Raw genomic sequence first — 205,367 nt, forward strand, 5'->3', positions numbered from 1 at the left:
CTACTACCAGCCGGAGGCGTACGTCCCGCAGACGGACACCTTCATCGAGAAGGACTCGTCGATCAACTCCGAGGTCGAGCGTCTTCGCCACTCGACGACCAACTCGCTGCTGAGCCGTCGGGATGTGATCGTGGTCTCGACGGTCTCCTGCATCTACGGTCTGGGTGCGCCGGAGGAGTACCTCCGGGCGATGGTCGCGCTCCAGGTGGGGGAGCGCTACGACCGGGACGCGCTGATCCGACAGTTCATCTCGATGCAGTACAACCGGAATGACGTCGACTTCTCCCGAGGCAACTTCCGCGTGCGGGGAGACACCATCGAGATCATCCCCGTATACGAGGAGCACGCGATCCGCATCGAGCTGTTCGGCGATGAGATCGAAGCGCTCTATTCGCTGCATCCGCTCACCGGAGAGGTGATCGAGAAGCTCGACTCCGTGCCGATCTTCCCCGCCTCGCACTACGTCGCCGGCACCGACGTGATCCAGCGCTCCATCGGCACGATCGAGCACGAGCTCGAAGAGCGGCTCAAGGAGTTCGAGCGTCAGGGAAAGCTCCTCGAGGCCCAGCGCCTGAGGATGCGCACCACGTTCGACCTCGAGATGCTGCAGCAGCTCGGGTTCTGCTCGGGCATCGAGAACTACTCCCGGCACATGGACGGGCGCCAGCCCGGCGAGCCGCCGCACACGCTGCTCGACTTCTTCCCTGACGACTTCATGCTCGTGATCGACGAGTCGCACGTGACGGTGCCGCAGATCGGTGCGATGTACGAGGGCGACGCCTCCCGCAAGCGCACGCTCGTCGAGCACGGCTTCCGGCTTCCGAGCGCGATGGACAACCGGCCGCTGCGCTGGGACGAGTTCAAGAACCGAATCGGACAGACCGTCTATCTCTCTGCGACACCGGGCAAGTACGAGATGGGGATCGCCGACGGCGTGGTCGAGCAGATCATCCGCCCGACCGGACTCGTCGACCCGCACATCATCGTGAAGCCGTCGAAGGGGCAGATCGACGACCTCCTCGAGGAGATCCGGCTTCGGGTCGAGCGTGACGAGCGTGTGCTCGTCACGACACTCACGAAGAAGATGTCCGAGGAGCTCACGGACTTCCTCGGCGAGCACGGCGTACGCGTGCGATACCTGCACTCGGACGTGGACACTCTGCGACGGGTCGAGCTGCTCAGCGAACTGCGTGCCGGGGTGTACGACGTCCTCGTGGGAATCAACCTGCTCCGAGAGGGGCTCGACCTGCCTGAGGTGTCCCTCGTCGCGATTCTCGACGCCGACAAGGAAGGCTTCCTCCGGTCAGGCACCTCGCTCATCCAGACGATCGGTCGCGCGGCGCGAAACGTCTCCGGCGAAGTGCACATGTACGCCGACAAGATCACCGACTCGATGGCGAAGGCGATCGAAGAGACCGATCGCCGCCGCGAGAAGCAGGTCGCGTACAACCTCGAGAACGGTATCGACCCCCAGCCGCTGCGTAAACGGATCGCCGACATCACCGAGGTGCTCGCGCGTGAGGGCGCCGACACCGCTGAGATGATGTCCGGGCGCGGGAGAGCGACCGGCAAGGGCAAGTCGCCGACGCCGAACCTGCGGCGCACCGGCATCGCCGCAGAAGGAGCTCAGCAGCTCGAAGCGGTGATCCAGGACCTCTCGGATCAGATGCTCGCGGCTGCCGCCGAGCTCAAGTTCGAGCTCGCCGGGCGGTTGCGCGACGAGGTGCAGGACATGAAGAAGGAACTGCGCGCGATGGAGAAGGCCGGCCACGCCTGAGAAGCTCGGAGGCACCAGGATGGATGCAGCGGGCGAGGAGCTCGCCGATCGAGTGCGAGCGCTCCTCACACTCGATGAGAACGTCGAGGAGAAGCGCATGTTCGGCACGCGCGCCTTCCTCCTCGATGGGCACATCCTCGTCGGAGCGCGCGCGGGCGGGGTTCTGCTCGTCCGGGTCGATGGCGAGCACGGTGACTCGCTGATCACCCGCCCCGGGGTGGCGGTCGCGGTCATGGGTGCGCGGACGATGGGCACCAGCTGGCTCGATGTATCGCCGAGCGTGCTCGTCGACGACGACGATCTCGCCTCGTGGCTCGACGTCGCACGCCAAGACGCGCAGCGCGACGACTGAGAGCGAGAGTCTCCGCTGACGCGCGAGGGCGAGTCTCAGCCGACGGGTGAGAGCCTGTGTCAGGGGCAGTGAACGAGGGTCTTCGGACCTGAACGGTCGATCTCGTGCTCGCTCATCGGCGCACCGCACAACGGGCAGGCGCGCTCCGCCCGCTCGGACGGGCTCGGCGGGGGAGTCTTTTCGTAAGGGCCGACGGAGGCGGGGCCCGCGAAGCGGATCAGATTCGAGTTGATCCACGCGTACAGTCCTCCGGCCTCGCGAATCCGAGTGCGGAGCGGAGGTCGATCGTCAGAACTGGCCATGTTGCTTAGTGTACTAACTATTAGGGTCAATGTATATTCGAAGCCGTGACCGCATCGGACGACCTGCTCAAACTCGACAATCAGCTCTGCTTCGCCCTGGTGACCGCAGCGCGCAACGTCGTGGCGATCTACCGGCCGATCCTCGAGCCGCTCGGGCTCACGCATCCGCAGTATCTCGTGATGCTGGCGCTCTGGGAGCGTGCTCCGCGTCCCTTGAACGATCTTGCGGCTGACCTCGCTCTCGAGCCGGCGACGGCGTCTCCCCTGGTGAAGCGTCTGGAAGCCGATGGGCTGGTCGCCAGACAACGCAGCGTCGAGGACGAGCGCCGTCTCGACATCACCCTCACGGACACGGGTCGAGCTCTGCGAGATCGCGCTCTCGACGTTCCTCGACAGGTGATGGCCGCCGTGGGGATGGATCTCGAGCAGGTAGCCACACTGCGCGACGGGTTGTCGGCATTCGCGGGTCGCCGCCCCGCCATGGAGTGACCGCACCGTAGGGTGTGGGCATGCCGAGCGAACCCCAGACGCGTCTTGCGCGCCGGAGCGTCGATCGCATGGTCCTCTCGACTCTCGTCGTGGGACTCTTCGTCGTGGCCATGATCGCTGCGGCGATCCAGGGCGCGCCGACGTTCCGCCCCGCCGCGCCGATTCCTCGGGGGACAGCGGAGCCGCTGCCATCCAGTGATCCGGGTGCCACCGGGGTTCCCGAGCCGATGGAGATCGACTCCACCGCCGCCGCGGTCGTTCAGACGCTCGCCGTGATCCTCATGGCGCTGGTCGCTGCGGGGCTCATCGAGCTCCTCGTGATCGCCGCGAGAGCCCTGCTGCGAGCGTGGCGGGATCGCCCGCTGGGCCGTCGTGACGCGGCGGCGGTCGCATCCGAGGTCGATCACCTCACCTCGGCGCCGGAACCCGAGATCGCCGTCGCTGTGATGCAGCGCGGGATCGCCGGGGCGCTCATGCAGATAGACGAGCGCGCCCGAGCGTCTGATGCCATCGTCGCCGCGTGGATCGGCCTCGAAGAGAGTGCCGCAGACGCAGGGGTGAAGCGAGCGGCGACCGAGACTCCCGGCGAGTTCGTGGTGCGGATCATCACTCTGCGGCCCGGGGTGGCCGGCGACGCCGCGTCGCTGCTGCGTCTCTACGAGAGCGTCCGATTCGGAGCCGGGTCGGCCGACGAGGGCGACCGGGCCTCGGCGAGAGAGGCCCTGCGACGCATCGAGGAGGTGTGGCGGTGACTGTCCGCAGAACGCTGGTCGCAGCGGGGGCGGCGGTCCTCGTCGCTCTGGCGCTCCTCGGCTTCGGCTTCACCTGGCCGTTCGTGATCGCATGGGGTCTCCTGATCGGTGCGGTCGGTCTGCTCGCGCAGCTCGCGATGCCGCTCGAGCCGGGGTTCGACGCGCCGCGCATAGACGTGGAGCCGGATCGACGACCTACCGAGATCTCTCGCATGGCGTGGGCACTGAACACACACACCGGCATCGCGGGAGCGCAGATCACGCGCCGTGTCGGGGTGATCCTGCGTCAGCGGCTGATGCGCCACGGAGTGGATCCGGATGACCCTGCCCACCGCGACCGACTCCCGCGGCTGATCGACCCGGGAGTCTGGGAGCGCCTGACGGGACCGGAGACGACGATCGTCGACGTCGAGAGGGCGCTGGACGCGATCGATCGACTGGATCCCACCTCGCCGGACGAACCGTCACCCCGGTTGCACGTACCGACCCCCGACCACGGGCGGCCCTCGCCGCCGCGTCGATGAAGGAGATGCCATGACGAGCCCCGCAGAGATCGCCGCCACCGGAGCCCGGATCCTGGCTGCCGTGCGAACAGTCGTCGTGGGCATGGACGACCCGGTCGAGATCGCTCTGGCCTCGATCCTCGCCGGCGGTCACGTGCTGTTCGAGGATGTGCCGGGCCTGGGGAAGACGCTCGCCGCGCGCAGCCTCGCCTCGGCGCTGGGGCTGTCGTTCCGGCGCTTGCAGTGCACTCCGGACATGCTCCCCGGCGATGTCACGGGGTCGTACGTCTACGCTCCGGACTCGGGGGACTTCGTCTTCCGGCCGGGGCCGATCTTCACCGGACTGCTGCTCGCCGACGAGATCAACAGGACCACGCCGAAGACGCAGTCGGCGATGCTCGAGGCGATGGCGGAGCGTCAGGTGACCGTCGAGGGCAACAGCTTCGCGCTGCCCGCGCCGTTCCATGTGATCGCGACGTCGAATCCGATCGAGTACGAGGGCACGTACGCGCTGCCCGAGGCACAGCTCGACAGGTTCATGGTGCGGCTGTCCGTCGGCTATCCGGCGGCGGAGAGCGAGGCCCGCATCCTGGAGAACCGCGTGAGCAGGCGCCAGGAGGCTGCTCACATCGCTCCGGTCATCGACGCCGCTCAGCTCATCTCCCTGCAGGAGGCCGTCGAGGCCATCCACGTCGACCCGGACATCTCGCGCTACTGCGTCGAGATCGCACGCGCCACCCGGACCGCGGCCAACGTCGAGGTCGGTGCGTCGCCGCGCGGTTCTCTGGGGCTGCTGCTGCTGGGACGAGCGCTCGCGGCTCTGGATGGCCGCGACTTCGTCCGTCCGGACGACATCAAGCGGATCGCCGTGCCCGTGCTGGCGCATCGTCTCACGCTCACACCTCAGGCGTGGGCCCAGGGCGCGTCGGCATCCGATGTGGTGCGCTCGGTCGTCGGACAGGTGGCTGTTCCGCCGACCGTCGGAGTGCTCGGATGACGGACGGACCCGACGCGGGGCGTCGCGGTCCTGTGTTGTCCGTGGCGATCGGAGGCGCTGCCCTGCTCGCCGCGGTCGGCCTTCTCGCGGGAAGACCCGACGTGGTGGCGATGGGGCTTCCTCTGGCCATCTGGAGCGGTCTCGCGATCGCGCGGGGCACATCCGGCGCGGTGGCGAAGATCGCGATCGACCCGGTGCCCGGGCGCGATGGCGAGCTGCTCACATCGATCGCGGTGGACAGCGATGCGGATGCCGTCGAGGTGGTGGTCGTGCAGTCGGAGCGTCGCAGCAGACGCGTGATCGTGCCCGGCGGTGGCTTCACATTCACTGCGCGGAGCAAGGTCCTGCACTCCGGTCCGACGATCCCGGTCCAGGCGGCAGCGAGGGGGTTCTCCTTCGAGGGAGCGGCGCTCTCGTCGACGTCGGACCTCGCCGCCATCAGGCGTCAGGTGGCCCCGCCCCGCCGATCACTCGACGCGCTCCCGCTGCCGCGACGACTGACGGGGTCGCACGGCGCGCACGAGGGGCGTCGGGCGGGTCAGGGCGGCGACTTCCGGGACATCCACCCCTTCGCGCCCGGCGACGAACTCCGCCGCGTGGACTGGCGGGCGACGGCGCGGATGTCCCGTCGGCCAGGCGATCTGATGGTCCGTCGGACCAATACGCTCAGCGACTCGTCGGTCGTGGTCGCCATGGACACGTCTGAGGATCTGGGTGAGGTCGTCGCCTCGTGGGGGAGCGGCGACCGCGAACGCAGCGGCGTGACCTCCCTCGACCTCGCGAGGGAGGCTGCGCGAGCCATCGCCGACTCGGCCATAGGCGAGGGCGACCGCGTCGCACTTCACGTGCTCGTGCACGGCGGCCGGTCGTTGAGGAGCGGCGGCGGCTCGAGGCACCTGGCACGGGTCGTGGCGGCCATCGCCGCGACGGGCCAGGCGAGAGACGACGCGACTTTCCGTCGCACTCCTCCCGTGCCGCACGGCTCGGTGGTCTTCGTGCTGTCGACCTTCTTCGAGGGCGCCGCCGCTCGGACCGCGCTGATGTGGAGGGCCAGCGGCCACAGAGTCGTCGCCGTCGATGTCCTCCCTCCGCTCGACCGTGCTCGGCTCACCCGTGCGCAGCTGATCGGCTTGCGCACCGTGCTCGCAGAGAGGGGGAACGTGTTCGCGGATCTCCACGGCGCCGGAGTCGACGTGGTCTCGTGGGCCTCGGACCCGTCCTCGGCGATGCGTGCGATCGCGAGGGCCGGGCGATGAGAGCGAACGACACGCTACGGACGGGTCCTTCCGTCCCGGGACTCGTCGTGAGGGGCGCGCTCGTCGTCGCCGTCGCCGCGGGTGCTGCGATGCTGTGCCCGTTGCTCGGATGGCAGGTGGCGGCAGTCGTCCTGGCGATCATCGCCGCCGCTCTTCCGCAGACCTTCGCGGCCTGGGGGTCGATCGGATGCCTCGTGATCGGGATGCTGATCTCGGAGCCCGACGTCGGGCGCGCGATGATCGCTGTGCTCGCGGTGCAGGTGATCCATGTCCTCATGTCGCTCTCCCTCGTGATCCCGGCCGGCTCCCGCGTGATCGTGACCGTCCTCCGTCCGAGCCTGGTGAGGCTGATCGTCGTGCAGGCGATCGCCCAGCCGATCACCGTGGCCGTCATGGTGGTCATGCGCATCGACACCCCCGCGTCGCTGCCGACAGTGCCCTGGGCCGCTGTCGCCGGGGCCGGAGCCGTGGTCGCACTCGTCGCGACCCTGCTCACGCGGGCGAACCGCGGTACTCGAGAGCACTGATCGCTTCCCTGTGAGCCCTCACGGAGCCAATGTCGGTGGCCACTCGTAGACTTGATCAGTGCCTATCGTCCCGGTTGCAACCCCAGGAAAACTCAGTGTCCGCGGTGCCCGCGTACACAATCTCAAGAACGTCGACATCGACATCCCACGCGACTCCCTCGTCGTGTTCACCGGCCTGTCCGGATCGGGAAAGTCCAGTCTGGCCTTCGACACGATCTTCGCTGAAGGACAGCGTCGCTACGTCGAGTCGCTGAGCGCCTACGCGCGTCAGTTCCTCGGTCAGGTCGACCGACCGGACGTCGACTTCATCGAGGGCCTCAGCCCTGCGGTGTCGATCGACCAGAAGTCGACCAACCGCAACCCGCGGTCCACGGTCGGAACCATCACCGAGATCTACGACTACATGCGTCTGCTGTGGGCGCGGATCGGGATTCCGCACTGCCCCGAGTGCGGTGCGCGCATCCAACGTCAGACCGTCCAGCAGATCGCCGACCAGCTCATGGAGCTGCCCGAGCGCACCCGCTACCAGATCGTCGCGCCCATCGTCTCGCAGAAGAAGGGCGAGTTCGTCGACCTGTTCCGCGAGCTGGGGGCCAAGGGCTACTCGCGCGCGATCGTCGACGGCGACCTCATCCAGCTCGCCGAGCCGCCCACGCTCAAGAAGAGCTACAAGCATGACATCGCCGTCGTCGTCGACCGCCTCGTCGCGGCAGACGACATCCTCGGTCGAGTCACGGACTCGGTCGAGACGGCGCTCGGGCTCGCCGGCGGCGTGGTGCAGATCAACTACGTCGACGCAGAGGGCGACGACGCGTGGCAGTCCTTCTCCGAGAAGCTCGCCTGCCCGAACGGCCACGCGCTCACCCTCACCGAGATCGAACCACGCACGTTCTCGTTCAACGCGCCCTTCGGTGCCTGTCCGGCCTGCTCGGGTCTCGGCACCCGCATGTCCGTCGACATCGACCTGATGCTCGGCGACGAGGAGCTCTCCATCCGCGAGGGCGCGATCATCCCGTGGACCACTCAGGGCAAGGGACTCTTCCAGTACTACGAGCGGCTGCTCGAGGGATTGGCCGACGACCTCAACTTCTCTCTCGACACCCCGTGGCAGGATCTGCGCGTCGACGTTCAGGACGCGATCCTGCGCGGCGACAACTACAAGGTCACCGTCAAGTTCAAGAACCGCTATGGGCGCGAGATGCGCTATGCATCGGGGTTCGAAGGCGTCGTGCCGTACATCGAGCGGCAGTACGCCCAGGCCGAGTCCGACACGCAGCGCTCGCGCTGGGGCGAGTACCTCCGCGAGGTCCCCTGCCCGGTGTGCGACGGCAACCGACTCAAGCCCGAGGTGCTCGCGGTGCAGGTGCACGGGCATTCGATCGCCGAGGTGTCGCACCTGAGCCTTGCCGACGCGCGGTCGTTCATGGAGACCCTCACCCTCACCGATCGTGAGGCGAAGATCGCGGCTCAGGTGCTGCGTGAGATCCGCCTGCGACTCGACTTCCTCCTGCAGGTCGGGCTCTCCTACCTCAACCTCAGCCGGTCCGCCGGGTCGCTCTCCGGTGGAGAAGCGCAGCGCATCCGGCTGGCGACGCAGATCGGCTCCGGGCTCACCGGCGTCCTCTACGTCCTCGACGAGCCGTCGATCGGTCTGCACCAGCGTGACAACCGTCGTCTGATCGACACCCTTCTGAAACTTCGCGACCTCGGGAACACGCTCATCGTCGTCGAGCACGACGAAGAGACGATCGAAGCCGCTGACTGGGTCGTCGACATCGGACCGGGTGCCGGCGTGAACGGTGGAGAGGTCGTGCATTCCGGTCCGTATTCGGCTCTGTTGAACGAGCCGAACTCGATGACGGGCGAATACCTCTCGGGTGCGCGCGAGATCCCCACTCCGGCGAAGCGTCGCAAGCTCGACAAGAAGCGCATGCTGAGCGTGGTCGGCGCCCGCGAGAACAACCTCAAGAACGTCAGCGTGAACTTCCCGCTGGGCGTTCTCACGGCGGTGACCGGCGTGTCGGGTTCGGGCAAGTCGTCGCTCGTCAACGACATCCTGTACCAGGTGCTGGCCTCGCGGCTCAACGGCGCCCGCACGGTTCCCGGAAAGCACACGCGTGTGTCAGGGCTCGACAACCTCGACAAGGTCGTGCACGTCGATCAGGCACCGATCGGCCGCACGCCGCGGTCCAACCCGGCCACCTACACCGGCGTGTTCGACCGCATCCGCTCGCTGTTCAGCGAGACCCCCGAGGCGAAGGTCCGTGGCTATCAGCCAGGGCGATTCAGCTTCAACGTCAAGGGCGGCCGCTGCGAGGCGTGCTCGGGCGACGGCACGATCAAGATCGAGATGAACTTCCTGCCCGACGTGTACGTCGACTGCGAGGTCTGCCACGGCAAGCGCTACAACCGCGACACGCTGTCGGTGCACTACAAGGGCAAGAACATCGCCGAGGTCCTCGAGATGCCGATCGCGGAAGCGGCCGAGTTCTTCGAGCCCATTCAGGCGATCCACCGCTACATGAAGACCCTCGTCGACGTCGGGCTCGGGTATGTGCGCCTCGGTCAGTCGGCGACGACTCTCTCCGGCGGCGAGGCTCAGCGCGTCAAGTTGGCCACCGAGCTCCAGCGGCGCAGCAACGGTCGCAGCATCTACGTCCTCGACGAGCCGACCACCGGTCTGCACTTCGAGGACGTGCGCAAGCTCCTCGAGGTACTGAACGGACTCGTCGACAAGGGCAACACGGTGATCGTCATCGAGCACAACCTCGATGTGATCAAGTCCGCGGACTGGGTGATCGACCTCGGGCCCGAGGGCGGCTCGGGCGGCGGCGAGATCCTGGCGACCGGCACTCCCGAGCAGATCGCGCGAGTCGAGGACAGCCACACGGGTCAGTTCCTCGCCGAGATCCTGGGTGAGGGGCGCTCTGCGCGGAAGGCCAGCTGATGGCCGACGTCCTGCCGTACAAGCCGCGGGCTGGTGAGATCCCCACGAACCCCGGCGTGTACCGCTTCCGCGATGCTGATGGACGCGTGCTGTACGTCGGCAAGGCCAAGAACCTGCGCCAGCGACTGTCGAACTACTTCGCTCCGCTGCGCACGCTCCACGAACGCACGCGGCGGATGGTCACCACGGCGTCGTCCGTCGAGTGGACCGTCGTCTCGACGGACGTGGACTCGCTTCAGCTGGAGTACATGTGGATCAAGGAGTTCGATCCGCCCTTCAACGTCCGCTACAAGGACGACAAGTCCTACCCGTTCATGGCCGTGACCCTGGGTGATGAGGCGCCGCGCGTGATCGTGACCAGGAACCGCAAGATTCCCGGTGCCCGCTATTTCGGTCCTTATCCCAAGGTCTGGGCGGTGCACGAGACGATCGACCTGATGGTCAAGGCATTCCCGATCCGCACCTGCAGCGACTCCAGCTACAAACGCGCGATGCAGACCGGCCGGCCGTGCTTTCCCGGGCAGATCGGCAAGTGCGGCGGGCCGTGCTCGATGACGGTGACGATCGAGGAGCACCGTGCCATGGTCGACGACTTCGTCGCCTTCATGGCGGGCGGCGATGAGCGCTTCACCCGAGAGCTGACCAAACGGATGCTGGCGGCGTCGGCCGCGATGGATTACGAGGCCGCCGCCAGATACCGTGACAAGCTCACCGCGATCGAGGCCGTGCTCGGCAAGAGCGCGCTCGTGCTCGCGACCGACGAGGATGCCGACCTCTTCGGCATCGCGGAAGACGAGCTGGCTGCCGCCGTGCAGCACTTCGTGATCCGCGGCGGGCGCGTCCGCGGTGTTCGCGCGATGACGATCGAGAAGGAGATCGACATCTCGACAGCCGATCTCGTCGACCAGGTGCTGCAGCGCGCGTACGGCGATGCGCAGGATGTGCCCCGGCGGATCATCGTGCCGACCCTTCCCGACGACGCGGCCGAGCTCGAGGTCTGGCTGCGCGAGCGGCGAGGCAAGAAGGTCGAGATCGCCATCGCCCAACGGGGGCAACGCGCTGATCTCATGCGCACGGCGACCCTCAACGCGCAGCAGGCCCTGATCAGGTACAAGACCCGTCGTACGAGCGACTACGTCGCACGAACCCAGGCTCTGACCGATCTGCAGGAGGCGTTGGGGATGTCGGAGGCGCCGCTTCGCATCGAGTGCTTCGACATCTCGCACCTCGGTGGCACGAACGTCGTCGCCTCGATGGTGGTCTTCGAAGACGGACTTCCCCGCAAAGACCAGTACCGGTCGTTCAACATCGCCGAGACCACCGACGATACGGACTCGATGTACCAGGTGCTGCGTCGTCGACTCGCCTACCTCGATCGTCCGGAAGAGATCGATGAGCCCGCATCTGCAGCGGTCCCCGTGGAGGCGGGAGACGAGTCCGATGACGTCGTCGTGGAGGTCAAGCGCAAACCGCGCTTCGCCTATCCGCCGCAGCTGCTGCTGGTCGACGGCGGACAGCCCCAGGTCGAAGCGGCGGCACGGGCACTGCGAGACGCCGGGCACACCGAGATCGCCGTGTGCGGCATCGCCAAACGGCTCGAGGAGATCTGGCTCCCGGGGGAGGACTTCCCGGTGATCCTGCCGCGCACCAGCGAGTCGCTCTACCTGCTGCAGCGGCTGAGAGACGAGGCCCACCGGTTCGCGATCACGCACCAGCGCAAACGACGCAAGAATGACATCACATCGATCCTGGCCGAGGTGCCAGGCCTCGGCTCCTCGAGGATCAAGGTCCTCCTGAAGCACTTCGGCTCCGTCACCGCGCTGCGCTCCGCACCTCTGGAGGCGATCCAGGAGGTGCAGGGGATCGGTCCTGTCCTCGCACAGAACATCCATACGCATCTCTCCACTCGCTAGGCTGGAGCCAGCGGGGGGAGAAGGAGTAACCATGACTGACGGGGACAAAGGCGAGTTCCTCATCGTCACGGGCATGTCGGGCGCAGGGCGCACGACGGTAGCCAACGCACTCGAGGACCTCGGCTGGTACGTGGTCGACAACCTGCCGCCGCAGATCCTCCGACCGCTGCTCGACCTCACGGACATGGGCGGTGACGCTCTGCCGAAGGTCGCAGCGGTGGTCGACGTTCGCGGGCGCAACCTCTTCGACGACTTCCCGGGCGTCGCGAGGGCGCTGAGATCGCGTGGTTCCGTCCGCGTGCTGTTCCTGGACGCGTCGGACGATGTGCTCGTGCGTCGGTTCGAGGCGGTTCGCCGACCCCACCCGCTGCAGGGGGACGGCACTCTGCTCGACGGCATCCGCGTCGAGCGCCAGCGACTGGCGCCGATCCGCGAATCGGCCGATCTCGTGGTCGACACCTCCGCACTCAACATCCATCAGCTCGCCACCCAGGTCTCCGACCTCTTCTCGGAAGCGGGCGCAGCGAGGCATCGTGTGACGCTCATGAGCTTCGGTTTCAAGTACGGTCTCCCGACCGACGTCGACCTGGTCGCGGATATGCGCTTCCTCCCGAACCCGTTCTGGAACGAAGAGCTGCGGGGCCTGACCGGTCAGGACGAGTCCGTCAGGGACTACGTGCTGTCACGCGAGGGCGCCGCCGAGTTCCTCGATTCGTATTCGGCGGCACTCACTCCGGTGCTCGAGGGGTATCAGCGCGAGAACAAGAGCCATTCGACCGTCGCGATCGGCTGCACCGGCGGAAAGCACCGCTCCGTGGCCATGGCGGAGGAGCTGGCCCGTCGGCTCGCCTCCGTGCCGGGAGTGGCCGTCAACGTGCGTCACCGGGACCTCGGCAGGGAATAGCAAGAGCCTCCGTCAGAGTAGGCTGGAGGTTTGCGCCGCGATCCGGCGCGTGAGCGTAGAGGAGTGTCGTGGCACTAACGACCGACGTCAAGGCTGAGCTGGTCAGCATCCGTAATGCACCCCCGACGGTGCGTGTCGCGGAGGTCACCTCGATCCTCCGGTTCGCCGGCGGACTGCACTCCATCGCCGGGCGGGTCGCCGTCGAGGCGGAGGTGGATGCCGAGATCCTCGCGCAGCGTGTCGCGCGAGACCTCGCCGAGATCTACGGGGTCCGACCGGAGATCGCACAGGTGCAGTCGAGCACGGTGAATGACGGCGCGCGATGGGCTGTCCGGGTCATCGCCTCGGGGGAGACCCTCGCACGCCAGACCGGTCTGCTCGACCAGCGTCGGCGTCCGGTCCGCGGACTCCCCAACCGTCTCACCACTGGCTCTCGCGCTGAAGTGGCCGGTCTCTGGCGGGGTGCGTTCCTCGCCGCGGGAACGCTGAGCGAACCCGGCCGATCGGCCATGCTCGAGGTCGCCTGCCCGTCATCCGAGGCCGCCATGGCACTCGTGGGCGCGGCGCATCGCCTGGGTGTCGCCGCCAAGGCGCGCGAGGTGCGAGGCATGCCGCGCGTCGTCGTGCGTGAGGGCGAGGCGATCCGCACCATCCTCAGCGAGATGGGTGCTCAGAAGACCGCGGTCGCCTGGGAGGAGATGCGCCAGCGTCGCGAGGTGCGTGCGGGCGTCAACCGTCTCGTCAACTTCGACGATGCCAACCTCCGTCGCTCCGCGCAGGCCGCCGTCGCCGCCTGCGCGCGCGTCGAGCGGGCCCTGGAGATCCTCGCCGACGAGGTGCCCGACCACCTCAAGGTCGCGGGTGAGCTGCGTCTCGCGCACCGCGACGCGAGCCTCGACGAGCTGGGTCACCACGCCGATCCGCCCATGACCAAGGACGCCGTCGCCGGCCGCATCCGCCGTCTTCTGGCGATGGCGGACAAGCGTGCCCAGCAGGAGGGCATCCCGGGAACGGAAGCAGCCGTGCCCGCGGGTCTCGACGTCTGACCACAGCGAACGACATCAGCGAGGCGATCCCTGTCAAGGGGTCGCCTCGCTTCGTCATATGGGGGAAGGATCAGGGTCGGCGACGCGTTGTCGTCACTAGGATGAGTTACGTCCGCTCTACGTCGCACATCGGCGGCGCAGAGGATCGGCAAGCGCCGCGGCGCGGCGCGGATTGGATGAAAGCGACATGGCGACCTACACGCTCCCCGACCTTCCCTACGACTTCGCAGCCCTCGAGCCGCACATCAGCGGCAAGATCATGGAGCTGCACCATGACAAGCACCACGCGACCTACGTCGCCGGCGCCAACACCGCCCTCGAGCAGCTCGCCGAGGCGCGCGACAGCGGCAACCTGGCGAACGTGAACAAGCTCGAGAAGGACCTCGCGTTCAACCTCGGCGGTCACGTCAACCACTCCATCTTCTGGACCAACCTCTCGCCGACCGGCGGCGGACAGCCCGAGGGCGAGCTCAAGGCAGCCATCGACGAGTTCTTCGGTTCCTTCGAGAAGTTCCAGGCGCACTTCACCGCGAACGCCCTCGGAATCCAGGGCTCCGGATGGTCCGTCCTCAGCTGGGACTCGATCGGCCAGCGCCTGATCATCCAGCAGCTGTTCGACCAGCAGTCGAACACGGCACAGGGCACCGTGCCGCTGTTCCAGCTCGACATGTGGGAGCACGCCTTCTACCTCGACTACCTCAACGTCAAGGCCGACTACGTGAAGGCCGCGTGGAACATCGCCAACTGGGAGAACGTCGCCCAGCGCTTCGAGGTCGCCCGCGAGAAGACGAACGGCCTGCTGGTACTGTCGTAATCGGGTCGCGTCCCGACGGGCCAAGTCTCGTCGGGACGCCATCTCAGCCAAAAACCCCCGCGCACCGCGCACGCACGATTGCTGCGCACAGCGCACGAGAAACAGGGAGACCTGAGTGTCTGTCAAGATCGGTATCAACGGCTTCGGCCGTATCGGACGCAACTACTTCCGCGCGGCTCTCGCGCAGGGAGCGGACATCGAGATCGTCGCTGTCAACGACCTCACCGACAACAAGACCCTTGCCCACCTTCTGAAGTACGACTCCGTGGGCGGCGTCCTCGATGCTGACATCAGCTACGACGACGAGAGCATCACGGTCAACGGCAAGGCCATCAAGGCGTTCGCCGAGCGCGACCCCGCCGGCCTCCCGTGGGGCGAGCTGGGCGTCGACATCGTCATCGAGTCGACCGGCTTCTTCACCAAGGCCGAGCTGGCCAAGAAGCACATCGAGGCAGGGGCCAAGAAGGTCCTCATCTCGGCTCCCGGCACCGGCGTCGACGGCACGTTCGTCATGGGCGTGAACGAGGACACGTACAACCCGGAGACGGATCACATCATCTCCAACGCCTCCTGCACGACCAACTGCCTCGCCCCGCTGGCCCAGGTCTTCAACGACGCCTTCGGCATCGACCGTGGCTTCATGATGACGGCTCACGCCTACACGGCAGACCAGAACCTGCAGGACGGTCCGCACAGCGACCTGCGTCGCGCACGCGCCGCAGCGATCAACATCACCCCGGCGTCGACCGGTGCCGCGAAGGCGATCGGCGAGGTTCTGCCCGAGCTCCAGGGCAAGCTGAGCGGCTCGTCGTACCGCGTTCCGGTTCCCACCGGCTCGATCGTCGACCTCACGCTGATCACCGACCGCGAGAACCTCACGGTCGAAGAGGTCAACGAGGCGTACAAGAAGGCTGCTGCCGACGGACGCCTCGCCGGTTTCCTGCAGTACAACGAAGACCAGATCGTGTCGAGCGACATCGTGCACAACCCGCACTCGTCGATCTTCGACGCCACGCTGACCAACGTCAGCGGCAACCTGGTCAAGGTCTCCAGCTGGTACGACAACGAGTGGGGTTACTCCAACCGTCTCGTCGACCTGACCGAGTACGTGGCAGAGCGTCTCTGAGACATCTCCCATGACTCTGCGCACCCTGGATTCACTGGGTTCGCTCGAGGGCAAGCGCGTCATCGTCCGTTGTGATCTCAACGTCCCCCTGCGGGATGGGATCATCACGGACGATGGCCGTGTCCGCGCCTCGTTGCCTACCCTCAACGCACTGATCAACGCGGGCGCCCGCGTCATCGTGTGCTCGCACCTCGGCCGCCCCGACGGTGCGCCCGACCCGCAGTACAGTCTCGCGCCGGTCGCCCAGCGGCTGTCCGAGCTGCTCGGCAAGCCGGTGGCGTTCGCTCGCGACACCGTCGGCGAGTCGGCGCAGGAGGCCGTGGCCTCGCTCGAGGACGGCGGCATCGTCGTCATCGAGAACCTGCGGTTCAACCCGGGGGAGACCTCGAAGGACGACGCCGAGCGCGGCGCCTTCGCGGCTCAGCTGGCAGAGCTCGGAGACGTCCTCGTCTCCGACGGCTTCGGTGTCGTGCACCGCAAGCAGGCGAGCGTCTACGACCTCGCCGAGCTGCTGCCGTCGGCCGCCGGTCTACTCATCGCAGCCGAGCTGGACGTGCTAGACCGTCTCACCGAGAACCCCGAGCGCCCGTACGCGGTCGTCCTCGGCGGGTCGAAGGTCAGCGACAAGCTCGGAGTCATCTCGCACCTGCTGCCGCGCGTGGATCGCATCCTCGTGGGCGGCGGCATGCTGTTCACCTTCCTGAAGGCGCAGGGCCACGCGGTGGCGTCCAGCCTCCTCGAAGAGGACCAGCTCGAGACGGTCCGCGGCTACATCGCCGAGGCCGAGAAGCGCGGTGTGGAGCTGGTGCTCCCGACCGATGTCGTCGTCGCATCCTCGTTCTCCGCTGATGCGGAGCACGAGGTCACCGCCGCCGACGCCATCGAGAGCACCGCGTTCGGCTCCTCCGGCATCGGCCTGGACATCGGCCCGGAGACGGCTGCGCGGTTCGCGGAGGTCATCCGTGGGTCGAAGACGGTGTTCTGGAACGGCCCGATGGGCGTGTTCGAGTTCCCGGCCTTCGCCGGCGGCACCAAGGCCGTTGCGCAGGCGCTCACCGAGGTCGACGGCCTCAGCGTCGTAGGCGGCGGAGACTCGGCCGCGGCCGTGCGTCAGCTCGGCTTCACCGACGACCAGTTCGGTCACATCTCGACCGGCGGCGGCGCAAGCCTCGAGTTCCTCGAGGGCAAGAAACTACCCGGCCTGGAGGTGCTCGGATGGGTGTGAACACCCGTACCCCGCTGATCGCGGGAAACTGGAAGATGAATCTCGACCACCTGCAGGCGGTCGCCTTCGTGCAGAAGCTGCACTGGACGCTCAAGGACGCCAAGCACGAGGACGGCTCGGTCGAGGTTGCGGTCTTCCCGCCCTTCACCGACATCCGCAGCGTGCAGACGCTCATCGACGCCGACAAGATCCCGTTCGCCCTCGGCGCGCAGGACCTCTCGGCTCACGACTCCGGCGCCTACACCGGCGAGATCTCGGGAGCCTTCCTGGCGAAGCTCGATGCGAAGTACGTGATCATCGGTCACTCGGAGCGCCGTGAATACCACGCGGAGTCCGATGACGTCGTCGCGGCCAAGACGAAGGCCGCGCTGAAGCACGGTCTGTCGCCCGTCATCTGCGTCGGGGAGACGGCTGAGGACCTCGAGAAGTTCGGGGCCAGCGCAGTGCCCGCGGGGCAGCTCGAGGCCGCTCTCCAGGGTCTGTCGAAGGATGCGGACATCGTCGTGGCGTACGAGCCGGTCTGGGCCATCGGCTCCGGGCAGGCAGCGACGCCGCAGCAGGCGCAGGATGTCTGCGCTGCGCTGCGCACGGTGATCGCCAAGGTTCTCGGTGACGACGCTGCGGCGCGCACCCGGATCCTGTACGGCGGATCGGTCAAGGCGGCCAACATCGCCAGCTTCATGCGCGAGCCTGATGTCGATGGCGCACTCGTCGGAGGCGCGAGCCTCGTGGTCGACGAGTTCGCGGCGATCATCCGCTTCGAGAAGCACGTCGGCGTGTGAGTGTGGCGGGGCTCCGGCCCCGCCGCACCGTATACTTGACCGTTACCGGGGCAATCCTGCCCCAGCGAAAGGCTCTTCCTCGTGGAAATTCTCGAGTTCGTCCTGCAGGTGGTGCTGGGCATAACCAGCGTCCTGCTGACTCTCCTCATCCTCCTCCACAAGGGTCGCGGTGGCGGCCTCTCCGACATGTTCGGTGGAGGCATGACGTCAGCTGTCGGCTCGTCGGGTCTCGCTGAGCGCAATCTCAATCGCTTCACGGTCATCCTCGCTCTGGCGTGGTTCGTGTCGATCGTGGCGCTCGGTCTCATCACGAAGTTCGAGGTGATCTGATGGCTACCGGCGGCAACGCGATCCGAGGGACCCGAGTGGGTTCCGGCCCCATGGGCGAGCAGGACCACGGCTACCACGCCGACCGCATCGCGGTCTCGTACTGGGACGGTCTCGGCAACGAGACGGTCCGCTACTTCGCCGCGGGGCTCCCTGAAGAGGAGATCCCCGAGACGATCGACCACCCGCAGTCCGGTCTTCCGGCGGGTCGCGACAAGGCCAACCCGCCTGCCCTCGCGAAGCCGGAGCCCTACAAGACGCATCTCGCGTATGTGAAGGAGCGTCGCACCGACGCAGAAGCCGTCCAGCTTCTCGAAGATGCGCTCACCCAGCTGCGTGAGCGTCGGGGTCAGTGACCTCGATCTGATCTCCTGACAGAAGCCGCCGCGATCCGATCGCGGCGGCTTCTCTCGTACCAGGCGGACGTGCTCACCGGCACCCGTACGCGGCGTCGATGTAGGACTGAGGTGGGTAGCCGTACGCCCAGACGCCGTTGGCATCGTCGGTGAAGCCCATGCTGATCGCCCACGCCGTGGCCCACTTCTCGATGCTGTCCTGCGTCGACGAGTCGTACATGTCCTCGCACTTCACGCTGATCGCGTGGCCGACCTCGTGGGCGATGAGAGCCTTGCTCCGGTCCGCCGGCCACTGCTCGGCGACCGAGTTCGACAGCTCGATGGCGGCGCGGTCGGGATCGTCCCACCACCAGGTCGTGAGGCCTCCCATGCTGCCGTTGGAACCGGCGTTGTTGACGATCTGGTTCCAGTCGAACTCGAGCAGCACCCCGGGTGCGAGCGACCGGGCGAACGCCTCGATCTCGAGGCGATCGCCCTGCAGCGGTCCCGCCTTCTCGGCGAGTTCGGCCTGTTCGGTCGCCACGACCTGTCCTGCGGCGTCCTGCATGGACACCAGTGATTCGACCGCCGTCACATCGAGGAGCATGGTGTCGGGTACTCGCGACGCCGCATCGCGCAGGGCGATGACGGCGTCGTTCTTGGCCGAGAGGTGTGCCGACTCGAAAGCCGGGGCTGCGTCGGCCGCCGAGCGCAGGAGGGCCACGCCGGCCTCGGTCACTTCGGCACTGGCGGCGCTCATCGCAGGTGTCGCCGCGTTGAGGTCGGCAGCCAGCTCGTCCAGGTCGCCGGCGTCGACGGCGAGCTGATCGGATGCTGCGAAGAGCTCCCAGAACGCCGACGGCTTGGAATCCGCCGAAGGCAGCGGTTCGGTGAGCAGTTCCTCCGCCGGGCCGGCTGCTTCATCGGCATCCGTCGACGCCGTCGTGAGCGCGTCCATCGCGGAGGGCACGGTGAGGACGCCGGTATCGGCCGTCTTCAGCAGATCAGCGACATCGGTAACGGATGTGAGCGTGTCGAGCTCCTGCTGGACCGTCGTCGCGCTGTCGCGAGCCGAGGCCGCCGCTGCGTCGAACTCGGCGCGTGCCCCGTCGTATCCGAGGCTGGCGGTGACCTGGAGCACGCCGACGGCCGCCGCGACCAGGACTCCCGCAGCGCCCAGCATGAACCCGATGCGCCGTCCTCGGCGCTTCGGCGCTGCGTCGTCGGTGCTGGCGAAGTGCGGGGGGAGTGCGTGGCCTCCGGCGGGGGAGGTGGCCACGTCGACGGATGCAGTCATGCGGGGGGACCTCCGTGGGGAACCGGCTCATGATGACTCTAATCAGTGAGCCGTCCGGTGCGAGAACCCCCGGGGACGAGAAAGGCCCCCGCATCGCGGGGGCCTTTCTCGAGTGGAGGGGCTGACGAGAATCGAACTCGCATCATCTGTTTGGAAGACAGAGGCTTTACCACTAAGCTACAGCCCCGTTGTCAGCTGCATCCGGGAGGACTGTGCCGACTCATCGATCATAGCGGACTGACGGAGGTGCTCGTGTCCGTTAGACTCGGTGGGGCTGAATCTGCATGCGGATTCCCCGGGGCGTAGCTCAGTTTGGTAGAGCGCCCGCTTTGGGAGCGGGAGGTCGCAGGTTCAACTCCTGTCGCCCCGACATGGCTTCAACGGCCTGACAGCCGCGATTCAGCGCGGAAATCACAAGGAGAGCACACCAGAATGGCGAACAGCACCGTCGAGAAGCTGACCCCGACCCGGGTCAAGCTCAGCATCACGGTCACCCCTGACGACCTCAAGCCCAGCATCGCGCACGCCTACGAGCACATCGCTCAGGACGTCCAGATCCCCGGCTTCCGCAAGGGCAAGGTCCCCGCTCCGATCATCGATCAGCGCATCGGTCGTGGCGCGGTCATCGAGCACGCGGTCAACGAGGGCCTCGACAAGTTCTTCCGCGACGCGACCGTCGAGCACAAGCTCCGCGTCGTCGGACGTCCGGCCGCCGACATCACCCAGTGGCCGAACGAGAAGGACTTCTCGGGCGACCTCCTGGTCGACATCGAGGTGGACGTGCGTCCCGAGATCGAGGTCCCGGCATTCGACGGCATCACCCTGACGGTCGACGCCGTCGAGGCCGACGACGCCGCGCTCGACGCAGAGCTCGAGAACCTGCGCGCGCGCTTCGGAACGCTCGTTCCCGTCGACCGTCCCGCCGCGAAGGGCGACTTCGTCGAGCTCGACCTGGTCGCCACGATCGACGGTGCGGAGATCGACCGCGCCGAGGGCGTCTCCTACGAGGTCGGCTCGGGTGAGCTGCTCGAGGGCATCGACGACGCGATCGAATCCCTCACCGCCGGTGAGGACACCACGTTCCGCTCTGCGCTCGTGGGCGGCGACCACGCCGGCTCCGAGGCTGAGGTCTCCGTCACCGTCAAGGCGGTCAAGGAGCGCGAGCTCCCCGAGGCCGATGACGACTTCGCGCAGATCGCGAGCGAGTTCGACACGATCGCCGAGCTCCGCGCGAGCCTCGCCGAGCGCGTCTCGCAGCAGGGCGTCTTCACTCAGGGTTCCGCGGCTCGCGACAAGCTCATCGAGACGCTGCTCGAGCAGATCGAGATCCCCGTGCCGCCGAAGCTCATCGAGGACGAGGTGCACAACCACCTCGAGGGTGAGAACCGCCTCGAGGACGACGTGCACCGCGCCGAGGTCACCGAGGCCAGCGAGAAGCAGTTCCGCACGCAGGTTCTGCTCGACACGATCGCCGAGCAGGCTGACGTGCAGGTCTCGCAGGAGGAGCTCTCGCAGTACCTCATCCAGTCCGCCTCGCAGTACGGCATGGCTCCCCAGGAGTTCGTCGAGGCTCTGCAGTCGTCGAACCAGCTTCCGGCGCTCGTCGGAGAGGTCGCCCGCAACAAGGCCCTCGCGATCGCCCTGGGCAAGGTCAAGGTCGTCGACACGAACGGCAAGCCCGTCGATCTGTCCGACTTCGTCGTGACCGACGACGAGGCCGAGTCCGAGACGGCTGCCGACGAGAAGCCGGCCAAGAAGGCTCCCGCGAAGAAGGCTGCCGCGAAGAAGGCCGACGACGCCGACGCCGCTGAGAAGCCGGCAGCGAAGAAGCCCGCTGCGAAGAAGGCGCCCGCGAAGAAGGCCGACGACGCGGAGGCAGCCGAGAAGCCCGCCGCGAAGAAGCCCGCAGCCAAGAAGGCTCCGGCCAAGAAGGCTGCCGACAAGGCGGAGTGATCGGACACGATCTCATGAGGGGCGGATGCTGCGGCATCCGCCCCTTTCGCGTCAGTGGGAGAGCAGATGAACGAGGAGACCATGAAGACCTGGGACGAACGCATCGACGAGGTGTGGGACGACGCGTCCGGCGAAGAGGTCGGAGACCAGACGATCGCCCGGATCGACGCGCTGGCGGCCGAGCGCGGCGTCGATGACGCCCGCGCGGAGTTCGAGCGCGCCGGGGCACGTGATTCGGCCGGCCGCCCCGCCGAGGCAGTCGAACTCTACCGGCGTGCGCTCGCACTGGGTCTCGACGACGAGCACCGCCCGCAGTGCGTGATCCAGCTGGCGAGTTCACTGCGCAATCTGGGCGAGTACGACGATGCCCTCGCCGTCATCCGTGCGGAGGAGGAGCTCTCGGCGGACGGCCCCTACCGGGATGCCGTGGCGACGGTCCACGCGCTGATCCTGGCGAGTTCCGGACGCCCGGCGCGGGGCCTGTCGGTCGCTCTCCTCGCACTCGTGCCGCACCTGCCGCGGTACCACCGCTCGATGACCGCGTACGCACACGAGATCGCGGAACTCGACGCCTGATATGCCGACGGCGAACACGGCCTGAGCGCTGCGTTGTCGCCGGTAGATTCGAATCACTGAAACACGGAATCAGGAGCTGACATGGCTGCAGAACCCCTCCTCGCTACGAGCGTCTTCGACCGACTGTTGAAAGACCGCATCATCTGGCTGGGATCGGAGGTGCGCGACGACAATGCGAACGAGATCTGCGCGAAGATCCTCCTTCTCGCCGCAGAGGACTCCGAGAAGGACATCTACCTCTACATCAACTCGCCCGGTGGATCGATCACCGCGGGCATGGCGATCTACGACACGATGCAGTTCGTCCCGAACGACATCGTCACCGTGGGCATCGGCATGGCCGCATCGATGGGTCAGCTGCTGCTGACCGCGGGCACGAAGGGCAAGCGCTACATCACGCCCAACGCCCGCGTGCTGCTGCACCAGCCGCACGGTGGCTTCGGCGGAACGTCGAGCGACATCCAGACGCAGGCGCAGCTGATCACCTCGATGAAGAACCGCCTCGCCGAGATCACCGCGGCGCAGACCGGCAAGTCGGTCGAGCAGATCAACGAAGACGGTGACCGCGACCGCTGGTTCACCGCCGACGAGGCGCTCGAGTACGGCTTCGTCGATCACATCCGCGACTCGGCCACCGACGTCATCGGTGGCGGCGGAACCGACCAGGACATCAAGTAACGGAAAGCGAAAGGACTCTCATGTACGCACCCACCTTCCGCTCTGCCGGCGATCTGCCCTCCAGCCGCTACGTGCTTCCTCAGTTCGAGGAGCGCACGGCATACGGCTTCAAGCGCCAGGACCCCTACAACAAGCTGTTCGAAGATCGAGTGATCTTCCTCGGCGTCCAGGTCGACGATGCGTCGGCCGACGACGTGATGGCGCAGCTGCTCGTTCTCGAGAGCCAGGACTCCGAGCGTGACATCACCATGTACATCAACTCGCCCGGTGGTTCGTTCACCGCGATGACGGCGATCTACGACACGATGCAGTACGTCGCTCCGCAGATCCAGACCGTGGTGCTCGGCCAGGCGGCTTCGGCCGCATCGGTGCTGCTCGCAGGCGGTCACCCCGGCAAGCGCCTGGCTCTGCCCAACGCCCGTGTGCTCATGCACCAGCCGGCGATGGGCGAGGCGGGGCACGGCCAGGCATCCGACATCGAGATCCAGGCGGCCGAGATCCTGCGCATGCGCACCTGGCTCGAGGAGACCATGGCTCGTCACACGGGCAAGTCGGTCGAGCAGGTCAACCGCGACATCGACCGTGACAAGATCCTGTCCGCCGCTGAGGCGTTGGACTACGGCATCGTCGACCAGGTGCTCACCTCGCGCAAGCGCATGTGATCGCATCTACATGGTGAGAGGACGTCGGCCCTTCAGGGTCGGCGTCCTTTCGTCGTCTCCGGCGAATGTGCGAACACTGGAAGCGTCAATGCTCATATGAGCATCAAGGTGCGCGAACGGTGCTACGGACGTATGCTGGAGACGGAAGGAGGATGCCATGGAAGAAGAACTGATCATGGTCCGCGTCGCCGAGCTGTACTACGACGAGGACAAGACGCAGGACGAGATCGGCGCCCTCCTCAAGCTGTCCCGCTGGAAGGTGGGGCGCCTTCTCACACAGGCCAGAGAGCGTGGCATCGTCCGCATCGAGATCGTGCACCCGCGTGCGCGCCGACTCGGACTCGAGCGCCAGCTCGTCGAACGCCATGGCCTCACGGCTGCCGTCGTCGTTCCCTCCCCGGACGGCGATGACGGGACCCTCGAGCGGGTCGCCCAGGCCGCGGCCGACTACCTCACTGCGATGCGGCCGGTGCCCCGCACGCTCGGCGTCAGCTGGGGGCGTACGTTGCGCGCCGTCGCAGAGTCGCTGCCCGAAGGATGGGCGACCGGCGTCACCGTCGTGCAGCTCAACGGGGGAGTGAGCCTCAACCGCCGTTCGGGCGGAGCCGCGGGCCTCGCCGTCACCATCGCCCAGCGTGCATCCGGACACGTGTCCCTCCTGCCGAGCCCGGCGATCCTCGAACGCGTCGAGACCAAGCAGGCGATCGAAGCCGACCGCACCGTCGCGGCCGTCCTCGTCGAAGCGGCCGAAGCGCAGGCGTTCCTGTTCACCGCGGGGCCCTGCGATGCGACCTCCGCGCATGTCGAGAACGGCTACCTCTCGGCATCCGATGTCGAAGAGCTCGCGCGCCGTGGTGCCGTAGGCGACGTCCTCGGGCGGTACATCGACGCCGACGGCAACATCGTCGACCCGCAGCTCGACGCCCGGACGGTCGGAGTCGACCTCGGGCGCCTGCGCGCCGCGAAGCGCTCGATCTTCGTCACCGCCGGTGACGCCAAGCATGACATCGCGCGCACAGTCGTGACCAGCGGCCTGTGCAGCGTTCTGGTGACAGATGAGACCACAGCACGAGCATTGTTGGAGGAACGATGACGACCCAAGAACTCAGCCGCAGATCGGCGGTGGACGTTCTCGGCGGTGAGCCGGATGACGCCACGCTCCGCCGGTTCCTGCACGGACTCCCGGGTGTCGACGCCGTCGGCCTGGAGCAGCGCGCGGCCGCACTCGGCACGCGTTCGATCAAGACCACGTCGAAGGCCTGGGCACTCGACACGATCATCAAGCTGATCGACCTCACCACCCTCGAAGGCTCCGACACCCCCGGTAAGGTGCGCTCGCTGGTCGCCAAGGCGAAGAATCCGGATGCCGCCGACCCGACGACCCCCCGGGTCGCCGCCGTCTGCGTGTACGGCGACATGGTCGGCGACGCGGTCGAGGCGCTCGGAGCTCTGCACGGCGATCCGGACGACGGACTCATCTCGGTCGCCGCGGTCGCCACCGCGTTCCCCAGCGGACGTTCTTCGCTGGCCATCAAGCTGGCCGACACCGCCGAAGCGGTCGCGGCCGGCGCCGACGAGATCGACATGGTCATCGACCGAGGAGCGTTCCTCTCGGGCCGATACGGACTCGTGTACGACCAGATCGCCCAGGTGAAAGAGGCATGCCGTCGTGCCGACGGTTCATACGCCTCGCTCAAGGTGATCCTCGAGACCGGCGAGCTCAACACCTACGACAACATCAAGCGCGCATCGTGGCTCGGCATCCTCGCCGGGGGCGACTTCATCAAGACCTCCACCGGGAAGGTGCAGCCGGCGGCGACGCTGCCGACGACGCTGCTCATGCTCGAGACAGTGCGCGACTGGCACCGGGGTACGGGAGAGCGCATCGGCGTCAAGCCCGCCGGCGGGATCCGCGCGTCGAAGGATGCGGTGAAGTACCTCGTGACGGTCGCCGAGACCGTGGGGGAGGAATGGCTCCAGCCGCACCTGTTCCGCTTCGGCGCCTCGAGCCTGCTGAACGACGTGCTGCTGCAGCGCCAGAAGCTCACCACCGGCCACTACTCCGGCCCCGACTACGTCACGATCGACTAGGAGCCCGCATATGTCATTCCTGGAATACGCTCCGGCACCGGAGTCGAAGGCAGTACTCAACCTCAAGGACAGCTACGGACTGTTCATCGACGGCGAGTTCGTCGACGGATCGGGCTCGAGCTTCGCGACGATCTCGCCGGCTGACGAGAGCCACATCGCCGAGATCGCCTCGGCGAGCGACGCGGACGTCGACCGGGCGGTCGCCGCCGCGCGTCGCGCCTACGAGAAGACCTGGTCGAAGATGAGCGGCCGCGATCGCGGCAAGTACCTCTTCCGCATCGCACGTCTCGTGCAGGAGCGGGCTCGCGAGCTCGCGGTCGCCGAGAGCCTCGACAACGGGAAGCCGATCAAGGAGAGCCGCGATGTCGACGTGCCTCTCGTCGCCTCCTGGTTCTTCTACTACGCGGGGTGGGCTGACAAGCTCGACTACGCCGGACTCGGCGCCAACCCGCGTGCGCTCGGCGTGGCCGGGCAGATCATCCCCTGGAACTTCCCGCTGCTGATGCTCGCATGGAAGCTCGCTCCTGCTCTGGCGGCAGGCAACACCGTGGTGCTCAAGCCTGCGGAGACCACGCCGCTGACGGCGCTGATCTTCGCAGAGATCCTGCAGCAGGCGGATCTGCCGGCCGGTGTCGTCAACATCATCACGGGTGCCGGTTCCACGGGGGCCACGCTCGTGCGTCACCCCGACGTCGACAAGGTCGCCTTCACGGGTTCGACCGGTGTCGGCCGCGACATCGCACGGGCCGTCGCGGGGACCGACAAGAAGGTCACGCTCGAGCTCGGCGGCAAGGCCGCCAACATCGTGTTCGATGACGCGCCGATCGACCAGGCCGTCGAGGGCATCGTGAACGGCATCTTCTTCAATCAGGGGCATGTGTGCTGCGCCGGAAGCCGACTGCTCGTGCAGGAGTCGATCCATGACGAGGTCATCGATCGCCTGAAGAGCCGCCTGTCGACGCTGCGCCTCGGCGACCCGCTCGACAAGAACACCGACATCGGCGCGATCAACTCGGCGGCACAGCTCGCCCGCATCCGTGAGCTGAGCGACATCGGCGAGGCCGAGGGCGCAGAGCGCTGGACCGCGGACTGCGCGATCCCCGACAAGGGGTTCTGGTTCGCTCCGACGATCTTCACCGGTGTCGAGGCGTCGCATCGCATCGCCCGCGACGAGGTCTTCGGGCCCGTCCTGTCGGTGCTGACGTTCCGTACGCCGGCCGAGGCGATCGCCAAGGCGAACAACACGCCGTACGGCCTCTCCGCCGGCATCTGGTCGGACAAGGGCTCGCGCATCCTCGCGGTCGCCGACCGTCTGCGTGCCGGTGTCATCTGGGCGAACACGTTCAACCGATTCGACCCGTCTAGTCCGTTCGGCGGCTACAAGGAGTCCGGATACGGCCGTGAAGGCGGACGTCAGGGTCTCACCGCATACCTGAAGGGGGCCTCCGCATGAGCAAGCGATTGACCGTTCCGAAGACTTACAAGCTGGCGATCGGCGGCGCCTTCCCGCGCAGCGAGTCCGGCCGCACCTACGAGGTGCTGTCGGCGAAGGGGGCATTCCTCGCGAACGCCGCCCAGGGCTCGCGCAAGGACGCACGGGATGCCGTCGTGGCCGCACGTGCCGCCGTGAAGGGGTGGTCCGGCGCCACCGCATACAACCGCGGGCAGGTGCTGTACCGGGTCGCCGAGGTCCTCGAGGGTCGCCGCGCGCAGTTCATCGACGAGATCGCCGCGCAGGAGGGCGTCTCCACGTCCGCCGCCGCCGCGCAGGTCGACGAGGCTATCGACCTCTGGGTCTGGTACGCCGGCTGGTGCGACAAGTACGCGCAGGTCGCGGGCAACGCGAACCCGGTCTCGGGTCCGTACTTCAACATCTCGGTGCCGGAGCCGACCGGCGTGGTCGCGATCGTCGCACCGCAGGACTCCGCGCTGCTCGGTCTTGTCTCGGTCGTGGCTCCTGCGCTCGTCGCAGGCAACACGGTCGTCGTGATCGCGAGCGAGCGGTTCCCGCTGTCGGCCATCAGCCTCGCTGAGGTGCTCGCCACGAGCGATGTGCCCGGGGGCGTCGTCAACGTGCTCACCGGGTCTCCCGCCGAGATGGCGCCCTGGCTCGCCTCGCACCAGGACGTCAATGCGCTCGATCTGGCCGGTGCCGGCGATCTCGAGTGGATCGACATGCAGATCGCCGCCGCCGAGACGCTCAAGCGCGTGCTGACTCCCGGCGCGGTCACCGCGTCTCCGGAGCGCATCGGCGCCTTCACCGAGGTCAAGACCGTCTGGCACACCAAGAGCCTCGTCTGATTTGAGTCGTGACCTCAGCGATGGTTACTGCGCAAGAGCAGCTGCGTTCGATGCTGCGAGAAGATGTCGCGCCGATTCTGCGGGCGGCGGAATTTCGAGGTACGGAGCGGACGTTCGTGTTCCCCGATGCCGACTGGTTCGCTCAGGTCGGTATTCAGACGTCGACTGCGAGTACGAGCAGTCGGTCGAGGTTGACGATCAACGCGCAGGTGATCCCGAAAGCCTTCTGGAACCAGGTGCGCGCGGAGCGACACTATCCGGCGAAGCCGTCGCCGAACGTCGGATACGGGCGCAGAGGAGAGTTCTGGGAGGTGCGAGCAGGGCAACTCATCGACGGCCAGGACCGTTGGTGGTCGCTCGATGCGAGCGGGAGGGGGCACCGAGAGCTCGCGGTCGAGATCGCTGACCTGATCGTCGACGTCGTGCTTCCGGCGATGCAGCTCTGCATGGCCACGGGTGACCTGACCGAGCCTGGAAACACGTAGACCGTCTGGCACACCAAGAGCCTGGTCTAGCGTCGGCGGAATCCGCCCCCCCCGCGCGCACGAGAGCCCCGCAGCATCAGCTACGGGGCTCTCAGCATTCGGCATCGTTCGAGTGGACCGGCACTGCCGATCAGAGACCCGGCAACTCCTGATCGTGCGATGACGGCATGGTGCGGGAACCCCTGCGAGCTGGCCGCCAAGCCGCTGGCGACGTCGCGTTCTCTCTCGAGACCGATGATTTCGAGCAGCAGCACGCGCGCATGCTAGCCCACGGCATTCGGTTCGGGGAGGACCCGCGTCGCCACGGACAGTGGCCAGGTCCTTGCCGTCGAGACGCACTACATCGCACAGGGTCGCACTGATATCCCTTCGCCTTCGGTGACGGGCTATTTCGCCTGGCGCAGATAACGTGCCCTCCGATGCTCTGCGCGGAGTCTGGGCGGAGCAGACGCGGACGGGCGATACGGACTCGAGATGTACGACGCCGCGCCAATGCGTCCCGGTGTCGGATGCAGCGGTTAGGCTCAGTAGACGATCTCAGGATCCCCCTAGGAGGACGCGCATGGCCCGTATCGGCGAAAGCGCTGACCTGTTCAAGTGCTCGTTCTGCGGAAAGAGCCAGAAGCAGGTGCAGCAGCTCATCGCAGGACCCGGTGTGTACATCTGCGACGAGTGCGTCGAGCTGTGCAACGAGATCATCGAGGAGCGGATGGCCGAGTCCTCCGCCGACGGCACGGCGGACTTCGAACTCCCCAAGCCGCGCGAGATCTTCTCTTTCCTCGAGGAGTACGTCGTCGGACAGGAGCCAGCCAAGAAGGCACTGGCCGTCGCGGTGTACAACCACTACAAGCGGATCCGCGCGCACGGTACCCTCCAGACGGCCGAGCAGAAGGCCGAGAGCGTCGAGATCGCGAAGAGCAACATCCTGCTCATCGGGCCGACCGGATGCGGCAAGACCTACCTCGCCCAGACCCTCGCGAAGAAGCTCAACGTGCCGTTCGCTGTCGCGGACGCCACGGCGCTCACCGAGGCCGGCTACGTCGGCGAGGATGTCGAGAACATCCTGCTCAAGCTCATCCAGGCGGCGGACTACGACGTCAAGCGCGCAGAGCAGGGCATCATCTACATCGACGAGGTCGACAAGATCGCCCGCAAGGCGGAGAACCCCTCGATCACCCGCGATGTCTCAGGTGAGGGCGTCCAGCAGGCCCTGCTGAAGATCATCGAGGGAACGGTCGCATCGGTGCCCCCGCAGGGTGGGCGCAAGCACCCGCACCAGGAGTTCCTCCAGATCGACACGTCCAACGTGCTGTTCATCGTCGCGGGCGCGTTCGCGGGCCTCGAGGACATCGTGTCGGCACGCGTCGGCAAGCACGGAATCGGCTTCGGTGCTCCGCTGCACGACAAGGGCAAGGACCTCGACCTGTTCAGCGAGGTGCTTCCGGAGGACCTGCACAAGTTCGGTCTGATCCCCGAGTTCATCGGTCGTCTTCCGGTCGTGACATCGGTGTCTCCGCTCGACCAGGATGCGCTCATCGACATCCTCACTGGTCCGCGCAACGCACTCGTCAAGCAGTACCAGCGCATGTTCGAACTCGACGGCGTTCAGCTCGAATTCGAAGAGGGCGCGCTCCGTTCGATCGCCGACCTCGCCGTCGAGCGCAAGACCGGCGCTCGCGGACTGCGGGCCATCCTCGAAGACGTGCTCGGTCCGATCATGTTCGAGATCCCCTCGGCCGAAGACGTCGCGAAGGTCATCGTCACCCAGGCGGCCGTCGACGAGGGCGCTCCGCCGACGATCGTGATGGAGCGCAAGCGCAAGAGCGCGTGAGTTCCGCTCCCTCGCCCTGGCGGGTGGTCGACAGCGAGCTGGTGCATGCAGACCGCTGGATCCGCGTGCGCGCGGATGACTGCGTCGACGAGCGAGGACACTCGATCGCTCCGTACTACGTGCTCGAATACGGCGACTGGATCTCGGTGCTCGCCGTCGATCGGGATGGCCACGCGATCGTCGTCGACGAGTATCGCCATGGTGCAGGAATCGTCGCGGTCGGGACGATCGGTGGCGGTGTGGAGGCCGGCGAGTCACCGGAAGTGGCCGCGATCCGCGAGCTGCGCGAGGAGACCGGGTACGAGCCCGACGAGATGATCGACCTCGGTCCCACCTGGGCCAACTTCGGCAGCCACACCAACCGGGTGCATCACTTCCTCGCGCGGGGCTGCGTGCGAGTCACCGAGCAGTCGCTCGATGAGAGCGAGGCGATCGCCGTGCACGTCGTGTCTCTCGACGGCCTCGGCGATCACCTCGCGCAGAGCTACCACCAGCTCACCTGGTACAAGGCGATGGAGCTGCTCGACCGCTGAGGTCACGTGGCGTGCGACCTGATCACGCCTCGAGTCCGCGCCGCTTCAGGAGCGGTGCGATCTCTGCATCGCGCCCGCGGAAATCGCGGTAGGCGTCGAGCGGATCCTTGGACCCTCCGACGCCGAGGAGACGGGAGCGGAACCGGTCGCCGTTCTCGCGGGTGAGTCCGCCGTTCTCGCGGAACCACTCGACGGTGTCCGCGTCGAGAACCTCACTCCAGATGTAGGAGTAGTAGCCGGCGCTGTATCCGCCCGAGAAGACGTGTGCGAAATAGGTCGACGAGTAGCGGGTCGGCACGGCAGGATCGTCGAGTCCGATGTCGGCGAGGGCGGCGGCCTCGAAGTCGGCCACGTCGAGGATCTCCGTCTGCGTGCTCACGCGATGCCATGCCTGGTCAAGCCAGGCGGCTGCGAGGTATTCGCTCGTGTCGTGGCCCTGGTTGAACGTCTCCGTCGCGCGCAGTCGTTCGACGATCGCGGGGTCGAGCGGCTCTCCCGTCTCATGATGCCGGGCATAGTTGTCGAGGACCTCGGGCCACAGGATCCACATCTCGTTCACCTGACTCGGGAACTCCACGAAGTCGCGGAAGACGTTCGTTCCGGCGAAGTGCGGGTAGGTGACGACGGCGAAAAGGCCATGCAGAGCGTGGCCGAACTCGTGGAAGAGCGTCGTGACCTCGTCGAGGGTGAGCAGCGTGGGCTCTCCCTCTCCGGGGAGCGCCACGTTGAGGTTGTTGACCACCACGGGCAGCGTCCCGCGCAGGCGCGACTGGCTCACGATCGGATTCATCCAGGCGCCACCGCGCTTCGAGTCGCGGGTGTAGAGATCGAGCACGTACAGTCCGACCGCGCTCCCGTCCGCGTCCCTCACCTCGAACACACGCGCACCCGGGTGGTAGGCCCGGAGGTCCCGGCGCTCTGTGAACGTCACCCCGTAGAGCTTCGTCGCAGCGAAGAACACGCCGTCCTTCAGGACCCGCTCGGCCTCGAACCACGGACGGAGCACGCTCGTGTCGATCGCGTATCGGGCGGTCCGCACCTTCTCCGTGTAGAAAGCCCAGTCGTGCGCCTCGACCGCGAAGGGCGTCGCCTCGGTCTCGTCGACGATCGCCTGCAGGGCTTCCTTCTCGGCTCGTGCGTTGCGTGCAGATGGCGCCGCGAGATCGCGCAGCATCCGCTCGACCGCGTCCGGCGTGCCGGCCGTCTCGTCTGCCGTCACGTACGCGGCGTGCGAGGCATAGCCGAGCAGTGCCGCGCGCTCGGCGCGGAGGCGCACGATCTCGGCGAGCACGGGACGATTGTCGTTCCCGTTGTTACGCGACGCGCGCGACTGCGAGGCCGCCAGGATGCGGCGACGCGACTCGCGATCGCGGAGCTGCGCCAGGTACGGATGCCCGGTGAACAGCGGGAGGGAGATGACGAAGCGTCCGTCGAGGCCGCGATCCGCCGCCGAGCGAGCCGCTGCGGAGAGCTCACCGCTGCTGAGGCCCGCGAGCTCCTCCGGCGAGTCGAACACCACCGCGAGGTCGTTCGTGTCGTTGAGGAGGTTGCGCTCGAAGGTGTTGTTCAGCGTCGACAGCTGCTGGTTCAGGGCGGTGAGTCTGCTCTTCGCCTCGTCGCCGAGGGCCGCGCCCGCGTGGGTCATCTCGCGGTGGTGCCGTTCGACGAGGTACCGCTGCTCATCATCGAGCTCGAGATCGTCGAGGTGCGAGTGCACCTGCTGGACGCGCCAGTACAGCGCAGCGTCGAGAGTGATGGCATCCTGATGGGCCGCCATGAGAGGAGCGAGCTGTTCGTCGATCTCCTGGATCTCCGGCGTCGCATCGGCCGAGGTCACGGTGTAGAACGCATGCGCGACGCGGTCGAGCAGCTCTCCTGAGCGCTCCAGCGCCTCGATCGTGTTCTCGAAGGTGGGCATCGAGCGCACCATCGTGATCCGGGCGATCTCTCGGAGGTGCTCGTCGAACGCGGCCTGGAATGCCGGCAGGTAGTGCTCGGGCCTGATGGCAGCGAAGTCGGGAAGACCGTAGGGGAGCGTGGACGGCTGAAGCAGGGGATTCGCGACGTCGGTCATCCTCTGAGCCTAGCCATCACCCGCTACAGGGACTCGCTTCCCGGCGGCGGCGTCCGTGACGGCACGGGCTCTGGCCGTATGACGCAGACGCGTGCAAAGGTTAATTTGCAAAGATTAGCTTGCAAAGAAGTCTTTGCAAGAGTACCGTCGACGGTATGGAAGACGAACTGCAGTTGCGACGCCTCGACGCGGGGGCGCTCAAAGCCCTCGCTCACCCGCTGCGTGTGAGGATCTTCGACCTGCTCAGCACTCACGGGCCGCAGACGGCGAGTTCGCTCGCCTCGATGCTGGGCGAGACGTCCGGGTCGACCAGCTATCACCTGCGAACGCTCTCGGCGCACGACCTCATCCACGAGGTCGAGGGCCGCGGCACGGCCCGAGAGCGCTGGTGGGAGCTTCCCGAAGGACGCATCGACATCCCCGGTCCCAGTCAGAGCATGTCACCGGCGAATCGAGCCGCGGCGCAGATCGTCTCGTCCGAGTTCTTCCGACTTCGCCACGAGACCCTGATGTCCTACGTGAATCGGCCGGACACGGACGTGCCCGAGGGCTGGAAGGACACCGGGTTGATCGCCACGACTCTGCTCGAGATGACCCCCTCGCAGATGGCGGGTCTCAAGGATGAGCTCATGGCGGTGGTCGACAGCGCGGTCGAGCGATTCCGCGGCCAGACCGGGCCGGATGTGCGCCGGGTGTCGCTGCGCACCGAGCTCTTCGACCTGCCGGCCTCCGGTGCTGTGCTCGCGGATGCCGCCGACTCGAAGACGGAGGAATCATGACCAGCGCGACCATCCGACTCGTCGCCCCGACGCGCACTGAGCGCAGGCTGCTCGGCCTCGCCGGGCTGCTCACGGCCTTCGTGGAACATCGCATCGAACGTCGGGCCGAGAGGCGGACGCTCGCGCTGGATCTCCTGCGCGAGCAGCAGACCAGACGCCAGGATCCCCACGCCGTCGACCACATGCTCGCGCAGCTCGGCCTGCCGCGTCGATGACATCGCCACACGCAGCGAAGCCCCCTGTCTGGAGTTCCGGACAGGGGGCTTTCTGATCAGAGTTCGTCAGTCCTCGAACGGGCGGGCGATCACGTCGCCGGCCCCGGTCTGCACGACCTCCCAGCCCGCATCGAGCTCGGCGATCGCACGGCCCTCGAGCCATGTGAGCGTCCAGTGTCCGGTGAGGCCGCGGGATTCGACCTCGGCGATCGCCGGCCGGAGCGCGGCGGGAACGGATGCCGGCGGCTCCGAGCCGGTGGCCCACCGCGTACCCAGCTGCATCATGCCCCCTCGACCGGAGTGAGCTCGATCGCGGTGACCGCGAACTCGTCGGCCTCGGTGAACTCGAGGTCGGCGATGCGGCCGACGGCCTTGAGATCTTCGGCTGCGGCGCGGAGTGCGTCGAGCTTGGCGGCGGGCGCCGCGATCGCGGCACGAGATACCGGAGTCTTCTGCGATGCCTTCGCCTCGGTCTTGGCGCGGCGGATGCCGATCAGTGCCTCACTCGCGGCCGACAGCACCGCCGTGTCACCGTCGATGCCGAGAGGTTCCGGCCACGCGGCGGTGTGGACCGAGCCTTCTTCGAACCACGACCACACCTCTTCGGTCGCGAACGAGAGGATCGGCGCGAGAAGGCGCAGCAGCGTGGACAGCGCCAGGCGCAGTGCGAGTGCCGCGGAGGCCTGGCCCACGTCGTTCTGGTTGTAGGCGCGCTCCTTGACGAGCTCGAGGTAGTCGTCGCAGAACGTCCAGAAGAACGCCTCGGTGACCTCCAGCGCCTTGGCCTGGTCGTAGTTCTCGAACGCCTTGGTCGCCTCGGCGATCACGGCGTCGAGGCCTGTCAGCATCGAGGCGTCGAGGGCGTGCGTCACCTGGGCGCCTTCGGGCACCGGGAACGACAGCACGAACTTCGCCGCGTTGAGCACCTTGATCGACAGTCGGCGGCCGATCTTGACCTGCGTCGGGTTCTGCGGGTCGAAGGCGGCATCCATTCCCAGGCGGCTGGAGGCGGCCCAGTAGCGCACCGCGTCCGATCCGTGGGTCTCGAGGATGTCCGCCGGCGTGACGACGTTGCCCTTCGACTTCGACATCTTCTTGCGGTCGGGGTCGACGATGAAGCCCGAGATCGCGGCGTTGCGCCACGGCGAGCGCCCGTCTTCGAGGGTCGAGCGCAGCATGGTCGAGAAGAGCCAGGTGCGGATGATGTCCTGTCCCTGCGGGCGCAGGTCGAACGGTGCCGTGAGCTGCCACAGCTCCTCGTCGCGCTGCCATCCACCGGCGAGCTGCGGAGTGAGCGACGAGGTGGCCCAGGTGTCGAGGATGTCGGCCTCGGCTTCGAAACCACCGGCCACGCCGCGCTGATCCTCGGTGTATCCCTCCGGCACGTCGGTCGTCGGGTCGATGGGGAGACTGGCGTGATCGGGAGCGATCACGCGGTCGTAGTCGCGCTCGCCGTTCTCGTCGAGGCCGTACCAGAGCGGGATCGGCACGCCGAAGAAGCGCTGACGCGACACCAGCCAGTCTCCGGTCAGACCTCCGACCCAGTTCTCGTAGCGAACCCGCATGAAGTCCGGGTGCCACGCCAGCTGCGTGCCGCGCTCGAGCAGCTCGTCGCGCAGGTTCGCGTCGCGTGCGCCGTTGCGGATGTACCACTGGCGGGTCGAGACGATCTCGAGAGGGCGGTCACCCTTCTCGAAGAACTTCACGGCGTGGTTGAACGGCTTGCCGACGGCCGTCATGTCTCCGGTCTCCTGCAGCTTCTCGACGATCGCCTTGCGCGCGGAGAACACCGTCTTGCCCGCGAGTTCGGCGGTGTACCAGTCGATCGCGTCGGCGTCGGCGACGATCGACGGCGCCGTCGGGAGGAAGCGTCCGTCGAGGCCGATCGTGGTCATGTTCGGGAGGTGGTCGCCCGCCGCCGTGCGCAGCTCGCGCCACCAGATGATGTCGGTCACATCGCCGAAGGTGCAGACCATCGCGGCGCCGGTGCCCTTGTCGGGCTGTGCGAGGTGGTGGCCGTGGATCTCGATCTCGGCGCCGAAGAAGGGCGTGCGCACCTTCGTGCCGATCAGGTGCTTGTGCGGGCCCTCGGGGTGGGTCACGATCGCGATGCACGCGGGAAGCAGCTCGGGGCGGGTGGTCTCGATCGTGATCGAGCCGGATCCGTCGGCGAACGGGAAGTCGATGGTGTGGTACGCGGCCTGCTGGTCGCGATCCTCGAGTTCGGCCTGGGCGATCGCCGAGCGGAAGTCGATGTCCCACAGCGTCGGAGCGAGCGACTGATAGGCCTCGCCGCGCTCGAGGTTGCGCAGGAATGCGAGCTGGCTCTGACGGATCGTGTCGTCGGAGATGGTGCGGTAGGTCTGCGTCCAGTCGACCGAGAGGCCGAGCTGGCGGAACAGCGCCTCGAACTGCTTCTCGTCCTCGATCGTCAGACGTTCGCAGAGCTCGATGAAGTTGCGGCGGCTGATGGGCACCTGGTCGGCAGCGCGGCTGGACTTGTTGTCGCCGCCTTCGAACGGCGGGGTGAAGTCGCTCTGGTAGGGGAGCGTCGGGTCGCACCGCACGCCGTAGTAGTTCTGCACGCGGCGCTCGGTGGGCAGTCCATTGTCGTCCCACCCCATCGGGTAGAACACGTTCTTGCCGCGCATGCGCTCGAAGCGCGCCTTGACATCGGTGTGCGTGTACGAGAAGACGTGCCCGATGTGCAGGCTTCCGGATGCGGTCGGCGGGGGAGTGTCGATGGAGTAGACGCCCTCGCGGCCGGACTCCGCGGCGCGGATGCGGTCGAACAGGTACGTGCCCCGCTCGGACCAGGTCTCACCCCACTTCGCTTCGAGACCTTCGAGTGCGGGCTTGTCGGGAATAGCGGACATGAAGGTTCTCCTCGAGCGATGTATGCGGCACTGTGTGAGCGTGCCTGAGTGTGGATTGTGTCCCACAGTCTAATCGCCCGCGGCAGTGCAGAGTTCCGGTCCTGCCGCGCAGCGCCGGGGGTGAAGAGGACGCTCTAGAATTGGATCCAGTCCAACAAACGACGCGTCCGCGTCCCTTCGCCTTCCCTCCCGAGGAACAGCATGCCCACCACCTTCCTGCGCCGCGCGATCCCGCTCGGTGCCACCGTCGCCGTGAGCGCCCTCCTGCTCAGCTCCTGCGCCGCGCCGTCCTCCGAGTCCGACGGCGGAGAGCTCGTCTGGTCGATCGAGGGCGCGAACCTCTCTGCCGGGCACATGGATCCGCAGGTGAGCCAGCTCGACGTCTCCGGCATGGTGCAGCGGGCAGTGCTCGACTCGCTGGTCTTCCAGGAGGACGACGGCTCGTTCAGCCCCTGGCTGGCGAAGGAGTGGACCGTCTCCGACGACAGCACGGAGTACACCTTCGTCCTCCGTGACGACGTGACGTTCACCGACGGCGAGGTCTTCGACGCCGAGGCGGTCAAGGCGAACTTCGACCGCATCGTCGACCCCGAGACGGAGTCGGCGCAGGCGGCGTCGATGCTCGGAGCAGACTTCTACGCGGGTACGGAGGTTGTCGACGAGCACACCGTCACGGTCAGCTTCACCCAGCCGTACGCGCCGTTCCTGCAGGCGGCCAGCACGCCGCAGCTCGGGTTCTACTCACCGGCCGTGCTGGCGGAGTCCGCCGACCAGCTGAAGGCCGGAGGGCCCGATGTCACGGTCGGCACCGGTCCGTTCGTGCTCACCGAGTACACGCCCGATCAGGAGCTGGTGTACACCCGGAACGATGACTACGCCTGGGGGCCGCACGGCGAGGATGCGGCGGAGGTCGAGACGCTGCGCGTCGAGATCCAGCCGGAGGCCTCCGTGCGCACGGGCGTCGTGCAGAGCGGCGAGGCGGACCTCGCGAGCAACATCCCCCCGAACCTCGCGGGAGATCTCGGCGACGGCATCACCGTGGACTCGGTCGAGTACCCCGGCCTGCCGTACTCGCTGTACCTCAACGAGAAGTACGGTGTCTTCGCCGACGAGAAGGTGCGCCAGGCATTCGCTCGGGGCATCGACGTCGACGCCGCCGTCGAGGAGATCTTCTTCGGGCAGTTCCCACGAGCATGGAGCGTGCTCGGCTCGACGACTCCCGGGTACGACGCCTCCCTCGAGGACAGCTGGCCTTTCGATGCAGCAGCGGCGAACGCTCTCCTCGACGAGGCCGGCTGGACGGAGCGCGACAGCGACGGCATCCGCATGAAGGACGGTAAGCGCCTGTCTGCGCGGTGGATCGCATGGACCCCGGTGCCGGACGACCGGGCCGCCCTGGCGAACGCCATCCAGTCGGATCTCAAGGGGATCGGGTTCGAGGTCGTGCGCGAGGTGCTGGAGCCCGGCGCCTACAACGAGCAGTACGGTCCGAAGACCTTCGACCTGACGGACTGGGGATTCTCCGGCGTCGACCCCGACTTCCTCCGTGCGCACCTGCACACAGAGGGGTTCCAGAACGCCTCCCAGGTCACCGATCCGGAGATCGACGCTCTGCTCGACCAGGCCGTCGCCTCCAGCGATCAGGACGAGCGCAACAGCATCTACACGCAGCTGCAGGAGTGGAATGCGGAGTACACGGCCATCGTCCCGCTCTACAGCCCCTCGGCGATCACCGCCGTCGGCGAGCGGGTCAGCGGTCTCGACTACGACCTGTACGGACGTCCGCTGTTCTACGACGTGAGCGTCGGCTGACCGCTGAGTCGTCGAGCCCCCTTGGGCATATCGCTGCGGTATCGTTCGTGAGCGAGCGCCGCGTGCCGAAGGGTGCTCAGAGATCGTCGAGAGGGCGCCAACGGTGAAGGCAGCGCTCATCCGGATCGCCGGTCTCGCGGCATCCGTCGTGATCGTGCTCTGGGGCGCGGCGACACTCGTCTTCCTGGCGTTCCGCGTCATCCCGGGCGATCCGGTCTCGGTGATGCTCGGGCCGCAGGCTCAGGTGAGCGAGGCGGTCAAGGACGGCATCCGTGCGGAGCTCGGCCTCGATCGACCCCCGCTCGAGCAGTATCTGACCTTCATCGGTCAGCTCGCCCGGGGAGACCTGGGCGAGTCGTATCAGCTGCGGATGCCGGTGACCGAGGTCATCGGCCGTCAGCTCGGATCGACGCTGCAGCTCTCGGCGCTGGCTCTCGTGATCGCCGTACTGCTCGCGCTCGCCGTCGCCCTGCTGGTGCGAGGCCAGGCAGGACGAGCCGTCGCCGCGGGCATCGAGCTCGTCATCCTGTCGTCGCCCGTGTTCTGGATCGGACTGATCCTGCTCAGCGTCTTCGCATTCGGACTGGGGTGGTTCCCTGTCTCGGGTGCCCGCAATCCGGCGACGATCGTGCTGCCGGCCATCACGCTCGCGCTTCCCGTGGCGGCGCTGCTCAGCCAGGTGCTGCGGGATGGACTCGTGCAGGCCGAGCGGATGCCGTTCGCCGAGACCGTGCGGGCGCGGGGTGCGAGCCCATCCTGGTTCACGCTGCGTCACGGGCTGAGACACGGTGCCGCGAATGCCGTGACCCTGGCGGCCTACCTGACCGGATCGGTGCTCGGAGGAGCGGTGCTCGTAGAGACCGTGTTCGCCAGGGCGGGCCTCGGCCGGGTCACCCTCGCGGCCATCACGAACCGCGATCTGCCGGTGATCACCGGGATCATCCTGCTCAGTGCCATCGTCTTCGTGATCGTGAACCTCGTGATCGAGCTGCTGCATCCGCTCATCGATCCTCGGCTGCGCACCGGGCGGGGAGGAAGGCGATGAAGCGCGCGCAGACCGTGCTGCTCTGGTGCGCCGTGGCCGTGCTGCTGGTGCTCGCATTCGCTGCGGCCTTCCCCGCTGTCCTCGCCACGCACGACCCTCTTCAGACCGACGTGCGCGCATCGCTTCTGCCGCCCAGCGCCGAGCATCTGTTCGGCACCGATCAGAGCGGGCGTGACGTCTACTCGCGCGTGCTCTACGGGGCCGGGCGCTCGATCGGCATCGGCCTGCTCGCCACGGGCATCGCGCTCGCCGTGGGGCTGCTCATCGGTGCGCTCGCCGGCCTCGCCCCGCGGGGAGTCGACGCGGCACTCATGCGGGTGAACGATGTGCTCATGGCCTTCCCCGAGTTCCTGGTCGCGCTCGTGGTCGTGGCGGTGCTCGGGCCCGGACCGGTCAACATCGCGATCGCCGTGACGCTCGCCGCCGTCCCCGTCTACATCCGGTTGGCGAGGGTGCAGACCCGCACCCTCCGCAGCGCCGAGCACGTCGAGGCCGCCCGGATCCTCGGCGTCCCCCCTGTGCCCGCGTTCGTCCGGCATGTCGTGCCGGGTGTGCTCGGGTCGCTGAGCGTGCTCGCGACGATCGGCATCGGCTCGAGCATCCTCGCGGCCGCCGGACTCAGCTTCCTCGGTCTCGGCCCATCGGAGCCGACTCCCGAGTGGGGCCTCATGCTCGCCGGAGGACGCAACGTGCTCGGACAGGCCTGGTGGATCGCCGTGTTCCCCGGCATCGCGATCACCGTCACCGTGATCGCGGCGACGATCGTCGGCCGCGTGCTGCGTGCCAGAGCAGAGGGGCGGACGTCGTGACGGAAGCGCTCGAGCTGCAGGGGTTGCGCATCGACTTCGGTGGGACGCCCGTCGTCGACGGGGTGTCGCTGTCGGTGGCGCGAGGGGAGTGCGTCGCCATCGTCGGTGAGTCGGGCGCGGGCAAGTCGCTCACCGCGCGGGCACTTCTCGGACTGACGCCCGCAGACGCACGGGTGCGGTTCGAACGGTTCATCATCGACGGGACGGATGTCGCGCGGTTCGGCGAGCGGCGTTGGCGGTCTCTGCGCGCCGCGGGCATCGCGCTCGTCTCGCAGGATGCCCTCGTCTCGCTCGATCCGCTGCAACGGGTGGGATCGGAGATCGCCGAACCCCTGCGTCTCCACGGCCTCAGGTCCGGACGAGCGGCGCTGCGCGAAAGAGTGCAGGAGCTGCTGCACCGCGTCTGGATGCCGGACGCCGCCCGCCGAGCGCGGCAGTACCCGCACGAGCTCTCCGGCGGACTCAGGCAGCGGGCACTGATCGCCTCGGCCATCGCGGCCGAACCCGCGATCCTCGTCGCGGACGAGCCGACCACGGCTCTCGATGCGACGGTGCAGGCGAGGATCCTCGGACTCCTCCGCGACATCGCCGACGCCGGCACCGCGATCGTGTTCATCAGCCACGACTTCGCGGCCGTCCGTCGCATCGCCGATCGCGTGCTGGTGATGCGCAACGGCGTGGTCGTCGAGTCCGGGCCCGTCGGCGAGGTTCTCGAGAAGCCGCAGCACGCGTACACCCGACAGCTGATCGCCGCGACGATGCACGAGCCGCGTGTGACCTCTACCGACGACGTGACACCCGTGCTCGTCGCCACAGGCGTCACCAGGACATACGAGGAGATCGCCGCCGTGAACGACGCGTCGTTCGCCGTGCATCAGGGACGCACACTCGGCATCGTCGGGGAATCGGGGTCGGGCAAGACGACGCTCGCCCGGATGATCGTCGGCGTCGAGCAGCCGGACGACGGCGGCCTGCGCTGGATCGGCGAGCACCGCGTGCAGCTCGTGCACCAGAATCCGCTCGGCGCATTCGATCCCCGATGGAGCATCGGGCGGTCGCTGAGGGAGGCGCTCGCCGCGGGCGGCGTGCCTCGGGCGCTGCGGGCCGCGCGGGTGTCCGAGCTTCTCGCCGAGGTCGACCTCGACCCCGTATTGGCGACCCGGCGGCCGTCCGCGCTGTCGGGTGGGCAGCGACAGCGTGCCGCCATCGCTCGGGCACTGGCTGCCGAGCCCGAGGTGCTCGTGCTGGACGAGCCGGTGTCGGCTCTGGATCCGTCGGTGCGTGAGCGCGTGATCCAGCTGCTGCTGAGGCTGCAGCGCGAGCGTCGGCTGACCATGATCTTCGTGTCGCACGATCTCGATGTCGTCGGGGCGGTCGCCGACGACGTGCTGGTGATGCAGGACGGCGTCATCGTCGAACAGGGTGCAGTCACGGACGTGTTCGAATCGCCGCAGCATCCGTTCACTCAGGAGCTGCTCGACGCGAACCGGCCCGTCAGTCCCTGACCTGGATGCCGATCCCCGCCGCGAGTACCGGTGCGAGCTGTTGCACCTGGAAGCTGCTCAGGGTCGTGCCGCGGAGGCTGTTCGCATCGAGGAACGCCGAGGCGTCGAGCCCGCGCAGGTCGACGTGCGTGGCGCGCATGCCGCGGGAGTCCACCTCGTCGCAGCGCGTGTCGGTGAAGCGCACGCGGGTGAGCTCGGCCTGGGGCATGTCGATCGTCCGGATGCTGCACGCGGTGATCTCGATGTCCGTGGCCTTCGACGCCCCCAGGTTCAGATAGTCGATCCGCACGTCGCGGAGCTCCAGCTCGTCGATTCGGGCGCTGCTCAGATCGAGCGTGCCGATGCGTCCGCCGCTGATGCGCACGCGACGGATGCCGGCATCCCGCATCTTGAGCGAGGCGATGCGGACACCCGTCATGTCGACGTCGATGAGGGTGGCTCCGGTCAGATCGACACTGTCGGCGTCGGCCGTGATCGTGCACTGCTCGAGTGAGGCGTGGGCGAGATCGGCTGCGACCTCGAGATCGAGCTGTGCCGCCAGCAGGTCGGCGCTGCGCCGAGCCGTCGCCGACTCGAACTCGAGGGGAAGGTCGGGAGGCGAAACGCGGGGAGCCGCAGGGGATTCGGGGGAGCGGGCCATGCTTCGAGGGTAGGGGGTGGGTGAGACACTCCTCGGTTCGGCTGCTCCTTCCTCGGTTCAGCTGCTCCTTCCTCGGTTCGGCCGCGCCTTCCTCGGCCGGATGCGCTTCACTCGGCCTATCGCGCGGAATCGGACCGAGGGAGGTGGATTCGGCCGAGCGAGAGTGGGAGCACGAGAGTGGCGAGCGAGCGACGTCTGCGGACGCCTCGACCGCTCCTGCACAGAACGCCACGAGACGCCGTTGTGCGCACAAGCCTGGAACGGGGGGCGACGCGCACGCGATACGTCCCACACTGGCTGGGTGCGGAGAACGTCAGAGGACTTGCTTGCGACGATGACGGAGCTCGGCGGCGTCGTGCGTGTCACCGTCATCCAAGAGCGCGGATTCGCTCGGAGCCTGGTCGCGTCGGCGGTCGAAGGCGGTGTGCTGATCCGGCCGCGACGAGGATGGCTCGCGGTGCCTTCCGCCGACGGGATGCTGATCAGCGCGGCGCGCCGAGGCGTCGTGCTGACCTGCCGTACTCAAGCCGCTCGGCTCGGTCTCTGGCTGCACGACGATTCGGGCAAGCCACACGTCGCCGTCGGGCCGAACGCCGCGGGGAGGCGACGTGTCGACGCGCAGGTGCACTGGGGCAGTCCGATCGTGCCGCGTCATCCGGATGTGCTCGTCGATCCGATCGAGAATGTGCTGGCGTACATCGCTGAGTGCGAGCCTTTCGAGCGGGCGCTCGCGACCTGGGAGTCAGCGCTCAACAAGTCGCTCGTCACGATGGAAGCTCTGCGCGGATACTCGTGGAAGCCGGCGGCGCGGCTGATTCTCGAACGGGCCACTCCTTTCGCCGATGCGGGGCTGGAGACCTACCTTCGTGCGCGACTGCGGTGGTTGAGAGAGCCGATCCGCGTGCAGATCTGGATCGCGGGCCACCGCGTCGACGCTCTGATCGGCGACCGATTCGTCGTACAGATCGACGGGGCCCACCACGTCGGTGCGCAGCGATCCGAAGACATCCGGCACGATGCCGAACTGCGGCTGATGGGGTATCACGTGATGCGCGTGTCGTACACGCACGTCATGTTCGACTGGCACATCGTGCAGGACCTGATCATGCGCGCGGTCGCGCAGGGACTGCACCGCGCGGGGTGAGTGACCCGCCGTTCAGACGCTTCGCACCGTCGGACAGATGGTCGTACCTCGGCCGAATTCCCGGAGACTGGCCGACGGAGGTGCATTCGGCCGACGGGGGCGCGGGCCCCGAAGACAGAACCGACGTCGGAAGCGCGCACGGACTTCGGCCGCGCTCAGGAGGCAGGAGGCGCACGCGCCGCACCGCGCGTACAATGGGAGACAAGAGCTGTGATCCGGACATCACCGGGGAGCTCTCGGAAGAACGGTCGGCTCGCGAGGGCGGACTCAGTAGAACCGAGCGGGGCAGGCCCGTCACAGCCGCAGTGAGAGTGGCTCCGCCGTGAGGCGCGGCACGCGAGGTGGTACCGCGGTCCCCGGAACGACAAGCCGGACGGATCGTCCTCGCAGCAGCATCCGCCACGACTCCTGCGAGACGACATGACCTACCCGCGTTCCTCCTTCGGCCCCGCCGCCGACCAGGCTGCCTCCGTCGCCCCGAGCCCTCGGTTCCCTCAGATCGAGCGCGAGGTGCTCGACTTCTGGGAGACCGATCAGACCTTCCGCGCCTCGATCGAGCAGCGCGAGGGCGAAGACGAGTGGGTCTTCTACGACGGCCCGCCGTTCGCCAACGGCCTGCCGCACTACGGGCACCTGCTCACGGGCTACGCCAAGGACGTCTTCCCGCGATTCCAGACCATGATCGGCAAGAAGGTCGATCGTGTCTTCGGCTGGGACACCCACGGTCTGCCCGCCGAGCTCGAGGCCATGAAGCAGCTCGGCATCACCGAGAAGAGCCAGATCGAGGAGATGGGCATCGACGTCTTCAACGCGAAGGCGAAGGACTCGGTGCTCAAGTACACACATGAGTGGCAGGACTACGTCACTCGTCAGGCTCGCTGGGTCGACTTCGAGCGCGGATACAAGACGCTCGACCTCGGTTACATGGAGAGCGTGCTCTGGGCGTTCAAGACCCTGTTCGACAAGGGACTCGCCTACGAGGGATACCGCGTGCTGCCGTACTGCTGGCGCGACGAGACCCCGTTGTCGGCGCACGAGCTGCGCATGGACGACGACGTGTACCAGAACCGTCAGGACCCGTCGGTCACCGTCACGTTCCCGCTGACCGGTGCGAAGGCTGAGGCCCTCGGTCTCACCGCCGTGCGGGCACTCGCCTGGACGACCACACCCTGGACCCTGCCCACCAACCTCGCGCTCGCCGTCGGCCCCGACATCGAGTACGTCGTGCTGCCCGCCGGTCCCGGAGGAGCTGCCGACGTGCACCAGGTCGCGGGAACGACGGATGCCGCCGTCGAGGCCTCGGCCCACCGCTACCTTCTGGCGCGTGAGTTGCTCGGCGGCTACGTCAAGGAGCTCGGATACGAGAGCCTCGACGAGGCGCTCGCCGCGGTCGACGCGACGGTGCGCGGAGCCGAGCTCGAGGGCGTCACCTACGACCGGCTCTTCGACTACTACGCCGACGCCGAGACCTACGGCACGGAGAACGCCTGGCGCATCCTCGTCGACGACTACGTCACGGTCAGCGACGGCACCGGCATCGTCCACCAGGCTCCTGCCTACGGTGAGGACGACCAGCGGGTGGCCGGTGCTGCCGGCATCCCGACGATCCTGTCGCTCGACGATGGCGGACGATTCCTGCCGAACGTCACCGACGTCGCCGGGCAGCTGTGGATGGACGCGAACACGCCGCTCATCCGCCTGCTGCGCACCGAGGGGCGCCTCCTGCGCGAGCAGAGCTACGTGCACTCGTACCCGCACTGCTGGCGGTGCCGGAATCCCCTGATCTACAAGGCCGTGTCCAGCTGGTTCATCCGCGTCACCGACATCAAGGACGACCTGCTCGCGAACAACGAGCAGATCACCTGGGTGCCCGAGAACGTGAAGCACGGCCAGTTCGGCAAGTGGCTCGAAGGCGCGCGCGACTGGTCGATCAGCCGCAACCGCTACTGGGGCTCGCCGATCCCGATCTGGAAGAGCGACGACCCCGAGTACCCGCGCGTCGACGCCTACGGCTCGCTCGAGGAGATGGAGCGCGACTTCGGCACGCTCCCGCGCAACCCCGAGGGTGAGATCGATCTGCACCGCCCATACATCGACGACCTCACCCGTCCGAACCCCGATGACCCGACCGGCCGGAGCACGATGCGCCGCATCGAGGACGTCTTCGACGTGTGGTTCGACTCCGGCTCGATGCCGTACGCCCAGGTGCACTATCCGTTCGAGAACCAGGAGTGGTTCGACACGCATGCGCCCGCCGACTTCATCGTCGAGTACATCGGGCAGACGCGTGGCTGGTTCTACGTCATGCACGTGCTCTCGACGGCGCTGTTCGATCGACCGGCGTTCACGGGCGTCAGCTGCCACGGCATCGTCCTGGGCAACGACGGCTACAAGATGTCGAAGTCGCTGCGCAACTATCCGGACGTCTCCGAGGTGCTCGACCGCGACGGCTCCGACGCGATGCGCTGGTTCCTCATGTCGAGCTCGGTGCTGCGCGGCGGCAACCTCGCAGTGACCGAAGAGGGCATCCGCTCGGGCGTGCGCGAGTTCCTGCTCCCGCTGTGGAACTCGTGGTACTTCTTCGCGACGTACGCCAACGCGGCGAAGCCCGGCGGATACGAGGCGACCTGGCGCACTGATTCGACTGACGTCCTCGACCGCTACATCCTCGCTCGTCTCGGCGACCTGGTGCGCGAGGTGCGAGCGGACCTCGAGGGTCTCGACTCCACGACCGCGTCCGCGCGTCTGCGCGACTTCGCCGAGGTGCTCACCAACTGGTACATCCGTCGCTCGCGCGACCGGTTCTGGGAGGGGTCGAGCACAGACGCCTTCGACACGCTCTACACGGTGCTCGAGACGCTGACCCGGGTCGCCGCGCCTCTCGTGCCGCTCATCAGCGAGCGCGTGTGGCAGGGGCTCACGGGCGGACGCAGCGTGCACCTGCAGGACTGGCCGGATGACACCGCGTTCCCCGCGGCGGACGAGATCCGCGACGCGATGGATGCGGTTCGCGAGCTGTCGAGCGTCGGCAACGCCCTGCGCAAGAAGGAGAAGCTCCGTGTGCGGCTGCCACTCGCACGCCTCACGGTGGTGTCACCTCTGGCGGCCACGCTCGGCCAGTTCGAGGACATCCTGCGCGAGGAACTCAACGTCAAGTCGGTCGAGCTCGTCCAGCAGTCGGACACGACCGCCGGCGGATACGGGATCAGCCACCGGCTGAGCGTGAACGCCCGTGCGGCGGGTCCGCGCCTGGGCAAGAACGTGCAGACGGTGATCAAGGCCGCGAAGTCCGGCGACTGGTCGGAGGTCGACGGCGTCGTGACCGCGGGTGGCATCGTGCTCGAGCCGAGCGAGTACGACCTCGTGCTCGAGACCACCGGCCGGCCCGAGGGGGAGGCGCTCGCGATCGTGCCGAGCGGCGGATTCGTGCTGCTCGACACGACGACCACTCCTGAGCTCGAAGCCGAGGGACTGGCGAGAGACGCCATCCGCGTCGTGCAGGAGGCCCGCAAGAATGCGGACCTCGATGTGAGCGACCGCATCGTTCTGGCACTGAACGTGGGCCCGGCCGATGCGGAGGCGCTGCAGGCGCATGCGGACCTGATCGCGGGGGAGACCCTGGCCGTCGCGTTCGCGGTGCAGGCGACCGACGACATGGACACCCTCGTGCAGGAGGTCACCAGCCCCGGCGACGGCGTCTTCCGCAGTGGTGCGACCGCCCTGGGCGCCGACAAACGCCCGATCATCGTCACGATCGACGTCACGACGAAGGAGCCCGCCGAATGAGCGCACGCGACAAGGCCGATGCCGTCTACGACAAGCTGCTGAGTCGTGCGGGGGAGCGCTGGGTGCAGCCGCGCAAGGAGCGCACAGCGCGCATCCTCGCGTATCTCGACGATCCGCAGCGCACGTATCGCGTCGTGCACATCACGGGTACGAACGGCAAGACCTCGACCGCTCGCATGATCGAGACCCTGCTGCGCGCGCACGGGCTGCGCACGGGCCTCTTCACCAGTCCGCACCTCGAGCGCTTCACCGAGCGCATCGTGATCGATGGAGAGCCGATCGAGGATGCCGCCGTCGTCGACGCCTGGAACGAGATCGAACCGTTCGTCGAGATCGTCGACGCCGAGCTCGAGGCAGCGGGTGAGGAGCCGCTCACGTTCTTCGAGCTGCTCACCGTGCTCGCCTTCGTGGCGGTGGCGGATGCCCCGGTCGACGTGCTCGTCCTCGAAGTGGGAATGGGCGGCGAGTGGGACTCGACCAACACGGCCGACGGTGATGTGGCGGTGTTCGCGCCCATCGACATCGACCACGCCGATCGTCTCGGCGGCACGATCGCCGAGATCGCGACCGTGAAGGCGGGAATCATCAAGGAGGGCGCTGCCGTCGTGTCGGCCCAGCAGCCCGCGGAGGCCGCCGAGGTGCTGCGCCGTGTCGCTGCCGAGAGGAATGCCACGATCGCCTTCGAAGGGGAGGAGTTCGGACTCGCCGAGCAGAAGCTCGCCGTCGGCGGACAGCTGCTGACCATCCGCGGTCTCGCCGGAGCGTATGTCGAGGAGTACCTGCCCCAGTACGGAGCGCACCAGGGACACAACGCGGCTCTCGCGGTCGCAGCCGTGGAGTCGCTCATCGGCGGGGCGCAGCAGCCGATCGCCGCCGACATCATCTCGGAGGGCCTGCAGGGCTCGACTTCGCCGGGGCGACTTCAGCTGTTGGGCGTCGCTCCCACGGTGATCGTGGATGCTGCGCACAACCCGCACGGCGCAGCCGCGCTCGTGCAGGCGATGGATGACAGCTTCGACTTCGACGAGTGGGGTGTGGTGCTCGGCGTGCTCGCTGACAAGGATGCCGCCGGTATCGTCTCGAAGCTCGCACCCGCGGCGGCCCATGTGTTCGTCACGGCGCCCGAGTCCGACCGTGCGAGCGACGCGGATCTCATCGCCGATCTCGTCGAGTCGACGGGACAGCGCGCGACGGTGCACCCGACGCTCGCCGAGGCAGCGGACGCCGCGCGCGAGTGGGCGGCGTCATCGGATCGCCGGGCCGTCGTGATCGCCGGCTCGGTCGTGCTCGCCGGTGAGGCGATCGCTCTCGCCGAGGAAGAGGACTGGAAGTCGGGATGGCGCGCGTGACCGCTGCATCCCGCCCGGCCCGTCCGCCACGTCCCCCACGCACTCTGGTGCAGAAGCTGGCGCCGATCGTGCTCGGTTTCGAGTCCATCGTCGTCTTCCTCGCGGGGCTCACGGTCTTCGGTCTGAAGACGCTGCCCGCAGGCATCCCGCAATGGTGGGGGATCGTCGGCGGTGCCGTCGTCGGGCTCGCCTGCCTCGCCCTCGCCGGCATGATCACGAAGCCGTGGGCGATCACGGCGGGCTGGGTCCTGCAGGTCGTCATCGCTCTGGCAGCTATCCTGGTCCCCGCGATCCTGCTCGTCGTCGTGGTTTTCGGCGGCATGTGGGGGTATGCGACGATCATGGGGGCCCGATTGGACGCACGACGTCCCGACGGGCCCACGACTGAGACTCAGACAGAGAGTGAATGACATGGCCACCGAAGAAACCCTCGTCCTCGTCAAGCCCGATGGTGTCGCCCGCGGCCTCACCGGCACGATCCTGGCGCGCATCGAAGCGAAGGGCTACGCCCTCGTCGACATCCGCCTGGTCGAGCCCGACCGCGACCTGCTCGCCGAGCACTACGCGGAGCATGAGGGCAAGCCCTTCTACGAGCCGCTCCTGGAGTTCATGCTCTCGGGCCCGTCGGTCGCCATCCGCCTCGCCGGCAACCGTGTGATCGAGGGCTTCCGCTCGCTCGCCGGCACGACCGACCCCACCACCGCCGCGCCCGGCACGATCCGTGGCGACTTCGGCCGCGACTGGGGTCTCAAAGTGCAGCAGAACCTCGTGCACGGCTCGGACAGCCCCGAGTCGGCCGCACGCGAGCTCGGCATCTGGTTCGACTGACCGATCCGCACACGATGAAGCCCGCCGCACGAGATCGTGCGGCGGGCTTCGTCATGTCCGGGCGGGGTCAGAAGATGATGCGCGCCATCTCGCCGAGGAAGTCCAGGCCCTGCAGCTGCGCCATCATGATGATGACCGCGTAGGCCAGGATGGTGGCCAGCGGAACCCATACCATCAGCTTGTCGGCGCGTTCCCGGGTCTTCTCGTTCCGTGTGAAGGTGCCGTTGCGGGTCAGATGCAGCATCGTCGCGAAGAAGGTCGGGATGGTCACTGCCCACGTCACCATGCACCACGGGCACAGAACCCCGAGGTTCGCGGCGTAAAGGCTCTGGCCGATGAGCCAGCAGACGAGTCCGAAGGCGAAGGTGATCCCCGCGCCGAAGGCCGCCCAGAACCACCGCGGGAACCTCGCCCCGGCGAGGATCGCGACGCCGATCACCAACGGGGCCATCCACCCGGTCAGTCCGAGCAGCGGGTTGGGGAAGCCGAAGATCTCACCCTGCCAGGACCCCAGGTTCTTGCTGCACTGGATGAAGGGGCTCACATCGCAGGCGAGCGCATCGGTCGGGTTCTCCAGAAGCACGAACTTCTCGACCGTCAGCTGGAAGGCGGCGAACCAGCCGATGACGCTCGCGATGATCAACCACACGGCATAGACGACGGGGCGGGTGCGCTGCTCGCTCATGTGTGGATTCTCTCAGCGATCGCTATGTATCGGGCGTGAGCGCGCCGGAGAAAACGACCCGGAGTCGCGAGGATGCCGCGAACCGGGGCACTTGGTGCGATAATGGCCTGTGATGCATCGCTCGACCCCGTCGTGGCGCGCATCGACGCAGACTTCGGGGCCGTATGCCCCTCGTGATCAGAGCCATGGGCCGGTCGCACACCGAATGAGTTCGCGACACCTGCGGGTGTCGCATGAGAGTTAGCGGAACACGAAGTGTCCGCGCGAGGAGCAAGCCAGAGATGGCCGATGAGAACAATGACTACGACGCCCCTACCCTCGACTTCACTGCGGATGCTGACGCGCCCGCAGAGGTAGTCGCCGACGCTCCGGAGGCTGAAGCATCCGACGCTCCGGCCGACGGCGAGGGTTCGACGAGCGAGACCGCCTCGGCCGAGGAGACTCCTGCGGAGGAGGCTCCTGCTGAGGATGCTCCTGCTGAGGAGGCTCCTGCTGAGGATGCTCCTGCTGAGGAGGCTCCTGCTGAGGATGCCGCTGCTGCGGAGGCTCCGTCGCAGGACGCGCCCGACGCCTCTGCAGAGCAGCCCGCTGTCGAAGCCGCACCCGAGCAGCCCGCTGCCGAGAAGCCCGCTGCCGAGAAGCCCGCTGCCGAGACCGCACCCGAGAAGCCGGAGGAGCCCAAGCCCCTCACCGCCGTCTCGCTGGGGCTGCTCCCCGAGGTCTTCGTCTCGCAGGTCTCGACCCAGCTGCACTTCTACGCACCCGAGGTCCTGCCGCTTCCTGCGCGCACGGGTCGTGAGCGTGTGTTCGACCGCATCGCCGACCGCGAGCAGGACGAGCCGGCCGGTCGCCGCGGCCGTCGTCGTCGCGGCGGTTCGGACGACCTCGACACTCGCGATCAGCGTGAGCCGCGGGAGCAGCGCGATGAACCGCGCCAGCCCCGTCAGCGCGTCGTGGAGTACATCACCGAGCCGAAGGCCATCAAGGGCTCCACGCGCCTGGAGGCGAAGAAGCAGCGCCGCCGCGACGGACGTGACGCAGGTCGTCGTCGCCCGGTCGTGACCGAGGCGGAGTTCCTCGCACGTCGCGAGTCGGTCGACCGCAAGATGGTCGTCCGCTCCAAGAACGGCCGCACGCAGATCGGCGTCCTCGAAGACGGCGTGCTCGTCGAGCACTACGTCGCTCGCAACCAGGACGCATCGCTGATCGGCAACGTCTACCTCGGTCGCGTGCAGAACGTGCTGCCGAGCATGGAGGCGGCGTTCGTCGACATCGGCCGCGGCCGCAACGCCGTGCTGTACTCCGGTGAGGTCGACTGGGACGGCGTCGAGACCGGCAACCAGCCGCGTCGCATCGAGCTCGCGCTGAAGGCGGGCGACCGCGTCCTCGTGCAGGTCACCAAGGATCCGGTGGGCCACAAGGGCGCGCGTCTGACCAGCCAGATCTCGCTCCCGGGCCGCTACCTCGTGTACGTGCCGGGCGGATCGATGAACGGCATCAGCCGCAAGCTTCCCGACAACGAGCGCACGCGCCTGAAGCGCATCCTCAAGGAGGTCCTGCCCGAGTCCTCCGGCGTGATCGTCCGCACGGCGGCCGAAGGCGCCACCGAGGACCAGCTCACGCGTGACGTCCAGCGGCTCACCAGCCAGTGGGAGCACATCCGCAAGCAGGTCGAGAACCAGCAGGCACCCGCACTGCTGCACGCCGAGCCCGACCTCCTCGTCAAGATCGTCCGCGACGTCTTCAACGAGGACTTCACGAAGATGCTCATCCAGGGCGAGGACGCGCAGCGCACGATCCGCGCCTACCTCGAGAGCGTCGCACCCGACCTCCTCGAGCGCGTCGAGTCGTATGAGGACGAGACCGACCCGTTCGACGCTTTCCGGATTACGGAGCAGATCGAGAAGGCGCTCGACCGCAAGGTGTGGCTGCCCTCGGGCGGTTCGCTGGTCATCGACCGCACCGAGGCGATGACCGTCGTCGACGTGAACACCGGCAAGTTCGTCGGCTCGGGCGGAAACCTCGAGGAGACCGTCACCAAGAACAACCTCGAGGCGGCCGAGGAGATCGTCCGCCAGCTGAGGCTGCGTGACATCGGCGGCATCATCGTCGTCGACTTCATCGACATGGTGCTCGAGTCCAATCGCGACCTGGTTCTGCGTCGCCTGATCGAGTGCCTCAGCCGGGACCGGACGAAGCACCAGGTCGCCGAGGTCACCTCGCTCGGCCTCGTGCAGATGACCCGCAAGAAGCTGGGCCTCGGCCTGCTCGAGACGTTCAGCGAGGCGTGCGACGTATGCGCCGGCCGCGGCGTCATCGTCCACCACGACCCCGTCGTCAAGCACCGCTCCAGCAGCAACGGGAACGGCAACGGCAACGGGAACGGCAGCTCTCAGTCCAACCGTCGCCAGCGCGGCGGCAACGGTCAGTCGCAGAGCGCTGCTCCGGCCGCGGTGACGACGCACAGCATCCCCGAGGGAGCGAAGTCGGCACTCGCGCAGATCGCAGCCTCGACGCGCACTCCGAATGCCGACGAGCCGGCAGAGGCCGTCGCTCCCGTGGCTGAGCCGACGGAAGCGACCGCACCGCAGGAGCGCGCCAAGAAGCCTCGCAAGAAGCGTGGATCCGACCGCAAGTCGTCGCCGAAGTCCCCGGCGGAGGCGCTGCTCGATTCGGTGCTCGATGCTCTTCCCGAGCCGAAGGCGCCCGGTCAGGGTCGCGGTCGTCGCCGCGTCTCGACGGCTGCCCTCACAGGCACGCCCGTCTCGGTGAACTCCGAGCCGTCAGCGCCGGTCGCGAGCGGGGATTCGCAGTCCTGAGGCGATCAGCCGCCTGACCAGCTCCTTGCCGCCGACATGCTGTGCGCCGGCGGCGAGGAGCCGGGGGATGATCTCTTCCGGAACGTCGTAGTGGTCGAGATCGAACGCGCGCGCGGGCACGTCATGCGCCCTCGCGAAGTCGTGCAACTCCTGCAGGGTGTCATCGCTGACGAGATGAGCCCACAGGCGCCCGTGCGCAGGCCACAGGGGGTCATCGACGAGAACGGTCATCCCTTCAGCCTATGACCGGACACACCGGGCGGCACGTTTTGCCACAGTGTCCCGCATCCGGTAAAGTAGTCCCTTGGTGCGTATGCCGCGTCGTCCTGGACGGTCGGAGCGGAGAGTCTTGCGTTCGTGCCCGTCGCCCCGCGATGCATGCAAGCAACAGTCTTCCCGTGAGATCTCGGAGCCGCGAGCTCCCCAACGAAACAGGTATGAAGTGGTTTACGCAGTAGTGCGCGCCGGTGGGCGGCAGGAGAAGGTCGAGGTCGGCACGATCGTTCAGCTCGACCGTGTCAAGGCTGCACAGGGCGAGAAGATCGAGCTGGCCGCAGTGCTGCTCGTCGACGGCGCCTCGGTGACCACCGACGCTGATTCGCTGGCGAAGGTCAAGGTCACGGCAGAGGTCATCGGCAACCTCCGCGGCCCGAAGATCATCATCCAGAAGTACAAGAACAAGACCGGCTACAAGAAGCGTCAGGGCCACCGCCAGGAGCTCACGCGCGTCAAGATCACCGGCATCAAGTAAAGACCGAGGAGACCAGGACATGGCACATAAAAAGGGCGCAAGCTCCACCCGTAACGGTCGTGACTCCAACGCTCAGCGACTTGGCGTCAAGCGCTTCGGTGGACAGCAGGTTCTCGCCGGCGAGATCATCGTCCGCCAGCGCGGCACGCACTTCCACCCCGGCGTGAACGTCGGCCGTGGTGGCGACGACACTCTGTTCGCTCTGGCCGCCGGTGCGGTCCAGTTCGGCGCGAAGGGCGGCCGCAAGGTCGTCAACATCGTCGCCGCTGCTGAGTGATCACAGCACGACACTAGTCATCCGATTCGGGGCGGGCTTCGGCCCGTCCCGAATCTGCGTTTCCGGCCGAGTCCACATCTCAGGCCGCATCAATTGAGGAGAGAGACATGGTCAGCTTCGTCGACACCGTGACGCTGCATCTGCGCGCGGGCAAGGGCGGCAACGGCTGTGTCTCGGTGCACCGCGAGAAGTTCAAGCCGCTCGGCGGCCCGGACGGCGGCAACGGCGGTGACGGCGGCGACGTCGTGCTCGTCGCCGACACCCAGACGGGAACGCTCCTCTCGTACCACCACTCTCCGCATCGCAGCTCCGGAAACGGCGGCCCCGGAATGGGCGACCACCGTGCGGGGTTCATGGGCGAGGATCTCGAGCTTCCCGTTCCCGTCGGCACCGTGGTGAAGAACCCGGCCGGCGAGGTGCTCATCGACATGATCGAGCCCGGTGAGCGCTACGTCGTCGCCAAGGGCGGGCATGGCGGACTCGGCAACGCCGCACTCGCCACCCCGAAGCGCAAGGCTCCCGGGTTCGCGCTGCTCGGGACCCCCGGGTACGAGGGCGATGTCATCCTCGAGCTCAAGACCGTGGCAGACGTCGCTCTGGTCGGCTACCCCTCGGCGGGCAAGTCCAGCCTGATCGGCGCGATCTCGGCCGCACGCCCCAAGATCGCCGACTACCCCTTCACCACGCTGCACCCCAATCTCGGTGTCGTGCAGGCAGGGGACTCGCGATACACGGTCGCTGACGTCCCCGGACTCATCGAAGGAGCGAGCGAGGGACGCGGTCTCGGACTGGAGTTCCTCCGTCACGTCGAGCGCTGCACCGCACTGCTGCACGTGCTCGACTGCGCAACGCTCGAGCCCGGTCGTGACCCGATCTCCGACCTCGATGTCATCCTGGGAGAGCTCGCCGCATACGAGGTTCCCGAGGGGCAGACCCCTCTGCTCGAGCGCCCGCAGCTCATCGCCCTGAACAAGATCGACGTGCCGGAGGCCCGCGACCTCGCAGACCTCGTGCGCCCCGACCTCGAGGCTCGCGGATTCCGTGTCTTCGACATCTCCACGATCTCGCACGAGGGTCTGCGCCCGCTGACCTACGCGCTCGGCGAGATCGTCGACCAGCACCGTGCCGAGCTCGCCGCGACCGAGGTCCCGCGTGAGCGCGTCATCCTTCGCCCGCGTGGCCCGAAGAAGGGCTTCGAGATCCGCGTCGAGGGCGGCAGCTACGGCAACGTCTACCGCATCCTCGGCGAGAAGCCGGTGCGCTGGGTCCAGCAGACCGATTTCCAGAACGAAGAGGCGGTGGGCTACCTCGCCGACCGTCTCGAGAAGCTGGGCGTCGAGGACGAGCTCTTCCGCCTCGGTGCCGTGCAGGGGTCGACGGTCGTCATCGGCGAGGGCGACAGCATCGTCTTCGACTGGGAGCCCACCATGACGTCTGCGGCCGAGCTGATGACCGCACCCCGTGGCACCGACCCGCGTCTCGCCCCCAACGGGCGTCGCACCACCTCCGAGCGTCGTGAGAACTACTACGAGCGCATGGATGCCAAGGCCGAGGCTCGCGCCGAGGTCGAGGCTCAGCGGCTCGCGGCCTACCGCGAGGACGGGGAGTGACCGCCCGCACGAGGGCGGATCTCGCCACAGCCTCACGGATCGTCGTCAAGGTCGGGTCTTCCTCGATCAGCGGGGAGTCCTCCTGGCGCATCCCCGTTCTGGTGGAGGCACTGGCGGCAGCGCACGCGCGCGGGGCCGAGGTGATCCTCGTCTCCTCCGGAGCGATCGCCACGGGCATCCCGTTCCTGCGTCTCGATGCTCGCCCCACGGACCTGGCCACTCAGCAGGCCGCAGCCGCCGTCGGACAGAACATCCTCGTGTACCGCTACCAGGAGTCGCTGCGTCCTTTCGACATCGTCGCGGGACAGGTGCTGCTCACGACCGGTGATCTCGAGAATCCGACCTCGCGCAGCAACGCGCGACGGGCGATGGAGCGACTTCTCGGTCTTCGCATCCTGCCGATCGTGAACGAGAACGACACGGTCGCGACGCAGGAGATCCGATTCGGCGACAACGACCGCCTCGGCGCGCTCGTGGCCCAGCTGATCGAGGCGGATGCGCTCGTGCTGCTCAGCGACATCGAGTCGCTGTACACCAAGCCGCCGTCCGACCCGACCGCTGAGCCCATCGACGTCGTCGCTCCGGACGCCGATCTCTCAGGCCTCGAGTTCGGCTCGACGGTCGTCAACAGTGTCGGCACCGGGGGAGCGGCGACGAAGGTGTCCGCCGCCCGACTGGCGGCCGCGTCCGGGATCGGTGTGCTCGTGACCAGCGCCGACCTCGTCGACAAGGCCCTCGCGGGCGCCGACATAGGGACCTGGTTCGAGCCCGCGCTCTCCTAGACTGGGCGGATGACCGACCAGACCCCGCAGGTGCGGCTCGAGCGTGCCAAAGAGGCGTCCCGCGCCACGGCCAGACTGACCAGCGACGACAAGTCCCGCGCGCTCGAAGCCATCGCGGTGGCTCTCGAGGGGAATGCGGCCGCGATCATCGAGGCCAACGGCCGAGACATCGAGCGCGGTCGATCTGACGGCATCGGCGAGTCGCTCATCGACCGACTGCGCCTCGATGAGAAGCGCGTCGCCTCCCTCGCCGCTGCGGTCCGTCAGGTGGCGGCTCTTCCCGACCCTGTCGGTCGTGTCGTCGGAGGGCACCGGATGCCGAACGGCGTCGCTCTCGAGCAGGTGCGGGTGCCGTTCGGGGTAGTCGGGGCGATCTACGAGGCGCGCCCCAATGTCACGGTCGACATCGCGGCGCTCGCGCTGCGCTCGGGGAACGCCGTGGTCCTGCGCGGTGGCAGCGCCGCACGAGACTCCAACGCGGTGCTCGTCGAGATCATGCGCCAGGCACTCGAGGAGGCAGGCGTCACCGCGGAAGCGGTGCAGACCGTCGACGACTTCGGTCGCGACGGCGCCACCGCCCTCATGCACGGACGGGGTTACATCGACGTGCTGGTGCCTCGCGGCAGTGCGGGGCTGATCGGGACCGTCGTGACCGAGGCGACCGTGCCCGTGATCGAGACCGGCGCCGGCAACGTGCACATCGTCCTCGACGAGAGCGCCCCTGACGACTGGGCGCAGGACATCGTCGTGAACGCGAAGGTGCAGCGCCCCAGCGTCTGCAATGCGGTCGAGACGGTCCTCGTGCTCCGTCAGGCCGCGCCACGGCTCGTCCCGCTGGTCGCGAGTGCGCTGCAGAGCGAGGGCGTGGCCATTCACGGCGACGACATGGTGGTCGGCCTCGTCTCGAACGTGATCCCCGCGACCGAGGAGGACTGGGCGACGGAGTATCTGAGCCTCGACATCGCGATCAAGGTCGTCGACACGCTCGATGACGCTCTCGACCACATCCGTCGCTACAGCACCGGCCATACGGAGTCGATCATCACGACGGATTCGCGCAACGCGGAGCGGTTCCTGGCCGAGGTCGACTCGGCGGTCGTGATGGTGAACACCTCCACGCGGTTCACCGACGGCGGGGAGTTCGGGTTCGGTGCCGAGGTCGGGATCTCGACGCAGAAGCTGCACGCGAGGGGCCCGATGGGGCTTTCCGAGCTGACCAGCACGAAATGGCTGGCGCGTGGGGCAGGGCAGACGCGCGGCTGAGGGCTAGACTAGGGGGCGCTGTGGCTCTTCGTGAGCCACGCCCGCCAGCCACGAAACGGAGTCAGGATGAACCTCGTCGCACAGATCGCGATGGTCGCTGCCGAAACCGAGCACCACGGCAATGTCCAGCTCGAGACGCTGATCTTCGGCGTCATCGCGATCATCGTCTTCGCCTTCCTCGGCCTGGTCACGCTGTCATACAAGAACGTCGCCAACCGTCACTCCGCCAAGGCTGACGCCTGGGCCGCGAGGCACGGCAAGGACGGCCACGAGGCAGGGCACGGCCACTAGGCCCATATGAACGACACGACCTCGCGTCCGGCGCGCATCGGTGTGATGGGCGGCACGTTCGACCCCATCCACCACGGGCACCTGGTCGCTGCGAGCGAGGTCGCGCACTCCTTCGATCTCGACGAGGTCGTCTTCGTGCCCACCGGACACCCGTGGCAGAAGTCGGATGTCACCCCCAGTGAGCACCGCTACCTGATGACCGTGATCGCGACGGCGTCCAACCCGCAGTTCACGGTGAGCAGAGTCGATATCGACCGTGAAGGGCCGACGTACACGATCGACACCCTCCGCGACCTGAAGGAGAAGCGGCCCGACGCCGAGCTGTTCTTCATCACGGGTGCCGATGCCGTGGCGCAAATTCTCAGTTGGAGGGACCATGATGAACTGTGGGAGTTGGCCCACTTCGTCGCGGTCTCACGTCCAGGACACGTCCTGAGCACTGACGGCCTCCCGAGCGACAACGTCAGCCAACTGGAGGTGCCGGCGCTGTCCATCTCGTCGACGGCCTGCCGGGCGCGGGTCCGTGACGACGAGCCGGTCTGGTACCTCGTCCCCGACGGAGTCGTTCAATACATCGCGAAGCATCATCTGTATCGGAGCAAGGCATGAGTACATCGGATCGGCAGGAACAGGGTCCGCTGACGCGAAAGCAGTTGCGTGAGATCCGGTTGACCGGCTCCACACCGGTCATCTCGGCGGAGGAGGCTGCTGCTGCCGCTGCGGTCGCGACTCCGCCCGCCGCAACGCCGCCCGAGGAGCAGGACGCCGCCGAGACCGAACCCGCTGCACCGTCGGCACCGGCCGTCCGCGGCGAGACCGAGCCGGGGAACACGCCGCTGACGCGTCGCCAGGTTCGCGAGCGCGAACGCTCCATGACCGGATCCGTTCCCGTCGGCGACGCTGACGAGTCCGACGCGCCGGACAGTGCGGATGATGCGGACTCGACCGACGAGGTTCCGCCCGTCGAGGTCCCCGCGGCTGAGGCAGCCGACGCTCCCGACTCCGACGTCCACGACTCCGACGTCCACGACTCCGATGTCCACGACTCCGATGTCGTTGACGACGATGACCAGGAAGACGAGGACTCGGCTGCGGCGGACCTGCCCGCACCGGTCAGCGCCTCGACGAACCTCGACACGACGGACGACGACCGCGAGCCGGTCACCTCCGGCGCGGGCGACACGAGTGCCGCCGTCGCGGAGCTCGGAATCGATGCAGAAGCGACCGACGAGGTCGACGCAGGCGACGTTCTGGCGGATGTGGACGACGCCGACGACGACATCGCGGACGGGGAGCGCCCCGTCGTCAACTCCGCCTTCGGTCAGGATCTGCTCAGCGACGACGCGGAGACACGGAAGCCCTTCTCGCCGTCTTTCGACGAGCTGCTGACCGTCGGCGACTCGACCGGTTCTCAGCATCTCGCTCCGAACACCCTCATCTTCAACCCCTCCCCGGGAGAGGGGTCGCTCTCAGGCCCCGTCGCCTCCACGGGAGAGATCCTCGTGACCGGTTCCTACGAACTTCCCAAGGGACTCGGTTCGCAGGGCCACGCGCACGGCACCACGGACGGCAAGGACGTGGACGCCGTGCTCATCGACGGCGAGCTGCCCCCGGCATCCTCGCCCACGCCGATCGCCGCCAGCGCGGCCGTCAGCACCATCAAGCCCGCCGGCGAGGTCATCCGCCCGCCCGCCCCCGAAAAGGGCAACAAACTCATGCTCATCCTCGCGATCGTGGCGGGTGGTCTCGCGCTCGCGCTGGGCGTGTCCCTGATCGTCGCCTTCACCACGAATGTGTTCTGATGCAGTCACCTGAAACCGCCGAAGAGATGCTCCAGCTCGCGGCCGACGCCGCCGTCTCGAAGGGCGGTGAGGATCTCGTCGCGCTCAACGTCTCGGAGCCTCTGCCGCTCGTCGACATCTTCCTGCTCGTCACCGGAAACAGCGAGCGCAACGTCGCCGCCATCGCCGATGAGATCGAGGACAAGCTCATCGAAGCCGGTCACAAGCGGGTCCGCCGCGAAGGTCGCGCGGAGGCACGATGGGTTCTCCTCGACTTCGGCGATCTGATCGTCCACGTCTTCCACCAGGAAGAGCGCGTCTACTACGGCCTCGAGCGTCTGTGGAAGGACTGCCCCGTCGTGCCGTTCGAGCTCGCAGACTCCGCCGCAGCAGACCGCGACTGACGTGACCGTCCACCTGATCACCGGCGCCGGATCCGGCATCGGCGCGGTCGTCGCGCGCCGCCTCCTCGATCGGGGCGATCAGGTCGTGGTGCTCGCCCGCGATGCCGGGCGCGCCAAGGAGATCACCGCGGCGCTGCCTGGAGCCTCGGCCGTCGTCGGCGACCTCGCGCAACCCGGCAGGCTGTCGTGGGCACTGTCGAAGCAGGCGCTCCCCGAGCGCATCGACTCGCTGGTGCACACGGCGGGCGTCGTCGACCTCGGACCCGTGGCCGACCTTCCGGCGAATCTCTGGGAGCGCCAGCTCGCGGTCAACCTCGTGGGGCCTGCCGAGCTCACCCGTCTGCTCCTCCCTGTGCTGCGCGTCTCTCGCGCTCGGATCGTGTTCGTCAACTCTGGTGCGGGATTGCACGCGCACGCCGGATGGTCGGCGTATGCCGCCTCGAAGCACGGACTCAAGGCTCTCGCCGACGCATTGCGGGCCGAGGAGAGCGAGCATGGTGTGCGGGTCACATCGATCTACCCCGGACGCACCGCGACCCCCATGCAGGAGCGAGTGCACCAGCAGGAAGGGCGGGATTACGACCCGGAGCGGTTCATCACGGCGGATTCCGTCGCGACGACGATCCTCACCGCGCTCGACCTGCCGGACGACGCCGCTCTCACCGATCTGACCATCCGCCCTCGGGCGTGACCCCCCTGAAGTCTCTCGTCTCAGCTGTCAAGCCCCTGTGACCTTTCGGTCGGAGCGGGGATGATCTGAGTGGGGAGAGAGTCTTGGAGGGAATCACATGTCCGGAGATCCAGATCCTAGATACGTGCTGCATCGCGTCACACCGTCGGAGTGGGTGATCAACGACCGACGATACGAGACGAACGATCCGCGGCACGTGGTGGCATGCGTCTACGAGTACGCGGACACCGAGGTCGAGGTCGTGTGGCTTCGCGACCTGCCTCTGGCAGTGCGGTACACGACCGCTTACGAAGTTCTCGAAGAGGTGACGCGAGTGCAGGATTCGAGCCGGGCGACGAGGCCCATCGCGATCCCGCACCTGCCCCCTCTTCTCGCGACCTGAACAGGCTGCGCGGCAGGACCCGGGGAGGGGCCTGCCGCGCAGGGGCGTGCTGGGCGAGGACTCAGGAGTCCTCGCCCAGCGGCTTCTCCGACGCCAGGCGGTCGGCCGCGGCGCCGTCGACCTGGTCGGCATCCGCATCCGTGTCGAGAACGGGCTCGCCGTCGACGTCGCGGTGAGGCACGCCGTCGATCTCTCCTTCGTCGTCCGGGCGGGGGACCAGCGGCGGTATCGGGTTGTTGGTCATCATCGACTCCTCTCGTGAGATGTGCGCGCCACGATAGGTCGCGCGTGCACCGACAGGGAGTGGGTTGACGACCGAGGTCCGGAGGAGTATCCGGCGGTGCGACGATTCTGCGGCACTCGACGTGTCGGCGGTGTCACACCGTTTCGGGGCGCTTCTTGCGGAACGGCTTCGCGGGGGTGTGCGGGCCGTCCCACACCGTGATGATGCCCCAGGCGACAGCGGCGATCGGCACCGATAGCACCGCGCCGACGATGCCGCCGAGGATGGTGCCCGTGGTCAGGGCGAGGAGGATCACGAGAGCGTGGAGCTTGAGGGAGCGGGCCATCACGACCGGCTGAAGGAAGTTGCCCTCGAGCTGATTCACGAGCACGACGATGCCGACGACGATGAGGGCTGCCACCGGGCCGTGCGTGACGAGCGCCACGAGAGCCGCGAGGATCCCGGCGGCGGTTGCGCCGACCAGCGGGATGAACGCCGTCAGGAAGACGATCACGGCGAGGGGGAGTGCAAGAGGGATCTGCAGGATCGCCAAGCCGATGCCGATGCCGAGAGCATCGGCGGCGGCGACGATCGACGTGCCGCGGATGTAGCCTCCGAAGACGTCGACGGTCTTGTCGCCGATGCGGCGCGCACGCTCATAGCTGTTCCCGGTGAAGGGACGGAGCAGGAACTCCCAGATGCGCGGTCCGTCCTTGAGGAAGAAGAACAGCACGACGATCATCAGGGCGAGGCCGGTGAAGAAGCTCGCAGTGGCCGAGACCCCCGCGAGAGCGCCGCGTCCGAACGAGGCGCTGGTCAGGAAGTCGCCGACTCCTGCCCACACCTCGTCGAGATCGATCGATGCGATGTCGAAAGGCAGGGTGTCGAGCCAGGCCGTCACCTGCGTCACGCCGTCGGTGGCCGACTCGATCAGATCGTCCCACTGGGAACGGACCGTCAGCACGATCACCCAGACGATGCCGCCGAGGATCGCGAGGATGCCGATCAGCGCGATCCAGGTGGCGAGGATCGACGGCACTCCGCGACGCCGCATGAACGCGACGAGCGGGTGGATGGCCGAGGCGAGGATCAGCGCGATCGTCACGGGGATGAACACGAGAGAGAGCTGCGTGATCACCAGCACGCCGATGGCGACCAGGGCGAGCACCGAGAGGGTCTGCAGACTCCGTGTGGCGGCGAGGCCGAATCCCCGCGACCACAGCCGCGTCTCCGTCATCGGGGTCGACGTGTCTGACAGAGACGATGACATGGTCTCCGGTCGTCGGAACAGTCCCAGCACGTGCGTCCTCCACCTCGTCGAAGACCGTCTCGGTGACGAAGACGGCCTGGCCTTTCTATCCGGCGCAGCGGACGATGGCAAGTCCCTGGCGCTCTGCCATGGGCGGCCCTTCGCCGATGACGAGGGCGCCCGCGCGCGCCGGTGTGTCGGATGAACGAGAAGAAGGCCCCGCGATCTCTCGCGGGGCCTTCTATCGGGTGGACCTGGGGGGACTCGAACCCCCGACCCCCTGCATGCCATGCAGGTGCGCTACCAGCTGCGCCACAGGCCCAGAACTGCTTCGTCACTGCTCGAAGCAACTTGAACAGAGTACTACACGGATCGCGCGCAACACCAATCGGCGCGGGGCCCCCGGGCGCGTCGCATTAGGCTGACCGCATGACGACGATCACCGCCACCGTAGAGGCCGACTTCGACGAATGGGCCGGTCTGTGGCGCGGGTATCTGACCTTCTACGGCGCGGAGCTCCCTGACGAGATCACGACAGAGTCGTTTCGGCGGATCGTCTAGGGGCGGGATCTGCACGGAGCGGTCGCGCGCGACGGCGACGGGCGCGCGATCGGCATCGTGCACTGGCTCACGCACCCGGCGACGTGGAGCACGTCGCCCTACTGCTACCTCGAGGACCTCTATGTCGACGGCGAGTCCCGAGGCTCCGGGGTAGGGCGGCTGCTGATCGCTCACGTGCGTGCCTGGGCTGTCGAGAACGGGTGCGAGAAGGTCTACTGGCTGACGCAGGAGACCAACATGACAGCCCGCGCGCTCTACGACAGCGTGGCGACGCACACCGGGTACACGCACTACCAGATCGCCCTCTGACGCCCCGGAACAACCGCGTGATCGCGGGTGTTGTCATCATCGTGAGCATCCTGGACAGCGTCGTGATCGGCGCCGGTCAGGCCGGTCTGTCGGCCTCCTTTCATCTGACCCGTCTGGGCATCGGTCATGTCGTGCTCGACTCGGACTCCGAGCCCGGGGGCGCATGGCGGCACCGGTGGGATGCTCTGACGATGCGCGACGTGCACGGAGTGGCGGAGCTGCCGGGGGATTCTCCACCGCCGCGAGACGGGCAGCGCGCCAATATGGCCGTGCCGGCATACTTCGCGGCGTATGAGCGCGCTCATCGCCTGCCGGTGATCCGGCCCGTGGGAGTCGACCGGGTGGTCGACGAGGACGGCCTCCTGGTCGTGCGCGCGGGGGAACAGGAATGGCGCAGTCGGACGCTCGTCAACGCGACCGGGACCTGGACGCATCCGTTCCTGCCGCACTACCCGGGGATGGAGACTTTCGTCGGCGAGCAGATGCACACGGTCGACTATCCGGGACCAGAGCACTTCGTGGGCAAGCGCGTCCTCGTCGTCGGCGGGGGCGCGTCGGCTGTCCAGTTCCTCGGAGCTCTGGCGCCGATCACCGACACACTCTGGGTGACGCGGCGTGAGCCGGTGTGGCGCAGCGACGACTTCACCCCCGAAGCAGGAGCAGCCGCCGTCGCGCTCGTCGAGCGACGGGTCGCCCAGGGGCTGCCTCCCGAGAGCGTGGTGAGCGTCACAGGGCTCATGCTGCGGCCGCAGGAACGGGAGGCGGAGAGGCTCGGCGCCTACGCTGCTCGCCGCCCGATGTTCTCGCGCATCGAGCCGGACAGCGTCCGCTGGGCCGACGGCACCTTCGAGCGGGTCGACGTCATCCTCTGGGCGACGGGGTTCCGCCCGGCGATCGCGCACCTCGCGCCGCTGCACCTCCGCAGCGCGGCCGGGGGCATCCAGCTCGACCGCGGCGGGCGGGGGACGACCGCGGTGCAGGACCCGCGGATCCAGCTCGTCGGCTACGGTCCGTCGGCGAGCACGATCGGTGCGAACAGGGCGGGACGCTCAGCGGCGAAGGGCGTCCAGCGGGCGCTGGCCGTCGCATCGGTCCGGAGCCCCTGAGCGATCTCGGCCCGTTCGTCCCGAGCCGACGTCGGCGAGGGCGCGTAGGGTGAAGACATGTCGCGAATCATCGTCTTCGGCGGCCACGGCCGCATCGCACTGCTTCTCGCTCCTCTTCTCGTCGACCGGGGTGACGAGGTGACCTCGGTCATCCGCAACCCCGACCACGTCTCGGAGGTCGAGGCGACAGGGGCGCATGCGCTGGTCGCCGACGTCGAGACCCTCGACACGTCTGAACTCGCGGAGATCATCCGCGGTCACGATGCCGTCGTCTGGTCGGCCGGGGCCGGTGGGGGTTCCGCGGATCGCACGTACGCCGTCGATCGTGACGCGGCGATGCGCACCATGGATGCCGCAGAGGCGGCGGGTGTCATGCGCTATGTCATGGTCTCGTGGATCGGTTCGAAGGCCGATCACGGAGTGGCTGAGGACGACGGGTTCTTCGCCTACGCGGATGCGAAGTGGGCGGCGGACGAGCACCTGCGATCGACGGACCTCGACGGTACGATCCTCGGCCCCGGCACGCTCACGTTCGATGAGCCGACGGGCCGCATCCTGCTCGACCCGGACGGCAAGGGCGAGGTCGCGCGCGCCGATGTGGCGGCTGTGATCGCAGAATCGCTCGGCAACCCCTCGACGTTCGGCCGCACCATCCGATTCGGAAACGGCACGGCCGACTCCGGCGTGCCCATCGCCGACGCTCTCACCACCTGACTTCATGCTGCGACGTCGCTTCGGAGCGGTCAGTGCCGCGGCGTTCGTCGCCCTCGCGACGGCGGCCGGACCGGCCTCTGCCGCGGCTGTCGGCTCGGTGCAGGGCGGTCTCGCCCATGCGCAGATCTCCTCACCAGCGATCGGCGAGCACGCCGAGGCTCTCGTCGCCGAGATGACGACGGTCGAGCGGGCGGCGAGCGTTGTGATGGGGCACATCCCGACGACGGATGCCGGAGCGCTCCGCGCCTACATGCAGCAGGGCCTGGGCGGTTTCATCCTGATGGGAGCGAACATCCCGGCGACCGACGACGAGCTCCAGACCCTCACGTCTGCTCTCACGGTCGACCCCGCGCTGCCTCCGCTCGTGGCGGTCGATCAGGAGGGCGGGATCGTGTCGCGCCTCGTCGGCGATGGTTTCCCCGCCTCGACCGTCTTGAAATCGCAGCCGGTCTCCGACACGTCGTCGGCCTTCTCCGCCCGCGCGGCGCTGGTGGCGAGAGCGGGGATCACCGTGAACTTCGGCACGGTCGCAGACGTGACGTCCGACCCGTCGTCATTCATCTACGGCAGGGCACTCGGCACCGACCCCCAGACAGCCGCCGAGCGAGTCGCTGCCGCCACCACGGCGCAAGAGCAGATCATCGCCTCCACGCTGAAGCACTTCCCCGGTCATGGGGCGGCGCCGGGCGACTCCCACAGTGCTGTCCCTGCCACAGCCGAGACCATCGATGAGTGGCGTTCCACGGACGCGGTGCCTTTCGTTGCAGGTATCGAGGCCGGTGCCTCTCTGCTGATGTTCGGCCACCTGGCCTACACCTCGATCGATCCTGCTCCCGCGTCTCTGTCGGCGCGCTGGCACGAGATCGCCCGTGAACAACTGGGATTCGACGGCGTGATCGTGACCGATGACCTCGGGATGCTGCAGTCCTCGGGGATACCCGAGTACGCCGACCCCGTGACGAACGCCGTGTCGGCGGTCGTCGCCGGGAGCGACCTCGTGCTGATGATCGCCGGTTCGACTCCCGACACCGCCGGCCAGATCGTCCGCGGGCTCGCGGATGCGGTCGATGCGGGGGTGCTGCCCGCCGATCGGCTCGCCGACGCGGCCACCCGCGTGATGACGTTGCGCCTGCAGTCGACGTCGGCGACCACCGACTGGGCACCGTGCCCGGAGTGCGAGCCGGCGGACTGATCGTTCAGCCCGCTCACGCCGGTCAGCCCGCGAGCGTGACGGCGGTGGTGGAGCCGAGCCAGGCATGCAGCAGCTCGCCGCGCAGATGCCCACCGCGCTCTGCGAACACGCGCTGCCGGCGGACGTACTCCGCCTTGCCCTCGGTCGTCTCGATCGGTACGGGCTCGACACCCCACGGTGCCAGGTCGTACGGCGCGGCCTGCATGTCGAGGAGGCGGATGTCTCTTGCGAGCTCGAACGTGTCGAGCAGAAGTTCGCCGGGCACGAGGGGGCCCAGCTTGACCGCCCATTTGTACAGGTCCATGCCGGCATGAAGGCATCCGGGCTGCTCGAACAGGGGCTGCTCGTCGCGGGTCAGTTCCGTGCGGTTGCGAGGCACGGCCGCGGGTGTGAAGAACCGGAAGGCATCGAAGTGGGTGCATCTGAGGTCATGGCTCTCGACGACCAGATCCGTTGCGTCCTGCCCGAGACGCAGGGGCACCGCGTGTCTGTGCTCATCCGCTCGATAGACCATCGCCCACTCATGCAGTCCGAAGCATCCGAACTGCCCGGGTCGAGAGGCGGTGCGACGCAGCATCCGCTCGATGAGGCCAACGAGGTCTGCCTTCTCGCGCGCGAAGGCAGCGGCATCCGGCACCGCACCGGCTCTGGTCGCGCCGGGGGAGTACCACCGCCAGGTCAGCCGCTCGTCGGCCTCCTCGAGCTCGACCCCGGCGCCGGGGTGCCACCGACGCAGCTGCGCGGGCTTGTAGCTGTAATAGGTGAACAGGAAGTCCCATACCGGGTGCTTCTCGCCCCGCGCGGCTCGTTCCCGATGCTCAGCCGTGAGGGCGTCGGCTCTCGTCTGGTGCGCTCGTTCGCGTTCCAGCCAGTCGGTCCGCGCCAGCGTCATGGTCACCTCAGCGGAGGATGCCGGCTTTGCCGAGCAGGTCACGGAGCCCCGCGCCGTCCTCGGCACTGACCCAGGGGGCGACGTCGTCGGAGTGCGGCTCGTGGCCCGCGCGACCACCGGCGAGCACGGCCTCGGCCGGGAGCAGCCGACGGATGGCGACGCCGGCGACGGAGTCCGGGTGCTCATCCATGAACTCGGAGTAGATCGCCTCGTCGTGCTGGCCGTCGTCGCCGATCAGCAGCCATTTCACGTGCGGGAACTCCGTGGCCAGGCGACGCAGGTTGGTGAGCTTGTGCTCGCGCCCGCTGCGGAACCATCGGTCATGCGTGGGGCCCCAGTCGGTGAGGAGCATGGAGCCTGCGGGGAACAGGTGGCGCCCGAGGAACCGGCGGAGAGTCGGGGCGACGTTCCAGGCTCCGGTCGAGAGGTAGACCATGGGAGCACCGGGATATTCGCGGAGCACCTGATCGAGCAGCACGGCCATGCCCGGCACGGGGATGCGCGCGTGCTCGTCGACGACGAAAGAGTTCCAGGCGGCGATGAAAGGTCGGGGGAGGGCGGTGACCATCACGGTGTCGTCGACGTCGGAGACGACCCCGAAGTGGGTCGACTCGGCCACGATGAACGCGGTCGTCTCGACCGGGTCCTGACCCTCGACAGAGAACGTGAAGGTCTGCCATCCTGGCTCGAGCTCGGCGTGCACGACCGAATCGATCACACCGCCCCGGTCGGCGACGACATAGTGCACCGAGTCGCCGATCTGCACGGCGACCTTCGCGAAGCTCACGGGGATGCCGACGAAGCTCCGCCAGCCGCGGACGCTGGCCGGTTCGCCGTCCTTCGTGCTCCGTGCGGGAGGGACGATGAGAACGCGACCGACGACACGCACCCAGCCGGGCCCGCCGTAACCGGGGAAGGGGAGGATGGTCGCGGTGCGGCCGCGACGGCGCGCTCGCCCCTCGCGCCACACGTGGAGGCGGTGTTCGAGGCGCGCGAACCAGTGGATCCGGGGCGCCGGAGGTGACGAAGCCATTGCTTCAGTCTTTCACGTCGGTCGAGTCCTTCGCGTCGGAGATGTCGAGATGGCGCGCCTCGAGGCGCGAGATCACCTTCTTGCCCACGAACACGGCGACGAGGAAGAGGGCGATGATGCCGACGAAGATGTATCCCGCGTAGTGCACCCGGTCGGCGAGCTCATCGAAGCTGCCGGCGGCGAGCGAGGTGATGCTCACGTAGGCCGTCGCCCAGAGCAGGCAGGCCGGCGCCGTCCACGCGAGGAAGCGCCGATAGGAGTAATGGCTCATCCCCACGGTCAGCGGCACGAGGGAGTGCAGCACCGGCAGGAACCGCGAGAGGAAGATGGCGATGCCGCCGCGGCGGGCGAGGTAACGCTCCGCCCGCACCCAGTTCTCCTCGCCGACGCGTCGGCCGACCCAGGAGGCACGGATGTGCGGGCCGACCCACCGCCCGAGCCAGAAGCCGATGCTCTCGCCGATCAGCGCGCCGACGACGACCGAGACGACCATCGCTACGGCCTGAGGGAGGCTGGTGATGCCGATGGAGGCGACGAGCACGACAGTGTCACCGGGGAATACGAGCCCGATCAAGACGCTCGTCTCCAACATCACGGCGAGCCCCGCGACGAGCGTGCGAGTGATCGGGTCGATGGACCGCATGAAGTCGATCAGCCACGGCACCAAGTCGTCCACCCCTTGAGAATACGGGAGTGCACGCCGCCTAGGCTGAGAACGTGCCCGAACCTCTGAGCGCCCGCGTCCTGCCCGATCGGGTGACGCCTGACGCGCTCTTCCTCGCCCTCGAACGGTCGTGCGCCGACCTGTTCTGGCTCGACGCCGGGGCGGATGCGACGGAGGGATGGAGCTTCGTCGGGACGGGCGATCCGGCGTCGTTCCCCGGTGAAGTGCGGATGGATGCCCGCACGGCTGCCGCGCATCCCGGTCCTCCGCTGCGGGGCGGGTGGGTCGGCTGGTACGACTACGAGACGGGCGCCCGAGCAGCGGGAGCACCCGTATCGGAAGCCGCTGACGAGCCCGGCGACGCCTGGTTGCGGGTCTCCCGGCTCGCGGCGTTCGATCATGCGACCGGCACCATCTGGGTTGCCGCAGCCCATGCCGATCTCGACGAGTGGAGCGCCGTCGTCGCTCGCGTCACCCCCTCCGCCGTGCCGCGCGGGGAGACGGTGTTCAGTGCTGCCTCGTCCGTACGTAGCGAGGCGCGACACACTCCGACGGAGTACGCAGGACTCATCGAGCGCTGCCGCGAGCTCATCAGAGCGGGGATCGCCTACCAGCTCTGTCTCACCACCCGGTTCACCGTGCCGGGGGAGCACGACGGAGTCGCGGTGTACCGACGCCTCCGTGCCGCAACTCCCGCTCACCATGGCGGCTTCATCCGGATCGGCGGCCGCTCCTTGCTCAGTGCGAGCCCCGAGCAGTTCCTCCATGCTGACGGCGGCATCATCCGCACGCGGCCGATCAAGGGGACGCGGCCCCGCGGCGTAGACGCCGCGCACGATGCCGAGCTCGCCGCCGAGCTTGCGGCGGACCCGAAAGAACGGGCTGAGAACGTCATGATCGTCGATCTGATGCGCAACGATCTGTCGAGGGTGTGCCGACCCGGGTCGATCCGGGTCGAGGCGCTGTGGGCCGTGGAGACGTATCCGGCGGTGCACCAGCTCGTCAGTACCGTCAGCGGCACGGCGGCCGCGGGAACGACGGCGAGCGAACTTCTCGCAGCGACCTTCCCGGCGGGCAGCATGACAGGCGCGCCGAAGCTCTCGGCGATGACGCGCCTGCATGAGCTGGAGGGAGGGCCGCGCGGTATCTACGCCGGGTGCTTCGGTTACATCGGCGATGAGGGGTCGCTCGACCTCGCGATGGTCATCCGCAGCATCGTGATCGACGGTGCGGGCGCTGTGGTCGGCGCAGGCGGGGGGATCACCTGGCGATCGGTCGCCGCCTCGGAGGTCGCCGAGGTCGCGACGAAGGCTCGGGCGCCGCTCGCTGCGCTGGGAGTGGAAATGCCCGCGGCCTGGGCTTCCGATATCCTGAACTGATCCCCTTTTCTCTTCAGATTGGTCGTGCGTTCGTTGTCTGAGAACCTGTCCACCTCTCCCGTCGCCGAGGAGACCTCCTCGGCGCACGCTATCCAGGCCAAGTGGCAGAAGTACTGGGCGGAGAACGAGACGTTCCTCACCGGCGGCGACGATGACAAGCGGCCCCGCCGCTACGTGCTGGCGATGTTCCCCTACCCCTCCGGCGACCTGCACATGGGGCACGCGGAGAACTACCTGTATTCGGACATCGTGGCCCGGTTCTGGCGCCACCGCGGGCACAACGTGCTCAACCCGATCGGCTGGGACTCCTTCGGACTGCCTGCGGAGAACGCGGCGATCCGTCAGGGTGCGGATCCCCGTGAGTGGACCTACCAGAACATCGCTCAGCAGAAGCAGGCGTTCCAGAACTACGGCGTCTCGTTCGACTGGTCGCGAGTGCTGCACACCTCCGACCCCGAGTACTACCGCTGGAACCAGTGGCTGTTCCTGAAGCTGCACGAGCGAGGTCTGGCGTACCGCAAGAAGAGCGCGGTCAACTGGTGCCCGAACGACCAGACCGTGCTCGCGAACGAGCAGGTCGTCGACGGCCGTTGCGATCGCTGCGGTGCCGAGGTCGTGAAGAAGAAGCTGACTCAGTGGTACTTCAAGATCACGGACTACGCCGACCGGCTGCTCGATGATCTGAACCAGCTCGAGGGCTTCTGGCCGCACAAGGTGCTGCAGATGCAGCGCAACTGGATCGGACGCTCGATCGGCGCCGACGTCGACTTCCGCATCGAGGGGCGCGACGAGCCCGTCACCGTGTTCTCGACGCGTCCTGACACCCTGCACGGAGCGACGTTCTTCGTCGTCGCCCCCGATTCCGACCTGGCTTCGGAGCTCGCAGCGGATGCTCCGGCCGACGTGCGCGAGCGATTCCAGAAGTACCTGGCCGATGTGCAGAAGACCACCGACGTCGACCGACAGGCCACCGATCGCCCGAAGACCGGGGTCTTCCTCGAGCGGTACGCGATCAACCCGGTCAACGGCGAGAAGCTGCCGGTCTGGGCGGCGGACTACGTGCTGGCCGATTACGGTCACGGAGCGGTCATGGCCGTGCCGGCGCACGACCAGCGAGACCTGGACTTCGCCCGCGCCTTCGACCTGCCCGTGAAGGTCGTCGTCGACACGACGGCGCCGGTCACCGGTGCGATGCCGGTCATCGAGGTCGATGAAGAGGGCGTGCCGATCGACACCGGCGCGGCGCTCGACGAGCAGAACCCCGCCTCCACCGGCATCGCTCTGACGGGAGAGGGCCGGATGATCAACTCCGGACCGCTCAACGGTCTGTCCAAGCGCAATGCGATCGCCCGTGCGATCGAGCAGCTCGAGGCGTCCGGCACCGGGCGCGCCGCCAAGAACTACCGTCTGCGCGATTGGCTGATCTCGCGTCAGCGCTTCTGGGGCACGCCGATCCCGATGCTGCACGCGGAGGACGGCCGGATCATCCCCGTGCCCGAAGAGCAGCTGCCGGTGAAGCTGCCCAGCGTCGAGGGGCTCGACCTCAAGCCCAAGGGATCGTCGCCGCTCGGCGCCGCTGAGAGCTGGGTCCGCACGGTGGATGCCGCCAGCGGTGACCCCGTTCTGCGGGATCCGGACACGATGGACACGTTCGTCGACAGCTCGTGGTACTTCCTGCGATTCTTGTCGCCGAACAGCGACACGGTCGCGTTCGACCCGGCTCAGGCCGCCCGCTGGTCGCCGGTCGACTCTTACATCGGCGGCGTCGAGCACGCCATCCTGCACCTGCTGTACGCGCGATTCATCACCAAGGTGCTGTTCGACATGGGGCTGATCGACTTCACCGAGCCCTTCTCGAACCTCATCAACCAGGGCATGGTCCTGCTCGACGGCGCCAAGATGTCGAAGAGCAAGGGCAACCTGGTGCTCTTCGAAGAGGAGCTCGACGCCTACGGCGCCGATGCGCTGCGCGTGGGTCTCGCGTTCGCCGGACCGGTCGAAGACGACAAGGACTGGGCCGACGTCTCGACGACCGGTGCGCAGAAGTTCCTGGCCCGCGCGTTGCGCATCGCCCACGAGGTGTCCTCTCCTGTCGACGTCGTGTTCGCGGGCGGAGATGCGGCGCTGCGTCGAGCCACGCACAAGCTGCTGGCAGATGCTCCTGGGCTCGTCGAGCAGACGAAGTTCAACGTCCTGGTCGCGCGTCTGATGGAGCTGGTCAACGTCACCCGCAAGACGATCGACGGTGCCGCAGGCGCCGCTGATCCGGCGGTGCGTGAGGCGGCCGAGACCGTCGCCGTGATGCTCGATCTGATCGCCCCGCACACCGCGGAGGAGATGTGGGAGATCCTCGGACACGAGCCGTCCGTCGGGCTCGTCACCTGGCGCTCCGCCGACCCGGCGCTGCTCGTCGAGGACACCGTGACCGCCGTCGTGCAGGTGGGCGGCAAGGTCCGCGCTCAGCTCGAGGTGCCCGCGCGCATCGGCGAGGCCGAGCTCGAATCGCTCGCCCGTGCCGACGAGCGGGTCATTCGCTCGATCGGCGACCGCGAGATCGTCAAGGTCGTCGTGCGCGCCCCGAAGATCGTCAGCATCGTCGTGAAGGGCTGACCGACCGCGTCGCCAGCCGCTCTGCACATCCGGCCGCCCACGGGGGTTCTCCCCGACGGGCGGCCGGACGCATGAGAGGCGTCCGTTCGCTGGCATAGCGTTGCGGGATGCCCGAATCCGCCGCTTCCTCACCGGCGCCCCGCCGGTCGCGGCTGGGGGTCGGCGCCGCCGTCGTGCTGGCGCTCGTCGTGCTGTCCGCGGCCGTCGGGCTCGGGCTGATGCGGGGGCAGGCCGTGCCGACCGAATCGGTGCCGTTGGCCACCGAGGCCGCCGAGAGCGGCGGATCGACGGGAGAGCTGTACGTGCACGTGCTGGGCGCGGTCGAGCATCCGGGACTCTATGTCCTCGATCTCGACTCCCGGCTGGTCGATGCGGTGGCGGCGGCCGGCGGGACCACTGACGATGCCGACCTGACCGCGGTCAATCTCGCCCGCGTGCTCTCGGACGGCGAACAGATCAGCGTGCCGGTCGTGGGTGCCGCAGCCGCGGAGGGGCCGCCGGGAGCAGGCGCGCCCGCGGACGATCTGGTGGATCTCAACACCGCAGATCAGGCGGCGCTCGAGACTCTGCCGCGCATCGGCCCCGCCCTGGCCGAGCGGATCATCGCCTGGCGTGACGAGAACGGTCGGTTCACATCGGTCGATGACCTGCTGTCGGTCCGCGGCATCGGAGAGAAGCTGCTCGCCGGCATCCGCGACGGTGTGCGGGTGTGATGCGCGGTCTGCGGGCGCTGTCTCTCTCTCGCCTGAGTCCGAGCGTCGTCAGCTGTGCAGCGACGTGCCGCTTCTCGACGCCCCCGAGTCGGTCAGGACGGCACGTGCGGCACGCTCGCCGGAAGCGAGGGCGCCTTGGATCGACGCGGTGTCTCTGTGATCCCCGGCTGCATACAGCCGCTCGGCGTAGCGCGGCGATCGCGGTGGGCCGAGCGGTGCCGGTTGGGCAGGCAACGCGTCGACGATGTCGTCGCGCCGGATCAGCTGCCACGCGCTGATGTCCGTATCCCAGACCTCTTCGAGGTGGCGGCGCACGTCGAACTCGTCGGCGGATGCGCCGCCACGCGGCAGCAGGCAGGTCGCGGCGATGAGGTGACGTCCGGCCGGCGCATACGAGGGCACGGTGTGCGTCATCACGACGGTGTTCACGACGGGGCCTCCACCTCGGCCGTCGACGGTGAGCAGTGCGGATCTGCTGGGAGGTTCAGTGGCGGCGAACCACCACGTCTGCAGACCTCTCGTGACCGGACGGGCGAGACCGGTGAGGTCGCTGACGGCATCGGCGCCGACTGCGACCACCGCCCGAGCCGCTCGCACGGAGTCGCCGTCGCTCAGCCCCACCGTGATCTCCTCTCCTCCTGCTGAGATGCCTCCCGCGCGCGCGCCGAGACGGATGTCAGTACCCGCCGCGCGCGCGTGCGCGGCGAGCTGCTCGGGGACAGCGGCGATCCCCTGTGCGGGAAGCCCGGGTCGGCCGAGCGCGAAGTAGCGTACGAGCAGTCGCGCGAAGGCGTTCGATGTCTCGCCGCCTCTCTCCGCCAGAACCCCGGCGAGAAACGGCTCGAGTACAGCGGTGCGAAGCGGGCCACGAAGCCCCGCGGCATCCCATCCCTCGCGCATGGTGGCATCGTTCCGAGCCAGATGCGAGAGCGGACGCACCAGTGCCGGCGCGGCCCAGCGTGCCAGCGCGACGGCATCCCGACCGCTCACCAGGTCGCTGCGCAGAGACGTGACGATCGACAGCGGATGCCGAAGCGGATGCCGCAGCTCGGCCACCCCGTCCGTCGTGCGCACCCGCACGCCCACAGGGAAGCTCCCGAGCGCGAGTGCGTCGAGATCGACGCTGCGCCGAAGTGCCGGGTAGGCCGGGTTGAGGACCTGGAACCCGCGGTCCAGCCGGAAGCCGTCGATGATGTCGGTGCGCTGGCGTCCGCCGACCGCATCCGCGGCCTCGAGGACGACGACGTCGAGTCCGTGAGCGGAGAGCAGTCCCGCGCAGCGGAGCCCTGCGAGGCCGGCGCCGATCACGATCACGTCATGCATTCGCGATGACCTCTGCTCGGCGCGCCAGAAAGTTCCGCACCAGAGTCAGGTGACTGGGCTGGTGCTCTGCGATGTCGCGTACGTCGACCATTCCCCGAGTATGCCTGAGTCGCTCGGTGTGGTGGACGGTGTCGGCTGTCGGAACGGCCCGCGGTCGGTGAATCGAAGTGCCCGCGGTCCTCACGCAGAGATCATCGCTTCGCATTCGGCGCTCCTGCACGCCGCGTCGGCATCGATGTGTTGTCCACCGACCGGGGCGCGGTTGCGCTGCGAGGTGGTCGCACGCCGCTACGTTGTCCTGATGCACCGGCTGCCGATGAGATGCGACCCGCGGGTTCGACCGCGCGATGACGCGCGGGTATGAGCCGGGATCTGCGTCTGCTGCCGATCGCGGGCGGAGTGTGGGCGTTCGCCCTGGTCTGCGTGTTCGTGCCTCCAGCTGCGCAGTGGTGCCTTCTCGGTGGCGTGCTGGGGGCGGCGGCGTCGCTGTTGTGGATGCTGCGGCGGTCGTCCGCCGCGGCGTCCATGGCCGGGGTGGTGCTCGTGATGCTCGCCGCGATCGCCGCTGTCTCCGTCACTGCTCTTGCCGCGACACCGGCGCGCGAGGGCGCCGCGTCGTGGGACGGACGTGTGGTCGAGGTGACGGGGGAGGTCAGCACCTCGGCGTCGGTCGGTCGGGATGGGCGCCTGTGGATGGAGGTGCAGCTCACGGGCATCGGGTCGCCGGGGTCGGTGCGGGCGGCATCGGCTCCGGTGCGGATCGGCATCGACCCGGCCGGCGGGTTCGATCTCGGCGCCACAGTCCGGGTGAAGGGCGAGGCGGCGGCGACGGATCCGGGGGAGAGGGCAGCGCTCGTCGTGTTCGCGAGCGAGGCGTCGGTCGAGGAGCCGGCATCCGGGGTCTTCGCGGTCGCGGCCGGATTGCGCAGCGCTTTCATCGACCGGGCGCAGCGACTTCCCGAGCCCGGAGCGGGCCTGCTTCCCGGACTCGCAGTCGGCGACACCCGCGCGGTGTCGACCGAGCTGAACGATGACATGCGCACCAGCGGTCTCAGCCACCTGACGGCGGTCTCCGGAGCGAACTGCGCCATCGTCGTCGGGGCGGTGTTCTGGTTGGCTGCGCTGTGCGGCGCCGGACGGGGGACTCGAGTCGTCGCGGCCGCTCTCGGTCTCGCGGGCTTCGTCGTCCTCGTGACGCCGGAACCCAGCGTGGTCAGGGCGGCGGTCATGGCGGGTGTCGCGATGCTGTCACTGCTTCTCGGGCGGCCGAGCGCGGGTGCGGGGATGCTGGCGCTCAGCGCGAGCGGCATCCTGATCGCCGACCCGTGGCTGGCCTCGACTGCGGGATTCGCGCTCTCGGTCTCCGCATCGGGTGCGCTGATCCTGCTCTCGCCGTCGCTCACCCGCGGACTCGCGCGATTCATGCCGCAACCTCTCGCTCTCGCGATCGCCGTGCCGACGTCCGCACAGCTCGTGTGCGGCCCCGTCATCGCCCTCTTCGCAGAGCAGCAGTCTCTCGTGGGGCTCGTGGCGAACCTGCTGGCTGCGCCCGCGGCGCCGATCGCCACTGTCATCGGCCTCCTCGCGTGTCTCGCCGCTCCGGTGGGCGTTCTCGCCGACCTTCTGGCGGCGTCGGCATGGTTGCCCGCCGCGTGGATCGCGCAAACGGCCAGCATCACGGCCAGGCTGCCGTTCGCTCAGATCGCCATGGTGCCCGGCATCGCCAGCGCCGTGCTGGTCGGCGTCGTGAGCGCGGCGATCGGGGTGATTCTCGCCGATGGGTACCGCGCGGTGCCGGTCGTCAGGGGTGTCGCAGCGGCCGTGCTGGCAGTCGCGCTCGCCCTGGGCGGTGCGCATGTGGTGCTCAACGGTCCGCTGGCGACCGCGACCACTCCGGACGAATGGTCGGTCGCCGCCTGCGATGTGGGCCAGGGAGACGCACTCGTCGTGCGCTCGAAGGGGGCGATCGCACTGATCGATACCGGGCCGGAACCAGAGCTGCTCGCCTCGTGTCTGCGCGAACTCGGTGTCGAACGCGTGGATCTGCTCGTGCTCACGCACTTCGATCTGGATCACGTCGGCGGGGTCGAGGCTGTTCAGGGGAGAGTCGAGGCGGTGCTGCACGGGCCACCGGGGGAGAGCGGTGACGAGCGGATGCTGCAGCACCTCGGCGACGGCGGTGCGACGGTCGGTCAGGCGGCAGCGGGCATGCGGGGTGACCTGGGCGCGGCGTCCTGGCAGGTGCTGTGGCCGCAGCGTGGGTCGGAGGCGTTCCCGCCGGGCAACGACCAGAGCGTGGTTCTGGAGATAGGTGGCGGCGGCGTACCCCGCTCGCTCTTCCTGGGCGACCTGTCGGGGGAGGCGCAGCGGATGCTGGAACGCACCGCGCATCTCCGAGGCGGCTACGCGGTGGTCAAAGTCGCCCATCACGGCAGCGCCGACCAGGACTTCCCGCTCTATCAGGACCTGCACCCGAGTGTCGCGCTGTTCAGCGCAGGCGTCGACAACGACTACGGGCATCCGCGAGCGGAGACTCTGGCATCGCTCGAAGCTGCCGGTGCGCGAGTGCTGCGGACCGACCAGCAGGGCCGTCTCCTCGTGGGCCTCGCGGGGGACGAGCTTCAGCTGTGGGCCGAGAAGCAGCCACCCTGACGACGGGGTCGACGTCTGTGGCCCCCGGTAGTCTGGAGACATGGCTGCTTCTCGTACTCCTTCCCGCGGTGGGACCAAGGCAGCCAAGGTCCCGCAGGTGTCGTGGCGCGATCCGCGTCCGGCGCCGGTGGTGCTCGTGTTCGGCCCGGAGGAGGTCTGCGCAGAGCGCGCGATCGCCGGAGTCCGCGACTACCTCCGCACCGAAGACCCCGCGCTCGAGGTGACCGATGTCCGCGCTGATGACTACGCGCCCGGGACCCTCCTCGCGCTGACCTCGCCGTCGTTGTTCGGGGAACCCCGGCTGGTGCGCGTGTCGGGGGTGGAGAAGTGCTCGGATGCCTTCTTGCAGGAGGCTGTGTCCTACCTCGACCACCCGCAGGAGGGTGCGACAGTGATCCTGCGCCACACCGGGGCCAGCGTCCGCGGCAAGAAGCTGCTCGATGCGGTGCGCGCCGGGACGGGCGACGGCATCGAGATCCCGTGCCCTGCGATCAAGCGCGACGGCGACCGCGTCGACTTCGCTGCCGGCGAGTTCTCTGCGGCGAAGAAGCGGATCGCCCCGCCTGCGTTGCGCGCTCTGGTCTCGGCCTTCGCCGATGATCTCACCGAACTCGCGGCGGCATGCCAGCAGCTGATCGGCGACGTCGAGGGCGATGTCACCGAAGAAGTCGTCACCAAGTACTACGGCGGGCGGGTCGAAGTCTCTGCCTTCATCGTCGCTGACACGGCGATCGCCGGACGCTATGGCGAGGCTCTCGTGGCCCTGCGCCATGCCCTCGCCTCCGGCGCCGACCCCGTGCCGATGGTCGCGGCGTTCGCGATGAAGCTGCGCACCATGGCGCGCGTCGCCGGAAACCGCGAGCCGAGCCGTCAGCTCGCGCAGCGACTGGGAATGAAGGACTGGCAGGTCGACCGTGCGCGACGCGACCTCGCCGGATGGAACGAGCGTTCGCTGGGAATGGCCATCCAGGCGACGGCGCGCGCCGATGCCGAAGTCAAGGGTGCCGCCCGCGACCCGATCTTCGCTCTCGAGCGGATGCTCACCGTCATCGCCACCCGCCAGCCGTTCGGCGAGTGAGCGCGGTCTGACGCGCGGCAGCTGCCTCGTCCGTCGAGATCGCTGGCACACACGGTTCCGAGCACGCGAAAGAGCCCGCCCCGCGAACGGGACGGGCTCTTGTCACACCGTCAGGCGTGGAATCGGCTCAGAGAGCGGAGACCTGCTTGGCGATGGAGGACTTGCGGTTCGCAGCCTGGTTCTGGTGGATGACACCCTTGCTGACGGCCTTGTCGAGCTTGCGGGAGGCAGCCTTCAGAGCAGCCTCGGCTGCAGCCTTGTCACCGGAGACGACAGCGGCGCGGGTCGCGCGGATGTGCGTCTTCAGCTCGCTCTTCACGGCCTTGTTGCGCTCGTGAGCCTTGTCGTTGGTCTTGTTGCGCTTGATCTGCGACTTGATGTTTGCCACGTGTGGACGCTTTCTGTACGGAGTTGTTAGGAAATGCCGGCAGAAGAAGAGGGCTTCCACTCGGCGGTCGTGAGGGAAGAACCCACACGCAAGCCAAGAACCAACTCTACCAGCATCCGGGCGGTTCACCCTAAACGAGCGAGGTGTCCTCGTCACTGATGCGGTGTCGGTGCGTGTGGGTGCACAATCATCAGTATCCCGACACTCGCGTCGCGACCCCGACGTCAAGGAGCGACATGAGCCCCGCCCTCCCATCCGGATCGCCGGTGTCCGCTCTGCGGAGAGTCGGACCGCCATGGATGACCGTCTTCACGCTCGCCTGGCTGGCGATCTGGACGGTGCAGCTCACTCCGGTCCAGTTGCTCCTCCCCTTGCAGTTGAACACGTCTGAGAAGGACTGGATACCCGGCGTCATCTCGTCCGGGCTGGTGCTCGGCATCGGCGGTCTCGCAGGGATCGTCGCGGGCCCGTTGGCCGGGGCGCTGTCGGATCGCGCGGCCGTCGGACGGCGGCGTCGGCGACCATGGGCGATCGGTGGCGTGCTCGTCACCGCGCTGTTCCTCGTGGTGACCGGTTTCAGTGAGGGGCCCTGGGCCGTGGGAGGAGCCTGGGTCGGTGTGTCGATCGGCGTCGCGGTGTCGTCGGCCGCCTTCACCGCACTGATAGCGGACCAGCTTCCTCCGACGCAGCGTGGCGCCGCATCCGCCGCCGTGGGCTCCAGTCAGGCGGTGGGCATCGTGCTCGGCGTCGGGCTCGTGGTGCTCCTCGGGCTCGGCATCCGTGAGGGGTACCTGCTGCTCGCCGGGATCATCGCGACGGTGGGAATCGGTGCAGCGCTGCTTCTGCCCGATCCGCCCGCGGCCGTCGACGCGACTCCGGTGACGCGTGATCGTCATCTGCTGGCATCGCTGCGCGATCGGGATTTCACCTGGATGCTGTCGGGCCGGCTCGTGACCAACATCGGCAACGCGCTCGGCACCGCACTGTTCCTCTTCTTCCTGCTCCATGGTCTGCACCAGGAGACGACGGTGGCGCAGGACAACCTGCTGCTCCTGATCGTGGTCTACACGCTGTTCGTGGTGCTCGCATCGGTGTTCACCGGTGTGCTCTCCGATCGCACGGGCAACCGGCGTTCCCTCACGATCCTGGCGACCCTGGTGCAGGCGGCCTCCGGCGTCGTGATCGCCGTCGTGCCGACCTTCGAGGCGACGATGGTCGCCGCCGCGCTCATGGGGCTCGGCTACGGCGCGTTCTCGACCGTCGGGCTCGCCTTCGCCGCCGACCTGCTGCCCGGCGAGAGGGACCACGCCCGTGACCTCGGCATCGTCTACGTCACGGCGGCACTCGGCCAGCTGATCGGCCCGGTGCTCGGGGCGGGGCTCGTCGCGCTCGTCGGGGGATTCTGGCTGGTGTTCGCAGCAGCCGCCGTGCTGTCGCTCGTGGGCGGTGCGCTCACGGCTCTGGCGAGGCAGCCGGCGCGGGAGCCGCGGCCTCACCCGTAGCATCGGATTCGATGGTCGCGACGGCCAACCGCAGGACGGCGTTGAAGATCTGCGGACGCATCGCCGTGACGAGGTGCGTGGTGCGCGGCACGACGATGAGCTCTGCGTGAGGCGCGAGCCGTCGGAAGAGGGCCTCGTTGACTCGCAGCTGATCCCACTGTCCGTTCACGAACCACAGCGGCACGCGGATGCGGGCGACCGCTGTCGCGAGATCGAGCGTGGCGAGATTTCGCAGTGCCGTGTCCTGGGTGTCCAGCGCATAGCCGCCGGCGGCGAAATCGGAGCGCGTCTCTTCGGGGATCGTCGCTTCGAGGATGCGTTTCGTGATCCACATCCCGCGATCGGGCAGCCGATCGACGGCGCGCGCGATCGCGCGATACGCCGCGAGACCGGCGCCTCGGGGGAGCGACGTGCACGACGCGGCGACGAGCCCCGCGACCCTCGGTGCCTCCGCTCCGCCGACGTAGGCGAGTGTCAGCAGGCCGCCCATCGAGTGCCCGACGAGCAGCACGGGACCTCGCGTCGCTGCGTCGCGCACCGCGACGTCGATGGTGTGGAGCGCCTCGTGCAGGGTGAAGTCCTCCTCCATCCGGGTGCCATGCCCGGGAAGGTCGACAGCGACGGCCCCGATGCCCTGCTCCTCGAGGAAGGCGAGTTGCGACCGCCACATCGTCGCGGACGTACGGATGCCGTGCACGAAGACGATCTGGACGCTCACGCGTTCAGCATAGAGAAAAGCGGGGCCGGTGGATGGACCACCGACCCCGCTGCGAAGCTCTGACGAGTCAGGCTCCGAATGGATTACTTCTCGTATCCCACGTTCTCCACCGGCGTGATGCCGAAGAGGTCGAGACCCACGTAGGGCTCGGGCGTGAGGTTGGCGAGGCCTTCCTTGACGGTCCAGATCTCCGGGCCGTTGAGGACCGGGATGATGCCCCAGGTCTTCGCGAAGATCTCGGACTCCATCTCCATGGCCTTCTTGGTCTGCTCGACCGGGTCGGAGATCGTCTCGAGCTCCTCGTGGATCATCGTGTCGATCTCCTCGGTGCCGGTGCCCGACAGGTTCAGGCCGCTGTCCGAGCAGTACAGCTGGCAGAACCAGGCGGCACCGAACGGGTCGGACGAGGTGAAGTTGAGGAAGAAGATGTCACCGTTCTGCGTGGTGTAGTCCTCGGCGAAGTCGGCGGACGGACGGGTGTCGATCGTCACCTCGACGCCGACCTCCTTCAGCTGCGCCTGAACGGCGAGCGAACGCGCGCGCGCGGTCTCGGTGTCGGAGTGCACGGGGAAGACGAGCGACAGGCGCTGGCCGTCCTTCTCGCGGATGCCGTCGGCACCGGCGACCCAGCCGGCCTCATCGAGGAGCTTGTTGGCACCCTCGGTGTCGCCGTCCTTGCGGCCGGCCTCCTCCAGCGCGTTGACATAGTCAGGCTGGAACGAGAAGAGGGTCAGGGACCCTGCGGGCTCCTCGGTGTAGTTCAGACCGTTGAAGACGATGTCCTTGACCTGCTCGATGCTGATCGCCTCGAACACGGCCTTGCGGACCTCGAGGTCGGACAGCACCGGGTTGGTCGAGTTCAGCGTGAAGATCGCGTTCGCGGTCGCCTGACCCTTGTAGGTCTTGACGCCTTCGAGACCCTCGACCTGTGCGAGCAGCTCGGCGCTGCCGGTCTCGGCCATGTCGACCTCGCCGTTGCGCAGTGCGTTGACCGCCGCGGTCGGCTCCATCTGGATGAAGGAGACCTTGTCGAGCAGCGGGGCGTTGCCCCACCACTTCTCATTCGGGACGAGCGTGACGACGCCGCCGGTCTTGTCGAAGTTGTCGACCGTGTAGGGGCCTGCGGCCCATTCCGGGTGCCAGTCGCCGAGGAACGCCGTGTTGAACAGCTCAGGCGTGTTGACGGCCGGGTGCAGCAGCTGCGAGTAGACCATCTCGGGCCAGGCGAACTCGCCCTTGAAGGTCACGATGACGTCGCGGTCGTTCTCGCCGGCCTCGACGGACTCGATCTCCTTCCAGCCGTCGGTCGCGTTGGGCTGGTACTCCTCGTTCTCGCCGCTCTGGGCTTCCCAGGTGGCCTTGAACGCGGTGACGTCGATGGGCGTGCCGTCGTTCCAGACAGCCTTCTCGTTGACCTTGAAGTGCAGGACGGTCTTGCCGTCTTCGACACCGAAGGAGTAGTCGTCGAGGTATGCGTCGTTCTTCTTGACGGTGCCGTCAGGATCCATCAGCAGGATCTGGGGGCGGAACCACGTCCCGATCTGGGTGACGCGGGCGTCACCGTCGCTGTGGAAGTAGTTCAGCTGCTCGGCGATGTTCGAGACGGGGATGCGGAGTTCGCCGCCCTCTGCGAGGTTCTCACGGGGCTGCGGGTTGTAGTCCGCGCCCTCGACCGTCTGAGCTTCGCCTTCACCGCTGTTGCCGCCGCCGTTGCCTGCCGGTGCGCACCCGCTCATGACGAGGGCGAAGGCGGCGCCGAGAGCAGCGATGCCCATCAGCTTCTGATGCCGTTTCATGGTACTCCTTAGTGCCTGTCGGCCTTACTTGGGATAGGGGCAGACTAACCCCGCAACTCTCGGGCGAAACCCCAGTGACACGGAACCGTTATCGGACTGTGCACATCGGTACACAGGTCAGCTGACGGCGATGGCCTCTGCGTCGAAACCCTCGACGGGAAGGATGATCCGCTCGCGCGTGCGCTCGATGTCGGGGTCGGGGATCGGGATCGCCGAGAGCAGCGCCTTCGTGTAGGGGTGCTGCGGATCGTCGAACACCTGATCGACGTCTCCGTGCTCGACGAACGAGCCCTTGTACATCACTGCGACCCGGTCGGCGATGTGGCGTACGACGGCGAGGTCGTGCGCCACGAACAGGTAGGACAGCCCGAGCTTGGCCTTCAGCTCGTCGAGCAGGTTGATCACGCCGGCCTGGATCGAGACGTCGAGAGCCGAGACGGGCTCGTCGAGCACCACGATCTTCGGGTTGGTCGACAGTGCTCGTGCGATTCCGATGCGCTGACGCTGACCACCCGAGAACGCCTGGGGGAAGCGGTCGCTGTGCGCCGGGTCGAGACCCACGAGACCCATGAGCTCCTCGACGCGATCGAACACGTCGTCCTTGCTCATGCCGATCGCGAGCATCGGCTCGGCGATGATGTCCCAGACCGTCATGCGAGGGTCGAGCGCCCCCATCGGGTCCTGGAAGACGATCTGAAGATCACGACGGAGCTTTCGCTCCTCCGCTCGGTTCTTGATGTCAGCGACGCTCGTGCCGCCGATGCGGATGTCGCCGTCCTCCTGGGCGACGAGATCCATGATCTGGAGGAGCGTCGTCGTCTTCCCGCTGCCCGACTCGCCGACGATCGCGAGGGTCTCGCCCTGGCGGATGTCGAAGCTGATCCCCTTGACGGCGTGCACCTCGCCGACCTTGCGCTTGAAGAGCGCACCCTTCATGAGGGGGAAGGTCTTGTTGAGGTTGACCGCCTCGAGGGTGATGGGACGATCCTCGCGGGGCACCTTCGCCAGCCCGCTCTCGGGGATCTCCGGGATGGGGAAGACGGGGAGCCCGCCGATGCGTCCGTCGTCGTCGATGTCGTTCGCGCGGATGCAGGCGACGGAGTGGTCGGAGTGACCCTCGGTGGAGATGGGGAGCAGATCGGGCTCGCGCTGCAGGCACGCGTCGATCGCGATGGGGCATCGCGCCGCGAACGGGCACGCATCCGGCAGATTGATCAGGAGTGGGGGGTTGCCCTTGATCGGGATCAGCGGCACCTTCTCGGTCTTGTCCACCCGCGGGATGGCACCCAGAAGGCCGATCGAGTACGGCATCCGGGTGCGGTAGAACAGCTCGCGCACCGGGGCCTGCTCGACGGGCTTGCCGGCGTACATCACCAGCACGTCGTCGGCGGTCTTGGCGACCACCCCCATGTCGTGCGTGATGATGATCATCGCGGCGCCGGTCTCCTGCTGCGCCTTCTCCATGAGCTCGAGGATCTGCGCCTGGATGGTGACGTCCAGTGCGGTCGTCGGCTCGTCCGCGATGATGAGCTTGGGATTGTTGGCCATCGCGATCGCGATCACGACACGCTGACGCATGCCGCCGGAGAACTCGTGCGGGAAGGCCTTCATGCGGCGCTCCGCCTCGGGGATCCCGACGAGCTTCAGCAACTCGACGGACCGATCCCAGGCGTCCTTCTTCGACAGCCGACGATGCACCGTGAGAGCCTCGATCAGCTGGTCGCCGATCGTGAACACGGGCGTGAGCGACGTCAGCGGGTCCTGGAAGACCATGGCCATCCCGTTGCCGCGGATCACCGAGAGCTGCTTGTCGGACTTGCCGAGCAGTTCCTGGCCGTCATAGATGATCGACCCGGTGACCTTGGCGTTGTCGTCGAGCAGGCCCATGATCGCGAGCGAGGTGACGGACTTGCCCGAACCGGATTCGCCGACGATGCCGAGGGTGCGACCCTCTTCGAGGTCGAACGAGACGCCGCGCACGGCATCGACTCGACCGGCTTCCGACAGGAAGCTGACCTTGAGGTCTCGGACGGAAAGGACAGTACTCATGCGCGACCTCCAGCCGCAGAGGTCGGATCCAGGGCGTCGCGCAGACCGTCGGCGATGAGAGCCATCGAGACGGTGAGCAGGGTGAGCGCCGCTGCAGGGAAGTAGAAGAGCCACGGTGCGCTCACCAGAGTGCTGGAGCCGTAGCCGATCAGGGCGCCGAGCGAGACGTCGGGCAGCTTCACACCGAAGCCGAGGAACGAGAGCGCGGTCTCGGTGAGGACGGCCGACACGACGCCGAGCGTGAAGTTGATCACCAGCAGCGACCCGATGTTCGGGAGCATGTGACGCAGGACGATCCGCATCCCCGAGAGCCCGGCGTAGCGAGCGGCATGCACGTACTCGCGCTCGCGGATCGACAGCGACAGGGTCCAGATGATCCGGGCAGGGAAGAACCAGCCGACGACGAAGATCATGACGAGCGAGATCACCAGCCAGTTCCCGCCGGCGTCGTTCGAGATCATCGCGAGGATCAGGAAGTTCGGGACCACCATCATGAAGTGGATGATCGCGAGCATGATCCGCTCGTACCGGCCGCCGAAGTAGGCGGCGGTGGCACCGATGAGTGCAGAGACGACCGTGGTGCCGATGGCCACGAGGGCAGCGATCATCATGGAGCGCTGAAGACCGACGGCGACCTGAGCGAAGTTGTCGTTGCCCGAACCGTTCGTCCCGAACCAGTGCTCGGCCGAGGGAGCCTGGCGCAGTGCGAGGAAGTCGAGGTCGGTGTGCGAGTACGGAGCGATGAGCGGTCCCACGATCGCGAACACCACCAGAAGCGCGAGGATGACGACGCCGATCAAGGCACCGCGGTTGCGCAGGAACCGACGCGTGTACAGCGTCAGCATCGAGGTGCGCTTGCGGTTCTTCGGCTTCTCCGGCTCGGCGATCTCGGGGGACACCCCGATGGCTTCCAGGGACATCAGCTCACCCGCACTCTCGGATCGAGGACGACCACGGCGACGTCAGCGAGGATCGCGCCGATCGCCGTCATCAGGGCGCCGAACGCCGCGACTGCGACCACGCCGTGAATGTCGTTGTTGTTCAGGGTCTGGATGAAGTACCGACCCATTCCGTTCCAGTTGAAGATCGTCTCGGTCAGCACCGCTCCGGTGAAGACCGCGGGGATCGTGAACGCGACCTGCGTCGTGACGGGGATCAGCGACGTCCGCAGCGCGTGCTTGCGGATGGCCTGCTGCTTGGTGAGTCCCTTGGCACGGGCGGTGCGAACGTAGTCCGCCTTGATGTTGTCGAGCAGCAGCGAGCGCTGCAGGAAGTGGATGGACGCGTAGCCCGTGAGCACCAGGCCGAGTGTGGGGAGCGTCAGATGTTGGAGGACGTCTATGAGGACGGGGAAGAATCCCTCGACCCCCTGACTGGAGGATCCGACGACGTAGAAGACGGTCGTGCCGACCGCGTTGTTGAAGTTGATCGCGAGCAGAACCAGAGCGAATCCCGCAACGACCGTGGGGATGTTCATCGTGATGATGCTCGTGCCCTGACCGATGCGGTCGGCCAGTTTGTACTGACGGGATGCCGTGTAGACACCGAGGGCGATGCCCAGGATGGTCGTGATGATCGTCGCCCCGAGCACGAGCTCGGCGCTGATCCAGACGCGGTATGCGACCTGCTCGTTGACGGACTCGCCTGTGGGGCCGACTCCCCAGTCCCAGCGGAAGAGGATGCTGGAGAACCAGGTCCACCATCGTTCGATCAGGGGGACCGATTCGCTGAGGTTGCGAGGCTTCAGCAGCGCATCGATCTGATCGGGCGAAAGCGGAGGTCGACGTCCGACGTAGTTGTTCTCGGGATCGAGATACAGCCACGCGAGGAAGTAGGTGATGTTCGTCGCGATGACGATCATCAGCACCCATCCCAGCAGGCGGCGCAACAGATACTTGATCAAGGTGATGATTCTTTCTCTTTTACAGACGCGCGCGGGATCCGCCGACGCAACGCTGAGCCGGGAAGACAGTCAATCACCATCAGCCGATCTGCGCGACACGACGCCTGCACTTGGTCTGTGACGGAGTCTTATCGCTCACGGGATCCGGTGTCACGGATGGCTCCCGGGCAACCTCGGCAGAATATCACCGGATCGCACGAAGCGGGCATAAGCCTCACCTCACCGTAGAATCGTCAGGACATGTCACCACGCGCTCTCACTCCGCTTCAGCCTGCCGCGACGCCTTCGGCGCAGATCCGCAACTTCTGCATCATCGCGCACATCGACCACGGCAAGTCGACCCTCGCCGACCGCATGCTCCAGATCACCGGCGTGGTCTCGGATCGCGACATGCGCGCGCAGTACCTCGACCGCATGGACATCGAGCGTGAGCGCGGCATCACCATCAAGAGCCAGGCCGTGCGGATGCCGTGGGAGATCGACGGCGAGACCTTCGCGCTCAACATGATCGACACCCCGGGGCACGTCGACTTCACCTACGAGGTGTCCCGGTCTCTCGCCGCCTGCGAGGGCGCGATCCTGCTCGTCGACGCCGCCCAGGGCATCGAGGCCCAGACTCTGGCGAACCTCTACCTCGCGCTCGAGAACGACCTGCACATCATCCCGGTGCTGAACAAGATCGACCTGCCGGCGGCCGACCCCGACAAGTACGCCAAGGAGCTGGCATCGCTCATCGGCGGCAAGCCCGAGGACGTGCTCCGTGTCTCGGGCAAGACCGGTGTCGGCGTCGAGGAGCTGCTCGACCGACTGGTCAAGGAGATCCCCGCACCCGTCGGAGACGCCGATGCTCCGGCCCGCGCCATGATCTTCGACTCCGTCTACGACGCCTACCGCGGGGTCGTCACCTACGTCCGCATGGTGGACGGCAGCCTGTCGCCCCGCGAGCGCATTCAGATGATGTCGACGGGTGCCAACCACGAAGCGCTCGAGGTCGGCGTGTCGAGCCCCGAACCGGTGCCGTCCAAGGGGCTCGGCGTCGGCGAGGTCGGCTACCTCATCACCGGAGTGAAGGACGTCCGTCTGTCGAAGGTCGGTGACACGATCACGACGGCACGCAGGCCCTCGACCCAGGCTCTGCCGGGCTACACCGACCCGAAGCCGATGGTCTTCTCGGGGATCTACCCGATCGACGGCAGCGATTACGCGGAGCTCCGGGAGGCGCTCGACAAGCTCAAGCTCTCCGACGCCTCGCTGCAGTACGAGCCTGAGACCTCGGTCGCCCTCGGTTTCGGCTTCCGCTGCGGGTTCCTGGGACTCCTGCATCTCGAGATCATCACCGAGCGTCTCGAGCGAGAATTCGGCCTCGACCTCATCACCACCGCACCCAGCGTGATCTACGAGGTGCTCACGAGCGACACAGGCGAGACCGTGACGGTGACGAACCCGAGCGAGTACCCCGACGGTCGCATCGGCTCGGTGTCGGAGCCGATGGTGAAGACCGCGATCCTGCTGCCCAAGGACTACGTGGGCACGGTCATGGAGCTCTGCCAGTCTCGTCGCGGAGCGCTGCTGGGCATGGAGTACTTCTCCGAGGAGCGCGTGGAGCTCCGCTACATGATGCCGCTCGGTGAGATCGTCTTCGACTTCTTCGACCAGCTCAAGTCCAAGACCCAGGGCTATGCCTCGCTCGACTACGAACCCGCCGGACAGCAGGAGGCGGACCTGGTCAAGGTCGACATCCTGCTGCAGGGTGACAAGGTCGACGCGTTCAGCTCGATCGTGCACCGCGACAAGGCCTACGCCTACGGCACGCTGATGACGGAGCGACTGCGCAAGCTGATCCCTCGCCAGAACTTCGAGGTGCCGATCCAGGCCGCTATCGGCGCCAGGATCATCGCCCGCGAGACGATCAGGGCGCTGCGCAAGGACGTGCTCGCCAAATGCTACGGCGGTGACATCAGCCGCAAGCGCAAGCTCCTCGAGAAGCAGAAAGAGGGCAAGAAGCGCATGAAGATGGTCGGTCGTGTCGAAGTGCCGCAGGAGGCGTTCATCGCAGCGCTCTCCGGCGACGTCGAGGGCAAGGACAAGAAGTAGGACCTTCAGGCCGGGCTGTTCCCGGCGTGGAGGGTGATCGTCCAGGGAACGGGAAGTAGGCTGGAACGCATGCGGCGCGGGACTTTCCGAGACGACACGGTTGACTATGCGGCCGTGGGTGCGACCCACGCGCCCGATCTGATGCAGTACCCGCCGGAGCGCAGCATCCCGGCGGAGAACTCCTGGCGGATCGGCAGCGGTCATGACCGCTTCCAGTCCGCGGGCGAAGCTCTGCTGACCTGGACCGCGCAGCGCGCGGCGGGCCTCAGCATCGAGGATGTGCGTCCCGCGCCCGGTCCCGCCTACGCCGGTGTCAGCTTCGACGCCGAGGGCACGCCGATCGCACCGAGCAAAAACGACGTCGAACAGCGCTTCGACGCGGAAGGCACCCCGTTCGCCGGCCCGGGCATGACGTTGCGCCTGCATGGGCGGGTTGCCGGCATGCGGGCGGATGCCGAGCTGCGCGTGATCTCCGTGACCGAGGAGAAGCGCCGGATCGGATTCGTGCTGGGCACGGTCGGAGGCTCGGTGGTGCGCGGTGAGGAGTCCTTCGACATCGACTGGCGTGAGGACAACGACGAGGTGTGGTTCTCCGTCCGTGCCTTCGACGCGCCGAACTCCCTGCTCTACCGCGTCGTCCCGCCGCTGGTGAAGCGCCGTCGCCGGGAACTGTTCGCACGCTATCTGCGGGCGATCTCGCCGCTGTACGCGACTCCGGTCTGATGGTCGCACCTCTCTGATGGCCGGTCCGCTTCCACTCGGCGATCCGGCACCGGCAGACGGACATCTGCCCTCCGATCTGCCGATCGATTCCTCCGTGCCCTTCTCCGCATATCTGCACGTCCCCTTCTGCCGGGTGCGGTGCGGCTACTGCGACTTCAACACCTACACCTCGGGAGAGCTCCGCGGCGCGAAGCAGGAGGACTACGCCTCGACGCTCATCACCGAGATCGCCCTGGCGAGGCGCGTTCTCGCGGATGCGGGCGCGCTGCGCCCGATGGACACCGTGTTCTTCGGCGGCGGCACGCCGACTCTCCTGCCCGCGGGAGATCTCGCCCGGATGCTCGGTGCGGCGACCGACGCGTTCGGCCTCGTCGACGGCGCCGAGATCACGGTCGAGGCGAACCCCGACACGGTGACGCCCGAGGTCGCGCGGACCCTCGCGGATGCCGGCGTCACGCGGCTGTCGATCGGCATGCAGTCGGCAGTGCCGCATGTGCTCGCCGCTCTCGACCGCACTCATCGCCCTGAGAATGTGACGACAGCGGTCGCCGCGGCGAAGGACGCTGGCCTCGCCGTGAGCGTGGACCTCATCTACGGCGCCCCCGGTGAGTCGATCGGTGATTGGGAGGCGTCGCTCGATGCGGCGCTCGCACTCGAGTCGGACCACATCTCGGCGTACGCGCTGATCATCGAGGACGGCACGAAGCTCGCGCGACAGATCCGCCGAGGCGAGGTGCCGGCGCCGGACGACGACCTGCAGGCCGACATGTACGAGCTCGCCGATGCGCGTCTCGCAGCGGCGGGCTTCGACTGGTACGAGATCAGCAACTGGTCTCGCTCGCCCGAGCAGCGTTCGCGGCACAATCTCGCCTACTGGCAGGGGAGCGACTGGTGGGGATTCGGTCCCGGCGCGCACAGTCACGTCGCCGGCCTGCGGTGGTGGAACGTCAAGCATCCGGCCGCGTATGCACAGCGGCTCGCCGCAGCGGAGTCTCCCGCCGCCGGCACGGAGCGGCCGGACGAGCAGTCGACGACGCTCGAGCGCATCCTGCTGCTGAGTCGCATCCGCGAGGGCATCGCCGTCAGCGACCTCGCCGCGGACAAGAGGACACGCGTCGCGGGTCTGATCGCGGATGGGCTCGTCGACCCGGCCGCTGCCGTTCGCGGACGCGTGCAGCTCACACTGCGGGGGCGCCTGCTCGCCGATGCCGTCGTGCGTGAGCTCACCGACTGATCGGCGACCGCTGAGTCCGGACATCGTGCCGGATCAGCACGTGGTCGGCGTCGGCGGGTAGAATTGGCACTCGTAGCCAGTGAGTGCCAAGAGGGAGGGAGTTGCGATGGTCAGCGAAAGAGGCCTCCAGGTTCTCCGCGCGATCGTGCAGGACTACGTCGAGACCCATGAACCCGTCGGCAGCCGATCGATCGTCGACCGCTACTCCTTCGGCGTGTCCGCGGCGACGATCCGCAACGACATGGCACTGCTCGAAGACGAAGAGCTGATCGCCGCCCCGCACACCTCCTCCGGTCGCGTCCCCACCGACAAGGGCTACCGCGTGTTCGTGGATCATCTCGCCCAGCTGCGGCCGCTGTCGGTCGCGCAGCGCACGGCCATCGAGTCCTTCCTCACCGCTCCCTCCGACCTCGACGACCTGATGGTGCGCACGGTCCGAGTGCTCACGCAGCTCACGGGGCAGGTCGCGCTGGCGCAGTACCCGTCATTCGCGCGCGCGCATCTGACGCATCTCGAACTCGTGGCGCTGGCGCCGAATCGTCTGCTCATCGTGCTCGTCACCGACGCGGGCGGCGTCTCGCAGCGCATCGCCCCGCTGCCCGTCGACGTCGACGACGCCGACATGGCGCTGCTGCGTGCTCGTCTCTCCGCCCTGATCACGGGCCGGGCGGTGAGCGACGCCGCTGAGCGGCTGCAGGCGCTTCTCGCGGACGACGCACACAGTCATGACGTCGTATTGCGCGCTCTCGCGACGATCGTCATCGACGAGCTCGGCGCCTTCCGTCAGGAGCGCCTGGTGATGGCCGGAGCAGCGACTCTGGCTCGACGCGAGCAGGACTTCCGCGGCAGCATCCACCCTCTGCTCGAGGCGATCGAGGAGCAGGTGACGCTGCTGCGGCTGATGAGCGAGATGGAGGCGGACTCCCACGGTCTCGCCGCCAGCATCGGCACCGAGAACGCGTCCTTCGGCCTCGGCGAGGCATCGATCGTGGCCAGCAACTACGCCGCCCCCAGCGGCACGGCGCGAGTCGGCGTGATGGGGCCGACGCGCATGGACTATCCGAGCAATCTCGCGGCGGCGCGGGCCGTGGCCCGCTATCTGTCTCGGATGCTCGACGAAGACGAGGCGGCCCGCTGACGCGGCCGCCCAGAGAACAGCACACGCAGAAGGGCCATTGTGGCAGACCACTACGAGGTACTCGGCGTCTCTCGTGACGCCTCCACCGACGAGATCAAGAAGGCGTACCGACGCCTCGCTCGTCAGCTCCACCCCGATGTGAATCCGGGTGAGGACGCGGCCGAGCAGTTCAAGCTCGTCACGCATGCATACGACGTCCTGAGCGACGACGATTCCCGTCGCCGCTACGACATGGGCGGCGGAGACGGCGCCGCCGGCAACTTCCAGGGCTTCGGCGGCTTCGGGGACATCTTCGAGACCTTCTTCGGCGCGGGCCAAGGCGGCGGCAGGGGCGCGCGTCCGCGGTCACGCCGCGAACGGGGACAGGACGCCCTCGTCCGGGTGACCCTCGATCTCGGCGACGTCGTCTTCGGTGCGCACCGCGACATCGAGGTCGACACGGCCGTGCTGTGCGAGACGTGCAACGGCTCGTGCTGCCAGGAGGGCACGTCGCCCGTCACCTGTGACATCTGCGGCGGCTCCGGACACGTTCAGCGTCAGGTGCGGAGCCTGCTCGGCAACGTCGTGACCTCTCAGCCCTGCGGCACCTGCGAGGGCTACGGCACGACGATCCCGTATCCGTGCGGCACCTGCGGCGGCCAGGGGCGGGTGCGCTCGCGTCGCACCGTCTCGCTCGACATCCCCGCCGGCGTCGAGACCGGGCTGCGCCTGCAGCTGCCGGGCTCTGGCGAGGTCGGCAAGGCGGGTGGCCCGAACGGCGACCTGTACGTCGAGGTCACCGTGAACCCGCACCCGTCTTTCAGCCGCGACGGCGACGACCTGCTGGCGACGCTGGAGGTGTCGATGCCGGATGCGATCCTCGGCACCGAGACCACGATCCAGGGTCTCGACGGCGAGGTCGATCTCGAGATCCGCTCGGGCGTCCAGTCCGGCGACGTGCTGACGATCAAGGGCCGCGGCATCACGCCGCTGCGGGGCAACCAGCGCGGCGACCTCCGCGTCGGCGTGCAGGTGGTCACTCCGACCCGGCTCGACTCCGCGCAGCGCGCGCTCATCGAGGACTTCGCGAAGAAGACCAAGGCACCGGGCCCGCAGCTGGCGCAGTTCCAGCAGGGGCTGTTCTCGAAGCTCCGCGACCGCTTCCGTTCGCACTGATCCGGACGGCGCTCATGGCACTCCACTTCCTCGTCGAGAACTCCTCGGATGCAGCGGTCGGCGACCTCGTGTCGCTCACCGGCGCCGAGGCGAAGCACGCCGCCGTCGTCCGACGGCTCCGCGTCGGCGAGGCGGTGACGGTCGGCGACGGCTCGGGGGTGTGGCTGACCGGCGTCGCCGAAGAGGTGTCTCCGTCCCGCGTCGACGTGCGCGTGGCCGAGCGATCGGTCCACCCCGCGCCCAGCCCTCGCATCGTGCTCGTGCAGGCTCTCGCGAAGGGCGATCGCGACGAGCTCGCCGTGCAGGCGGCATGCGAGCTCGGCGTCGATGAGATCGTGCCGTGGCAGGCGAGCCGAAGCGTGTCCCGATGGGATGGTCCCAAGGCCGTCAAGGGGCGCGAGCGGTGGGCGACGATCGTCCGCGAGGCGGCGAAGCAGGCTCACCGGGCGTGGGTCCCGGAGGTGGCGCCTCCGGCGTCGACCGCCGACCTCGCGAGACGCGCCGCATCTCAGCGGGTGCTGCTTCTCGACCCGACCGCCCCCGTGCGGTTGTCCGAGCTCGAGCCGGACGGCAGGGACATCGTCCTCGTCGTCGGGCCCGAGGGCGGTATCTCCGACGACGAGCTCTCGAAGCTGTCGGATGCCGGCGCCGAGCGTGTGCTGCTCGGAGACACCGTGCTGCGCACGTCCACGGCGGGCCCGGCTGCGATCGCCGTGCTGTCGGTCGCACTCAGCCGCTGGTGATCAGGCTACGGACCCGGCAGTGCTGCGGTCAGTAGACTGGGAGCATGTCCGAGCCCTCGATCTTCACGCGCATCCTCAACGGCGACATCCCGGGTGAGATCCTGCTCGACACCGGCCGCGTGTTCGCGATCCGGGACATCAACCCGCAGGCACCGCTGCACGCGCTCGTGATCCCCAAGACCGAGGACTACCGCGACGTCACGGAGCTCGCCGAGGGCGACCCCGGTCTGCTCGCGGAGATCGTCGCGGCTGCGAAGCAGCTCGCCTCCGAGCATGCGAACGGCGAATACCGCCTCATCTTCAACAACGGCGCCAGCGCCGCCCAGTCCGTCTTCCACGTGCACGCCCATGTGCTCGGCAACATCGAGGAGAGCAAGCTCGTTGGCTTCTGACGAAAACGACCTGACCGCATCCGACACCGCCGTCGAGAAGATCTACGCCGACGGCGTCGCCATGGTGCAGCTCCTCGGTCCGCAGGATCGACTGCTCCGGATGCTCGAGAAGGAGCACCGCGACGTCCAGGTGCTCGTGCGCGGCAACGAGATCACGCTCACCGGCGCGCCGGAGGCAGTCGCGAAGGCGAAGACCCTGGTCGACGAGCTGATGACCATGACCAAGGCCGGCCACGACCTCGCCCCGAGCGACGTGACGAGCTCGGCCCGCCTGCTGCGCAACGACGGCGGCCCTCGCCCGAGCGAGGTGCTCGGAGAGGCGATCCTGTCGACCAGGGGCAAGGTCATCCGTCCCAAGACGCTGGGGCAGAAGGAGTACGTCGACGCGATCGAGGAGAACACGATCGTCTTCGGCATCGGCCCGGCCGGTACCGGAAAGACCTACCTCGCGATGGCCAAGGCCGTCCAGGCCCTGCAGCGCAAAGAGGTCACCCGCATCATCCTCACCCGCCCCGCGGTCGAGGCTGGAGAGCGGCTCGGATTCCTGCCCGGCACGCTCACCGACAAGATCGACCCGTATCTCCGCCCGCTCTATGACGCGCTGAACGAGATGATGGACCCCGAGATCGTCCCTCGTCTGATGGCGACGGGCACGATCGAGGTCGCCCCTCTCGCCTACATGCGCGGCCGCACGCTCAACGACTCGTTCGTGGTGCTCGACGAAGCGCAGAACACGACTCCCGAGCAGATGAAGATGTTCCTCACGCGTCTCGGCTTCGGGTCGAAGATGGTCGTCACCGGTGACATCACCCAGGTCGATCTCCCGCAGGGATCCTCGGGACTCCGGCTCGTCACCCGCGTGCTCGACGGCATCGACGACATCCATTTCGCGCGGCTCACGAGCGACGACGTGGTGCGTCACTCGCTGGTCGGACGGATCGTCGACGCCTACAGCGAGTATGACGAGCGGCGCACCGCCCAGCGCTACGAGCGCGAGCAGGCGGCGGAGTTCGCCAACCGTGCCGACCGGCGGGGCGCACAGCGACCAGGACCCCGAGACCGGATGCCGAAACGAGGCCTCTCCTGATGAAACGAGCACAGCCATGATCGAGATCAACAACGAGTCGGCCATCGACGTCGACGAGACCGTGCTGCAGCGCCTGACCGACTTCAACCTCGCGCAGATGCATGTCAGCCCGGACGCCGAGGTCGCGATCGTGCTCGTCGACGAGGCTGCCATGGAGGCACTCCACGTGCAGTGGATGGATGAGCCCGGTCCGACCGACGTGCTCAGCTTCCCGATGGACGAGCTGCGCCCGGGCACCGAGGATCGCCCCACGGCCCCGGGGCTGCTGGGAGACATCGTGCTGTGTCCTCAGGTCGCCGAGGCTCAGGCACAGGCCGCCGGCCACACCCTGATGGACGAGCTGATCCTGCTCACCACCCACGGTCTGCTGCACCTCCTCGGCTTCGATCACGCCGAGCCCGACGAGGAGCGCGAGATGTTCGGACTGCAGAAGGAGCTCATCCAGGGCTTCGCCGCGGCTGAACGTCGACGATGACCGCGGCCCTCCTGCTCGCAGGCGCTGTCCTGCTCGTCGCCTTCGGCGGCCTGATGGCGGCGATCGACGCCGCCTTCGGCGTCACGTCCCGGTCGGACATCGAGGAGATGGGCGCGGAGGGGCGCAACGGCCCCCAGCTGGTGCGCATCGCCGCCGACCCTGACGCACACGTCAACGCCGTCGCATTCATCCGCGTGCTCGCCGAGACGGCGGCCGCGGTGCTCGTCACGGTGGCGTTCAGCATCCTGTTCGACAACATCTGGTGGGCGATGCTGGCCGCAGCGCTGCTCATGACGGGTATCAGCTTCGTGCTGGTGGGGGCGAGCCCTCGATCCTTCGGGCGGCACCACGCCGAGGGCATGCTCCGGGCCAACGCACGCATCGTCCGCGGGCTGCGCATCATCCTGGGGCCACTCGCTCACGGACTCGTGGTGCTCGGCAACCGGGTGACCCCCGGGCGGGGACGCAGCTCGTTCACGTCCGAGGAGCAGCTGCTGAGCATGGTCGACGAGGCCGCCTCGAACGATCTGATCGAGGCTGACGACCGCGACCTCATCCACTCCGTATTCGACTTCACCGACCAGTTCGTGCGTGCGGTGATGGTGCCGCGCACCGAGATGGTGACGGTCGATGCGACGGCGACCACGAGCGAGGCGATGACGCTGTTCCTGCAGCGGGGCGTCTCCCGAATGCCTGTGGTCGACGACGACGCCGATGACGTGGTCGGAGTGCTCTATCTGAAGGACCTGGTGCTGTTCGCCTTCCGCGACGAGAACGCCTGGCGAACCGCATCCATCCGTCCGATCTCGCGACCCGCGACCTTCGTGCCGGAGTCCATGCGCGCCGAGACCCTCCTGCAGCAGATGAAGCGGGATGCCGTGCACGTGTGCCTCGTGATCGACGAGCACGGCGGCATCTCGGGGCTCGTGACCCTGGAGGACCTCATCGAGGAACTCGTGGGCGAGATCTCCGACGAGTACGATCAGGTATCGGCAGAGGTCGTCGAACTCGGCGACGGACGCTATCGCGTGAGCTCCCGACTCTCGCTGGAGGACGTCGGCGATCTGTTCGGCCTCGAGCTCGAGGACGAGGACGTCGATTCCATCGGCGGTCTGCTGGGCAAGGCACTCGGACAGGTCCCGCAACCGGGATCCACAGCGACGGTCGAGGGATTGACCCTCACCGGCGGCGCGTCTCGAGGACGAGGGCGCGGAATCGCGACCGTCTTCGTGGAACGAGGGGCAGACGACGCGGGTCATGCCGCAGATGAGAGAGACGGAAACGATGACTGAGCAGACGCGGAGCGGGTTCGTGACCTTCGTGGGACGACCGAACGTCGGGAAGTCCACTCTCACGAATGCGCTGGTGGGCGAGAAGATCGCGATCACCAGTGAGAAGCCGCAGACGACGCGACGGGCGATCCGCGGGATCGTGAACCGTCCGCAGGGGCAGCTCGTCATCGTCGACACCCCCGGCATCCACAAGCCCCGTACGCTCCTCGGCGAGCGCCTGAACGACCTCGTCGAACAGGTGCTCGGCGACGTCGATGTGATCGGCTTCTGCGTGCCGGCGACCGAGAAGGTCGGGCCCGGCGACCGCCGCATCGCGACGTCCCTCGACGGATACCGTCGTGCCAAGAAGATCGCCATCGTCACGAAGACGGACGCGGCCAGTCGCGACCAGATCACCGAGCGACTGATGGAGGTCGACGCGCTGCGCGAGGACTGGGACGCCGTGATCCCGATCTCCGCGCTCACGAACGACCAGCTGGAGGTGCTCGCCGACGAGGTGCTCGCACTGATGCCCGAGGGGCCGGCTCTGTACGGCGAGGGTGTCACGACCGATGAGTCGGAAGAGGACCGGATCGCCGAGATGATCCGCGAGGCCGCGCTCGACGGGGTCCGCGACGAGCTTCCCCACTCGATCGCGGTCGTGATCGACGACATCGCCCCGCGTGAGGGAACCGACCTGACCGATGTGCATGCATCCATCGTTGTGGAGCGTGACAGCCAGAAGGCGATCATCATCGGCCACAAGGGCAAGCGTCTGGCCGATGTCGGACGTCGGGCACGTGTCGGGATCGAAGAGCTTCTCGGCACGAGGGTGTTCCTGGGCCTCCATGTGAAGGTCGCGAAGGAATGGCAGCGCGACCCGAAGCAGCTCGGCCGCCTCGGCTTCTGACCCTCGACACGAGAGACGGCGAGGATCCGGCGCTCCAGCGGCACGGCCGCAGGACTCTCCCGCAGGGGTAGGGTCGCGATATGACACTCGCACAGCACTGGATCGCATCGTCGTGGGGCGCGCCTGAGACATGGGAGTTCGTCGACTACGAGGTGCCGTCTCCCGGCCGCGGTGAGGTGACGATCCGCGTGGAGGCCGCCGGGGTGAATCCCGCGGACGCCAAGCACGTCGCGTCTGCTCACCAGGGCGTGCAGCTGCCTGTGCCGATCGGCTACGAGGTCTCGGGCACGATCAGCGCGATCGGACCCGGCACGCGGATCGGCTCGGGGGATGCGAAAGAAGGTGACGAGGTCGTCGCCTTCCGCGTGCGCGGGGGATACGCGACCGAGCTGACCGTGCCCGCCGAGAAGGCCTTCGCGAAGCCGACCACACTCACGCACGCGGAGGCCGCGAATCTGCTGCTCGCGGGCACCACGGCCGCTGAGATGCTCTGGGTGACCGGCGCGGCACCGGGGGAGACGATCCTCCTGCACGGCGCGTCGGGAGCGGTGGGAGTGAGCGTGCTGCAGCAGGCCGCGCTGCGGGGGATCCGAGTGATCGGCACCGCGAGCGCCGAGCGGTTCGACGTCGTCCGTCGTCTCGGGGGAGTCCCCGTGCGATACGGGGCCGGCCTGGCGGATCGGGTCCGGGGGGCCGCGGGCGAGGCGGGCGTCTCGGCAGCCCTCGACGCGGTGGGCACGGACGAGGCCGTGGACGTGTCCCTCGAGCTGGTCGCAGACCGCCAGCGCATCGTCACGATCGCAGCGATGGGCAGGGCCGCCTCCGACGGCATCCGGGTGATCGCCGGTTCGATGCCCGTCAGCGCCCGATTCCGGGACGAGGTGCGCGGGGAACTGATCGCTCTCGCTCAGAACGGAGATCTGATCGTTCCCGTGGCGCGGACGTTCGCCCTGGAGGAGGCTCCGGCGGCACTCGCTCTGCTCGCCGAAGGGCATCCCGGCGGAAAGCTCGCTCTGATCCCGTCATCCTAATCGATCTCGCGCAGCGCCGAGGTCACGACCACGACCCCATCTCCGTACGCCGCATCCATCGCGTTCTGCACCGACCCGTCGTCCCACACGACCTGCATCCAGACATAGCCGCGTTCGGTCCACAGGGTGAGCGCATCGCGTCCCACGGTATTCGACAGCTCGTCGGACACCTGCGCCAGCTCAGCCTCGGAGCTCGCGCCTGGGACACCGCCCGTGGGATCCTCCGGTCGGACAGGGTCGTACAGGGCGAGCATGATCGGAGGATCGGTGACCGCGTATCGCTCGCCGTCGAAGGTTCCGTACACCGCGTAGGTTCCCCACGTGGTGTCGCCGCTGGATTCGCTCCCGTCTACCCCGTCCCAGGTCCAGCCGTCGAGGGGAAGGCCCGAGCACTGCGGTGGATACGACTCGGCGACGATTCCGAGGCAGAGCCGAGGCTCACCGTCCACATCGAGCACCGTGCCGGTGCCGATCACCCGTCCTTCCGGCGGTGGGACGCTCGCGGCATCCCAGGTCGGTGAGGCCGAACTCGTCGGCGCGGATGCAGCTCCGGAACCGGACGAGCAGGCGGCGAGGCCGCACATCCCGATGACGGCGACGGCGGCGAGAAGCATGCGGCTGTGCGATGTGCTCATGCCTGACAGTGTCTCGTGACGGGTGATCGTCTCACGGCGGCTCGGAGCGGATCGGCATCCCTGCTACCATGGCCGCATGCCTTTCGGCGGTCTGCTTCTTCTTAGCTGCCGCGACGAGTCCTAAAGCTAGGGCCTTCCTCGTCGCGGCGCTTGTGTTGGCCCGTTCACAATTCTGACGAAGAGAAGAAGCCCCATCATGCAGAACACTCAGCGCCCGTCTGCGATGCCGATCCACAAGTATCGGCCGTACCACGAGCAGATCACGGTCAACCTGCCCGACCGCACCTGGCCGGACGCCCGCATCACCGAGGCGCCCCGTTGGTGCGCAGTCGACCTCCGCGACGGCAATCAGGCGCTCATCGACCCGATGTCGCCCGAGCGCAAGCGCGTCATGTTCGAACTCCTCGTCAGCATGGGGTACAAGGAGATCGAGGTCGGATTCCCCTCGGCGAGCCAGACCGATTTCGACTTCGTCCGTCAGCTCATCGAAGAGAACCTGATCCCGGATGACGTCACCATCCAGGTGCTGACTCAGGCGCGCGAGCATCTGATCGCCCGCACGTACGAGTCGATCTCCGGGGCCAAGCAGGCGATCGTGCACCTCTACAACTCGACCAGCGTGCTGCAGCGCGAGGTCGTCTTCCGCACCGACAAGCAGGGCATCATCGACATCGCGCTCGAGGGTGCTCGGCTGTGCCGTCAGTACGAGAAGACCATCCCCGACACGAAGGTCTACTACGAGTACTCGCCCGAGAGCTACACGGGAACCGAGCTCGAGTTCGCCGTCGACGTCTGCAACCAGGTGATCGAGGTCTTCGAGCCCACCCCCGACCGCAAGGTCATCGTCAACCTGCCGGCGACCGTCGAGATGGCCTCGCCGAACGTCTACGCCGACTCGATCGAGTGGATGAGCCGCAACCTGGCGCACCGCGAGAACGTGATCCTGTCGCTGCACCCGCACAACGACCGTGGCACGGCGATCGCGGCGGCCGAGCTCGGCTACATGGCCGGGGCCGACCGCATCGAGGGCTGCCTGTTCGGCAACGGCGAGCGCACCGGAAACGTCGACATCGTGGCGCTGGGCATCAACCTCTTCACGCAGGGCATCGATCCGCAGATCGACTTCAGCGACATCGACCAGGTCAAGCGCACCGTCGAGTACTGCAACCAGCTGCCGGTGCCCGAGCGGTCGCCGTGGGCGGGCGACCTGGTCTTCACCGCGTTCAGCGGGTCGCACCAGGATGCGATCAAGAAGGGCTTCGAGGCGATGGCTGCCCGTGCCGAGGCTGAAGGCGTCACGGTCGACGACATCGAATGGGCCGTCCCCTACCTGCCGGTCGACCCGAAGGATCTCGGACGCTCCTATGAGGCCGTGATCCGTGTGAACTCGCAGTCCGGCAAGGGCGGCGTCGCCTATCTGCTCAAGGCGGACCACGCGATCGACCTGCCGCGCAAGCTGCAGATCGAGTTCTCGGGCGTCGTCCAGAACAAGACCGACGCCGAGGGCGGCGAGGTCACGAGCGAGCAGATCTGGTCGATCTTCAACGACGAGTACCTGCCCGCCACTGACACCGAGGCAAAGTGGGGGCGGTTCGAGCTGCTCTCGACGCAGACCCGCAGCGACATGTCGGGTGACGTGGTGCTCGACGTGACACTGCGCGACGACGATCAGCAGGTGTCCGTCGCCGGTAACGGCAACGGACCGATCGCCGCGTTCATCGAGGTGCTGCGCGGTCAGGGCTTCGACATCACTCTCTACGACTACGTCGAGCACGCACTCAGTGCAGGTGGCGACGCGCAGGCTGCGGCGTACGTCGAGCTGCAGGTCGGCGATCAGCGCCTGTGGGGCGTCGGCATCGACGGAGACATCTCGACGGCATCCCTCAAGGCGATCGTCTCGGGCGTCAACCGCTCGATCCGCACGCGCCAGCTGGAGCTGGCAGCGGTCTGACGGTCGACGAGAACGCCCCCGCGGTCATCGACCGCGGGGGCGTTACGTCTGCCCCGTGCCGAGGATCGGTCACTCAGGGCTCGGCTTGACGACTTGGATCACTCCGGTCTCTGCGGCGACCTTGCGGCGATACAGGCGACGTTGCTCCGGAAGCGAGACGTCGAAGCTCACGGCGAGCACTCGGATCACCGCGGTGACGACGATGCCGAGGACGGCGGCGAGCGTGATCGACATCCCTAGTCCGTTCGCGGTGGCGATGAAGACGCAGCCGGCGCCGGCGGCGACGGCGTAGAGCGAGCCGACATGCATGATCGAGGTCGGCAGGCCCATCAGCATGTCGCGCAGCACGCCGCCGCCGACCGCTGCGCAGACGCCGATGAACACCGCGGGAACGGGAGGGATGCCGAAGGCGATCGCCTTGCTCGTGCCGAACGCGCCGAACATGCCGATCACCACGGCGTCGAGCACCACGATGACGGTGTTGAGACGGTTGAAGAGTCCCGCGAGCAGCATCCCGAGCAGCGAGGCGCCGGTGGCCGTGAGCAGGTACCAGTTGCTCTGCAGCGTGGCCGGAGTCTGACCGAGCAGGATGTCGCGGATGAGACCGCCGCCCATGCCGATCATGATGCCGATGATCGCGACGCCGAGCCAGTCGAGTCGTCGCTGCCCCTGGAACCCCGACGCGAACATCGCGCCCTGAACGCCGCCGAGGCCGACGCCGAGGAGGTCCGCCCAGAGCGGAATGGTGAAGAGCGGTTCGGTCACGCCTCTATTCTCCCGCACGGAGGATAATCGAACGGTGCCCACCTACCGAGACGAAGCGGTGATCCTGCGCACCCACAAGCTGGGTGAGGCGGATCGCATCGTCACCATGCTGTCGCGTCAGCACGGCAAGATCCGTGCGGTGGCCAAGGGCGTCCGGCGCACGTCGTCGAAGTTCGGGTCGCGCCTCGAGCCGTTCATGGTGGCCGACGTGCAGCTGTACCAGGGACGTTCGCTCGACATCGTGCAGCAGGCGGAGTCGCTCGGCTCCTACGGTTCCGACATCGCGGCCCACTACGACCGGTTCACATCGGCGAACGCGATGGTCGAGACCGCCGATCGGCTGAGCGACTCCGAGGCGACGCCCGAGCAGTACCTGCTGCTGGTGGGCGGGCTGCGTGCGCTCTCGCGGGGCGAGCATTCCCCCAGGAGCATCCTCGACTCCTACCTTCTGCGCGTGATGGCGCTGTCGGGATGGGCGCCGTCTCTCGGCGACTGCGCACGATGCGCCGCCCCCGGCCCGCACGCGCACTTCGTCGGTCAGCTCGGAGGCGCCGTATGCGTGAACTGCGCGCCGGCCGGAAGTCCGAAGGTGGCAGAGAAGACCCTGTCGCTGCTGCGATCCCTCATGACCGGAGAGTGGGAGGCGATCGATGCCGCGCCTCACGCGGACAACGCCGCGGCATCAGGCCTCGTCGCTGCCTATGCGCAGTGGCACCTGGAGCGCGGCATCCGCTCGCTGGCCCACCTCGTGGCCGACATTCCTCGAGAAGGAGCACGGTGAGCCCCAAGCCCTACACCCACAAGGATGCCGTCGCCTATCGTCCGCTCGACTGGACGGGCGTCCACCCGCCGGCGTTCCGAGCGGTGCCCGAGCACGTCGCGATCGTCATGGACGGCAACGGCCGCTGGGCGAACCGCCGCGGACTGAACCGCGTCGAGGGGCACAAGGCGGGGGAGGAGGTGCTCCTCGACGTCGTCGCCGGTGCGATCCAGGCAGGGGTCAAGCATCTCTCCGTCTATGCGTTCTCGACTGAGAACTGGGCCCGGTCTCCCGAGGAGGTGCGCTTTCTCATGGGGTACAACCGCGACGTGCTGCACCGTCGACGTGATCAGCTCAACGAGTGGGGCGTGCGCGTGCGATGGGCTGGACGCAAGCCCCGGCTGTGGGGCAGCGTGATCAAAGAGCTGCAGTACGCGGAGCAGCTCACGAAGAGCAATGACGTGCTCACCCTCACCATGTGCGTGAACTACGGCGGGCGTATCGAGTTGGTCGACGCGATGCGCGCGATCGCCGCCGATGTCGCGGCGGGACGGGTGAAACCGAACGCGATCACCGAGAAGATGATCCGTCGCAACCTCTACGTGCCGGACATGCCCGACGTCGACCTGTTCCTGCGCAGCTCCGGCGAGCAGCGCACCTCGAACTTCCTGCTCTGGCAGGCGGCGTATGCCGAGATGGTGTTCCTCGACACGCTCTGGCCCGATTTCTCTCGCGAGGAGCTCTGGCGCGCGATCGGGGTCTACCTGTCCCGCGATCGTCGTTTCGGCGGGGCGATCGACACCCCTGACGCTTCCGCCTGAGCGCGCAGCCATCGTTCCGTCTCTCGCGGGTGGCGCAGCCGGACGATGAGAAGATGGGGCTGCTCGCTCACGACGCCGGGCATCCGCTCGGTCCAATTGTGCAGCGTTAGCGTCTGCCAGGCGATGATGTTCTCCTCGGGATCTCCCGAGAACATCCGCCAGATCGGCTTCTCGACGTTGCCGTTCCACATGCGGGTGCGCAGGATGCTGCGCCCGAGCGTGCGCCGCAGCAGACGTGCCCGGACCACGCGATACGGGTAGTCCAGCCAGATCACGACCTTCGCACGAGGAGCGAGGATCTCATCGGTTCCCTTGCTCGTGTACTGCCACTCGGTGACCCAGCGGTCCTCCGCAGCGAAGGCGCGGACGTCGTCGAGGAAGGACGGCCGTGGAGTCCAGTTCTCACCGTGGAAGAGTCCGTCGATCTCGACGTGACGCAGATCCCAGAGGTCGGCGATGCGTCGTGCGAGCGTCGTCTTGCCCGATCCTGTGACACCGGCGATCAGCACTCTCTCCGGCCGAAGCGGCAGCGGATCGTCGGCGGAGAGCATCTGAGAATCCTAACGACGGAATAGCCCATAGGTGCATACGGTTGGATGTCAATGTGAGTGAAGCCATCTCGATCGACATCTGGTCCGACATCGCCTGCCCGTGGTGCTACATCGGCAAGCGCAACCTCGAGAAGGGTCTCGAAGCCGTCTCCGGCGACGACGATGCGCCGCAGGTGAACATCACCTTCCATTCGTTCGAGCTCTCGCCCGACACCCCGGTCGACTTCGACGGGGATGAGATTGACTTCCTCGCCGGTCACAAGGGGATGCCGCGCGACCAGGTCGAGCAGATGCTGTCGCACGTCACCGGAGTCGCCGAGAACGCCGGGCTCGCGTACCGCTTCGACCTCCTCCAGCACACCAACACCGTGAAGGCGCACGAGCTCCTTCACTTCGCGAAGGCACAGGGTGTGCAGCACGCGATGGAGGAGCGGCTGATGTCCGCGTACTTCACCGAGGGCAAGCACGTCGGCCGTATCGACGACCTGGTCGAACTCGCGGTCGAGGTCGGACTCAACCCGGATGACACGAGAGAAGCACTGGTGTCCGCTCGTCACCTCGCCGACGTCCGCCAGGACCAGGCGCAGGCCCAGGCCTATGGGATCCAGGGCGTGCCGTTCTTCGTGATCGACGGTCAGTACGGCATCAGCGGAGCGCAGCCGCCCGCAGCGTTCGAGAACGTCCTGCGTGACCTCTGGGCCAAGCGCGGTGAGACCGAGCCGGAAGCCGAAGCCGAGACGGCCGCGGTCTAGCGGGTCAGCGCGGCTTCGATCGCGCCGACGATCTCGGGGTCGTTCGGCTTCTGCTTCGGGCGGAAGCGGACGACCTCTCCGTCGGGAAGCACCAGGAACTTCTCGAAGTTCCACTCGACGCGACCCGCCTTGCCGCCGGCATCCGGGGTCTCCTTGAGCGTCTTGTAGAGATCGGTGGCGTTCTTGCCGTTGACCTTCACCTTGTCGTTGATCGGGAAGGTCACACCGTACGTGGTCGAGCAGAACTCGAGGATCTGATCGACCGATCCCGGCTCCTGCCCGAAGAACTGGTTGCAGGGGAACCCGACGACGCTGAACCCGCGGTCGCCGTACAGGCGCTGCAGCTCCTCGAGCTGCTCGTACTGCGGAGTGAGGCCGCACTTCGAGGCGACGTTCACCACGAGGACGACATCGGCACCCAGATCATCGAGTGTCTTCTCGTTGCCGTCGGCGTCTGTGAAGGGGATGGAACGGACTGCGGGATCGGTCATATTCACAGCTTAGGTCGATGCGCCGAGACCGGCTCCGTGTCTGGGAGAATGGAGGGGACATGACTCTCGCCACCGCCTCAGCTCGCACCCTCAACATCGGTCCGATCGCCCTCGACGTGCCGGTCGTCCTCGCACCCATGGCGGGTATCACGAACACCGCGTTCCGCAGGCTGTGCCGCGAATACGGTGCGGGGCTCTACGTGAGCGAGATGATCACCTCGCGCGCACTGGTCGAGCGCAACGAGACCACGATGCGACTCATCCGCCACCACGAGTCCGAGACTCCGCGGTCGATCCAGCTCTACGGCGTCGACCCGCACACGATCTCCGAGGCCGTCCGCATCATCGTCGCCGAAGACCACGCCGACCACATCGACCTGAACTTCGGATGCCCGGTCCCCAAGGTCACGCGCAAGGGCGGGGGAGCGGCGCTGCCGTGGAAGAGCTCTCTCTTCTCGCAGATCGTCACCCAGGCGGTCAAGGCGGCGGGCGACGTGCCCCTGACCATCAAGATGCGCAAGGGCATCGATCCCGACCACCTCACGTTCCTCGACGCCGGGCGCGCTGCCGAAGACGCCGGTGTCTCGGCCATCGCGCTGCATGCGCGGACGGCGAGCGAGTTCTACTCCGGCTTCGCGGACTGGAACGCGATCGGCGAGCTCAAGCAGGCCGTCACCAGCGTCCCCGTGCTCGGCAACGGCGACATCTGGTCGGCCGACGACGCCGTGCGCATGATGCAGCAGACCGACTGCGACGGAGTCGTCGTCGGACGTGGATGCCTCGGTCGTCCCTGGCTCTTCGGCGAGCTCGCGGCGGCCTTCGGCGCGGAATCGCATCCGGTCGACGCGACCCTCGGGTTCGTGGCCGATGCCTTCCGTCGCCACGCCGAGCTGCTGGTCGAGTTCTTCGAGGATGAGGACCGCGGATGCCGCGATGTCCGCAAGCATGTCGCGTGGTACTTCAAGGGCTATCCGGTCGGCGGCGACATCCGGACGGGGCTCGCGACAGCATCCAGCCTCGCCGAGATCGACGAGCTGCTCGGCCAGCTCGATCATTCGGCGCCGTACCCCGGCGCCGATGCCGAAGGACAGCGCGGTCGGTCCGGTCGCCCGAAACGCCCGGCGCTGCCGGACAAGTGGCTGGAGTCGCGGGAACTCGCGGCGTCGGCCTCAGAGATGATGCGAGGGGCGGAGATCGAGAACAGTGGCGGCTGATCCTCAGGCATACCCGGCTCGCGGACGCTCGGACGGATACGACCCGCGCGATGCCGAGCGATTCTTCGCCGAGACCCATCGATCCGAACGAGACGACTTCGCCCGCGACCGTGCGCGCGTGCTGCACTCGGCGGCTCTGCGTCGACTGGCCGCGAAGACCCAGGTGCTCAGCCCGGCCAGCACAGCCGATTTCGCCCGCAATCGTCTGACCCACTCGCTCGAGGTCGCCCAGGTCGGACGCGAACTCGCCACCGCACTCGGAGTCTCGGCCGATGTGGTCGACACCGCGTGCCTCAGTCACGATCTCGGACACCCTCCCTTCGGGCACAACGGCGAGCGTGCGCTCAACGAGTGGGCCGAACCCATCGGCGGGTTCGAAGGCAATGCGCAGTCGCTGCGCATCCTGAGCCGTCTGGAGGCCAAGGCGATCGACGACGACGGGCGCTCTGTCGGACTCAACCTGACGCGAGCCAGCCTCGACGCGACCTGCAAGTACCCGTGGACCGCCGACAGCCCCGTGCCCGACCCGGGAGGTCGACTCAAGTTCGGCGTGTATCCCGAGGACGAGGCGGTCTTCCGGTGGCTGCGCGAGGGAGTCCCCGGACGCCGACGCTGCATCGAGGCGGAGATCATGGATCTGTCCGATGACATCGCCTATTCGGTGCACGACTTCGAGGATGCGATCGTCAACGGCTACGTCGATGTCGCGCAGCTGTCCGATCCGCGTCAGCATGAGGCGCTCATCGACCGCATCCAGCAGTGGGTCGGGTACGACTTCACCCGCGACGACCTCGCCGATGCCCTGTATCGACTCGCCTCCCAGCCGATGTGGCTGCAGTCCTTCGACCGATCACGGCATGACCTCGCCCGGCTCAAGAACCTGACGAGCGACTTCATCGGCCGCTTCGCGAGAGCAGCCGTCTCGGCGACGCGTGAGGCATACTCCGGCCCCGCTCTCGTGCGCTACAACGCTCACGTCGTGGTGCCGCGGGTGATCGAGGCTGAGATCGCCGTGCTCAAGGGCATCATGGGGCAGGCGATCGTCACGATCGATGCCCGTAAGGGCGTGTACAAAGAGCAGCGGCGGGTGCTGAAGCGTCTGGCCGATGCGCTCTGGTCGACCGACGCGCTGTGGTCTGCCGGCGCGGACGTGCTCGAGCCCGCCTTCTCGGCGGACTTCCTCGCGGCGACGAGCGACGCCGAGCGCGCCCGCGTGATCGTCGATCAGATCGCGAGCCTCACCGATCAGAGCGCGATCGACTGGCACAACAGGCTCGTCGGCGAGATCGACCCTGCAGAGGTCGGGATCTGGACTCCGAGACATGCGCGACCGGGTGCTCGTCAGCACACCCCGCGTCAGGCGGTCATCGAAGGGGGCGGCTGATGCCCCGCATCCGCCAGGCCGACGTCGACGAGGTCAAGGCCCGCACGAACATCGCCGACATCGTCGGGGAGCGCGTCGCACTCAAGTCCGCCGGCGTCGGCTCGCTGAAGGGCCTGTGCCCGTTCCATGACGAGAAGAGCCCCAGCTTCCACGTGCGGCCCCAGGTCGGCTACTACCACTGCTTCGGATGCGGTGAATCGGGTGACGTCTACTCGTTCCTGCGCGAGATGGACCACGTCAGCTTCACCGAGGCCGTAGAGCGACTGGCCGGCCGCCTCGGCTACGCGCTGCACTATGAAGACGGCGGGTCGGCACCGGAGACGAGCGGACGCAGTCGTCTCTATGCGGCCAACACCGCTGCCGCCGAGTACTTCCGCGGCCAGTTGCTCACCGCCGATGCGGAGGCGGGACGCCGGTTCCTCGGGGAGCGCGGCTTCGACGCCGGTGCTGCCGCGCACTTCGGCGTGGGCTTCGCGCCGCGCGGGTGGGACAAGATGTTGAAAGCCCTCACGGCTCAGGGGTTCACGCGCGAGGAACTGAGTGCTGCCGGTCTGGTGTCGACGGGTCAGCGCGGCGTCTACGACCGCTTCCGTGGCCGCCTCGTCTGGCCGATCCGCGACGTCTCCGGTCAGACGATCGGGTTCGGTGCGCGCAAGCTCTTCGACGACGACCAGGGGCCGAAATACCTGAACACGCCTGAGACGCCGATCTACAAGAAGGCCCAGGTCCTGTACGGCCTCGATCTCGCCAAGCGCGACATCTCGCGGGGCGATCCCCGCCGGGTCGTGGTGGTCGAGGGATACACCGATGTCATGGCGTGTCACCTCGCCGGCCTCACGACCGCGATCGCGACGTGCGGCACGGCGTTCGGAACCGATCACGTCAAGGTGCTCCGCCGGGTGATGGGCGACGACAACGCCTCCGGAGAGGTGGTCTTCACCTTCGACGGCGACGAGGCAGGTCAGAAGGCCGCGCTTCGCGCCTTCACCGAGGACGATCGCTTCAACGCGCAGACGTTCGTGGCGGTGGCGCCCGACGGCCTCGACCCGTGCGACCTCAGGCTACAGCGCGGTGATGCCGCCGTGCGCTCCCTCATGGAGACCAAGCAGCCGATGTTCGAGTTCGCGATCGACAGGAAGCTCAGCGGCTTCGACCTCTCGACGGTCGAGGGCCGGGTGGGCGCGCTGCGCGCGGCAGCGCCGATCGTGGCGGAGATTCGCGATCGTCTGCTGCGACCCGGATACGAGCGGGTGCTCGCGCGAAGGCTGGGCATGGACCCGACCGAGGTGCGCAACGAGGTCGAACGTGCCGCACGTGGGGGAGCGCAGTCCGCGCGGCACGAGGCGGCCAGGCACGAGACCACGATCGACCCCGCCACAGTGGCGCCGGGCATGGCTCCGGTGACTCTTGCGAGCCTGCCGCGAACCGCGGATGTCGCGGTCGAACGCGACGCGCTGATGGGCGCCCTGCAGTACGGTCACCAGATCGATCAGGCGCTGCTCACCCGCGCCCTCAGCGCTCCGTTCCGCACCCCGGGGCTCGACGCCGTGCGCGAGGCCGTCGCGGCCGCGGCTGACCGCACCCGCGCCGGTTGGGTGACGGATGCCGTGAACTCGGTGCGCGAACCCTACCGATCGCTCGCGGGCGAGCTGCTGATGACGCCGTTCCCGGCTCGCAACGAAGACGGCGCCGTCGCCTCGACGACCGATCTCGCCAAGCGGCTCATCATGCGCATCCTCGAGCACGAGAAGCAGGAGCTCCTCGGTGCCGTGCAGCGGGTTCCCGCGGACTCGGACGGCGGGCGCGCCCTGCGGATGCGTCTTCGCGACATCGACGTCGAGCGTCAGCGGTTCGCCGAGTCGTAACGCCGGCTGTCAGGCGCGGCAAGGCAGGATGGAGGAATGTTCTCCCGGCCCGAATCGACCAACGCGATCGACAGCTCTGATCTGGTCATCGATCGAATCGGGCACAGCGGCCCCACCCGCGCGATCGACGGGGTGAGCTTCGCTCTCGCACCGGGCGAGCTCATCTGCGTCGCCGGCCCGACCGGCTCGGGCAAGTCGACGCTCGTCGCGGCGCTGGCAGGATCCACGGATCCGTCGGTCCGGGTCGTCGGAGGCAGCGCTCAGGTGTGCGGAGTCGACATCCGCCGGCCGGGACGCAAGCATCGCCTGCTGACCTACCGCACGGGATTCGTTCCGCAGGGCGCCGGTGCCGACCTCCCTCCCCAGCTCACGGTGAGCGAGATCATCTCAGAGCCGATCCTGATCCGCGAGAAGCGGGTCAATACCCAGGCGCTCTCCATCCGCGTCGCGACGCTGCTCGACGAGTTGCACCTGCCTCTCGGAACAGCCGCGAGGTTCCCGTACGAGTTGAGCGCAGGCATGCGTCAGCGCGTGGCGATTGCGCGATCGTTCGTGCTCGAGCCCTGGGTGCTCATCGCCGACGAGATCCTCGCCAACCTCGATCTCGAGGTGCGGCCCGTGGTGTTCGACGCGATCACCCGTCGGCGCAAGGAGCAGGGGATGGGCGCGCTGCTGGTGACGAACGACGCCGACTTCATCCGTGAGCTGAATGCGGAGACGCTGATGCTGCGCGGGGGTCACGTGGTCGCCCGCGGTGTCGGCAAGGACCTGCTGTGGGCGCCCAACGCCGAGGCGGATTCGGGCCACTGACAGGGGTGCCGACGACACGCCCGACCTGCGGCCGGTGTCACGAGCACGCTCCGGAGTTTGCTAGGATTGACGAGTTGCCCGCACAGCGGAGCACATTCCTCGGTAGCTCAATTGGCAGAGCAGCCGGCTGTTAACCGGCAGGTTCTTGGTTCGAGTCCAAGCCGGGGAGCCAATGAAAAGCCCCTCTTCGGAGGGGCTTTTCCCTTTCTGCGGTGCGAGTCCCCGCTATTGTCTCTTCGAGGTCATTCGATGGTGACCTCCGGATACGCGAACGAGGCCCCGTCGGATGACGGAGCCTCGTTCGGTGATCAGAGCGAGATCAGCGCGCTGCGCCCTTGAGTGACCCGGTGGTCTGGCCGGCGGGGTCGGAGATCACGCACTGCACGACGCGGTCGTTCAGCTCGTCCCAGGTCTGCTGGGTCGGCGTGATCGGGTAGACCTCGAGCACCGAGGCCTCGAAGGCGACACCGACGAAGCTCGTGTAGGCGTCGCCGATGCACTCCTGCGACGCGGCGTCGATGTTCTCCTCGGAGAACTCGCCGTCGTCCATCGTGATCTCGTAGTAGACCTCTTCATCGTGCGGCTGGTCGCACGGGACGACGTCGGCGTCCTCGATGAGACCGCTTGCACTCGCCATCTTGCAGTCGCCGAGCTTCAGCGAGAAGATGTCGATGTTCGAGCTCTCGGTCACCTGTCCGGTGTCCTCGTCGCGGTCGGCGTCGCCCGAACCGCCCCCCAGGATGCCGTTCAGCGCGCTGCAGCCGGTCAGTGCGACCGACAGCGCCACAGCAGAACCTGCCAGCGCCAGTGCGCGTCGCGTGCGCATCTTCATCATTTCGTCCCCTCCAGAGCCTCTTGGTGAGTGGCATATTGAAATACCACCTCAAGCACGGTATCCGGGCCGGAGTCTGTGATGCAACTCCGAGAAGACTGTGAGCGGGCTGGGAGGGAAGGTCAGGCTTCCAGATCGTCGATGCCGGGGACCCAGCTCGCGCCGGGCTTGCCCCACCCGCGCTTCTTCGCGATCTTCTGGACGGTCTTCCAGTCGCCGTCCGAGAGGCGGTCGATGTAGAGGATGCCGTCGAGGTGGTCGAACTCGTGCTGCATGATGCGGGCGCGCCAGCCGTCGACCGCGATCTCCACCGGCGCCCCGTCGAGATCGACGCCTGAGACCCGCACCCGCTCCGAGCGCCGTAGCGGGAATCGCTCACCCGGGAACGAGAGGCAGCCTTCGGACTCCAGCTCGTCGTCCGGCTCGCCGGGCTCCAGCGGCACCATCCAGAGCTCCGGGTTGATGATCACGCCACGCCACGGCTGCTCGTCATCGTCGACGTACGCGTACGTGTAGATGCGCAGCGGCACGCCGACCTGGGGTGCGGCGAGACCGACGCCCGGGGCCCTGTCCATCGTCTCGAACATGTCGGCGACGAGCGTGCGGATGTCGTCGGAGATCTCCTCGACGACGGAAGCGGGGGAGTGCAGGACGGGGTCGCCCATGATGCGAATAGGAAGAACAGCCACGCCATAACCCTACTCGGCGCACATCGCCGGGTAGGGTCGAAGGGTGAGCATCTCCGTATGGATGACTGGGGCGGAAGACGTCACCGAGCAGCTGGTCGGTGTCTTCCAGAACCCGAAACTGCTCCTCGGCATCCCCCTCGCGCTTGCGGGTGCCGTCTTCATGTCTCTCGGCGCGCAGTATCAGCATCGTGGCGTCGAGAAGGTGGAGCGGCTCAGCGGATCCGACGGAGCCAGCGGTCTGAGCATGAGCCAGATGAAGGGCCTGCTCACCCGGCCCTCCTGGATAGCCGGAACGCTGATGCTCGGCCTGGCGATCGTGTGTCAGCTCGCGGCGCTCTCTCAAGCGCCGCTGATGGTCGTGCAGCCGCTCGGCGCCATCGCGCTCGTCATCACCACGCTGCTCAACGCACGGATCTCGGGTCATTCGCCGACCAGGAAGTCGATCATCGCGATCGTCTGCTGTGTGGGCGGCATCTTCCTGTTCGTCTTCTTCGCAGCGATCTACGCCACGGAGAAGGAGATCACCGACACCGAGCTCTTCACGATCCTGGCGATCCTGCTGGTCGTCATCATCGTGCTCGGCGCCTGCTGGCTGGTGCTCCGCCACCGCATGCGCGCTCTGTTCTACGTCATCGGCGCCGGCATCCTCTACGGTTTCGTCGCCACTCTCGCCAAAGCCGTCATCAGCCGGATCAGCGCCGGCAACTTCGAGTGGATCACCCTCGTGTGCGTCATCGCGCTGATCGCGGCCGGCGCCGTCGGAGCGTACTTCGTCCAGTCCGCCTACAGCTCGGGGCCGCCGGATCTCGTCATCGCCGGACTGACGGTCGTCGACCCCATGGTCGCCGTGCTCATCGGCATGGTCGTGCTCGGAGAGGCCGCGGCGTCACCGCCGTGGGTCCTCGTGATCTTCGCCGTGGCCGGTGCCATCGCGATCTGGGGCGTCGTCAACCTCGCGCGGTACCACCCGCAGGTGCTGAGCGACAGCCAGGACCTCGGGATCACGCGCGGCAGTGACGACGCGACAAAAGACCCCGGGGCCTGAGTTCTCTGGACTTCAGTACGCCGGGTCGATGAGGTCGGGAGAGACCTCCGACGCAGCGGCCTCGTCGACGAAGAAGACGGTGCGCTTGCGGCCCTTGGCGCCCGCGGCCGGAACGTTGGTGTAGCTCGCGCCCGCGAGGGCGAGTCCGAGCGCCGACGCCTTGTCCGCGCCGGTGAGGACCAGCCAGACACGCTTCGACGCGTTGAGCACCGGGCGCGTCAGCGTGACACGCTCCGGCGGAGGCTTGGGAGAGTCGCGAACCGGCAGCGCGGCGGCGTCCGTCACGGTGACCTCGGGGCGATCGGGGAAGAGTGAGGCGATGTGGCCGTCGGGCCCCACACCGAGGAAGCAGACCGCGAACGACGGCCACGGGTGCTCGTCGGTCCCGTAGCGCGCGAGATCCGCCGCGTACGCCGCCGCGGCCTCGTCGAGGGTCAGCCCCTCGTCCGCAGCAGCGACCTCGTGGATGTTCTCGGCGGGGACGGGAATGTGGTCGAGCAGGGCCTCACGCGACTGCAGCGCATTGCGATCGGCGTCGTCGCGAGCGACGAACCGCTCATCGCCCCACCAGAAGTGCACCAGCGACCAGTCGATCTGAGCCGACCTGGGGTCGTCGCGCGTCGCACGCAGAACCGCACCGCCCATCGAACCGCCGGTGAGGGCGATGTGGGCGATGCGGCCGTTGCGCGTGCGCGCACGAAGGCGCGTCAGGAATCTGTCGGCCACGCTCGCGGCAAGTGCTGCGGGCGTGGCTTCGACCACGACCCGCTTCTCTGCGGGCGCTGTCTTCGTCGACATCATTCTCCTGTCTGGGGCGGACCCAGTTTCTCCCAGCCCTCGGTGATCACTCGACCGTACAGGACGTCGGGGTCGAGGCGACGCAGCTCCTCGGCGAGGCACTCCCGCAGCGTGCGGCGCGGCAGGTGCAGGTCGTGGTCGGGCTGGTCGGGCTGCGTGAGCACGGCCAGCCCGGGCGTGGGGCGCTCGAGCAGGATGTCGCCCGACGAGCGGCGCAGACGCACCGACTTGATGCCCTCCTGCCAGTTCTCGGGGTCTTCGTACGACCAGGTCACCGGGACGTCGAGGGCCATCTGCAGCCATGCGGCGAGAAGCGCGGTCGACGGCGAGGCCGATCCACCGCGCACCTCGACCGCGGTGACCTCTTCGAACGGCGGCTGATCGAGCACGGCGGCGAGCTGCTCGCGCCAGTGCGTGAGACGGGTCCACGCGAGGTCGGTGTCGCCGGGCGCGTGGGTCTCGCCGAGCAGTCCCAGGCGGTCGCGAACATCGGGTGCGGTCGCGGCATCCGTGATGCGGCGCTGCGCGATCTTGCCGAGGGGAGACGAGGCCGGCGATGTCGGCGCCTCTTCGGGCCACCAGGCGACGACGGGGGCGTCGGGCAGGAGCAGACCTGTGACCAGGCTCTCCTCGTTGCTGGCGGCGTCGCCGTAGGCCCGGAGGACGACGACCTCGGAGGCGCCGGCGTCACCGCCGACGCGGATCTGAGCGTCGAGACGCGACTCGCCCTCACCCGTGGTGAGAACGATGACACGCATGGGGTGCTCGCGGGACGCGTCGTTTGCCGCGTCGATCGCTGCCTCTGCGACGCCGTTGCGTGCAGAGATGATCAGCGTGAGCACACGGCCGAGTGCGACGGCGCCGCCCTCTTCGCGCACCTTGACGAGCTGCTTGGCGACCTGGCTGACGGTCGTGTCGGGAAGGTCGATGATCATGGGCGTCTCCACACTCGTCCATCACGGGCAAGGAGGTCGTCGGCGGATGCCGGACCCCACGAACCGGGTGCGTACTGGTCGACCGGGCCGCCCTCGGCTGCCCAGTACTTCTCCACGGGGTCGAGGATCTTCCAGGAGAGCTCGACCTCCTCATGGCGCGGGAACAGCGGCGGGTCGCCCAGGAGCACGTCGAGGATCAGACGTTCGTACGCCTCGGGGCTCGCCTCGGTGAACGCGTGGCCGTAACCGAAGTCCATGGTGACATCGCGCACGTTGGTGCCGTTTCCGGGCACCTTCGATCCGAAGCGGATCGTGACGCCCTCATCGGGCTGGACGCGGATGACGAGTGCGTTCTGGCCGAGCTCTGCCGTGTTCGAGCGGCCGAAGAGGTGCTCCGGTGCCTTCTTGAACACGACGGCGACCTCGGTCACACGACGCCCCAGACGCTTCCCGGTGCGAAGGTAGAACGGGACGCCGGACCAGCGTCGGGTGTCGATCTCCAGCTTGATCGCGGCATAGGTCTCGGTCGCGGACTCGGGGTTCATCCCGTCCTCGTCGAGGAATCCGGTCACCTGCTCGCCACCCTGCCAGCCGCCCGCGTACTGCCCGCGGGCGGTCGCGAGCGAGAGATCCTCCGGCACGTGGACCGCAGCGAGAACCTTCTCCTTCTCGGCACGCAGGTGCTCGGCGGACAGGCTGATCGGCTCTTCCATGGCGGTGAGCGCGAGCAGCTGCAGCAGGTGGTTCTGGATGACATCGCGCGCCGCACCGACGCCGTCGTAGTAGCCCGCACGGCCACCGACGCCGATGTCCTCGGCCATCGTGATCTGCACGTGGTCGACGTAGTTGCGGTTCCAGATCGGTTCGTACAGCTCGTTCGCGAAGCGCAGGGCCAGGATGTTCTGGACCGTCTCCTTGCCGAGGTAGTGGTCGATGCGGAAGATCGAGTCGGCGGAGAACGCCACCTCGAGGGCGGCATTGAGTTCGCGCGCCGACTCGAGGTCGTGGCCGAACGGCTTCTCGATCACGACGCGTCGCCAGCGCTCATCGTCGTCGTCATTCGCTCCGACGAGGCCGGAGTCCTTGAGCTGCTTCGCGACGAGGGGGAAATCCTTCGGCGGGATCGACAGGTAGAACGCGTGGTTGCCCATCGTGCCGCGTTCGACGTCGAGCTGATCGACCGTGTCGCGCAGCTTGCGGAAGGACTCGGGGTTGTCGAACTCGCCCGAGACGAAGCGGATGCCCTGCAGCAGCTGCGCCCACGTCTCTTCGCGGAAGGGCGTGCGTGCATGCTGCTTCACGGCGTCGTACACGACCTGGGCGAAGTCCTGGTCCTCCCAGTCTCGACGGGCGAAGCCCACGAGCGCGAATCCGGGAGGCAGGAGTCCGCGGTTGGCGAGATCGTAGACGGCGGGCATGAGCTTCTTGCGTGACAGATCTCCGGTCACACCGAAGATCACGAGGGCGCTGGGCCCGGCGATCCGGTTGAGGCGGCGATCATCGGGGTCACGCAGCGGGTTGTGCCCGCGCGAGATGGGAACAGACATCGGTGGGGGATTCTCCTGGCTGTTACTTCTGTGCGGCTTCGAAAAGGGTGAGGACGTCGGCCGACGAATCGGTGATCGTCAGGGAGACGACCGGACGGCCGTGCTCGGCGAGGACACCGGCATCGCCGGCGGCCTGTGCCTCGATGAGCTGTCCGAACGTGAACGGGCGCTCGGGGATCTCGAGGTCGACATCCGTGCGCTCCAGGATCTGCAGGAACACGCCCTGCGCCGGCCCGCCCTTGTGATACTGGCCGGTGGAGTGCAGGAATCGGGGTCCCCATCCGAACGTCGTCGGCCGACCGGAGTCGGCGGCGACGAGCTCGCGGAGACCCTGCAGCTGCGGGACGTCGAGCCTGTTGACGTATGCCTGGATCGACACGTAGCCGTCTTCCGGCAGCACAGCCCACAGCGCGTCGAGCACGCCCTCGACGGTGCCCGACGCCGCGAGAGCGGGGTCGGAGACGCGGACCTCGACGCCGTTCTCGACGAACGCCGGTGCCGTCGGAGCGGGACGTGCATCCAGCAGTCCACGGGCGGCGACCTTCGCCGACTCGACGTCGGGCTGGTCGAACGGGTTGATGCCGAGCAGATACCCGGCGATGGCGGTCGCGTACTCCCAGACGATGAGCTGCGCACCCAGCGAACCGCTGACGAGGATCTCGCCCTCGTGACGTTCGCGCAGGTGGAACTCGTTCGCGTCGTCGACGAGCCGCACGATCTGGAGATCGGCGGGTCGGGAGTCGAGCTCCGGCGACACGGGCAGCAGGACGACGGGAAGGATGCCGGTGCCGTCCTTGCCGGTGGACTCCGCGATGAGCTGCTCGATCCAGTCGGGGAGCCCGTTGATGTGCGTGCCGTCGGTGATGAGACCGAGCTTGTCGCGTCGCGGCGTGGTGGCGGAGATCGCCGCGGCCAGCCGGAGTGCCGGGTTGTCGGCCGAGTCGATGGCGACCTCGAGGAGCGAGGCCTCGGCCTCGTCGAGGAGCTCGGCGATGTCAGCGCCCGCGAGCCCCGACGGTACGAGGCCGAAGGCGGTGAGGGCCGAGTACCGTCCGCCGACGTGCGGGTCGGCGTTGAACACGCGGTAGCCGGCTTCACGGGCGGAGACGTCGAGCGGCGAGCCCGGGTCGGTCACGACGATGATGCGCTCGAGCGGGTCGATGCCCACGTCGCGGAACGCGGCCTCGAAAGTGCGACGCTGCGAGTCGGTCTCGACGGTCGAGCCTGACTTCGAGGAGACGACCAGCACGGTGTTCTCCAGGCCCTCGTCGAGCGCGGCGAGCACCTGGCTCGGCGCGGTCGAGTCGAGAATCGTCAGCGGGACACCGGCGGTCTGGGCGATCACCTCGGGGGCGAGCGATGACCCGCCCATGCCGGCGAGCACCACCCGATTCACACCCTTCGCGTGCAGATCGGCGCGGAGGGCGACGATCTCGGCGACGAGGGGGCGCGAGACGGATACCGCCTCGACCCAGCCCAGGCGGATCGACGCCTCGGACTCGGCGGCGGGACCCCACAGGGCTGCGTCACCGCCGGTCACCCGCGAGGCGACCAGGTCGTGGACGAGAGCGGGAACCGTCTCGTCGATCGCGACCCGAGCCGCGCCCGAGGCGTGGATCGCAAACGTCATCGCTGCGCCTCGAGGCCCTCAGCCACCTGCGTCAGCAGATCGTGCCAGGAGTCGATGAACTTGGCGACGCCCTCGTCCTCGAGCACCTGGGTGACGTCGGTGAAGTCGATGCCGAGGTCGGCGAGACCGGCGAACACGGCGCGAGCCTCGTCGTAGCCGCCCGTGATCGTGTCACCGGTGACGACGCCGTGGTCGAAGGTGGCCTCGAGCGTCTTCTCCGGCATCGTGTTGACGACGTCCTTCGCCACGAGCTCGGTGACGTAGAGCGTGTCGGGCAGGGCCGGGTCCTTGACGCCGGTCGACGCCCACAGCGGACGCTGCGGGTTGGCGCCCAGCTTGATCAGGTCCTGCGCACGCTTCTCGGCGAACTTCTGCTCGTAGAGCTCGTAGGCGAGACGCGCGTTCGCGAGGCCTGCCTTGCTCTTGAGCGCCTCGGCCTCGTCGGTGCCGATCGCCGAGAGGCGCTTGTCGGTCTCCGTGTCGACGCGCGACACGAAGAACGAGGCCACGGAGTGGATGCTCGACAGATCGAAGTCGGCGCTGTGCGCGCGCTCGAGACCGGTGAGGTAGGCGTCGATGACCTCGGCGTAGCGCTCGAGGCTGAAGATCAGGGTGACGTTGACGCTGATGCCCGATGCGATCGCCTCGGTGATGGCAGGCAGGCCCGCCTTCGTCGCGGGGATCTTCACGAGCAGGTTCGGACGGTCGACCTTTGCCCACAGCTGCTTGGCCTGTGCGACGGTGCCCTCGGTGTCATGCGCGAGGTCGGGGGAGACCTCGATGGAGACGCGGCCGTCGACGTGGCCCGACTTCTCCCACACGGGGCGGAAGACGTCGAGAGCGGCGGCGACGTCCTGCGTGGTCGCGGCGAACACGGCCTCTTCCGCCGTGGCGCCCGACGCTGCGAGCTCGGTGACCTGAGCGTCGTACGAGGTGTTGTTCTTGTCGGTGATCGCGTTCGCGAAGATCGTCGGGTTGGTGGTCACGCCGACCACGTTGCGCGACTCGATCAGCTCGGCGAGGTTGCCGGACGAGATGCGGGTGCGGGACAGGTCGTCGAGCCAGATGCTGACACCGGCTGCTGCGAGGTCTGCGGTGGGGGTGCTCATGCGTTCTCCTTGACGGTCTCGCGTGCGGCCGCGATGACGGCCTCGGTGGTGATGCCGAACTTCTGGAACAGGGTCTTGTAGTCGGCGGAGGCGCCGAAGTGGTCGATGCCGACCGAACGGCCGCGGTCGCCCACGATGCCGCGCCAGCTGAGGACGGAGCCGGCCTCGACCGAGACGCGGGCGGTGACGGCCTTCGGCAGGACCGACTCGCGGTATGCCTCGTCCTGCTCGTCGAACCACTCGAGCGAGGGAGCGGAGACGACGCGGACGTTGACGCCCTCGTCGGCCAGGGCCGCACGGGCGTCGACCGCCAGCTGGACCTCGGACCCGGTCGCGATGATGATCACGTCGGGGGTGCCGTTCGGCGCCTCGGCGAGCACATATGCACCCTTCGAGACACCGTCTGTCGAGGCGAAGAGGTCGCCGTCGGCTGCACCCTGGCCGCGCTCGAACACCGGGATGTTCTGACGGGTCAGCGCGATGCCGGTGGGGCCCTCGTGGCGTCGGAGGATCTCGAGCCAGGCGGCCGAGGTCTCGTTGGCGTCAGCCGGACGCACCAGGGTGAAGTTCGGGATGGCGCGGAGCGTCGCGATCTGCTCGACGGGCTGGTGCGTCGGGCCGTCCTCTCCGAGGGCGACGGAGTCGTGAGTCCAGACGAAGATGCTGGGGACGTTCATCAGCGCGGCCAGACGCACCGGCGGGCGCATGTAGTCGCTGAAGATGAGGAAGGTGCCGCCGAAGGCGCGCGTCGGGCCGTGCAGCACGATACCGTTGACGATGGCGCCCATGGCGTGCTCGCGGATGCCGAAGTGCAGCACACGGCCGTAGGGGTCGCCCGACCACTCGTGGGTCGACCACTCGGCGGGGATGAAGGACTTCGAGTCCTTGATCGTGGTGAGGTTCGACTCGGCGAGGTCGGCCGATCCGCCCCAGAGCTCGGGGAGCTCGGCGGCGAGGGCGTTGATGACCTGACCGGAGGCCGCACGCGTCGAGACGTCCTTGCCGCCTTCGAAGACGGGGAGCGCCGAGGTGATGTCGGCTGGCAGCTCCTTCGCCTCGAGGCGGTCGAGCAGCGCCTTGCGCTCAGGGTTGGCCGCGGCCCACGCGTCGAACGACTTCTGCCACTCGGCGCGGGTCTCCGCGGCGCGATCCGCGAGTGCGCGGGTGTGGGCGATGACGTCGTCGGCGATGGCGAAGTGCTCTTCGGGGTCGAAGCCCAGGACCTTCTTCGTTGCGGCGAGCTCGTCGCCACCGAGCGCGGAGCCGTGGATCTTGCCGGAGTTCTGCTTGCCGGGCGAGGGCCAGCCGATGATCGTCTTCAGGATGATGAGCGACGGCTTCGAGGTCTCGCCCTTCGCGGCCTCGATCGCCGCGTTGAGCTCGGCGACGTCCTCGACGTACTCGCCGGTCTTCTTCCAGTCGACGAGCTGGACCTGCCAGCCGTAGGCCTCGTAGCGCTTGGCGACGTCTTCGGTGAAGGCGACGTTCGTGTCGTCCTCGATCGAGATCTGGTTGGAGTCGTAGATCGCGATGAGGTTGCCGAGCTCCTGGTGGCCCGCGAGCGAGGAGGCCTCGCTGGTGACGCCTTCCTGGAGGTCGCCGTCACCGGCGATCACGTAGACGAAGTGATCGAACGGGCTGGTGCCCGCCTCTGCCTCGGGGTCGAACAGGCCGCGCTCGTAGCGGGCGGCGTAGGCGAAGCCGACGGCGGAAGCGAGTCCCTGTCCCAGCGGGCCGGTGGTGATCTCGACGCCCTTGGTGTGACCGTATTCGGGGTGGCCCGGGGTGAGGGAACCCCACGTGCGCAGTGCCTTGAGGTCGTCGAGCTCGAGGCCGAAGCCGCCGAGGTAGAGCTGCACGTACTGGGTGAGAGAGGAGTGTCCGACCGAGAGGATGAAACGGTCACGACCCAGCCAGTCGGTGTCGGTCGGGTCGTGACGAAGCACCCGCTGATAGAGGAGATACGCGGCCGGAGCCAGGCTCATCGCGGTGCCGGGGTGGCCGTTGCCGACCTTCTCCACGGCATCCGCAGCCAGAAGACGCGCGGTGTCCACCGCGCGTCGGTCGATCTCATCCCACTGCAATTCCGACACTGTGAAGCCCTTCTGCAACTGTTCGAGAGCGCCGGATTGCACGATCGCAGTCCGCAACGATACGGAGGGGTTTGTGATGTGCGCCGGACGCGCGAGTCATTTCAGCATAGCGCCGAGGTTCGACTCGTTACCCCCCTTTACAACGCTCCGCCCGTCCAGTAATTCCATGCCTTCGTCGAGACTTCCGATGAGCGGTGGAACTGCGGATCAGGAGTCCTGGAACGCGATCCCGTCGCGTCCCGGGAGCCCGGATGCGAGGGCCGGTGGAGCGCTGATCATCGGGGCGGGCGAGCCCTGCGCCCGGCGTGCCCTAGACTGGGAAACGCTGTCGTGACGCGTGTGGAGGAGGCGATCGAGATCTCGACGATGTCTGATCAGACCGTTGTGAAGAAGTCCATCGGTCGCACCGTGAAGGCGTACGTCGCCCTCACCAAGCCGCGCGTCCTCGAACTGCTGCTGGTGTCGACCGTCCCGGTGATGTTCCTCGCTCAGGGCGGTCTTCCCGACATGTGGCTCGTGCTGGCCACCGTGATCGGCGGCTCGCTGAGCGCCGGCTCGGCCGCGGCGTTCAACATGTACCTCGACCGCGACATCGATGCCCACATGCATCGCACGGAGAACCGTCCGCTGGTGACCGGCGAGATCAGCCCGCGAGGCGCGCTGATCTTCTCCTGGACGCTCGCCGTCGTCTCGACCGTATGGCTGTGGTTCACCACGAACTGGCTGGCGGCCACGCTGTCGGCATCCGCCATCTTCTTCTACGTCGTCATCTACACGATGATCCTCAAGCGACGCACCGAGCAGAACATCATCTGGGGCGGCATCGCCGGGTGCTTCCCGGTGCTCATCGGCTGGGCTGCCGTCACCGGCTCGCTCGACTGGCCCGCGTTCATCCTGTTCGCGCTCATCTTCCTCTGGACGCCGCCGCATTACTGGCCGCTGTCGATGAAGTACAAGGACGACTACGACGACGTCGACGTGCCCATGCTCGGTGTCACCCGCAACGCCTCACAGGTCGGCCTCCAGGTCATCCTCTATGCCTGGGCGACCGTCGCCTGCTCGCTGCTGCTGATCCCGATCGCGAACATGGGCCTCGTCTACGGCGTCTCCGCCGCGGTGTTCGGCGGCTGGTTCATCTATGAGTCGCACCGCCTGTACAACCAGGCGGTGCGAGGCAACGAGGCGCGGCCGATGCGAGTCTTCCACGCCTCGATCACTTATCTGACGCTGATCTTCGTGGCCGTCGCGGTCGACCCGCTGCTGCCGTTCTGATCCTGCTCGGCGTCGCCGACCAGCTCGTCGTCCGCCGCTGTCGCGGGGATCTCGGAGTCGATGGTGTCGGCTTCATCGGCCTCAGCTGACTCGTTCGTCCCGTCGATCGGCCCGACGACTGCGGGTGCAGGAGAAGGCAGGAGCGCCTGCACCGCACTCAGACCGACGGCGATCAGCACGCCGATGACGCCGGCGCCCAGAAGCGCGGCTCCGACGACGACGAGCGACTGCCCCACGTAGACCTCGATGCCGGTCGCCGTGCCGTCGAGCAGAGTGCTCGTCATGGTGCCGACCTGGCCGGCGATCAGCCACCCGCCCACTCCCGCTGAAGCGAGCGAGAGCACGAGGAGGAGCCAGAAGCCGATGCTGCGTGTCAATGACTTGTTCATGTCCGCAACGGTGCACGACGAACTGATGAGCCGCTGATGCCCGGGCTATGCATCCCCTGTGCGCAGCCGGGGTCAGGCCTCCGCAGCGGCCGGCTTCTTCAGGTTCAGCACCACCACGGTGTACGCAGCCGCCGACAGCGAGGCGAGCACCATGTGGATGCCCACGAGCACCGGCGGGAGGCCTTCGCGCGCCTGCCACACGCCCACGCCGACCTGCACCAGGATCGCCAGCACGAGCACGAGCAGCCATCTGCGCGGTCGTAGGTGCAGGACCCACGCGGCGATCGTCAAGGTGACGACGAGCGCGGCGAGGATGTATCCCGGCCAGGAGTGCACGTGGGCGAGCACCGTGGCGTCGAATCCCTGGCGCTCGACGGCCGCGTCGCCGGAGTGCGGCCCGGAACCGGTGGTCAGCACGCCGAACAGGATCGTCACGGCGAGGGCGAGACCGGTGATGTGGCTCAGTGCCGCGAACCAGGTCGGCACCGCGCGCTCACGCGGTCCGGGCGCGGCGTAGAGCCTGACCAGGAAGGCCGCGGTCACGCACACAAGGAGGAGGGACGACACGTAGTGGAATCCGACGATGAAGGGGTTCAGTCCCGTGAGCACCGTGATGCCGCCCACAAGAGCCTGCGCGACGACGCCGATCAGCACGACCCAGGCGAGGATGACGAGATCCCGCCTTTCGGTCGTCACCCTGACCGATCTGACCGTGGCGGCGATGACCGTCACGAGCAGAGCCGCCATCGCGAAGGGCGTGGCGGGGAGGTCGACGAGCGTGAAGACGAAGAACACGACCCCGGCCGCCACGATTCCGGCGGCGGCGAAGCGGAGGGCCGAGAACACCGTGGCCTTCCCCCCGGTGCGCGCCAGCACGAGCAGCAGGACGGCGAGGGCGATGACGCCGACCACACCCGTCATGACGCGGTTGCCGAACTCGATGATGCCGTGGATTCCCTGATCGGCATAGATCGGGACGAGCGACTCCGGCGTGCAGAGCGGCCACTCGGAGCATCCGAGGCCTGATCCGGTCAGCCGCACGGCACCGCCGGTGCCGATGATGATGGTCTGCGCGAGGAATGAGAGCCAGGCGAAGACGCGAAGCGCTCGTCCCCAGAGGATCGCATGCGTCGACGCTGCCGCGTTCGTGGGGGAGGAGATCGTCGTCTCGGGCATAAGTCTCTCCGAACCGCGCCGGACACGGCGAGCGGCCCTGTCTTCAGGCGGAACCTGTAGAATCGGATTGTTGTGATGAGCGCTGACCGCGCTGAAGCGTCGCTAACAGTTTAGGCGCGATGGATGCGCCGGTGATGAGGGCCCACCAACGGCACCCGCTCCCGCAGACTCGACGGGGATCAGGTGTGTCGGGGCGGATGACACCGTTTGGGACCTGTGAGGAGAGTGTGTGATGTCGGATGTGCTGATCGACCGCCCGGAGCTTGACGGCCTGGGGGTGTACGAATTCGGGTGGCATGACGAAGATGCCGCCGGAGCCATCGCCAAGCGCGGTATCTCCGAAGAGGTGGTCCGCGGGATCTCGGCGCTCAAGCACGAGCCCGAATGGATGCTGAAGACCCGACTCAAGGGCTATCAGCTCTTCGGTCGCAAGCCGATGCCGACCTGGGGTGCAGACCTCAGCGAGATCGACTTCGACAACATCAAGTACTTCGTGCGCTCGACCGAGAAGCAGGCCCAGTCCTGGGAGGATCTCCCGGCTGAGATCCGCGAGACGTACGAGCGCCTCGGCATCCCCGAGGCCGAGCGTCAGCGCCTCGTCGCCGGCGTCGCAGCGCAGTACGAGTCCGAGGTCGTCTACCACCAGATCCGCGAGGATCTGGAGGAGCAGGGCGTCATCTTCATGGACACCGACACCGCGCTCCGCGAGCACCCCGAGTTCTTCGAGGAGTACTTCGGCACCGTGATCCCGGCCGGCGACAACAAGTTCGCCGCGCTCAACACAGCCGTGTGGTCGGGAGGTTCGTTCGTCTACGTCCCCAAGGGCGTGCACGTCGAGATCCCGCTGCAGGCGTACTTCCGCATCAACACCGAGAACATGGGCCAGTTCGAGCGGACCCTGATCATCGCCGACGAGGACAGCTACGTCCACTACATCGAGGGCTGCACCGCTCCGATCTACAAGTCGGACTCGCTGCACTCGGCCGTCGTCGAGATCATCGTGAAGAAGAACGCCCGCGTTCGGTACACGACGATCCAGAACTGGTCGAACAACGTCTACAACCTCGTCACCAAGCGAGCCGTCGCCCATGAGGGCGCGACGATGGAGTGGGTCGACGGCAACATCGGCTCCAAGGTGACGATGAAGTACCCGTCGATCTACCTGATGGGCGAGCACGCCAAGGGCGAGACCCTCTCGGTCGCCTTCGCGGGTCCCGGCCAGCACCAGGATGCCGGCGCGAAGATGATCCACATGGCTCCGTACACGCAGTCGTCGATCGTCTCCAAGTCGATCGCCCGTGGCGGTGGACGTGCGGGATACCGCGGCGAGGTGAGGGTGGACGCGAACGCGCACCACTCCGCGAACACCGTGCGCTGCGACGCGCTGCTGGTGGACACGAAATCGCGCTCCGACACATACCCGGCCATCGACATCCGGGTCGACGATGTGCAGCTGGGCCACGAGGCCACCGTCTCGAAGGTCAGCGAGGAGCAGCTCTTCTACCTGCAGTCCCGCGGCATGCCCGAGGACGAGGCGATGGCGATGATCGTGCGCGGCTTCATCGAGCCGATCGCGCGCGAACTGCCCATGGAGTACGCGATGGAATTGAACAAGCTCATCGAAATGGGCATGGAAGGATCGGTCGGCTAAATGGCGGCCTCGACGACAGCGCCCAGCGAGGCGCAGCACACGAACGCGCACATCGACCCCGCAGCTCAGGTCTCGGATGCCGGATTCGTCCCGGTGCAGACCCGCTCGGAGCGTCCGCACTCCTTCGAACCAGCCGACTTCGGTTCGCCGACCGGCCGCGAGGTCAACTGGAAGCACACTCCGGTGGCCAAGCTCTCCGCCCTCTTCGAGGTGGCAGGTCCGACCGAGGGCGTGCGCTACTCGTTCGGTGACGGCGAGAAGTACGTGGCGGCACCGCTCGCCGCGGGTGATGCCCCGCGCGGGGAGGTCTTCCTGGCCGAGGACATCACGGCGGCCGTCGCCTGGCAGGGCTCGTCCGAGGCGCTGCACATCCGCATCCCGCGCGAAGAAGAGGTCGCTGAGCCGATCCTCGTCTCGATCGAGGGCCTCGGCGCCGAACTGCGCGCCGATGCCCACATCGTGATCGAGGCCCTCGAGCACAGCTCGGCCACCGTCGTGCTCCAGCACACCGGAGCCGCGCAGTACTCGCAGAACGTCGAGATCATCGTCCGCGATGGCGCGAAGCTCACTGTCATCAGCCTGCAGCAGTGGCAGGACGATGCCGTGCACACCTCTGCGCATCAGGCCAGGGTCGATGCGGATGCCACGCTCAAGCACTTCGTGATCAGCTTCGGCGGCGGAGTCGTGCGCGTGAACCCGAGCGTCGAGCTCGCCGGCGGCGGATCCGAGGGGTACCTCTACGGACTGTCCTACGCCGATGCCGGGCAGCACCTCGAGAGCCAGGTCTACCTGCACCACAAGGGCCCGCACACCAAGGGCGACGTGCTCTACAAGGGTGCGCTCCAGGGGCAGGGAGCGCACAGCGTCTGGATCGGCGACGTGCTCATCGGCGCCGACGCGACGGGCACCGACTCCTACGAGGCGAACCGCAACCTGGTGCTCACCGAGGGTGCACGCGCCGACTCGATCCCGAACCTCGAGATCGAGACCGGGGACATCCTCGGCGCCGGCCACGCCAGCGCCACGGGGCGCTTCGATGACGAGCAGCTGTTCTACCTGCAGGCCCGCGGCATCAGCGAAGAGGAAGCGCGCCGACTCGTCGTGCTCGGATTCCTCACCGACATCGTTCAGCGCCTGGGGATCCCGGCACTGGAGACCGAGCTGCTCGACGCGATCGAGACGGAGCTCGCCGAGGTGAACGCATGAGCGCCGAGCGCGTGTGCGGCGTCGCGGAACTCGAGCAGGACATGCCGATCCGCGTCGAGCCGAACGGCATCCCGATCACCGTGATCAAGGACTCCGAAGGCGTGATCCACGCCATCGGGGACACCTGCACGCATGGCGACATCTCTCTCGCCGAAGGCTTCGTCGAAGGTGACACGGTGGAGTGCTGGGCCCACGGCTCCGCGTTCTCGCTGCTCACCGGCAAGCCCCAGAACCTCCCTGCTTATGAGCCCGTTCCGGTCTACGTCGTCGAGATCGACGGCGACGACGTGCTCATCGACCCGACTGTGACGAAGGAAGTCTGAATGTCTGTTCTCGAAATCCGCGACCTGCACGTGACGGTCGAGACCGAGGCGGGTACCACCCCCATCCTCAACGGAATCACCCTCACCATGAACACCGGTGAGACGCACGCGATCATGGGCCCCAACGGCTCGGGCAAGTCGACGCTCGCGTACACGATCGCCGGCCACCCGAAGTACACCGTGACCTCCGGCTCGATCACCTTCGACGGCCAGGATGTGCTCGCGATGAGCGTCGACGAGCGCGCGCGCGCCGGCCTGTTCCTCGCGATGCAGTACCCGGTCGAGATCCCCGGCGTGACGGTGACGAACTTCCTCCGCACCGCCAAGACGGCACTCGACGGCGAAGCTCCGGCGATCCGCGGCTGGACCAAGGACGTCAAGGCGGCCATGGCGAACCTCCGCATGGACCCGAAGTTCGCTCAGCGCAACGTCAACGAAGGCTTCTCCGGTGGCGAGAAGAAGCGTCACGAGATCCTGCAGCTCGAGGTCCTCAAGCCGCAGTTCGCGATTCTCGACGAGACCGACTCGGGCCTCGACGTCGACGCGCTGAAGATCGTCTCGGAAGGCGTCAATCGCGCCAAGGAGTCGACCGGACTCGGCGTGCTGCTGATCACGCACTACACCCGTATCCTCCGCTACATCCGTCCGGACTTCGTGCATGTGGTCGTCGCGGGCAAGATCGTCGAAGAGGGCGGCCCTGAGCTTGCAGACCGGCTCGAGGAAGAGGGATACGACCGTTTCCTCGACCCCGCAGCCCCCATCGAGGCGTAGGCTGATTCGCATGACAGCCACCCTCACGGACGCGAAGTACGACGAGGTCACCGAGGCGCTCAAGGACGTCATGGACCCGGAACTCGGGATCAACGTCGTCGACCTCGGCCTCATCTACGACCTCGCCTGGGATGACGAGAACGATGCTCTCGTCATCCACATGACGCTGACCAGCGCCGGCTGCCCCCTGACGGACGTGCTCGAGGACCAGACCGCGCAGGCTCTGGACAACGTCGTCGACCGCTTCCGCATCAACTGGGTGTGGATGCCGCCGTGGGGTCCGGAGAAGATCACAGACGACGGGCGCGACATGATGCGCGCCCTCGGCTTCGCGATCTGAGAATGCTCGAAGTCACGGCTCTGCCTCTGGCGGAGCTCAGACGACGTAGCAGCGAGAAGTGGCGGGAGTATCCCGCCGACGTGCTTCCGCTCTTCGTCGCGGAGACCGATTTCCCTCTCGCACCGGAGGTCTCGAACGCGTTGCGTCGCGCCGTCGAGCTCGGAGACACGGGGTACATCGCCTCGCGGACACCATTGCCCGACACCTACGCGGCGTTCGCACGCCGTCGCTTCGGCTGGGAGGCGGATCCGACGCGGATGCGCACCACGGCCGATGTGAGCATGGGCATCGTCGAGATTCTCCGCCGCGTGACGCAGCCGGGAGAGCGCGTGGTCGTCACCCCTCCCGTGTACCCGCCGTTCTTCGACCTGGTGTCCGAGGCCGGCGCCGAGGTGGAACGGGTGCCTCTCATCGACACGGGGATGGGGTGGGAACTCGATCTCGACGGCGTCCGTGCAGCGTTCGAGGACGGCGCGACCGCGATCCTGCTCTGCAATCCGCACAACCCGACGGGCACCGTCCACAGTCGCGACGCGCTCGCGGCGCTGGCCGAGATCGCCGACGAGTTCGGCGCGGCGGTGGTCTCCGACGAGATCCACGCACCGCTCGCCCAGCCGGGAACCGGCTTCACGCCGTTCCTCGACACGGGCGAGGCCGCCGAGCGCGTGGGGTATGCGGTCGTCAGCGCGAGCAAGGCCTTCAATCTGGCCGGCCTCAAGTGCGCCCTCATGGTGACCGCTTCCGAATCGACGAGCGCGGTCGTGCGCGGGTTGCCGATCGAGGTCGAGTGGCGCACCGGTCAGTTCGGTCTGCTCGCGGCTGTCGCCGCCTTCTCGGAGGAGAGCGATGAGTGGCTGGACGGGCTGCTCGCGACACTCGACGCGAACCGCGTACTCCTCGAGGACCTGCTCGCATCGAAGCTCCCCGGTGCCCGCTACCGGATGCCCGATGCCGGCTACCTCGCCTGGATCGATCTCTCGGCTCTCGGATGGGGCGACAACCCCGCGCGTCGGATCCTCAAGGAGGCGAAGGTGGCCCTGCACTTCGGCCCCGCCTTCGGCGAGCAGGGCAGGGGATTCGTGCGGTTGAACTTCGGGACGAGTCCGGAGATCATCACCGAGGCCATCGAGCGCATCGCGACGCTCGTGGATCGATGACGGTCGATCGCGCGACATCGTCGATCTGGGACCGGGAACGCCTCTGGGTCACCGCCGGCGCAGTCGCGCTGATCTTCCTGGCGGCGATCGAGGCTCTGGCGGTGACGACCGTCATGCCGATCGTCAGCGAGGCGCTCGACGGCCAGGCGCTGTATGCGGTGGCCTTCGCGGGGACACTGGCGACGAGCGTGATCGGGATGGTCGCCGCGGGTGCCTGGTCGGACGCTCGCGGGCCCCGGGGTGCGCTGTACGCCGCCGTGTCGCTGTTCATCGCCGGCCTTCTGCTGTCGGGGTTCGCGGTGACGATGGATCAGTTCCTCATCGGCCGCCTCGTGCAGGGGCTCGGTGCGGGCGGACAGACGGTGGCCCTGTACGTCGTGGTGGCCCGCCTGTATCCGCCCCACCTGCACGGAAGGGTCTTCGCGGCGTTCGCCGCGGCCTGGGTGGTGCCGTCGATGATCGGCCCGTTCCTCGCGGGTGCCGTCGCCGAGTACCTCGACTGGCGGTGGGCATTCCTCGGGGTGGCCGTGCTGACGACGGCCGCCTTTCTCATGATCGCGATCCGGTTGCGCGGCGTCGACCTCGGGCATGGCGAACCACAGGACCGTCGAGCTCTCGTGACTCGTCTGATGCTCGCCGTCGTCGTCGCGGTGTTCGCCGTGCTGATCGGCTTCACGGCCGAGATGACCGCGCAGATCGGATGGTCGGTCGCACTGGGCTCGGTGGCCGTCATCGCCGTGGCCGTGCTGCCGCTGCTCCCTCGACGCACTCTGCGCGCCGGCCGGGGCCTGCCGAGCGTCGTGCTCATGCGGGGCGTCGTCGCCGGCGCGTTCTTCGCCGCGGAAGCGTACATCCCGTACCTGCTCATGGAGAGGTTCGGGTTCACGGCGACGTGGGCGGGCATCGCCTTGATGTTCGCCGCGTTCGCCTGGGCCGGTGCGTCCGCGCTGCAGGGGAGGTTCGGTGAACGTCTCGGCAACACGAGGATCACCGTCATCAGTCTCTCGCTGCTCGTCTGTGCGCTGGTCTTCGTGCTCCTCGCAGCGCTCTGGGGGTTCTCGCCGCTCTTCGTGGTGGTGGGATGGGCCTTCGCCGGCGGCGGCATGGGTCTGCTCTATCCCCGCCTCACCGTGCTCACGCTCGCGTACTCGGATGCCGGCAACCAGGGCTTCAACTCGTCAGCTCTGTCGATCTCGGACTCCACGGGCGCCGCGGTCGTCATCGCTCTCGCGGGTCTCGCCGTCGCCAGCCTCGGCGGTGGTGCGAGCGCCTTCGGCGTCGTCTTCGCGTTCTGTCTCGGTCTGGTGCTCCTGGCGTTCGTGCCGGGACTCAGGCTGGGGCACGCCGCGGAGCTGACGGATGCGGAGTCGCGCGAGCGGTGAGGCCGGCGCCGGACGACTCTCCGGCGAGCGCGGCCACGCCGAGGTCGAAGATGCGGTCGAGTCCCGCTGTGACGTCGATCGTGTGGTCGTCGAGCGCTGCTCCGTGGCTGTCGGCGTGCATCCGCTGCTGAACGAGAGTCGCATGGCCGAGCACGAAGTGCAGGAGTGCGGCTGCTCGCTCCGGTGCGTCCGACAGGCCGTGGCGCGTCAGCGCGGCTTCCAGAGCGGTGTGCGCATACGACGAGCCGAGACGCAGGGCATACGTGCTGAGCACGAGCTCGGCCCCGTCGCGATAGGTGAAGAGCGCGTCGCGGATGCTGCGGGCGGTGGTCAACACGTCCGCATCGTCGCGTGGGATGCCCGCGGTGATGCGATCGGCCAACTCCGCCAGCAGCTCCTGCTTGCTCGAGAAGTGCCAGTAGAGAGCACTCGGCTGCACATCGAGCCTGCCGGCGATCCGCCGCATCGAGAGGTCGGCGAGGCCGACCTCGTCGAGGAGCGCGAGTGCAGCGCGCGCGACGCCGTCGCGGTCGTGACGGGTCGAGTTGTGCGCCGGGGCCATCCCGTCAGTATAGTGAACACCGTTCAAGTGAACGGTGTTCAGGAAGGTGATGGATGATGGCTCGGCACACAGACGACCTCGGTCGCGAACTCGCGAGGGTGGCGATCTTCGCCGCGCTCATCATCGTCCTCGGAATGGTGACGATCCCGATCCCCGGCGGGGTGCCCATCACCGCGCAGACCCTGGGGGTGATGCTCGCCGGCGCTGTACTCGGCCCGCGGTCGGCCCCGCTCTCGGTGCTCCTCGTGTTGGTGCTGGCAGCGGTCGGGCTCCCCGTCCTCGCCGGTGGCCGTGGCGGTCTCGGCGTCTTCGTCGGTCCGACAGCCGGCTACCTGCTCGGGTGGCTCCTGGGCGTCATCGTCATCGGACTGATCGTGCGCAGCGGTCGGCCCCGCTGGTGGCGGATCGCCCTCGGGGTCGTCGTCGGCGGCATCGTGGTCGTGTACGTCTGCGGGGTGCCCGTCACCGCGCTCGTACTCGGGCTCGACCTGGGACCCACCGCACTGGCGAGTCTCGTCTTCCTCCCCGGCGATCTGCTCAAGGCGGCAGCGGCCACAGCGCTGGTCCTCGCGCTACGGCGCGCGTACCCTCGAGCTTTCGGCACGAGTGCCCCATCCGTGCCGGCATCCGTCCGTGCGGTCTGAGACCTCGACCGGATCGATCTCGGTCGACGATGTCACCGTGGAGCGGGAGGGGCAGCCGATCCTGCGCGATGTGAGCATCGAGCTCACGACGGCGAGGATCGCGGTCATCGGCGCGAACGGTTCAGGAAAGTCCACTTTCGCGCGTCTGCTGAACGGCCTCGTGCTCCCGGATGCAGGGCGCGTGACGGTGCACGGTCTCGATTCTCGTCGGGATGTGAAGGCTCTGCGGCGGCGGGTGGGTTTCGTCTTCACCGATCCGCAGGCGCAGATCCTCATGCCTACGCCTGCCGAGGACCTCGCGCTGTCGCTTCGCGGATCCTCTCGTGCGGACGTCGACAGACGTGTGGCCGCGGCACTCGCCGAGCACGGCTTGACCGATCGGGCGGACGTGCCGGCGTCGGAGCTGTCCGGCGGTCAGAAGCAGATGCTGGCTCTCGCGTCTGTCCTGATCACCGAACCGCAGCTGATCGTCGCCGACGAGCCGACGACCCTGCTGGACCTGCGCAACTCCCGACGGATCTCGGATCTGCTGCTGGCGCTTCCCGCCCAGGTCGTCATCGTCACCCACGACCTCGAGCTCGCAGCGAGGTGCGACCACGCGGTCCTCTTCGAGGCGGGCTCGATCATCGCGTCGGGCGCCCCGCCGGACGTGGTCGCCGAGTATCGCGAGCTGGCCGCGTGATCCAGTCCTATCGGCCGGGGGCGAGTATCGTCCACCGGATGCCGGCGGGCCCCAAGCTCGCCGTCTTCGCCGTGCTCGCGCTCGTCTCGTCCGGCTACCCGCACGATCGATGGAGCGTCACAGCCGCGCTTCTCGTCGTCTGCCTGCTCTATCTCGCCGCCGGCCTTCCGGTGACGGCCCTGCTCGTCGAGGCGTGGCGGCTGCGGTGGCTCGTCCTGGTTCTCGGGGTCGCCCTGTGGATCTTCGCCACACCGCTCACGGCATGGGTCAGCACGGCCAGGGTGGCATCACTGCTGCTGCTGGCGTCGCTTCTCACGATCACCACCCGGATGGGCGATCTGCTCGCGGTGCTGCATCGGATGCTGAGACCGCTGCGCCGACTGGGCATCGATGCGGATGCCGTCGCGATGATGATCTCACTGACCCTCACGATGATTCCGGTGGTCGCAGGCTTCGCCCATGCGGTCACCGAGGCCCACCTCGCACGCGGCATCCGTCGCGGCGTGCGAGGCGCGGTGCCGCTCATGGTCAGGACACTACGCCACGCGGACGACGTCGGCGACGCTCTCGCCGCTCGCGGTCTCGTGTGATCGGCGGGCGATGCGCAGGGACAGCAGCATGCCGCCGGCGGCGACTGCAGCAGTGAGCACGGTCGTCCCCGCGACGAGGAGCAGGACGACGGAGGCGATGCCCAGGACGGCGGCGATCACGACCCGGTGCGTCCTGTCAGCGGATCGCGGCGACGGCTGCGTCTCGATGCGGGTGAGGGAGGTCGCGATCGCCGCTGTCAGAGTCAGGGCGACGGCGAGCCAGATCGGACGCGACACCCACCAGGAGACGGAACTCGGATCCGGCAGCGCGATTCCGCTGACGAGTGAGGCGACGGCCGAGATCCCCGCCATGGCGAGCAGTACCGGCATGTGCCACAGGTAGATCGTCATGGTGCGGCGATTGACGAAGGCGCCGAACGCGGCGGGGACCGGCCGGTGGCTGAGCTCGTCGATGCGATCGCGCAGAAGCGAGACGGCGCTCAGGTGCACGACGCCGACGAGCAGCAGCGCGGCGGTCGGGGGATTGATGTTCGCGATGAGGTCGGGGGAGTAGATCCCGGTCGCGAACGCTGCGATGAGGGCGGTCAGAGCCGCTGCTCCGATCAGGGCCCGCGTCGCTCGAGGCAGCCGGTCGATCGTGCCGTCGGCGAGGAAGAACCCGATCTGCTGGAGTGCGAGCCACACGAAGGCGAGATTCAGGAACCCCAGTCCCTCGACCCCGGTGCTCGCCCGGGCCACATCGACGCAGACCGATGCCCACACGAGGGCTGCGACGGTGACCAGGGGCCTGCGTGCGTGGGCTCTCGAGAGTGCCGGGAGGAGCGCCTGACAGCCCAGGAAGACTCCGAGGAACCACAGCGGCTGGCTGTAGCGGAAGCCGGCGGTGGCGATGATGTCGGCGGGAACACCTGCGACGTGGAGAGCCGCGAGCGCGACGCCGACGACGGCGATGGCGAACAGTGCGGGCCGGAGCAGGCGATGCACGCGGGCTGCGATGAACTCGGATGCGGTGCCGCCGCGCGCCTGCGACCGCCGGAACGCGATGTGACCGGCGAAGCCTCCGATGATGAAGAACAACGGCATGACCTGGAGGACCCAGCTCATGGGGATGATCCACGAGGTGCCCTCGCTCGCGTTCGCGAAGACCGGGCTGCCGTCGGCGACCGTGACGCCCACCATGATGGCGTGAAGCAGCACGACTCCTGCGACGCAGATCGCTCGCAGCAGGTCGATCGCGGCATCACGACCGGCCGGCAGCGGGGGGCGGGGAGCGATGCGGGGCGGCGCTTCGACGATGGCCATGGAGTCCTCCTCGGATGGGTGTCCGAGGAGCGTATGGACGCGGTGCCGGTCGGGGGATCACCCTCCGGGCTGGTTCGCACCCCTACTGCGGTGTGACCCGGAGCAGCGGTTCAGGAGGGCTCGACGAGACCCGTGTCGTAGGCGAGGATCACGGCGTGCACGCGGTCGCGGAGTCGGAGCTTGGCGAGCACCTTGCCGACATGCGTCTTCACGGTCTGCTCGGCGATGAAGAGGTCGGACGCGATCTCGCTGTTCGACCGTCCGCGACCGATGAGCACCAGCACCTCCCGCTCCCGATCGGTCAGGTCTGCGAGCGAGGTCGCCGCCTTCGCGGTGCGGGGCCGACGTCCGGCGAACTGCTCGATCATGCGCCGCGTCACACTGGGGGCGAGCAGGGCATCGCCGCCGGCGACGACGCGCACGGCGTGCACGAGCTCCTCGGGAAGAGCGTCCTTCAACAGGAATCCGCTCGCGCCGGCCTCGAGCGCGTCGTAGACGTAGTCGTCGATGTCGAAGGTCGTGAGCATGAGGATCCTCGGCACATGAGCCGCAGGGTAGGCGGGTCCGAGGATGCGCCGAGTGGCCTCGATGCCGTCGACCTGCGGCATCCGCACGTCCATCAGGATGACGTCCGGATCGAGGCGGGCAGCGAGGGTGATGGCTTCGGCTCCGTCGGCCGCCTGGCCTGCGACACGGATTCCCTCGTGCGCATCGAGCAGAGCGGCGAATCCGGCGCGCACCATCGCCTGGTCGTCGGCGATGAGGACGCTGATCGTCACGGGTTCTCCTGGGTGATCGGAGCGGTGGTCTCGCTCGATGGACGCTCGTGCAGCGGGAGGGAGGCGATGACCTCCCACCCGCCCTCAGCGGTGGGGCCGGCGGTGAAGGACCCGCCGAGCAGTTCGACGCGCTCACGCATGCCGCGAAGTCCATAGCCTCCGCTGGGGTGAGCCGGTGGAGTGGTGGCGCGGCCGTTGCGGACGCGGATGCCGATGGCGTGGAGATCCGCCTGCAGGCGCACCGTGACGGCGGCGCCGGACGCGTGCCGTACCGCGTTGCTGAGCGCCTCCTGCGCGATGCGGAAGGCGGCGATCTGCACGGCCTGCGGGGCGTCGGTGAACGCGCCCGTCATCTCGAGCCCCACCGTCACGCCGGCGCGCCGGATCGTGTCGACGAGGGCCGGGATATCGTCGATGCTCTGCTGCGGCGCCAGCTCGGCCGCCTGATCCTCGGTGCGCAGCACGCCCAGCATCCGCCGCATCTCGGTGAGCGATCCCCGCGCTGTGGCCGCGATGCTCTCGAACTCCGACGTCGCCGCGTCGCCGATCTCGGGGAGTCGGTATCGAGCAGTGGACGCCTGCACCTGGATGACCGACATGCTGTGGGCGATGACGTCGTGCAGTTCGCGGGCGATACGGGTGCGCTCCTCGACGAGCGCGCGGCGGGACTCTTCGAGGGCTGAATGCTCCCGTTCCTTCGTGAGCTCGGCAGATACCCTCACGCGTCCTGCGACCAGTATGGCGACCAGGAACACGGCTGCGGCCACAGACGTGGTCACGATGAGATCTGCCGTGGCGCTGCCTGCCGTCGCCGGAGTGGCGACGATCTCGGGGCGCAGCAGCGGGGCCGTGAGGGAGAGCAGCGCGCCGACGCCGAGCGGGACGACGCCCAGGCGCGCGCCATGGATGAAGGTCACGACGCCCACGAAGAGGACGAAGGTGACGAGCGCGGGCACCGACCACGGCCACGGCGCCTCAGTCGCCTGATCGGGCACGACCAGCAGCGGGAGCGCGAACGCCGCAGAGCAGAACATCGCGATCGCCCACCGCGGATACCGCAAAGAGAGCAGCGGCGCCGAGCAGAGTGCAGCGCCGAGGATGAACGTCAGCGGCAACGCGGTGCCGTACAGCACGGTCTGCAGCGACACGAGCACCGCGAAGAGCGCCAGGCTCGCCACGGCGAGCGCGGCGAGCGCGGCCGTTCGACGGCTGATGCGGGGAGTCCGCGGTGTGCGGGGTGTGCGGGGCAGGCGACGTGCCATGAGTGTCATCCTGCCAGTTGCGGGACGGGGGCGCGTCGACGCCGGGCAGCGGTGACGCGGTCGATGACCAGTCCGATGATGAGAGCGACCCCGATGCCGATCCCGGCGCTGGCGAGGGGCTGATCTTCGATCCATGATCCGGCGAGCAGCCCGATCGCCAGGCTCAGCGCGCTCCAGCTGAGACCGGCCACGACGCTCAGGGGAAGGAAACGCCTCCAGGGGAATCGCAGCGCGCCCGCCGACATGTTCACAGCGACACGGCCGACAGGGATGTATCGAGCGCCGAGGATCAGAGCCGCACTGCGCTGGTCGAGGGCGCGTTCCGCGTGGGCGAAGGCCGAGGCGATCCGCGGTCGACGCATCCACGCCCAGCGGGTCGTGCCGAGTCGACGACCGAGCACGAATGCGATGTTGTCGCCGATGGTCGCGCCGACGGCGGCGACGAGCCCGAGCGGGATCAGCGCCCATGGCTCTCCTGAGGATGCCAGCACGGCGGCTGCCGCCACGAGCACGGTCTCACTCGGAACAGGCGGGAAGAAGCCGTCGATGATCGTCACCGCGAGCAGCACGGCATACAGCCAGGGGGAGGCGACGGTCTGCAGGATGAGCTCGTTGATGACGTCCACCTCAGCAGGCTAGAAAGCGGAGGGCACGCAGGGCATCACCCTGAGGTATCGATCGCATCCACCCGCAGAGGTAGATCTGTGCACAGGCCGACGACTGCACCACGATCCGTACGTCGACTGAACACCCAGCCGAGCGATCTATACTGGGAGTTTGGCCCCTCGGCCTGAACCCCCTTGAAAGAACGGACATCCCGCCTGTGCTTGCCGTGCACGAACTCGAGATCCGCGTGGGCGCACGCCTCCTGATGGAGAACGTGTCGTTCCGTGTGAGCGACGGAGACAAGATCGGTCTCGTCGGCCGCAACGGTGCAGGCAAGACCACGCTCACCAAGGTGCTCGCCGGCGACGTCCTTCCCTCCGGGGGCACGGTGACGCGCTCCGGAGAGCTCGGCTACCTTCCCCAGGATCCCCGTTCGGGCAACCCGGAGGATCTGGCGCGCACGAGGATCCTCGATGCCCGCGGACTCGGACAGCTGAATCTCGGCATGACCGAGGCCTCGCTGGCCATGGGCTCGGAAGACCCCGCCGTGGCCGAGAAGGCGATGAAGCGCTATGCGCGCCTCACCGAGCAGTTCGAGGCACAGGGCGGATACGCCGCAGAAGCCGAGGCGGCATCCATCGCCAACAACCTCTCGCTGCCCGACCGCATCCTCGATCAGCCGCTCTCGACGCTCTCGGGCGGACAGCGTCGTCGCATCGAGCTCGCGCGCATCCTGTTCTCGGATGCGGAGACGATGATCCTCGACGAGCCGACCAACCACCTCGACGCCGACAGCGTCGTGTGGCTGCGCGAGTTCCTCAAGAACTACAAGGGCGGGCTGATCGTGATCAGCCACGACGTCGAGCTCGTCGGCGAGACCGTCAACCGCGTCTTCTACCTCGACGCGAACCGCCAGATCATCGACACCTACAACATGAACTGGAAGAACTACCTGCGCCAGCGGGTGGCCGACGAGGAGCGCCGCAAGAAGGAGCGAGCCAACGCCGAGAAGAAGGCCACCACGCTGCAGCAGCAGGCCGCCCGCTTCGGTGCGAAGGCGTCGAAGGCCGCTGCCGCTCATCAGATGATCGCGCGCGCCGAGAAGCTCCTCGCGGGTCTCGACGAGGTCCGCCAGGAAGACCGGGTGGCGAAGCTCCGCTTCCCCAAACCCGCCGCCTGCGGCAAGACCCCGATGATGGCGACGGGGCTGTCGAAGTCGTACGGATCGCTCGAGATCTTCACGGATGTCGACCTCGCGATCGACCGCGGATCGAAGGTCGTCGTGCTCGGACTCAACGGTGCGGGCAAGACCACGCTGCTGAGGATGCTCGCCGGAGTCGACGAGCCGGACACGGGCCAGCTCGAGCCGGGCCACGGGCTCAAGGTCGGTTATTACGCGCAGGAGCACGAGAACCTCGACGTGAACCGCTCGGTGCTCGAGAACATGGTCTCGGCCGCTCCGCACATCACCGAGATGGAAGCGCGCAAGGTGCTCGGATCCTTCCTCTTCACCGGCGACGATGTGCTCAAGCCCGCCGGGGTTCTCTCGGGCGGCGAGAAGACGCGTCTCTCGCTGGCGACCCTCGTGGTCTCCTCGGCCAACCTGCTGCTGCTCGATGAGCCCACCAACAACCTCGATCCCGCGTCTCGCGAGGAGATCCTCGGCGCTCTCGCGCACTACGAGGGTGCAGTCGTCCTCGTCTCGCACGACCCCGGTGCGGTGCAGTCGCTCAACCCGGAGCGCGTGCTGATCCTTCCCGACGGTGTCGAGGACCTCTGGAGCCAGGAGTACCAGGACCTCATCGAGCTCGCGTAACGCGTCCGGGGTGGCCACGTCCGACGGGAGTGGCATAGTCGACAGGGTGACCCATGACGACTCCGACCTCGCCCTCGATCCGCTCAACGACTGGCTCAGAGGACGCCACGCTCTCACCGGCGTCGCTCCGGACTGGGACATCCGCGACCTGCCGGATGACCCGGCGGTCCTGTTCGCCGAGTGGTTGCGCGCCGCCGCCGCAGCCGGGGTGGCGGAACCGCACACGGTGACGCTGGCGACGGTCGACGAGGACGGGATCCCCGATGCGCGCACGCTCATCCTGAAGAGGATCGACGAACGAGGGTGGGCCTTCGCGAGCACGCGGTCGTCCCGTAAGGGCGCGCAGCTCGGCGCAGTGCCGGCAGCGGCCCTGAACTTCTGGTGGCAGCCGCAGGTCCGTGCAGTCCGCGTGCGCGGCCGCGTGGAGGAGGCGACGCCCGAGGAGAGCGCCGCCGACCTCGCTGCTCGCTCGGCGGCCGCACAGGCCGGCATCGCCGACGGGGACTGGGTGCTCTGGCGCATCGTCCCGAGCCGCATCGAGTTCTGGCAGGGGGAGACCGATCGGAACCACACCCGCCTCGTGTACGAGGCATCCGCGGACGGCTGGAGCCGGGCGCTCTCCGGTCGCGCCGCTGACCGCATCGAGGAGGAGGCTCGCGCATGAGCGACTTCCAGGTCATCGAGATCGGTGCGCTGGACGAGTGGCGTGAGCACCACGGCGGCTTCGATGCCGCGCGCTCCCGCGACGGTCGCCGCGTCGTCGACCACGAGCTGACGATGCAGTTCATCGGACTCACCGCGAACGCGCTCGCTCCGGGTGAGGAGGCGGGGTACTGGCACGTTCATTCACGCATCGAGGAGCTCTACGTCTTCCTCGAGGGGCGCGGGCAGATGGGGCTCGACGACGAGATCGTCGAGGTCGGCCCCGGCACCGTGATCCGAGTCGGTCAGGGGGTCGCCCGCACCTGGCGGTCTCACCCTGGCAGTGCGGGGGAGCTCCGCTGGCTGTGCATCCGGGCCGGAGGCCAGGAGCTGCCGCATCTTCCCGATGACAGTACGCGCCTGCCCGACCGGCCGCTGCCCTGGACCGACTGAACGATGAGCGAGGTTCTCCCGCCTCCGCCGTCAGAGGCCCCGAGCTTCGCCGACGACTTCTCGACGGGGCTCGACGACGAGAAATGGGTCGCCCACTACCTCCCGCATTGGACGGTTCCCGAGAGGTCGGCGGCGCGATATGAGATCGTCGACTCGGTGCTGCGCCTGCGCATCGACAGCGATCAGCTCGATTGGCGGAAGGAGGATGCCCCGCTCCGTGTGTCGAATGTGCAGACCGCGGTGTTCTCCGGATCCGTCGGGTCGGCGCGCGGCACGCACCGACATCGTCCGGACGGTCTGGAGGTGCGAACGGAGACGCCTCTGCACTTGCTGTTCGCTCCCGCCCGCGGACGCATCGATGTGACCGTCGCCGCGAGCACCGACGAAGGATGCATGCTCGCCGCCTGGCTCGTCGGGATCGAACACCTCTCGGAGAGGGATGCCGGCGAGATCTGCATCTTCGAGATCGACGCGGATGCGGTCTCGAATACGACTCCAGCGCGGACCGGCATCAAGGCGCACGGTGATCCGCGTCTGCAGACCGACATGGCCGAGGTGGTGCTCCCGTTCGACGCGAGTGAGCAGCACACCTGGACAGTCGTCTGGGGTGACGGCGAGACGGTGATCGGCTGCGAGGGGAGGGTGCTGCGGCGGATCCCGCAGTCGCCCGACTATCCGCTGATGCTCCTGATCGATCTCTTCGAGATCGGGACGCCCTCGGGCAGCTACCCCAAGTCCGCCCTCGTCGTGGACGTGCGGGCCTGGGGCTGACGCGTCTCAGCGAGCATCGAGGAGCTCGTCTTCGACGTCGGCATCGCTGTCACGGCGCCGGGACTTCTTGACGGGTGCGGGCATCCCCTCCACCTCTTCGCGGTGCTTCACGATCTCGGTGCGGATGATGTAGCCGATGAACACGAAGCCCATCAGCGCGAACAGGATCCACTGGATCGCATACGACAGATGCGGGCCGGGGTCGTCGGTGGGGGAGTCGAAGCGGCCCAGGGTGCCTTCGCCCGCCGGTTCCTCGCTCACGATCTGCCCGTACGCGCTCGTGATCACGTCTCCGTCGACCAGCTCGGCGATCGAGGGGAGGTTGATCGTCGGCACCTGGCCCTCGGGAGCGCCGCGTCCCGAGGCCGGCAGCTGCTCTCCGGGACGCAGACGCACGATGACCTCGACCTCTCCGCTCGGAGGCGCAGGAACGGCATCCGGGGAGTCACCGTCACCGGGCGGCACCCATCCGCGGTCGACGATGAACACACGTCCGTCGACATCGCGGAACGGCACCAGAACCTCGAACGCACTCGTGCCGCCATGGGGCCGATTGCGCACGAGGAGCTGGTCATCGGCGATGTACTCGCCGTTCAGAACGACAGGATGCCAGACGTCGCCGGGCTCGAGGGCTCCGTCGGCGCCGATGAGGTCGGAGAGCGGGACGGGATCCGCGTCATAGTTCTTCTCGACGAGAGCGATCTGCTCGGATCTCGTCTCGTTGCGCTCGAACTGCCAATTCGACAGGAAGGCGCACCCGACCGCGAAGCCGATCGCGATCAGCACGTACACGGTCCATCGACCCATCCGGGCACTCATGAGGGCATACCATCTCTCACTGTCACGGGGAAGTCTCTGGCAGCCAGGTAGTCGTGGAGGAACGAGACATGCTCGTCGCACGCGAGCCAGATCTTCTCACGGTCGGCGGCATGGATACGCGGATTGCGCCACACCACCTGCGTGGTCGCCGCGCTCCGGCATCCGGCACGCGAGCACTCCAGTCCACTCACTCGCGATCCTGGCGGCTTTCGTGGATGGTGATGACGTGAGGCGGCGGATCCTGTTCGACCGGAAGCGTCGGAACCGGGGCAGGTGCCTCCAGCTGCTGCACGGGAGATTCCGCCGTCGTCTCGGTGCTGTCGCTTCCTGCGTTCGCGAACACCACCGCGATGTAGGGAAGGAGCGCGGCCGCGAGCGCGAAGACCCATGTGTACCAGCCGTAGGGCTGCACGAACATCATGAGCGCGAAGCAGACGATGCGGATCGTCATGGTGAGCGCGTATCGGCGCACGCGGTGGTCCGCCTCGTCTTTCGGCGACTGCGGAAGCGAGGTGACAGCAGGGACCAGTGGCTTGCTCTTCACGATGAGTCCAGCCTACGCCGGTGCGGGCACCACGGCGCGCCCGTCTGCCGCTCAGGTCGAGAAGAGGAAGGGCAGAGTGAAGGCGCCGAAGAACAGGAACCCGATGACCGTCATGACGATGCCGATGACGAGCACCGCGACCATGATGCACCCCATGATGAGGCCGGCGAAGGCCATGCCGCGTCCGCCGATCGAGGGGTTCGCCTTCGTCTGTCGGAGCGCCATGTGGCCGGTGATCACGGCGACGATCGAGGCGAGCAGAGGCACCACAGCCCAGAAGAGCACGACTCCGGCGATTCCGCAGATCAGCGACGTGACCGCGAGTCCGCTCGCCGGGCGAGGTGCGGGATAGTTCGGTGCTGCGTAGTTCGGTGCCGCGTAGTTCGGGTATCCGGTGGCGGGTTGGCCGGGAGCGGACGTCGGGTAGGGCGACGCTGCAGACGCTGAGCCGTAGGGGTGCATCGATCCGCCGCCGTGGACAGGCGGGCTCGGCGCGAAGGAAGGCGCGGCGCCCGGGTACGCCTGGGTGGGCGACGCCGGAGGGGCAGTCGGGTACGACGGCGGCTGCGCCGCCGGAGAAGCTGCCTGGTAAGGCTGTGCGGGTGGTGCCGGCGCTGCGGGCGGCGGGGGAGTCGGCTGCGGTCCGCCCGAAGGGGTGGGGATGCTGTTGTCGCTCACGGTGGCGCCTTTCGTCGGGTTCAGCGTTCCAGTCGCGGCGTCCGTCTGTCAAACGACGCCGGTCGGACGGCGGCATCCTCGGTAGGATCGAGGACGACCAGGCCCCGACCCCAGCGGCCAGATCAGGAGTGGAAATGAGTTCTCGCGTCGTCCTCGTCACCGGCGGCAACCGCGGCATCGGCCGCGCCATCGCAGAGCGATTCGTCCGTGACGGATACCGCGTCGCAGTGACGGCGCGGAGCGGGGAAGGCCCCGACGGCACGTTGACGGTGCGCGCGGACGTCACGGACGCCGCGGCTCTCGACGCGGCATTCACCGAGGTCGAGCAGCAGCTCGGGCCGGTGGAGATCGTGGTCGCCAACGCGGGGATCACCAAGGACACTCTCCTCCTTCGCATGAGCGAGGACGATTTCGACAGCGTCGTCGCCACCAACCTCGGCGGAACGTTCCGTGTCGTCAAGCGCGCGTCCAAGGGCATGCTGCGGGCTCGTTTCGGACGCGTCATCCTCATCTCGAGCGTCGTGGGCCTGTACGGCTCGGCGGGGCAGGTGAACTACTCCGCATCGAAGAGCGCACTGGTGGGCTTTGCGCGATCGCTGACCCGCGAACTCGGCGGACGCGGCATCACCGCGAACGTCGTCGCGCCGGGCTTCATCGAGACCGACATGACCGCAGAGCTGCCCGAGGAGACTCAGAAGCAGTACAAGGCGAACATTCCCGCCGGACGCTTCGCCACTCCTGACGAGGTCGCGGGTGTGGTCACCTGGCTCGCGGGCGACGACGCCGGCTACATCTCGGGCGCGGTCATCCCCGTCGACGGCGGCCTCGGGATGGGGCACTGAGCCGAGACCGACGCCCTGTCGTCACCGACGGGAGACCGCCGCGTCTATGAGCTCGGCCAAGCGGCCCGGAACCGAGAACTGCGGCCAGTGACCTGAGCCGATGCGGATGACCTCGGCATCGCCGATCGCTCGGAATTCATCCGCGTACGGGCCCCATTGCTCGAGCTCCGACTCGAGAGTCTCCTGATCCATCGCGCCCATCAGCAGTGTCACGGGGACCCCGTGGCGCTGCTCCGAGCGCAGCTCGATCGGATCGGTGGGCACCCGCGCGGGAACGCTCCGAGCCAGCGGAGCGGTGCGGGCGCGGGTCGAGTCGTCGAGGTCGTCGACGTCTTCGGCGGGGAAGTAGTCCCACCCCGGGAAGGGGACGACGCCGTCGACGACCTCGAATTCGCTGATGCCGAACCCGGAGGGCGGCGGCACCGTGTCGACGAAGACGACCCGCGAGACGAGGTCGGGCCGTGCGTCGGCGACGCCCCAGGCGACGTTGCCGCCGCCGCTGTGACCGACGACGGCCACGGGTGCCCCGATGTCGTCGACCGCGGCCACGGCGGCATCGACCCACTCGGCGATTCCGATGTCGGAGGAAGCGGCGGCGGGGAGACCGACGCCGGGCATCGTCAGGGGATGCACCGAGTGCCCCGCGCGTTCGAGGTCGGCGGTCACCTCGCTCCAACTGGACGCGTCGAGCCAGAGACCGGGGATGAGGATGATGTCCATGCCCCGACGCTAGACGGGGCCTCGGACATCCGCTAGGGCAGCAGCGCGATGACCTCGGAGAGGTCCTGCGGGCCGATCACGAGACTCGCCGCCGCGCGTACGGCAGGCTTCGCATTGAACGCCAGTCCGAGACCGGCGACGGCCATCATCTGCAGGTCGTTGGCTCCGTCTCCGATCGCGATGGTGGCGTGACGGGCCACCCCGAGCTCGTCGGCCCATTGCTGCAGTGAGGCGGCCTTCACCGCGGCATCCACGATCTCGCCATCGACGCGGCCGGCCAGGGCGCCGTCCACGATCTCGAGGCGGTTGGCGCGCCACCGGTCGACGCCGAGCCCGGGCGCGACGTCGTCGAGGATCTCGTGGAACCCCCCGGACACGACTCCCACGACACCACCGCGCTCATGGACGGCCGCAGTGAGCTCGCGCACCCCAGGGGTCGGCTCTATGCGCGCCAGCACGCGCGCGAAACCCGACACCGGCACGCCTTCGAGCGCAGCGACGCGGGAGCGCAGGCTCGTGGCGAAGTCGATCTCGCCGCGCATCGCGGCTTCGGTGGCCGCCTGCACCTCAGGGCCACGCCCGACCTCATCGGCGATCAGTTCGATCACCTCGTTGCGGATGAGGGTGGAATCGGCATCGAGGACGACGAGGAAACGCGCGGCAGTCACGCCTTCGAGCCTATCGACAGCAGAACGGCCCGCTGTGCAGCCGCGTATCGCGGCGACACCGTCACCTCTCGATGAACAGGCCCTTGCCCACCACGGTGATGCCCGACTCGGTCACGGTGAACCCGCGAGCCAGATCTCGCTCGCGGTCGACGCCGACGGTCGCACCGTCCGCCAGGACCACGTTCTTGTCGAGGATGGCTCGATGGACTCTGGATCCCGCTCCCACCCGCACCCCGTCGAAGACGACGGAGTCGGTGATGGTGGATCCTCCTCCGGCGAGTGTCCACGGACCCACGACGCTGCGCTCCAGATGAGTGCCCGAGAGCACGGATCCGAGCGACACGATCGAGTCGATCGCATTGCCGATGCGCCCGACGGAGTCGCGCACGAACTTCGCGGGCGGCGAGTTCACGGCCTGCGAGTGGATCGGCCACTCCATGTTGTAGAGGTTGAAGATCGGAAGCGTGGAGATCAGGTCCATGTGCGCGTCGAAGAAGGAGTCGATCGTACCCACGTCGCGCCAGTACGAGCGGTCGCGCGGCGATGAGCCCGGGACGTCGTTCCGCTTCATGTCGTAGTAGCCGGCCTCGCCTCGATCGACGAAATACGGCACGATGTCGCCGCCCATGTCGTGCCCGGAGGTCGGGGATTCGCCGTCTGCCTCGACCGCGGCGATCAGCGCATCCGCGTCGAAGATGTAGTTGCCCATCGAGGCGAGCACTTCGTGGGGCGAGTCCTCGAGGCCGGCGATGTCGGTCGGCTTCTCGAGGAACTGCTTGATGCGGCCGGACTCGGTGTCGGCGTCGATGACCCCGAACTGGGACGCCATGGCGAGCGGTTGGCGGATGCCCGCGACGGTGGCCTTCGCGCCGGACTCGATGTGGGCGTCGAGCATCTGTCGGAAGTCCATGCGGTAGACGTGGTCGGCGCCGATCACGACGACGATGTCGGGCTTCTCGTCGTTGATGAGGTTCAGGCTCTGCAGGATCGCATCGGCCGAGCCCGAGAACCAGCGCTTTCCGAGACGCTGCTGCGCGGGCACCGAGGTCACGTACGAGTCGAGGAGAGCCGACATGCGCCACGTCTGCGAGATGTGGCGATCGAGGCTGTGCGACTTGTACTGCGTGAGCACGACGATCTGGCGCAGACCCGAGTTGATGAGGTTCGAGATCGCGAAATCGATCAATCGGTACTGTCCGCCGAAAGGCACTGCAGGTTTGGCCCGATCGGCCGTGAGGGGCATGAGACGCTTTCCCTCGCCGCCGGCGAGGATGATGCCGAAGATCTTCTTTGGTGCGGACATGCACCAACCATAGATGCGATTCGGCTCGGCTAACTAGCATCTGGACAACTGAGTCACTACCGTCTAGACATGCGCGTCGAGATGATCACGAAGGAATACCCGCCGGAGATCTACGGAGGTGCCGGTGTGCACGTCGCCGAGCTCGTCACGGCCCTGCGGCAGAATATCGATGTACAGGTCAGGGCCTTCGGAGCTCCTCGTGACGAGGCGAGCACTTTCGCCTATCGGACACCCTCGGGACTGGCCTCCGCGAACCCCGCGCTGCAGACGCTCGGGACGGACCTCGAGATCGTCGCGGCGATCTCGGACGCCGATCTCGTGCACAGTCACACCTGGTACGCGAACTTCGCCGGGCACATCGCCTCGCAGCTTCACGGCATCCCGCACGTCCTCACCGCGCACAGCCTGGAACCGCTGCGCCCGTGGAAGGCCGAGCAGCTGGGCGGGGGATACGCGGTGTCGAGCGGAATCGAGAAGCTCGCGTACGAGAACGCGGCGGCGGTGATCGCGGTCAGCGCCGGCATGCGCGAGGACATCCTGCGGAGCTACCCGTCGGTCGACCCGACCCGGGTGCGCGTGATCCACAACGGCATCGACGTGGATCGCTGGCGGCCGGTGCAGAACCCGGCGTTCCTCGAGTCGGTCGGTATGGATCCGACCAGGCCGTCCGTCGTGTTCGTCGGCCGGATCACCCGGCAGAAGGGCCTGCCGTACCTCCTTCAGGCCGCTCGTCTGCTGCCCCCGGAGGTCCAGCTCATCCTCTGCGCCGGCGCGCCGGACACCCCCGAGATCATGGCGGAGGTGCAGGAGGGCGTGCGGCTTCTCCAGCAGACCCGCGAGGGCGTCGTCTGGATCGATCGGATGCTGCCGCGCGACGAGCTGTCGGCCATCCTCACCGCGGCGACGACATTCGTGTGCCCGTCCGTCTACGAGCCGCTGGGAATCGTGAACCTCGAGGCCATGGCCTGCGGCGCTGCCGTCGTCGGCACGGCGACCGGCGGCATCCCCGAAGTCGTCGACGACGGGGTCACCGGCCGCCTGGTGCCGATCGAGCAGCTCCAGGACGGCACGGGGACGCCGGTCGATCCGGAGCGCTACGTCGCCGACCTCGCTGACGTGCTCACCGAGGTGACGTCCGATCCCGAGCGAGCCCGTGCCTACGGCGCGGCTGGCCGGGAGCGGGCTCGCGACGAGTTCAGCTGGGGCGCGATCGCCGACACCACGCGGGCGCTGTACGCGGAGCTGACCGCCTGAGCCGATAGGCTGGAGGCATGTCGAGCGCTCTGGAATTCACCGACGTCGTCGTGCGCCGCGAGGGGCGCAACATCATCGATCACGTGACCTGGCAGGTCGACGATGATCAGCGGTGGGTGATCCTCGGACCCAACGGCGCAGGCAAGACGACGCTGCTCCAGCTGGCTGACACGCTGATGCACCCGACGTCCGGAACCGTCACGGTGCTGGGAGAGACCCTCGGACGCACGGATGTGTTCGAGCTGCGCCCGCGCATCGGCTTCGCGTCCTCCGCGATGGCGAAGCGCGTGCCGCGCGAAGAGACGGTTCTGAACACGGTGCTCACAGCGGCATACTCCGTGCTCGGGCGATGGAACGAGAGCTATGAGGACATCGACGAGCGTCGTGCGCTGCGCGTCCTCGGCGATTGGCGACTCGACCACCTCGCCGACCGGACCTTCGGAACGCTGAGCGACGGCGAGCAGAAGCGCGTGCAGATCGCCCGCGCCGTGATGACCGATCCCGAGCTGCTGCTGCTCGACGAGCCGACCGCGTCTCTCGACCTCGGCTCTCGCGAGGAGCTCCTTGCACTCCTGAGCGGCTATGCGTCGTCGCCGACGACGCCGGCGATGCTGATGGTCACGCACCACGTCGAGGAGATCCCGGTCGGATTCACTCATGTGCTGCTGATGCGCGAGGGGCGCATCGTCGCCGCCGGGCCCGTCGCCGAGACTCTGACGGCCGAGGCTCTGACCGAGACGTTCGGCATGCCGATCGTCCTCAGCAGCGAAGAGGGTCGATATGCGGCCCGCGCGGCATCCTGATGCGCATCTGATAGAATCGATCCTTGGTGCTCTCTGCACCGCAGACTTCCCTCGTCCCTGGCACAATCCAGGGCAGCAACTAAGGAATCCCATGAAGACTGACATTCACCCCGTGTACAAGGCTGTCGTGTTCCGCGACCTCGGCTCGGGCGAGACGTTCCTCACCCGTTCGACTGTCTCGAGCGACAAGACCATCGAGCTCGACGGCGTCGAGTACCCGGTGATCGACGTCGAGATCTCCTCGGCATCGCACCCGTTCTACACGGGCAAGCAGCGCATCATGGACTCGGCCGGTCGCGTCGAGAAGTTCAACCAGCGCTTCAAGGGCTTCGGCGGATCGTCCAAGTAACGACCCCCGCGATCGAAGGCCCCGTGTTCCTCGGAACACGGGGCCTTCGTCGTCTGCAGTGGGTTCGTCTTCTGCGGTCGGATCGCGCGCGAGTCGTCAGACGTCGATGACGATGCGCTCTCCGTCGATGCGGCCCAGCGGGTCGCCAGGGGCCGGTGCGGGGGCGGTGCGCTGAGTCTGACGGTCTCGCTCGGCACCGGCTTCGTGCGCCGACGGCATCCACACCGCGTCGAACGATCCGCCCAGGCCGCCGCCCGCGCTCTCGTACTTCTTCTCGAGCGGAGTACGGGAGTAGACCGCCACGATCACCACCACGACCGCGGTCGCGGCGACGAGGAGGATCGCGATCGTCAGCAGGGTCCCGAGAATGTCGGCCATGACTCCAGGCTAGGCGGGACGGCTCCGATCGGCATCCGTCTGCAGGAGGATCCTCAGCGGATGCGTCGGCCCTGGGCGAGATCGATGAGATGCGTCAGCACGGGACCCGACCGCAGGCCGTTGTGCTCGTGTTCGCTCGTCACCCAGAGCTTCACGCCCGGCAGCAGGCGCGCGGTCTCGAGGGAGTACTCCAGCGGCACGTAGACGTCGTTCACGTACACGGCGGCCGCGCCCGTCGCACCCGAGGTGGCGATCGCGACCTCGTCGTAGATGCGCGGCCACTCGAACTCGGCGAGCGCGAGCGTCACATCGCGCCACGGCCGGAAGGCCGGCACGGTCTCGGTCCAGTCGCGGCGGATGTGCTCTCCGGTGAACAGCGTGACGTCGTCCCGGAAGTCCTGGGGCTCCGCCCGCTCGGCGGACCAGCGGGTCGCGTGTCCGCTGGCGTAGCTCGACTCGTGGAAGACGAAGTAGAGCGGGTTGCGCCCGCTGTAGGGCAGCGCGTGCATGAGGTCGTGGCGGAACGCGTTCGATGCGGCATCTCGCTCCAGGAGCGACCACAGGGTCTGCCAGCCCTCGTTCGTGCCGAGCGCCGAACCCACAGAGCGCAGTCGAGACGGCGAGACCACCTCGCCGTCGGGGAGCACGATGTCGCCGGCCGCTGCCCGGTCGACCAGACCCCGCATGACGTCGCGATGCTGCGGGAATCGCCGGTAGTACTGCTCGGAGGCCGCGCGCATCTTGTCATAGCAGAGCGCGTACACCTCGTCAGGATGACGATCGACGGTGCTCAGGCCGCCCGTGATGAAGACGTCCGCCAGCGAGTCCGCATCAGTGGACAGATAGGCCAAGGTCGTGAACCCGCCGAACGACTGGCCGAGCACGCTCCACGTCTCAGCGCTGAGGTGCTCGCGCATCGCCTCGCAGTCCCGGACGATCGAGTCCGCGCGGAGATGGGTCAGGTACTCGGCCACTGCCTCGGAGCCTCGTGCGAGGTCGCCGTCGCCCACGGGCGTGGACAGGCCGGTGCCGCGCTGGTCGAGCATCACGACGCGGTAGTGCGCGAGGGCCTCGTCGAGCCAGGCGGGGGAGGATGAGGCGTGGAAGGGTCGCGGCGCTTCGTGACCGGGGCCGCCCTGCAGGTAGACGAGGAAGGGGAGTCGCTCGCCTCCCTCGCGGGTGACGACGCGGGCGAAGATGTCGATCGTGCGGGTGTCTGCGGCGTCGCCCCAGACGAGCGGCACGGTCAGCGTGTGCTCCTCGATCGTGAGGTCGAAGAGGCGGTGGATGGTGGTGGTCATGTCACATCACATTCCCGATGTAGGAGTACTTGACGAAGACCTCCGAGGCGATGTCGGCCTCGTGGAGCACGCCCTGCACTGCGTTCATCATGTAGTTCGAATCCCACCCCATGTAGAGGTGGTGCGTCTCGTCCAGCTGGTCCCACTGACCCTTCCAGGCCATGGTGTCGTAGATCGGACCGCCGTGAGCGGCGCAGTACGACACGGCGGCCGCGCGGGTGTCGGTCCAGGCGCGGCGGAAGACGCGGTTGAAGAGGTGCTTGACGTCGAAGACCTCCCAGCGCTCTCCGCGGTATTCGACGTACTCGAACTCGCGTTCCCACCCGGCGGGCCACCCACGGCGGCGGACGGCATCGAGGATGGGAGTGAGGCCGTCGTCATCGATCTCCGGCAGTGCGGGGCGGGCCCAGATCCGCAGCAGGTCGGCGGTCAGGCGGATCGTGCGCTGCGAGATGGCCGCGGTGCCCCAGGTGTCGGTGGCCGCGAGCGCCTTCGTCTCGGCGATCGTGCTGCGGGCGTACGCGGAGTCGCGCTTGACGGAATAGGACTCTCCGAAGACCCGCTCCGAAAGACGCTGCTCGAGAAGCGTGAGGTTGCCGAGCGTGGGTGCGAGAGCACGATGCGCGTTGCGTTCGTCGTCCGAGTACTCGATCCACTGGCGCACGCCGTCGCCGGACCAGCTGTCGCTGGGCACCGTGGGCACGATGTGCTCGACATCGAAGTCGATCGGGTCGTCGACTCCCTCGATGCGGCCCAGCACGTATGCCGGGTGCGCGAGCTCGCTGTACTTCACCACCGCACTCACCCGTTCGTCAGACGGGGTGATGCGGGCGAAGGCGCGAGCCAGGGCGTCGCGCCCATGCGCACGTGCGCGGCAGAGACGGGCGACCAGGCGCTCGTTCGGAAGATTGACGAGCGTCCGCCGCAGGTACATCGCCTGGATCCACTCGAGAGTCTCGACGAGCTCATCCCGCTCGATCAGACCTCGGGCGTGCTCGCTGTAGACGCTGAGGACGAGAGGGTAGGACGCCCGGCCGAAGGTGTTGACGTAGCGCAATTGCCGGGCGATCTCCGGGTCCTGCTCGCGCGAAGGATCGAGCAGGATGCCGTAGATCTCGGCGTAGTGGCGCCAGACCTCGGCATCCGCCTGCAGATGGTCCAGGTCGACGCGAGGGAACGACTGCCGGAACGCGCTGTAGACGCCGTGCTCGCCGTTGGCGGCGACCTCCCGTCCCGTCGTCATCACCAGATAGTGCCGCCAGAAGGCTCCGATCGCCTCTCCGGTGTGCCGTTCGATCGGAAGCCAGAACCGCTCCTCGACGTCGAGCTGCTCCGTGTGGGTCAGGCCCATGAGCATGTAGTTGTGGATGAGCTCGTGGTCGCGCAGCGGCTCGCCCGTCGAGTTCAGGCTTGCGAAGATCTGCTGGGCGTTCGCGTCGGCACCGAGCGTGATCGACACGTGCTCGAGCTTCTGCAGGCCCGCCCAGATGAGCGGGGCTTCATCGGCGTGCACCTGGCTGCGGAAGAACGCGTAGTTGTCATCGAACCGCGACTCGCGGTCGGCGTGACCGTCGCGTTCGAGCACCACGGATTCGTAGAGCTCGGCCCACGCGTCGTGCGGACGCAGCTTCGTGCGGGTGGGGTCGTCGGGGCGCACGAGCACGCGGTCGAGATCGGCGGCGAGCCGGGGGTCGGAGTCCTGGACCGCATGCCGAAGGGCCGCGACCAGCAGCATCAGCGTGGTGATGCGCTGCTGCCCGTCGATCAGGACGAGGTCGGTGTCGGCATCGCTGTCGTCGGAAGCCGACAGGATCGACCCGATGAAGTGGCGGTGGGATGAGTCCTCGCGGGCGACCGCACGGACGTCCGAGAGAAGCTGCTCGCACCCGCCGATGTCCCACCGGTACTGGCGCTGGTACACCGGCACGACGATGGTCGTGGAGTCCTCTGCGAGCCACTCGATCGTGTTGACAGCTGTCGCCTCGACGTTGGTCGCAGTGCTCATGCTGGTGTCTCGTCCTCCCGTAACGCCCGGCGCCGAGGAGTCGCCAGGCGCCCGATTCAGTCTATTCGCTTATTCACGGCGGCCCTCGGCGGCGCTCCAGAGGTGCCCTGTTAGGCTTGCCTTATCAGGGCCTGTTAAAACGTGCTGGCCCCCGATGAAGGGACATGACCTAGATCATGGGATACATCAAATCGAAGGCGCTCGAAGACAAGGGCTTCGTCGTGCTCGACAGCTACGACCAGGAGCTCGACCCCAAGGAGTGGCTCGACATCGAGTACAACGACTGGAAGTCGTCGGGCGACACCCGCTTCGCGCCGCTCGCCAGCGCCAAGGGCGAGATCGAGTGCAACGGCTTCTGGAACCACAAGCCGCCGCGCACCGACAAGGACGGCGTCTGGATCGACTCGCAGACGGCGAAGGCTCCGAACCTCACGCGTCGTGCACAGGAGCCCGGCGCGAACGTCGGTCGCTGCCGCGTCATCGAGCTGCAGCCGACCCCGTACGGCGAGTGCCTGTACAACCTCCACCAGGACGACAACAACCGTCTGAACCCCGACGGCACCGGATGGGTCGTGCGCGGATTCTTCAACCTCAGCGACGACAAGGACAGCTTCTTCGTCCTGCGCGAGAACCGCACGGACCCGAGCATCGAGTACCGCATCGCCCTGCCCGCCGGTGCACAGCTCATCGTCGACACGCAGCGTCTGTGGCACGCCGCGACGCACGTGGGCACCGAGCCCCGCTACTGCCTCATCACGTCGTGGACGTCCGGCCCTGAGCTCGACGCCTACATCGAGAAGTACCACGGCACCCAGGACGTGCCGAACGTCGAGGTCCCGCAGGAGGTCCTCGAGGCCGGGTACGCCGAGCAGGCTCGCCGTGACGCCGCCCGTGCCGCGTACTACGCCGCCAAGGGGCAGCAGGTCAAGCAGGCCATGAGCGAGGCCTGAGCCTCATCCGAATCAGGACCGGCGACGGTCCGAAGGCCCCGGTCCTCGTGACCGGGGCCTTCTTCGTGGAATCACATGCTTGTGATTTCGCCTGGTCTGGGCGAGAATAGCCCCATAACCGCATATTCACGCCAGTTCTCGGTGTTTCAGGTCGTTGGGGAAGACGCACCTGATGAAACGGAGAGATCATGGCGACGGCTTACGCACGCGGAGTGGTGTTCATCCACTCTGCACCTCGCGCGCTCTGCCCGCACCTGGAATGGGCGGTAGGACGCGCTATCGGTCGTGCGGTGAACTTCGACTGGAGCGACCAGCCCGTGCTCGACGGCGCACGCCGCGCCGAGTTCTACTGGGATGGTCCGGTCGGCACGGGCGCTGCTCTCGCGACCGCGATCCGCGGCTGGGAGCATCTCCGCTTCGAGGTGACCGAGGATCCGACTCCTCGCAGTGACGGAGGGCGCTGGCTGCACACTCCCGACCTCGGGATCCACTACGCCCAGACGGACGCGGCCGGAAACATCGTCATCGGCGAGGACCGCATCCGCTACGCGATGGAGATCGCGGCCGGGAGCGCGACCGAGCTGCAGCGTGAACTCGACATCGCACTCGGCTCGGCCTGGGACGAGGAGCTGGAGCCGTTCCGCCACGCGAGCGATGACGCGCGTGTCGTGTGGCTGCACAAGGTCGGCTAGGTAGCCGCCCACAGACCTGGAAGGGGAAGGCGCGAGTATCGGATGCCGGTGAGCGATCCCGGACGCTGAGAAGGCGAATTCCCTTTCCATACATGACGAGGACCCCGCCCCTGGACAACAGGGACGGGGTCCTCGTCCGTCAGATGACGGCTGACCGGGCCATGTCGGTGCGGGCGGTGGTTCCGCCGGACATCACGTCGTCCCACGCGAGCCGCAGTCGCTGCATCGCCTCGGCGGTGCGCTCCGGGGGCAGCGTGATCGGGATGCGCAGGCGCCGCTCGAGCACGCCACCCGTGGAGAAGCGAGGTCCGGGCGGGAGGATCAGCCCGTGATCACGTGCGGCCAGCGACAACTCCGTCGAGACGGGCGCGCCGAGATCGAGCCAGGCGGACAGTCCGCCGTTCGTCTGAGGCATCGAGAGGCTCTCGATCGATTCGAGTCCCTCCGCCACGGCATCCCGACCCGCGTGCAGGCGTGACGCGACGTGCGCGGTGAGAGCGGGCATCTCGCGCAGCAGCTCGACGGCGATGCACTGCTCGAGCAGCGCTGTGCCGAGCTCGAACGAGGGGCGGACGGCGAGCAGGCGGGTGATCATCGCGCGGTCGGCACGGATCCAGCCGATGCGCATGCCGCCCCAGGCGATCTTCGACATCGAGCCGACGGTGATGACGCGCGGGCCGAACGCCGCGAGAGGACGTGGAGTCCAGCCTCGATCGATGTCGAGCTCCGCGGTCGTCTCGTCGACGACGAGATGCGTCCCGACGCTCTGCGCCGTCGCCGCTATGCGTGACCGGGCCGTGTCGGGCAGCGTCGCGCCGGTGGGATTGTGGAAGTCGGGGATCAGATACGCCAGGTGGGGGCGACTGCGAAGAAGCGTGTCGGCGATGTGGCGCTCATCCCACCCGGTGACATCCACCGGAGTCGGCACCAGTCGGTAGCCATGGCGGTGGAGCGCCTCGAGAGCGTGCGGGAAGGTCGGCTGCTCGACGAGTGCACGCTCTCCGCGTCGGCCGATCGTCGCGAGCACCAGGTTGAACGCGTGGAGGGCGCCGGACGTGATCATGATCTCGTCGGCATCCGTCGGGAGCCCCCGCTGCGTGAAGCGCTCGGCGACTGCGTCACGCAGTTCAGGGAGGCCCTGCAGCGAGTATCCGCTCGTGCCGCGCAGCGCGGCCAGACGGGGGAGCGATCGTACCGTCGCGTCGTACAGCCCCGGCGTCGAATCCATCGAGGCGATCGACAGATCGATCGCCGAGGCGTCAGCCACAGGACCGACACGTGCTGCGGTGTGCGGAAGTGTGACACGTGTGCTGCCTCCGTGCCGACGCGAGACGTAGCCGTCGACCTCGAGGAGCCCGTACACGCGGGTCGTGGTGGAGCGGGACCGTCGCAGCTCGAGGGCGAGCGCTCGCTCGGACGGCAGACGCTCGCCCACCGTCAGTCGACCGTCGAGGATCAGCGCACGGATCTGTTCGGCCAGGGCCTTGGCTGTACCGCCGGCGACGTTCTGTGCGCCGAGCTGCTGGACGAGTCGTGAGGTCATCTGTCCAGCATGCCGCAAAGTGGCCTGAGGAAAGCAGGCCACTTCTCGTCGAGTGGACGTCTGGCGCGCATCCGCGGCGGGTGCACGATGGAGGGATGCAGCTCCGTTCCGTCTTCCTCCCCATCGCAGCCACCAGTCGTCGTGACGTCGTCGAGCGCATCGTCCAGTTGCTCGTCGGGCTGTTCCTCTACGGTGTGGCACTTGGTCTGATGGTGCGCGGAGGCATCGGCGTCGCGCCCTGGGATGTCCTCGCTCTCGGCATCGCCGGCAACGCAGGCATCGGCTACGGGGTGGTGACGGTGCTCGTCTCCGTGCTGGTGCTGCTCCTGTGGATCCCCCTGCGGCAGCGCGTCGGTCTCGGCACGCTGCTCAATGCACTGCTCGTCGGACCGAGTGCAGATCTCGCACTCTTCCTCCTCCCCGTGCCCCCGTCGGTGTGGGTGGGTGCCCCGATGTTCGTGGCGGGGCTGCTGCTCCTCGCGTTCGCCACCGGGCTCTACATCGCCGCGGACTTCGGTCCCGGCCCGCGCGACGGCCTCATGACGGGTCTCGTCGGGCGAACGGGCTGGCCGGTCTGGCTCGTCCGCACTCTGATCGAGGGCAGCGTGCTGCTGATCGGGTTCCTGCTCGGCGGACCTGTGGGCGTGGGAACCGTGCTCTTCGCGTTCGGAGTGGGGCCGCTGATCGGGTGGTTCCTGCCCTGGACGACGAGGGTGCGGGCGGCTCGCTCACGACAGCTCGCCCGCGCGTAGTCCCACCGCTGTCGACGACAACGGCCCCCGGGATCACCCGGGGGCCGTTCTCTCTTCCACCTCAGTCAGTCGGCGCTTGCGAACACGGCGACGGCGTTGTGCCCGCCGAAGCCGAACGAGTTGCTGATCGCGTAGAGCTGACCGTCGCCGAGGGGCTGCGGTTCACCTGAGAGCTTGAACGGCACAGCCGGGTCGGGCTCGGTCATGTTGATGGTCGGCGGAGCGACGCGGTCCCGCAGGGCGAGCAGCGAGAAGATCGCCTCGAGGGCTCCGGTGCCGCCGAGCAGGTGCCCCGTCGACGCCTTCGTGGCCGACACGGGGATCTCATCGATCCGGTCGCCGAAGACCTTCTTGAGTGCGACGTACTCGTTGGGGTCGCCGACCGGGGTCGACGTCGCGTGGGCGTTGATGTGGGCCACCTGGTCGGCGCTGATGCCGGCCTCGTCGAGAGCCTGGGTGACGGCGCGGGCGGCACCGGTGCCCTCGGGGTCATTGCCCGTGATGTGGTAGGCGTCTGCCGTGACGCCACCGCCGAGCACGTAGCCGTAGATCTTGGCGCCGCGCGCCCGGGCGTACTCCTCGGTCTCGAGGATCAGCGCCGCAGCGCCCTCTCCCATCACGAAGCCGTCACGGTCGATCGCGCCGGGGCGCGAGGCGGTCGCCGGGTCGTCATTGCGCCGCGACAGGGCCTGAGCCGAGGCGAAGGACGCCATCGTGATCGGGTGGATGGCGGATTCGGTGCCACCCGCGATCACGACGTCGGCGAGACCGTCCTGCAGGTGGTGGAAGGCGTGGATGATCGACTCGGTGCTCGATGCGCAGGCACTCACGACGGTCTGCGCGTAGGCGCGAGCCTGGAACTGCAGCGACAGGTTGCCGGCAGCGGCGTTCGGCATCAGCATCGGAACGGTCAGGGGCATCACCCGGCGCGGTCCCTTCTCGCGCAGGGTGTCCCAGGCGTCGAGGAGGGTCCAGAGGCCGCCGATGCCGGTGGCGAAGTCGACACCGAGGCGCTCGGGTGCGACCTCGGGCGAGCCGGCATCCGCCCATGCCTCGCGCGCCGCGATGAGCGCGAACTGCGACGACGGGTCGAGACGCTTCGCCTCGTGGCGGGGAAGGACCTCTTCGGGGCGGACGATCGCCTCAGCGGCGAAGGTCACGGGGAGTTCGTACTGCTGCACCCAGTCGTGCTCGAGAGTGCGGGTGCCGGACTGGCCTGCGAGCAGGTTCGTCCAGTTCTCGGGAGCTGTCCCGCCGATGGCGGACGTGGCGCCGATGCCGGTGACGACGATGCGCTTGGTCATGTGTGGTTCCTTGTCAGGCGGGTCGAGCAGAGGGCGGGCAAGGCGGAGGATGCCACGCCCCGCAGACGCGGGGGTGGCATCCTGCGTGGATTACTCCTGGCCTGCGACGATGAAGTTGACGGCGTCGCCGACGGTCTTGAGGTTCTTGACCTCGTCGTCGGGGATGGTGACGCCGAACTTCTCCTCGGCGTTGACGACGATCGTCATCATCGAGATCGAGTCGATGTCGAGGTCGTCGGTGAACGACTTCTCGAGGGCGACCTCGGAGGCGTTGATGCCGGTCTCGTCGGTGATCAGCTCTGCGAGGCCAGCGAGGACCTCATCGTTGGTGAAAGCCATGTGGTCTTCCTCTTTCTTACGGGTTGTATTCGGAACCGTGGAACAGTCTAGGGAAAGTCGGCGCGTTGTCAGGGAAGGACGACGACCTGAGCGGCGAACACGAGACCCGCGCCGAAGCCGATCTGCAGTGCGAGGCCGCCCGAGAGCTCGGGGTGCTCGGCCATCAGACGGTGACTCGCGAGCGGGATGGAGGCCGCCGACGTGTTGCCGGTGGTCTCGATGTCGCGGGCGATCACGGTGCTCTCCGGAAGCTTGAGCTGCTTCGCGAACTCGTCGATGATGCGCATGTTCGCCTGGTGCGGGATGAACGCGGCGATGTCCGTCGGCTCGACGCCGGCCCGGTCGAGCGCCTCGCGCGCGACCTTCGCCATCTCCCAGACCGCCCAGCGGAAGACCGTCTGGCCCTCCTGACGAAGGGTGGGCCACGGCACCTCGCCGTCGCGGAACTCGGTGAGCGTCGCATTCATGCCGACAGCGTCGGCCTTCGACCCGTCGGATCCCCACACTGCGGGCGCGATGCCCGGCGTGTCGCTCGGGCCGATGAGCGCGGCTCCGGCACCGTCGCCCAGCAGGAACGAGATGCTGCGGTCGGTCGGATCGACGACGTCGGACAGCTTCTCGGTTCCGATCACGAGCGCGTAGCGGGCGGCGCCGGACCTGATCAGCGCGTCCGCCTGGGTGATCGCGTAGGCATAGCCGGCACAGGCGGCGTTCACGTCGTAGGCCGCGGCGGGGTTCGCACCGACCCGGTCGGCGACGATCGCGGACACCGACGGCGACTGCTTGGGGTTGCTGATGGTGGCGACGATCACGAGGTCGACCTGGTCAGCGGGGATGCCCGACTTCTCGATGGCCTCAGCGCCGGCGATCGCGGCGAGATCGATCGCGTCCGTGCCCTTGTCCGCGCGGACACGTGTGACGATGCCGGTGCGCTGGCGGATCCACTCGTCGCTCGAGTCGATCGGTCCGATGAGGTCCTCGTTCGGCACGGCGTTCTCGCCCCGGGCAGCACCGAAGGAGTAGATGCGGGTGTAGGCGGGACCGGTGATCTGGTTCAGGGTGGGGCTCATGCGGCTTCTCCGTTCAGCAGCGCGACGGCCGCATCGAGATCATCGGGGGTCTTCACGGCGACGGTCGGCACGCCGCGCAGGCCGCGCTTGGCGAGACCGGTCAGCGCGCCCGCCGGGGCGAGCTCGATCAGCCCGGTGATGCCCTGGTCGGCGAACGAGGCCATGCACAGGTCCCAGCGCACCGGCGAGGAGACCTGGTCGACGAGATAGGTCAACGCCTGCGAACCGTCACGGACGACCGAGCCGTCGCGGTTGGTCCACAGTGTGATGTCGGGATCTGCGGGAGTCACGGTCGACACGGCTTCACGCAGCGCGGCGACGGCCGACCCCATGAACGAGGTGTGGAACGCGCCCGCCACCTGCAGAGGGATGACGCGGGTGCCCTTGACGGGCTCGGTGGCGAGAGCATCGAGCCCGGCGAGCTCACCGGCCACGACGAGCTGGCCGCCGCCGTTGTAGTTGGCGGGGGAGAGACCGAGCTCGCTCAGACGGGTGAGGATGGCCTCCTCGTCTCCGCCGAGCACGGCGCTCATACCGGTCGGAGTCTGGGCGGCGGCATCGGCCATCGCGCGGCCGCGGATGCCGACGAGGCGCATGCCGGTCTCGGCATCGATCACTCCGCTGCCGACGAGTGCGGCGATCTCGCCGACGGAGTGTCCGGCGACGCCGTCTGCTCGGCGTCCCGCGCGAGCGGTGAGTGCGGCGGCGGCGATGAGGGACGCGGCGACGATCAGCGGCTGGGCGATGCGCGTGTCGCGGATCGTGTCAGCATCCGACACCGTTCCGTGCTGCCGGAGGTCGACCTCGGAGGCCTCGGAGTACGAGGCGAGAGTCTCCGTCACGCCGTCCAGCTCGAGCCAGGGGGAGAGGAAACCGGGGGTCTGCGAGCCCTGTCCAGGGCATACGACGACAATCACCACCCCAGTCTGCCAACGATCTGACAGAAGTGGTGGATGATCCATCACAAGATTCCGAAGAACCCTTGTGTGTGGCGTACAGCTGAAGGGCGTCTCGTGCGGCGATCAGCGTGAGGGACGCCGCAGCGGAGGGCGACGTCGCACCTGCTCGGCGGCGCCGATCGAACCGAGGATGAGCGCCGTCTGCAGGATCAGAGCCTCGCGTGGGCCCGTGGCGTCCCAACCGATGACCTCGCTGACGCGCTTCAGGCGATAGCGCACGGTGTTCGGGTGCACGAACAGCTCGCGGGCGGTCGCCTCGAGGGAGCGACCGTTGTCGAGGTAGCTCCACAGCGTCGTCACGAGGTCGGTCGAATGGGCCTGCAGCGGTCGGTAGATGCGCTCGATCAGCGTCTGCTTGGCGAGCGGATCACCGGCGAGGGCGCGCTCGGGAAGCAGGTCGTCGGCGTCGACGGGCCGCGGAGCGCTCCGCCACGCCCGCGCCACGGCGAACCCGGCGAGGGCGGCTCGGGCGCTCTGGCTCGCGTCGACGAGCGCGGCGACCGCAGGGCCGAGCACGACGTAGCCCGGACCGAAGGAGGGCTCGAGGCGCGTCGCGATCTCTTCGAAGCCGAGTTCCTCCTCTTCGCCCTCCGCGAGCTCCTGGCCGGCGACGCGTGCCCGCCCGATGACGAGAACGAGGCGCGAGCCCTGCACGCCGATCAGCACATCGACCGCGAGCTTGCGCGCCGTGCGACGCACCAGATCGACATCGAACTGCGGGGGAGTCGTGCCCACCAGCACCGCGACCTCGCCGTGTCCGTGCCAGCCCAGAGCGGCGATGCGACTCGGCAGCTCTTCGTCGGCTTCGCCGGTCAGGATCGAGTCGACGACGAGCGCCTCGAGCCTGGCATCCCAGAGGCCGCGGGCCTCAGCCGCGCGTGCGTAGACGTCGGCCGCGGCGAAGGCCACGTCGCGAGAGTAGAGGAGGATCGCCTCGCGGAGATCGGCACCCCGACCGGCGACCCTCTCTTCCGTCACCTCGACGGTGACGCGGATCAACTGGAGGGTCTGCTGCAGGCTGACGCTGCGGAGCAGCTCGCGCGGTGCCGCCGCGAAGATGTCGGCGGCGATCCACGGCGTCGACGTCGGGTCCTCGTACCACTGGATGAACGAGGTGATGCCCGCCTGGGCCACCAGCCCGACCGCAGAGCGGCGGGCTGGTGGCATGTCGGCGTACCACGGGAGGGTGTCCTCGAGGCGCTTGATCGTCACCGAGGCGATGTCACCGGAGATCCGGCGCAGCCAGGTGAGCGTGGCGGACTTGTCCATGCCGCGCGAAGAGGAACCCGTCACCGATGACTCAGCTTTCGCCGCCCGCGTTGCCGCTGGTGCCGGCGTTCACGTCGAGCAGGCTGTACTTCTGGATGGCCTGCGCGGCGAGAGAGCGGTCGACGACCCCGTCTTCGGCGAGCGACTGCAGCGTGCGGACGACGATCGACGGACCGTCGATCTTGAAGAAGCGACGAGCGGCCGCACGCGTGTCGGAGAAGCCGAAGCCGTCGGCACCGAGCGTCGCGAAACGCTGAGGGACCCAGGGACGGATCTGGTCCTGCACGGCGTGCATGTAGTCGCTCACGGCGACGACGGGACCCTCGGCACCCTGCAGCTTCTGCGTGAGGTACGCGGTGCGGGGCTCTTCTTCGGGGTGCAGGAAGTTGTGCTCGTCGGCGGCGAGGCCGTCGCGGCGCAGCTCGGTCCACGAGGTGACCGACCAGACATCGGCGATCACGCCCCAGTCGTTCTTCAGCAGCTCCTGTGCTTCGAGAGCCCAGGGGAGTCCGACGCCCGAGGCGAAGAGCTGGGCACGCGGGCCCTCGCCCTCGCCGACGGAGATGCGGTGGATGCCGCGCACGATGCCGTCGACGTCCACGTTCTCCGGCTCGGCCGGCATCACCATCGGCTCGTTGTAGAGCGTGATGTAGTACATGACGTTCGGGTCTTCGTGGTTGCCGCCGTACATCCGCTCGAGACCGGATCGCATGATGTGCGCGATCTCATAGCCGTAGGCCGGGTCGTACGAGACCGTCGCCGGGTTGGTGGCGGCGAGCAGGTGCGAGTGGCCGTCGGCGTGCTGCAGGCCTTCACCCGTGAGGGTGGTGCGGCCGGCCGTCGCCCCCATGATGAAGCCGCGCGCCATCTGATCACCGGCGGCCCACTGGGCGTCACCGGTGCGCTGGAAGCCGAACATCGAGTAGAAGAGGTAGATCGGGATCAGCGGCTCGCCGTGCGTGGCGTACGACGTGCCGGCCGCGGTGAACGCTGCGAGGGCGCCCGCCTCGTTGATGCCGACGTGCACGATCTGTCCCTGAGGGCTCTCCTTGTAGGCGAGGAGGAGCTCGCGGTCGACCGAGGTGTAGTGCTGGCCGTTCGGGTTGTAGATCTTCGCCGAGGGGAAGTACGCGTCCATACCGAACGTGCGGGCCTCGTCCGGGATGATCGGGACGATGCGGTGCCCGAAGTCGTTCGAGCGCAGCAGGTCCTTCAGCAGACGGACGAACGCCATGGTCGTGGCGATCTCCTGCGTGCCGGAGCCCTTCTTGGGAAGCGCGTAGGCCGTGTCGTCGGGGAGCGAGAGTCCCACGTGAGTGGAACGGCGCTCGGGCAGGTAGCCGCCGAGAGCCTGGCGGCGCTCGAGCATGTACTGGATCGTCTCGTCCTGCGGGCCCGGGTTGTAGTACGGGGGCAGGTAGGGGTTCTCCTCGAGCTGCGCATCCGTGATCGGGATGTGCATCGCGTCGCGGAACGTCTTCAGGTTGTCCAGCGTCATCTTCTTCATCTGGTGGGTCGCGTTGCGGCCCTCGAAGTGCGGACCGAGGCCGTAGCCCTTGACGGTCTTCGCGAGGATGACGGTGGGCTTGCCCTTGTGCTCGGTCGCGGCCTTGAACGCGGCGTAGACCTTGCGGTAGTCGTGGCCACCGCGCTTCAGGTTCCAGATGTCGTCGTCGGAGTAGTCCTTGACGAGGGCCGCGGCACGCTCGTCGCGGCCGAAGAAGTGCTCGCGGACGTACGCGCCGGACTCGGCCTTGTAGGTCTGGTAGTCGCCGTCGGGGGTGACGTTCATCAGGTTGAGCAGCGCACCCTCGGTGTCGCGGGCGAGCAGGTCGTCCCATTCGCGACCCCAGACGACCTTGATGACGTTCCAGCCCGCGCCGCGGAAGAACGACTCGAGCTCCTGGACGATCTTCCCGTTGCCGCGCACCGGACCGTCGAGACGCTGGAGGTTGCAGTTGACGATGAACGTCAGGTTGTCGAGCCCCTCGTTGGCTGCGACCTGCAGCTGTCCGCGGCTCTCGACCTCGTCCATCTCACCGTCGCCGAGGAAGGCCCAGACGTGCGACTGCGAGGTGTCCTTGATGCCGCGGTTCTCGAGGTACTTGTTCGACATCGCCTGGTAGATGGCGTTGATCGGACCGAGTCCCATGGAGACGGTGGGGAACTGCCAGTACTCCGGCATCAGACGCGGGTGCGGGTACGACGGGATGCCGTGCGGTGCGTGCGACTTCTCCTGGCGGAAGCCGTCGAGCTGGTCTTCGCTCAGGCGGCCCTCGAGGTACGAGCGCGCGTAGGTGCCGGGGGAGGCGTGGCCCTGGATGAAGATCTGGTCGGCGCCACCGGGGTGGTCTGCGCCCTTGAAGAAGTGGTTGAAGCCGACCTCGTACAGAGCGGCCGACGATGCGTACGTCGAGATGTGGCCGCCGACGCCGATACCGGGGCGCTGCGCGCGGTGCACGGTGATCGCGGCGTTCCAGCGGATCCACGCACGGTAGCGGCGCTCGATCTCTTCGTCACCCGGGAACTCGGGCTCGTTCTCCGGCGCGATCGTGTTGATGTAGTCGGTGGTCGGGACCATCGGCACGCCCAGGTGCAGCTCCTTCGAGCGCTTGAGCAGGCTGAGCATGATCTCGCGGCCACGACCGTGGCCCTTCGCGTCGACGAGCTCGTCGAGAGACTGCTGCCACTCGCCCGTCTCTTCCGGATCGCTGTCGAGGGGGCCCTGGGAATACGGATCCTGGTCGTGCACAGTCACGGGGAGCCTTTCGTCAAGCTGGCAGGTCATGCCAATGAAACGGGAAGCGACGCGGGCAGCCTTGTCGGCTGTGCACAACGCGTGCCGCCCTCAGCCTATCCCTCTTCCACGACATCAGCGCGCATCGGGTCATCTGTAGACTGGGACGCACCAGGGCCTTTAGCTCAGCTGGTAGAGCGCCACGTTTACACCGTGGATGTCGTCGGTTCGATCCCGGCAGGGCCCACCGCATCGATCATCTGCTGAAGGCGGACGCTCCTCCACCCCGTGTCTCCGACGGGGCGCAGAACTCTACTCCGCAGGGTCGAGAATGGCCAGGGTCGGCTGATTTCTTCCTGCGGCGTCGCGCCGCTCGTAGAGTTCTCCGTGGACTCTGAGCGGCTTGCGGACGTCGAGGCGATGCCGGGAAGGAGGCCACGTGGACATCTGTCGAGAGTGTCGGTTCGTCGTGGTCAATCCGGTGGGCCGACTCACCGTCTCGCGTGTGGGACTGCTCTCCGACGCCCGGTTCCCCGGCCGGAGCATCCTGAGCCTCCGCGATCACTACGACGACATCGCCGACGCGCCGGCGGAGATCGCCGAGCTCTTCCTGGTCGACATCCAGTTCGCCTCTCGCATCATCCGCCGAGCGACCGGAGCCGATCGGGTCGATGTCGTGCTCTCCGGAGCTGCAGGGCCGCATGTGCATGCGCACCTGGTCCCGCGCCGCCGAGACCGCGACCCTCGTCCTGACCTCGGCCCCGACGAGGACCCGAGGGCGTGCCGGCCGCTCGAGCCGCTTGCCGAAGCGATGGCCGTCGGACTGCTCGCCGCGGCCTTCGACGTGGCCGGGGCCGGTCTCGCCGGGACATAGCGATGGCGCACCCGGACTCTCGGTCCGGATGCGCCATCGTGTGCCGCGTGGGCGGCTACTGCTGGATGAAGGCGAGGATGTCGGGGTTGATCACATCGGCGTGCGTCGTCAGCATGCCGTGGGGGAACCCGGGGTAGATCTTCAAGGTCGAGTCGCTCAGGAGCTCCGCCTGCTTCAGAGCGGCATCCTTGTACGGCACGACCTGGTCGTCGTCGCCCTGGATCACGAGGACCGGAACGGTGATCGCCGTGAGGTCTTCGGTCTGGTCCGTCTCGGAGAAGGCCTTGATCCCCTCGTAGTGAGCGAGGGCGCTGCCCGTCATGCCCTGTCGCCACCAGTTGTCGACCACGGGCTGCGACAGCGTGACACCATCACGGTTGAAGCCGTAGAAGGGCCCGGAGGCGACAGCCTGGAAGAACTCGGCGCGATTCGCGGCGAGTGCCTCGCGGAAGCCGTCGAAGACCGAGATCGGGGTGCCCTCGGGGTTGCTGTCGGTCTGCACCATCAGCGGCGGCACCGACGAGACGAGCACCGCCTTGGCGACGCGGCCCTGCGGCTGTCCGTACTGCGCGACGTAGCGCGCGACCTGGCCGCCGCCCGTCGAGTGCCCGATGTGGATGGCGTTGCGGAGGTCGAGGTGCTCGACGACGGCCGAGGCATCGCTGGCGTAGTGGTCCATGTCATGGCCGGTGCCGATCTGCGACGACCTTCCGTGGCCCCGGCGGTCGCTCGCGATGACGCGGTAGCCCTTGTCGAGGAAGAACAGCATCTGCGCATCCCAGTCGTCGGACGAGAGCGGCCAGCCGTGGTGGAACATGATGGGCTGCGCGTCGGGGCTGCCCCAGTCCTTGTAGTAGATCTCTGCGCCATCATCCGTGGTCACGAACGCCATGATCAGCCTCCAGGTTTCCGCCGTCCCGAGAGAGATCAGGACGACTGTCGAACGCCCCACGTCAGCTTCGTGGGAGCGCGACCACGCTAACCCGTCCGGCCTCACGGCGCGCTCGACATCTGTCCAGAATCCGTCCCCGCCGTTTTCGACATCTGTCCGGTGCGGCGTCGAGGCCGCATCGATAGCGTCTCGACCATGTCGAACTCCCGGATCTCGCACGGGGCGGGATTCTGGGTGGTCGCCTCCGCCTTCCTGCTCGTGATGGCGTACGCGACCGTGCCGACCCCTCTGTACCCGCTGTACCAGGAGGTCGACGGGTTCCCGGTCTCGGTGATCACCCTGATCTTCGCGGCCTTCGCCGTCGGCGTCGTGCTCAGCCTCTTCCTGCTCGGGCATGTCAGCGACTGGATGGGGCGACGGCGGATGCTGGTGATCGCGATCCTCATCGCGGCTCTCAGCGCCGTCCTGTTCCTCGCATGGCACGAGGTGCCGGGACTGCTCGCCGCGAGGCTGGTGAACGGCGCGAGCGTCGGCATCCTCACCGCCACCGCCACCGCGCATCTGGGTGAGCTGCGGGCCCAGGCGCGCCCCAGCGAGAACGCGATCGTGGCCGCATCCGTGGCGGGTGCCGCCAATCTCGGCGGACTGGCGCTCGGACCGCTGATCGGCGGTCTGTTCGCCGAGTTCCTGCCCGCGCCGCTGGTGCTGCCGCACGCGGTCTTCCTCGCGGTGCTCATCGCGGCCGCGATCGCGGTGTCCGGTGTCCCGGAGACGGTGACACCACCCGGCGAGCCGAGACGGTACAGGCCGCAACGCATAGCCGCACCGCCGCGATCGAGGGCGGCATTCATCGCCGCGGGCTTCGGAGCATTCGCCGGATTCGCCCTGTTCGGCCTGTTCACCTCTCTCGCGCCCACCATCCTCATCAGCACGTTCGGCGAGCATGACCACCTTCTCGCCGGGATCACCGCGTGCTCGGTGTTCGCTGCCGCGGCAACCGGCCAGGTGGCTCTCGCTCGGGTGCCGCTGCGCATCCAGCTGACGGTCGCGGCCGTCTGCTGCGCATGCGGGCTCGTCGCCGTCGCCGCAGGAACGCTGGTGCCGTCGCTCGCGGTGTTCCTCTTCGGAGGCGTCGTCGCAGGCGTCGGCGTCGGGCTGCTGTTCAAGTCGTCGGTCGCGACGGCCGCGGGTCTCGCCGAGCCGGGACGACGGGGGGAGACGCTCGCGCTGGTCTTCCTCATCGCCTACTGCGGCCTCGCGCTTCCGGTGCTCGCGATCGGAGTGATCCTCACGTTCGCATCGCAGACCACGGTGCTCCTCGTCTTCATCTCGATCGTGTCGGTCGCGACCGTCTCGGCGGCGGTCGTCATGCGTCGCGCGCTCGTCGGTCAGGAGCCCGGCGCGAGGGCCGGACGTGCAGTGTCCGGTCCCGACGAAACCGCCCCGTAACCGGCGCGCCATCAACCCGCCGACGAGACCTGCCAAGCTGAGATCAGCGAAAGGCGGACGTCGTGACACAACCCTCACCCTTCGGGCTGATGCTGCGCTCGTTGCGCGTGGGCCAGAACCTGACTCTCGAAGCGCTCGCGTCTCGATCCGGGGTGAGCGTGCGCACGATCGGCGACCTCGAACGCGGAGCGAGCGCCTCGCCGCAACGGCGCACCGTCGATGCGCTCGCCGACGGACTCGGACTCGATGTGGCCGATCAGCATGCGTTCCTCCGCGCTGCGCGTGCCCGGCCCCGTGCCGCCGTCGCGACAGAGCCCGCGGGGGCCATAGCCCCGCACCGGGTGTTCGACTTCTCGGGCCGGCAGGCCGAGATCGATGAAGCACTTCGCATCCTGCACGGCCCTCAGCCCGCAGATCGGCAGCGACCGGCGCTGGTCATCAGCGGCGCGCCGGGAATCGGCAAGACGACCGGCGCCGTCGAGATCCTGTCGCGCGGAGAAGAGGCCGACCGCCGTCCGCTGGTCTTCGTGGGGCTGGACGGCTTCAGCTCGTCTCCGCTGACACCGCTCCAGGTGGTCACCGCCATGCTGCGTCAGCTCCCCGGAGCGGAGCAGAAGCCGCCTGCTGATCTGGCGACGGCGCGGACGCAATGGCAGGCAGCGGTCGCGGAGGCTCCCGTCCAGGTGCTGCTCGACAACGTCGCGAACGAGGCGCAGATCCGTCCGATCCTGTCGATCTGCGCGGGGGATGTCGTGGTCGTGACGTCGCGCCGCAGTCTCGCAGGCCTCGAAGGGGTGCGGCGCTTGCGGCTCGGGCCCCTGCAGCGGGACGAGAGCATCGCGTTCCTCGGTCGTCTCATCCCGCATGACGATGCCTCCGATCTGGATGCGCTGAGTGAGATCGCGGCCCTGTGCGACGACGTGCCCCTCGCGCTTCGAGTGGTCGGCAACCGCATCGCCAGTCGCCCCTCATGGACGGCTGCCGATCTCCTGAGCCGCCTGCGCACGTCGGAGGACAGGCTGCGTATGCTCGTCGCCGGTGACCTGGCCGTGGAAGCGGCCATCTCTCTCTCCTACGAGGAGCTGGACCCGCGCACTGCCGCGCTGTTCCGGTGGATCTCGCTCATCGACGGTCGCACCTTCGGGGCCCATCTCGCCGCGGCTGCCGTGCGATCGTCAGATGTGTCCGAGGTGGAGCGACGGCTGGACGACCTCACGGACCTGGGAATGCTCGAGGCGCGTGGTGGCGACCGCTACCGTCTGCACGACCTGATGCGTCTCTTCGGGCTGGGCAAGCTGCGCGATGCTGTCGGATCCGATGAGATCGCACGGCGCCACGCCCATATCCGCGCGTGGCTGCTGGGGAGTCTGGAGCGCGCCGGCGCGTGGTACGAACCGGGAAGGGATGCGAGCGCAGTCTCACGCAACGGCCGCAGCTTCATCGATGCCGAGGCCGCCGCGGTGTGGATCCGCGAGGAGGTCGAGCACTGGTGGCCGGCGTATGCGGAGGCAGCGGAGCTCGGCGAGGACGCGATGGTCTGCGACGTCGCGGATGCGCTGCACTGGTACTCCGACATCTGGATCACGTGGGGACACTGGCATCGATTCTTCTCTCTCGCGGCTGCGGCGGCGAAGAGGCTGGGCGACCCGAGAGCAGAAGCCGCGCAGCTGGGGTACGTCGCGTGGGCGGAGATCGTCGAGGTCGGTGACCGGGCGCACGCGGTGCTCACCGGGCATGCCGCGCTGGAGGCGGCCACCCGCGCGGGTGATGCCGCGCAGCAGGGCTGGGCGCACTACTACATCGGGTGGGCGAGCTGGACGCTGGATCGTCTCGTCGAGGCCGACGCGGCGGCCGCGGCCGCCATGGTCGCCTTTCGCGCGGCTCAGGAGACGACAGGGGCGGAGAACGCGCAGGTGCTCTCGTCGATGGTCAAGGCCCGACGCGGCAAGTACCTCGAGTCGATCCCCGAGACGGAGGCGACGCTCGCGCGCGTCCGATCCGCCGAGACCACGGACAGTCTGACCAGCATCGTCACGCAGTTCGCGGCGTGCCTCGACCTCGTCGACGCCTATGTCGCCGTCGGACGACACGAGGACGCGGTCCGAGTCGGCGCGCTGGGCATCGAGATCGCACGATCGCTCAAGGACGACACCCGTGTGCTGCTGATGATGCGCCGACACATCCGTGCGCTGATCCACGCGGGCGACGGCGAGGCTGCGATCGCCGAGGCGGATGAGGCTCTGGCCATGCTGGGGCCGGGGAGCAGCGAGGCGTTCATCTTCGACAGAGTGCGCCGGGAGGTGTCGCTCATCGGCACGTCTCGCGCACCCGGTTCAGAGGGCGATGCAGCGTGATCGTCCGGCGGGGTCCCGCGGTCACAGGCGGCCGGTCGACTCCCAGAGCCTGATGAGCTTCAACGCAAGATGGAGAGTGCTGCGCGCGACGCCGTCGTCGAGCGCCTCTCTGACCACCTCGGGCAGACGCTCGAGCCGGTAGTAGAGCGTAGTCCGATGGACGAACAGGATGCGGCATGCCGCGACGACGTTCGCACCCACGTCGAGATACGTCTCGACGGTCACCCGCTGGCTGTCGTCTCGTTGGGAGTAGAGCGCATGCGCGGCGGGCGAGATGATCCGGAGTGCTGCCGGATCGGCTGACGCCGAGGCGAGCAGCCGCCATCCGCCGAGAGCGCTCGAGTCGACCGAGGGGTGGAACTGCGGGAGGGCGGCCGCGAGAGAGGCGGCGATGACGGCCTCATCGGCGGCGCTGCGCAGGTCCGACGCGCCCTGCGCAGGGGACGCGGTGCCGATTCCGAGAATGCGGATGCCGCGTCTCGCCGCCTCGTCGAGGAGGAGGTCGGTGAGGCCGTTGTCGGACGGCTGTCCCACGAGCAGGACGACACCGCGCTCCAGCCCGATGAAATGAGCCGGCACGGGCCGGAGGTGCGTCAGGTGGCGTCCGAAGGCGATGCGGTCGACATCGCTCACCGTCGCATCGATGAGGACGGCTCGAGCGACCGTGCCGGGGCCCGGCCGGAGCCACCGCTGCTGGACGGCGTGCGCGAAGGCGCCGCGACGCACGGACTCGTCGGCGTGCAGCAGATCGACCAGGATCGACTCTCGATCGACACGCGACGAGCCAGGGGCCCTGCGCAGGGCGATACGGGTGAGGGCGACGGCCGCATCGATCGCCTCGAAATCGCTCGCCGTGAGCTGCGGCCCATCTCCGAGGTCGATCTCGATGACGGCGACCGGGACACCGTCGTCATGCACCGGAACGGAGAGGAGCGAGGCGGATGCCTGAGGTGATGCGGACAGCCCGCCGTCGGACGCCGCCGGACCGAACTCGTGCACGACCACTCGGCGGTGCAGGGATGCTGCGAGTTGGAGGGCGATCTCCGACAGCGCCGTCGAGGCTGCGGGGGTCGTCGTATCGCTGATCGTCATGGGTCGCTCCTGTGCGGGGGATGGGCTCACCGTGTCGCTCTGCGTCGATGGATGCGGACGTCACATCCACCGAACTCGAGTACGCCCCATAGAAGCGTCTTCCGAGCAGCCGCACCAGGCGGAAAGCAGGCAGAAGTGAGGAACGACCGTCTTCGACTCCTGTCGCATGGTCGTGAGTCTGACGGTTCATAGATTCGTATTCAGCGGACGAAGGGACACGAGGTGACGCGATGATGAGCAGCAGCACGGTCGTCCTCGTGCACGGAGCCTTCCTCGACGCATCCGGTTGGTGGCCGGTCGTGCTCCGCCTGCTCGACGGCGGACACCGGGTGCTCGCTCCTCCGGTGACCGGCCGCAGCTTCCGCGGCGACTGCGACTACATCCGCACGATCGTCGAGCACGTCGACGGAGAGGTGCTGCTCGTCGGACACGGGTATGGCGCGGCCGTCATCACGGTCGTCGGCGAGGCGGCCAACGTCTCAGGGCTGCTCTTCATCGCGGGCTATGCGCTGGAACGGGGCGAGAGCATCGCCGAGATGCGAGACCTCTTCGCGCCGGCAGAGGCATCCGCGCATCTCGTGGCCACCGTGTTCCCGGGTGAAGACGGCGCACGGCGAACGGAGCTGACCGTCGCACCCGACCAGTTCGCGCGCCTTCTCGCGCAGGGCCTTCCCGCCGACGAATCGGGAGTCCTCGCGGTCTCACAGCGCCCGTTCTCCGACTCCGTGTTCGCCGAGCGGGCGTCCGGCGCGGGCTGGAGCGTGACGCCGAGCTGGGGCGTCGTGGCGACTCACGACCGTCTCATCAGCCCGCACCTCCAGCGCTTCGGATATCGGCGAGCGGGATGTCGAGCGGTGAGGGAGCTGGACGCACCGCACCTGGTCACGCAGACGCACGCCGCGGAGATCGTGCGGTTCATCGACAGCATCCTCGACGAGATCGAGACCCGTGGCTGAGCAGCAGGGGAATGCTGTCGACCCCCGCCCCGGTTGGACGGCGGGGTTCGCGCCGCTCGCCGTCCCGATCTTCCGCCTGGTGTGGCTGGCATCGATCGTCAGCAACATCGGCAGCTGGATGCAGACCGTCGGCGCTCAATGGCTCCTGGTGCAGGACGACAGCTCGCCGCTGCTCGTCGCGCTCGTGCAGACGGCATCGGCAGCGCCCGTGCTCCTGTTCGCGATCCCGGCCGGCGTCATCGGCGAGTTCCTCAACCGTCGGCGCGTCCTTCTCTGGTCGCAGACGGTCCAACTCGCCGTCGTGCTGGGTCTCACGTATCTGACCGCGGTCGGCCAGACGACCACGACCATCCTGCTGGCGTCGACGTTCGTGCTGGGGACGGTCTCGGCCATCCAGCTGCCGGCATTCCAGGCACTCGTGCCGGACATCGTGCCACCGAAGCTCCTGATCGATGCGGCGAGCCTCTCCTCGATCGGCGTGAACATCGCCCGCGCGGTGGGACCGGCGATCGCCGGCCTCGTGGTCGCCCAGTTCGGCGTCGCGGCGGTCTTCCTGCTCAATGCGCTCTCCTTCCTGGTGTTCCTGGGCGTGCTGCTCTTCTGGAAGACCTACAGTCCGCCGGTGGCTCGGCCCGAGCCCTTCGTCGATGCGACGCGGGCCGGCATCCGCTACATCCGCCACTCGCGGATCGTCCGCCGCATCCTGCTGCGGCTCGCCGTCTTCCTGATACCGGCGAACGCGCTCTGGGCGCTGCTGCCGACCATCGCCAAGAACTCGCTCGGGTTCTCTGCGAGTGGCTACGGCCTTCTGCTGGCAGCGCTGGGAGCAGGATCGATCGTCGGTGCGTTCGTGCTTCCGTGGGCGCGGCGCGTCGCAGCGGTCAACGGTGTGGTGCTGACCTCGTCCGTGGTCTTCGGGGCGGGACTCGTGGTCCTCGTGACCTCGCCGACCCTGTGGATCACCTTTCCGGCGCTCGTGGCGACCGGTCTCGCCTGGATCGGGGTGATCGCGACCATCAACGGCACGGTGCAGGCGTTCCTGCCCGTCTGGGTGCGTACGCGCGGCCTGTCGTTCTACCAGCTCGTCCTCTTCGGCTGCACGGCCGCCGGGTCTGCGGGCGCGGGCGTGCTCGCGTCCGTGTGGGATCCCGGGCTCGTGGTCATCGGGGCCGGGATCCTCTGCGGCCTGGGCGGACTCTCCCTGCTCGTGTGGCCCATGCCGGCGACGAGCGGCATCGGCCGCGGCATCGTGGAGGTGCCGGGGGTCGAGGACCGGCCCCGCCCGGACGGTGCTGACGACGCGCCCGTTCTGGTGGTCATCCGGTATCGCATTCGGTCGAGCGGAGACAGGAGTTCCTCGACACGATGACCGGCGTGCAGCAGACCCGTCTGCGGACGGGGGCGCGGGGGTGGCAGGTGTACGTCGACGCCGACGACCCGGGGTCGGTCATCGAGGCGTACTCCGTCGGCTCGTGGCGCGAGCACGTGAGTCAACACGAAGGTCGCACCACCGAGTTCGACGCCCAGCAGATCGCCCGTGCGCGCGCGATGAGCACCCAGGAGCTCGAGGTGACGCACCTGCTCGCCATCCCCCTGCCTCACCACCGCGGCGTCGAGAAGCGCCGCACCCGCGACAAGAGACGGAGCATCCCGCATGGAACGTGACGACAACCCCACCACTCACCCCGAGATCCCGTCGCTGGGCGACCCCGATCTGCCGCAGGAGGGGGAGGTGAACATCGCCGACCGCCCGCAGAGCAACACGATGACCGGTCCGCAGAACGAGGTCATCGAGTCGCAGTTCCCGAACCAGATGCACGCGCCGGCGACGGACATCAGCACGCAGCCGTTCTTCTGGTCCTCCTTCAACATCTCACCCCGCCGGGTGCAGCGCGGCGGCTGGGCGCGGGAGCTCACGAAGCAGGACTTCCACATCTCCGACGAGATCGCCGGGGTCAACATGTACCTCGAGCCGGGCGGCATCCGCGAACTGCACTGGCACCAGACCGCCGAATGGGCGGTCATGACCCGCGGCAAGGCGCGCGTGACGACTCTCAGCAGATCGGGTCTGCCCGCGGTGGAGGATGTCGAAGAGGGCGACCTGTGGTTCTTCCCGGCGGGCACCCCGCACTCCCTGCAGGGTCTCGGGCCGGACGGGGCGGAGTTCGTGCTGGCGTTCGACGACGGCGACCAGTCCGAGTCGAACACACTGCTGCTGACCGACTGGTTCGCACACACCCCACCCGAGGTCCTCGCGAAGAACTTCGGCGTCGCGCAGTCGGTCTTCTCCGACATCCCGCTGCACAACCTCTGGATCTTCCCCGGCGAAGAGCCACCCGCGCTCGACATCGACCAGGCCGCCGCGGGCGTGGAATGGGGCATGGAACCGGTCATCTTCCGACTGTCGCGCTCGAAGCCGCTGTATGAGAACACCGGCGGATCCATCCAGATCGCCGACTCGACCAACTACGCATACTCGAACACGGTCGCCGCCGCGCTGGTGACCGTGGAGCCGGGGTCGATGCGCGAACTGCATTGGCACCCGAACGCCGACGAATGGCAGTACTACCTGCGCGGCTCCGCCCGCATGACCGTGTTCAACACCGGCCCGCATGCGAACACGACCGACTTCCGCGCCGGTGACGTGGGGGTGGTGCGGAAGAACTTCGGGCACTACATCGAGAACACCGGTGACGACGTGCTGCAGTTCCTCGAGGTGTTCCGCACCGACAAGTACGAGGAGATCTCGCTCGCGAACTGGCTCTCCCACGTGCCCCCGCAGCTCGTCTCCGCCCATCTGAACATCGACCCCGCGGTGCTGGCGACGTTCCCCCGAGGAGCACAGGGCATCACACCACTGCGCTGATCAGCGCCCTCCGAGCGCGATCAGCGTTGAGCGCCTTCGGCGAGGTATCGGTGGATGAGGGTGACGGCCATCGCGCCCTCGCCGACGGCGGATGCGACGCGCTTGACGGAGTTCGCACGGACGTCGCCGGCCGCGAAGATCCCGGGCACGGATGTCTCGAGGTAGTAGGGCGAGCGATCCAGCGGCCACTTCTGCAGGTCGTCGGCGGAGAGGTCCACGCCGGTGAGCAGGAACCCGCGACTGTCGAGCTGCACATCCGTCGTCGCCGCCCACTCGGTGTTGGGAGCCCCGCCGATGCAGACGAACAGGTGGGTCGCGGGCACGCGTGTGGTCCTGCCAGCCTGGTCGAGGGTGATCTCCCGCAGATGCTCGTCTCCGTCGACCGCGACGACGCGGGAGTGGACGAGGATGGTGACGTTGCTCTGCGCGGCGAGCCGGTCGAGCAGATAGGCCGACATGGTCGACGAGAGCGAGGGGCCGCGGACGACGACAGTGACGTGCGCCGCGTGGGCCGCGAGGTTCATGGCCGCCTGTCCTGCGGAGTTGGCGCCGCCGACGACGTACACGTGCTGACCGATGCAGGCGGAGGCTTCGCTGGTGCCCGCGCCGTAGTAGATGCCGGCACCGCGGAAGCCCTGCTCGCCGTCGAGGCCGAGTCTGCGCCACTGCACGCCGGTGGCGCAGAGCGCCGCGCGTGCATGGATCTCCGACCCGTCGGCGAGCCGAGCCCGCACGTCGTGGTCCCTGAACGTGCGGGCGATGCCGTACCTCATGACGATGAGTTCGGCGCCGAAGGAGAGCGCCTGCCGGCGGGCGCGCTCGGCGAGCTCCGCCCCGGAGATCCCCCCGGGGAAACCGAGGTAGTTCTCGATGAGGCTGCTGAAACCGGCCTGCCCGCCGACGGCGTCGCGCTCTACGACGGCGACGCTGAGACCCTCGGATGCCGCGTAGACGGCGGCCGAGAGTCCGGCGGGTCCTGCTCCGTAGATGATGAGGTCGTACGTCGACTGCGCCGGAGGCTTCACCCAGCCGAGAGCCGCAGCGACCTGCTCGGGATTCGGGTCCTCCAACACGGCGCCTTCGGGAAGGACGACCAGCGGTAGCCGCCTGCCGGTCAGGTCGATTCCTGCCGCCGCGGCGGCACCTCGGGGAACCATGATCGGCAGGAACGGAACCTCGCTGCGGGTCAGATAGTCGCGCAACGCGAAAGCCTGCGGCCCGTCGGCGTCGGCGATGAGACGCAGGGGCGACCGCTGGTCGGGTGCCTCGGTCACGCGTCGCCTGCGAGCTGCTCCTGCCAGTCCGCAGGCACGCGCTCAGCCGGGCCGGGGGTGGTCTGCGACCGCGGATGGCTGTGCGGGGGAGCGAGGGCGGGACCGTCGAAGGCTGTCTCGGTGCCGAAGTCCCAGAACCAGTCCTCACCGGGCTCGAAGCTCTGGATCACTCGATGGCCGCTCGTGTGCGCGTGCTTCGTCGCATGCTTGTGCAAGGAGTCGTCGCAGCATCCGATGTGCCCGCAGTAGGCGCACCGGCGCAGATGCAGCCACCACGATCCGATCGCCTCGCAGTCCAGACACCCCGGGCCGGAGGGGGGAACGTCCGCCCGGATGAAGTCGCTGACGTCGCTCATGGGTGCATCTCCTGTCGTCGGTATGCCGTCGGGGTCATGATGTCGGGATTCCGTGTCGTACTCAAGGGTGCCCGCGGGAGTCCTCATGTTCCTTCGACACCCGTCGAAGCCGTGCTCGTCGACATCCTCTAGGTTCGGGGAGGTGAGCACCTCTTCCTCCCGCCGGGTCCCGATCGAATCGCAGAAGGTCGATGCGCCGCTGACGTCCAGCGCGACGTTCCTCGTGTTGCAGATCGCTGACGGAGCGGATGCCGCGTCGACCGCGCGCGACGCGATCGCCGGTATCGACGACCTCGTGAAGAACGTCGGATTCCGTGATCTCGACGCGATGCTGTCGTGCACGGTCGGCATCGGAGCCGCGGCGTGGCCGCGCCTCACCGCGCGCCGGGTTCCGGCGGAGCTGCACCCCTTCGCACCGGTCGTCGGCCCGGTGCACACCGCGCCGGGCACGCCCGGGGATCTCCTCTTCCATATCCGTGCGAACCGCCAGGATCTCGTGTTCGAGTTAGAGCGCCAGTTGCTCGACGTGCTGGGCGACGCTGTGACCGTGGTCGACGAGACCTCGGGATTCCGGTATTTCGACGTGCGCGACCTGCTCGGCTTCGTCGACGGGACCGCGAACCCGGTGGGGAACGCCGTCGCCGAGTCGACGCTGGTGGGCGCAGAGGACGGTGATCACGTCGGGGGCAGCTACGTCGTCGTCCAGCGATATCTGCACGACCTCGGTCAGTGGCAGGCGCTGACGACCGAGCAGCAGGAGGCCGTGATCGGCCGCAAGAAGGCCGACAATGTCGAGCTCGACGATGCGGCCGTCGGGCAGAAGTCCCACAAGACCCTCGCCACGATCGTGGTCGACGGTGTCGAGCACGACATCCTTCGTGACAACATGCCTTTCGGCAGCCCGGGCTCGTCGTCCTTCGGCACCTACTTCATCGGATACTCGCGCTACCTGTGGGTCATCGAGAAGATGCTCGAGAACATGTTCATCGGTGACCCGCCCGGCGCCTACGACCGACTCCTTGACTTCTCCCGCGCCACGACCGGCAGCACCTTCTTCGCGCCGTCCGCGGACTTCCTCAGCGGGCTCGCCGACGAGCCGATGCCCGTGCAGCGCATCTGACGGCAGACGAGCGGACAAGAGTCACCTCCCATCTCGCGCCGCACGCGCGTAGCGTTGATATGAGGGAAGACTCTTCTACGGAGCCGCTCAGCCGCCGATCCTCATCGAGGACCGAGCGTTGGCTCACCTCAAGATCGTCGTCACGACGAAGCTGCGCCGCAACGAGAGCTTCACCCTGTCGTGGATCCACAAGGACGGCGAGGTCCCCGGTCGATCGACCATCTGGCTGCATCCATCGATCCCGCTGCGCTTCGTGTTCGACGAGACGGAGGCGCCGACGCTGAACCGTCGGTGGATCGAGGAGCTCTCTCAGACACTCAGCAGCACGGGCGGCGTCTGCCTGACTGCGGAGATCATCGATCCCACCGAAGGCGGCGAATCGGAACGCGCAGGCAGAGGGCGGTGACCGACTCGCTCACAGGGTGAGGCGGCGGTCGACGATCTGCTGCGCGACATCGTGCAGTCGCCCACCGACAAAGCGCGCGTGTCGTCGAAGGATGGTGAAGGCATCGTCGATGGAGACGCTGCGCTGAAACGACAGCGCGCCCTTCGCCTGCTCGATCAGGATCCTGCTGTCGAGCGCGTGCTGAAGCTGCGCGGTGCGGTCGGCGTGCGCGCGGAGCGTGCGATGCTGCACCAGACCGATCGTGGCGAACTCGCCGAGTGCCTGAGCGACGGCCGCATCCTGGTCGGTGAGCACGCCGACCCTGTCGAAGAAGAGGTTCAGCGCACCGAGGTGCTGATCGCGAAGCGAGAGCGGCACCGCGTAGCCAGCGCGAAGGCCGCGTCGCACCGCGAGAGGAGCGAACTCGGGCCAGCGATCGGCGCTCGCCCGCAGATCGGGTGTCTCCACCACGCGCCCGGACCGGAAGCTGTCGAGGCAGGGGCACTGCTCGATGCCGAGCTCTGCCTCCTCCACATCGCTCGCGCGCTCACTCGTCGAGCCCAGCACGTGGAGTTGTCCTCCGACATCGGCCAGGACGATGCCGGCGTCGACCGGAGGGGTGAAGTGCGTCGCGGCCTCGACGAGAAGGTCCACGGTGTCGATGACGTCATAGTCCGGATCCAGAGCGTCAGCCAGGCGGCGGAAGACAGCGGTCAGGTCGTTCGGCGAGTGCGGGTCGCGGATCACATCGAACGGCATTCGGATGCGATCCTCAACTCACGCCCACGGCATGGCCCTGCTCTGCGCCCACGTTCTCGGGTTCGTGAACCAGATACAGTCCGGACGGCGCATTCGCGGTGAACGCGAGCGCGTCGATCCAGTGCCGATTGAGCTCGGGGACTTTGCCGCCGGTGTACTTGAAGACGAGGTTGCAGCCGGGGTGCATCCAGACCGAACTCCGACCTCCGCCGATGCTGGCGTCCTCCTTCCAGGTGAAGAGGAACGGCTCGCCGCGGCGCAGCTTCGTCGTCATCACGACCTGCAGATGATGGAGCGCGCGGTCGTCGATCTCCACCTTCTGATTTCCCTCGTAGACGAACTTGCCCATGATGGGACGTCCCTTCGTAGATCTCCTTCTGTGCCAGAACTACAGGGGTGGGGTGCCCCCCGCAAGGCCCTTGCAGACCGATCGAGAGTGTTCCTGCGCCGTTCGCAGGCGTCTCGGTCGGACGCCTTTTACACCCGAGACCTCGATTTCGGCAAGGGTGCTGGAACGGCTTTCTCACCCCGTTAGACCAGTGCTCACCAATCCAGCGGATCGGTCGACGAAGTCGTCCGATCCGAGACGACCCCGCACGAAGGAGCACTGATGTCGGACACTTATGGCACGACGAGCCTGAGCGGCTCAGACGCGCATCACGAGCAGGATTCTGGGAAGGCGGAGGCTGCCAAGAACGAGGCGGCCGGTCTTGCCGACACGGCCGGCACTCAGGCGAAGGACCTGATGGGCACCGCCAAGGAAGAGGCGGCGAGCGTCGTCGGCGAGGCCAAGACGCAGGCGAAGGACCTGTACGCGCAGACCACCCGTGAGCTGAAGGAGCAGGCGCACACGCAGCAGCAGCGCCTCGCCGGTGGGCTTCGGTCGGTCAGCGACGAACTCGGTTCGATGGCTGCGAACTCGGAAGGCAGCGGTGTCGCGAGCGATCTGGTGCAGCAGGTCGCCGGGCGACTGTCGGGCGCGGCGAGCTGGCTCGGGGACCGCGATCCGGCCTCCGTGCTCACGGAGGTGAAGCGGTATGCGAGACGCAAGCCCGGAACCTTCATCCTCGGGGCGGCGATCGTCGGCGTCGCTGTCGGCAGGCTCACCCGAGCGCTGGCCTCGAACTCGAGCGAGGTCGCCAACTGCAGGCGGGCATCGCCGCAGAGCGGGAGATCCGCCTTCCTCCGAGGGACACACGCAAGAGCGACAAGGCCGCAGAGAAGGAGCGGCAGGACATCGACGAGGCCCGCCGCATCCGCGAGCATGCCGATGCAGAATCGGGGCACCGCGAATCCGACGGGTCCGACCGTCGATGACCGATCAGCGTGCGGTCGGCGGAAGCTTGTCCACGCCGTGCCGGTTCGGCTTGTCGGGCTCCGCGGCGGTATCGGGAGACACGTGTGCGGGTCCGGTCGGCCCCGCTTCGGACGTCGGATAGTGCGGCTCGTCGATCTCGACGGCCTTGTCTCGCTCGTCGAGAGGAGGCAGATGGTCGAGCGGTTGCTTGATGTCGTCTGGGTGGCTCATGCCTACAGGCTCCGCCACCGGTGACGTGGGCGACCAGGGGCTTGTCATCGAAAGGATGATGTGGTGGGCGACTGCTCTCCGGTGAGGCGTAGGGTCGATTCCATGCACGCCCGGCCACTTCTCGTCTATGACGGCGATTGCGCGTTCTGCACCACGTGGGTGCAACGACTCGAACGCTGGCTCGGCAGGTTTCCCGAGGCTCAGCCGTGGCAATGGCTCGACCTCGATGAAATCGGACTGAGTTCCGCGGATGTCACCCGCTACGCGTGGCTGCTGGTCGGCGCGCGTCGGATGCGCGGACATGCTGCCTTCGCAGGATTGCTCCGCATGCAGCGATCCCGGCTGCTGCGCTTCGCCGGCGTGCTCCTCGTCACGCCCCCGTTCTCCTGGGTCGCTGCGCTGGGCTATTCGCTGATCGCGCGCTTCCGACACCGTCTTCCCGGCGGCACGGCCGCCTGTGCGCTTCCGCGGGCCTGAGACAGCACCCGACGATCCTCCGGTTGTCAACGCCCCTTCACCCGGGCGGGCGCTCACCTAGCATCGCCGGATGGGACGCCTCAGGTATGACAGCACACTCGACCCGATCGTCATCGACGATGTGACGCTCGCGCACATGAAGATCGTCGTCGGCACGAAGCTCAGGCGGCAGGAGAGCTTCATGATGTCCTGGATCCCGGGAGACGATTCCCGCGACGGCCGACTGACCGCATGGATTCATCCGAGCATTCCGCTCGTCCTGGCGTTCGACAGCGTCGAGCCGATTCACGTGGATGCCGAGCGCGTGTCACGGATGATGAACAGCCTCAACGCTCACGGAGAACTGCTGATCGAGGATATGTAGGCCGCTCACACCACTCACATCGGGATCCCGTCGGCTTCCAAGAGAGGCGAAGTTCGGGCCGCGCAGTCCGAAGAATGAACCGCATGAACCCATCGCCTCATGCGCTTGCCGCCCACCCCTCCTCCGACATGAGACTCGCACGGACCCTCCGGAGCATCGACTACCCCGCGACCAAGGACGATCTGCTGAGGATCGCCGTCGTCGATCATCTCGAGGTCGCGACCATCGACGCCATCCACGAGCTGCCCGCCCGCGACTATCACGGAGTCGCCGAGGTGCTGAAGACGCTCGATGGCGCCTGACTGACCCGCGGGCACCGCGCAGGGTGAGGGCGAACTTGTCAATACCCTGCGATAGCGCCCGCTGTCTTCCTAACCTGGCACCATGTCCGACCTCACCGGCGCGCCACTGACGCTCACGTGGCCGCACGAATCCGATACATCGTCGCCGTCGCGACTCACCATGCACGCGCCGCAGGGAGGTGCATGATGGGCAGATTCATCTATGAGGGCTCGATCAGGATCGAGATCGAGGATCGCGCGCTCAGTCACCTGCAGCTCGTGATCACCGCGAAGCTCCGACGAGCCGAGCCCTTCAACTTCAGCTGGCGCGAGGATCAGAGCATCGGGGGAGGCCGCACCACCGTCTGGCTGCACCCGGGGAGTGCGCTGGTCTATCGGTTCCTCGGCAGCAGGCAGCCATCGATCAACCGGCGGTGGGTCGATGCGCTCGCATTCACCGCGAATGCCCCGACCGGGCTGTACCTGGTCGCAGAGCCGGATGAGCTGTCATCGGGGGAGAAGCTCGGAGTGCCCGCCGACCTGTAGCCGCCAGCTGCCGCGATCCTCGGTGTGAAAACGGGGCGTGCTTACGGGCATCGCCGCATCCTGATGACGATCCGAGAGCGGAGAGATCGGCACGAGAATCGCCACGTCTCGTCACGCTGACTCCGGTAACCTCATGCGCATGGCCACCGCAACGACGCAGACCCCGAAACGCGAGGCCTTCGGCTCGCGCAACGTCTTCATCCTCTCTGCGATCGGCTCTGCCGTCGGGCTGGGGAACATCTGGAGATTCCCCTACGTGGCGTACGAAGGCGGAGGCGGGGCGTTCCTCATCCCGTATCTGTGTGCGCTTCTCACTGCCGGAATCCCGCTCCTTTTCTTCGACTACGCGATCGGCCACCGGTTCCGCGGCTCCGCGCCGTTGGCCTTCCGACGGATGCACCGCAGGGCCGAGCCGCTCGGCTGGTGGCAGGTGCTCATCTGCGTGGTGATCGCGGTCTACTACGCGGTGATCATCGCGTGGGCTGCGATGTACACCTGGTTCTCGGCGCAGCTGACCTGGGGGCCGGGCAACGAGAACGACTTCTTCTTCATCGACTTCCTCCGCTCGGCCGATGTCGCCGAGGTGGGCATCTCGACGGACTTCGTGCCGCAGGTCGGCCTCCCGCTCGTGGCGGTCTGGCTGATCGTCATCGTCATCATGGCGCTGGGTGTGAAGCGCGGGATCGGTCGGGCGAACATGATCCTGATGCCTCTGCTCACGGTGATGTTCGCGATCCTCGTGGTGCAGTCGCTGTTCCTGCCGGGCGCCATGGACGGGCTGAACGCCTTCTTCACCCCCAACTGGGAAGCGCTCGGCGACCCGGCCGTCTGGGCATCGGCCTACGGCCACATCTTCTTCTCGCTGTCGGTGGCCTTCGGCATCATGGTGACCTACTCGTCGTACCTGAAGCGCAAGACCGACCTCACCGGTTCCGGTCTGGTCGTGGCGTTCGCGAACTCCGGCTTCGAGATCCTCGCGGGAATCGGCGTGTTCGCGGCCCTCGGCTTCATGGCGCAGGCACAGGGGACCGAGGTGGCCGGTGTCGCGTCGTCGGGAATCGGCCTGGCCTTCATCGCCTTCCCCACGATCGTCTCTCAGGCGGCAGGCGGCTCGATCATCGGCGTCCTCTTCTTCGGAGCGCTGGTCTTCGCGGGGGTGACCTCGCTCATCTCGATCCTCGAGGTGATCGTCGCGGCGCTGCAGGACAAGCTGGGCTGGGCGCGCATCCGCACGACGCTCACGGTGTCCATCCCGCTCGCGATCGTCTCGTTGGCACTGTTCTCGACGACCACCGCGCTGTCCGTGCTCGATACCGCTGACGCCTTCGTCAATGCCTTCGGCATCATGGCCGTCGCACTGGTCGCGGTGATCGTGGTCGCATGGCTGCTGCACAAGCTGCCGGCACTCGTCGACCACCTCGATCGTCGGTCGAGCTTCCGGGTCGGGCGAGTGTGGATGCTGCTCGTCGGCGCGCTCGCGCCCCTCGTGCTCGGGTACCTGCTCGTCACCGAGCTGATCTCGAAGACCTCCGAGCCGTACGGCGGCTATCCGGGATGGTTCCTCGCCGTCTTCGGATGGGGCATGGTCATCGCGCTCGTCGTGATCGCACTGCTGCTCTCGGCGCTGCCATGGAGCGGCCGCTCCCACGCCAAGGATGATCCCGAGTACGACGAGTTCCTCACCGAGGAAGACTACGAACCGGATGCCGAGACCTCGTCGATCCCGCTGATCGCGACCTCGGAACCGCACGCGACGGAGAAGGGAGCGGGCGCATGACCACGACAGCGGTCGTCATGATGATCATCGCGATGGTCACGATCTGGGGCGGCCTCATCGCCGCCGTCGTGAACCTCGCTCGTCACCCCGAGGCAGCGGATTCGGAGCCGGCGCCGCCCGTCGAGCTCTGACCGTCTTACCTGCACGGGGAGCGGGAATCAACCCGCTCCCCACGTTCCTCGATCCTGACTACTTTCTCTTCCAGAAGCACTGTCGACGGAAGAGGAGCCCATGAGCAGGACGCGGCCGAGATTCGATATCGACGAGTGGAGCATCGGTGCCGACGGCATCGACGTCGAGAACCTCGCCCATGAGGAGTCCGTCTTCGGCCTCTCGAACGGTCATGTGGGCTGGCGGGGGAACCTCGACGAAGGCGACCCGCGCGGCGTCGCGGGAAGCTATCTGAACGGCCTCTTCGAAGAGCACCCGATGCCGTATGCCGAAGATGGATACGGCTACCCCGAGTGCGGGCAGAGCGTGATCAACGCGGCCAACGGCCAGCTCATCCGGCTGATCGTCGGGGACGAGCCGTTCGATGTCCGTCGTGGATCGCTCACGTCGCACACCCGTCGACTCGACTTCCGCGCGGGAACTCTCGAACGCGAGGTCGAGTGGACCAGTCCGACCGGCCAGCGGGTGCGGATCCGGTCGACGAGGATCGTCTCCTTCGCGCACCGCTCCGTCGCAGCGGTGCACTACCGTGTGCAGGCGCTCGGCGGTCCGGCGGACGTCACCGTCATCTCCGAACTGCTGGCGAACGAGCCGCTGCCGATCACGCACGACGACCCCCGGGTGCAGGAGCTGCTGAGCGAGCCGCTCGAGGGGGTGGCCTCGGCCGCCGGCGCGGGTGCCGCCACCCTCGTGCACCGCACGAGGAAGAGCGGGCTCACGACCGCTGTCGCGATGGACCATCGCGTGAGCGGTTCTCCCCGGAACGAGCCGAGCGTCGAGACGGATGTCGATGCGACGGGCGACCGTGCGCGTACCACGGTGCGCGCATCCCTGGCTGCCGGAGAGACGCTCGAGATCGTCAAGCTCGTCGGTCATGAGTTCTCGTCCGACCTCTCGACCGCCGCCCTGCGGGACCGGGCCGAGACGGCGGTCGGCGACGCGCTGCGGGCCGGATGGGACGCACTGGTCGCCGATCAACGGGCACGGCTGGACGACTTCTGGGAGTGCGCCGACGTGCGGGTCGACGGACCGGCACGGCTGCAGCAGGCCGTGCGCTTCGCGCTCTTCCAGGTGTTCCAGGCCTCCACCCGCATGGAATTGCGATCCGTTCCGGGCAAGGGGCTGACCGGCTCCGGATACGAGGGGCACACCTTCTGGGACTTCGAGGCGTTCGTGCTCCCCGTCCTCACCTCGACCCTCCCGCACGCCGCCGAGCAGGCGCTGCGATGGCGACATTCCGTACTCGACCGCGCTCGTGACAGGGCGGCGCAACTGCATCTGCAGGGTGCCGCGTTGCCGTGGCGAACCATCGACGGCAGAGAGTCGTCGGGGTACTGGCCTGCCAGCACGGCCGCGTTCCACATCAACGCCGATGTGGCCGGAGCGGTTCTGCACTACGTGCGGGCGACGGGCGATGCCGACTTCGAACGGGAGGCCGGCCTCGAGATCCTGGTCGAGACCGCTCGCCTCTGGGCCTCGCTCGGTCGGTGGGACCCGCACGGCGGCTTCCACATCGACGGCGTCACGGGGCCGGACGAGTACTCGGCCATCGCGAACGACAACGTCTTCACGAACCTGGCGGCTCAGAAGAACCTTCGAGGGGCGGCGGCCGCTGCCCGACGGCATCCGGAGGTCGCGTCGGAGCTCGAGGTCGTAGACGACGAGATCGCGAGGTGGGAACTCGCTGCCGCGGCGATGACGGTGCCCTTCGATGACGAACGGGGCGTGCACCCGCAGTCCGCCGGCTACACCGACCTCGAACGGTGGAACTTCGAGTCGACGGCGCCGGACGAATACCTGCTGCACGACCACTTCCCGTACTTCGACCTCTACCGCAAGCAGGTCGTGAAGCAGGCCGATCTGGTGCTCGCCCTGTTCTTCTCGCATGAGTCGTTCACCGCGGAGCAGAAGGAGCGTGCGTTCGAGTATTACGAGGCGATCACCGTGCGGGACTCATCGCTGTCGGCGGCGGCGCAGGCCGTGGTCGCCGCAGAGGTCGGTCACCTGGATCTCGCGCTCGACTACCTCGCCGAGGTCGCGACTCTCGATCTCGACGACCTTCATGGCAACACCGGTCAGGGGCTTCATGTCGCCGCTCTCGCGGGGGTCTGGACGGCCATCACCGCGGGCTTCGGCGGGATGCGCGACAGCGACAGCGGCCTGCGGTTCTGCCCGCGTCTTCCGTCCGAGATCGACGGGCTCGAGTTCGGGGTGCGCATCCACGGCTGCATCCTGCGTGTCGATGTCCGCCAGGCGGAGGCCACCTATCGGCTCGCCTCAGGCGACCCGGTCACCATCACCCACTACGACGAGCAGGTGACGCTCGACGCCGGACATCCCGTCACCAGAGGGATTCCACCACTGCAGTCGCGGGGGCCGCAGCCCCGGCAGCCTCGAGGACGAGCGCCCCGACCGGCGCTCGAGGCGTTCAGCGCCTGAGGTGGCAGAGAGAGGAGACAGTCCTGTCGGATCGAACCATCGGTCGCGCATCGATGCGAATCGCGTTCTGGTCATGGACGCTCCTCATCGTGGTCGGGCTGGCGACCATGATCGCCCTGCCTGTGATGGGGAGGTGAACGAGATGCGTCGCTTCGTCAGAGACGGGGGACTCAGCCTCGTCTTCCTCGCGATCTTCGCGCTCAGCCTGATCGGGCAGTCGATCGCGGGACACGCCTACAACAACCAGGAGCTGGCTCGGCACGGTCAGCCGCCCACTCCGTATCTGGAGTTCATCACCTCCTCCGACTTCCTCGTCGATGTGGCGGAGAACTGGCAGTCGGAGTTCCTGCAGTTCTTCCTCTTCATCCTCGCGACCATCTGGTCATCCAGCGAGGATCACCTGAATCCAAGAAGCCGGGCGACGAGGGAGTGGGGTCGGACGCCGATCAACTCGTCGGAGAGCACGTCTTCATGAGAGGAGAAGTTAGACGCGCGGGGTGAAACCGGCCCGGGGCTTGTCACCGACCGGTTGTTGTGCAACTCTCGGACTTCGTAGGTGCCTCCATCGCGCGGCCAGTCCGGTGGCGGTATCGTGAAGACCACTATGAGTGAGTCGTTCGACGATGCGCTGAGTGATCTGGAGCGCTCCGGTCGTCAGCTGGACGCCCTCAGTGTCTTCTTCGTCGATCGGTTCCCGGTCACCGGTGCCGCGGTCTCGACGGTGGGGGACGTGCTCGGGAGCGAGACGATCTCCGCGTCCGACGACGTGGCGGCACGCCTGGATGAGCTCCAGTTCGACCTCGGTGAAGGCCCGTGCTGGGAGGCCATGCGCACCTCTGCCGCTGTCCTCGAGCCCGACTTCCGGCACCGCGGCGTCTCCCGGTGGCCCGCCTTCGCCTCGGCTGTGGAGGACGGCGCGGAGGTCGCGTCGATGTTCGCCTTCCCGCTGTCGGTCGGCGAGATCAAGATGGGGGCGGTCGACCTCTACTCGACAGCACCCGTGGCGCTCACTCCGAGCGAGTGCACGCAGGCGCGCGCCATGGCGGATGTGGTGAGCCGGCATGTGCTGAGGGACGCGCTGTCGGACTTCGCGGACAACGACGCGCAGACGGGCATCTACTCTCGACGAACCGTGCACCAGGCGACCGGCATCGTTCTCGCGCAACTCGACATCGGTCCGGACGACGCGCTGCTCATGCTTCAGGCGCGGGCGTTCTCGACCGGGCAGCGCGTCATGGAGGTCGCGCAGGCGGTAGTCGACGGTACTCTCCGCTTCTCGCGCACGTCAGGCGGCATCGAGGCGGGGTCATGACCGCGCCCACGCGCGAAGCTCGGTTGCTGGAGCTCTTCGCCACCCTCGCCGACACGATGGTCGACGACTACGACGTCGTGGATCTGCTGCAGACACTCGTGGATGCGTGCCAGGAGCTGCTGGATGCGAGCGACGCCGGAATCCTTCTCGCCGACCCCTCCGGTGAACTCGAACTCGTCGCATCCACGAGCGAGGCGACCGAGCTCGTCGAGGTGATCCAGCTCGCCGCAGAGGCGGGACCCTGCATCGAGTGCTTCCTGACGGGGACAGCGGTGTCGGTTCCCGACATCGCCGCCGGTTCAGAGAAGTGGCCGGTCTTCCGCCAGGCGGCGTTGGAGAACGGCTTCGCGTCGATCGAGGCGATACCGATGCGGCTGCGGAACACGACGATCGGCACCCTCAACCTGCTCCGATCCGATACCGGGTCGCCGCCCCCTGAAGACCTCTCCGCGGCGCGAGCGTTCGCCGATGTGGCAACGATCGGGATCCTGCACGAGCGCAGCCTCCGAGAGCAGGAATCGCTGTCGTCGCAACTGCAGACCGCACTGAACAGCCGGGTGATGATCGAGCAGGCCAAGGGTGTTGTCTCGTTCACGGCGGGGGTGCCGATCCCCGATGCCTTCACGCTCATGCGCGCCTTCGCCCGTGATCGCGGCCTGCGTCTGAGCGAGGTGGCTGAACGCATCGTGCGGCGGGACATCAGGCTTGAATCACCTGAATCCTGAAAGCGCAAGGGGGGTCGACCTCGCACACGATCGGGCCTAGCGTGAAATCGCTGCCCCGGCCCCGGTAGCGGAAATGCAACCGTCGAGAGTTCCGGGAGTGATCATGAAGTCCCTCATCACCCAGGTCGGCACCTACCTGACGGGTGACGCGACCGCAGACGCGGTGCTGGAGTACTGGAAGGCCTTGGCGGAGGAGCGGCGCTCGGATGTCGTGGAGATCCCCGTCGTCGGCCCCGCGGGCGCTCGGTCGAGTGTGCGGGTGACGCTCGGTGCCATGCTGCCGATCGCGGTGGCGCACGCGGAGTTGTCGCCGCAGATCGAGGACGATGATGGCGCAGCTGAGGGGATCCGGGCCCGTGCTCTGGCGCTTGTGCCGACGGCGACCACGGCATTCGAGCCTGACGACGTCCGTGAGGTGTTCGACGCCGAATGCGACTCGGGCCCCGTCTGAGCGCCGGTCGCCGACGAGCGAGCTAGTCGCCGTCGGAGGCCCACTCCAGGCGGGACAGAGCCCCGACATCGAGCGAGTACCGCCCGTCGATCTGAATACAGGTCAACAGGGTGTGTCCGCATCCGCGACACAAGAGGATCACGCCGGCCGGATCCAGTTCTGCGACGGCGTCGCCGAGCACGGCCTTGCGATCGCAGCGCGTGCAGGTGGCCCGAGCACCGGTCATGTCCCTGCCGAACACTTCGATCAGGATCCCGCCAGCGGCGTTGCCGTCGACTCTCGTGCGATGGCCGGGGTGGGCAGCGTTCATCAGGCACCTCCGAAACGCTCGGTACGGATGCGGTCGGGCGGATGCCCCGCCGCGACGAGCAGATCGGCGACCGCCTCGACGAAGCCGGTCGGCCCGCAGACGTATACCGAGGGGCGCTGGGCGGCGGGGATGGTCGAGGCCTCGAGCGTCGCGGCATCCACCCTGCCCGCGGGGCGAGCGAAGCCGACCGGTCCCGAGCGGCTGTACGCCCAGTCGACGCTGAAGGCGTCGTCGGCGAGATCGCCCAGTTCGGCCGCGTAGAAAGCGTCGTCCGCGGAACGCACCGCGTACAGGAGCCGCATCGGTGCGGAGCTGGCCGAGCGCGCATGCTCCCGGGCCATCGCGAGGAGCGGCACTATCCCTGACCCGCCCGCGATGAGCTGAACGGGCTCGGGCTGGGCAGGGGTCCACACGAAGTAGGCGCCGATCGGACCGCGGACCTCCAGCTCGTCGCCGGGCCGGACATCCTCGACGAGATACGGAGAGACCTCGCCCTCCGGCACCTCGTCGACGGCCAGCTCGAGCACGTCACCCTCTCCGGACGATGCGAGCGAGTACGACCGCACGGCCTGATAGCCGTCCTCAGCGGTCAAACGCACATCGACGTGCTGTCCGGCGAGATTCCCCGGCCACCCGTCGACCCGGAGGGAGAGCACGCGGCCATGGGGTGTGGCTCGTCGGACCTCGATGACACTGGCGACAAGCCACAGCGACGACGAGGTCACCAGTAACGCTCCTCTTTCCACGGATCGCCGTACATGTTGTATCCGTTCTGCTCCCAGAACCCCGGTTCGTCGTTCTCGAGAAGATCCAGGCCGTGGACCCACTTCGCGGATTTCCAGAAGTAGAGGTGGGGGACGAGAAGCCGGGCGGGGCCGCCGTGCTCTGCCGCGAGCGGCTCGCCCTCGAACTCGAAAGCGATCCACGCCTTGCCGCCGGTCAGGTCGGCGCGGGGAACATTCGTCGTGTACCCGCCGTAGGAGAAGACCCGCGTGAAGTCGCCGTCTCCGGCATCCTGCAGCAGATGATCGAGCGAGACTCCGCGCCACTGCGTGCCCAGCTTCGACCACCGCGTCACGCAGTGGATGTCGGTGGTGATCGTATCGATCGGCAGTGCCTGCAGCTCATCCCACGACCAGGTGCGGCGAATGCCGTCGAGCCCGACGACCGCGAACTCCCAGGTGTCGGTCGCGACTCGGGGTGTCGGTCCGGCCGAGAGCACCGGGAAGTCCTCGGTGAGGTACTGACCCGGGGGGAGCCGGTCATCCGACTCGCGTCGCCGGGCGCCGAAGCCGCGGGAGATCACAGCCATGATCGCCTTCTTTCGTTGGTCCCACTCATTCCACCCGATTGAACGGGCGGACGCCTCCTGCAGGTGTCGAACGCGGCACGCGCGGGTCGCCCCGATTCTAGGACCGTGGGGCGCGGTGTCGCACCATTCGAGGGCGGAGAGCGCCGGACGGCGTCTCCGCCCTCGAGAGGTCAGACGACCTCGGCAGCCGCCTCGACGATGAACTGGATGACGTCCTGGGGGAGGGCGCGCATCACGAGGTGCGGTGCGTCGAGTTCGATGACGCGACGGAAGTTGCCGCGGGTGTAGCCGAAGCGCTCGACGTCCGGGTTGATGGTGTGGTCGGCAGCGGACACGATGCCGAAGGCAGGCTTGGTCTTCCATGCAGCGACCGGTGCGGCCTCGCTGAACGCAAGGGCTGCGAGGGGGCGCTGTGCCACGGCGAGGACCTCGGAGATGGCGGGGTCGATGCCGGCAGCGAAGACCTGCGGGAAAGCCTCGACCTTGACCGAGACGTCCGTGCCGTCCTCAGCGCCGGGGTTCGGGAACGGAGTGTAGACGAGGTTGGCGGCCAGCTCGGAGCCGGGGAACCCGCCCTGCAGCTGGCCGAGGCTCTCGCCTTCTTCGAGTGCGTAGCCCGAGAGGTAGACCAGCCCCACGACGTTGTCCGCAGCACCGGCGACCGTGATCACTGCGCCACCGTACGAGTGGCCGACCAGGAGGACGGACCCCTCGATCTTCTCGACGACAGAGCGGATGTACGCCGAGTCGCCGAGCAGACTGCGGTTGGGGACGGCGGGGACGACGACCTCATGGCCGAGATCGAGAAGACCGCGAGTCGCGGTACTTGCCGGGGATGTGCATGTTCCACGCCTGGAACTGGTACTGCATGGCGACCGTGATCTCGCCGTACTGGCCGCCCAGGACCTCCTGGAGCTTTCGGGCGTAGACGGCATCCGGGGCTTCGGGGATGGCGGTGAACTGAAGTTCCTGACGATGGAAGAACATGGCTGCCTTTCTGGTCGGATCGTGATGGGTGCCCATGAGACCGGTTCTCGCTGCGACGGAATAAGGGCTTCACAGACCGCCGGGCGACGGGGATAATCCGCGAACCGGGTCCGGAGAACTGAACGACTCGAGGATCGAGTTCCGCGTTTTCTGCTCATAAACGTGTTGTTCATGCTAGCTTCACTCGTAAAACAGTTGTTCTAGCCACGGAGTCACATTGCTGAGTAGTTCTGCTGTTTCCGCTGATTCCACTCAGCCCCCGGAAGCCCCCGCTTCGCCCGAGAAACTCGCACGCGACAACATGCCGCTCGCCACCTTCCTGGCTGTGGAGAAGGCGCGGTCGGCGACGCACGTCGATCTGGACGACCTTCTCTCCGCCGCCCGCCTGGGCCTCGCCCGCGCGGCCATGTCGTATGACGCCGCGCGGGGCATTCCTTTCGGTGCGTTCGCGAGCAGCCAGATCAACTGGGCGATGCTGTCGGAGATGCGCCGCGCCGACCCCGCCGGCGAGCGAGGACGCGACAAGATCGAGCGCGTGAGAGTCGCCGCCGAGACGGTGCTCGCCCGCTCCGGCCGAGCCGCGAGCACGGCGGAGCTCGCGCGGGAGTCGGGGCTCACCGCCGAGGTCGTCTCGGAGATGATGAAGCTCGACGAGATGGTGCGCACCGCGATCAGCTTCGAGGAGCACTTCGACGCCGAGACCGGCCGACAGGCGGTCGATCTCACCGACAGCGTCATCCTCCCCGAGCACGCCGTCGAGCAGTCCGAGACGCGAGCGATGATGAACCGAGTGGTCGACGCTCTGCCCACGGCGATGCAGCAGGTCGTGCGCGGCATCTATCTCGAAGACCGCATGGTGAAGGACATCGCCGAAGAGCTCGCCGTCAGTCATGCCTATGTGTCGAAGCTGCGCTCGCGTGGTCTCGAACTGATGCGCGAGGCCATGGAGGCCTGGGAGAACGGCACGACGGGTGACCGATCGACCAAGGCCAGGGCCGAGTTCTTCGAGGCGCTCTTCGGGCCCGTCCGCGCCGAGATCCGCGACCGGTCGAGCGAGCTCCTCGCCGCCGTGTGACGCGACCCGTGGACTCTTCCGGATCCGTGGTTACGCCGGCGGCCGATGTCGCGAATGTCGGTTGTGCAGGCCCACGGATGGGCCCGCGTCCAGCCCCATAACCACGGAGGAATACTCATGGGTCTTCAGATCGCAACCAACGTCGGTGCACTCAACGCGTACCGCAACCTCTCTGTCAACCAGAACGACGTCTCGAAGTCGCTCGAGAAGCTCTCGAGCGGTCTGCGCATCAACCGTGCAGCCGATGACGCCGCCGGCCTCGCCATCTCCGAGGGCCTGCGTTCGCAGGTCAACGGTCTGAACGTCGCAGCCCGCAACGCTCAGGACGGCATCTCGGTCATCCAGACCGCAGAAGGCGCGCTCACCGAGGTCCACTCGATCCTGCAGCGTGTCCGCGACCTCGCGGTCCAGGCCGGCAACGACTCGAACAACACCGAGTCGCGCGACGCCATCAAGACCGAGATCGACTCGCTGGGCGAGGAGCTCACCCGCGTCGCCGCCAGCACGAACTTCAACGGGATCAAGCTGCTCGACAGCGCGAACACCCTGACGTTCCAGGTCGGCGCAGGCTCCGAGGCTGCCGAGGACCAGATCGGCGTCACGCTGACCGACTTCTCGGGCCTGGGCGCCACGATCGGCGCTCTGACGGTCGACACCGCGGCCAACGCACTCACCTCGATCGGCGCGATCGATGACGAGATCACGGCCGTCTCGACCGCTCGTGCGGGTCTCGGTGCGGTGCAGAACCGCTTCGAGTCGACGATCAACTCGCTGCAGGTCTCGGCCGAGAACCTCGCCGCAGCGAAGAGCCGCATCGCGGACACCGACATGGCCGCCGAGATGGTCAAGTACACCGCCTCGAACATCCTGCAGCAGGCCGGCACCGCCATGCTCGCTCAGGCGAACCAGTCGGGCCAGGGCGTCCTGCAGCTTCTCCGTTGAGTCGCTGCGCCTGAGGCGCACAGGGCGCCCGGGCGGAGTCACCTCCGCCCGGGCGCCTTCCTGTAGGACACCCTTGACCGCAACGCACGGAAGACGACCGGGATGAAACTCGACGGACTGGTATCAGGGCTCAAGACCGAAGAGCTCATCAAGGCGCTCATGGACGTCTCGGCGATCCCGAAGACGCTCATCACGAACAAGATCACCGACCGCAACTCGGTCATCACCAACCTGCAGTCGCTGAACAAGACGCTGCAGGAGCTCGTCGACAAGGCCAAGACCGCCGCGGGTCCCAGCTCTCTGGCATCCTTCACCGCGTCCTCGTCGTCCGAGACGGTCACGATCACCGCCGGCAGCAAGGCGACCGCATTCTCGACCGCCATCGTGGTGGATGCCGTCGCCACAGCGCACTCCGTCGTCACCGCTGCCGCAGGAGGAACAGCGTGGGGCGGCACCTTCACCCTCGTGGGATCCGACGGCGAAGCCGTCGAGGTCACTCCGCTGGGCACCGGTCCGCAGGACCTCGCGAAGGCGATCAACGCGTCGAAGGCCGGTGTGAGCGCGACCGTCGTGCCCGCGGGAACGGATGCCGACGGCAAGCCGCTCTCGCGCATCCAGCTCACCTCCGCCGAGACGGGCGCGGCTGGTGCCTTCACCCTGAACCGCGGAACCGCGGCGGAGGTCACCGCCGGAACCGCGGTCGATCTCGGTGCCGCCCCCGGCGCCGCACTGCTCACCCAGGGCGCGGATGCCCGCATCCGCCTCTTCGCCGGCACCGACGCCGAGCAGACCCTGAACAGCGCGAGCAACACCATCACCGTCGGAGAGGGCATCGAGGTCACCGTCACGAAGGCCAGTGCCGACCCCGTCACCGTGACCGTCGCACGCGATGCGAAGAAGCAGAGCTCGACGGCGGAGGCGTTCGTCAAGGAGATCGCCGCGCTGCTGGTGCGCATCGACAACGGCTCGAAGGCGACCATCGGCGAGGTCGGCGAGACCACGACCCTCGGCGTCTTCACCGGCGACAGCACGGTGCGAAACCTCCGCGGCGCGCTGGCGACCGCCGTGCAACATCCGATCGACGGCATCTCGCCCTCGACGATCGGCATCACCGTCAGCGACAAGGGCGTGCTCTCGTTCGACGCCGAGAAGTTCGCCGCAGCTCTCGCAGAAGACCCGGAGGGCACGCAGGAGCTGTTCTCGGCGGTCTCGGCGCGGGTGCAGGACGTGACGACCCAGTACTCCGACAAGTACGACGGCCTCCTGACCAAGCGCATCACCGGCCAGGAGGACGAGGTCAAGACGCTCAAGACCCAGGTCGAGCGCTGGGACATCCGGCTCGAACAGCGCCGCGCCACCCTCGAACGCACGTACGCGCAGCTCGAGGTGCAGCTCTCGAAGCTGCAGTCGCAATCGTCGTGGCTGACCAGCCAGCTCGCCGGACTCACCCCGTCGGATTCCTGACCTCGTCCTCGTGACATCGCATCGCATCGGAGCACGTACTCATGGCACTCACCTCACTCGACCGGGCCAAGCAGCAGTATCTGGAGCAGCAGGTGGCCTCCGCCACGCCTGAGCGCCTTCTCGTGTTGCTCTACGACCGCCTCCTGGTCGACATCGAGCGCGCGGACGCCTGCCAGGAAGCGGGGGATTGGGCGGCTGCGGGGAACCACCTCGTGCACGCGCAGCAGATCGTCGCCGAGCTCAACGGCTCGCTCACCGATGAGTGGGACGGCTCCGCAGAGCTGCACGGCGTGTACACCTACCTCACGGGACGCCTGATCTCCGCCAACATCGCTCGAGACCGCGCGGCCACCGCGGAATGCCGAGCTCTCGTCGTGCCGCTCCGCGAAGCGTGGCATGCGGCGGCTGCGGCGGTCTCGTCGACCGCGCAGACCCCCATCACGGCCCTGGCCTGAGCGACCGTGCCCGACACTCTCTCGGCCTGGCTGACGGTGCTCGACCAGTTCGAGCGCGCCCTCGACGCCGCCGACGAGCACCTCGACGAGCAGTCCTTCGAGGCGCCGGACGGCCCCGTCCCCGAGGAGCTGCGCGAGCGTGCCGAAGCCGTGCTCGCGCGGCAGCAGCTCATGATCGGCGGACTCGTCACATCGCGCGCCAATGTGGCTCGCGAGATCGCCGCACTGCGGCGCGTGCCGACCTCCACCCAGAATGTGCCGGCATATCTCGACGTCGAGGGTTGAGCACAGCGGTTACATGGATGCCCGGGTGTCGCGATAGTCGGCACAGAGCACGGATCGCTCGACGATTGGCCAGGGATCGGCCTCTCCACCAACATCCCGGAGTGCCCCCGTGCTCGAATCCGTCACGTCCTCTGCGCTCATCAGCGCGCTCGACGGGCTGGCCCTGCGCCAACGCTCGATCGCCGAGAACATCGCCAACGTCAACACGCCGGGCTACCAGGCCCAGCGCGTGCGGTTCGAGGATGAACTCCGTTCTGCCGTCCAGGGCGGCTCGGGAAGCGTCGCCGCGACGGTCGAGCGGTCGCTCGAGCCGACGAGGCTGAACGGCAACAACGTCAACCTCGACACCGAGACGCTCTCGAACATCGACACCGTGCTGCGTTTCCAGTTCGCGAGTCAGGCGATCGGCGGTCAGGCGGCCTCGATCACCAAGGCGATCGGGCAGGCCTCCGCATGACCTTCGACGCGATCGGCATCGCCGGCACCGGCCTGACCGCGCACCGCAAGTGGCTCGACGCGCTCAGCGACAACATCGCCAACGTGAACACCGCGACACCCGCAGGCCAGGAGGCGTTCCGGGAGAAGTTCGTGACCGTGCAGGCCGGCACCGACAGCCCCGGCGTGTACGTCGCCGGCGTCGTCGAATCCGAGGCCGACGCGAAGCTCGTGTACGACCCCGAGCACCCCTACGCGAACGAGGACGGCTACGTGCAGTACCCGAACGTCGAGCTCGGCGACCAGATGAGCATGCTGATCCTCGCCCAGCGCGGATACGAGGCGAACGCCGCTGTCGTCGACCGGGCGAAGACGACCTACGAGGCAGCGCTGCAGATCGGCCGCAACTGATGTCGGGCATCGAGGCCATCGGCGCCTCCGGTGTCGCGCCGCTCTCGGCGCTCAGCTTCGAGACGGGCGCGGACGCGACCAGCGCTCCTGCCTCCGGCAACGCCTTCGCCACGACGCTCTCGGGGGCGATGGAGAACTTGCAGCAGCTGCAGTCGACGTCGAACGAGCTCGCCGTGCAGGCGGTCACGGGAGACCTGCAGGACATCCATCAGGCGATGATCGCGTCGACGCGCGCCTCGGTGACGCTCGACCTGGTGGTGGCCGTGCGTGACCGCAGCGTCTCGGCGTTCAACGAGATCATGAGGATGCAGGCCTGACGATGCCCAAGATGCTCACGACCTACTACGACCGCGCCAAGCAGGTCGTCTCAGGATTCTCCCTCGCACAGCGCACGATCGCCATCATCGGTGTCGCGCTGCTCGTGATGGGCGCCATCGCCCTCGGCGCGTGGCTCACCAAGCCGCAGATGAGCCCGCTCTTCACCGGCCTGAGCGCCGGCGACGCGTCGGCCGTCGTCGAGCAGCTGAAGTCGGCTGGCGTGAGCTACGAGCTCGCCGAGGGAGGCGCGACGATCCTCGTGCCCGACGACCAGGTCTATCCGCAGCGTCTCGCGGCGGCATCCGCCGGGCTGCCCGGCGACACCAGCGAGGGCTACACCCTGCTCGACGAGATGGGTGTGACGGCGAGTGAATTCCAGCAGTCGGTGACCTACAAGCGTGCCATCGAGGGCGAGCTGGCCAGCACGATCGGCGCGATGGAGGGCATCTCGACGGCGTCGGTGCAGCTGGCGATCCCGGAGGAGAGCGTCTTCGTCTCGGAGCAGCAGAGCCCGACCGCATCCGTGTTCGTGAAGACCCGCAACGGCTCAGGGCTCAGCGACGAGAAGATCGAGGCGATCGTGCACCTCACGAGCGCCGCCGTGCCGGGGATGACGCCGGAGGACGTCGCGGTGACCGATCAGGACGGCCGCGTGCTCTCGGCGGTCGGCACCGGGCTCACCGGGAACTCCTCGAAGCAGGCGACGGAGCATGAGGCCAAGGTCGCGGCATCCGTCAGCAAGATGCTCGAGACGATCGTCGGGCCCGGCAACGCGACGGTGACGGTATCGGCCGATGTCGCGAACTCCACATCCGAGCGCATGGACGAGACGTACTCGGCCCCCGAGGGCGAGCTGAGCGCATCGGAGCAGACCAAGACCGAGACGTACAACGGCGGCGAGGGCGGAGGTGCCGGCGTGCTCGGCCCTGACAACATCGCGGTTCCCAACAGCGCCGAGGGGACCGGCGCCTATGAGTTCGAGGAGACCTCTCGCAACAACGCCGTCAACAAGTCGACGGAGAAGACCATCACCCCCGCCGGAGAGGTGACGCGGCAGACCGTCAGCATCGCGCTCAACCGAGGGACGGTCACCGGAGTGACGGCGAACCAGATCGAATCGCTCGTGGCATCTGCGGCCGGGATCGATGTCGAGCGCGGCGACGAGATCGCCGTCGAGTTCGTCGAGTTCAACCAGGTGGGTGCGACGGCGGCGCAGACAGCGCTGCAGGCGGCGGAGGCAGAGCGCGACGCGCAGTTCCAGCAGGAGCTGCTGCGCTCTGCGATCATCGGCGGCGCGATCCTGCTCGCGGCGATCATCCTGATCGTCTTCCTCATCGTGCGCCGCAAGATGAAGCGTCGGGTGATGTACACCGAAGACGGACCGATCGAGTACTTCGCGACGGTCACCGAGAGCGAGGAGCAGAAGCTCCGCTCGCTCAGAGGGCTGAAGGAGGCCGAGGCGATCATCGCCCCGGCGCCGACCAAGCTGCTGCCGTCCGCGTCGGCCGATCTCGACGATGAGCCCGAGCCCGACAAGGTGCTGGTCGAGCGCCGTCGCCGGGAGATCGACGACCTCGCCAAGCGCGAACCCGACACGATCGCCAGCGCACTGGCCGACCTGATGGATGAGGCGACGGTATGAGCGCGCTGACCGAGCTGCTGGACGCGCAGGCCGACACGGTCGAGGTGTCGGCCGTCGAGGCGCCGGCGCCCGTGGCTGCGCCGGAGATGAGCGGACTGCGCAAGGCCGCGATCGTGCTGATGAACATGGATCGCGCCGCCAGCGCCGAAGTGCTCCGCCACCTCGGCGAGGAGCGGTCCGAGATGCTCGCCGCCGAGCTGACACAGCTCGGGGGAGTGGACGTGGCCTCGACGGCCCGTGCTCTCGGCGAGTTCCGGCGCATCGCCACCGGCGGCTCGGTGCCGTCGCGCGGCGGACAGGAGCTCGCCACCGGACTGCTCGAGACGGCATTCGGCCGCGAGAAGGCGGTCGGGATGGTCGGTCGAGTCATGTCGCAGGGGTCGGTCTCGTTCGACTTCCTCAACGCGGCGGACCCGGCCCAGCTCGCCACGATCATCGAGGGTGAGCTTCCGACCACCGTCGCCGTCGTACTGGCCAATCTCAGAGCCGATCGTGCGGCGGCGGTTCTCGCCGCCCTGCAGGATCCCCTGCGCACGGACGTCGCTCAGGCGATCGCGACGATGGGCACCGCCACGCAGGAGGCGATCTCGATCGTGGCCGACTCGCTGCGCTCGCGCACCGGCGTCTTCGCGATGCGCGACAACCATGAGTCCATCGGAGGCGTGCAGCCTCTCGTCGAGATCATCAACCGCTCGGACACCGCGCTCGAGAAGTCGCTCCTCGCAAGCCTCGAAGGCCGTGATCTCGCCCTGGCCGAGGACATCCGCAGCCGCATGGTCACGTTCGCCGACATCGCGCGCCTCGAGGATCGCGACGTCCAGCGGGTGATGCGCGGTATCGACCTGCGCATGCTCGCCCTCGCGCTGAAGGGCGCGGACGACCAGATCACCGACAAGGTGAAGAGCAACATGACGGAGCGCAACCAGGAGAACCTCGCTGAGGAGACCCGAGTCCTCGGTCCCGTGCGCATGCGTCAGGTCGATGAGGCCAGAGCCGAGATCGTGCGCATCATCCGCGACCTGGAAGCCGCGGAGGAGATCACGATCTCGCGCGAAGACGAGGATGAGCTCATCGAGTGATCCCTCTGACGGCAGGTGAGTCGGCCGATCCGGTTACGGACGCAGCCGGGTGTCGCGATAGTGGGTCTGGAGCACGGATCGCTCGACCTACGGGCCACGGACAGGCCTCGCCCTTCGATTCCGAGGTGTCCGCCGTGCTCGATTCCGCCTTCACGCCACTGGTCGTGCCGCGCGTCGGCGAGACGCCCATGGACCTCCGCGGCGAGGCCGACAGGGCCCGCACCCGTGGCTATGCCGACGGCTTCGCCGAGGGCCGCAGGCTCGCCCTCGACGAGGGAGAGGTGCAGCACGCCGCGCAGCAGCAGCGGATGCACGAACTCCAGGAGCTGTACCTGCATGAGCGCGGCTCGGGTCTGCGCGCGTTGGAGAGCGCGCACGCGGCCCTCGACCGCCGCATCGACGAGCTGAGCATGCTCGCCGCCGATCGCATCGAAGAGCTCGCCGTCGCCCTCGCCACCACGATCCTCGGAGCAGAGCTGTCGGATCCGGCACGTTCGGCGGCGCATGCGCTGCGCCGGGCGCTCACGGAGATGCCGGCGGAGCGCTGGACAGGGGTCGCCTTCAGCGAGCAGGACGTCGCAGTCCTGCAGGACGAGATGTCGTCGATCGACGCGTTGCGCGGCATCCGGATCTCCGCCTCTCCGGCCGTGGACAACGGCGGCGCCATCGTCGAGATCGAGAACGGGGCCGTCGACACGCGCATCACGTCGGCGCTCGCCCGCGCGGCCGCAGCACTCGACGGCGACGAACAGGATGCCGAGGTGATCGTGTGATCACCGCGACGCGGTCGTGGAACCGTGCGCTCCTGGCAGCGCGCCCGGAGCGCTCAGGAACCGTGAAAGCCGTGCGAGGGCTCGGCGTCGAGGTGCTGGGCATCGACGGCGCGGTCGGCGACCGCATCCGCATCGACGCGACCGACGGCCGTGTGGTGGATGCCGAGATCGTCGCCGTCGACGGAGCCGCCGCCCGCTGCATGCCGCTGGGCAGGCTCGACGGGATCACCGCCCGTGCCCGGGTGCGGCACGGAGGAGCGCCGCTGCAGGTGCCGACCGGACGAGCGCTGCTCGGACGCGTCCTCGACGGACTCGGGCGACCGATCGACGGCAAGGGGACGCTCGACCGGGGTGTCGCTCCCGTCTCGCTCGACCACGATGCGCCGAGCGTCATGGATCGCCAGCGCATCGATCGTCAGCTCGGCCTCGGCGTCCGCGTGCTCGACACGATGACGCCGGTGGGTTCGGGGCAACGTCTCGGGCTCTTCGCCGGCTCCGGCGTCGGCAAGTCGTCGCTGATGTCAATGATCGCCCGTGGCTCCACTGCCGATGTGAACGTCATCGCCCTCGTCGGGGAGCGCGGTCGCGAGGTGCGCGAGTTCCTCGAGGACGACCTGGGCCCCGAGGGTCTGGCGCGGTCGGTGGTGGTCGTCGCGACCTCGGATCAGCCCGCGATGGCGCGCCTGCGCTCGGCATTCGTCGCGACCAGGATCGCCGAGGCGTTCCGCGACGACGGCCTCGACGTGGTGCTGATGATGGACTCCCTCACGCGCGTCGCCATGGCGCAGCGCGAGATCGGGCTCAGCGCCGGCGAACCGCCCGCCACCCGCGGGTATCCGCCGTCGACGTTCTCGGTGCTGGCCCGCCTGCTCGAGCGCGCAGGAACCGGACCCGTCGGATCGATCACCGGCCTGTACACGGTGCTCGTCGACGGCGACGACCACAACGAGCCGATCGCGGACGCCGCGAGAGGAATCCTCGACGGCCATGTGGTGCTCGACCGCGCGCTGGCGATCCGCGGACACTTCCCCGCGATCGACGTGCTCGGCTCGGTGTCTCGCGTCGTGTCGAAGATCACCACTCCTGAGCAGCGTCAGGACGCGGTGATGCTGCGCAGCGTCCTGGCGGCTCGTCGCAGCGCGAACGACCTCATCGAGATCGGCGCCTACCGCCAGGGAGCGAACCCGATGGTCGACGCCGCCCTCGCGCACGAAGGCGCGATCTCGCGCTTCCTCACCCAGCGGATGGACGATCTTGCGGCATCCGACGACTCCTGGCAGCGGCTCGCCGCCCTCACCACCGACTTCGGAGGACTCACCCCATGACCTTCCCACTGGCTGGCCTGCTGCGCGTGCGCGGCGCCCAGGAGCGTGTCGCCGCCGAGCAGCTGTCGCGTGCGAGCGCGGAACGGGCGCAGGCCGAGCTCGACGAGCAGACCGCGATCTCGAGCCTCGCCGACATCAGCGCGCAGATCGACGATCCACGAGCGCTGATGGCCATGGCCGCCGCTCGCGCCGCGGGACGCAGCACGCTCAGCGATCTGCAGGCGCTCGTCGAGATGAGGCGCGGCACGGAGTCGGAGGCGAAGTCGGCCCACGTCGAAGCGCGGCGCGACCTGAAGGGACTCGAGCGGCTCGAGAGCACCCACCGCGTGGAGGCGACCAAGGCCGAGCTCGCCGCGGAGCAGTCGGCGCTCGATGAGATCGCTGTGGTCCGCACCGCGCGACGTGAGGGGAGCGCCGCATGACCGGGCTCGCGGCGGTGATCGCCCGCGTCGACGCGATCGAGACGCAGATCGTGTCGCTGGATCCGGCAGGCCGCGCGGCGGCGGCGTCGGCTGCAGCGACCGCGACCGCGGCGACCGCCGAGACATCGGCGGCGAGCGCGACGACGTTCGCTGGAGTCCTCGAAGCGGCGAAGGCGGCGTCGACCCCGGAAGCACCCGCTGCCGGCCAGACCCCCCAGACTGCGGCGGTAGCCGGCACGGGAGCGGGCGGCGACGCGAGCGCTGAGGTCATCTCGGCGCTGCAGACGCTGTTCTCGGCCAATGCCACCGGCGCAGACGGCTCGACGGCGTCGATGCAGAAGATCATCGAGATGCTCCGATGACCGCCGTGGGGCTGCTCGCGACGGTGGCGGGTTCAGGAACCGGCGAAACGGAGACAGGTGGACGATCTTCGGCCGTTTCGGGCTCTCTGTTCGGCGACGCGCTGATCGCCGCTGGACGGGTGCTCGACGGTGCGACGGATCAGGACGCAACGACGCTCACGCCGGACGGACAGGACGCGCCGACTGCCGAGGAAACTGCGGCATCCGACGACGCGAGCGGGGCAGAGGCGCCGATCGCGACCATGATGCACCTCACCGCGCAGTTCGCTCCGGCCGCGGCTGCGGCGGCCCCTGGATCCACGTCGACGCCTGCGCAGAGGACGCCGGATGCGACGACGCTCGATGGGACGACGCTCGTGCAGACGGCGCCGGAGGCGTCGGAGGCAGCGGGGAGCGCCCGCAGCGCTCTCCCCGCTCCCGCCGCAACGTCGGGTGAGGCCCGCCCTGCCGAGCTCCCCACAGGCCCGGCCGCGGCAGCCGTCGAGACGGGCTCGACGGTGACCTCCCCGCCTCTCGGCGTGTCGGCGCCGGAACGGACTCCTGCGCCCGAGATCTCATCGGCATCGGCATCGGCATCGGCATCGGCATCGGCATCGGCGTCGGCGAGCGGCGCTGACGGGGCGCCTCCTGTGGCCGGCGCCCGAGTACGCCCGGAGACCCTGTCGAGCGATGCTCCCCGTGACGCTCCGGTGACGGGTGAGCAGGACCCGGCGGAGGGGGACGCCGACCCGGCGACATCCTCCGCTGCCGCTGCCGCTGCGGCTCCGCGGTCCGAGTCCCCGCGGAACGCGGCACCGTCGACTCCGATCCCGACCACCGTCGGCGTCTCCGCTGCGTCCGTGATGGGCGGCCACGCAGAGCCGCTGCCGGCGAGCGACTCCGTCGACCCACTGCCGGGTCCGCAGCCCGGGTCGCCTTCTATGACTCTCGCTCCGGTCGCATCTCCGGCCGCGGCGACGGCCATGCCCGTGTCCTCGCCCGAAGCGGCCGCGTCGACCAACCGGGCCGTCGCCGCGCAGGTCGCACCCGTGGTGGTGAGCGTCGCGCAGCGCCCGATGGGCACCCATCAGCTCACGATGACGGTGAACCCGGACAGCCTCGGCCCCGTCACCGTGCGCGCGCACATCAGCGCGGCGGGCGAGGTGCAGGTCGAGCTCAGCGGCGCCACCGATGCAGGGCGCGACGCGCTGCGGACCATGCTCGTCGACCTTCGCCGTGATCTCGCCGCGGTGATGCCGCACGCGACTCTCAACGTCTCCCACGGGGCATCGGCGGACACAGCCGGGGACCGCGGCCAGCAGGGCGCGGGCGATGCGTCACCGGAGCAGGGCTCCGGTGACCGCGACGCGCAGCGCGGACGCTCCGACCAGCGCCGCGGGGCCGAGCAGAGCCCCGATCTTTCCCGCATCATCCCGACGACGTCCTCTGCCGCATCCGGTGCAGGGCTCGACATCTTCGCCTGAGAGGACGACCGAATGACTGTCGACGCAGTGACCGCACCGAGCTCCATCCACACGGGAGGGACGACCGATCCCGCAGCCCGCAAGCAGGTGCTCGACGGCGAGGTGTTCCTCAAGCTGCTGGTGACGCAACTGACCCATCAGGACCCCTCGAGCCCGATGGACACGAACGAGATGATCTCGCAGACGACCCAGCTCGCGATGATGGAGCAGCTCACCACGCTCGCCGACAACGGCGCCGAGGCCTTCGCCCTGAACATGCGTCAGGCGGCGAGCGCCCTGATCGGTCAGGAGGCGAGCTACAAGGACGCCGACGGCAAGACCGTCTCGGGCATCGTGACCAAGGTCTCGTTCGACGGACCGATCCCGCAGGTGACCATCGGCGACAAGACGGTCGCGCTCGACGTCATCACCGGAGTCGCGACCGCACCGACCACCCCCGCACCGACCACCCCCGCACCTGTCTCTGAGACACATATGACG

Annotated in this window: 206 protein-coding genes, 5 tRNA genes and 3 pseudogenes (1 of these 214 running past the window's edge); 145 read left to right on the forward strand and 69 right to left on the reverse strand. The window is 67.8% G+C overall.

The features are described from left to right. Both uvrB and LQZ85_RS07220 read left to right on the forward strand, forming a co-directional pair. Nucleotides 1-1,777, forward strand: partial view of an excinuclease ABC subunit UvrB gene (uvrB, locus tag LQZ85_RS07215; protein WP_053096678.1) — the 3' portion only. Its footprint begins 296 nt before the window's first position; the window shows 1,777 of its 2,073 coding nt (coding positions 297-2,073); its start codon lies beyond the left edge, outside the window; the stop codon is at nucleotides 1,775-1,777. A 19-nt stretch (nucleotides 1,778-1,796) separates the two neighbouring features. Continuing rightward, entirely contained in the window at nucleotides 1,797-2,129 is a 333-nt protein-coding gene (locus LQZ85_RS07220; RefSeq protein ID WP_230100727.1) for a TfoX/Sxy family protein, read from the forward strand. 59 nt (nucleotides 2,130-2,188) lie between these two features. On the opposite strand, the gene LQZ85_RS07225 is transcribed toward LQZ85_RS07220, so the two are convergent. After that, nucleotides 2,189-2,431 (reverse strand): hypothetical protein, encoded by a 243-nt coding sequence (locus tag LQZ85_RS07225; RefSeq protein ID WP_053096676.1) that lies wholly within the window; start codon nucleotides 2,429-2,431, stop codon nucleotides 2,189-2,191. 45 nt (nucleotides 2,432-2,476) lie between these two features. On the opposite strand from LQZ85_RS07225, the gene LQZ85_RS07230 reads away from it, so the two are divergent. From LQZ85_RS07230 to LQZ85_RS07305, 16 genes are all read left to right on the forward strand, one after another. Beyond that, nucleotides 2,477-2,920 (forward strand): MarR family transcriptional regulator, encoded by a 444-nt coding sequence (locus LQZ85_RS07230; protein ID WP_053096674.1) that lies wholly within the window; start codon nucleotides 2,477-2,479, stop codon nucleotides 2,918-2,920. 20 nt (nucleotides 2,921-2,940) lie between these two features. After that, nucleotides 2,941-3,672 carry a DUF4129 domain-containing protein gene (locus LQZ85_RS07235; protein WP_082586607.1) on the forward strand — a complete coding sequence of 244 codons (732 nt, stop codon included), beginning with the start codon at nucleotides 2,941-2,943 and terminating at the stop codon, nucleotides 3,670-3,672. After that, on the forward strand, nucleotides 3,669-4,196 hold the full coding sequence (locus tag LQZ85_RS07240) for a hypothetical protein (RefSeq protein WP_157538214.1): 528 nt from the start codon (nucleotides 3,669-3,671) through the stop codon (nucleotides 4,194-4,196). The genes LQZ85_RS07235 and LQZ85_RS07240 overlap by 4 nt, the downstream gene beginning before the upstream one ends. Nucleotides 4,197-4,206: 10 nt before the next feature. Continuing rightward, complete coding sequence (locus tag LQZ85_RS07245) at nucleotides 4,207-5,172, forward strand: MoxR family ATPase (RefSeq protein ID WP_056278936.1); 966 nt, start codon at nucleotides 4,207-4,209, stop codon at nucleotides 5,170-5,172. Then, nucleotides 5,169-6,428, forward strand: a complete 1,260-nt coding sequence (locus LQZ85_RS07250) for a DUF58 domain-containing protein (protein WP_230100728.1) — start codon at nucleotides 5,169-5,171, stop codon at nucleotides 6,426-6,428. Before LQZ85_RS07245 ends, LQZ85_RS07250 begins: the two co-directional genes overlap by 4 nt. Continuing rightward, nucleotides 6,425-6,955: a hypothetical protein gene (locus LQZ85_RS07255; RefSeq protein ID WP_230100729.1), complete on the forward strand. Its 531-nt coding sequence runs from the start codon at nucleotides 6,425-6,427 to the stop codon at nucleotides 6,953-6,955. The genes LQZ85_RS07250 and LQZ85_RS07255 overlap by 4 nt, the downstream gene beginning before the upstream one ends. Before the next feature lie 58 nt (nucleotides 6,956-7,013). Further along, nucleotides 7,014-9,902, forward strand: coding sequence for an excinuclease ABC subunit UvrA (gene uvrA / locus LQZ85_RS07260; RefSeq protein WP_053096663.1), 2,889 nt, complete (start codon nucleotides 7,014-7,016; stop codon nucleotides 9,900-9,902). Continuing rightward, nucleotides 9,902-11,815, forward strand: coding sequence for an excinuclease ABC subunit UvrC (gene uvrC, locus LQZ85_RS07265; RefSeq protein WP_056278933.1), 1,914 nt, complete (start codon nucleotides 9,902-9,904; stop codon nucleotides 11,813-11,815). The genes uvrA and uvrC overlap by 1 nt, the downstream gene beginning before the upstream one ends. Nucleotides 11,816-11,846: 31 nt before the next feature. Further along, complete coding sequence (gene rapZ, locus LQZ85_RS07270) at nucleotides 11,847-12,719, forward strand: RNase adapter RapZ (RefSeq protein ID WP_053096659.1); 873 nt, start codon at nucleotides 11,847-11,849, stop codon at nucleotides 12,717-12,719. A gap of 68 nt (nucleotides 12,720-12,787) precedes the next feature. After that, entirely contained in the window at nucleotides 12,788-13,765 is a 978-nt protein-coding gene (gene whiA / locus LQZ85_RS07275) for a DNA-binding protein WhiA (RefSeq protein ID WP_056278932.1), read from the forward strand. A gap of 187 nt (nucleotides 13,766-13,952) precedes the next feature. Then, complete coding sequence (locus LQZ85_RS07280; RefSeq protein WP_042540783.1) at nucleotides 13,953-14,579, forward strand: superoxide dismutase; 627 nt, start codon at nucleotides 13,953-13,955, stop codon at nucleotides 14,577-14,579. Nucleotides 14,580-14,694: 115 nt separating this feature from the next. Continuing rightward, nucleotides 14,695-15,705, forward strand: coding sequence for a type I glyceraldehyde-3-phosphate dehydrogenase (gene gap / locus LQZ85_RS07285; RefSeq protein WP_053096657.1), 1,011 nt, complete (start codon nucleotides 14,695-14,697; stop codon nucleotides 15,703-15,705). A gap of 10 nt (nucleotides 15,706-15,715) precedes the next feature. Next, nucleotides 15,716-16,930: a phosphoglycerate kinase gene (locus LQZ85_RS07290; protein ID WP_187249801.1), complete on the forward strand. Its 1,215-nt coding sequence runs from the start codon at nucleotides 15,716-15,718 to the stop codon at nucleotides 16,928-16,930. Then, nucleotides 16,921-17,712: a triose-phosphate isomerase gene (gene tpiA / locus LQZ85_RS07295; RefSeq protein WP_053096653.1), complete on the forward strand. Its 792-nt coding sequence runs from the start codon at nucleotides 16,921-16,923 to the stop codon at nucleotides 17,710-17,712. The genes LQZ85_RS07290 and tpiA overlap by 10 nt, the downstream gene beginning before the upstream one ends. 81 nt (nucleotides 17,713-17,793) lie before the next feature. Continuing rightward, on the forward strand, nucleotides 17,794-18,042 hold the full coding sequence (secG, locus tag LQZ85_RS07300) for a preprotein translocase subunit SecG (RefSeq protein ID WP_053096652.1): 249 nt from the start codon (nucleotides 17,794-17,796) through the stop codon (nucleotides 18,040-18,042). After that, nucleotides 18,042-18,395: an RNA polymerase-binding protein RbpA gene (locus LQZ85_RS07305; RefSeq protein ID WP_042540778.1), complete on the forward strand. Its 354-nt coding sequence runs from the start codon at nucleotides 18,042-18,044 to the stop codon at nucleotides 18,393-18,395. The genes secG and LQZ85_RS07305 overlap by 1 nt, the downstream gene beginning before the upstream one ends. A 73-nt stretch (nucleotides 18,396-18,468) precedes the next feature. Here LQZ85_RS07305 and LQZ85_RS07310 read toward each other — a convergent pair whose 3' ends face one another. Together LQZ85_RS07310 and LQZ85_RS07315 are read right to left on the reverse strand one after the other, a co-directional pair. Further along, a complete protein-coding gene (locus LQZ85_RS07310; protein ID WP_230100730.1) occupies nucleotides 18,469-19,671 on the reverse strand; it encodes a hypothetical protein in 1,203 nt (400 codons plus the stop codon). Between the two features lie 113 nt (nucleotides 19,672-19,784). Beyond that, nucleotides 19,785-19,858, reverse strand: a tRNA-Gly gene (locus LQZ85_RS07315). 109 nt (nucleotides 19,859-19,967) lie between these two features. Here LQZ85_RS07315 and LQZ85_RS07320 point away from each other — a divergent pair. The 12 genes from LQZ85_RS07320 (at nucleotide 19,968) to LQZ85_RS07375 (ending at nucleotide 30,781) form a co-directional block, all read left to right on the forward strand. Then, nucleotides 19,968-20,041: transfer RNA gene (locus LQZ85_RS07320), tRNA-Pro, on the forward strand. A gap of 62 nt (nucleotides 20,042-20,103) precedes the next feature. Then, a complete protein-coding gene (tig, locus tag LQZ85_RS07325; protein WP_230100731.1) occupies nucleotides 20,104-21,624 on the forward strand; it encodes a trigger factor in 1,521 nt (506 codons plus the stop codon). 66 nt (nucleotides 21,625-21,690) lie between these two features. Next, complete coding sequence (locus tag LQZ85_RS07330) at nucleotides 21,691-22,200, forward strand: tetratricopeptide repeat protein (protein ID WP_315985294.1); 510 nt, start codon at nucleotides 21,691-21,693, stop codon at nucleotides 22,198-22,200. 81 nt (nucleotides 22,201-22,281) lie between these two features. Further along, nucleotides 22,282-22,878, forward strand: coding sequence for an ATP-dependent Clp protease proteolytic subunit (locus tag LQZ85_RS07335; protein WP_053096644.1), 597 nt, complete (start codon nucleotides 22,282-22,284; stop codon nucleotides 22,876-22,878). Nucleotides 22,879-22,898: 20 nt separating this feature from the next. Next, nucleotides 22,899-23,540, forward strand: coding sequence for an ATP-dependent Clp protease proteolytic subunit (locus LQZ85_RS07340; RefSeq protein WP_042540774.1), 642 nt, complete (start codon nucleotides 22,899-22,901; stop codon nucleotides 23,538-23,540). Between the two features lie 157 nt (nucleotides 23,541-23,697). Then, entirely contained in the window at nucleotides 23,698-24,633 is a 936-nt protein-coding gene (locus tag LQZ85_RS07345) for a sugar-binding domain-containing protein (RefSeq protein WP_056278928.1), read from the forward strand. Beyond that, on the forward strand, nucleotides 24,630-25,631 hold the full coding sequence (gene deoC / locus LQZ85_RS07350) for a deoxyribose-phosphate aldolase (RefSeq protein WP_072591429.1): 1,002 nt from the start codon (nucleotides 24,630-24,632) through the stop codon (nucleotides 25,629-25,631). The genes LQZ85_RS07345 and deoC overlap by 4 nt, the downstream gene beginning before the upstream one ends. A gap of 10 nt (nucleotides 25,632-25,641) precedes the next feature. Then, entirely contained in the window at nucleotides 25,642-27,084 is a 1,443-nt protein-coding gene (locus LQZ85_RS07355; RefSeq protein ID WP_053096638.1) for an aldehyde dehydrogenase family protein, read from the forward strand. Beyond that, complete coding sequence (locus LQZ85_RS07360) at nucleotides 27,081-27,932, forward strand: aldehyde dehydrogenase family protein (RefSeq protein WP_053096636.1); 852 nt, start codon at nucleotides 27,081-27,083, stop codon at nucleotides 27,930-27,932. The genes LQZ85_RS07355 and LQZ85_RS07360 overlap by 4 nt, the downstream gene beginning before the upstream one ends. Before the next feature lie 50 nt (nucleotides 27,933-27,982). Further along, nucleotides 27,983-28,417 carry a DUF4304 domain-containing protein gene (locus tag LQZ85_RS07365; protein WP_230100780.1) on the forward strand — a complete coding sequence of 145 codons (435 nt, stop codon included), beginning with the start codon at nucleotides 27,983-27,985 and terminating at the stop codon, nucleotides 28,415-28,417. Between the two features lie 562 nt (nucleotides 28,418-28,979). Next, nucleotides 28,980-30,248 carry an ATP-dependent Clp protease ATP-binding subunit ClpX gene (clpX, locus tag LQZ85_RS07370; RefSeq protein ID WP_053096617.1) on the forward strand — a complete coding sequence of 423 codons (1,269 nt, stop codon included), beginning with the start codon at nucleotides 28,980-28,982 and terminating at the stop codon, nucleotides 30,246-30,248. Then, nucleotides 30,245-30,781 carry an NUDIX hydrolase gene (locus LQZ85_RS07375; RefSeq protein WP_230100732.1) on the forward strand — a complete coding sequence of 179 codons (537 nt, stop codon included), beginning with the start codon at nucleotides 30,245-30,247 and terminating at the stop codon, nucleotides 30,779-30,781. Before clpX ends, LQZ85_RS07375 begins: the two co-directional genes overlap by 4 nt. Nucleotides 30,782-30,803: 22 nt before the next feature. Here LQZ85_RS07375 and LQZ85_RS07380 read toward each other — a convergent pair whose 3' ends face one another. After that, nucleotides 30,804-32,855 carry a M3 family metallopeptidase gene (locus LQZ85_RS07380; protein WP_230100733.1) on the reverse strand — a complete coding sequence of 684 codons (2,052 nt, stop codon included), beginning with the start codon at nucleotides 32,853-32,855 and terminating at the stop codon, nucleotides 30,804-30,806. Between the two features lie 155 nt (nucleotides 32,856-33,010). Between LQZ85_RS07380 and LQZ85_RS07385 the strand changes: the two genes are divergently transcribed. After that, nucleotides 33,011-33,634, forward strand: coding sequence for a helix-turn-helix domain-containing protein (locus tag LQZ85_RS07385; protein ID WP_053096611.1), 624 nt, complete (start codon nucleotides 33,011-33,013; stop codon nucleotides 33,632-33,634). After that, on the forward strand, nucleotides 33,631-33,849 hold the full coding sequence (locus LQZ85_RS07390; RefSeq protein WP_056278923.1) for a hypothetical protein: 219 nt from the start codon (nucleotides 33,631-33,633) through the stop codon (nucleotides 33,847-33,849). Before LQZ85_RS07385 ends, LQZ85_RS07390 begins: the two co-directional genes overlap by 4 nt. Before the next feature lie 66 nt (nucleotides 33,850-33,915). On the opposite strand, the gene LQZ85_RS07395 is transcribed toward LQZ85_RS07390, so the two are convergent. Together LQZ85_RS07395 and valS are read right to left on the reverse strand one after the other, a co-directional pair. Continuing rightward, on the reverse strand, nucleotides 33,916-34,131 hold the full coding sequence (locus tag LQZ85_RS07395; RefSeq protein WP_056279118.1) for a hypothetical protein: 216 nt from the start codon (nucleotides 34,129-34,131) through the stop codon (nucleotides 33,916-33,918). Further along, the gene (gene valS / locus LQZ85_RS07400) at nucleotides 34,131-36,725 is read right to left on the reverse strand and encodes a valine--tRNA ligase (protein WP_056278922.1); all 2,595 of its coding nucleotides are present in this window, start codon (nucleotides 36,723-36,725) and stop codon (nucleotides 34,131-34,133) included. Before valS ends, LQZ85_RS07395 begins: the two co-directional genes overlap by 1 nt. 201 nt (nucleotides 36,726-36,926) lie before the next feature. On the opposite strand from valS, the gene LQZ85_RS07405 reads away from it, so the two are divergent. The 4 genes from LQZ85_RS07405 (at nucleotide 36,927) to LQZ85_RS07420 (ending at nucleotide 41,896) form a co-directional block, all read left to right on the forward strand. Next, nucleotides 36,927-38,537: an ABC transporter substrate-binding protein gene (locus LQZ85_RS07405; RefSeq protein ID WP_056278921.1), complete on the forward strand. Its 1,611-nt coding sequence runs from the start codon at nucleotides 36,927-36,929 to the stop codon at nucleotides 38,535-38,537. A gap of 103 nt (nucleotides 38,538-38,640) precedes the next feature. Further along, nucleotides 38,641-39,582, forward strand: a complete 942-nt coding sequence (locus LQZ85_RS07410; protein WP_056278920.1) for an ABC transporter permease — start codon at nucleotides 38,641-38,643, stop codon at nucleotides 39,580-39,582. Further along, complete coding sequence (locus tag LQZ85_RS07415) at nucleotides 39,579-40,391, forward strand: ABC transporter permease (protein ID WP_053096602.1); 813 nt, start codon at nucleotides 39,579-39,581, stop codon at nucleotides 40,389-40,391. The genes LQZ85_RS07410 and LQZ85_RS07415 overlap by 4 nt, the downstream gene beginning before the upstream one ends. Continuing rightward, nucleotides 40,388-41,896: an ABC transporter ATP-binding protein gene (locus LQZ85_RS07420; protein ID WP_056278918.1), complete on the forward strand. Its 1,509-nt coding sequence runs from the start codon at nucleotides 40,388-40,390 to the stop codon at nucleotides 41,894-41,896. The genes LQZ85_RS07415 and LQZ85_RS07420 overlap by 4 nt, the downstream gene beginning before the upstream one ends. Here the strand turns inward: LQZ85_RS07420 and LQZ85_RS07425 are convergent. Beyond that, complete coding sequence (locus LQZ85_RS07425; protein ID WP_056278917.1) at nucleotides 41,886-42,536, reverse strand: pentapeptide repeat-containing protein; 651 nt, start codon at nucleotides 42,534-42,536, stop codon at nucleotides 41,886-41,888. The genes LQZ85_RS07420 and LQZ85_RS07425 overlap by 11 nt on opposite strands. Nucleotides 42,537-42,870: 334 nt before the next feature. Here LQZ85_RS07425 and LQZ85_RS07430 point away from each other — a divergent pair, with 334 nt between their 5' ends. From LQZ85_RS07430 to ndk, 5 genes are all read left to right on the forward strand, one after another. Next, nucleotides 42,871-43,680, forward strand: a complete 810-nt coding sequence (locus LQZ85_RS07430) for a DUF559 domain-containing protein (protein ID WP_056278916.1) — start codon at nucleotides 42,871-42,873, stop codon at nucleotides 43,678-43,680. 420 nt (nucleotides 43,681-44,100) lie between these two features. Continuing rightward, nucleotides 44,101-47,466: an isoleucine--tRNA ligase gene (gene ileS, locus LQZ85_RS07435; RefSeq protein WP_056278915.1), complete on the forward strand. Its 3,366-nt coding sequence runs from the start codon at nucleotides 44,101-44,103 to the stop codon at nucleotides 47,464-47,466. After that, on the forward strand, nucleotides 47,463-48,815 hold the full coding sequence (locus tag LQZ85_RS07440; protein ID WP_056278914.1) for a folylpolyglutamate synthase/dihydrofolate synthase family protein: 1,353 nt from the start codon (nucleotides 47,463-47,465) through the stop codon (nucleotides 48,813-48,815). The genes ileS and LQZ85_RS07440 overlap by 4 nt, the downstream gene beginning before the upstream one ends. After that, on the forward strand, nucleotides 48,803-49,225 hold the full coding sequence (locus LQZ85_RS07445; RefSeq protein ID WP_053096593.1) for a DUF4233 domain-containing protein: 423 nt from the start codon (nucleotides 48,803-48,805) through the stop codon (nucleotides 49,223-49,225). The genes LQZ85_RS07440 and LQZ85_RS07445 overlap by 13 nt, the downstream gene beginning before the upstream one ends. Before the next feature lies 1 nt (nucleotide 49,226). Beyond that, on the forward strand, nucleotides 49,227-49,643 hold the full coding sequence (gene ndk / locus LQZ85_RS07450) for a nucleoside-diphosphate kinase (protein WP_029261664.1): 417 nt from the start codon (nucleotides 49,227-49,229) through the stop codon (nucleotides 49,641-49,643). A gap of 67 nt (nucleotides 49,644-49,710) precedes the next feature. On the opposite strand, the gene LQZ85_RS07455 is transcribed toward ndk, so the two are convergent. Further along, on the reverse strand, nucleotides 49,711-50,328 hold the full coding sequence (locus LQZ85_RS07455; protein WP_053096588.1) for a vitamin K epoxide reductase family protein: 618 nt from the start codon (nucleotides 50,326-50,328) through the stop codon (nucleotides 49,711-49,713). 281 nt (nucleotides 50,329-50,609) lie between these two features. Between LQZ85_RS07455 and LQZ85_RS07460 the strand changes: the two genes are divergently transcribed. Continuing rightward, nucleotides 50,610-53,147 (forward strand): Rne/Rng family ribonuclease, encoded by a 2,538-nt coding sequence (locus LQZ85_RS07460; protein WP_056278913.1) that lies wholly within the window; start codon nucleotides 50,610-50,612, stop codon nucleotides 53,145-53,147. On the opposite strand, the gene LQZ85_RS07465 is transcribed toward LQZ85_RS07460, so the two are convergent. Continuing rightward, the gene (locus LQZ85_RS07465) at nucleotides 53,112-53,378 is read right to left on the reverse strand and encodes a DUF4031 domain-containing protein (RefSeq protein WP_053096584.1); all 267 of its coding nucleotides are present in this window, start codon (nucleotides 53,376-53,378) and stop codon (nucleotides 53,112-53,114) included. The two genes, LQZ85_RS07460 and LQZ85_RS07465, sit on opposite strands and share 36 nt — an antisense overlap. Before the next feature lie 211 nt (nucleotides 53,379-53,589). Between LQZ85_RS07465 and rplU the strand changes: the two genes are divergently transcribed. From rplU to LQZ85_RS07520, 11 genes are all read left to right on the forward strand, one after another. Further along, the gene (gene rplU, locus LQZ85_RS07470) at nucleotides 53,590-53,898 is read left to right on the forward strand and encodes a 50S ribosomal protein L21 (protein ID WP_072591411.1); all 309 of its coding nucleotides are present in this window, start codon (nucleotides 53,590-53,592) and stop codon (nucleotides 53,896-53,898) included. Nucleotides 53,899-53,917: 19 nt separating this feature from the next. Continuing rightward, nucleotides 53,918-54,175: a 50S ribosomal protein L27 gene (gene rpmA, locus LQZ85_RS07475; protein ID WP_028501603.1), complete on the forward strand. Its 258-nt coding sequence runs from the start codon at nucleotides 53,918-53,920 to the stop codon at nucleotides 54,173-54,175. 107 nt (nucleotides 54,176-54,282) lie between these two features. After that, nucleotides 54,283-55,785: a GTPase ObgE gene (obgE, locus tag LQZ85_RS07480; RefSeq protein WP_053096582.1), complete on the forward strand. Its 1,503-nt coding sequence runs from the start codon at nucleotides 54,283-54,285 to the stop codon at nucleotides 55,783-55,785. After that, nucleotides 55,782-56,567 carry a glutamate 5-kinase gene (gene proB / locus LQZ85_RS07485; RefSeq protein ID WP_053096581.1) on the forward strand — a complete coding sequence of 262 codons (786 nt, stop codon included), beginning with the start codon at nucleotides 55,782-55,784 and terminating at the stop codon, nucleotides 56,565-56,567. Before obgE ends, proB begins: the two co-directional genes overlap by 4 nt. Before the next feature lie 9 nt (nucleotides 56,568-56,576). Beyond that, entirely contained in the window at nucleotides 56,577-57,830 is a 1,254-nt protein-coding gene (locus LQZ85_RS07490) for a glutamate-5-semialdehyde dehydrogenase (protein WP_056278912.1), read from the forward strand. Nucleotides 57,831-57,896: 66 nt separating this feature from the next. Then, complete coding sequence (locus LQZ85_RS07495) at nucleotides 57,897-58,121, forward strand: hypothetical protein (RefSeq protein WP_053096577.1); 225 nt, start codon at nucleotides 57,897-57,899, stop codon at nucleotides 58,119-58,121. Between the two features lie 6 nt (nucleotides 58,122-58,127). After that, nucleotides 58,128-58,730 carry a nicotinate-nucleotide adenylyltransferase gene (nadD, locus tag LQZ85_RS07500; protein WP_053096575.1) on the forward strand — a complete coding sequence of 201 codons (603 nt, stop codon included), beginning with the start codon at nucleotides 58,128-58,130 and terminating at the stop codon, nucleotides 58,728-58,730. Then, nucleotides 58,727-59,923 (forward strand): hypothetical protein, encoded by a 1,197-nt coding sequence (locus tag LQZ85_RS07505; RefSeq protein WP_056278911.1) that lies wholly within the window; start codon nucleotides 58,727-58,729, stop codon nucleotides 59,921-59,923. Before nadD ends, LQZ85_RS07505 begins: the two co-directional genes overlap by 4 nt. Beyond that, nucleotides 59,923-60,306, forward strand: coding sequence for a ribosome silencing factor (rsfS, locus tag LQZ85_RS07510; RefSeq protein WP_042537705.1), 384 nt, complete (start codon nucleotides 59,923-59,925; stop codon nucleotides 60,304-60,306). The genes LQZ85_RS07505 and rsfS overlap by 1 nt, the downstream gene beginning before the upstream one ends. Before the next feature lies 1 nt (nucleotide 60,307). After that, nucleotides 60,308-60,997, forward strand: coding sequence for an SDR family oxidoreductase (locus LQZ85_RS07515; RefSeq protein WP_056278910.1), 690 nt, complete (start codon nucleotides 60,308-60,310; stop codon nucleotides 60,995-60,997). A gap of 97 nt (nucleotides 60,998-61,094) precedes the next feature. Beyond that, nucleotides 61,095-61,379: a hypothetical protein gene (locus tag LQZ85_RS07520; protein ID WP_053096570.1), complete on the forward strand. Its 285-nt coding sequence runs from the start codon at nucleotides 61,095-61,097 to the stop codon at nucleotides 61,377-61,379. A 61-nt stretch (nucleotides 61,380-61,440) separates the two neighbouring features. On the opposite strand, the gene LQZ85_RS07525 is transcribed toward LQZ85_RS07520, so the two are convergent. From LQZ85_RS07525 to LQZ85_RS07535, 3 genes are all read right to left on the reverse strand, one after another. Further along, nucleotides 61,441-61,623, reverse strand: coding sequence for a hypothetical protein (locus LQZ85_RS07525; RefSeq protein WP_053099155.1), 183 nt, complete (start codon nucleotides 61,621-61,623; stop codon nucleotides 61,441-61,443). Nucleotides 61,624-61,756: 133 nt separating this feature from the next. Beyond that, nucleotides 61,757-62,839, reverse strand: a complete 1,083-nt coding sequence (locus LQZ85_RS07530) for an AI-2E family transporter (RefSeq protein ID WP_230100734.1) — start codon at nucleotides 62,837-62,839, stop codon at nucleotides 61,757-61,759. A 261-nt stretch (nucleotides 62,840-63,100) separates the two neighbouring features. Next, nucleotides 63,101-63,173 (reverse strand) — tRNA-Ala (locus LQZ85_RS07535). 107 nt (nucleotides 63,174-63,280) lie between these two features. On the opposite strand from LQZ85_RS07535, the gene LQZ85_RS17860 reads away from it, so the two are divergent. Genes LQZ85_RS17860 through LQZ85_RS07555 form a run of 5 tightly spaced genes read left to right on the forward strand, consistent with a single transcriptional unit; the run spans nucleotide 63,281 to nucleotide 66,733 of the window. Continuing rightward, complete coding sequence (locus LQZ85_RS17860; protein WP_268778161.1) at nucleotides 63,281-63,412, forward strand: hypothetical protein; 132 nt, start codon at nucleotides 63,281-63,283, stop codon at nucleotides 63,410-63,412. 9 nt (nucleotides 63,413-63,421) lie between these two features. Then, nucleotides 63,422-63,721 (forward strand): GNAT family N-acetyltransferase, encoded by a 300-nt coding sequence (locus tag LQZ85_RS07540; RefSeq protein ID WP_268778169.1) that lies wholly within the window; start codon nucleotides 63,422-63,424, stop codon nucleotides 63,719-63,721. Nucleotides 63,722-63,762: 41 nt separating this feature from the next. Then, nucleotides 63,763-64,827, forward strand: a complete 1,065-nt coding sequence (locus LQZ85_RS07545; protein WP_056279114.1) for an NAD(P)/FAD-dependent oxidoreductase — start codon at nucleotides 63,763-63,765, stop codon at nucleotides 64,825-64,827. A gap of 57 nt (nucleotides 64,828-64,884) precedes the next feature. Beyond that, nucleotides 64,885-65,541 (forward strand): SDR family oxidoreductase, encoded by a 657-nt coding sequence (locus tag LQZ85_RS07550; RefSeq protein ID WP_056278909.1) that lies wholly within the window; start codon nucleotides 64,885-64,887, stop codon nucleotides 65,539-65,541. A gap of 4 nt (nucleotides 65,542-65,545) precedes the next feature. Beyond that, nucleotides 65,546-66,733: a glycoside hydrolase family 3 N-terminal domain-containing protein gene (locus tag LQZ85_RS07555; RefSeq protein ID WP_056278908.1), complete on the forward strand. Its 1,188-nt coding sequence runs from the start codon at nucleotides 65,546-65,548 to the stop codon at nucleotides 66,731-66,733. A 22-nt stretch (nucleotides 66,734-66,755) separates the two neighbouring features. Here the strand turns inward: LQZ85_RS07555 and LQZ85_RS07560 are convergent, their stop codons facing one another. Genes LQZ85_RS07560 through LQZ85_RS07570 form a run of 3 tightly spaced genes read right to left on the reverse strand, consistent with a single transcriptional unit; the run spans nucleotide 66,756 to nucleotide 69,334 of the window. Continuing rightward, nucleotides 66,756-67,625 carry a hypothetical protein gene (locus LQZ85_RS07560; protein ID WP_053096562.1) on the reverse strand — a complete coding sequence of 290 codons (870 nt, stop codon included), beginning with the start codon at nucleotides 67,623-67,625 and terminating at the stop codon, nucleotides 66,756-66,758. 7 nt (nucleotides 67,626-67,632) lie between these two features. Continuing rightward, nucleotides 67,633-68,658, reverse strand: coding sequence for a phosphatase domain-containing protein (locus LQZ85_RS07565; RefSeq protein ID WP_056278907.1), 1,026 nt, complete (start codon nucleotides 68,656-68,658; stop codon nucleotides 67,633-67,635). A 4-nt stretch (nucleotides 68,659-68,662) separates the two neighbouring features. Then, nucleotides 68,663-69,334, reverse strand: coding sequence for a DedA family protein (locus tag LQZ85_RS07570; protein ID WP_056278906.1), 672 nt, complete (start codon nucleotides 69,332-69,334; stop codon nucleotides 68,663-68,665). Nucleotides 69,335-69,375: 41 nt separating this feature from the next. Between LQZ85_RS07570 and LQZ85_RS07575 the strand changes: the two genes are divergently transcribed. From LQZ85_RS07575 to LQZ85_RS07585, 3 genes are all read left to right on the forward strand, one after another. Next, nucleotides 69,376-70,701 (forward strand): anthranilate synthase component I family protein, encoded by a 1,326-nt coding sequence (locus LQZ85_RS07575; RefSeq protein ID WP_056278905.1) that lies wholly within the window; start codon nucleotides 69,376-69,378, stop codon nucleotides 70,699-70,701. A gap of 33 nt (nucleotides 70,702-70,734) precedes the next feature. Continuing rightward, nucleotides 70,735-73,311: a leucine--tRNA ligase gene (gene leuS / locus LQZ85_RS07580; RefSeq protein WP_053099152.1), complete on the forward strand. Its 2,577-nt coding sequence runs from the start codon at nucleotides 70,735-70,737 to the stop codon at nucleotides 73,309-73,311. A 107-nt stretch (nucleotides 73,312-73,418) separates the two neighbouring features. Continuing rightward, a complete protein-coding gene (locus tag LQZ85_RS07585; RefSeq protein ID WP_230100736.1) occupies nucleotides 73,419-74,024 on the forward strand; it encodes a ComEA family DNA-binding protein in 606 nt (201 codons plus the stop codon). 48 nt (nucleotides 74,025-74,072) lie between these two features. Here the strand turns inward: LQZ85_RS07585 and LQZ85_RS07590 are convergent, their stop codons facing one another. Further along, nucleotides 74,073-75,347: an FAD-dependent oxidoreductase gene (locus LQZ85_RS07590; protein ID WP_056278903.1), complete on the reverse strand. Its 1,275-nt coding sequence runs from the start codon at nucleotides 75,345-75,347 to the stop codon at nucleotides 74,073-74,075. Between the two features lie 360 nt (nucleotides 75,348-75,707). Between LQZ85_RS07590 and LQZ85_RS07595 the strand changes: the two genes are divergently transcribed. Together LQZ85_RS07595 and holA are read left to right on the forward strand one after the other, a co-directional pair. Then, a complete protein-coding gene (locus LQZ85_RS07595; RefSeq protein ID WP_230100737.1) occupies nucleotides 75,708-77,999 on the forward strand; it encodes a ComEC/Rec2 family competence protein in 2,292 nt (763 codons plus the stop codon). A 40-nt stretch (nucleotides 78,000-78,039) separates the two neighbouring features. Then, nucleotides 78,040-79,077 (forward strand): DNA polymerase III subunit delta, encoded by a 1,038-nt coding sequence (gene holA, locus LQZ85_RS07600; RefSeq protein ID WP_230100738.1) that lies wholly within the window; start codon nucleotides 78,040-78,042, stop codon nucleotides 79,075-79,077. Between the two features lie 127 nt (nucleotides 79,078-79,204). Here the strand turns inward: holA and rpsT are convergent, their stop codons facing one another. Then, on the reverse strand, nucleotides 79,205-79,465 hold the full coding sequence (gene rpsT / locus LQZ85_RS07605) for a 30S ribosomal protein S20 (protein ID WP_053096545.1): 261 nt from the start codon (nucleotides 79,463-79,465) through the stop codon (nucleotides 79,205-79,207). Nucleotides 79,466-79,701: 236 nt separating this feature from the next. On the opposite strand from rpsT, the gene LQZ85_RS07610 reads away from it, so the two are divergent. Beyond that, nucleotides 79,702-80,967, forward strand: a complete 1,266-nt coding sequence (locus tag LQZ85_RS07610; RefSeq protein ID WP_230100739.1) for an MFS transporter — start codon at nucleotides 79,702-79,704, stop codon at nucleotides 80,965-80,967. On the opposite strand, the gene LQZ85_RS07615 is transcribed toward LQZ85_RS07610, so the two are convergent. From LQZ85_RS07615 to LQZ85_RS07635, 5 genes are all read right to left on the reverse strand, one after another. Then, nucleotides 80,918-81,685, reverse strand: a complete 768-nt coding sequence (locus LQZ85_RS07615) for an alpha/beta hydrolase (protein ID WP_056278900.1) — start codon at nucleotides 81,683-81,685, stop codon at nucleotides 80,918-80,920. The genes LQZ85_RS07610 and LQZ85_RS07615 overlap by 50 nt on opposite strands. An 83-nt stretch (nucleotides 81,686-81,768) precedes the next feature. Further along, nucleotides 81,769-83,481, reverse strand: coding sequence for an ABC transporter family substrate-binding protein (locus tag LQZ85_RS07620; protein WP_053096539.1), 1,713 nt, complete (start codon nucleotides 83,479-83,481; stop codon nucleotides 81,769-81,771). 117 nt (nucleotides 83,482-83,598) lie between these two features. Next, nucleotides 83,599-85,530, reverse strand: coding sequence for an ABC transporter ATP-binding protein (locus LQZ85_RS07625; protein WP_230100740.1), 1,932 nt, complete (start codon nucleotides 85,528-85,530; stop codon nucleotides 83,599-83,601). Further along, a complete protein-coding gene (locus tag LQZ85_RS07630; protein WP_053096534.1) occupies nucleotides 85,527-86,450 on the reverse strand; it encodes an ABC transporter permease in 924 nt (307 codons plus the stop codon). Before LQZ85_RS07630 ends, LQZ85_RS07625 begins: the two co-directional genes overlap by 4 nt. After that, nucleotides 86,450-87,433, reverse strand: coding sequence for an ABC transporter permease (locus tag LQZ85_RS07635; RefSeq protein WP_053096532.1), 984 nt, complete (start codon nucleotides 87,431-87,433; stop codon nucleotides 86,450-86,452). The genes LQZ85_RS07630 and LQZ85_RS07635 overlap by 1 nt, the downstream gene beginning before the upstream one ends. Before the next feature lie 240 nt (nucleotides 87,434-87,673). Here LQZ85_RS07635 and lepA point away from each other — a divergent pair, with 240 nt between their 5' ends. The 12 genes from lepA to LQZ85_RS07695 all read left to right on the forward strand — a co-directional run bounded on the left by lepA (nucleotide 87,674) and on the right by LQZ85_RS07695 (nucleotide 99,686). Continuing rightward, nucleotides 87,674-89,527 carry a translation elongation factor 4 gene (gene lepA, locus LQZ85_RS07640; protein ID WP_053096530.1) on the forward strand — a complete coding sequence of 618 codons (1,854 nt, stop codon included), beginning with the start codon at nucleotides 87,674-87,676 and terminating at the stop codon, nucleotides 89,525-89,527. 69 nt (nucleotides 89,528-89,596) lie between these two features. Further along, nucleotides 89,597-90,250, forward strand: a complete 654-nt coding sequence (locus tag LQZ85_RS07645) for a DUF1990 family protein (protein WP_053096528.1) — start codon at nucleotides 89,597-89,599, stop codon at nucleotides 90,248-90,250. Nucleotides 90,251-90,266: 16 nt separating this feature from the next. Further along, complete coding sequence (hemW, locus tag LQZ85_RS07650) at nucleotides 90,267-91,484, forward strand: radical SAM family heme chaperone HemW (protein ID WP_056278899.1); 1,218 nt, start codon at nucleotides 90,267-90,269, stop codon at nucleotides 91,482-91,484. Nucleotides 91,485-91,590: 106 nt separating this feature from the next. After that, nucleotides 91,591-92,622 (forward strand): heat-inducible transcriptional repressor HrcA, encoded by a 1,032-nt coding sequence (hrcA, locus tag LQZ85_RS07655; RefSeq protein ID WP_053096524.1) that lies wholly within the window; start codon nucleotides 91,591-91,593, stop codon nucleotides 92,620-92,622. Between the two features lie 39 nt (nucleotides 92,623-92,661). Further along, on the forward strand, nucleotides 92,662-93,777 hold the full coding sequence (gene dnaJ / locus LQZ85_RS07660; protein ID WP_053096522.1) for a molecular chaperone DnaJ: 1,116 nt from the start codon (nucleotides 92,662-92,664) through the stop codon (nucleotides 93,775-93,777). A 14-nt stretch (nucleotides 93,778-93,791) separates the two neighbouring features. Continuing rightward, nucleotides 93,792-94,520, forward strand: a complete 729-nt coding sequence (locus LQZ85_RS07665) for a 16S rRNA (uracil(1498)-N(3))-methyltransferase (RefSeq protein WP_230100741.1) — start codon at nucleotides 93,792-93,794, stop codon at nucleotides 94,518-94,520. 44 nt (nucleotides 94,521-94,564) lie between these two features. Next, nucleotides 94,565-94,912, forward strand: coding sequence for an HIT domain-containing protein (locus LQZ85_RS07670; protein ID WP_053096519.1), 348 nt, complete (start codon nucleotides 94,565-94,567; stop codon nucleotides 94,910-94,912). A gap of 61 nt (nucleotides 94,913-94,973) precedes the next feature. Beyond that, the gene (locus LQZ85_RS07675; RefSeq protein WP_230100781.1) at nucleotides 94,974-95,999 is read left to right on the forward strand and encodes a PhoH family protein; all 1,026 of its coding nucleotides are present in this window, start codon (nucleotides 94,974-94,976) and stop codon (nucleotides 95,997-95,999) included. Nucleotides 96,000-96,015: 16 nt separating this feature from the next. Next, nucleotides 96,016-96,474, forward strand: a complete 459-nt coding sequence (gene ybeY, locus LQZ85_RS07680) for an rRNA maturation RNase YbeY (RefSeq protein WP_053096515.1) — start codon at nucleotides 96,016-96,018, stop codon at nucleotides 96,472-96,474. Continuing rightward, complete coding sequence (locus LQZ85_RS07685) at nucleotides 96,471-97,766, forward strand: hemolysin family protein (protein WP_230100742.1); 1,296 nt, start codon at nucleotides 96,471-96,473, stop codon at nucleotides 97,764-97,766. The genes ybeY and LQZ85_RS07685 overlap by 4 nt, the downstream gene beginning before the upstream one ends. Next, nucleotides 97,759-98,655 carry a GTPase Era gene (gene era, locus LQZ85_RS07690; protein ID WP_053096511.1) on the forward strand — a complete coding sequence of 299 codons (897 nt, stop codon included), beginning with the start codon at nucleotides 97,759-97,761 and terminating at the stop codon, nucleotides 98,653-98,655. The genes LQZ85_RS07685 and era overlap by 8 nt, the downstream gene beginning before the upstream one ends. 80 nt (nucleotides 98,656-98,735) lie before the next feature. Continuing rightward, entirely contained in the window at nucleotides 98,736-99,686 is a 951-nt protein-coding gene (locus tag LQZ85_RS07695; RefSeq protein WP_056278897.1) for an NADP-dependent oxidoreductase, read from the forward strand. Here the strand turns inward: LQZ85_RS07695 and LQZ85_RS07700 are convergent. Continuing rightward, complete coding sequence (locus LQZ85_RS07700) at nucleotides 99,683-100,321, reverse strand: hypothetical protein (protein WP_230100743.1); 639 nt, start codon at nucleotides 100,319-100,321, stop codon at nucleotides 99,683-99,685. The genes LQZ85_RS07695 and LQZ85_RS07700 overlap by 4 nt on opposite strands. Before the next feature lie 196 nt (nucleotides 100,322-100,517). Between LQZ85_RS07700 and leuA the strand changes: the two genes are divergently transcribed. Further along, complete coding sequence (gene leuA, locus LQZ85_RS07705) at nucleotides 100,518-102,272, forward strand: 2-isopropylmalate synthase (RefSeq protein ID WP_053096506.1); 1,755 nt, start codon at nucleotides 100,518-100,520, stop codon at nucleotides 102,270-102,272. 69 nt (nucleotides 102,273-102,341) lie between these two features. Here the strand turns inward: leuA and LQZ85_RS07710 are convergent, their stop codons facing one another. After that, complete coding sequence (locus LQZ85_RS07710; protein ID WP_053096504.1) at nucleotides 102,342-103,037, reverse strand: TRIC cation channel family protein; 696 nt, start codon at nucleotides 103,035-103,037, stop codon at nucleotides 102,342-102,344. Between the two features lie 34 nt (nucleotides 103,038-103,071). On the opposite strand from LQZ85_RS07710, the gene recO reads away from it, so the two are divergent. After that, nucleotides 103,072-103,818 (forward strand): DNA repair protein RecO, encoded by a 747-nt coding sequence (gene recO, locus LQZ85_RS07715; protein WP_053096502.1) that lies wholly within the window; start codon nucleotides 103,072-103,074, stop codon nucleotides 103,816-103,818. Beyond that, nucleotides 103,815-104,618 (forward strand): isoprenyl transferase, encoded by an 804-nt coding sequence (locus tag LQZ85_RS07720; RefSeq protein ID WP_230100744.1) that lies wholly within the window; start codon nucleotides 103,815-103,817, stop codon nucleotides 104,616-104,618. The genes recO and LQZ85_RS07720 overlap by 4 nt, the downstream gene beginning before the upstream one ends. Here the strand turns inward: LQZ85_RS07720 and LQZ85_RS07725 are convergent. Then, nucleotides 104,558-105,169 (reverse strand): AAA family ATPase, encoded by a 612-nt coding sequence (locus LQZ85_RS07725; protein WP_056278894.1) that lies wholly within the window; start codon nucleotides 105,167-105,169, stop codon nucleotides 104,558-104,560. The genes LQZ85_RS07720 and LQZ85_RS07725 overlap by 61 nt on opposite strands. Nucleotides 105,170-105,222: 53 nt before the next feature. Here LQZ85_RS07725 and LQZ85_RS07730 point away from each other — a divergent pair, with 53 nt between their 5' ends. Further along, nucleotides 105,223-105,921 (forward strand): DsbA family oxidoreductase, encoded by a 699-nt coding sequence (locus LQZ85_RS07730; protein ID WP_056278893.1) that lies wholly within the window; start codon nucleotides 105,223-105,225, stop codon nucleotides 105,919-105,921. Here LQZ85_RS07730 and LQZ85_RS07735 read toward each other — a convergent pair. Then, nucleotides 105,918-106,412: a glutathione peroxidase gene (locus LQZ85_RS07735; RefSeq protein WP_053096494.1), complete on the reverse strand. Its 495-nt coding sequence runs from the start codon at nucleotides 106,410-106,412 to the stop codon at nucleotides 105,918-105,920. The genes LQZ85_RS07730 and LQZ85_RS07735 overlap by 4 nt on opposite strands. Before the next feature lie 59 nt (nucleotides 106,413-106,471). On the opposite strand from LQZ85_RS07735, the gene dusB reads away from it, so the two are divergent. The 5 genes from dusB (at nucleotide 106,472) to LQZ85_RS07760 (ending at nucleotide 111,857) form a co-directional block, all read left to right on the forward strand. Continuing rightward, nucleotides 106,472-107,626, forward strand: coding sequence for a tRNA dihydrouridine synthase DusB (gene dusB, locus LQZ85_RS07740; RefSeq protein ID WP_053096491.1), 1,155 nt, complete (start codon nucleotides 106,472-106,474; stop codon nucleotides 107,624-107,626). Beyond that, on the forward strand, nucleotides 107,616-109,010 hold the full coding sequence (locus LQZ85_RS07745) for a deoxyguanosinetriphosphate triphosphohydrolase (RefSeq protein ID WP_056278892.1): 1,395 nt from the start codon (nucleotides 107,616-107,618) through the stop codon (nucleotides 109,008-109,010). The genes dusB and LQZ85_RS07745 overlap by 11 nt, the downstream gene beginning before the upstream one ends. Then, the gene (dnaG, locus tag LQZ85_RS07750) at nucleotides 109,010-110,875 is read left to right on the forward strand and encodes a DNA primase (protein WP_230100745.1); all 1,866 of its coding nucleotides are present in this window, start codon (nucleotides 109,010-109,012) and stop codon (nucleotides 110,873-110,875) included. The genes LQZ85_RS07745 and dnaG overlap by 1 nt, the downstream gene beginning before the upstream one ends. A 36-nt stretch (nucleotides 110,876-110,911) precedes the next feature. Continuing rightward, nucleotides 110,912-111,685, forward strand: a complete 774-nt coding sequence (locus tag LQZ85_RS07755) for an ATP-binding cassette domain-containing protein (protein ID WP_053096485.1) — start codon at nucleotides 110,912-110,914, stop codon at nucleotides 111,683-111,685. A 96-nt stretch (nucleotides 111,686-111,781) separates the two neighbouring features. Further along, nucleotides 111,782-111,857: transfer RNA gene (locus tag LQZ85_RS07760), tRNA-Asn, on the forward strand. A 147-nt stretch (nucleotides 111,858-112,004) separates the two neighbouring features. Here the strand turns inward: LQZ85_RS07760 and LQZ85_RS07765 are convergent. Next, nucleotides 112,005-112,520 carry a septum formation family protein gene (locus LQZ85_RS07765; protein WP_053096476.1) on the reverse strand — a complete coding sequence of 172 codons (516 nt, stop codon included), beginning with the start codon at nucleotides 112,518-112,520 and terminating at the stop codon, nucleotides 112,005-112,007. Nucleotides 112,521-112,639: 119 nt separating this feature from the next. Beyond that, a complete protein-coding gene (gene def / locus LQZ85_RS07770) occupies nucleotides 112,640-113,206 on the reverse strand; it encodes a peptide deformylase (RefSeq protein ID WP_072591388.1) in 567 nt (188 codons plus the stop codon). 61 nt (nucleotides 113,207-113,267) lie between these two features. Between def and LQZ85_RS07775 the strand changes: the two genes are divergently transcribed. After that, entirely contained in the window at nucleotides 113,268-114,251 is a 984-nt protein-coding gene (locus tag LQZ85_RS07775; protein WP_056278890.1) for a DMT family transporter, read from the forward strand. 12 nt (nucleotides 114,252-114,263) lie between these two features. Here LQZ85_RS07775 and pgl read toward each other — a convergent pair whose 3' ends face one another. From pgl to tkt, 6 genes are read right to left on the reverse strand one after another with little or no spacing between them, the layout of a single operon-like run. Then, entirely contained in the window at nucleotides 114,264-115,049 is a 786-nt protein-coding gene (gene pgl / locus LQZ85_RS07780) for a 6-phosphogluconolactonase (RefSeq protein ID WP_200955172.1), read from the reverse strand. Further along, the gene (locus LQZ85_RS07785; RefSeq protein WP_056278888.1) at nucleotides 115,049-115,984 is read right to left on the reverse strand and encodes a glucose-6-phosphate dehydrogenase assembly protein OpcA; all 936 of its coding nucleotides are present in this window, start codon (nucleotides 115,982-115,984) and stop codon (nucleotides 115,049-115,051) included. The genes pgl and LQZ85_RS07785 overlap by 1 nt, the downstream gene beginning before the upstream one ends. Continuing rightward, a complete protein-coding gene (gene zwf, locus LQZ85_RS07790) occupies nucleotides 115,981-117,531 on the reverse strand; it encodes a glucose-6-phosphate dehydrogenase (protein ID WP_053096466.1) in 1,551 nt (516 codons plus the stop codon). The genes LQZ85_RS07785 and zwf overlap by 4 nt, the downstream gene beginning before the upstream one ends. A gap of 22 nt (nucleotides 117,532-117,553) precedes the next feature. Continuing rightward, the gene (locus LQZ85_RS07795) at nucleotides 117,554-119,161 is read right to left on the reverse strand and encodes a glucose-6-phosphate isomerase (RefSeq protein WP_056278887.1); all 1,608 of its coding nucleotides are present in this window, start codon (nucleotides 119,159-119,161) and stop codon (nucleotides 117,554-117,556) included. Further along, nucleotides 119,158-120,270 (reverse strand): transaldolase, encoded by a 1,113-nt coding sequence (gene tal / locus LQZ85_RS07800; RefSeq protein ID WP_053096462.1) that lies wholly within the window; start codon nucleotides 120,268-120,270, stop codon nucleotides 119,158-119,160. Before tal ends, LQZ85_RS07795 begins: the two co-directional genes overlap by 4 nt. After that, on the reverse strand, nucleotides 120,267-122,363 hold the full coding sequence (gene tkt, locus LQZ85_RS07805; RefSeq protein WP_230100782.1) for a transketolase: 2,097 nt from the start codon (nucleotides 122,361-122,363) through the stop codon (nucleotides 120,267-120,269). The genes tal and tkt overlap by 4 nt, the downstream gene beginning before the upstream one ends. A 366-nt stretch (nucleotides 122,364-122,729) precedes the next feature. Between tkt and LQZ85_RS07810 the strand changes: the two genes are divergently transcribed. Continuing rightward, nucleotides 122,730-123,635 (forward strand): heme o synthase, encoded by a 906-nt coding sequence (locus LQZ85_RS07810; protein WP_053099149.1) that lies wholly within the window; start codon nucleotides 122,730-122,732, stop codon nucleotides 123,633-123,635. Here the strand turns inward: LQZ85_RS07810 and LQZ85_RS07815 are convergent. Both LQZ85_RS07815 and LQZ85_RS07820 read right to left on the reverse strand, forming a co-directional pair. Beyond that, on the reverse strand, nucleotides 123,581-124,024 hold the full coding sequence (locus LQZ85_RS07815) for a hypothetical protein (RefSeq protein WP_072591385.1): 444 nt from the start codon (nucleotides 124,022-124,024) through the stop codon (nucleotides 123,581-123,583). The two genes, LQZ85_RS07810 and LQZ85_RS07815, sit on opposite strands and share 55 nt — an antisense overlap. A 72-nt stretch (nucleotides 124,025-124,096) precedes the next feature. Further along, nucleotides 124,097-125,200, reverse strand: coding sequence for a COX15/CtaA family protein (locus tag LQZ85_RS07820; protein WP_056278886.1), 1,104 nt, complete (start codon nucleotides 125,198-125,200; stop codon nucleotides 124,097-124,099). A 232-nt stretch (nucleotides 125,201-125,432) separates the two neighbouring features. Between LQZ85_RS07820 and sufB the strand changes: the two genes are divergently transcribed. Genes sufB through LQZ85_RS07855 form a run of 7 tightly spaced genes read left to right on the forward strand, consistent with a single transcriptional unit; the run spans nucleotide 125,433 to nucleotide 132,030 of the window. Continuing rightward, the gene (gene sufB / locus LQZ85_RS07825; RefSeq protein WP_053096457.1) at nucleotides 125,433-126,851 is read left to right on the forward strand and encodes a Fe-S cluster assembly protein SufB; all 1,419 of its coding nucleotides are present in this window, start codon (nucleotides 125,433-125,435) and stop codon (nucleotides 126,849-126,851) included. Beyond that, the gene (gene sufD / locus LQZ85_RS07830) at nucleotides 126,852-128,057 is read left to right on the forward strand and encodes a Fe-S cluster assembly protein SufD (RefSeq protein WP_056278885.1); all 1,206 of its coding nucleotides are present in this window, start codon (nucleotides 126,852-126,854) and stop codon (nucleotides 128,055-128,057) included. Then, the gene (locus LQZ85_RS07835) at nucleotides 128,054-128,380 is read left to right on the forward strand and encodes a non-heme iron oxygenase ferredoxin subunit (protein ID WP_056278884.1); all 327 of its coding nucleotides are present in this window, start codon (nucleotides 128,054-128,056) and stop codon (nucleotides 128,378-128,380) included. Before sufD ends, LQZ85_RS07835 begins: the two co-directional genes overlap by 4 nt. Continuing rightward, nucleotides 128,381-129,151: a Fe-S cluster assembly ATPase SufC gene (sufC, locus tag LQZ85_RS07840; protein WP_053096451.1), complete on the forward strand. Its 771-nt coding sequence runs from the start codon at nucleotides 128,381-128,383 to the stop codon at nucleotides 129,149-129,151. Nucleotides 129,152-129,161: 10 nt separating this feature from the next. Continuing rightward, nucleotides 129,162-129,491 carry a metal-sulfur cluster assembly factor gene (locus LQZ85_RS07845; RefSeq protein WP_053096448.1) on the forward strand — a complete coding sequence of 110 codons (330 nt, stop codon included), beginning with the start codon at nucleotides 129,162-129,164 and terminating at the stop codon, nucleotides 129,489-129,491. A gap of 2 nt (nucleotides 129,492-129,493) precedes the next feature. Then, nucleotides 129,494-130,648 carry an aminotransferase class I/II-fold pyridoxal phosphate-dependent enzyme gene (locus LQZ85_RS07850; RefSeq protein WP_056278883.1) on the forward strand — a complete coding sequence of 385 codons (1,155 nt, stop codon included), beginning with the start codon at nucleotides 129,494-129,496 and terminating at the stop codon, nucleotides 130,646-130,648. Further along, a complete protein-coding gene (locus LQZ85_RS07855; RefSeq protein ID WP_053096443.1) occupies nucleotides 130,645-132,030 on the forward strand; it encodes an MFS transporter in 1,386 nt (461 codons plus the stop codon). Before LQZ85_RS07850 ends, LQZ85_RS07855 begins: the two co-directional genes overlap by 4 nt. On the opposite strand, the gene LQZ85_RS07860 is transcribed toward LQZ85_RS07855, so the two are convergent. Beyond that, nucleotides 131,978-132,592 carry a TetR family transcriptional regulator gene (locus tag LQZ85_RS07860; protein ID WP_082586604.1) on the reverse strand — a complete coding sequence of 205 codons (615 nt, stop codon included), beginning with the start codon at nucleotides 132,590-132,592 and terminating at the stop codon, nucleotides 131,978-131,980. The genes LQZ85_RS07855 and LQZ85_RS07860 overlap by 53 nt on opposite strands. 56 nt (nucleotides 132,593-132,648) lie before the next feature. Here LQZ85_RS07860 and LQZ85_RS07865 point away from each other — a divergent pair, with 56 nt between their 5' ends. The 3 genes from LQZ85_RS07865 to LQZ85_RS07875 are packed head-to-tail and all read left to right on the forward strand — an operon-like array spanning nucleotide 132,649 to nucleotide 134,508. Continuing rightward, nucleotides 132,649-133,236: a BioY family transporter gene (locus LQZ85_RS07865; protein WP_053096441.1), complete on the forward strand. Its 588-nt coding sequence runs from the start codon at nucleotides 132,649-132,651 to the stop codon at nucleotides 133,234-133,236. Continuing rightward, nucleotides 133,226-133,918, forward strand: coding sequence for an energy-coupling factor ABC transporter ATP-binding protein (locus LQZ85_RS07870; protein ID WP_082586603.1), 693 nt, complete (start codon nucleotides 133,226-133,228; stop codon nucleotides 133,916-133,918). Before LQZ85_RS07865 ends, LQZ85_RS07870 begins: the two co-directional genes overlap by 11 nt. 38 nt (nucleotides 133,919-133,956) lie before the next feature. Next, nucleotides 133,957-134,508: an energy-coupling factor transporter transmembrane component T gene (locus LQZ85_RS07875; RefSeq protein ID WP_230100746.1), complete on the forward strand. Its 552-nt coding sequence runs from the start codon at nucleotides 133,957-133,959 to the stop codon at nucleotides 134,506-134,508. Here the strand turns inward: LQZ85_RS07875 and LQZ85_RS07880 are convergent. The 4 genes from LQZ85_RS07880 to LQZ85_RS07895 form a co-directional block, all read right to left on the reverse strand. Beyond that, nucleotides 134,455-135,771, reverse strand: a complete 1,317-nt coding sequence (locus tag LQZ85_RS07880) for an acyltransferase (RefSeq protein ID WP_056278881.1) — start codon at nucleotides 135,769-135,771, stop codon at nucleotides 134,455-134,457. The genes LQZ85_RS07875 and LQZ85_RS07880 overlap by 54 nt on opposite strands. Nucleotides 135,772-135,881: 110 nt before the next feature. After that, nucleotides 135,882-136,550, reverse strand: a complete 669-nt coding sequence (locus LQZ85_RS07885; RefSeq protein ID WP_053096436.1) for a response regulator transcription factor — start codon at nucleotides 136,548-136,550, stop codon at nucleotides 135,882-135,884. Beyond that, nucleotides 136,547-137,812, reverse strand: a complete 1,266-nt coding sequence (locus tag LQZ85_RS07890) for a sensor histidine kinase (RefSeq protein ID WP_056278880.1) — start codon at nucleotides 137,810-137,812, stop codon at nucleotides 136,547-136,549. The genes LQZ85_RS07885 and LQZ85_RS07890 overlap by 4 nt, the downstream gene beginning before the upstream one ends. Before the next feature lie 5 nt (nucleotides 137,813-137,817). Then, nucleotides 137,818-138,438 carry a DedA family protein gene (locus LQZ85_RS07895; protein ID WP_053096431.1) on the reverse strand — a complete coding sequence of 207 codons (621 nt, stop codon included), beginning with the start codon at nucleotides 138,436-138,438 and terminating at the stop codon, nucleotides 137,818-137,820. Nucleotides 138,439-138,635: 197 nt separating this feature from the next. Between LQZ85_RS07895 and LQZ85_RS07900 the strand changes: the two genes are divergently transcribed. From LQZ85_RS07900 to LQZ85_RS07915, 4 genes are read left to right on the forward strand one after another with little or no spacing between them, the layout of a single operon-like run. Further along, on the forward strand, nucleotides 138,636-140,234 hold the full coding sequence (locus tag LQZ85_RS07900) for an ABC-F family ATP-binding cassette domain-containing protein (RefSeq protein WP_053096429.1): 1,599 nt from the start codon (nucleotides 138,636-138,638) through the stop codon (nucleotides 140,232-140,234). 46 nt (nucleotides 140,235-140,280) lie between these two features. After that, nucleotides 140,281-140,898: a pyridoxamine 5'-phosphate oxidase family protein gene (locus LQZ85_RS07905; protein ID WP_056278879.1), complete on the forward strand. Its 618-nt coding sequence runs from the start codon at nucleotides 140,281-140,283 to the stop codon at nucleotides 140,896-140,898. Beyond that, on the forward strand, nucleotides 140,895-141,329 hold the full coding sequence (locus LQZ85_RS07910; protein ID WP_056278878.1) for a cupin domain-containing protein: 435 nt from the start codon (nucleotides 140,895-140,897) through the stop codon (nucleotides 141,327-141,329). The genes LQZ85_RS07905 and LQZ85_RS07910 overlap by 4 nt, the downstream gene beginning before the upstream one ends. 3 nt (nucleotides 141,330-141,332) lie before the next feature. After that, complete coding sequence (locus LQZ85_RS07915; protein WP_056278877.1) at nucleotides 141,333-142,100, forward strand: hypothetical protein; 768 nt, start codon at nucleotides 141,333-141,335, stop codon at nucleotides 142,098-142,100. A 6-nt stretch (nucleotides 142,101-142,106) separates the two neighbouring features. Here the strand turns inward: LQZ85_RS07915 and LQZ85_RS07920 are convergent, their stop codons facing one another. From LQZ85_RS07920 to LQZ85_RS07935, 4 genes are read right to left on the reverse strand one after another with little or no spacing between them, the layout of a single operon-like run. Then, nucleotides 142,107-142,919 carry an SURF1 family protein gene (locus LQZ85_RS07920; protein WP_056278876.1) on the reverse strand — a complete coding sequence of 271 codons (813 nt, stop codon included), beginning with the start codon at nucleotides 142,917-142,919 and terminating at the stop codon, nucleotides 142,107-142,109. After that, a complete protein-coding gene (locus tag LQZ85_RS07925) occupies nucleotides 142,916-143,110 on the reverse strand; it encodes a hypothetical protein (RefSeq protein ID WP_053096420.1) in 195 nt (64 codons plus the stop codon). The genes LQZ85_RS07920 and LQZ85_RS07925 overlap by 4 nt, the downstream gene beginning before the upstream one ends. Continuing rightward, nucleotides 143,107-143,463 (reverse strand): DUF3099 domain-containing protein, encoded by a 357-nt coding sequence (locus tag LQZ85_RS07930; RefSeq protein ID WP_056278875.1) that lies wholly within the window; start codon nucleotides 143,461-143,463, stop codon nucleotides 143,107-143,109. The genes LQZ85_RS07925 and LQZ85_RS07930 overlap by 4 nt, the downstream gene beginning before the upstream one ends. A gap of 51 nt (nucleotides 143,464-143,514) precedes the next feature. Then, nucleotides 143,515-144,141, reverse strand: a complete 627-nt coding sequence (locus LQZ85_RS07935; RefSeq protein WP_230100747.1) for a DUF4190 domain-containing protein — start codon at nucleotides 144,139-144,141, stop codon at nucleotides 143,515-143,517. A gap of 134 nt (nucleotides 144,142-144,275) precedes the next feature. Here LQZ85_RS07935 and LQZ85_RS07940 point away from each other — a divergent pair, with 134 nt between their 5' ends. Beyond that, nucleotides 144,276-144,983: a beta-ketoacyl-ACP reductase gene (locus tag LQZ85_RS07940; protein WP_053096412.1), complete on the forward strand. Its 708-nt coding sequence runs from the start codon at nucleotides 144,276-144,278 to the stop codon at nucleotides 144,981-144,983. Between the two features lie 21 nt (nucleotides 144,984-145,004). Here LQZ85_RS07940 and LQZ85_RS07945 read toward each other — a convergent pair whose 3' ends face one another. The 3 genes from LQZ85_RS07945 to glgC form a co-directional block, all read right to left on the reverse strand. Beyond that, complete coding sequence (locus LQZ85_RS07945) at nucleotides 145,005-145,703, reverse strand: alpha/beta hydrolase (protein WP_056278873.1); 699 nt, start codon at nucleotides 145,701-145,703, stop codon at nucleotides 145,005-145,007. A gap of 32 nt (nucleotides 145,704-145,735) precedes the next feature. After that, nucleotides 145,736-146,371: a phosphoserine phosphatase SerB gene (serB, locus tag LQZ85_RS07950; protein WP_056278872.1), complete on the reverse strand. Its 636-nt coding sequence runs from the start codon at nucleotides 146,369-146,371 to the stop codon at nucleotides 145,736-145,738. A gap of 61 nt (nucleotides 146,372-146,432) precedes the next feature. After that, the gene (gene glgC / locus LQZ85_RS07955) at nucleotides 146,433-147,674 is read right to left on the reverse strand and encodes a glucose-1-phosphate adenylyltransferase (protein ID WP_053096406.1); all 1,242 of its coding nucleotides are present in this window, start codon (nucleotides 147,672-147,674) and stop codon (nucleotides 146,433-146,435) included. Between the two features lie 69 nt (nucleotides 147,675-147,743). Between glgC and glgA the strand changes: the two genes are divergently transcribed. The 3 genes from glgA (at nucleotide 147,744) to LQZ85_RS07970 (ending at nucleotide 150,080) form a co-directional block, all read left to right on the forward strand. Next, nucleotides 147,744-148,928: a glycogen synthase gene (gene glgA / locus LQZ85_RS07960; RefSeq protein WP_056278871.1), complete on the forward strand. Its 1,185-nt coding sequence runs from the start codon at nucleotides 147,744-147,746 to the stop codon at nucleotides 148,926-148,928. 17 nt (nucleotides 148,929-148,945) lie between these two features. Beyond that, nucleotides 148,946-149,731, forward strand: a complete 786-nt coding sequence (locus tag LQZ85_RS07965) for an ABC transporter ATP-binding protein (RefSeq protein WP_053096402.1) — start codon at nucleotides 148,946-148,948, stop codon at nucleotides 149,729-149,731. 91 nt (nucleotides 149,732-149,822) lie between these two features. Further along, entirely contained in the window at nucleotides 149,823-150,080 is a 258-nt protein-coding gene (locus LQZ85_RS07970; RefSeq protein ID WP_042537536.1) for a type B 50S ribosomal protein L31, read from the forward strand. Nucleotides 150,081-150,176: 96 nt separating this feature from the next. Here LQZ85_RS07970 and LQZ85_RS07975 read toward each other — a convergent pair whose 3' ends face one another. From LQZ85_RS07975 to LQZ85_RS07985, 3 genes are read right to left on the reverse strand one after another with little or no spacing between them, the layout of a single operon-like run. Further along, on the reverse strand, nucleotides 150,177-150,458 hold the full coding sequence (locus tag LQZ85_RS07975) for a hypothetical protein (RefSeq protein WP_056278870.1): 282 nt from the start codon (nucleotides 150,456-150,458) through the stop codon (nucleotides 150,177-150,179). A 53-nt stretch (nucleotides 150,459-150,511) separates the two neighbouring features. After that, nucleotides 150,512-151,759, reverse strand: coding sequence for an alpha/beta fold hydrolase (locus tag LQZ85_RS07980; protein WP_056278869.1), 1,248 nt, complete (start codon nucleotides 151,757-151,759; stop codon nucleotides 150,512-150,514). A 1-nt stretch (nucleotide 151,760) separates the two neighbouring features. Continuing rightward, on the reverse strand, nucleotides 151,761-153,764 hold the full coding sequence (locus LQZ85_RS07985; protein ID WP_056278868.1) for a DUF262 domain-containing protein: 2,004 nt from the start codon (nucleotides 153,762-153,764) through the stop codon (nucleotides 151,761-151,763). A 176-nt stretch (nucleotides 153,765-153,940) separates the two neighbouring features. On the opposite strand from LQZ85_RS07985, the gene LQZ85_RS07990 reads away from it, so the two are divergent. Together LQZ85_RS07990 and LQZ85_RS07995 are read left to right on the forward strand one after the other, a co-directional pair. Further along, nucleotides 153,941-154,714, forward strand: a complete 774-nt coding sequence (locus LQZ85_RS07990; RefSeq protein ID WP_053096395.1) for a hypothetical protein — start codon at nucleotides 153,941-153,943, stop codon at nucleotides 154,712-154,714. A 188-nt stretch (nucleotides 154,715-154,902) separates the two neighbouring features. After that, nucleotides 154,903-155,406, forward strand: coding sequence for a DUF3145 domain-containing protein (locus tag LQZ85_RS07995; protein ID WP_053096393.1), 504 nt, complete (start codon nucleotides 154,903-154,905; stop codon nucleotides 155,404-155,406). A 139-nt stretch (nucleotides 155,407-155,545) separates the two neighbouring features. On the opposite strand, the gene LQZ85_RS08000 is transcribed toward LQZ85_RS07995, so the two are convergent. Continuing rightward, entirely contained in the window at nucleotides 155,546-156,949 is a 1,404-nt protein-coding gene (locus LQZ85_RS08000; RefSeq protein WP_056278867.1) for a PLP-dependent aminotransferase family protein, read from the reverse strand. A gap of 95 nt (nucleotides 156,950-157,044) precedes the next feature. Here LQZ85_RS08000 and LQZ85_RS08005 point away from each other — a divergent pair, with 95 nt between their 5' ends. Beyond that, the gene (locus LQZ85_RS08005; protein ID WP_072591365.1) at nucleotides 157,045-157,701 is read left to right on the forward strand and encodes a hypothetical protein; all 657 of its coding nucleotides are present in this window, start codon (nucleotides 157,045-157,047) and stop codon (nucleotides 157,699-157,701) included. A gap of 65 nt (nucleotides 157,702-157,766) precedes the next feature. Here LQZ85_RS08005 and LQZ85_RS08010 read toward each other — a convergent pair whose 3' ends face one another. The 6 genes from LQZ85_RS08010 to aceE all read right to left on the reverse strand — a co-directional run bounded on the left by LQZ85_RS08010 (nucleotide 157,767) and on the right by aceE (nucleotide 165,400). After that, a complete protein-coding gene (locus tag LQZ85_RS08010; RefSeq protein WP_230100748.1) occupies nucleotides 157,767-159,005 on the reverse strand; it encodes a beta-ketoacyl-[acyl-carrier-protein] synthase family protein in 1,239 nt (412 codons plus the stop codon). Nucleotides 159,006-159,095: 90 nt separating this feature from the next. After that, entirely contained in the window at nucleotides 159,096-159,344 is a 249-nt protein-coding gene (locus LQZ85_RS08015) for an acyl carrier protein (RefSeq protein ID WP_017202249.1), read from the reverse strand. A 68-nt stretch (nucleotides 159,345-159,412) separates the two neighbouring features. Then, nucleotides 159,413-160,414, reverse strand: coding sequence for a beta-ketoacyl-ACP synthase III (locus LQZ85_RS08020; protein ID WP_072591364.1), 1,002 nt, complete (start codon nucleotides 160,412-160,414; stop codon nucleotides 159,413-159,415). Then, the gene (locus tag LQZ85_RS08025) at nucleotides 160,411-161,331 is read right to left on the reverse strand and encodes an ACP S-malonyltransferase (RefSeq protein WP_230100749.1); all 921 of its coding nucleotides are present in this window, start codon (nucleotides 161,329-161,331) and stop codon (nucleotides 160,411-160,413) included. Before LQZ85_RS08025 ends, LQZ85_RS08020 begins: the two co-directional genes overlap by 4 nt. Before the next feature lie 105 nt (nucleotides 161,332-161,436). Further along, a complete protein-coding gene (locus LQZ85_RS08030) occupies nucleotides 161,437-162,642 on the reverse strand; it encodes a PucR family transcriptional regulator (protein WP_056278864.1) in 1,206 nt (401 codons plus the stop codon). A 31-nt stretch (nucleotides 162,643-162,673) separates the two neighbouring features. Further along, nucleotides 162,674-165,400 carry a pyruvate dehydrogenase (acetyl-transferring), homodimeric type gene (gene aceE / locus LQZ85_RS08035; protein ID WP_230100750.1) on the reverse strand — a complete coding sequence of 909 codons (2,727 nt, stop codon included), beginning with the start codon at nucleotides 165,398-165,400 and terminating at the stop codon, nucleotides 162,674-162,676. Nucleotides 165,401-165,553: 153 nt separating this feature from the next. On the opposite strand from aceE, the gene LQZ85_RS08040 reads away from it, so the two are divergent. Both LQZ85_RS08040 and LQZ85_RS08045 read left to right on the forward strand, forming a co-directional pair. Further along, a tRNA-Val gene (locus LQZ85_RS08040) sits at nucleotides 165,554-165,626 on the forward strand. A gap of 192 nt (nucleotides 165,627-165,818) precedes the next feature. Then, nucleotides 165,819-166,253 carry a hypothetical protein gene (locus tag LQZ85_RS08045; protein WP_230100751.1) on the forward strand — a complete coding sequence of 145 codons (435 nt, stop codon included), beginning with the start codon at nucleotides 165,819-165,821 and terminating at the stop codon, nucleotides 166,251-166,253. Nucleotides 166,254-166,308: 55 nt separating this feature from the next. Here the strand turns inward: LQZ85_RS08045 and LQZ85_RS08050 are convergent, their stop codons facing one another. Beyond that, nucleotides 166,309-167,145, reverse strand: coding sequence for an alpha/beta hydrolase (locus tag LQZ85_RS08050; RefSeq protein WP_072591362.1), 837 nt, complete (start codon nucleotides 167,143-167,145; stop codon nucleotides 166,309-166,311). 195 nt (nucleotides 167,146-167,340) lie between these two features. Between LQZ85_RS08050 and LQZ85_RS08055 the strand changes: the two genes are divergently transcribed. Both LQZ85_RS08055 and LQZ85_RS08060 read left to right on the forward strand, forming a co-directional pair. Beyond that, nucleotides 167,341-168,594 carry an MFS transporter gene (locus LQZ85_RS08055; RefSeq protein WP_230100752.1) on the forward strand — a complete coding sequence of 418 codons (1,254 nt, stop codon included), beginning with the start codon at nucleotides 167,341-167,343 and terminating at the stop codon, nucleotides 168,592-168,594. Nucleotides 168,595-168,656: 62 nt separating this feature from the next. Beyond that, complete coding sequence (locus LQZ85_RS08060) at nucleotides 168,657-170,948, forward strand: helix-turn-helix domain-containing protein (protein ID WP_230100753.1); 2,292 nt, start codon at nucleotides 168,657-168,659, stop codon at nucleotides 170,946-170,948. A 21-nt stretch (nucleotides 170,949-170,969) separates the two neighbouring features. Here the strand turns inward: LQZ85_RS08060 and LQZ85_RS08065 are convergent, their stop codons facing one another. Next, the gene (locus tag LQZ85_RS08065) at nucleotides 170,970-172,040 is read right to left on the reverse strand and encodes a helix-turn-helix domain-containing protein (RefSeq protein ID WP_230100754.1); all 1,071 of its coding nucleotides are present in this window, start codon (nucleotides 172,038-172,040) and stop codon (nucleotides 170,970-170,972) included. Nucleotides 172,041-172,273: 233 nt separating this feature from the next. Between LQZ85_RS08065 and LQZ85_RS08070 the strand changes: the two genes are divergently transcribed. The 3 genes and pseudogenes from LQZ85_RS08070 to LQZ85_RS08080 all read left to right on the forward strand — a co-directional run bounded on the left by LQZ85_RS08070 (nucleotide 172,274) and on the right by LQZ85_RS08080 (nucleotide 175,862). Next, complete coding sequence (locus LQZ85_RS08070) at nucleotides 172,274-172,996, forward strand: alpha/beta hydrolase (RefSeq protein ID WP_230100755.1); 723 nt, start codon at nucleotides 172,274-172,276, stop codon at nucleotides 172,994-172,996. 79 nt (nucleotides 172,997-173,075) lie between these two features. After that, nucleotides 173,076-174,661 (forward strand): annotated as a pseudogene (locus LQZ85_RS08075) (MFS transporter). Next, nucleotides 174,651-175,862, forward strand: coding sequence for a cupin domain-containing protein (locus LQZ85_RS08080; RefSeq protein WP_230100756.1), 1,212 nt, complete (start codon nucleotides 174,651-174,653; stop codon nucleotides 175,860-175,862). The pseudogene LQZ85_RS08075 and the gene LQZ85_RS08080 overlap by 11 nt, the downstream one beginning before the upstream one ends. Nucleotides 175,863-175,882: 20 nt before the next feature. Here the strand turns inward: LQZ85_RS08080 and LQZ85_RS08085 are convergent, their stop codons facing one another. Together LQZ85_RS08085 and LQZ85_RS08090 are read right to left on the reverse strand one after the other, a co-directional pair. Continuing rightward, on the reverse strand, nucleotides 175,883-177,136 hold the full coding sequence (locus tag LQZ85_RS08085) for an FAD-dependent oxidoreductase (RefSeq protein WP_230100757.1): 1,254 nt from the start codon (nucleotides 177,134-177,136) through the stop codon (nucleotides 175,883-175,885). Next, nucleotides 177,133-177,492 (reverse strand): UBP-type zinc finger domain-containing protein, encoded by a 360-nt coding sequence (locus tag LQZ85_RS08090; RefSeq protein WP_230100758.1) that lies wholly within the window; start codon nucleotides 177,490-177,492, stop codon nucleotides 177,133-177,135. The genes LQZ85_RS08085 and LQZ85_RS08090 overlap by 4 nt, the downstream gene beginning before the upstream one ends. A gap of 142 nt (nucleotides 177,493-177,634) precedes the next feature. On the opposite strand from LQZ85_RS08090, the gene LQZ85_RS08095 reads away from it, so the two are divergent. Together LQZ85_RS08095 and LQZ85_RS08100 are read left to right on the forward strand one after the other, a co-directional pair. Then, nucleotides 177,635-178,612 (forward strand): Dyp-type peroxidase, encoded by a 978-nt coding sequence (locus LQZ85_RS08095; protein WP_230100759.1) that lies wholly within the window; start codon nucleotides 177,635-177,637, stop codon nucleotides 178,610-178,612. Between the two features lie 118 nt (nucleotides 178,613-178,730). Then, entirely contained in the window at nucleotides 178,731-179,018 is a 288-nt protein-coding gene (locus tag LQZ85_RS08100) for a hypothetical protein (protein WP_230100760.1), read from the forward strand. A gap of 9 nt (nucleotides 179,019-179,027) precedes the next feature. On the opposite strand, the gene LQZ85_RS08105 is transcribed toward LQZ85_RS08100, so the two are convergent. Together LQZ85_RS08105 and LQZ85_RS08110 are read right to left on the reverse strand one after the other, a co-directional pair. After that, entirely contained in the window at nucleotides 179,028-179,756 is a 729-nt protein-coding gene (locus LQZ85_RS08105) for a GAF and ANTAR domain-containing protein (RefSeq protein ID WP_230100761.1), read from the reverse strand. Between the two features lie 13 nt (nucleotides 179,757-179,769). Then, nucleotides 179,770-180,105: an ATP-dependent DNA ligase gene (locus LQZ85_RS08110; RefSeq protein ID WP_230100762.1), complete on the reverse strand. Its 336-nt coding sequence runs from the start codon at nucleotides 180,103-180,105 to the stop codon at nucleotides 179,770-179,772. A gap of 261 nt (nucleotides 180,106-180,366) precedes the next feature. Here LQZ85_RS08110 and LQZ85_RS08115 point away from each other — a divergent pair, with 261 nt between their 5' ends. The 12 genes from LQZ85_RS08115 (at nucleotide 180,367) to LQZ85_RS08170 (ending at nucleotide 189,827) form a co-directional block, all read left to right on the forward strand. Continuing rightward, nucleotides 180,367-181,308, forward strand: a complete 942-nt coding sequence (locus LQZ85_RS08115) for a hypothetical protein (RefSeq protein WP_187249713.1) — start codon at nucleotides 180,367-180,369, stop codon at nucleotides 181,306-181,308. A gap of 78 nt (nucleotides 181,309-181,386) precedes the next feature. Continuing rightward, nucleotides 181,387-181,761 carry a DCC1-like thiol-disulfide oxidoreductase family protein gene (locus LQZ85_RS08120; RefSeq protein WP_056278854.1) on the forward strand — a complete coding sequence of 125 codons (375 nt, stop codon included), beginning with the start codon at nucleotides 181,387-181,389 and terminating at the stop codon, nucleotides 181,759-181,761. Nucleotides 181,762-181,831: 70 nt separating this feature from the next. Further along, nucleotides 181,832-182,125 carry a hypothetical protein gene (locus tag LQZ85_RS08125; RefSeq protein ID WP_056278853.1) on the forward strand — a complete coding sequence of 98 codons (294 nt, stop codon included), beginning with the start codon at nucleotides 181,832-181,834 and terminating at the stop codon, nucleotides 182,123-182,125. Nucleotides 182,126-182,208: 83 nt separating this feature from the next. Further along, entirely contained in the window at nucleotides 182,209-182,427 is a 219-nt protein-coding gene (locus LQZ85_RS08130; RefSeq protein ID WP_187249711.1) for a DUF2795 domain-containing protein, read from the forward strand. A gap of 186 nt (nucleotides 182,428-182,613) precedes the next feature. Next, nucleotides 182,614-182,952: an ATP-dependent DNA ligase gene (locus LQZ85_RS08135; protein WP_072591349.1), complete on the forward strand. Its 339-nt coding sequence runs from the start codon at nucleotides 182,614-182,616 to the stop codon at nucleotides 182,950-182,952. Between the two features lie 139 nt (nucleotides 182,953-183,091). Next, nucleotides 183,092-184,729, forward strand: coding sequence for a sodium-dependent transporter (locus tag LQZ85_RS08140; RefSeq protein WP_230100763.1), 1,638 nt, complete (start codon nucleotides 183,092-183,094; stop codon nucleotides 184,727-184,729). Next, nucleotides 184,726-184,860: a methionine/alanine import family NSS transporter small subunit gene (locus LQZ85_RS08145; protein ID WP_072591348.1), complete on the forward strand. Its 135-nt coding sequence runs from the start codon at nucleotides 184,726-184,728 to the stop codon at nucleotides 184,858-184,860. Before LQZ85_RS08140 ends, LQZ85_RS08145 begins: the two co-directional genes overlap by 4 nt. Nucleotides 184,861-184,960: 100 nt before the next feature. Next, nucleotides 184,961-187,339: a glycosyl hydrolase family 65 protein gene (locus tag LQZ85_RS08150; protein WP_230100764.1), complete on the forward strand. Its 2,379-nt coding sequence runs from the start codon at nucleotides 184,961-184,963 to the stop codon at nucleotides 187,337-187,339. Between the two features lie 142 nt (nucleotides 187,340-187,481). Then, nucleotides 187,482-187,814, forward strand: coding sequence for a DUF6766 family protein (locus tag LQZ85_RS08155; RefSeq protein ID WP_230100765.1), 333 nt, complete (start codon nucleotides 187,482-187,484; stop codon nucleotides 187,812-187,814). Between the two features lie 129 nt (nucleotides 187,815-187,943). Then, nucleotides 187,944-188,651, forward strand: a complete 708-nt coding sequence (locus tag LQZ85_RS08160) for a GAF and ANTAR domain-containing protein (protein ID WP_056278847.1) — start codon at nucleotides 187,944-187,946, stop codon at nucleotides 188,649-188,651. Continuing rightward, nucleotides 188,648-189,376, forward strand: coding sequence for a GAF and ANTAR domain-containing protein (locus LQZ85_RS08165; RefSeq protein ID WP_056278846.1), 729 nt, complete (start codon nucleotides 188,648-188,650; stop codon nucleotides 189,374-189,376). Before LQZ85_RS08160 ends, LQZ85_RS08165 begins: the two co-directional genes overlap by 4 nt. 103 nt (nucleotides 189,377-189,479) lie before the next feature. Further along, nucleotides 189,480-189,827, forward strand: coding sequence for a hypothetical protein (locus LQZ85_RS08170; RefSeq protein ID WP_230100766.1), 348 nt, complete (start codon nucleotides 189,480-189,482; stop codon nucleotides 189,825-189,827). A gap of 22 nt (nucleotides 189,828-189,849) precedes the next feature. On the opposite strand, the gene LQZ85_RS08175 is transcribed toward LQZ85_RS08170, so the two are convergent. The 5 genes and pseudogenes from LQZ85_RS08175 to LQZ85_RS08195 form a co-directional block, all read right to left on the reverse strand. Then, nucleotides 189,850-190,137 (reverse strand): DUF6510 family protein, encoded by a 288-nt coding sequence (locus LQZ85_RS08175; RefSeq protein ID WP_056278844.1) that lies wholly within the window; start codon nucleotides 190,135-190,137, stop codon nucleotides 189,850-189,852. After that, a complete protein-coding gene (locus LQZ85_RS08180) occupies nucleotides 190,137-190,862 on the reverse strand; it encodes a ferredoxin reductase (protein WP_355706054.1) in 726 nt (241 codons plus the stop codon). The genes LQZ85_RS08175 and LQZ85_RS08180 overlap by 1 nt, the downstream gene beginning before the upstream one ends. After that, nucleotides 190,859-191,449 (reverse strand): sulfite oxidase-like oxidoreductase, encoded by a 591-nt coding sequence (locus LQZ85_RS08185; RefSeq protein WP_053096353.1) that lies wholly within the window; start codon nucleotides 191,447-191,449, stop codon nucleotides 190,859-190,861. The genes LQZ85_RS08180 and LQZ85_RS08185 overlap by 4 nt, the downstream gene beginning before the upstream one ends. Nucleotides 191,450-191,619: 170 nt before the next feature. Continuing rightward, a pseudogene (locus tag LQZ85_RS08190) lies at nucleotides 191,620-192,222 on the reverse strand (alpha/beta hydrolase); the annotation flags it as partial. Nucleotides 192,223-192,265: 43 nt separating this feature from the next. Then, nucleotides 192,266-192,436, reverse strand: a pseudogene (locus LQZ85_RS08195) (manganese catalase family protein); the annotation flags it as partial. 217 nt (nucleotides 192,437-192,653) lie between these two features. Between LQZ85_RS08195 and LQZ85_RS08200 the strand changes: the two are divergent. From LQZ85_RS08200 to LQZ85_RS08275, 16 genes are all read left to right on the forward strand, one after another. Further along, the gene (locus LQZ85_RS08200) at nucleotides 192,654-193,511 is read left to right on the forward strand and encodes a sigma-70 family RNA polymerase sigma factor (RefSeq protein ID WP_290368294.1); all 858 of its coding nucleotides are present in this window, start codon (nucleotides 192,654-192,656) and stop codon (nucleotides 193,509-193,511) included. A gap of 117 nt (nucleotides 193,512-193,628) precedes the next feature. Continuing rightward, nucleotides 193,629-194,453 (forward strand): flagellin, encoded by an 825-nt coding sequence (locus LQZ85_RS08205; protein WP_053096345.1) that lies wholly within the window; start codon nucleotides 193,629-193,631, stop codon nucleotides 194,451-194,453. A 102-nt stretch (nucleotides 194,454-194,555) separates the two neighbouring features. Further along, nucleotides 194,556-195,917 (forward strand): flagellar filament capping protein FliD, encoded by a 1,362-nt coding sequence (gene fliD / locus LQZ85_RS08210; protein ID WP_056278841.1) that lies wholly within the window; start codon nucleotides 194,556-194,558, stop codon nucleotides 195,915-195,917. A 41-nt stretch (nucleotides 195,918-195,958) separates the two neighbouring features. Continuing rightward, entirely contained in the window at nucleotides 195,959-196,372 is a 414-nt protein-coding gene (gene fliS / locus LQZ85_RS08215) for a flagellar export chaperone FliS (RefSeq protein ID WP_230100768.1), read from the forward strand. A gap of 6 nt (nucleotides 196,373-196,378) precedes the next feature. Continuing rightward, nucleotides 196,379-196,657, forward strand: a complete 279-nt coding sequence (locus tag LQZ85_RS08220; RefSeq protein ID WP_056278839.1) for a hypothetical protein — start codon at nucleotides 196,379-196,381, stop codon at nucleotides 196,655-196,657. A 109-nt stretch (nucleotides 196,658-196,766) separates the two neighbouring features. Then, nucleotides 196,767-197,114, forward strand: coding sequence for a flagellar basal body rod protein FlgB (gene flgB, locus LQZ85_RS08225; RefSeq protein ID WP_053096341.1), 348 nt, complete (start codon nucleotides 196,767-196,769; stop codon nucleotides 197,112-197,114). Continuing rightward, entirely contained in the window at nucleotides 197,111-197,503 is a 393-nt protein-coding gene (flgC, locus tag LQZ85_RS08230) for a flagellar basal body rod protein FlgC (RefSeq protein WP_053096340.1), read from the forward strand. The genes flgB and flgC overlap by 4 nt, the downstream gene beginning before the upstream one ends. Next, complete coding sequence (fliE, locus tag LQZ85_RS08235) at nucleotides 197,503-197,820, forward strand: flagellar hook-basal body complex protein FliE (protein WP_230100769.1); 318 nt, start codon at nucleotides 197,503-197,505, stop codon at nucleotides 197,818-197,820. The genes flgC and fliE overlap by 1 nt, the downstream gene beginning before the upstream one ends. A gap of 2 nt (nucleotides 197,821-197,822) precedes the next feature. Further along, nucleotides 197,823-199,463 carry a flagellar basal-body MS-ring/collar protein FliF gene (gene fliF / locus LQZ85_RS08240; RefSeq protein ID WP_230100770.1) on the forward strand — a complete coding sequence of 547 codons (1,641 nt, stop codon included), beginning with the start codon at nucleotides 197,823-197,825 and terminating at the stop codon, nucleotides 199,461-199,463. Beyond that, nucleotides 199,460-200,542: a flagellar motor switch protein FliG gene (gene fliG / locus LQZ85_RS08245; RefSeq protein WP_230100771.1), complete on the forward strand. Its 1,083-nt coding sequence runs from the start codon at nucleotides 199,460-199,462 to the stop codon at nucleotides 200,540-200,542. Before fliF ends, fliG begins: the two co-directional genes overlap by 4 nt. 134 nt (nucleotides 200,543-200,676) lie before the next feature. Continuing rightward, a complete protein-coding gene (locus LQZ85_RS08250) occupies nucleotides 200,677-201,315 on the forward strand; it encodes a FliH/SctL family protein (protein ID WP_230100772.1) in 639 nt (212 codons plus the stop codon). Then, nucleotides 201,312-202,640, forward strand: a complete 1,329-nt coding sequence (locus tag LQZ85_RS08255) for a FliI/YscN family ATPase (protein ID WP_230100773.1) — start codon at nucleotides 201,312-201,314, stop codon at nucleotides 202,638-202,640. The genes LQZ85_RS08250 and LQZ85_RS08255 overlap by 4 nt, the downstream gene beginning before the upstream one ends. Next, a complete protein-coding gene (locus LQZ85_RS08260; RefSeq protein WP_072591340.1) occupies nucleotides 202,637-203,062 on the forward strand; it encodes a hypothetical protein in 426 nt (141 codons plus the stop codon). Before LQZ85_RS08255 ends, LQZ85_RS08260 begins: the two co-directional genes overlap by 4 nt. Then, a complete protein-coding gene (locus LQZ85_RS08265) occupies nucleotides 203,059-203,424 on the forward strand; it encodes a hypothetical protein (protein ID WP_230100774.1) in 366 nt (121 codons plus the stop codon). The genes LQZ85_RS08260 and LQZ85_RS08265 overlap by 4 nt, the downstream gene beginning before the upstream one ends. After that, nucleotides 203,421-204,887 carry a hypothetical protein gene (locus LQZ85_RS08270; RefSeq protein WP_230100775.1) on the forward strand — a complete coding sequence of 489 codons (1,467 nt, stop codon included), beginning with the start codon at nucleotides 203,421-203,423 and terminating at the stop codon, nucleotides 204,885-204,887. Before LQZ85_RS08265 ends, LQZ85_RS08270 begins: the two co-directional genes overlap by 4 nt. A gap of 12 nt (nucleotides 204,888-204,899) precedes the next feature. Next, nucleotides 204,900-205,367: flagellar hook capping FlgD N-terminal domain-containing protein (locus LQZ85_RS08275; RefSeq protein WP_290368295.1), on the forward strand; the 468-nt coding region annotated here is incomplete at its 3' end.

The sequence above is a fragment of the Microbacterium sp. Bi98 genome, from assembly GCF_918698045.1.
Classification (GTDB): domain Bacteria; phylum Actinomycetota; class Actinomycetes; order Actinomycetales; family Microbacteriaceae; genus Microbacterium.

Coding starts and splice junctions, on each gene's coding strand:
- LQZ85_RS07220 (WP_230100727.1), top strand. CDS start 1,797: ATGGATGCAGCGGGCGAGGAGCTCGCCGATCGAGTGCGAGCGCTCCTC.
- LQZ85_RS07225 (WP_053096676.1), bottom strand. CDS start 2,431: ATGGCCAGTTCTGACGATCGACCTCCGCTCCGCACTCGGATTCGCGAG.
- LQZ85_RS07235 (WP_082586607.1), top strand. CDS start 2,941: ATGCCGAGCGAACCCCAGACGCGTCTTGCGCGCCGGAGCGTCGATCGC.
- LQZ85_RS07245 (WP_056278936.1), top strand. CDS start 4,207: ATGACGAGCCCCGCAGAGATCGCCGCCACCGGAGCCCGGATCCTGGCT.
- LQZ85_RS07250 (WP_230100728.1), top strand. CDS start 5,169: ATGACGGACGGACCCGACGCGGGGCGTCGCGGTCCTGTGTTGTCCGTG.
- LQZ85_RS07255 (WP_230100729.1), top strand. CDS start 6,425: ATGAGAGCGAACGACACGCTACGGACGGGTCCTTCCGTCCCGGGACTC.
- uvrC (WP_056278933.1), top strand. CDS start 9,902: ATGGCCGACGTCCTGCCGTACAAGCCGCGGGCTGGTGAGATCCCCACG.
- rapZ (WP_053096659.1), top strand. CDS start 11,847: ATGACTGACGGGGACAAAGGCGAGTTCCTCATCGTCACGGGCATGTCG.
- LQZ85_RS07280 (WP_042540783.1), top strand. CDS start 13,953: ATGGCGACCTACACGCTCCCCGACCTTCCCTACGACTTCGCAGCCCTC.
- LQZ85_RS07290 (WP_187249801.1), top strand. CDS start 15,716: ATGACTCTGCGCACCCTGGATTCACTGGGTTCGCTCGAGGGCAAGCGC.
- tpiA (WP_053096653.1), top strand. CDS start 16,921: ATGGGTGTGAACACCCGTACCCCGCTGATCGCGGGAAACTGGAAGATG.
- LQZ85_RS07305 (WP_042540778.1), top strand. CDS start 18,042: ATGGCTACCGGCGGCAACGCGATCCGAGGGACCCGAGTGGGTTCCGGC.
- LQZ85_RS07310 (WP_230100730.1), bottom strand. CDS start 19,671: ATGACTGCATCCGTCGACGTGGCCACCTCCCCCGCCGGAGGCCACGCA.
- tig (WP_230100731.1), top strand. CDS start 20,104: ATGGCGAACAGCACCGTCGAGAAGCTGACCCCGACCCGGGTCAAGCTC.
- LQZ85_RS07330 (WP_315985294.1), top strand. CDS start 21,691: ATGAACGAGGAGACCATGAAGACCTGGGACGAACGCATCGACGAGGTG.
- LQZ85_RS07335 (WP_053096644.1), top strand. CDS start 22,282: ATGGCTGCAGAACCCCTCCTCGCTACGAGCGTCTTCGACCGACTGTTG.
- LQZ85_RS07340 (WP_042540774.1), top strand. CDS start 22,899: ATGTACGCACCCACCTTCCGCTCTGCCGGCGATCTGCCCTCCAGCCGC.
- LQZ85_RS07345 (WP_056278928.1), top strand. CDS start 23,698: ATGGAAGAAGAACTGATCATGGTCCGCGTCGCCGAGCTGTACTACGAC.
- deoC (WP_072591429.1), top strand. CDS start 24,630: ATGACGACCCAAGAACTCAGCCGCAGATCGGCGGTGGACGTTCTCGGC.
- LQZ85_RS07355 (WP_053096638.1), top strand. CDS start 25,642: ATGTCATTCCTGGAATACGCTCCGGCACCGGAGTCGAAGGCAGTACTC.
- LQZ85_RS07360 (WP_053096636.1), top strand. CDS start 27,081: ATGAGCAAGCGATTGACCGTTCCGAAGACTTACAAGCTGGCGATCGGC.
- LQZ85_RS07365 (WP_230100780.1), top strand. CDS start 27,983: ATGCTGCGAGAAGATGTCGCGCCGATTCTGCGGGCGGCGGAATTTCGA.
- clpX (WP_053096617.1), top strand. CDS start 28,980: ATGGCCCGTATCGGCGAAAGCGCTGACCTGTTCAAGTGCTCGTTCTGC.
- LQZ85_RS07380 (WP_230100733.1), bottom strand. CDS start 32,855: ATGACCGACGTCGCGAATCCCCTGCTTCAGCCGTCCACGCTCCCCTAC.
- LQZ85_RS07385 (WP_053096611.1), top strand. CDS start 33,011: ATGGAAGACGAACTGCAGTTGCGACGCCTCGACGCGGGGGCGCTCAAA.
- LQZ85_RS07390 (WP_056278923.1), top strand. CDS start 33,631: ATGACCAGCGCGACCATCCGACTCGTCGCCCCGACGCGCACTGAGCGC.
- LQZ85_RS07395 (WP_056279118.1), bottom strand. CDS start 34,131: ATGCAGCTGGGTACGCGGTGGGCCACCGGCTCGGAGCCGCCGGCATCC.
- valS (WP_056278922.1), bottom strand. CDS start 36,725: ATGTCCGCTATTCCCGACAAGCCCGCACTCGAAGGTCTCGAAGCGAAG.
- LQZ85_RS07405 (WP_056278921.1), top strand. CDS start 36,927: ATGCCCACCACCTTCCTGCGCCGCGCGATCCCGCTCGGTGCCACCGTC.
- LQZ85_RS07415 (WP_053096602.1), top strand. CDS start 39,579: ATGAAGCGCGCGCAGACCGTGCTGCTCTGGTGCGCCGTGGCCGTGCTG.
- LQZ85_RS07425 (WP_056278917.1), bottom strand. CDS start 42,536: ATGGCCCGCTCCCCCGAATCCCCTGCGGCTCCCCGCGTTTCGCCTCCC.
- LQZ85_RS07430 (WP_056278916.1), top strand. CDS start 42,871: ATGACGGAGCTCGGCGGCGTCGTGCGTGTCACCGTCATCCAAGAGCGC.
- ileS (WP_056278915.1), top strand. CDS start 44,101: ATGACCTACCCGCGTTCCTCCTTCGGCCCCGCCGCCGACCAGGCTGCC.
- LQZ85_RS07440 (WP_056278914.1), top strand. CDS start 47,463: ATGAGCGCACGCGACAAGGCCGATGCCGTCTACGACAAGCTGCTGAGT.
- LQZ85_RS07445 (WP_053096593.1), top strand. CDS start 48,803: ATGGCGCGCGTGACCGCTGCATCCCGCCCGGCCCGTCCGCCACGTCCC.
- ndk (WP_029261664.1), top strand. CDS start 49,227: ATGGCCACCGAAGAAACCCTCGTCCTCGTCAAGCCCGATGGTGTCGCC.
- LQZ85_RS07455 (WP_053096588.1), bottom strand. CDS start 50,328: ATGAGCGAGCAGCGCACCCGCCCCGTCGTCTATGCCGTGTGGTTGATC.
- LQZ85_RS07460 (WP_056278913.1), top strand. CDS start 50,610: ATGGCCGATGAGAACAATGACTACGACGCCCCTACCCTCGACTTCACT.
- LQZ85_RS07465 (WP_053096584.1), bottom strand. CDS start 53,378: ATGACCGTTCTCGTCGATGACCCCCTGTGGCCTGCGCACGGGCGCCTG.
- rpmA (WP_028501603.1), top strand. CDS start 53,918: ATGGCACATAAAAAGGGCGCAAGCTCCACCCGTAACGGTCGTGACTCC.
- obgE (WP_053096582.1), top strand. CDS start 54,283: ATGGTCAGCTTCGTCGACACCGTGACGCTGCATCTGCGCGCGGGCAAG.
- LQZ85_RS07490 (WP_056278912.1), top strand. CDS start 56,577: ATGACCGACCAGACCCCGCAGGTGCGGCTCGAGCGTGCCAAAGAGGCG.
- LQZ85_RS07495 (WP_053096577.1), top strand. CDS start 57,897: ATGAACCTCGTCGCACAGATCGCGATGGTCGCTGCCGAAACCGAGCAC.
- nadD (WP_053096575.1), top strand. CDS start 58,128: ATGAACGACACGACCTCGCGTCCGGCGCGCATCGGTGTGATGGGCGGC.
- LQZ85_RS07505 (WP_056278911.1), top strand. CDS start 58,727: ATGAGTACATCGGATCGGCAGGAACAGGGTCCGCTGACGCGAAAGCAG.
- rsfS (WP_042537705.1), top strand. CDS start 59,923: ATGCAGTCACCTGAAACCGCCGAAGAGATGCTCCAGCTCGCGGCCGAC.
- LQZ85_RS07520 (WP_053096570.1), top strand. CDS start 61,095: ATGTCCGGAGATCCAGATCCTAGATACGTGCTGCATCGCGTCACACCG.
- LQZ85_RS07525 (WP_053099155.1), bottom strand. CDS start 61,623: ATGACCAACAACCCGATACCGCCGCTGGTCCCCCGCCCGGACGACGAA.
- LQZ85_RS07530 (WP_230100734.1), bottom strand. CDS start 62,839: ATGACGGAGACGCGGCTGTGGTCGCGGGGATTCGGCCTCGCCGCCACA.
- LQZ85_RS17860 (WP_268778161.1), top strand. CDS start 63,281: ATGACGACGATCACCGCCACCGTAGAGGCCGACTTCGACGAATGGGCC.
- LQZ85_RS07550 (WP_056278909.1), top strand. CDS start 64,885: ATGTCGCGAATCATCGTCTTCGGCGGCCACGGCCGCATCGCACTGCTT.
- LQZ85_RS07555 (WP_056278908.1), top strand. CDS start 65,546: ATGCTGCGACGTCGCTTCGGAGCGGTCAGTGCCGCGGCGTTCGTCGCC.
- LQZ85_RS07560 (WP_053096562.1), bottom strand. CDS start 67,625: ATGACGCTGGCGCGGACCGACTGGCTGGAACGCGAACGAGCGCACCAG.
- LQZ85_RS07565 (WP_056278907.1), bottom strand. CDS start 68,658: ATGGCTTCGTCACCTCCGGCGCCCCGGATCCACTGGTTCGCGCGCCTC.
- LQZ85_RS07585 (WP_230100736.1), top strand. CDS start 73,419: ATGCCCGAATCCGCCGCTTCCTCACCGGCGCCCCGCCGGTCGCGGCTG.
- LQZ85_RS07590 (WP_056278903.1), bottom strand. CDS start 75,347: ATGCATGACGTGATCGTGATCGGCGCCGGCCTCGCAGGGCTCCGCTGC.
- LQZ85_RS07595 (WP_230100737.1), top strand. CDS start 75,708: ATGAGCCGGGATCTGCGTCTGCTGCCGATCGCGGGCGGAGTGTGGGCG.
- holA (WP_230100738.1), top strand. CDS start 78,040: ATGGCTGCTTCTCGTACTCCTTCCCGCGGTGGGACCAAGGCAGCCAAG.
- LQZ85_RS07610 (WP_230100739.1), top strand. CDS start 79,702: ATGAGCCCCGCCCTCCCATCCGGATCGCCGGTGTCCGCTCTGCGGAGA.
- LQZ85_RS07620 (WP_053096539.1), bottom strand. CDS start 83,481: ATGAAACGGCATCAGAAGCTGATGGGCATCGCTGCTCTCGGCGCCGCC.
- LQZ85_RS07625 (WP_230100740.1), bottom strand. CDS start 85,530: ATGAGTACTGTCCTTTCCGTCCGAGACCTCAAGGTCAGCTTCCTGTCG.
- LQZ85_RS07630 (WP_053096534.1), bottom strand. CDS start 86,450: ATGTCCCTGGAAGCCATCGGGGTGTCCCCCGAGATCGCCGAGCCGGAG.
- lepA (WP_053096530.1), top strand. CDS start 87,674: ATGTCACCACGCGCTCTCACTCCGCTTCAGCCTGCCGCGACGCCTTCG.
- LQZ85_RS07645 (WP_053096528.1), top strand. CDS start 89,597: ATGCGGCGCGGGACTTTCCGAGACGACACGGTTGACTATGCGGCCGTG.
- hemW (WP_056278899.1), top strand. CDS start 90,267: ATGGCCGGTCCGCTTCCACTCGGCGATCCGGCACCGGCAGACGGACAT.
- hrcA (WP_053096524.1), top strand. CDS start 91,591: ATGGTCAGCGAAAGAGGCCTCCAGGTTCTCCGCGCGATCGTGCAGGAC.
- LQZ85_RS07665 (WP_230100741.1), top strand. CDS start 93,792: ATGGCACTCCACTTCCTCGTCGAGAACTCCTCGGATGCAGCGGTCGGC.
- LQZ85_RS07670 (WP_053096519.1), top strand. CDS start 94,565: ATGTCCGAGCCCTCGATCTTCACGCGCATCCTCAACGGCGACATCCCG.
- LQZ85_RS07675 (WP_230100781.1), top strand. CDS start 94,974: ATGGTGCAGCTCCTCGGTCCGCAGGATCGACTGCTCCGGATGCTCGAG.
- ybeY (WP_053096515.1), top strand. CDS start 96,016: ATGATCGAGATCAACAACGAGTCGGCCATCGACGTCGACGAGACCGTG.
- LQZ85_RS07685 (WP_230100742.1), top strand. CDS start 96,471: ATGACCGCGGCCCTCCTGCTCGCAGGCGCTGTCCTGCTCGTCGCCTTC.
- era (WP_053096511.1), top strand. CDS start 97,759: ATGACTGAGCAGACGCGGAGCGGGTTCGTGACCTTCGTGGGACGACCG.
- LQZ85_RS07695 (WP_056278897.1), top strand. CDS start 98,736: ATGACACTCGCACAGCACTGGATCGCATCGTCGTGGGGCGCGCCTGAG.
- LQZ85_RS07700 (WP_230100743.1), bottom strand. CDS start 100,321: ATGAGCACATCGCACAGCCGCATGCTTCTCGCCGCCGTCGCCGTCATC.
- leuA (WP_053096506.1), top strand. CDS start 100,518: ATGCAGAACACTCAGCGCCCGTCTGCGATGCCGATCCACAAGTATCGG.
- LQZ85_RS07725 (WP_056278894.1), bottom strand. CDS start 105,169: ATGCTCTCCGCCGACGATCCGCTGCCGCTTCGGCCGGAGAGAGTGCTG.
- LQZ85_RS07735 (WP_053096494.1), bottom strand. CDS start 106,412: ATGACCGATCCCGCAGTCCGTTCCATCCCCTTCACAGACGCCGACGGC.
- dusB (WP_053096491.1), top strand. CDS start 106,472: ATGACTCTCGCCACCGCCTCAGCTCGCACCCTCAACATCGGTCCGATC.
- dnaG (WP_230100745.1), top strand. CDS start 109,010: ATGCCCCGCATCCGCCAGGCCGACGTCGACGAGGTCAAGGCCCGCACG.
- LQZ85_RS07755 (WP_053096485.1), top strand. CDS start 110,912: ATGTTCTCCCGGCCCGAATCGACCAACGCGATCGACAGCTCTGATCTG.
- LQZ85_RS07765 (WP_053096476.1), bottom strand. CDS start 112,520: ATGATGAAGATGCGCACGCGACGCGCACTGGCGCTGGCAGGTTCTGCT.
- LQZ85_RS07775 (WP_056278890.1), top strand. CDS start 113,268: ATGACTGGGGCGGAAGACGTCACCGAGCAGCTGGTCGGTGTCTTCCAG.
- pgl (WP_200955172.1), bottom strand. CDS start 115,049: ATGTCGACGAAGACAGCGCCCGCAGAGAAGCGGGTCGTGGTCGAAGCC.
- LQZ85_RS07785 (WP_056278888.1), bottom strand. CDS start 115,984: ATGATCATCGACCTTCCCGACACGACCGTCAGCCAGGTCGCCAAGCAG.
- zwf (WP_053096466.1), bottom strand. CDS start 117,531: ATGTCTGTTCCCATCTCGCGCGGGCACAACCCGCTGCGTGACCCCGAT.
- LQZ85_RS07795 (WP_056278887.1), bottom strand. CDS start 119,161: ATGACGTTTGCGATCCACGCCTCGGGCGCGGCTCGGGTCGCGATCGAC.
- tal (WP_053096462.1), bottom strand. CDS start 120,270: ATGAGCACCCCCACCGCAGACCTCGCAGCAGCCGGTGTCAGCATCTGG.
- LQZ85_RS07810 (WP_053099149.1), top strand. CDS start 122,730: ATGTCTGATCAGACCGTTGTGAAGAAGTCCATCGGTCGCACCGTGAAG.
- LQZ85_RS07815 (WP_072591385.1), bottom strand. CDS start 124,024: ATGAACAAGTCATTGACACGCAGCATCGGCTTCTGGCTCCTCCTCGTG.
- LQZ85_RS07820 (WP_056278886.1), bottom strand. CDS start 125,200: ATGCCCGAGACGACGATCTCCTCCCCCACGAACGCGGCAGCGTCGACG.
- sufB (WP_053096457.1), top strand. CDS start 125,433: ATGTCGGATGTGCTGATCGACCGCCCGGAGCTTGACGGCCTGGGGGTG.
- sufD (WP_056278885.1), top strand. CDS start 126,852: ATGGCGGCCTCGACGACAGCGCCCAGCGAGGCGCAGCACACGAACGCG.
- LQZ85_RS07835 (WP_056278884.1), top strand. CDS start 128,054: ATGAGCGCCGAGCGCGTGTGCGGCGTCGCGGAACTCGAGCAGGACATG.
- sufC (WP_053096451.1), top strand. CDS start 128,381: ATGTCTGTTCTCGAAATCCGCGACCTGCACGTGACGGTCGAGACCGAG.
- LQZ85_RS07845 (WP_053096448.1), top strand. CDS start 129,162: ATGACAGCCACCCTCACGGACGCGAAGTACGACGAGGTCACCGAGGCG.
- LQZ85_RS07850 (WP_056278883.1), top strand. CDS start 129,494: ATGCTCGAAGTCACGGCTCTGCCTCTGGCGGAGCTCAGACGACGTAGC.
- LQZ85_RS07855 (WP_053096443.1), top strand. CDS start 130,645: ATGACGGTCGATCGCGCGACATCGTCGATCTGGGACCGGGAACGCCTC.
- LQZ85_RS07860 (WP_082586604.1), bottom strand. CDS start 132,592: ATGGCCCCGGCGCACAACTCGACCCGTCACGACCGCGACGGCGTCGCG.
- LQZ85_RS07865 (WP_053096441.1), top strand. CDS start 132,649: ATGGCTCGGCACACAGACGACCTCGGTCGCGAACTCGCGAGGGTGGCG.
- LQZ85_RS07875 (WP_230100746.1), top strand. CDS start 133,957: ATGCCGGCGGGCCCCAAGCTCGCCGTCTTCGCCGTGCTCGCGCTCGTC.
- LQZ85_RS07880 (WP_056278881.1), bottom strand. CDS start 135,771: ATGGCCATCGTCGAAGCGCCGCCCCGCATCGCTCCCCGCCCCCCGCTG.
- LQZ85_RS07890 (WP_056278880.1), bottom strand. CDS start 137,812: ATGGCACGTCGCCTGCCCCGCACACCCCGCACACCGCGGACTCCCCGC.
- LQZ85_RS07910 (WP_056278878.1), top strand. CDS start 140,895: ATGAGCGACTTCCAGGTCATCGAGATCGGTGCGCTGGACGAGTGGCGT.
- LQZ85_RS07915 (WP_056278877.1), top strand. CDS start 141,333: ATGAGCGAGGTTCTCCCGCCTCCGCCGTCAGAGGCCCCGAGCTTCGCC.
- LQZ85_RS07920 (WP_056278876.1), bottom strand. CDS start 142,919: ATGAGTGCCCGGATGGGTCGATGGACCGTGTACGTGCTGATCGCGATC.
- LQZ85_RS07940 (WP_053096412.1), top strand. CDS start 144,276: ATGAGTTCTCGCGTCGTCCTCGTCACCGGCGGCAACCGCGGCATCGGC.
- LQZ85_RS07945 (WP_056278873.1), bottom strand. CDS start 145,703: ATGGACATCATCCTCATCCCCGGTCTCTGGCTCGACGCGTCCAGTTGG.
- glgC (WP_053096406.1), bottom strand. CDS start 147,674: ATGTCCGCACCAAAGAAGATCTTCGGCATCATCCTCGCCGGCGGCGAG.
- glgA (WP_056278871.1), top strand. CDS start 147,744: ATGCGCGTCGAGATGATCACGAAGGAATACCCGCCGGAGATCTACGGA.
- LQZ85_RS07965 (WP_053096402.1), top strand. CDS start 148,946: ATGTCGAGCGCTCTGGAATTCACCGACGTCGTCGTGCGCCGCGAGGGG.
- LQZ85_RS07970 (WP_042537536.1), top strand. CDS start 149,823: ATGAAGACTGACATTCACCCCGTGTACAAGGCTGTCGTGTTCCGCGAC.
- LQZ85_RS07975 (WP_056278870.1), bottom strand. CDS start 150,458: ATGGCCGACATTCTCGGGACCCTGCTGACGATCGCGATCCTCCTCGTC.
- LQZ85_RS07980 (WP_056278869.1), bottom strand. CDS start 151,759: ATGACCACCACCATCCACCGCCTCTTCGACCTCACGATCGAGGAGCAC.
- LQZ85_RS07985 (WP_056278868.1), bottom strand. CDS start 153,764: ATGAGCACTGCGACCAACGTCGAGGCGACAGCTGTCAACACGATCGAG.
- LQZ85_RS07990 (WP_053096395.1), top strand. CDS start 153,941: ATGGGATACATCAAATCGAAGGCGCTCGAAGACAAGGGCTTCGTCGTG.
- LQZ85_RS07995 (WP_053096393.1), top strand. CDS start 154,903: ATGGCGACGGCTTACGCACGCGGAGTGGTGTTCATCCACTCTGCACCT.
- LQZ85_RS08000 (WP_056278867.1), bottom strand. CDS start 156,949: ATGACCTCACGACTCGTCCAGCAGCTCGGCGCACAGAACGTCGCCGGC.
- LQZ85_RS08005 (WP_072591365.1), top strand. CDS start 157,045: ATGCAGCTCCGTTCCGTCTTCCTCCCCATCGCAGCCACCAGTCGTCGT.
- LQZ85_RS08010 (WP_230100748.1), bottom strand. CDS start 159,005: ATGACCAAGCGCATCGTCGTCACCGGCATCGGCGCCACGTCCGCCATC.
- LQZ85_RS08015 (WP_017202249.1), bottom strand. CDS start 159,344: ATGGCTTTCACCAACGATGAGGTCCTCGCTGGCCTCGCAGAGCTGATC.
- LQZ85_RS08020 (WP_072591364.1), bottom strand. CDS start 160,414: ATGAGCCCCACCCTGAACCAGATCACCGGTCCCGCCTACACCCGCATC.
- LQZ85_RS08030 (WP_056278864.1), bottom strand. CDS start 162,642: ATGGACAAGTCCGCCACGCTCACCTGGCTGCGCCGGATCTCCGGTGAC.
- LQZ85_RS08050 (WP_072591362.1), bottom strand. CDS start 167,145: ATGGCGTTCGTGACCACGGATGATGGCGCAGAGATCTACTACAAGGAC.
- LQZ85_RS08055 (WP_230100752.1), top strand. CDS start 167,341: ATGTCGAACTCCCGGATCTCGCACGGGGCGGGATTCTGGGTGGTCGCC.
- LQZ85_RS08065 (WP_230100754.1), bottom strand. CDS start 172,040: ATGACGATCAGCGATACGACGACCCCCGCAGCCTCGACGGCGCTGTCG.
- LQZ85_RS08070 (WP_230100755.1), top strand. CDS start 172,274: ATGAGCAGCAGCACGGTCGTCCTCGTGCACGGAGCCTTCCTCGACGCA.
- LQZ85_RS08080 (WP_230100756.1), top strand. CDS start 174,651: ATGGAACGTGACGACAACCCCACCACTCACCCCGAGATCCCGTCGCTG.
- LQZ85_RS08090 (WP_230100758.1), bottom strand. CDS start 177,492: ATGAGCGACGTCAGCGACTTCATCCGGGCGGACGTTCCCCCCTCCGGC.
- LQZ85_RS08105 (WP_230100761.1), bottom strand. CDS start 179,756: ATGCCGTTCGATGTGATCCGCGACCCGCACTCGCCGAACGACCTGACC.
- LQZ85_RS08110 (WP_230100762.1), bottom strand. CDS start 180,105: ATGGGCAAGTTCGTCTACGAGGGAAATCAGAAGGTGGAGATCGACGAC.
- LQZ85_RS08115 (WP_187249713.1), top strand. CDS start 180,367: ATGTCGGACACTTATGGCACGACGAGCCTGAGCGGCTCAGACGCGCAT.
- LQZ85_RS08120 (WP_056278854.1), top strand. CDS start 181,387: ATGCACGCCCGGCCACTTCTCGTCTATGACGGCGATTGCGCGTTCTGC.
- LQZ85_RS08125 (WP_056278853.1), top strand. CDS start 181,832: ATGGGACGCCTCAGGTATGACAGCACACTCGACCCGATCGTCATCGAC.
- LQZ85_RS08130 (WP_187249711.1), top strand. CDS start 182,209: ATGAACCCATCGCCTCATGCGCTTGCCGCCCACCCCTCCTCCGACATG.
- LQZ85_RS08135 (WP_072591349.1), top strand. CDS start 182,614: ATGGGCAGATTCATCTATGAGGGCTCGATCAGGATCGAGATCGAGGAT.
- LQZ85_RS08140 (WP_230100763.1), top strand. CDS start 183,092: ATGGCCACCGCAACGACGCAGACCCCGAAACGCGAGGCCTTCGGCTCG.
- LQZ85_RS08145 (WP_072591348.1), top strand. CDS start 184,726: ATGACCACGACAGCGGTCGTCATGATGATCATCGCGATGGTCACGATC.
- LQZ85_RS08150 (WP_230100764.1), top strand. CDS start 184,961: ATGAGCAGGACGCGGCCGAGATTCGATATCGACGAGTGGAGCATCGGT.
- LQZ85_RS08155 (WP_230100765.1), top strand. CDS start 187,482: ATGCGTCGCTTCGTCAGAGACGGGGGACTCAGCCTCGTCTTCCTCGCG.
- LQZ85_RS08160 (WP_056278847.1), top strand. CDS start 187,944: ATGAGTGAGTCGTTCGACGATGCGCTGAGTGATCTGGAGCGCTCCGGT.
- LQZ85_RS08165 (WP_056278846.1), top strand. CDS start 188,648: ATGACCGCGCCCACGCGCGAAGCTCGGTTGCTGGAGCTCTTCGCCACC.
- LQZ85_RS08170 (WP_230100766.1), top strand. CDS start 189,480: ATGAAGTCCCTCATCACCCAGGTCGGCACCTACCTGACGGGTGACGCG.
- LQZ85_RS08175 (WP_056278844.1), bottom strand. CDS start 190,137: ATGAACGCTGCCCACCCCGGCCATCGCACGAGAGTCGACGGCAACGCC.
- LQZ85_RS08185 (WP_053096353.1), bottom strand. CDS start 191,449: ATGGCTGTGATCTCCCGCGGCTTCGGCGCCCGGCGACGCGAGTCGGAT.
- LQZ85_RS08205 (WP_053096345.1), top strand. CDS start 193,629: ATGGGTCTTCAGATCGCAACCAACGTCGGTGCACTCAACGCGTACCGC.
- fliD (WP_056278841.1), top strand. CDS start 194,556: ATGAAACTCGACGGACTGGTATCAGGGCTCAAGACCGAAGAGCTCATC.
- fliS (WP_230100768.1), top strand. CDS start 195,959: ATGGCACTCACCTCACTCGACCGGGCCAAGCAGCAGTATCTGGAGCAG.
- flgC (WP_053096340.1), top strand. CDS start 197,111: ATGACCTTCGACGCGATCGGCATCGCCGGCACCGGCCTGACCGCGCAC.
- fliE (WP_230100769.1), top strand. CDS start 197,503: ATGTCGGGCATCGAGGCCATCGGCGCCTCCGGTGTCGCGCCGCTCTCG.
- fliF (WP_230100770.1), top strand. CDS start 197,823: ATGCCCAAGATGCTCACGACCTACTACGACCGCGCCAAGCAGGTCGTC.
- fliG (WP_230100771.1), top strand. CDS start 199,460: ATGAGCGCGCTGACCGAGCTGCTGGACGCGCAGGCCGACACGGTCGAG.
- LQZ85_RS08260 (WP_072591340.1), top strand. CDS start 202,637: ATGACCTTCCCACTGGCTGGCCTGCTGCGCGTGCGCGGCGCCCAGGAG.
- LQZ85_RS08265 (WP_230100774.1), top strand. CDS start 203,059: ATGACCGGGCTCGCGGCGGTGATCGCCCGCGTCGACGCGATCGAGACG.
- LQZ85_RS08270 (WP_230100775.1), top strand. CDS start 203,421: ATGACCGCCGTGGGGCTGCTCGCGACGGTGGCGGGTTCAGGAACCGGC.